Consider the following 230,686-nt stretch of genomic DNA (forward strand, 5'->3'; position numbering starts at 1 on the left):
TACCTGCCCAGAGACTAACTAACTAATTAGTCAGCCCACAAGTCTTGACTTGCCTGCGTCGCGGTCCCACTCTGACTAACCAATCAGTCAGCCGGATCGCGGCAGGCCCGGAAGCCGTACCTGCCCCTGTCCCGGCCCATCCCTCACCGCCCATCGCCGCAAGCGCGGCGCGGAGGAGGACCCCCGTGAACCCCTCGACGACCCGGGCAGCCGACGCCGTCTCCCCTGCCCGGCCCGAGCCGCCCCCCGAGCTCCCCGGGGAGGCCCTGCCGGCCCGCTACTACACGGATCCGGCCATCGCACAGGCGGAGACCGACCGTATCTTCGCCAAGTCCTGGCAGCTCGTCTGCCACGAGTCCGACCTTCCCGGCCCCGGCGCGCGGCTGGCCGCCACCGCAGCGGGCCGGGAGGTGCTGGTGGTCCGCACCGAGGAAGGTGGCCTCGCCGCCCACCTCAATGTGTGCCGGCATCGCGGCACCCGCCTGGTCACCGACCCGGAGCCGTCGGGCAAGGCGATCCGCTGCCCGTACCACGGCTGGACCTACAAACTGGACGGCAGCCTGGTCGGGGCCCCCGAGGCACGCCGGATCCCCTGCCTGGACAAGCCGAAGCTCGGTCTCCACCCGGTCAACGTGGAGTCCTTCCTGGGCTTCGTCTTCGTCAACCTGGACCTGGAGGCGACCCCGCTCGCGGAGAGCTGCAAAGGGCTGGCCGAGGCCGTCGGCCACTACGCCGGGGCCGATCTGGTGCCCGTCGGCAAGCACCGTATCCACGACCTGTCGGGCGGCGAGGAGCAGAACGCCAACTGGAAGGTGATCGTCGACAACTATCTGGAGGGCTACCACGTCCCGGTCGCCCACCCCTCGCTGATGCGACTGCTCGACTACGCCGCGTACACGGTGGACGTGCAGGAGAACTACGTCCTGTTCGAGTCGCCGCTGCGCGACAAGCCCTCCTCGAACTGGACCGAGCGGCTCTACCAGCGGCTTGCGATGCCGATGCCGGGGCTGGTCGAGGCCGACCGGCGGGTGTGGCGTTACGCCGTGATCTACCCGAACACGCTCATCGACTTCTACCCTGACCACGTGCTCGCGTGGACCGCCCTGCCCACCGCCCAGGACCGGGCGGCGATCCCAGGCGCCTTCTACACCAAGACCGGCGAGGGCCTGCGCACCCGGCTGGCCCGGCGGCTCAACATCCACATCGGCTGGGTCACCAACGACGAGGACGCCGAGCTGGTGGAGCGTGTCCAGGCCGGTATGCGGACGCCCGGTTTCGAGCCGGGTCCGCTGTCGCAGCGCGAGGCCGGCGTCGGCTGGTTCGCGCGCCGGGTCAGGGACGACCTGGACGGGGACACGCGGTGACGCCCCCGGCCGCACCTGTTTCGCCGCGCTCGCGTACCGACGTACGTCACCTGATGGCGTTATCGCCGGCCTTCTGAGCTGCGCACGCACCCTCCCCAGACCGGTCATCACTGCGGAATCAGGGCCTGAAGTGAGCCGACCAGCCGGTCCGCCCTGGACTTGTGCCGTTCCTCGACGGAGAGGACGTTCCATGTCCCCCGAGGTACCACCGCCGACCCGACGCGCCATGCTGCGGGCGGGCGCCTGCGGCTTGCTTGGCGCCGCGGTCAGCGGCTGCGGGTTCATGCCCGCCAAGAAACCCGACGCCGACCAGCTCGCCCCGGTCGAGGCGCGCGTCGACGGCGATCTCGTCTACTTCAACTGGGCCGACTTCGTCGACCCGTCCGTGTTCAAGGGCTTCGAGAAGGAGTACGGCGTCAGGGTCATCCAGTCGAACTTCGACTCGATGGAAGGCATGGTCGCCAAGCTCAACGCGGGCAACCGCTACGACATCATCTTTCCCACGGCCAAATGGGCCCAGCGACTGGCGCGCGGCGGCCGGCTGCGCCGTATCGACCACTCCCGGCTCGCCCACTCCCAGGCCATATTCGGGACGTACGACTACTTCGCCGACCCGTGGTACGACCCCGGTTCCGCGCACACCGTCCCCTTCACCGCGTACAAGACCGGTATCGGCTGGCGGCGCGACAAGATCGGTGAGCTCACCGATTCCTGGCGGGACCTGTGGAACGACCGGGCCAAGGGCAAGGTCTTCCTGCTGGACGACCGCGACGAGGTCCTCGGTATGGGTGCCCTCGCGCTCGGCCTCGACGTCAGCACCGGCAACACCGGCGACCTCGACCGGATCACGTCCCTGCTGGGCACCCTGCGGCCGCGGCTGCGTGGATTCTCCAGCGACAGCTACAACAACCTCCTCAACGGCAACGCGCTGATTCAGCAGGCCTGGAGCGGCGACATGGCCGCCATGCTCTACCAGGCCGACGACCCCTCCGTGTTCGGGTTCCAGGCCCCCAAGGAGGGCACGCCGATCAACTCCGACTGCTACGCCATCCCCTGGAACGCCCCTCACCCCGGCACGGCGATGCTGTTCATCGACTACATGCTGCGGCCGGAGAACGTGAAGAAGAACATCGAGTACATCGGCTACCCGATGCCGGTCGCGGGCAGCGAGAAGACCTACGCCAGCCTGGTCGAGCCCTTCCCCGAGTGCCTGGTCACCCAGGACGACTTGAAGGCCGACGTGTCCTTCCGCAACGGCGACCGCGCGGCGGAGGACGCCCGCGACACCGCCTGGACCCATGTGAAGGCGGGCTGAGACATGGCACTGCTGCGCCCCTCGTCCCGCGCCCGTCGCCGGGACACCTCCGGGAACCGGATGTGGCTCTGGTTCATGCTGCCGGGCACCCTGTGGATGACCGGCTTCCTGATCGCCTCGCTGGCCCTCGTCGCCGTCCTCGCGGTCGGCACCACCGACGAGCTCGGCAACCCGCGCTTCGGCTTCGACCTGGCCGGGGTGCGCGCCCTCACCGACCCCGCCTACACCGAGGTCCTGGCCCGCTCCCTCGGCTATGCCCTGCTGACCTGCGTGATCTGTCTGTTGATCGCCTATCCGGTGGCGTACACGATCGCCCTTCACGGCGGCCGGTACAAGCACGCGCTGATCGCCGCCATCGTGGTGCCGTTCTTCGCCAACTACCTGGTGCGGATGTACGGCTGGTCGGTGGTCCTGTCCGACGACGGGCCGGTGCTGCGCGCCCTGCGCGCGGTCGGTCTGGCCGACTCGGGCACGAAGATCCTCAACAGCGGCTTCGGCGTGGTCGCGGGACTGGTCTACGGCTTCGTCGTCTTCATGATCATCCCGCTGTACGCGGCCCTGGAACGCCTCGACGTCTCCCTCATCGAGGCCGGCCGCGACCTGTACGGCGGCCCGGTCCGCACCTTCTTCTTCGTCACCCTGCCCGCCACCCGGCAGGGCGCGGCGGCCGGGCTCGTCCTGGTCTTCCTGCCCGCGATGGGCGACTTCGTCAGCGCACAGCTCATGGGAGGCCCGGACCAGATCATGATCGGCAACCTCATCCAGGACAAGTTCTTCCAGGGCCAGAACTGGCCGCTCGGCTCGGCCCTCACCATGCTGCTGATGCTGGTCCTGCTGATCGGGATGCTCGGCTATCTGCGGCGCACCCGCAAGGACGAGGCGGAGGCCCTGCGATGACCCTGGTCCGCACCCCCTCCGCCACCGCCCCGGCCCGTCCCTCCGCCCGCACGCGCATCCGCCGACGCGCCCACCGCAAGCCTCGCGTGCTCATCGCGATCACCGGGCTGTTCTTCGCCCTGCTCTACCTGCCCATCGCCGTCGTCGCCCTCTTCTCCTTCAACTCCCAGAAGTCGCTGACCGTGTTCGACGGGTTCAGCCTGCGCTGGTACCGCGCCTTCGTCCACGACGACGTCCTGATCGCCTCCCTGGGCACCAGCCTGCGCATCTCCCTGGTGGCGATGGTCGGTTCGGTGCTCCTCGGGGCGGCGCTGGCGCTCGGTCTGGTCCGCTGCCGCACCCGGCTCGGCTCACTGGCCGGACTGATCATGCTGGTGCCGCTGATCACGCCGGAGATCGTCACGGGCGTGGCCTCGATGCTGCTGTTCAAGGGCCTGGGCGTGCCCCTGTCCACCGGCACGGTGATGCTCGCCGAGATCACCTTCTCCATCTCGTACGTCACCGTCATCCTGCGCTCCCGGGTCGCCGCGCTGAACCCGGAGGTGGAGGAGGCCGCGATGGATCTCGGCGCCACGCGGTGGCAGGCGGTCCGGCTGGTGACCCTGCCGGCGCTGCTGCCCGCGGTGCTCGCCTCCGCCGTACTGATCTTCGCGCTGGTCTTCGACGACTTCGTGCTCGCCTACTTCACCACCGGCGTCGACCCGCAGCCCCTGTCGGTGCGGATCTACTCGGCGATCCGCTTCGGCGTGCAGCCCACCATCAACGCGCTCGGCACGCTGATGCTCGCCGGATCCATCGCGCTGATCGCCCTGGCCCTGTTCATCCCGCGCCTCTTCGGCCGCCGCGGCGGCCTCGACATCCTCTCCGGAGAGTGATCCCCATGGACGCGACCCCCGCCGTCCGGCTCGACGGTGTCTCCAAGCAGTTCACGGACTCCTACGCCGTCCACCGCCTGGACCTCGACATCGAGGCCGGCCACTTCTTCTCCCTGCTGGGCCCGTCGGGCTGCGGCAAGACCACGACCCTGCGCATGATCGGCGGGTTCAGCGATCCCACCGAGGGTGCGGTGGTGCTGGCCGGTGAGGACGTGACCGCCCTGCCGCCGAACAGGCGCAACGTCAACACCGTCTTCCAGAGCTACGCCCTGTTCGACCATCTGAGCGTCGCCGACAACGTGGGCTTCGGCCTCAAGCGCCGGGGCGTCGCCAAGGCCGAGATACGCCGGCGTGTCGGCGAGATGCTGGAGCTGGTCCAGCTCGCGGGTCTCGCCGACCGGGGGCCCCGTACCCTCTCGGGTGGCCAGCGCCAGCGCGTCGCCCTGGCCCGTGCGCTGGTCAACCGCCCGGCCGTGCTGCTGCTCGACGAACCGCTGGCCGCCCTCGATCTGAAACTGCGCCGCCAGATGCAGGTGGAGCTGAAGCAGATCCAGCGCGAGGTCGGCATCACCTTCGTCTTCGTCACCCATGACCAGGACGAGGCGCTGACGATGTCCGACCGGATCGCGGTGATGAACGAGGGCCACATCGAGCAGTGCGGCACGCCGGAGGACATCTACGAGCACCCCGGCACCCGCTTCGTCGCCTCCTTCATGGGCACCTCCAACCTGATGACCGGCACGTACCGGGATGGCGAGGTGACGCTGGAGAAAGGGCCCGCCCTGGCCGTCGGCGCGCGTTCCGGTATCGCGGACGGCACCGCCGTCAGCGTGTCCGTGCGCCCCGAGAAGATCTGGCTGTCGGACTTCGAGCCGGGCATGTCGATGCAGAGCGGGGTGATCCGCGAGACCGTCTACAGCGGCCCGACCACGACGTATCTGATCGAACTCGCCCCGGGCGTCACGCTGTCGGTGCTGGAGCAGAACACGGCCCGCGCCCGCATGGAGGACCGCTGGAGCGGCGGCGAGACGGTGGAGTTCGGGTGGCGGCCCGAGCACTGCCTGGTCCTGGCCTGACCCACCCCTGACGAAAGCGAAACCCATGCATCACGACGTGATCGTGCTCGGCGCCGGTCTCGCCGGGCTCGCCGCCGCCCGGGACCTGGCCGCCGCCGGCACCGACGTGCTGGTCCTGGAGGCCCGGGACCGCGTCGGCGGCCGGGTCGAGCAGACCCGCACACCCGACGGCCGAACCGTCCAGCTGGGCGGTGAGGTCGTCGGCCGCGGGCACACCGCCTATCTCCAACTCGCCAAGGAACTCGACCTCGACCTGATCCCCAGCTATGTCGACGAACCCGGCCGCATCACCCGCGCCACCCCGGAGGGGCGCTCGGCCGGCAATCCACCGCACTGGTTCGGCCCCGGTGACCCGGCCCTGCACGAGCGCCTGAGTGCCGAGTTCACCGCCCTCACCGCCACCGTCGACCCCGACGACCCCTGGTCCCATCCGGACGCCACCGCCCTGGACCGCCTCTCGGTGGCCGACTGGCTGCGCTCGCGTCAGGCCACCCCGGCCGTCGTACGCCTGTGGGACATCGGCCAACTCGCCCTGGCGGGCGGCTCGTACGAGCGGATCTCCCTGCTGGCCGCGCTGCGCAAGAGCGCTGCGGTCCCCGGTTCGGGCACGGGCGACTACGACTACGACGACTGGGAGGGGCTGCGGCTCGCGGAGGGCTCGGCGACGCTCGCCGAGGTCCTGGGCCGCGAGCTGGGTCCGCGGATCCGGCTCGGCTCGCCCGTCGCAGCGCTGGACGTCCGCCCCGGCCGGTGCGCCGTGCGTCTGGTCTCCGGCGAGGCCCTCACCGCCGGCGCCGTGGTGAGCGCCCTGCCGGTCGGCCCGCTGCGGGATGTCGCCGTCAGCGGTGTGAGCGAGGCACGGCTCGCCTCGCTGCACCGGCAACGCCACGCCACGGCCGCGAAGTTCGCCGCCGTCTACGACCGTCCGTTCTGGCGGGACGCCGATCTGAACGGCCTGTCCGAGGCGGAGGGAGTGCTGGGCAGCACCTGGCCGCAGAACGAGGGCGTCCTGTCGGCGCTGATCCCGCCCGAGCGGTACGGCGTCCTGCTCGGCACCCCGCCCCGGCTGCGCACCCCCGAGCTGCTCGCCGAGATGGCCGGCATGTTCGGCGACGAGGCACTGCGGCCGAGCGCCTGCCATCTGCGGCTGTGGGGCAGCGACCCGTGGACGCAGGGGTACGTCACCCAGTGGCCGCCGGGTGAGGTCATGGCCGTCGGCCCGCTGCACGGCACGCATGAACCGCCGTTCTACGTCTGCGGCTCCGACCAGTGGGTCGCCGGATACATGGAGGGCGCCGTCCGCACCGGCCGCGCCGCCGCCGAGGAGGCGCTGCACCGTGGCTGACACCGACGGGCCGAACCGGGCCCTGACCGGCAACGACCGGCTCAACCACATCGGCGGCAAGGAGGTTCCGGCCGCGTCCGGTGCCACCCTGGCGTTGATCGACCCCGCCACCGGACTCCCCCACGGCACGGCTCCGCTCTGCGGCCCCGAAGACGTGGACGCGGCCTGCCGGGCGGCCGAAGAGGCCTTCCCTGCCTGGTCGTCGACGACTCCGGCCGAACGGCAGTCGGCGCTGTTGCGCATCGCCGACGCCCTGGAGCGGCAGGCCGAGGCGGTGGCCCGCGCCGAAGTCACCGACACGGGCAAGCCCCGCGCCCTGTTCCTCGCGGACGAACTGCCGGCGATCGTGGACGTGTTGCGGTACTTCGCCGGTGCCGCCCGGAACCTGCCGGGCGCGGCGGCCGCCGAGTACACGCCGGGCCGTACCTCCGTACTGCGGCGCGAGCCGGTCGGTGTGTGTGCCCAGATCACGCCGTGGAACTACCCGCTGATGATGGCCGTATGGAAGGTCGCCCCGGCGCTCGCGGCCGGCAACACCGTGGTCCTGAAGCCGTCCGACACGACGCCGTCGTCGGCGGTGCTGCTGGCCCGGCTGGCCGCCGAGCACCTGCCGCCCGGTGTGCTGAACGTGGTGTGCGGCGACCGTGAGACGGGGCGTGCCCTCGTCGCCCATCCGCTCGTGCGGCTGGTGGCCGTCACCGGGAGTGTCCGCGCCGGAAAGGAGATCGCCGCGGCGGCGGCCGCCGACCTCAAGCGGCTGCACCTCGAACTCGGCGGCAACGCTCCGGTGTTGGTCCACGCGGACGCCGATCTCGACGACGCGGTCGAGCAGTTGTCGTCGCTGTCCTTCTACAACGCGGGGCAGGACTGCACGGCGGCGACCAGGATCCTGGTGGACCGGCGGATCCACGACCGCTTCCTCGCCCTCTTCGCGGACCGGGCGGCCGGGCAGCGCCCCGGAGCGCCGGACGACGCGCACGCCGCGTTCGGCCCGCTGGCGAATTCCGCCCAACTCGCCTCCGTGACCGGCCTGTTGGAGCGGCTACCGGGGCACGCCGAGGTCGTCACGGGTGGCGCGGCGCTGGACCGGCCCGGCTACTTCCACCAGGCCACACTGGTCGCCGGGGTGCGGCAGGAGGACGAGATCGTGCAGGGAGAGGTGTTCGGCCCGGTCGTCACCGTCCAGCCGTTCACCGACGAGTCCGAGGCCATCCGGCTGGCCAACGACGTACCCCAGGGCCTCGCCGCGAGCGTCTGGACCCGGGACCACGACCGCGCCATGCGGGCCGGCCGGGCGCTGCGGACCGGCATCGTCTGGGTCAACACCCATGGCACGACGGTGTCGGAGATGCCGCACGGCGGCGTACGCCACTCCGGGTACGGCAGTGACCTCTCCCTCACCGGTCTGCTCGACTACACGCAGGTCAAGCACCTCATGCTGTGACGGGTGCGATCCGTTTCGCGGCTCAGAGCTTGGCGCCGAAGGCCTGCGTCCACCAGGGGCCGCCCGCGCCGTCGTGGATGCCGACGCCGATGTCCTTGAACGAGCAGTTGAGGATGTTGGCGCGGTGGCCGGGGCTGTTCATCCAGGATTCCATCACGGCCGCCGGGGTCTGCTGGCCCATCGCTATGTTCTCGCCGTACGTGGACCAGCGGTAGCCGGCCGCGGTGATGCGCTGGCCGGGGTCGGCGCCGTCCGGGTTGGTGTGGTCGAAGAAGTCGCGGGCGTCCATGTCCGCGGAGTGGCCCTGCGCGGCCTTGTTCAGCAGGGAGTCCTCGGCGAGCGGACCACAGCCGGCGTTCGCCCGCTCCTTGTTCACCAGCGCGACGACCTGCCCGACCTTGTCGGTGGGGGCCGACTGTGGCTGGGGCGTGCTGGACGCGGTCCGCGTCGGCTGTGGGGTCGGCCGGGGCGTCGGCGTGGCCTTCTTGGTCGGTTTGGGGGTTGTGGAGGGGGTTGCCTTCTTCGACGGCGAGGCGGACGGCGACGGGGACTTGGAGGGCGACGGGGAGGTCTCCAGGGGGCGCTCCGACAGGTCGGCCACGGGGGCTCCGGCGGTGCGCGCGGCGGTCGGCTCCTCGGTTCCGGTTCCGGTGCCGGGGTCGGAGTCGAAGTACCAGAATCCGCCACCCGCGACGCAGGCCGCCACGACGGCGCCTCCGACGGCCCGGCGCTTGATACGGCGACGTCGGCGGGCCTCGCCACGGGACACGGTCCGGCCACCCGAGGCGCGGTGCCCCGCTCCCCCGCCCGATCCGGCGTGCCCCGATGACGCGTTCACGGCCGAGGCCGAGCCGACCGGGGCCATCCCGCCGGAAGCGGCAAGCACCCTCTCCAGCAGCGCGGGCGTGGCGACCACCAACGCGAGGCCGGCCAGCAGCCCTTCGGCCGGCATCAACCCGCTCCACAGACCGGAACAATGCATGCAATCCCGGGCATGCCTGGCTATTCGCTTGCGCCACAGGGCCGAGGGCCGGCCGTCCCAGGACCCGAGCACAGCGTGCAGCTCCGCGCAGCGCGGCCGCGCGTCGAGCGCCCGTACCACCACCCGGGCCGCCTCCAGCTGCGCCTTCATCCGCTGCACCCGTACCGCCGCGTGCTGCGGGGACAGCTCCAGGGCCGCGGCGACCTCGGCCCGGGTCAGCTCGCCGGCGCACTCCAGCCACCACAGCGACAGCAGCCCCCGGTCGTCGGGCTCCAGCCAGCGGGTGGCGCGTGCCGTCTCCTGGCGCTGGCCGGACAGCTGGAGCTGCACCATCGTCAGGTCCACGAAGTCGGCACCCGGATCCGCGAGGTCCTCGGCCTCCTCGACGCCGCCCGGGGCGGACTGCCGGTCGTGCCAGTGCGCCCGGACCTGGTTCATCGCGATGGCCACCAGCCAGGAGCGGAAGCTCTCGGGGGTGCGCAGTCCGCCGAGCGAGTCGAGGGCGCGGAGCATCGTCTCCTGGACCACGTCGTCGACGTCGACGGAGCCGTTCAGAGCCCTCCCCACAACGTTGTAGACCAACGGGAGGTACGCACTGACCAGGGCGTCCTGAGCCTCCGGGTCACCGCTGCGGGCGGCGCTCACCAGTGCCGCGAGTTCCCTCGTGCGCTCTGTACTCATCAAAAACTTCCCTGTCCTCGACGCCGGGCGATGCTGTCCGATACCTGGGAGATCGCTCGGTGGGCCGCGGATAACAGTTCCTCGGAATTTTCTTCGGACGCTTGTTCCCCGAGAGCCTCACGAGGCGCGCCCTGCCGCGCAATGGGCAACGTCACATCAGGACGGCAGAGTTCAGCGGAACGTACGGGTATAGGCCGAATGCCCGCACTCGTACTCCCCCTCGGTCAGTCCCGGTTGTCCTGGTACGCGGCGAGGAGGAAGAGCCAGATCTCGCTGACGGTGGGGAAGGGGGCGATGGCGTGCCGCAGGCGTTTGAGCGGAATCTCGCCGACGACCGCGACGGTGGCGGAGTGCAGGAGGTCGCTGACGCCCGGGCCGACGAAGGTGACGCCGAGCAGGATGTCCCGGTCGAGGTCGACGACCAGGCGGGCGTGGCCCGGGTAGTCGTCGGCGTGGAGGTTGGCGCCCTGGGCGGCGCTGAAGTCGAGGTCGACGGTCTGGATGCGGTGACCGGCACGCTCGGCCTGCTCGGCGGTCAGGCCCACTGCGGCCGCCTCGGGGTCGGTGAAGAACACCTGGGGCACGGCGTACTGGTCGGCGGTGGTGGCGTGGTCGCCCCACGGACCGTCGTCCAGGGGCCGGCCGGCGGCGCGGGCCGCGATGGCGTCGCCCGCGGTACGGCCCTGGTACTTGCCCTGGTGGGTGAGCAGCGCGCGGTGGTTGACGTCGCCGAGGCCGTAGAGCCACCCTCCCTCGACGCCCTGGACGAGGCAGGTGGTGTCGACGTCCAGCCAGGAGCCCGGGGTGAGCCCGACCGTGTCCAGACCGATGTCGCCGGTGCGCGGGGCGCGGCCCGTGGCGAGCATGACCTCGTCGACCTCCAACTCGCCTCCGTCGTCGAGGGTGACGGTGACCGGGCCCTTCGGGTCGGGGCGGCGCAGCGCGGTCACCTGCACGCCGATGCGTACGTCGGCGCCCGCGTCGCTGAGCCCCTGGGCGACCAGTTCGCCGGCGAAGGGCTCCATGCGCGGAATGAGTCGGCGGCGCGCGAGCAGGGTGACCCGGGAGCCCAGGCCCTGCCACAGGGTGGCCATCTCCACGCCGACCCCGCCACCGCCGACCACGGCGAGCCGGCCGGGCACGGTGCTGGAGTCGGTGCCGTGCCGGTTCGTCCAGGGCCGGGCCTCCTCGATGCCCGGGAGGTCGGGCAGCACGGGGTCGCTGCCGGTGGCGACGGCGACCGCGTGCCGGGCGGCGAGGGTCTGGCGCGCACCGTCGTCGCGGGTGACCGTGACCCGGCGGGGGCCGTCGATCCGGCCGTGGCCGCGGAAGAGGTCGGCGCCGATGGACTTGACCCACAGGGCCTGGCCGCTGTCGTCCCAGTCGCTGACGTAGCGGTCGCGGCGGGCGAAGACACGGTCGGTGTCGATCCGGCCGGTGACGGCCTGCCGGGCGCCGTCCACGCGGCGGGCGTCGGCGACCGCGATCACCGGCCGCAGCAGTGCCTTGCTGGGGACGCAGGCCCAGTAGGAGCATTCACCGCCGACGAGTTCGCGTTCCACGACGGCCACCGACAGACCGGCGGCGCGGGCGCGGTCGGCGACGTTCTGGCCGACCGGGCCGGCGCCCAGCACGATCACGTCGTACGTAACGGTTCCCGGGGTCTCCTGCGCCTGGCTCATGGCTTCCTCGCCTCACGAGACGGATCCGTGCGTACCCGACTCATGTAACCGCGCGGTGCCCGTGGTCCGCCGCAGTACGTCCATACGGCTCACGGCCACACACCCGCCCTGGTGACCGGCGATCAGCGTGCCTTCGCGCCGTCCCGGCGGGTCCGTACGGCGACCGCGGCGAGCAGCGCGAGGACGACGACCGTGAACCATGTCGTCGCGTCGGTCAGGCTCATCGCACGGCTGGCTACGCCGAGGCCAACGGGCAGCAGGGCCAGGCCCAGGTAGGAGACGAGGAACAGTCCGGCGAGGGCTTCGCCGCGCTGGGCCGGTGCGGCGGCGCCGGCCACCTGTCCGACGGCGGACTTGAACAGGACCCCGGCGCCGACTCCGGCGACGATCCCCGCCAGCAGGAACACGGGCAGGCTGGCCAGGCGCACGCCGATGGCGAGGATGGCCATACCGACTGCCTGGGCGAGCAGTCCGAGGTACCAGCGCGTGCGGGCGCCCAGCCGGCCGGTGACCGTCTGGGCCACCGCGGCGGCGCCGAACACGGCGAACACGACCAGTCCGGCCAGCGCGCGGGAGGGGTGGTGCAGGGTGCCGCCGACGAAGCCGGGGACCACGGAGGTGAACAGCCCGAACACGGCCATGGACGTGAATCCGGCGGCGCCGGCCGTGAGATATCCGCGCTCCCCACGGGTGGCGCCGACCCGTTGCGGACGGTAGGCCGGCCGCACCTCGGGCGCCCGGACGGTCTCGGGGGTCAGTGCGACGGCGGCCACGCCGATCAGCAGCAGGACGACGAAGACGGCGTACGGCAGCAGGAGCGGTGCGGTCAGGTACTGGGCGAGCAGCCCGGCGGCTATGGGGCCGATGCCGAGGCCGCCGATGTTGGCGACGGTCGACACGATCTCGAAGCGTCGCGTGGAGGCGCCGGGGCGGTGGGCGGTGTGCAGTTCGTGCAGATACGCGGTGGCGGTGGCCGTCAGCATCCCGACACCGAGACCGGTGACGAGCCGGGCGAGGATCAGTACCGGCAGCGACGGCTCGGACAGGAACAGCGCGGCGGCGATCAGTTCCAGGACCAGCGCCGCCGTCATGACCTTCTTGCGGCCCAGCCAGTCCGAGACATGCCCGGCGAGCAGCAGGCTGGTCAGCACGCCGACGGCGTAGACGGCGAAGACGACGGTGACCGTGAACGTGGAGAACCCGTCGTGCGCCTGGTACAGCGGGTACAGCGGCGTGGGGACGGTGGAGAACGCCATGGCCGTCACGAACACCGCGGCGACCGTCCAGAACCCGGCGCCGTACCGGTGGGTGGCCTGCGTGCGCGTATGCGGGTCGACGGCTGTGATCAGCGACATCGGAGTGCTCCCATCCGCAGAGGTGGACATGTCGGTTCCAACGCATGCGCGGGGTCACTGTTTCCCATCCGGTGGAGATGATCGAAGATGATGGTTATCTATGTGAGAGATAGCCGACGGCGGAGCCGGAGTGAGGGCCATGGATCTGCGTCAGATGGAGGTCGTCGTCGCGGTCGCCGAGGAGGGCGGGTTCAGTGCCGCGGCCAGGCGGCTGCACGTCGTGCAGTCCGCGGTCTCCGGCACGGTCCGTGCCCTGGAGCGGGAGTTGGGCGCCGCGCTGTTCCAGCGCACCACGCACCGGGTGTCCCTGACCCCCGCGGGGCAGGCCTTCCTGCCCGCCGCCCGCGCCACCCTGCGCGCCGCCCAAGAGGCCAGGACCGCGGTCGATCTCGCCCGGGGCGAGCTGCGCGGGGAGATCACGATCGGCGTGATGCAGGGCCTGTACGCCGGCCTGCCGACGGCTCTCGCCGCGTTCCACGCGGAGCACCCGGGCGTGGTGCTCCGACTGCGGCAGGCGCCGGCCGAGGACATCCCGCGGGCCGTGCGCGACGGAACCCTCGACCTGGCGGTGGCCGCCCTGGACCCCCCGTCGCCGCGCGGTCTGGCGACCCGGCTGCTGTCACGGGAGGAGATGGTCCTGGTGACCGCCCCGACGACGGATCTGCTGCCGCCCGAGGGTCCGGTCACCCTGGCCGAGGCCGCGCAGCTGCCGCTGGTGGACTTCTCCCCCGGCTGGGCGGTCCGGCACGCGGTCGACAAGGCGTTTCGCGCAGCCTCCCTCGATCGCACCGTCGCCTTCGAGGTGAACGACCTCCTGGCCGCGGCCGACCTGGTCCGGCACGGCCTCGGCGTGTGCATCATGCCGCCGTCGCTCGCCGCCCGCTTCCCCGAACTCCCCGTACGTCCCTTCGCGGCGCGCGCACCGACGTGGATGATGGGGGTCGTCCACCCGCGCGGGGACACACACCCCGCGGTGACCGCCCTGCTGCGCCACATCGGACGAGGATGAGCGGCGTCACGAACTCCGCGGGGAACTAGGTCATTTGGTCGAAGCCACAGCAAACGGCGCGACCTAGCTTGTTGCTGGTCAGAGTACTTTCGGCCATCAAGGAGCAGTGACTTGAGTACTGTCAGGAACATCGTTCTCGTGCATGGCGGATTCGTCGACGGATCCGGCTGGCAGCCGGTGCACCGCCTCCTCACCCGCGACGGCTTCAACGTCAGCATCGTGCAGAACCCGACCCTCTCGCTGCAGGACGACGTGACGGTCACCCACCGGGTCCTCGACGCGCAGGACGGTCCGGCCGTGCTGATCGGCCACTCCTACGGCGGGGCCGTCATCACCGAGGCCGGCGGGCACGACAAGGTGGCCGCGCTCGTCTACGTCGCGGCCTTCGCCCCGGACAAGGACGAGTCCGTCGCCACCCTCATCGCCGACCCGGTTCCCGGCGCGCCCGTGCCGCCGATCCTGCCGCCCCAGGACGGCTTCCTGCTCCTGGACCGGGAGAAGTTCGCCGCCTCGTTCGCGGGTGATCTCCCGGCCGAGGACGCCCAGTTCATGGCCGACTCGCAGGTCCCCTGGGGTGTGGACGCGCTGGGCGGGACCGTCACCGAGGCCGCTTGGCGTGCCAAGCCCAGCTGGTACCTCGTCGCCACCGACGACCGCATGATCCCTCCGGCCGCGCAGCGCGCGATGGCCGAGCGGGCCGGCGCCACGGTGAGCGAGTCCGCCGGAAGCCACGCCTTCTACGTCTCCCGGCCCGAGGCCGTGGCCGAGCTGATCAAGCAGGCCGCCGCCGCCCACCAGGCGTGACCGCGACGAAGGCAGAGAGGCACAGAACATGAACAAGAAGGTCATGAGAAACGGAATCGTCGCCGCGACCGCCGCGAGCGCACTCGCCGCGGCCCTCCTGGCGACGACGGCCGAGGCGACGCCGGCGTCCACCCCGACGGACGGCGCCAAGCCGACCGTCGTGCTCGTGCACGGTGGCTTCGCCGACGCGTCCGCGAGCTGGAACGACGTGATCAGACGGTTGCAGAAGGACGGCTATCCGGTCGTCGCGCCCGCCAACCCGCTGCGTGGACTGCCCACCGACGCGCCCTACCTGGCCAGTGTGCTGAAGTCCGTCGAGGGTCCGATCATCCTCGCCGGGCACTCCTACGGCGGAGCGGTCATCACCAACGCCGCGGCCGGCAACCCCAACGTCAAGGCCCTCGTCTACATAGCCGCGTTCGTGCCCGACAAGGGCGAGCAGGTCGGCGAGCTCCTCGAGAAGTTCCCCGGCAGCAAGATCCCGGACGCCGTCGACCCGGTGCCGTTCCCGAACCCCGACGGCAGCACGGGGACTGACCTGTACCTCAAGGCCGACAAGTTCCGCGGTGCGTTCGCCGGGGACCTACCGGTGTCGGTCACCAACGTGATGCAGGCGGCGCAGCGGCCGTTCAGCGCCTCGTCCCTGACCGACGTCACCAAGGACGCGGCCTGGCACGACATCCCCTCCTGGGGTCTGGTTGCGGCGTCGGACAACGCCATCCCGCCGGCGCTCCAGCGCTTCGAGTACAAGCGCGCCAACGCCCGCGGCACTGCGGAGGTTTCGGGTGCCTCCCACTCCGTCATGATCAGCCACCCCGGTGCGGTCACCAAGATCATCGAGAGAGCGGACCGCGGCACCCGCTGATCGCCCCCCCGTTCGCGACAGCCCGCCTCTCGTGAGGCGGGCTGTTCGCTTCTGTGCCCGTTCCCTTCCCGTTGCCGGGAACTGAGCGTCACGGATTCGGGCCGGTCAGCGCGTCGCGCAGGCCGGCCCTCGAGGTGACGTTCAACTTCCGGAAGACGCCCCGCAGATGGGCGGCCACGGTGCGGGGCGAGAGGTAGAGCTGCGCGGCGATCTGCTTGTTGGTCAGTCCCGTGGCGGCCAGTTGCGCGGCCTGCCGTTCCTGCGGGGTCAGCAGTGATCGGCGGTCGTGGCCGGGTGCGGTGTGGTGCACGGGGATCCCGCTGGCCCGCAGTTCGTTCGCCGCCCGGGCACTCCAGGGCGCGGCCCCGAGGCGTTCGAAGGTACTGAGCGCGGCCTCCAGGTGCGGGCGGGCCGCGGAGCCCCCCTTGGCCCGGCGCAGCCTCTCGCCGTAGGCCAGGCAGATGCGGGCCCAGTCGAACGGCCAGCGCTCGGCGTCGGGTGTGGCGATGGCGGCCTCGAACCGGTCGTGGTCGATGAAGTCCGCCGCGGCCATCGCCTCGGCCGCGTCGGTGAGCATGGCCAGGCGCGGTGAGACGAACGGGATGTCGGTCTTGCGGACCGCGGCGATGTGCGCGGCGGCCTCGTCGTGGTGGTCGGTGTGTGCCGCGGCCTCGGTGAAGTCCAGCAGGAGCCAGAGGTGATGGGGCGTGTGCGGCTGTACCTCGCCCGGTGTGACGATGGCCCTCAGGAGCCGGTGGGCGGCGTCGAAGTCCGCGGCGCCGAGCGCCGACAGGGCCCGGATGTGGGAGGAGTAGACGCGAAGTGCGCCCAGTCCCCGGGGATTTCCCCAGGAGACGAGGCGGTCGGCGATCTCGCGCGCGGTGCTGCGCTCGCCGCGTGCGGAGGCCACCAGCCCGCGCAGGAAGCGGCCCGAGCACGCCGACAGCCGGTAGTTGTAGGTCGCGCACCACCCGAGGCCCTCGTCGGTGATCTCCATGAGGTCGTCCCACTGCCCGCCGGCATAGGCGTCGTTGGCCAGGAGGAACTGCGCCTGGATCGCCAGCGCGATGGCCCCTCCGTCGCGGCCGTCGTCGACGACGCGCCGCAGCGCGCTGCGGCAGCCCGCCAAGCGGTCGACGTAGGCGGCCGAGAGGGCGGTCCCGAAGATCCGTACGGGGTCGGACTCCTGGTGCAGTTCGGAGATGAGTTCGTCGAGCCGGTCGAGCACGGACAGCGCCGAGTACGCCGGATCGCCGAAGGCACCCAGGACCACCGGGAGCAGCCGGCCCGAGGAGCGTGGCCGGCGGAGCCGCACGACGTTGTCGAAGGAGCTCCACAGCTCCGGCCGGCCGCTGAAGAAGCACACCAGGAGCAGGGTGTTCAGCGCTTCGCGGAGGATGTTGTCGTCCACCTCGTCGGCGAGGGCGTGGTTGTCGATGGCGCTGACGAGGAGCCGGTGCGCGGTGTCCACGTCGCCCTCGCCGTTGAGGAGTTGGCTCGCCGCGGCGGTGGCGGCCGCGAGGGAGTCGGTGCCGGCCGGGTCGGCGCGTCCGGCGTTGTCCAGCAGCGCGCGTACGTTGCGCAGATCGCCGGTGATGTTGGCGCCCAGGCAGGCGGCCTCGGCCAGCCTGCGGCCCTTGGCCGCACCGGTGCTGCTCAGTTCCGAGGCGCGCAGCAGGGTGGTGATGGCGCCGACGGCGTCGCCGCGGTGCAGGGTGCGGTAGGCCACCTCGTGCAGGAGGGCGGCGACTTCGTCGTCGGGGCCGATGGTGGCGCTCGCGAGGTGCCGGGCCCGGCGTTCGGATCCGTGGGGCAGGTGCGAGGCGAGCGCCAGATGGCCCCAGCGGCGTTCGGCGGCGGTCGACAGTTCCATGACGGCGGACCGGGTCAGCGGGTGCCGGAAGACCAGACGACCCGTGAGGCTGTCGACCCGCACGAGGCCGGCCCGCTCGGCGGGCGACAGCTCGGCCAGGACGTCGAGGCCGCCCATGGCCCGCTGCGGGAGGTGCAGTTCGCCCGAGCCGTCCAGGACCGCGAGCAGGAGCAGGCTCCGGGTGGTGTCCGGGAGGGCGCCGACCCGGGCGGTGAAGACCCGCTTGAGGCGTTCGGTCAGCGGCAGCACCGACGGCAGGCTTCCGCACTCCGTGTGCTGGGCGTCGTTGAGCGCGACGGGCAGCTCCAGCAGCGCCAGGGGGTTTCCCCCGGCCTCGGCCACCAGGCGCCGGCGGACCCTGGCCGCCATGGCGGGGAACCGCTCGGCCACGAGCTCCTCGGCCGCGGCGTCGTCCAGCGGCTGCACCTCGTGGAGGCGGATGCCGGTGCTGCTCAGGAACGACTCGTCGCCGGTCCGGGACGCCGCCAGCAGGGCGAGGGAGACGGTGCTGACGTAGCGGGCGATGGTGCCCAGCACGGCTGCGCTGGGCCGGTCCAGCCAGGCCACGTCGTCGATGATCAGGGCGAGCGGCCCGCTCTCGCCGGCGGCATGGGTGAGCAGGACGTGCACGGCGTTGGCGATGGCGAGTAATTCGGTGGGCTGTCCTTCGGTCAGCCCGCGCACGGCCTGGAGTATGTCGGCCTGCCGTGCGGGCAGCGCGGGGATCCCGTCGGCCAGCGGCTGGAGTATCTGGTTCAGCGCCGCGAAGCTGACGCTCTCCTCGAACTGCGAGCCGGTGACCCGCAGCACCCTCATTCCCCTGTCGGCCGCGCGCGACGCTGCGGCGTCCAGCAGCGCGCTCTTGCCCACGCCGGGCTCTCCGGTCAGCAGCAGCGCCGCGCCCCGCGCGACTGCCGTGCCGAAGATCCGGTCGACGATCGCGAGCTCCGCTGATCGTCCGATGAGAGTTGCCATGGAGCCTCCCATGGTGGTGGGGCAGGAACACGGACATGACGGGTGGAGAGAAGGAAAGTTCGAAATCTGAGGAGTGTCCTGTGTCACGTTTCCGGGTCCGAGCGCTGCCCGTGCGTCACACCGGCCGCCCGGTCACCGCAGGTCCCGGGGCATTAGGTCATCTGGCCGAAGCGGCACGAACAGGGTCTTCTTAGGGTGAGGGCAACCGGGAATTCCGGACCCACGGCAGACAGCAGAGAACGGAGGCCGGGCATGGCAACCGACATCGCCTTGCGCAACGTGGTGCTCGTCCACGGTGGCTTCGTGGACGGATCGGGCTGGCAGGGTGTCCATGAGCGGCTCGTGGACGCGGGCTACCACGTCAGCGTCGTGCAGAACCCCACCCAGTCCCTCGCCGGGGACGTCGCCGCGACGCTCCAGGTGGTCGCCGAGCAGGACGGGCCGGTCGTCCTGGTGGGCCACTCCTATGGCGGAGTCGTGATCACCGAAGCGGGCCGCGACCCCAAGGTCTCCGCCCTCGTCTACATCGCGGCCTTCGCGCCGGACAAGGACGAGTCCGTGAACTCCCTGATCGCGGACCCGCCGCCGGGTGCTCCGGTGCCGCCGATCCTGCCGCCGAAGGACGGCTACCTCTTCCTCGACCGCGAACACTTCCACGCCTCCTTCGCCGCCGACCTGCCCGCGGCACAGGCGCGGTTCATGGCCGACTCCCAGGTCCCGTGGGGCGTCGAGGCCCTCCAGGGCGCCGTCACCGAACCCGCGTGGCGGACCAGGCCGAGCTGGTACCTGGTCGCCGCCGACGACCGCATGATCCCGCCGCCGGCCCAGCGGTCGATGGCCCAGCGTGCGGGTGCCACGGTCGTGGAGACATCGGGCAGCCACTCCGTCTACGTGTCGCAGCCCGACGCGGTCGTCGACCTGATCAAGCGGGCCACGGCCGCCTGACCCGCGACCTCATCGCACGGCCCTTGACCGACCCCGGCCCGCCGCAGGCTCCCCCGCTGCCGGTGGGCCGGGGTCTTCGCGATGCGCACGATCCATACGTCCGTTCCCCTACCGGGATGAGCCATGTACTCCTGGAGCCAGTCCCTCACCTTCTCCTCGGCGGGCGCCTGGGACGAGGCGTTCACCGGCCTGCACGGCGCGGGCCGGATCAGTGTGCCGGACCGTGACGCCCCGTGGACCGGGCGCCTGGAGTGGCAGCGGTCCCATGCCTACGGCCTCGCCCTGTGCTCGGGCGGCCGGGAGGTGGTCGAGCGGGACGCCCGGCACATCCGGTCCGATCCCCGGGGAGCGTACGAACTCCTCGTGCCGCTCGCCGGTACCGCGCGGGTGGAGCAGGGGCCGTCGGCCACCGGGATCCGGCCCGGGCAGATGGTGCTGTGCGACGTGGACCGCCCGATGACGTTCGCGCACGACGCCGGCTTCCTGTCCGTCGCGTTCATGATGTCCGGCGAGGACGTCGCCGTGCGCAGCCGGGTCGCCGCCGCCGGGCCGCAGTTGCTGGACGGAACACGTGGACTGGGCCGAGTCGTACGGCAGTTGACGGCCACGCTGCACGAGGAGCGTGAGCAACTGACCGAGCCGGCCTTCGACATCGCCTGTGACCGGCTGCTGGACCTGGTGTGTCTGGCCGCGGAGGGCGGCGGCGACACGGTGCCCTCGGGGCAGCGGGCCACGGTCGAGGCCGCTGTCCGCCGACATGTACGCCGGCACGCCTGCGACGCGGACCTGGACGTCGCCTCCGTCGCGCGGGCGCTCGGCTGGTCCGTGCGCCATGTGCAGCAGGTGCTGCAGGCCGCCGGGACCACGGCACGTGACCTCATCCGCCGCGAACGGCTGAACGTCGCCCGGGCCCGCCTGGCCGGCGCGGGCTGGGCGGCGTATTCCATCGCGGAGATCGCCCACTCCTGCGGTTTCGGCAGTCACGCGTCGTTCGCGACCGCGTTCCGGGCGGAGTTCGGCATGACACCTCGCGAGGCCCGGCCGCACGCTAGCCGTCGGAGGGCGTGAAGTACCGGCGCGGGTTGTCGACGAGCATGGTGGTGAGCTGTTCCTCCGTCACGCCCGCGGCGCGCAGCGCCGGGAGGACCTCGTCGTGCAGATGCGTGTGGTGCCAGTTCGGCGCGATCTGCTCGCGTACGCCGGGCGGGAACCAGTCGATGTGGCAGGACGCGTCGTGGGACAGGACCATCCGTTCCGCGTACCCCTCGCGCGCGAGCGCGGCCACGGTCGCCACGCGCTGGTCGGTGGGCAGCAGGACATCGAGGCCGAACCGGTCCATGCCGGCGTACGAGCCGTTGTCGACGATCCGGTGCAGGTAGTCGAGGTCGACGGTGTCGCCGCTGTGGCCGATGACGACCGCGCCGAGGTCCACGCCCTCGCTGCGCAGGACGTCCTGCGCGACGAGTCCGGTGCGGGCACTCGCGCTGGTGTGCACGGTGATCGGGGCGCCCGTCCGCAGATGTGCCTGGGCGACGGCGCGCATCACTCGCTCCACGCCCGGGGTGAGTTCGTCCTCGATGGCGCACTTGAGGAACGCGGCCCTGATGCCGGTGTCGGCAATACCTTCGGTGAGTTCACGGACGAACAACTCGGTCATGCCCTCGGGGCCGCCGAGCAGGGTGCCCGGGCCGTGGTAGCGGAAGTAGTCGGGGACGTCGGCCAGTGTGTAGATGCCGGTGGCCGCGACGATGTTGAGGTCGACCTGCTCGTTCACCGCGGCGACGCGGGCGACGTCACGGCCGAGCCCGATGACCGTGGGGTCGACGATGGTGGTGACGCCGGTCGCGGCGAGGGCTTTCAGCCGCGTCACGGCGTCCCCGACGCGCTCCCGCTCGTCCCAGGTCCCGGGCAGGCTCTGCCGGAACTCCTCGCTGAGGACGAAGACGTGCTCGTGCATCAGGACGGTGCCGAGGTCGCTTGCCGCCACGGGGCCACGGACGGTCTGTACCTGCGGGGTCGAGGTCATGCGGATCCTTCGGTGCTCGCCCGTACCGGCCCTCGAAAGGGGCGGCCGGGTGTGGTGTGAGGCGTACTCGCGCCGTGCGTCGAACCGGCGTGGTTCGACGCGAGGACGACTCTGCCAAGACCCGGCCGCGGCGTCTTTCGCGTCGGCGCACGGTTCTTTCGCGTGGACACGCAGCCCCGTCGGCGACCCCGCGCCGGACCTGCTACTCGGGCCAGCCGGAGTTCTTGATGGCCTCCACGAAGTCACCCGGTACGAACCCGGGCACGAAGTGGGCCAGCACGTCCGCCTTGACGTTGCCGAAGGTCGTCTCGGGGCGGTCCTGGATGCCCTCGGTGAACGCGGCGAGGATGCGGTTCTTGAAGTCCGGGCGCGGGTGGGCCGCGACGACGGCGGCACGCTGCCCGTCGGAGACGGCCTGGTAGCCGATGCCGAGGACGTCCAGTTCCACACCGCGGGTGACCAGCGCGACCTCGGGTGCCATGTGCAGGGGGATTTCCGGTGTGGTGTGCAGGGCGACGGCCGTCCAGACCCGGTCGGCCGGCTCGCCGGTGACGCCGTGGGCGTGCAGGAATCGGCGGGCCTCGTCGGCGCCGTCGATCTCGAACCGCTGGTCGGTGCGCCGGTAGCGCTCGGTCAGGCCGAGGTCGTGGAACATCGCGCCCACGTAGAGCAGTTCGGGGTCGAACTGCAGCCCCGCCTCCAGGCCACGCAGCGACCCGAACAGGAAGACCCGCCGGGAGTGGTCGAACAGCAGCGGCGCGGCGACGTCCCGTACTAGCTCGGTGGCCTCCCGTGCCAGTGCGCTGTCCGGGATCCGTACGCCCGCGATCGTTTCACCCATGATGACGGCCTTCCTCTTCTCGCCCGACCGGTCCGCCCGGTCGGTGACCTCCTTCAATGTCGTCCGGTGGCCTATCCTGGCGCCATGTCCTTCGTGCCGTACGACCCACAGATCCGGACATGACCCATCGCGTGGCCCTCCTGGTGTTCGACGGGGTGACCCTGCTCGACGCCGGCGGCCCCCTTGAGGTGCTGCACCAGGCGGGGCGGCTCGGCCACCCCTACGCACCGGTGCTGGCCTCCCCCTACGGCGGCGACGTCACGACGTCGTCGGGCGTGGCGCTGGCCCGGACCGTGACCGCGGCCGACGTGGGGCCGGTCGACACGCTCGTGGTCGCCGGGGCCGACGCACTCGCCGAGCGCTCCCCCGGCGCGGACCTGCTGGCGGCGGCCGCGCTGCTCGCCGGGCGTGCGGAGCGGGTCGCGTCCGTGTGCAGCGGCGCTTTCGTGCTCGCCGAGCTGGGTCTGCTCGACGGCCGCAGGGCGACCACGCACTGGCGGCACGCCAAGACGCTCGCCCGCCGTCATCCCCGGGTTCGGGTCGAGCCGGACGCGCTCCACGTCCGGGACGGCCGGTATCTCACCTCCGCCGGCATCAGCGCGGGCATCGATCTGACGCTCGCGCTGGTCGAGGACGACCACGGAGCGGACGTGGCCCGGGAGGCCGCCCGCGAACTGGTCGTCTTCATGCAACGCCCGGGCGGACAATCGCAGTTCTCCACCGCTCTGGCGACCCCGCCGGCCCGCAGCGACCTGCTGGGCTCGCTCACCGCGTCCGTGCTCGCGGATCCGGGCGCCGACCACAGCCTGCCCGCGATGGCCGCGTCCGCCGCCGTCAGTACCCGGCACTTGACGCGGCTGTTCCAGAGCGAGCTGAACACCACGCCCGCCCGCTGGGTCGAGCGCGTCCGTCTCGACCGAGCGCAGCAACTCCTGCTCGACGGGCACAGCGTGACCTCGGCGGCCCGGCACAGCGGGCTCGGCAGCGACGAGACCCTGCGCCGGGCCTTCGCCCGCCACCTGGGCACCACCCCGACCGAGTACCGCAGACGCTTCGCCACCACGCGCCCGCGGGAGTCGGCGCCGTGAGCCCACTACGGGGCAGGCTTGACGGTCTTCATCGTGAAGTGCGAGGTGACGTTCTTGATCCGGGGGATCGTCATGACCCGTCCGCTGAGGAACGCCTCGTACGCGGGCAGGTCGGCGACGGCGACCCGCACGAAGTAGTCGGGGCTGCCGAACATCCGCCGCAGCTCCAGCACTTCCTCGGCCTGTGCCAGGGTCCGCTCGAAGTGCTCGACCGTCTCCGCGTCCTGCGATTCGAGGCCGAGGTCGATCAGGACCTCGAAGGAGCGGCCCACCGACGCCGGGTCGATCACGGCGCGGTAGCCGCGGATGACACCGTCGGCCTCCAGCCGCTGGACCCGGCGCAGACACGGCCCGGTGGTCAGCCCGACCCGCTGGGCCAGCTCCACGTTGGTCAGCCGTCCGTCCCGCTCCAGCTCGGCAATGATTGCTTCGTCGATCGCGTCCACACGAATATTATTGCTCAGCTGGCGCCGATCCGGGCAATACTCGCAACCACATGTCATGGCTTCTGCGGGACGATGGAGCCGTGGAACGAACGGAACACATATCCCGGGGCATACGCGACTCCTTCTCGGCCGGCCTCGGCATCTTCCCCCTCGGTATCGCCCTCGGTCTGCTGATCGTCCAGGCCGGACTGCCCTGGTGGCTCGCCCCCGCCCTCTCCCTCGCCGCGTTCGCCGGCTCCCTGGAACTGCTGCTGGTGGGCATGGTGGCCACCGTCACCCCGCTCGCCGCGGTCGCGCTGACCGTGCTCGTGGTCAACTTCCGGCACGTCTTCTACGCGTTCTCCTTCCCGCTGCACCTGGTCAGGCATCCGGTGGCGAAGGCGTACGCCGTCTACGCGATGATCGACGAGGTCTACGCGGTCAACGCCGCCCTGCCCGAGCACGAGCGCTCGGCGCCCCGGCTGCTGGCCATGCAGATCGCGTGCGAGGCGTACTGGGTGGGCGGCGGCATGGTCGGCGTCGCGCTCGGCGCGGTCCTGCCCGCACCCGTCAAGGGCCTGGAGTTCGCGCTGTGCGCCCTCTTCACGGTGCTCACCCTGGACGCGTTCCGCTCCCGCAAGGAACTGCCGTCCCTGCTGCTCGCGGGCGGGAGCGTCGCCGTAGCCCTGGTGCTCACCCCGGGCATGGCCCTGTTCACCGCGCTGCTGCTGTTCGTCGGTCTGCTCATGGTCCGTCACCTCCGCACCGCCCGCGATACCGCCCAGGAGACCGCGCATGCCTAGCACCTCGTATCTCGTGGCGGTCCTGGCCATCGTCTTCGGCATCACGCTGGCCCTGCGTGCCGTGCCCTTCGCCGTGCTCGGGCGGCTGCGCGAATCGGTCGTCGTGAGGCGGCTGGCGACATGGATGCCCGTCGGCATCCTCGCCGTCCTCGCCGTGACCGCGCTGCGCGGCACGATCACGACCGACCGGCACGGGGCGGGGTACGCGGTGCTCGCCGTCGCGGTGACCATCGGCGCCCATCTGGCCTTCGGCCGCCGCACGATCCTGAGCGTCGGTGCCGGAACGGCCGTATATGTCGTCCTGCTCAACGCCCTCTGACCGCTCGACACCCTCTGCACACCCTTCAACAACACCCTTGGGAGAAGCGTCCGTTGACCGCCGAAAGCTACTTCGAAGCCATCGACGACCGCCGCTACAAGCCGACACCGCACGCGAGCGGAGCCTGGCACCGGGACGAGCAGCACTTCAGTCCGCTGGGCGGGCTCGTCGTCCACGCCCTCGACCGCCATCGCGCGGGCGCGCCGGACGACGGGCTCGTCCTGGCCCGGGTCAGTTACGACATCCTCGGCCGCCTCGCCCTCGACGAGTGCGAGATCGAGGTGGAGACCGTCCGTCCCGGGCGGACCATCCAGCTCCTGGAAGCGGTCGTACGGATCGCGGACCGTCCGGTGGTGCGGGCCCGCGCCTGGTACCTGGCCCGGCTCGACACCTCGGCGGTCGCGGGCGGCCCCGACGACCGTCTCACCCCGCCGGAGTCCCTCGCCCCGTGGGCGATGTCCGACGTCTGGCCCGGCGGCTACATCGCCTCCCTCGACGTCCGCCCGGTGGCACCGCCCCGGCCGGGCCGTACGACCGCCTGGATCTCCACTCCGCTCGAGCTGGTGGCCGGCGTTCCGGTCAGCCCTCTCGCGTCGTACCTCGCCCTCGTCGACACCGCCAACGGCATAGCGGTCCGGCAGCCGCCCACCGCATGCATGTTCCCCAACGTCGACCTGACCGTCCACCTGCACCGCCAACCGCGCGGCACCTGGACCGGACTGGACACCTCGGTCACCTTCGGCCCGTCCGGCCAGGGCCTGACCAGCACGGTCCTGCACGACGTCGACGGCCCGGTCGGCCAGGCACAGCAGATCCTCACCGTCCGCCCCATACCTGGGGTGTGACGGGCCGGACCGGGTCGACCCGGCACCGGGCAGGTCAATGTTGTGCACTTTCTTGACGGCAGTCACTACAGAGCCTACTTTCGCGGTGTCCTTCCCCCGGTCAAGGGAGACCGCGATGCCCCCGTCCCCCGCCGCATCCCCGTCACCGTCACCGTCCCCGTCCCTGAGCCGCGAGCGAACCCGGCAGTTGCGCAGAGTCGCCCTGTCCGGGTTGCTCGGTACGGCCGTGGAGTTCTACGACTTCCTCGTCTACGGCACCGTCGCCGCGCTCGTCTTCGGCGAGCTGTTCTTCCCGGGTGCCGACCCCGCCGTAGGCACCATCGCCGCGTTCGGCACCTTCGCCGCCGGTTATGTCGCCCGCCCGCTCGGCGGCATCGTCTTCGGGCACTTCGGCGACCGGCTCGGCCGCAAGTCGATGCTGCTGCTCACCATGGGCCTGATGGGCGGCGCCAGCTTCCTCATCGGCCTGCTGCCGACGTACGACACGGTCGGCGTCTGGGCGCCGGTCCTGCTGATCGCCCTGCGTGTCCTCCAGGGCATCGCCATCGGCGGTGAGTGGGGCGGCGCCACCCTGATGGTCGTCGAGCACGCCGGAGAGCGGCGCCGTGGACTGTGGTCCAGCTTCACGCAGATGGGCGCCCCGCTCGGCTCCCTGCTGTCCTCGCTCGTCGTCACCTTCGTGGTCGCCATGCCCAGGGACCAGTTCACGGCCTGGGGCTGGCGCGTGCCGTTCCTGCTGAGCGTGGTGCTGCTCGGCGTCGGACTCTTCGTGCGGCTGAAGGTGGTCGAGAGCCCGCTGTTCGCCGAGGTGAAGAAAGACCGGTCCGAGGCCCGGCTGCCGATCGTCGACGTCCTGCGGCGGCCCCGTCCCCTGCTGCTGGCCTGCTGCGTGGGCATCGGCGCCTTCACCGCCCAGTCCCTGCTGACCAGTTACCTGATCGCGTACGCCACCGGCATCGGCTACGCCCGCCCGCAGGTGCTCACCGCGCTCACGGTCTCCGCCGCCGTCGCCCTCGTCGTACTGCCCTGCGCCTCCGCGCTCTCCGACCGCGTGGGCCGGCGCCCGGTCGTCCTCACCGGAGCCGTCCTCTCGGCGGCCACCGCCTTCCCGGTCCTCGCGCTGATCGACTCCAAGTCGCCGGGCGCGCTGATCCTCGCCGTCGTCATCGGCCACGGCATCGCCCAGTCCGCGATGTACGGCCCGCTGGGCGCCCTGCTCACCGAGATGTTCGGCACCCGGGTGCGCTACACCGGCGCCTCCCTCGGCTACCAGGGCGCGACCCTCATCGGCGCCGGCTTCTCCCCCATGATCGCCGGAAGCCTGGTCGCCGGAAGCGGCAACGGCACCCCGGTCGCGCTGCTGCTGTGCGGCGGCTCCCTCATCACCGCGCTGACCGTGTGGTTCGTACGCGAGACGAGCCGTACGTCCCTGTCCGGCGCCCCCACCGAACTCCCCACCACCCCACGCCCGGAGGAGATCACCGCATGACGACCGGCACCCGCACCGCGTTGGCGGCAGCCCTCCTGCTCGCGGCGACCGCTCTCCCCACCTCGGCGGCAGCCGCCACCGGTGAGCGCACCCACCTGGACGGCCAACTCCCCTCGGGCGCCAGGTACATGATGGACGTGCCCGCCCAGTGGAACGGCACCGTCCTGCTCTTCAGCCACGGCTACACCCCCGGCCCGGCCAACCCCGCCCAGGACGCACCGGACGACGCCACGAAGGCCCTGCTCCTCCAGCGGGGTTACGCCCTCATCGGCTCCTCCTACGCCACCACCGGCTGGGCGGTGACGGACGCGGTGCCCGACCAGCTCGCCACCCTCACCGCCTTCACCGAACGCTTCGGCACGGCCTCCCGCACCATCGCTTGGGGGCAGTCGTACGGCGGACTCGTCACCACCGCCATCGCCGAGCGCCACCCGGAGCGGATCGACGGCTCACTGTCCCTGTGCGGTCTGGTCCATGGCGGCGTGGCCAACTGGAACAGCACCCTCGACCCGGTCTTCGCCCTCAAGACCCTCCTCGCGCCCGGCACCGACATTCCGCTGGTGAACCTTCCGGACCAGCGGACCGCCGCCGCCGCGGCGAACACCCTGACAGCCGCCGTCGAGACCGCCCAGGCGACACCCGCCGGACGGGCCCGGATCGCCCTGGCCGCGGCCCTGCACAACATCCCGGGCTGGAACCAGCCCACACAGCCCCGGCCCGCCGCGACCGACTGGGACGCCCAGCAGGCCAATCAGTACGAGGCCGTCAAGGGCCTGGTGAAGCTGCCCGCCTTCAGCTGGCGACAGGAGGCCGAGACCCGGGCCGGCGGCAACATGTCCTGGAACACCGGGGTCGACTACGCGAAGCTGCTCGGGCAGTCCTCGGTCGCCAAGGAGGTGACCGAGCTCTACAAGGAGGCCGGCCTCTCCCTGAAGGCCGACCTCGCCACCCTCAACCGCGCCCCGCGCGTCAGCGCCGACCCGGACGCCGTCGCGTGGATGGCGAGCACCAGCTCCTTCACGGGCGAGCTGACCAAGCCGCAGCTCGCCGTCCACACCACGGGCGACGCCCTCATCCCCGTCCAGGCGGAGAGCGCACTGAAGCGGGCCGTCACCGCCGCGGGTTCGGCGTCGCAGCTGCGGCAGGCGTACACCGACAACGCCGGCCACTGCACCTTCAGCCCCGCCGAACAGGTCGCCGCCCTGGACACCCTGGAGGACCGCCTGGACACGGGCACGTGGGTCGGGACCGACCCGGCCGCCCTCAACGCCCGTGCCACGAAAGCCGATCCGACGACACCCGCCCGCTATGTGCCCTACCGCCCCACCGCGTACCCCCGCCCGTACGACCTCGCGCACCCCGCCGACGGCCGATGAAGCCGTACGGCCGCCTGCTGCGCCCCCAGCGGGCGGCCGTACCCTTGCCAGCGTGGAGGACGACGACATCCTGGACGGTCAGGACACCTCGCAGGGCCCGCAGCCGCGCCCGCAGTCGCTCATGCTCGCCTTCTTCGGCAACCACGTCCTGGAGGAGGGCGACGTGGGGGTCTACTCGGGCAGCATCATCGACGTGCTGGGCCGTGTCGGGGTCGGCGAACAGGCCGTGCGCTCCACCCTGACCCGGATGGTCAACCGGGGCCTGCTGCGGCGCCGGCGCGAGGGCCGCAAGATGTTCTTCGGGCTGACCCCGCAGGCGACGCGCGTCCTGGAGGACGGCCGTACCCGTATCTGGCAGCAGGGCGCGGTCAACGACGACTGGGACGGCTCCTGGACCCTGCTCGGCTTCTCCCTGCCCGACTCCTGGAAGCGCCAGCGCCACGACCTGCGCTCCCGGCTCACCTGGTCCGGGTTCGGCGCGCTGTACAGCGGGCTGTGGATCGCGCCCGGGCATGTCGATGTCGGCGATGTGGTCGCGGAGCTCGGTCTTGCCGCCCATGTGAAGGTCTTCCACGCCCAGGCGGACGGGGCCACCGACATCGAGCTGATGGTCCGTGACACCTGGGACCTGGAGAGCATCGCCGCCCGCTACGTCGTCTTCGACAAGCGCTGGACCGCGCATCTCGACGCCGGGTCCGGTGACGACCCGATCGGCACCCGGCTGCGGCTGGTCAGCGAATGGCTCTGGACGATCCGCACCGACCCCAGGCTGCCGGCCCGGCACCTCCCTCCGGAATGGCCGGCCCGCCCCGCACAGGAGACCTTCCGGCGCGTCGCCGACCACACCGCCGGGCCCGCGCGGGAGATGGCGCGCGAGCTGCTGGAGACCACCCGGCTGCCATGAGCGATCGGCGACGCATGGGGCGTCCTCAGCCTCGGTCGTCGTGCCCGGCCTGCCCCTTCCACCGGTAGGTGGCAAAGGATCCCGCCGGCACCGTCACCACGAACCGCCGGCCGCCGGCCACGACCCGGACCCTGCTGTCGGTGGCTGCGCTGTTGCCGAGGACGGCGACATAGCCGCTTCTGCCGGAGCGGTAGACCACGTTGCTGACCCCGTTCTCCGCGGCGCTCGACTCCAGGCGCACGTCACCGGGCGCGAGGTACTTCGCGAACTGTCCGAGCCCGTACAGCTCGTCACGGACGGTGAAGTCCTTGGTGACCGTGTTCACCTTCACCAGCCGGTTCGGCCACTTGGTGGTGGCGCCGACCTGCTCCCAGTCGATGTTGTTGTCCCGGGACGGCGTCCAGTGCAGGGTCCCGCCGTCCTGGTCCGTGGTCTGGGCCCACAGGATGTAGGAACTGGCGTCGAGCCGGAAGTCGTCGAGGACGGTCGAGGGCGCCAGGTCGCTCGTCTCCGTGACGTGCACCGGCTTCCCGGTCTCCTCGCGGGCGTCACGCATGACGCCCGGGTCTCCCCAGTAGGGGTGGAAGGCGACGCCGTCCGCCGCCTTGCGGACCTGCACGCCGGTCACCGAGCCGTCCGGGGCGTCCTCGAAGATGCGGTGGTAGTTCTTGGTCGCCGTGCTGTTGGGGTCGCGCCAGTCCCAGAAGTTGAAGTCGTGCACGTACAGCTGGATGTTGAGCCGGGCGGCGCGCAGTTCACGCTTGATGGCCAGGGCCAGCTTCTGCTGCTGGGCGACGCTGATGTCCATGGCCGGGTAGACGACGTCCATGCCCGGCTCGTTCAGCAGGGTCAGCGCGTCGACGCGGATGCCGTGCCTGGCGTACGCCTGGACGAACTTGACGTAGTAGCGGGCGAACACGTCGACGCAGTCGTCGCGCAGCTTGCCGACCTGGTAGTGCTCGGTGGTGCTGCCGGGCTTGAGCGCGACTTCGCCGGTGAACCGGTTGTTGGTCTTCATCCAGGCCGGGGCGCTCCATGCCGACGCGAAGAACGTGGCCTTGGGGTTGTAGCGCTGGATGAGCTTGATCGTGTCGATGATGTGCAGGTCGACGTCCCGCTGGACGGAGAAGTGCTTCAGCCCGAAGTCCTCGGTGACACCGGCGGGCAGGTCGTCCAGCGACCAGAATGGCAGATGTTCGATGAGATCGGGGCTGCCGATCGTCAGCCGGAAGCGGTCAAGACCCGCGCCGCGTTCGGGGTCGACGAGCAGCCGGATGGCCTTCTCCCGCTCGGCGGGGGTGAGCTTCCACAGGTTGGACACGCTCGTCTCGTCGATGGAGAAGCCGACGCCCGCGTACTTCTGCCGGGTGGCGGCGGGGTCGGCGACCACGGTGGCGTCGACGGGGCCGCCGGAGTCGTTGCCGATCCGGACGGTCGGCAGGGGCCGCCAGGCCTGAGTGCCGCCGGTCGAGTAGGTGCCGGTCACGGCCTGGCCGTGCGCGGCCTGACCGGTGCCGACCAGTGCGGAAAGTGTCGTGACCGCGACGGCCGCGAAGGTGGTGAGGGGACGTCTCACAGCTGCTCCTGACGTGGGGGACCAACAGCGCGGGATGGAGCGGGAGTTGAGATCCAAGCAACGTCCGCGCACTTAAGTCAAGACGTGAAGAAAGCCCTCATGGTGTGTGCGGGGCGTCCGTGCCGTCCGAGGACGGTTCACCCAGCGGCGACGGCTTCGAGCAGGTGGGCCCGCGTGGGTCCCGGTGGCATGCGGTGCTCGAGCTCGGGCATCAGCCGGTCCACCGCCTCGACCAGGGCGGGAGCGCTCAGTTCGGCTACGGCGCCGGGCAGGAGGTGGGCCGCGGCCCGCTCCGCCCGCAGCGCGTCCGGCTCGCGTTGCGTCAGCAGCGCCAGCGCCCTCGCCCGGTCCCAGTCAGGGTGCCGGTAGCGGCGGCCGGCCGCGTGCGCGTCCATCTCGGCCAGGCGGTGCCGGGTGTAGGACGTGCTTCGCCGGTATACGCCGCCGAGTCCGTCCCGGGTCGCCCGGCCGAACGCGGTGACCGGCTCGACGCGGTCGGCGGTGCCCGTGCGCCTCAGGACGTCACGCAGCATCAGACTGTGCCGCATGCTCATCGCCAGTCCGCGTCCGATGGTGGGCACGGTGAGCGCCCACGTGTCGCCGACGGCAACCACCCCGGTGACTCGGGGGTGTTCGTCGTCGTACAGGGTCCGCTTGCGGTCCGTCAGACCGGCCATGATCTGTACGCCGTCGGTGATGGGGCGGCCGTCGAGCCAGGCGTCCGCGCCCGGGAAGAGGCGGACGGCGGCACACCAAGCGCCCTCGTGGCGCAGCAGCCGGCGCAGTTCGTGGTCGTCGCTGCGGCTGATGAGGCCGAGCGAGTACGTGCCGTGGTCGGCCGGGATGCGCAGGAGGCCGAGGGATCCGTGTTCGGCGATCAGGGGGAACGTACTGGCAGGCAGGGCGCCGTCGGCCGACCGGAAGTAGCGGCTGTAGTACGTGAAGCCGCGCCGCCCCGCTTCCTCGACCGGGCCCGGTAGGCCGATGCCCCGCAGCCAGGCGGGGAGCGGTGAGCGGCGCCCGGTGCAGTCGACGACCAGGTCGGCGGCCAGCGGGCCGGTGCTGGTCTCCACCCCCGTCACGTGCGGTACGCGCCCCTTGGCTCCCGGCCCGTCATCGGAGCCGGCGCGCAACCCTCGGCACACGACACCCCGTTCGATGCGCACACCGGCCGCCTCAGCCGCGCGCGTGGCGACGTGCTCCAGCAGACATCTCCGTGCGGCCAGCGTGTCGAAGCGCGCGTCGGCGGGCAGCAGGCCGCCCCGCATGCCGGGTTCGGGCGCCAGGACGTTCATCCGGACTGCCCCGGCCGCCGTCATCCGCTCTACCAGCCCCGGCAGCTGCGCTTCGGCCAGTTGGAGCCAACTGGCGAGCGGGAGATGGGTGAGGCGCAGTTGGGGGATGCCCGGGCGTTGCCACCGCGACCATGCCTCTTCCGGATCCGGCGGCGCCGGTTCCGGGTCACGTTCCAGCACGGTCACCTGATGGCCGTCCGCGACCAGCAGCAGAGCTGTCTGCAGGCCACCGAGGGCAGCGCCCAGTACGACGATCCTCGCCATGAGGGACATCATTCCCCGTGCGACGGGCAGACGCCCGGCCGGACAGCTCCGGCCGGGCATCTCACCGGTGAGACCCGGCGTTGGCGTGGAGGCTCAGTCGCGCGTCGTCTCCTGGAAGCGGCCCACCCAGTACGCGGTGCGGTCCAGGTATGCCGTCTGTGCCGCCTCTCCCGTCTGCCCGTACGCGCCGTCGTAGGTCCGGTAGCCGTGGCCGGCGGGTGGCGTGGAGTCGGCGGGTTCGATGGAGCTGCCTTCGTGCCACTCGTTGAACGAGGTCACCGACACCCAGGTCGGTGAGCCGCCGATCGCCGGGTCCAGGGCGTTGGACCACTGCCGGTCGTAGGCCGCGCCGTTCGCCCGTTCCACGGTGGGCGTGGAGTTGCCCGGCACGGCCCGGTCGTCGATGTAGCCGGGGGCGACGGACGGGGCCCAGATCAGGCCGTTGGCTCGGGCGTGGTCGCCGGCCTGCTTCCAGCCCGGTGCCGTGGCGCCCGCGATGCCGTCGTAGGTGTACATGCCGGAGAAGTGCGCGATCTTGGTGGTGTCGGTGGTCTGGGCGAGGACGATGCCGGTGTCGGTGTCGGTGACCTGGTCGAGCGCCGACCAGTCGGTGATGTCCAGGCTCTGGAAGACGTAGAACGCGCTTCTGTCGCCGTGCTCCGCCGAGCGGTAGAAGGCCGGGTGGCTGCCGTAGGTGCTGTTGATGTACTCGATGTCGGCGGCCGTCGAGGCGCCGGTGCGGCCCGCGTACGGCTCCAGGTGCCACGCCACCTCGATGCCCCGCTCCTGCGCCGCGTCGAGCACGCCCCGCACGAGCCCGTCCTCGTAGCTGCCCCGGCCCCACCAGCTGTAGACGATCACACCGGCACCGGACCGGGCGACCCACTCCATCTGCGGGGCGACGGCCCCGTCGAAGTCACCCGAGTCGTACGGGCCCAGCGCGGGGTAGAGGTCGGCGCCGATGTCGTCGGGCGGGGTGCGGCCGCCCTGCTGCCAGTGCCGCCAGCCGCCGTTGACCGCCGGACTGCCGTACCAGGGGTAGTAGAAGAGGTGTACGTCGTCGGCCAGGGCGCCGGCCGTGGGTTCGGCGGCGAGGCTGAAGGTGTCGATGTCGAACAGGGCTCCCCCGCCGCCGGTGAACCTCAGGAAGAGCGGCCCGGAGGCGGAGCCGGTCAGGGTCGTGGTGACGGTCGTGAAGGTTTCCCAGCCGCCGGTCACCGGTACCGCCACGGAGCCGAGCAGGGTGCCGGTGGCCGAGCCCGAGCGGATCTCGATGGTGCCGCCCGCTCCCGCCGAGGACACCTTCGCCGTGAAGGTCCGCGCCCCTGCGGTGGGGACGGAGGCGTAGCCCGCCCAGTCCCCGTTCTCGATGTAGCCCAGCGTCTGGCCCCCGCTCGCCTGGGTGTGCGCGGCGGCCTGCACTCCGGAGCCGGAGGTGTACGACTCGGCCTCGACCTGTCCGCTGCCGTCCGGGGCGGAGCAGTCGGCGGCAACTTGCCCGGCGGCGTAGCGCACGCCGCCCAGCAGCAGGGAACGGAAGGCCGGGTCGGCGTAGGACTCGATGGTGTGGCCGAGTCCGGTGTAGAAGGAGCGGCCCTGCCCCTGGCCGTGGCACCAGGTGATGGGGTGGTCGGCGCCCATCGAGCCGCCGTTGTAGGTGCTTTCGTCCAGGGTCTGCAGGACGTGCACGTCGGGGCGGGGGTTGGCGCGGTAGTTGTACCACTCGTCGGTGCGGGTCCAGGTCGCGCCGAGGTGGGCGGTGGCCGGGTGGGTGCGGTCCTCGGTGCGGATCGTGGCCTGCCGGATCGCGGGATGGCTCTGGAACCATGCGCCGACGAGCTGTCCGTAGTACGGCCAGTCGTACTCGGTGTCGGCGGCCGCGTGCACGCCGACATAGCCGCCGCCGGAGTCGACGTACGACTGCAGGGCGCTCTGCTGATCGGTGTTGAGGACGTCGCCCGTGGTGTTGAGGAACACCACGGCCTCGTAGCCGGCGAGGCCCGCGGCCGTGAAGGCGCCGGCGTCCTCGGTGGCGGTGACGGTGAAGTCGTTCTGCCCGCCGAGGGTGCGCAGGGTGTCGATGCCGGCCGGGATCGCGTCGTGCCGGAACCCGGCGGTCTTGGAGAAGACGAGGACCTCGAAGGAGGCCGCGTGCGCCGTCCCGGCCGGGGTGAGCAGGGCGCCCAGCACGGCCAGGGCCAGTGCCGTCGTGCCGCGGCGCAGTCGCCGCATCAGGGTGGTCATGGTCATCGCCCCTTTCGTGTCGAGGAGGCGAGCGTGAAGGTGTCGACGTCGAAGAGGCTGCCGGTGCCTCCGGTGAAGGTGAGGAAGAGCGGGCCCGTTCCGGCGCCGTTGAGCGTGCTGCTGACGGTGGTGAAGGTGTCCCAGTCGCCGGTCACCGGCACGGTCACCGAGCCGAGCAGCGGCCCGGTCTGCGAGCCGGAGCGGAACTGGAGGGTACCGCCGGCGCCGGCGGAGGAGACCCGGGCGGAGGCGGAGGTCGCGCCGGCGGTGGAGACGGAGGCGTAGCCCGCCCAGTCGCCGTTGTCGATGTAGCCCAGCGTCAGTCCGCCACTGGCCGAGCCGTGCGCCGCGGACTGGACGCCGGAGGCGGAGCTGTACGACTCCGCCTCCCACGGTGTGGTCGTGGTGGTGCCGGAGCCGAGGGTGAAGGCGTCGACGTCGAAGAGGTTGCCCTGCCCGGTCGGGCCGCGGAACACCAGGAACAGCTCGGTGGTGCCGGCGGGCGCGCCGGAGAGGTTGGCGGACACGTCGGTGTACGACTCCCAGCCGCCGGTCACCGGCACGGTCGCGGTGCCGAGCAGTGTGCCGGTGGCGGATCCGGCGCGCACCTGGAGGGTGCCGCCCACTCCGCCGGAGGCCACCCGGGCGGTGAACTTCGTTGCGCCCGCGAGGACATACGGCTTGTACGAGATCCAGTCGCCGTCGTCGGTGAACCCGACCGTCCTGCCGCCTTCGGCGCTGGCGTGGTTCGCGATTTCGATGCCGGACTGGGCGCCGAAGTGCTCGCCCTGCCGGTGGCGCGGTTGCAGGGTGCGCACGGAGTGCGTGGTCAGGCCGCCTGCGTCGGTGTATTCGGCGTCGAAGACGCCGTAGAGGTTGGCGGCGCTGTCGTGTTCGCCGTCGGCGGGCACGGTGAGGTTGCCCTCGCAGCCGTTGGTGGAGGTGATGGCGTGGGTGTGGCTGCCATGGCCGAGGAGATAGGTGACCTTCACCTTGGTGCAGTCGACGGTGCCGTCCTCGGGATCGCTGACCTGCACCTTGAACGGCACGGTGTCACCGAAGGCGAACGGCTGTCCGTCCAGGGGCTGTTGCAGGGTCACCGTCGGTACGGTGTTGCCCGCGGTGACGACCAGGCTCGCGGTGCCGGTCAGGCCCTCGGGGTCGCGGACCGTGAGGGTGGGGCGATAGGTGCCGGCCGTGGTGTACGTGTGACTGGGGTCGGCCTGCGTGGATGTGGTGCCGTCGCCGAAGTTCCAGGTGTAGGTCAGCGTCCCGCCCTCGGGGTCGGAGCTGCCCTGGGAGGAGAACCGCACCGTGAGCGGCAGGGCTCCGGATGTGCGGTCGGCGGACGCCTGGGCGACGGGGTTGCGGTTGCTGCCCGCGATGTACTCGATGCGGTACAGGGCCTGGTTGTTGCCGCCGGTGCCGTAGTCCAGGACGTACAGCGCGCCGTCGGGGCCGAAGTCGGTGTCCATCACCTGGGTGCCGTCCCAGGGGACGTCCTCGATCGTGCCGTAGGAGCCGTCGCTCCTGACCTCGACGGCCTTGATCCACTGGCGTCCGTACTCGGCGGCGAAGAAGCGGCCGTCGAGGGACTGCGGGAACTTCACCGTGGACGGGGAGTTGGGGTCGTACCGGTAGACCTCGCCGCCCATCGGCGACTCCGAGCCGCCGCCGAACTCGGGCGGTGAGCCGTCCAGGCCGTACTTGATCCAGCTCGGCTTGGCCGGGGGCAGCTTGGCCTGGCCGGTGTTGCGGAAGGAGTTGTTGGCGGCGCCGCCGGCGCAGTCGTACTTCGCTCCGGAGGGGCCGCCGGGGAAGGTGTACTCGTTGTACGTCTCGCCCGTGGTGTTGGTGCCCGTGCAGTACGGCCAGCCGTAGTTGCCGGGCGCGGTGACGCGGTCGAACTCGACCTGGCCGCCCGGTCCGCGGTTCGGGTCGGTGCCGCCGGCGTCGGGGCCGTAGTCGCCGAGGTAGACGGTGCCGGTGGGGCGGTCCACGGACATGCGGAACGGGTTGCGGAAGCCCATGGCGTAGATCTCGGGCCGGGTGCCGGCCGTGCCCGGTGCGAAGAGGTTGCCCGCGGGGACGGTGTAGCCGCCGTCGGCGGTCGGCTTGATCCGCAGCACCTTGCCGCGCAGGTCGTTGGTGTTGCCGGAGCTGCGCTGGGCGTCGAACTGCGGGTTGCGGTCGGCGCGTTCGTCGATCGGCGCGTAGCCGGAGGAGTCGAAGGGGTTGGTGTCGTCTCCGGTGGTCAGGTACAGGTTCCCGGCCGCGTCGAAGTCCATGTCGCCGCCCACATGGCAGCACTGGCCGCGGTCGTTGGGCACCTCCAGGACGACCTTCTCGCTCGCCGGGTCCAGGGTGCCGTCGCTGCGCAGCGTGAACCGCGACAGGTTGAGGTGCCCTTTCCAGGGCTCGAAGTCGGCGGCGGTGCCGGTGACGGGGGCGTCGCCGGCCGGGGTGCTCAGCTTCGGGGAGTAGTAGACGTAGACGTATCGGTTGGCGGTGAAGGAGGGGTCCACGGCGATGCCCTGGAGGCCCTCCTCGTCGTGTGTGTAGACGTCGAGCTTGCCGGCCTGTTTGGTGTTGCCGGCGGCGTCGGTGAGGCGGATCGTGCCGTCGCGCGCGGTGTGCAGGACCGAGCGGTCGGGCAGTACGGCCAGGGACATCGGTTCGCCCAACTCGGCCGCGCCGGTGGCGAGTTGGACCTGCTGGTAGTCGATGGGCGGGAGGTCCGCCGGGGCCGCGGAGGCCGGGCCTGCCGTGGGTGCCGTGGTGACGGCCGCGGCCATGAGGAGCGCGAGCGCGGTGAGCGTTCTCAGCCCCGCGCGAGGGCGCCGAAGCATGGGGGGTTGTCCTTCCTGACGATGCGGGTGTCAGGCAAGGCGCGCGCCGGCCGCGCTTGCCGGGGTGTGTCCGTGCGGGTTCGATGCGCTGTGCGGATAAATTACGCCTTGAACAAAGGGAATTGCAGGCTTCCGCAGACGTCTTGCATGCTGCGCGGGGCCGTCAAATTTGTCAAGGGCCTGTCAAAATCAGCGCCACCGAGCCAGGGTGACGAGAAAACGAGTGGACGCCGCCCCGCACACGGGTGCTAGCTTGACCGAGCTCAGCCCATCGACTTTGTTCCACCTTGCCCTGGAAGGGGTGTTTATGACCCGGCCCGCGCCGAGCGCGCCTCGACGCATCGCGTAGCCGCCCCTGACCGCTGTCAGGGCTTCCCGAGGCCGCTCGGCCTGCTCTTGCTGTCATCGCAGACTTCTCAGCAAGGAGCATCCGGGTGTCCAGCGACAACCTCGATCACCAGCGCAACCCCACCGACCACGTCCTCAGCACCGGCACCTTCTCCTGCATGTGGTGCGGGCTGACCGTGTCGGCCCTGGCCGCCGACGGCAGCCGCCGCAACCACTGCCCGTCCTGCCTGCATTCACGGCACGTCGCCGACCAGATCGACGGCGGTCGGTCCGAGTGCGACGCGCGGATGAACCCCATCGCCATCGCGGTGCTGCGCACCGGTGACTGGATGCTGATCCACCGCTGCATCGGCTGCGGCGAGCTCACCTCGAACCCGGTGTGCGCGGACGACAACCAGCTCATCCTGATGCGCATGGCCGTACGGCCACTGGCCCAACCTCCCTTCCCCCTCGAAGCGTTCGGCACCCTCTGAACGCCGCGGACGGAAAGGAGAACGAGCCGTGCCACGCCGCACACAGACAGGTGGCCGCAATCGGCGCCGCCGACCCCAGCGGACCAAGGACGTGCTGCACGCGAGCGGCGGTCACCGGGGCAATGACTTCCGGTGCGTGGGCTGCCGACTGGACGTGCCCCATGTCGCGCCCGGCACCGCGCACCGCAACCATTGTCCGAACTGCCTGGTCAGCCTGCATGTCGACCGGAGAGTTCCCGGCGACCGGGCCGCGGACTGCCATGGCCGCATGGAGGCACTGAGCCTGACCGTACGGCCGGACGGTGAATGGCTGCTCATCCACCAGTGCCAATCCTGCGCCGGGCTCAGCGCCAACCGCATCGCCGGCGACGACAACGCACTCGCCCTGATACGTCTGGCCCTCAGACCCCTGCGGGACGGCAGGGCCGCCGGCAGCGCACTGCTCACGGTTCTGTGACGCCGCGTCGGTGAACGGCGCTGCACCGGGGCGGGCGTGTCGCTGATCCCCCCTCAGCGACACGCCCGGACCGGCGTCCTCAGGCGGCCCCGCCCCGGCGCTTCGTCAGCCACCACGCACCGCCGCCGAGCACCAGCACCGCGGCAGCGATGCCCACGGGCACAGCGATCGACATGCCGTCGTCGTCCTTCGCCTCGGCCGCCGCCGGCTCGGCGGACGAACCCTGGGCGGCGGGCTTGTCCGAGGCGGGGGCCGACGACGGGGCAGCCGTCGTCGGTTCCTGCGTGGGGGTCGGGCTCACCGACTCGGCGCCGGGCGCGGCCGCCTTCAGGGCCAGGTGGGGTGCGGGGTGGCCGTGTCCGTGGCCGTCCCCCTCGGCCTCCTCCTCCAGCTCGATCCAGCGGTCGACCTTGCCGTCGCTGTAGGTCTGGAGGGTCTTGAAGGGCACCTCCTTGGCGTCCGGCAACTGCCGCACGGTCACGACGTACTCGACGTCCTCACCCACGGCCAGCTTCGGCCCGGACACCGTGTAGCCCCGGTCGGTGGGGGCGAACTTCCAGCTCTTGGGCCCTTTTTCGTAGGTGATGTCCTGCGGGACGATCCCCTCGGGAAGGATCACCTCCAGCTTGCTGATCCCGGCCGAGGCCGACTCCGACTCGGCGGAGAAGGTCAGCTCGACGTTCTGGTCGAGGGCCCGCGCGCCCTCGGCCTCCACCTCCGCATGAGCCGCCGCCGGCCCCGCGGTGGCGACGGCCAGCGCGAGGGCGACCGAGGTGAGTACGCCGGTTCGGCGCAGACTGCGGATCAGAGTGGAGCGGGACACGTACGACTCCCTTGTAGCGACGACGTGGTGACAGCGGTCGAGCGCGGACAGAGCCGCCTCTTCACACAAGTCGGCCGCGGACCCCGATGAGTTCCCGGCCATCCCCAGGAAATCTTGGCCGAGCGGCAGTACCCGGCGGGCGGCCCGGTCATCATGGTGCAGTTGGAGAACGAGCTGGACTTCTTCGACTGCGCGGACCGCGCGGGCTATGTGAGCGCCCTGCGTGAGGCGACCCTCGGGCACGGCATCACGGTCCCGCTGATCGCCTGCTCGGGCCAGGGCGACCTCACGGGCGCAACCGGCGACGTGGACGGTGTCGTACCGGCCTGCAACTTCTACCCGGACGACGACTCCCCCGACATCGAGGCCGAGGTGCGCCGCTACGCCGCCCTGGTCGCCGAGCGCGGGGTGCCGCTGCTGATCACCGAGACGAACCGGCGCCACCGTACGCTGCGGCGGCTGTTGGCGAGCGGCGCCAAGCTGATCGCGCCGTATCTCCAGTCCTCCGGCTGGAACTTCGGGTACACGCCGTCCAGCGGCAACTGGGGCCGGCCGGGCAACTTCATGAGCCACGGCTACGACTTCGGCGGATACGTCACGTCGACCGGCGCGCAGCGGCCGGAGTTCGCCGAGGCGCAGGTGCTGGCGGCGGTCGTCGAGACCTGGGGGGACCAACTCGCCCTGGCGACAACGACGTTCACGGACCTGGACGCCGACTTCCCGACCAGCTCCGAGCCGTCGGCGCTGAACCTTCCCGAGGGCGGCCGGCTGGTGGCCGTACCGCATCTCGGAACGGAGCCGGGCACGGCGGTCGTCGAGGGCGTGCCCGTCGCGGTCGCGCCGGGATCGTGCCCCCTGATGGCGGTGGACGTACCCCTGCGGCCCTGGGGCGTCGACGCCATCCTGTCGCTCGCGTCCGCGGATCTCGTCGCGGCGGCGGACGGGGTGCTGGTGTTCTCGTCCGACGTGCCGGTCACTGTCGTACTGAACGGAGCGCGGACCGAGATCCCGGTGTCCGAGCGCAGGACCGTGGCGGGAGTGACGCTCGTCGTGCTGCCGTCGGCGCGGGCCGCACGGCTCCGGTCGGTCGACGCCGACGGCACGGTGCATGTGACCGACGCACCGAACCGGCCCGCCAAGTCCGCGCCGACCGCCGTACGCGAGGTGCGGCGGCGATGCGCCGCCGCCCCGGAGGCGCCGGCCGGCCGGCACGCGCTGCCGCCGACGCTGGAGTCGCTCGGGGTGTACCGGGGACGGGGCACCTACCGGACCGCCACGGATCTGACCGACGTCGACGAGCTGCTGCTCACCGGCGCGGCGGACATCGTCGACCTGTCCGTCGCGGGCCGGACGCACCCGCCGATCGCCGGCTTCGGTGCGGCCCGGCGTATCGACGTCAGGGACGTGACGGGCAGCGTCGCGGTCGAGGCCGTGGTGGAGATCTGGGGCCACGCCAACTTCGACGACGCCCGTCTGCCCGCCCTGCGCATCGGCGCGCTGCGCGGCCTCGGCACCCTGTGGAAGGTACGGGGGACGACGGATGTGTCGGCCCTGTGGACCGTGCACGGGCACTGGGCCGCGGACCCCGCACCCATCCGGGTGCTCGGCGGCTGGAGCAGCACACGCGTCGCGGAGCCGGTCACCTACACCCGTACGCTCCACTCCCCCACCCCGTCGGCGCTGCATCTGCGCGGTGTCGTCGAGCCGCTGCGAGTGCGCGTGGACGACGGCGAAGCGGAGACCGTCCACGCCGAGAACCCCTGGGTGCTGCTGCCCGCCGGCGCCCATCAGGTCTCGGTCACCCTGCCGCACCATCCCAGCGGCCCCGGCCTGCGCGCCGAGCTGCTCGCGTCGGAGGCCGTGCGGGACTGGTCGTGCGCGGCGCAGAACGACGAGCTGCTGACCCGGTTCGCGGCCCGTCCGGGGCGCACGGAGGAGGTGCGGCTGCCGTTGGCGCTGAAACCGGGTGAGGAGGCGTGGCTCGACGTCGACCTGCCGCCGTCCCCGGAGGGTTACCTGATCCGGCTGGAGGCCACGCAGGTCCGGGTGACCGGGTGGGCCGGCGGGGAGTGCGTGGGACGCGTCTGGGCCGGCGACCGGCCCGCCTTCTCGGGCGGGGATCCCGACGCGCTCTGGGTACCGCCGGGCTGGCCGGGACTGACCTTGTTCGCGCAGGGCATCGAGGGGCGGGAGGCTCCGGAGATCCGTGCGCTGTGGCTCGGGGCACCGACCGACTGAGGCGGAGGGACGGCCGGCCGGGCACCGCGCTCGCGAGGAGCCCCCGGCGAATGGCCTTTGATATTCCTCGGCTGGACGGATGAAAGCGGCCTGCTCCATATGAGGTGCCGCGAGCGGCTGTTGAGGTCTGTGTGGATCCGCTCCTCGATCATCTTCGCGTCGGCGCCCGGCCGGCGATGAGATGAGGAGTGGCCCGATGTCGAATCGGATTGTTTCCCGGAGCCGGTGGAACCGGCGGCGCGCCAGGTGGGCCGCGGTCTGCGCGGGCCTCGCCCTGTCGCTGACCGCCGGACCCCAGGGTGCGGCGGCAGCATCCGAGGACCCGACGCCGCCGCGGCCGCTCAGCCGGTTCCTCGACGTCGCGACCGCGGTGGCCGGAGGGCTCCTCCACCCGCAAGCGCCTCCGTCCGGGGCCAATGACTGGAGTTGCCGTCCCACGCGCAGGCACCCCCGCCCGGTCGTGCTGCTGCACGGGTCCGCGGCGAACGCGTTCAACAACTGGGGCATGATGTCGCCCTGGCTGAAGCAGCAGGGATACTGCGTCTTCGCCCCCAACTACGGTGGGCCGCCCGGCAGTCCGTTCCAGGCCACCGGTCCCATCCCGGACTCGGCCCGGCAGGTCGCCCGCTACGTCGATCGCGTCCTGAAGGCCACCGGCGCCCGCCAGGTCGACCTCGTCGGACACTCCCAGGGCGGCGGTCCCACGCCCCGCTGGTATCTGCGGTTCGAGGGCGGCACGAACCCCAAGCACCCCGATCGGAACAAGGTGCGCAGCCTCGTCGCCCTCGCTCCGTCCAACCACGGCGGGAACATCTCCGGCATCGGCACGCTGACGACCCGGCTCGGTCTCAACCCCGCCGTGTCCGCCCTCGTCGGGCAGGCCTGGTCGGACCAGATGGTCGGCTCCGAGATGAACAGGACGCTCGACCGGGACGGCGACACCCAGCCAGGCGTCCGCTACACCGTCATCGCCACACGGTACGACGCGTTCGCCACCCCGTACCAGAACACCTTCCTGACCGCGGGACCGGGCGCCACCGTGCGGAACATCCTGATCCAGCAGATCTGCAAGCAGGACGTTTCCGACCACCTGTCGCTGGCGTACGACACCAACGCGGCGCAACTCGTCAGCAACGCCCTCGACCCCGCTCACGCACACCCCGTCCGCTGCGGACTCGCGCTGCCCGTGCTCGGGGGCTGACGCGAGAGGCCTCCCCGGTTCGGCCCGGGGCTCAGGCAACAGAAGTGGAGTGCGGGTTGGCTGCCGTGCCCTCGGTGCTGAGCAGTACGACCACCGAGGTCGCGTCGAGTCCCAGTGCCGTACGGCGCCTCGCGCATCCCGTGCCGGTGAGGACCGCCCGTGTGCCGGCGAGCGTGGCGGCTCCGCAGGTTCGCCGAGGGCGAGGCTGTGCAGGACGCAGGCCGCGCTCTCCGGTTCCACCGACAGCAGCGCGGGAGCCCGCCCGCGGGGGCGGCTGCGGTAGTGGGTTACGACGGCCTGGGCCAGCGACCCCACGCCCACCGGCAAGGCGACGAGGTCGGGGCCCCCGGCGATCCCGTGAGCCGCCAGTTGCTCGTCGATCTCGGCGCAGAGGGTGGCGTAGCCCTCGACGATCCAGCCGGGGATCCGCTCGTAGCCGGGCCAGGCGGTGTCCTGGACCAGGACGGTGTGCGGCGCGTCGGCCGCCTCGGCGGCGCGGCGTACGGCCTCGTCGTAAGCACCGGGTACCTCGGTGACCTGCGCCTGTTCGGCGGCAATGGCGGACACCGCCGCCGGGTGCACGCCCTGCGGGACGAAGATGTGGGCGCGCTGCCCGAGCAGGCGTGCGACGCGGGCCAGGGCCCGGCCGTGGTTCCCGTCGGTGGCGGCCACCAGGGTGACGGGGCCGGGCTCTTCAGCGCCCTCGGCGTGTTCGGCATGCTCGGCGAGGACGCGGTGGATCGCCCAGGACGCGCCCAGCACCTTGAACGCGGGCAGCCCCAGACGGCACGACTCGTCCTTGACGAAGACCCGGCCTACCCTCAACTCCGTTGCCAGTTGGGGTAGTTCGATCAGTGGCGTGGGTGAGTGGCCGGGCAGTGCGGCGTGGAAGGCCCGGACCTCGGTCGGTGCCGGTGCGCACCGCCATGTGCGGGCGGCGGTGCGCACGATCCATGGCGGTGCGGGAAGGGGGGAAGAGTTGTCGGACACAGGATCAGGGTCCGACGGCCGTGTGCGGTCGGTCCAGCGAATGTTCTCGACCGATGGCCATCGGAATGGCCGGTCGGTGGGTCATCGGATCAGTTCGGCGGGCTGGGTGGCCTTTCCGAGCAGCCATTCCAGGGGGCCGCGGCGGAAGCGGCGTGACCAGAGGGCGGCGAACACGGTCATGGCCACGATGAAGCCGAGCAGCACATGGAGGGCGGGTCCGGGCAGTTCCTCGATGCCGAGGAAACGGATGGCGGCTATGTGGAGGACGTAGGCGGTCAGGGACATCGAGCCGACCGCGATCACCGGGCGGGCGAGGCGGTGGAAGCGGGGGAAGGCGTCCACGGCGGCGAGGCAGCCGACCAGGACCGCGATGGCGACCCCGGTGTTGGCCACGATCGACAGGGTCGTCTCGCTGTGCGGCGAGGCGACCAGGAGCCCGGCCGGGGTGCTGCCGTCGGGGTAACCCCAGGTGTCGGACCACCAGGCGGACGAGACCGTGCCGCCACCGCCCCAACTGACCTCGCTCAGCCGCGACATGGCGCCGGGGACCAGATGAAGGGCCAGCCAGGAGCCGGCGTAACCGAGTACGGCGAGACAGACACCGGTGAGCGCGAGGCGTACGCGGACGGCGGTGGCGGCGAGGTCCAGCCGGGCCACGGCCATGCCGGCGATGACGAAGGGGATCCAGGTCAGGGCCGGGTAGCTGCCCGTGAACAGCAGCGAGACGATGCCGTCGGCGTCCGCGGGCCAGGCCCAGATGCCGTCGGCGCCGTCCGCGGGCAGCGCGTGCTGGACGACGTACAGGATCTGTGGCAGCACCAGGGCACCGGCGGCGGCGATGATCGCCAGCGTGCGGGCGCCGAGCCGGTGCAGCGGCAGGACCAGCAGGAAGTACAGGCCGTAGAAGGCGAGGATCACCTCGACCGAGGTGCCGGTCATGGTCAGCGCGGTGCCGAGCGCCAGCAGGACGAGTGCCCGGATCACCACCTTGGCGACCGCCTGGCGGCCCGCGCGGCCCGTCTTCGGGATACGGCGGCCGGTCATCAGCATGATCGAGAAGCCGGCGAGGAAGGCGAAGAGCGCGGAGGCGCGGCCGTGCGCCAGCTCCATGACGTGCCCGGTGAATCCGCCCTGGGACGGGTCGGGGCCGACGTGGGCCGCGTACATGCCGAAGACCGCGAGCCCGCGCGCCAGGTCCACGCCGATGAGGCGGCCGGTCGAGGACGGTGGGCTCTGCGCGGGCCTGGCGGGTGTGGTCCGGGCCGTCCCGGGGCGGGGCACGGTCGGCGCCGCGAGCGCGGACTCGTCTGCGTTCTGGGTCATGCCTCCACGCTGGCGACCAGCCCCGGGCCCGCAGTATCCGGCGACCGTCCGGTCCTCCCCCGCCACCCGGCGGGTCGATCCCCTGCCGGACGGAGACCCGGCCGATGGCGTCGCGCCCCCGCCGGACACGGACTCGGCCCGGCCGGGTGCGTCGCGCGCTACTTGATCAGGGCGCCCGCGACCACGACGACCACGCCCAGCAGAGCGTCCGCACAGCCGATCGCCACCGCCGCGCGCCAGGTCCGGCCGCGGGCGCGGGCGGTGGACAGGCCCCAGGCGAAGAGGAGGGCGATGTTGAAGCCGAAGGCCACGTACTCGATGCCGGCGGAGCGCCACCAGCCCCAGCCCGCGCCGAGCAGGATCACCAGCGTGGGCAGGGTGGCCACCACGAGCGGCCATTCGCCGGCCAGTGCCCGCAGTGCGCCGCGCACACCGCGACGGGCGGCGTCGCCGCGCCGGGCGATGAGGTGCGCGTATGCGTGCGCCAAGGCCGAGGCGACGGCCGTGATCAGCAGCCACCGGGCGTCATGGAGCCGCTCCTGACGTGCCGTCTCCCCGTACTGCGTGAGCGCGGCGACCATCGAGCTGGCCAGTACGGCGCCGTACACACCTCCGAACAACACGTTCGGCTGTACCGCGACTCGTCGCAGGGCGGGGGACATGGACATGAGAGCCTTCCTCGGGAGTGGGGGTGCGGGCGGCGACAAAGGCCGGTCTCCCAGGAGACCCGGTACGCGCTCGTGGGGACCATCCCTCGCTCTTCCGGAACGACCCCGTCGGCCGGTCACCGCGCTCCCCCGTACGGCGGGAACCCACCCCCCGGGTGGCGGGAGTGTCCCGTCGGCCCGCCTCACCAGGCGTTTCCCGCTCTACCGTCGAAGCGGTGACAATCAACACCGACGTGCGGCCTGAGACGTACGCACAACGACGACGAGGCGGAGCGCACGTGATCCGGGTCATGGTGGTGGACGACGAGGCGCTGGTGCGCTCCGGCTTCGAGCTGATCCTGAGCGCGGCCGACGACATCGAGGTCGTCGCGACCACGGCCGGCGCCGAGGCGGTCGACACCGTACGGCGGGAGGGTCCCGACGTCGTGCTGCTGGACATCCGGATGCCGGACGTGGACGGGCTGACCGTGCTGGGGCAGCTGCGCGCCCTCGCGGAGCCGCCGGTGGTAGCCATGCTGACGACCTTCGACGCCGACGAGTACATCCTCACCGCGCTGCGCTCAGGCGCGGCCGGCTTCCTGCTCAAGGACACCGAGCCCGACCAGCTCGCCCAGCTCGTGCGCACCCTGGCCGCGGGCGGGGTCGTGATGTCGCCTAAGGCGTCCCGCGCCGTCTGGCAGAGCCACCCGGGGGCCGCGGCCGTCGACGACGAGGAGACCGCGCGCGTCGGCAGGCTCACCGACCGCGAGCGCGAGGTGCTCGTGCTGATCGCGGAGGGACTGTCCAACGCCGACATCGGCGCCCGCATCCACCTCAGCGCGGGCACCGTCAAGGACCACGTCAGCGCGATCCTCACCAAGCTGCGGGTCGGGGGCAGGGTGCAGGCGGCGCTGCTCGCGCAGCGGGCCGGACTGCTCGACGACGAGGGGCAGCGCCGCCCGGGGTCAGGGCGATGACCGCGGCCAGGGCGTGGTGGGCGCGGATCCCCGATCCGGTGATCGACCTGGTGGTCGTCGCGGTCGCCGTCGTGGACGTCCTGGTCAGCCTGGACGACGCGAGCCGTCTCGCCGTGGCGATGGCCGCGCTGGCCTGTGTCGCGCTCGTGGTGCGGCGGCGCTTCCCGTTGCCGGTGTTCCTGCTGACCCTCCCGGCCAGCCTCATGCTGGACATCGTGTTCGCCCCGTTCGCGGCCCTGTTCACCCTGGCCGAACGGTCCCGCGACCGGCGTCTGCTCGGCGTCTGCGCCGTGCTGTTCGCGGTCGCCTCCGCCGCGCCCTGGCCGCTGAACGACCTCACCGCGCACGACCGCACCTGGACCCTGGTCTACTTCTTCTACACGCTGGCCACGGCCGCGGCCCCCGTCCTGCTGGGCCAGCTCGTGCAGGCCCGCCGGGACCTGGCCCGGCGGCTCGTCGAGATCGAGGATGCGCGTGAGCACGAGCGGCTGCTGCACTCGCAGGCCGTCCTCGCCCGCGAACGGGCCCAGCTCGCGCGCGAGATGCACGACGTCGTCTCCCACCAGGTCAGCCTGATCGCCGTACAGGCCGGTGCCCTCCAAGTCGCCGCGAAGGACCCGGACTTCAAGGAGGGCGCCCGCACCATCCGCTCCCTCAGCGTCGACACCCTCGACGAACTGCGGCACATGGTCACGCTGCTGCGGGCCTCCGGCGGCCGGGCCACCGAGCTCACCCCTCAGCCGACCCTCGCCGACCTGCACAAGCTGGTCACGACCAGCGGCATCGAAGCGGAGCTGACGGGTGACCTGCCTCCCGACGTCAGTTCCACCGCGCAGCGCGCCGTCTACCGAACCGTCCAGGAGGCCCTCACCAACGTCCGCAAGCACGCCCCCGGCGCCACCGCGGTCGTCAGGCTGTGGCACGCCGGCGACGGCGACGCCTTCGGCGTGACCATCACCAACACACCGCCGGCCCGCCCCTCGCTGCCGCTGCCCGGTTCCCAGCAGGGCCTGGTCGGCCTGAGGGAGCGCGCCGAGCTCCTGGGCGGCACGTTCGAGTCCGGTCCCACGGCCGACGGCGGCTACGAGGTGAGCCTCCGCATCCCGGCGCGGACGGGCTGACGGCAGCCCTGCGGACCTCTCAGGGACGTCGGCTACTGTGCAGGGCGAAGTGTGACGAAGGGGGCAGAGCAGGCGGAGGACAGGGCTGTGGCGGACGAGGGACGGCTGGTCGCCGGGCGATACCGGCTTGTCGAGCGCGTCGGCAGCGGCGGTATGGGCACGGTGTGGCTGGCCGAGGACGAGGTGCTCGCCCGCCGGGTCGCGCTCAAGCGGCTCCACCCGCAGCCGCACCTGTCCGACGCGGAGGTCGCCACGCTCTACGAGCGCACGCGCCGCGAGGCACGCAGCGCCGCCCGGGTGGTCCACCCGAACGTGGTCGTGGTGCATGACGTCGTCGAGGACGACGGGCGGCCCTGCATCGTCATGGAGTACGTGCCCGCGCCGACCCTCGGCGACGTCCTCAAGCACGGCCGCACCCTGCCGCCCGGGGAGACGGCCCGTATCGGCCTGGGCATGATCGCGGCTGTGCGGGCCGCGCACGCCGCCGGAGTCCTGCACCGCGACATCAAGCCGGGCAACGTCCTGCTCGGCGCCGGCGGCCGGGTGGTCCTCACCGACTTCGGTATCGCGCAGACCGCCGGTGCGTCGACGCTCACGCAGACCGGGGAGATGGTCGGCTCCATCGACTTCATGGCCCCGGAGCGCATCCGCGGACGCAAACCCGGCCCGTCCTCCGATCTGTGGTCGCTCGGCGCGACGCTCTACCAGGCGCTCGAAGGGCGCCCGCCCTACCGCCGGGACACGGCCATGGAGACCGCGTACGCCATCGCCGTCGACCCGCTGGAGCCGATGCGCCGGGCCGGTCCGCTGGAGCCGCTGGTCGAGATCCTGCTGGCGAAGGACCCCGAGGACCGGCCCACGGCGGAGCAGACGGAGCGGGCCCTGCACGCCGCCCGGTCCGGCGGCTCGACGACCACGCGGCCGGTCGCCGTGGCGGATGACCGTCCCGAGGGCAGGCCGGTCGCGGCGCCGCCCCAACCCGCGCCCGGGAAGGGCGGCCGCCGGGGCCGGAAGCGCGGGCGCCGCGCTCTGGTGGCCGTCGCGGTCACCTTGGCGGCGTTCACCGCGGCCGGCACGCTCTACGTCACGGCGCACCAAGGCGACGGTGACGCCGCGATCTCGACGCCGACCCGGTCCGCCTCGCCCTCCCCCGTCCCCGACGGCTACCACCTGGTCCGCGACCAGCGGCTCGGCGTCTCGTTCCCCGTGCCGGACGGCTGGAAGCTGAGGAAGCGCGCGACCGACGAGGTCACCTACACCGACCCGACCGGCCTGGTCGGCCTGACCATCGGCATGGTGGACCCGGCCGGCTCGCACCCCGTCGAGCACTTCAAGGACATCGAGGCCAACACCAAGGCCAACTACCCCACGTACCGCAGGCTGCGCCTGCAGAAGACCACGTTCAGGGACAAGCCGGCCGCGGTGTGGGAGTTCACCTTCCAGGGCCGCGCCCGCGGCTTCCGGGCCATCGACCTCGGCTACGGCACCGCGGGCGGCCGGGAGTACGACATCTATCTGTCGGCACCGGACGCCCGGTGGGACACGTACCGTCCGGTCTTCGACAACGTGCGCGACGGGTTCACGGACTGACGTGCCGAGCGCACTGAACCTCACCTCACATGACGCTCAGACGTACTCCGTCGCCGCGTCGAGCAGCCAGTCCGCCAGATAGCCGGCGAACGACGCACGCACCAGCACCCAGAATCCGGCCCTGGGTTCGTCCCGGGCGACCAGGACGACCTGAGTGCGGCCCAGTGTCGTCTGAGCGCAGTGCCCGGAGCCGAAGGACCGCGGATGCAGGTCCAGGGAACAGCCGTGGGCCAGCAGATCGTGGGCGCGGGGGCCGGTCACCAGCAGCGTGGTGCGTTGTGCGGAGACGTCGGTGACCGAGACCGGCTCGTCCCCCGCCGCCTCCCGGATCCGGCTCTCCAGGTCCCGTTCGCCGCCCGGCGGCCCCACCAGGAGCCATTCGTCCGGGCCGAGCCACAGCGCGGTCAAGTCCCCGGTGCGGACGACGGTGTTCGGCTGGAGGGGCAGCTGGAGGTCCAGCGCCAGGCCGACGGCTTCCGCCGCGGGTCCCTTGGCGTCGAGGCGCACATTGAGCTGGGTGAGGAAGGGGAGTTCGGCCAGCCGGATCGCGCCCCGGGAGCTACGGGTCGCGGCGGCAAGGCGATCCGCGACCGGCGACAAGGGGCTGCGGAGCGGGACGGTCGGGGCGTTGTCAGCCATCGCGGCGGGCTCCCTCGGGGTCGTAGAGGACGGGGCTTGCGACGGTCACGGGGACCAGTTGGTCGCCCACGGGGGCGTACAGCCGCTCGCCCATGCGGTCCCGGCCGCCCTTGATCAGGGCGAGCGCGAACGTCCGGCCGAGCGCCGCGCTGCGATAGCTGGAGGTGACGTGGCCGAGCATCGGGACGGGCGGGATCGGCAGCACGCCCTCGGCGATCAGATGCGTGCCCTCCGGGAGGAAGGTGCCCGGGTCGTCGGGGAGGAGGCCGACCAGGTGCTTGCGGTCGGGGCGGGTGGTGTCGGCGCGGGCGTGGGAGCGCTTGCCGATGAAGTCGGGCTTCTTCTTCGACACCACCCAGCTCATGCCGAGGTCCTGGGGGGTGACGGTGCCGTCGGTGTCCTGGCCGATGATCGGGTAGCCCTTCTCGGCCCGCAGGACGTGCATGGTCTCGGTGCCGTACGGCGTGATGCCGTACGGGGCACCCGCCTCGTGCACCGCCTCCCACAGGGCGAGAGCCTGCCACGGTGACACGTTGATCTCGTAGGCGAGTTCACCGGAGAAGCTGATCCGGCAGACCCGGGCCGCGATGCCGGCGACGGTCGCCTCGCGCCAGGCCATGAACGGGAAGTCGTCGTTGGCCACGGTCAGTTGGGGTGCGAGCGTGCCGAGTACCTCGCGGGACTTCGGGCCGACCAGGGCGATCGTGGCCCACTGCTCGGTCACCGACGTGCAGTGGACCTTCAGCTCGGGCCACTCCGTCTGGTGCCACTCCTCCATCCAGTCCAGTACTGCGGCCGCGTTGCCCGTCGTCGTGGTGACGAGGAAGCGGTCCTGGGCGACGCGGATGACCGTGCCGTCGTCGAAGACCATGCCGTCCGGGCGGCACATGACGCCGTAGCGGATCATGCCGACCTTCAGGGTGCTCATCATGTTGGTGTAGAGCCGGTCGAGGAAGGCGGCCGCGTCCGGGCCCTGTACGTCGATCTTGCCGAGGGTGGAGGCGTCCATGAAGCCCACGCTCTCGCGGGTCGCCCGGCACTCACGCAGTACGGCGGCCTCCATGTCCTCGCCGTCCTGCGGGTAGTACCAGGGGCGCTTCCACTGGCCGACGTTCTCGAACAGGGCGCCGTGCGCGACATGCCACGCGTGGAGGGCGGTCGTACGGACCGGGTCGCTGAGGGCTCCGCGGTCGCGGCCTGCGAGGGCGGCGAAGGAGACCGGCGTGTAGGGCGGGCGGAACGTGGTCGTGCCGAGTTCCGAGATGTCCACGCCGAGCAGCTCGGCGACGATGCCACTGGCCAGGACGCCGGAGGTCTTGCCCTGGTCGTTGGCCGTGCCGGCGGTGGTGTAGCGCTTGGTGTGCTCGACGGAGCGCAGGCCTGCGCCGGTCGCGCGGGTCAGGTCGTCGACGGTGACGTCGCGTTGGAGGTCGACGAAGCGCGGGGCGTCCGCGTCACCCGGGACGACGTACACGTGCATGGGCGGCGTAGGCCGCGGTGGTGCGGCCGGCGCCGGGAGGCGGGGTGTCTCGGGCGGGTAACCCTCGGCCTCGACGGCACGGGCGCCTGCCGCCGCGCCCTGCGCCAGGGCCGTGGCCAGGTCGAATACGCCGCTCGCGGCGCCCGCGACCTCGACCGCCTGGCGGCCGCTGTCGGGGACGAAGGAGCCCAGCGCCTCGTCGTGGCGCAGCTTTCCGCCGGATTGACTGAACAGGTGCGCCACCGGGTTCCAGCCGCCGGAGACCAGCAGCAGGTCGGCGGCGAACTCCCGCCGCCCCACGGACTCTCCGTAGGGGGCGACGGTCACGGCGGTGACGCGTGCCTCGCCCTGGGTGCCGATGACTGCGTGCCCGGCCAGCACCTCGATGCCGGCCGCCCGCGCGCGCTCGGCCCACTCCCCCGGTTCGGGACGGGTGTCGACGACGGCCGTGACGGCCAGTCCGGCCGCGGTGAGGTCCAGGGCCGCGGCGTAGGCGCTGTCGTTGGTGGTGAAGACGACCGCGTGGCGGCCGGGCAGGACGCCGTGGCGGTTGACGTACGCACGGGCCGAGGCGGCCAGCATCACCCCGGGGCGGTCGTTGTCCGCGAAGGCGAGTGAGCGTTCGTGGGCGCCGGTGGCGAGGACGACCCGTCGGGCGCGGATGCGCCAGACGCGTTCGCGGGCGACGTCGGCGGGGGCGGCGGCGCCGAGGTGGTTGGTGCGGCGTTCGACGGCGAGGAGGTGGTTGTCGTCGTAGTGGCCGAAGACGGTGGTGCGGGGCAGTACGCGTACCTCGGGGGCGGTGGCGAGTCGTCCGGCGACGTCCGCCACCCAGTCGAGGTGTTCGCCGGTTCCGAGGAGGCTGCCGCCGGGCTCCGGTCGGTCGTCGGCCAGGATGACCCGGGCGCCGCTTGTCGCTGCCGCGGCTGCGGCGGCGAGGCCTGCGGGGCCCGCGCCTACGACGAGCAGGTCGCAGTGGGCGTGTACGGCGTCGTAGCGGGCCGGGTCGGGGATCGTGGCCAGGCGGCCCTGGCCGGGGAGGCTGCTTGCGGCCAGGCCGTCGTACAGCTCGACCGTCGTCGCGGGGAGCATCGGCTCGGGGAAGGGTGCCTCGATCTGGACGACCGCGTTGGGTTCTTCGGGGCCGGCGGAGAAGATGCCTCGGGGGCGGCCGAGTTTGATGCTGGTGCCTGCCTGGATAACGCCGTTGGCGAGGAGGGCGGAGGCGAGGGTGTCGCCTCGGTAGCCCTGGTATTCGGTGCCGTCGAAGGTGAAGGTGAGGGGGGTGTCGCGGTCGATCCTGCCGCGGGTGGGGTGCCGGCGTGTCTCGCCCCCGCCGCCCCTACCCTTCCCATCCTGAAGAGGCTCTGCCCCTTCCACCCCGCTGGGGGCTGCGCCCCCAGACCCCCCTTCGGCCTGAACGGCCTCGTCCTCAAACGCCGGACGGGCTGACAGCGGGCGTTCCTCGCCTGATCGGTACACCGTCAGGATCTCGTTCGTGGACGTGTCCCGTACCGCGTTGAACCAGCGGCGGCAGCCCGCCGCGTGGGTCCAGCGTTCCGCGAAGGGGCCCTTGGGGTTGTCGCGGAAGAAGAGGTATCGGGCCCACTCCTTGTCGGTGAGGGACGCCGGGTCCTGCGGGTACGGCACGTGGGCCTGGCCGCCGTAGTGGAACTCGGCCTCGTCGCGGGGCCCGCACCACGGGCAGGGGATGAGCAGCATGGATCGGCTCCCAAAGCGTCCAGTGGTCCTAGTGGGCCACCGCGGCCGCGCCGTGCTCGTCGACGAGCGCGCCGGTGGTGAAACGGTCGAGCGAGAAGGGGGCGTTCAGGCCGTGCGGGGTGTCGTTGGCGATGGTGTGGGCGTAGACCCAGCCGACGCCCGGGGTGGCCTTGAAGCCGCCCGTTCCCCAGCCGCAGTTGAGGTAGAGGTTGTCGACCGGGCTGAGGCCGATGATCGGTGAGGCGTCCGGGCTGACGTCGACGATGCCGCCCCAGGTGCGCAGGACGTGGGCACGAGCGAAGACGGGGAACAGTTCGAGCGCCGCCGACATCTGCTCCTCGATGATGTGGAAGGCGCCGCGCTGGGTGTAGGAGTTGTACGCGTCGATGCCCGCGCCCATGACCAGTTCGCCCTTGTGCGCCTGGCTGACGTACACGTGGACGGCGTTGGACATGACGACCGTGGGGTGGACCGGCTCCAGGAGCTCCGAGACCAGGGCCTGCAAGGGGTGGCTCTGGAGGGGGAGTTCGATGCCGGCCATGGCGGCGAGGACCGAGGTGTGGCCGGCCGAGCACAGGGCCACCTTGCCCGCCGCGATGGGGCCCAGGTTCGTCCGGACGCCGACCACCCGGCCGCCGGCCAGGTCCAGGCCCGTGACCTCGCAGTTCTGGATGATGTCGATGCCGGCGGCGTCGGCTGAGCGGGCGAGGCCCCAGGCCACGTGGTCGTGCTTGGCGATGCCGGCGCGGGGCTGGTAGGTAGCGCCCAGGACCGGGTAGCGCACGTCCGGGGAGGTGTTGACGATCGGGCAGACTTCCTTCACGCCGTCCGCGTCGAGCCACTCGGCGTCCACGCCGTTGAGGCGGTTCGCCTCCACGCGGCGCACGCTGTCACGGACGTCCTGGAGGCTGTGGGCCAGGTTCAGCACGCCTCGCTGGGAGAACAGGATCGGGTAGTCGAGTTCGTCCGACAGTCCCTCCCACAGCTTCAGCGCATGCTCGTAGATGCCGGCGCTCTCGTCCCAGAGGTAGTTGGAGCGGATGATCGTGGTGTTGCGGGCCATGTTGCCGCCCGCGAGCCAGCCCTTCTCCAGCACGGCGACATTGGTGATGCCGTGGTTCCTCGCCAGATAGTGGGCGGTGGCCAGGCCGTGTCCGCCGCCGCCGACGATCACCACGTCGTACGACCGCTTCGGCTCGGGGGTGCGCCACAGCCAGTCGGGGTGTTCGGGGAGGTCGGCGCCGGGGGTGCGGGGGCTCATCGGACGGCTCCGCCCTTGGGCAGGGACAGGTTCATACGGTGCTCGCGTTCCTCTCGGCGGCCTCGACGACGTTGGCCAGCAACATGGCGCGGGTCATGGGGCCCACGCCGCCCGGCATCGGCGCATGCCATCCGGCGACCGCGGCGGCCTCCGGGTGTATGTCGCCGGCCAGCCCGTTGTCGGTGCGGGTGATGCCGACATCGAGGACCGCCGCGCCGGGGCGCAGCATGTCCTTGGTGATCAGTCCGGGCGAGCCGGCGGCCGCGACGACGATGTCCGCCTCGCGTGTGTGCCAGGCCAGGCCCTTCGTGCCGGTGTGGCACAGGGTGACGGTGGCGTTCTCGGAGCGGCGGGTCAGGAGGAGACCGATCGGGCGTCCGACCGTGATGCCCCGGCCGATCACGCATACCCGTGCTCCGGCGAGCGGTACGTCGTGGCGGCGGAGCAGTTCGACGATGCCGCGCGGGGTGCACGGCAGCGGGGCCTCGACGCCCAGGACGAGCCGGCCGAGGTTGACGGGGTGCAGGCCGTCGGCGTCCTTCGCCGGGTCCATGCGTTCCAGGACGGCGCCCGCGTCCAGGTGGCGCGGGAGCGGGAGCTGGACGATGTAACCGGTGCAGTCCGGGTCGGCGTTGAGCTCGTCGATGGTCTCCTCGACCTGCTGCTGCGAGGCGTCGGCGGGCAGGTCCCTGCGGAGGGAGGCGATGCCGACCTGGGCGCAGTCGCGGTGCTTGCCGGTGACGTAGGCGTGGCTGCCGGGGTCGTCACCGACCAGGACGGTGCCGAGGCCCGGCGGCGGGCCGCCCGTGGCGGTCAACTTGGCGACGCGCTCGGCGAGTTCGCGGCGGATGGCAGCGGCGGTCGCCTTGCCGTCGAGTAGCTGTGCGTTCACCTTCGGTGTTCCTTCCCTGGGAGGCGACGCTGGGTGTCAGCCACGGAGGCGGGACATGGTGGGGTCGAACAGGGGCTCCTCGGTGACGACCGCTTCGACGCGCCGGTCGAAGTAGCCGATGTGCACGGCCCGGCCGGGGGTGGTGAGCTCGGCCGGGAGCCATGCGTAGGCGATGCCCTTGCCGATGGTGTAGCCGTAGGCGGCGCTGGTGACGTAGCCGACCGCGCGGTCGCCGTCGTACACCGGCTCCTTGCCCATGACGACCGACCAGGGGTCGTCGATGGTGAGGCAGGTCAGTTTGCGCCGCACGTCGGACCTACGGCGCTCCAGCGCCGCCTTGCCGATGAAGTCGTCCTTGTCGGCCTTGACGGCGAAGCCGACGCCGGCCTCGTAGGGGTCGTGCTCGTAGGTCATGTCGGTTCCGAAGGAGCGGTAACCCTTCTCCAGGCGCAGGCTGTTGAAGGCTCCGCGGCCTGCGATGACGCCGCCGAGCGGCTGGGCCGCCTGCCACAGGGTGTCCCACAGTTTCAGGCCCTGGTCGGCGGTGGTGTAGAGCTCCCAGCCGAGTTCGCCGACGTACGACAGCCGCATCGCCGTCACCGGGACGCTGCCGATGTGGGCGCGCTTGGCACGGAAGTACTTCAGGCCGTCGCCCGAGAAGTCCTCGTCGGTGAGGGGCTGCAGGACCTTGCGGGCCAGCGGGCCCCACAGGCCTATGCAGCAGGTGCCCGGGGTGATGTCACGGACCTGGACCGTGCCGTCGGCCGGGAGGTGGCGGGTGAACCAGTCGAGGTCGAGGTTGCCGTTGGCGCCGACCTGGAAGAGATCACGGCCGAGGCGCGCGACGGTGACGTCGCTGCGGATGCCGCCGTCGTGGTCGAGGAGCAGGGTGTACGTGACCGAGCCGACGGACTTGGCGACCTTGCCGGTGCACAGGCGCTCCAGGAACTGCGCCGACCCGGGGCCGCTGACCTCCAGGCGCTTGAGGGCCGTCATGTCGTACATGGCGACCGTCTCTCGGGTGGCCTGCGCCTCGGCGCCGACGATGGGCGTCCAGTACTGCGCGGCCCAGTCGTTGGGGGTGGGGATGCTCCGGCCTTCGACGAGGGGGGCGTTGGCCTCGTACCACTGCGGGCGTTCCCAGCCGTTCGCCTCCAGGAAGAACGCGCCGTGCTCCTGCTGGCGACGGTGGAAGGGGCTGGTGCGGATCGGGCGCGGGTCACCGGAGGGCTGGAGGGGGTGAAGGATGTCGTAGACCTCCACGAAGTTCTGGCAGTCGCGGGCCAGGACGTACTCCGGGGACAGCTGGTGCGGCTCGAAGCGGTTGACGTCGCACTCGTGCAGGTCGAAGGACGAGCAGTGGCCGTCGACCAGCCATTCGGCCATGGCCCGGCCCACGCCCGCGGAGTGGGTGACCCAGACGGCCTCGGCGACCCAGAAGCCCTTGACGTCCGGCGACTCGCCGAGCAGCGGGAAGTTGTCGGTGGTGAAGGAGAACAGGCCGTTGATGCCCTCTTCGACCTTCGCCTCGCGCGTCGCGGGGAGGAGGGACTGGGTCTCGGTCCAGGCCGGCTCGAAGTCCTCCTCGGTGAACTTCAGGACGGACGGCATGTCGTCGGCCTCGTCGACGGAGAGGATGTCGTCGGCCGTGATCGGCATCGGGCGGTGGCCGTAGTAGCCGATGCCGATGCCGTCGAAGCGGTCGCGGTAGTAGAGGTCGGCGTCCTGGTGGCGCAGGATCGGGCGGACCGCCTCCTGCGTCTGACCGGCGAGCGCCGGGACGGGGCCGGTCCAGGCGAGCTGGTGGGCGAGCGGGGTGAGCGGGAGGTTCATGCCGGCCATGCGGGCGATCTTCGGGCCCCAGATGCCGGCGCAGCACACGACGATGTCGGCGGGGATCTCGCCCTGGTCGGTCAGGACGCCGGTCACCTCGCCGTCGGCCTTCAGCACGTCGAGGACCTCGTGCCGGGCGAGGAAGCGCACGCCTCGCTCGGTGGCCCGGCGGATCTGGGCCTCGACGGCGAGGACCGCCTTGGCGAGGCCGTCGGTGGGGACCAGGAGGCCGCCGAGGACCCGGTCGCGGTTGACCAGCGGGTGCTGCTCGACGCACTCGTCGGGGGTCAGCAGACGGGACTCGATGCCCCAGGCGGTGATCCAGCCGTGGCGGCGGTGCAGTTCCGTGAGGCGCTCGGGGCTGGTGGCCACTTCGAGGCCGCCGACCTGGAGGAAGCAGGGCTTGCCGTCGACTTCGAGGGAGCAGAACTTCTCGACGGTGTAGCGGGCCAGTTCGGTCATGGTCTTCGAGGAGTTCGTCTGGAAGACCAGGCCCGGGGCGTGCGAGCTGGAGCCCCCGGTGGCGGGGAGCGGGCCCTGGTCGACCACGGTCACCTCGGTCCAGCCTCGCGCGGAGATCTCGTCCGCGAGGGCCGCACCGACAACTCCCGCTCCGATGATGACCACTCGGGGTCCCGCCATCGCCGCACCTCCGGTTCAGTTGCTTTGTACGCAACGTGATTCAGGTTGCGCAACTCAATGTGCCTGGCGTGCAGGTGGGTGTCAAGGGGTCCGCGACCTCGGGAAACGCGCCCGGAAACGACAATGCCCGGTGGGCGGTGCGCGTCCCGTGCGCACCGCCCACCGGGCATCCGTGTAGGGCCTACTTGATCCAGGCGTCCACCTTGTCGCGGTTGGCCTCGACCCACTTCTTGGCCGCCGCCTCGGGGGCCATCTTGTCCACGGCGATGTACTTCGCCACGACGTTCTGGTCGTCGTTGGTCCAGGTGAAGTTCTTCACCAGGTCATAGGCGGGGCTGCCCGACTTGGCGAACTTCGCGCTGACGATCTTGTCCAGCTCGTACACGGGGTAGTCGCAGTTCACCTTCTCCGTGTCGGCGTCGCAACCCTCCTTGTACTCGGGCAGCTTGACCTTGACGAGCGGTACCTCGGACATGAACCACTGCGGCTCGTAGAAGTAGCCGATCACCCATTCCTTGTTCTTCTCCGCCTTGCGGAAGGCCTGGATGAGCGCGGTCTCACTGCCCGCGTACACCACCTTGTAGTCCAGCTTCAGGTTCTTCACCAGCGCCTCGTCGTTGGTGACGAACGACGGGTCGCCGTCGAGGAGCTGGCCCTTGCCGCCGGACTCGGAGGTCTTGAACTCGGCCGCGTACTTGTCGAGGTTGTTCCAGTCGGTGATGTCGGGGTGCTCCTTGGCCAGCCACGGCGGCACGTACCAGCCGATGAGCCCCTTGTTGCCGGTCGCGCCGGCCTCGACGGCCGTCTTCTGGTCGGTGATGTACTTCTTCTTCAGGTCGTCGTGGCCCCAGTTCTCGATGACCGCGTCGACCTCGCCGGTCCCGAATCCCTGCCAGGCGATCTCTTCCTTCAGGTCCTTCTGGGTGACCTTGCAGCCGAGGTCGTGTTCCGCGACGTAGGCGACGACCGCCGCGTTGGCCTCGTAGCCCACCCACGGGTTGACCGCGAGGTTGAAGGTGCCGCACTTGCCGGAGTCGCCCGAGCCGCCGGAGCCCGCGGAGTCGTCGCCGACCTTCGCGCCGCCGCATGCGGTGAGGGTGAGGCCGAGGACCGCTATTCCGGCCGCCCCGGCCCGCCAGTGTCTTGCCATGGTGTGGTGCTCCTTATGTGCTGGTGCGGCGAGCCGCTGCCTGAGTGATCCGGTCGAACATGACGCCGAGAAGGACGATGGCGAGCCCCGCGGCGAGCCCCTTCCCGTACAGCTGGCCCTGCGAGAAGCCGGCCACGACGTCGTAGCCGAGGGCACCCGCCCCCACCAGGCCGCCCACCACGACCATCGCGAGGACGTAGATCAGGCCCTGGTTGGTCGCGAGCGTCAGGGCGCTGCGCGCCATCGGCAGCTGGACCTTGGTGATGATCTGCCAGGTGTTGCACCCGGCCGAGGTGGCCGCCTCCACGGTGGTGGCGGGCACGTTCCGGACCCCGTCCGCGATGATCTTCATGGCGACGGGGGCCGCGTAGACGACGGCGGCGACGATCGCTGTGAAGCGGGTCGCGCCGAACAGTGCGAGGAACGGCACGAGATAGACGAACGGCGGCATGACCTGGGCCGCGTCCAGGGTGGGCCTGAGCAGCCGGTCGACGAGGGCGCTGCGTCCCATCCACACGCCGAAGCCGATGCCGAGCAGCATCACGAGCACCGTGGCGACGACGGTCGACGCAAGGGTCGTCATGCTGTCGGACCAGACGCCGGTGGCGACCAGCAGGCCCACGCACACCGCCGTGGTGATGCCGGCGCGCCAGCCGCCGAGGACGACGGCGAGCGCGATCAGGGCCGCGCCGACGAGCCACCACGGGGAGTCCGTGAGCAGTGTCTGGAAGGGGTTGAGCAGACCGTTGGTGATGGCGTCGCGGATGGCGTTGGTGAGACCGGACAGGTTGTCCTGTGCCCAGGTGGTCACGCTGTCGGCGCCGCTGGAGATGGCGCTGCCGATGCCTCCCTCGCCGGGGAACTCCGCCGCCCACAGATAGGTGTGGGAGAGGTAGATCAGGACCACCGTGAGCGCCGCGCCCGCCCCGAGGAGCGGGCGGCGCCAGGTCTGGAAGCGGTTCTTCGAGCGCCGGGCCGCCTCCTCGCGGACGCTCGCCGCGGTGGTGACGCGGTCCAGGACGATGGCCATGACGACGATCGCGAGGCCCGCGTTGAAGGCGGTGCCGACGTCGAGCGACTGCAGGGCCTGCACGACGGTCTTGCCGAGGCCGGGCGCGTCGATCAGGGCGGCGATGGTCACCATGGCCAGGGCGGCCATGATGGTCTGGTTGACGCCCATGACCACGGTCCGCTTGGACATCGGCAGCAGCACCTTCATCAGGGTCTGCCGTCGGGTGGCGCCCAGCGAGTCGGCCGCTTCGACCGTGGTCGTCGGCACGGAGCGGATGGCGTGCGCGGTGATACGGATCGCGGGCGGCGCCGCGTAGATGAGCGTGGCGATGGTGGCGGAGGCCGGGCCGATCAGGAAGAACAGGGTCAGCGGGGCCAGGTAGACGAAGGTCGGCATCGTCTGCATGAAGTCCAGGAAGGGCGTCATGATCCGGTTGAACCGGTCGGACAGCCCCGCCCAGACGCCCAGCGGGATCGCGAAGAGCAGCGCCACGAACACGGCGGAGACGGTGAGCGCGAGGGTGTCCATGCTCTCCTGCCACAGGCCCTGCAGGCCCAGGAAGGTGAAGCCCGCCACCGCCAGCAGCGCGACCCGCCAGTTGCCCACGGCCCAGGAGACATAGCCGGCGATGCCGACGACACCGAGCCAGCCGATCTGCGGGACGGGGCGGTCGGCGCCCGGCTGGGAGATCAGCTCCTGGACGAAGGTGACCAGGGAGTCGATGACGAGCCGGATCTCGTTGAAGAAGTACAGGAAGAGCGGGTTGGAGTTGCGGTCCGCGCCGATCGAGTCGTTGACGTCGTTGAACCACCGGTGCAGATCGGTGAGGTCGGCCGCGGCCAGGGACAGGGTCTGCTTTCCGCGCAGGACGGCGAACAGCACGAGCCAGACGACGAGTATCGCGGCCACGACCATGGACCGGGAGATCTTGAACGCGCCCTTGGCGGGGGCGGGTTGCTCGACGCCCGCGGTCTTCTCGGGTTTCTCGACGGCGACGGTCATCACGCGTCGCCTTCCGTCCCGGCGACCACGGCGAGGATCTCCTCGTCGCCGACGATGCCGAGCAGCTTGCCGTTCTCGACGACCTTGACCGGCTTGTCGGCGGCCAGCACGGCCCGGGTGGCTTCCCGTACCACGACGTCCGGGCCCAGCTCGGGGCCGTCCAGGGCGTCGCCGTCCGCCGGCGGGCGCATGATCCAGCGTAGGGTCAGCACATCGGCGCGCTGGACGTCCTTGACGAACTCGCGGACGTAGTCGTCGGCCGGGGCGCCGACGAGTTCGTCGCCGGTGCCGCACTGGACCGTCTTGCCGTCGCGCATGATGAGGATGCGGTCGCCCAGCTTGAGGGCCTCGGAGAGGTCGTGGGTGATGAACACCATCGTCTTGCCGACCTCGTGGTGCAGTCGGATGACCTCGTTCTGCATGTCACGGCGGATCAGCGGGTCGAGCGCCGAGAACGGCTCGTCGAAGAAGAGCACGTCGGGGTCGCCGGCCAACGCCCGGGCCAGGCCGACGCGTTGCTGCATGCCGCCGGAGAGCTGGTCCGGGTAGGAGTTCTCGTAGCCCGCGAGGCCGACCAGTTCGACGACCTCCTGGGCCCGCTTGACGCGCTCGGCCCTGCCCATGCCCCGGATCTCCAGACCGAACGCCACGTTCTCGACGACGCGGCGGTGGGGCAGCAGACCGAAGTGCTGGAAGACCATGGAGAACTTGCGGCGCCGCAGGTCGCGCAGGCGCCCCGCGTCGGCCTTGCGGATGTCCTCGCCCTCGAAGACGACCTCGCCGGCGGTGGGTTCGATCAGCCGGGTCAGACAGCGCACCAGGGTGGACTTGCCGGAGCCCGACAGGCCCATGACGACGAAGACCTCGCCGGGCGAGACGTCGAAGTGCACGTCGCGTACGGCGGCGGTACAGCCGGTGCGGTCCATGAGCTCGCGACGGGTGAGGCCGCACAACTCCTCGGATTCCGGCACCTGGTCGGCCTTCGGCCCGAACACCTTCCACAGCCTGCGCACGGATATGACCGGGGTGGAGCCCGAGTCCTGGGGCGTGCCGCGCCGCTGCGGCACCTCGGTCTGTGTGGTCACGTTCGACCTTCTTTCGGCGTTCAGCCGCGGAACCAGTGCTGCGGCCGGGGTTGGATGTTCTGCCAGATGTGTTTGGGCTCTCGGTACTCGTTCAGGCCGGTCGGTCCCAGTTCCCGGCCCACACCCGAGTGCCCGAAGCCACCCCATTCCGCCTGCGGCACATAGGGGTGGTAGTCGTTGATCCACACCGTGCCGTGGCGCATCCGCCGGGCGACCCGCTGGGCCTTGCCGGCGTCCTGGGTCCACACGGCTCCGGCGAGTCCGTACTCGGTGTCGTTGGCGATACGTACGGCGTCGTCCTCGTCGGTGAAGCGCTCCACGGTGAGCACGGGCCCGAAGGACTCCTCGTGCACCACCCGCATGTCCTGCCGGCACTCGTCGAGGACGGTGGGCAGGTAGTAGTGGCCGCCTCCCAGCGCCGGGTCGTCGGGGCGCGCGCCGCCGCAGCGCAGTACGGCGCCCTGGGCGAGGCCGGAGGCGACGTACGCCTCGACCTTCTCCAGGTGCTGCGCGGAGATCAGCGCACCGGTCTCGGCGTCCGGGTCGAAGGGGCCGCCGAGCCGGATCTGGCGAGCCCGCCGCACCACCTCGTCGACGAAGGCGTCGTGGAGCGAGTCCTCGACGATGAGCCGGGCGCCGGCCGAGCAGACCTGTCCCGAGTGCAGGAAGACGGCCGTGAGGGCGAAGTCCACGGCGGTCTCGAAGTCGGCGTCGGCGAAGACCACGTTGGGGTTCTTGCCGCCGAGCTCCAGGGCGACCTTCTTCACGGTCGCGGCGGCGGTGGCCATGATGCGCCTGCCGGTGTCCAGGCCGCCGGTGAAGGAGACCATGTCGACGCGGGGGTCCTCGGACAGGGGCGCGCCCGCTTCGGGCCCCGCGCCCAGGACGAGATTGGCGACGCCGGCCGGGAGTCCGGCCTCCTCCAGCGCCCGCATCAGCAGGACGGAGGTGGAGGGGGTGAGCTCGCTGGGCTTGAGCACGATCGTGTTGCCGGCCAGGAGCGCCGGGGCGACCTTCCAACTGGCCTGCAGCAGCGGGTAGTTCCAGGGGGTGATCAGTCCGCACACGCCGACCGGCTCGTACACGACACGGCTTACGGCGTCGCCACGGCCGGTGTCGATCACGCGGCCCGCGTCGGTGCCGCCGAGTCCGCCGTAGTGCCGGAGGCAGGAGACGACGTCGGCGATGTCGTACTCGCTCTCCACCAGCCGCTTGCCGGTGTCCAGGGACTCGGCGCGGGCGAAGTCCTTGGCGTCGCGTTCGAGAATGTCGGCCGTGCGCAGCAGCAGCGCGCCACGCTCCCGTTCCGGGGTGTTCGGCCAGTGCCCCGCGTCGAAGGCGCGGCGGGCGGCGGCGATCGCGGCCTCGGTGTCGGGGCGGGTCGCTTCGGAGACGGTCGCCGCGAGCGTGCCGTCAGCGGGACATCGGATCTCCCGGTGACCGCCTGCCACCGGATCCCGCCATTCGCCATCCACGTACAGGTCTGCCACGCGCCGAGCCTTTCAACAGAAATTCGTTGCGCATCATGCACCCGATTGCTTGTGGTGGAACACCCTGGCGAATGTCCAGACCGACGTCAAGGGGTTGACGGATGACGATTCGGCCAGGCGAACCCTACCCGCCCCACCCTTGACCGAACGCGGTGTCGAGCCGACCATGTTGCGTATCGCTCACCATGTTGTGCAATACGCACTGACGGAGGCCGCCCATGTCCCCTCGACCGCAACCTGGCCGTGAGTACGTCCTGACCCTCTCCTGCCCCGACAGCGCCGGACTGGTCCACGCCGTGAGCGGCTTCCTCGTCAGGAACTCCGGCAACATCCTGGAGAGCCAGCAGTTCGACGACCGGCTTCAGGGCCGCTTCTTCATGCGGGTTCACTTCGACGTTTCCGACCCGAACGTCGAGCTGGAAAATCTGCGTTACCGGTTCGGCCCCGTCGCCCAGGCCTACGGCATCACCTGGACCCTGAGCGACGCCTCGACCCCGACCCGGACCCTGATCATGGTGTCCAGGTTCGGCCACTGCCTGAACGACCTGCTCTTTCGCCGGCGCACCGGCGCCCTCAACATCGAGATCCCGGCGATCGTCTCCAATCACCGGGACTTCGAGGGGCTCGCCGAGACGTACGGCATCGCCTTCCACCATGTCCCGGTCACCAGGGACACCAAGCCCGAGGCCGAGGCACGGCTGCTGGAGCTGGTGCAGGAACTGGACGTCGACCTGGTGGTGCTGGCCCGCTACATGCAGATCCTCTCCGACGACCTGTGCAAGCAGCTGGACGGCCGCGCCATCAACATCCACCACTCCTTCCTGCCGAGCTTCAAGGGCGCGCGTCCGTACGACCAGGCCTACACGCGCGGCGTGAAGCTGGTCGGCGCGACCGCGCACTATGTGACGCCGGACCTGGACGAGGGGCAGATCATCGAGCAGGACGTGGTCCGGGTGGACCACTCCCTCGACCCCGGTGAGCTGGTCACGGTCGGCCGGGACGTGGAGGCCCAGGTGCTCGCGCACGCGGTGAAGTGGCACAGCGAGAGCCGCGTGATGGTGGACGGCAACCGCACGGTGGTCTTCCGCTGAGCGACGCTGCAGGAGGGCGGGGCCGGGTTTCCGGTCCCGCCCCCGTCGTATACGGCCGCGTCAGCGCTCCCGCTGGAGGAAGGCGATCAGCGCGGCCGTGAGCTCCGCGGGGGCGTCCTCCTGGACGAGGTGCCCCGCGCCGGCGATGGGTTCGAACCGGGCACCCGGGACGAGAGCGGCCGGCTCGTGCCCCTTCGCCACCGGGATCCAGGTGTCGTCCTCACCCCAGCAGACGAGCGTGGGGACGCCGATCCCGGTGTAGCGGTCCTGGATCTCGTCGGTGTGGCGCTGGTCCGCCTGGGCGATCCAGCCACGGCTCGAGAAACCGGTCGAGGACCCGCTGAGCAGACCTGGGGAAGTCGACTGCAGTTCGGCAGCGCGCCCTGAAGGGGCGCGGGGAACTGCGCGACCAGCCACAACGAATCCGCAGGCGACTGACGGCACACAGCGGCCTCGCAGCGGAGCGCTCAGCGGGCGTCGTGCAGCAGATGGGCCCGCAGGGCGACGGCGCCGCCGAAGTCATGGGCGACCACGAGCGGCTCCGCGAGGCCCCAGTGGCCCAGCAGCTCGCCGAAGACGCGGCCCTGCGCGGCCAGGGACACGTCCTGCCCGGCGGCCTTCTCCGAGGTCCCGTAGCCGGGCATGTCCCAGACGTACACCTCGTGCTCGCGGGCGAGCGCACGGGCGACGGCACGCCAGACGTACGAGGAGAAGGGGGTGCCGTGCAGCAGGACGACGGGTGGCCCGCCGGGCCGGCCGAGCCGGTCCCAGCGGACGTCACCGGATGCGCTGGTGAAGGTTCGGGTCAGGTGCCAGTCGGTGTCGGCTGCCATGCCTCTCCTGGTTCAGTCGCCGAGGCGGTCCAGCAGGGCGCGGCGCCAGCGTTCCGTCTCGGCGATCTGGTTGAAGGTGAACAGGTGCAGGCCCGCGACTCGCGCCGAAGGGATGGTCAGTGCCGCCTCGGCGCGCGTCAGGAGCCTCTCGGGTGCATACCCGCCGGGCGTCGCGAACCGCAGGAACCAGGAGGGGTGCTTCGTCAGGAAGCGCGTCGACTCCCCCACCCCGATCTTCGTCGCCATCGCCAGCAGCTTCGCCCGCTGCACCGGCCCGGCCACCCCCACATACAGGGGCAGGGCGATGTCCCGGCGCCGTATCCGGCCGATCCACTCCCCCAGCACCCTCGGGTCGAAGCAGAGGTTGCTCACGATGTACGTGGCGTGCTCGCGCTTGTCCCACATGGCCTGGACGGTGACGTCGTCGTGGATGAGGGGATGACTCTCCGGGTAGCCGGTGACGCCGACGCGGGCGAAGGGACCGCCCAGCTCGCTCAGCCTGCGCAGCACCGGCAGCGCCCCGTCGTAGCCCCCGGCGGGCGGGTCGGCGTCGCCGGCCGGGACGAAGACGTCGTCCACGCCCGCCTCGCGGAGCCGGCCCGCGACCTCCTTCAGGTGCAGGTCGTCGCGCAGCAGCCGCGCCGGCACATGCGGGACGACCCGGTAGCCGTGCATGGCGAGCCGGACGGCGAGGTCGAGGGTCGGTTCCAGGCCCTTGACCGGCGACGCCGTCACGGTGACGACGACGTCGCGCGGCACATGGGCGAGGACCTTGTCCTCGGTCGCCTTCGCGGGCAGCACCTCGTAGCGGACGCTGTTCAGCAGCGCCGCGAGTCCTGCGGCGGCCAATTACCGCTCCGCCTGCTTCTGGGCGTCGGGGTGGCGGTAGTACACGGCCTTCGACGGCGCGAGCGGATCCTTGCCGAGGATGAGGTCGGCGGCCTTCTCGGCGATCATCATCACCGGTGCGTAGATGTTGCCGTTGGTGACGTAGGGCATGACGGAGGCGTCCACGACGCGCAGGCCCTCAAGGCCGTGCACCCGCAGGCTGGCGGGGTCGACGACGGCCATCTCGTCGGTGCCCATCTTGCAGGTGCAGGACGGGTGCAGGGCGGTCTCGCCCTCCTTGGCGACCCAGTCGAGGATCTCCTCGTCGCTGTCCACCTTCGGGCCGGGCGAGACCTCACCGCCGTTGTAGGGGGCGAGCGCGGGCTGGTTGAGGAGGTTGCGGGCCACCCGGACCGCCTCGACCCATTCGCGGCGGTCCTGCTCGGTGGAGAGGTAGTTGAAGCGCAGCGCCGGGTGTTCGCGCGGGTCCTTGCTCTTGATCTTCACCGAGCCGATGGCATCGGAGTACATGGGCCCGACGTGCACCTGGTAGCCGTGGCCGCCGGCGGGCGAGGAGCCGTCGTAGCGGACCGCGACGGGCAGGAAGTGGAACATCAGGTTGGGGTAGTCGACGTCGTCGTTGCTGCGGGCGAAGCCACCGGCCTCGAAGTGGTTGGTGGCGGCGGGGCCGGTACGGAAGAGCCACTGGAGCCCGATGAAGGGGGCGCGCCACTTCGCCATGTACGGCTGCATGGAGACGGGCTGCTTGCAGGCGTACTGGACGTAGACCTCCAGGTGGTCCTGCATGTTCTCGCCGACGCCCGGCAGGTCGTGGACGACGTCGACGCCGAGGGCGCTCAGTTCGGCCGCGTTGCCCACGCCGGAGAGCTGGAGGAGTTGCGGGGAGTTGATGGCGCCGCCGCACAGGATGACCTCCTTCGCGCGGACCTGCTGGGGCGCGCCCCGGCCGCGCCGGTACTCCACGCCCACGGCCCGCTTGCCCTCGAACAGGACGCGGGTGACGAGGGCGCGGGTCTTCACGGTGAGGTTGGGCCGCTTCATCGCGGGCTTGAGGTACGCCTTCGAGGCCGACAGCCGGCGTCCGCGGTGGACGTTGCGGTCGAACTTGGCGAAGCCCTCCTGCCGGTAGCCGTTGACGTCGTCGGTGGGGGCGTAGCCCGCTTCCTCGGTGGCCTTGAGGAAGGCGCCGAAGAGGGGGTTGGTGGCCGGACCGCGTTCGAGCACGAGGGGGCCGTCGTGGCCGCGGAACTCGTCGTCGGGGTCGGCGGCGAGGCAGTTCTCCATCCGCCGGAAGTACGGCAGACAGTGCGCGTAGTCCCAGGTCTCCATGCCCGGGTCGGCCGCCCAGCGCTCGTAGTCCATGGGGTTGCCGCGCTGGAAGATCATGCCGTTGATGCTGCTGGAGCCGCCGAGTACCTTGCCGCGGGCGTGGTAGACGCGCCGGCCGCCCATGTGGGGCTCGGGCTCGGACTCGTACTTCCAGTCGTAGAAGCGGCTGCCGATGGGGTAGGTCAGCGCCGCGGGCATGTGGATGAAGACGTCCCACGGGTAGTCCGACCGGCCCGCCTCCAGGACCAGCACCCGGTTCGCGGGGTCCGCCGAGAGTCTGTTCGCCAGTGCGCTGCCGGCCGAACCGCCACCGACGATGACGAAGTCGTACTGCAGGGAAGCCATGGTGCCTCGTCTCGCTCGCGTCTTCGATACGCGACGCATGGTAGACCCGGTCCCGCTATACGCACCAGGTTGCGAACAACGCAACTTCTAGGGTCTCTGTTGCGACGCGATTACTTGCGGCCATGTTGTTTACTACGCGTATAGTTTCACTGTGAGCAACTACAGTCATGACACAGAAACGTCGAATTCACAGGCTGGCGGGGTCCAGTCGGTGGACCGGGCGATCAGTGTGATGGAGATCCTCGCCCAGCGTGGCGAAGCGGGCGTGAGCGAGGTCGCGGCCGAGATCGACGTCCACAAGTCCACCGCCTTCCGGCTGCTCGGCGCCCTGGAAGCGCGTGGTCTCGTGGAGCAGGCCGGCGAGCGGGGCAAGTACCGGCTCGGGTTCGGCATCGTCCGCCTGGCCGGCGCGGTCACCGGCCGTATCGACATCACCCAGCAGGGCCGCCCGGTCTGCGAGCGCCTCGCCGAGGAGCTCGGCGAGACGGTGAACATCGCTGTCATGCAGGAGCAGTTCGCGATCAACCTGTACCAGGTGCGCGGTCCGGGAGCCATCACCGCGCACAACTGGGTCGGCCAGCTGACCCCCCTGCACGCCACGTCGAGCGGCAAGATCCTGCTGGCGTACCTGCCCGCCAAGGAGCGCGCGGCGCTGCTGACCGAGGCCGGAATGAAGAAGGTCACGGCGCGCACCATCACCGCGAAGACGAAGCTCGAGAAGAACCTCGCCGAGACGCGCGAACGCAACTACTCCATCACCCTGGAGGAACTGGAGATCGGCCTGCACGCGATGGCCGCGCCGGTCCGCAACCGGGACGGCGACGTCATCGCCGCCCTCAGCGCCTCCGGTCCCGCCTACCGGCTCACCGAGGAGCGCATGCACGAGCTCTCTCCGGTGCTGGTCAACGGCGCCCAGGAGATCAGCCACCGGATGGGATACCTGGGCTGATCCGCCGGACTACGGCAGGGGGGCGCCCAGGCGCTCGTTCACCCAGTCGTGGAAGGCACCGATGTGGTGCTCGCTGGGCACCAGCACGCCGCCCTTGGCGTACATGCGGGAACCCATACCGGGCTGGGTCCGTTCGCACGCCTCGAAGTCCTGGCGGTTGACCCGGTCGAAGAGTTCCACCGACCGGCTGACGTCCTTGCCGCTCGCGACGACGTGCGGAAGGTACAGCCAGTCGCACTCCACGATCGTGCGGTCCACGGACACCGGGAACATCCGGTGGAAGATCACATGGTCGGGGACGAGGTTGATGAACACCTGGGGCCTGACGGTGATCGCGTAGTAGCGGCGGTCCTGGTCCTCACCGACCCCGGGAATGCGGTCCAGGCCCTCGGAGCCGTCGACGGTGAAGCCCTTGACCTCCTCGCCGAACTCGGCGCCGTGTCCCACGTAGTACTGGGCGGCGTAACCGTCCGCGAACTCCGGGAGCACCTCGGTGAGTTCGGGGTGGATCGTGGCGCAGTGGTAGCACTCCATGAAGTTCTCGATGATGAGCTTCCAGTTCGCCCTGACGTCGTACACGATCCGTTTGCCGACGGAGAGGCTGTCGATGTCGTAGTGGTCGATGGACTCGACATCGCCGAGGCGGGCGACGATCTCGCCCATGACCTCCTCCTCGAAGGAGGGCGGGTTCTCCGCGAGGCACACCCAGACATAGCCGAGCCACTCCCGCACGGCCACGCTCACCAGGCCGTACTCGGTGCGTCCGACGTCGGGCATCTTGGTGAGGTTGGGGGCGGCGACGAGCTTGCCGTTCAGGTCGTACGTCCAGGCGTGGTACGGGCATTGGAAGGCCCGCTTGACCTCGCCGGACTCCTCGGTGCAGAGCCTGGCTCCGCGGTGCCGGCACACATTGAAGTACGCGCGGACGGCGTTGTCCCTCGCCCGGGTGACGAGGATGCTCTCGCGGCCCACGTCGACGGTGCGGAAGGCGCCGGGCTTCGCCAGGTCCGAGGCGCGCGCGACGCAGAACCACATGGTCTCGAATATGCGCTCCTGCTCCTGGGCGAAGATCCCCGGGTCCGTGTAGGAGGGGCCGGGGAGAGTGGCGATCAGGCTGTCCGGCAGGCCGGTCGAGGTCACGGTGCACTCCTCGGGAGAACGTCGTGGAGGGGGCATTCACAAGCCGGGAAGAGCGACTCCGGACGGCGTTGTGTATGGAGCAACAGGCGTTGTGTATGGAGCAACACTGCGTGTCATGTGAAACGCAGCATGGGATGCCGCCGGGGCGGTGTCAAGACGCGGTGGCGGCGAGCTGCTTGCGCAGGCGCGTGAACAGCCGCGGCTGGTTCATCCCGAGCACGGCGACCGGGGTACCGGCCCGCCGGTAGACGGCCAGGACATTGCGCTCGTCCGGGGTGCCGTCCTCGATGGTGACGCTGTCGGCGCCGGCCGCGTGACCGGCGAACTGGATCTTCACGCCGTACTGGTCGGACCAGAAGTACGGCGGCCGGGGCACGCCCGGCTCCACCGCGCCGCCCGCCAGCAGTGTGGCGACCGCGGCGTCGGGACGCTCGCGTGCGCCGGTCCAGTGCTCGATGCGGCGGTGCAGCCCCGCGCGCGGGTCGTACCAGTTGGCGCAGTCGCCGACCGCGACCACGCCGGCCAGGCCGGTGCGTCCGTCCGCGCCGCACTTGACGCCGTTGTCGAGGGCGACGCCGGACCCTTCGAGCCACTCGACGCACGGGCGCGCGCCCACCCCGACGACGACGATGTCGGCGGGGATCGTGCGGCCGTCCTCGAGCAGGACGGCGTCGACCCGACCCGAGACTCCGCCCGGGCGGACCCCCCTCTCGCCGCGCTCGTCGCCGCTCAGCCCCTTGACGCCCACGCCGCACAGCAGCCGTACGCCGTGGTCCGCGTGCAGAGCGGAGACGACGGCGCCCATGGTCTCGCCGAGGGGGCCGGCCAGCGGTGTCGGTGCCGCCTCGACGACGGTCACCTCCAGCCCGAGGGCACGGGCGGTGGAGGCGACCTCGGCTCCGATGAAGCCGCCGCCGATCACCACCAGCCGTCCGCCGCGGGCCAGTTCGTCCCGCAGCGCGCGGGCGTCGTCCAGGGTGCGCAGGGTGTGCACTCCGGCCAGCCCTTCGGAGCCGGGGAGGGTGCGGGCCGCGGCGCCGGTCGCGATGACGACGCCGTCGGTGCGCACCTCCCGTCCGTCGGCGAGCCGGACCGCACGGTGCGCCGGGTCGAGCCCGACCGCACGGGTGCCGAGCAGCCACTCGGCCGCCAGGTCCTCGTCGTCCGTCTCCAGGGCGAGTTCCGCCTCGCCGAGGGTGCCGGCCAGGAACTCCTTGGACAGCGGGGGCCGGTCGTAGGGGCGGTGGAGCTCGTCCCCGATGACGACCAGCCGCCCGTCGTAGCCCTGCTTGCGCAGCGAGCGGGCCGCCGAGAGGCCGGCGAGCGAGGCGCCGACCACGGCGACGGTCCTCACGCGGGACCTGCGGCGAGCCGCGCCGCGATGCACGGCGGCAGGTTCGGCGCGTCCGTGGACAGCAGGACGTAGATCATGCCGTCCTCGACCACGACCTCGTGGGTCCGGACCGGAAGCTTCGCCGGCGGGGCGTCGACCGCACCGGTCCTCAGGTCGAACTTCGAAGCATGCAGCGGGCATTCCACCTCGCAGCCCTCCAGCCAGCCGTCGGCGAGCGAGGCGTCCTGGTGGGTGCAGGTGTCGTCGATGGCGAAGAACTCACCATCGTCGGTGTGGAACACCGAGACCGGCGGATCGATGTCGAGCCGGTGGGCCTCACCTCGCGGGAGATCCGCGAGACGGCACGCGGGAATCATCATGACACCTCGGGTGCGTATAGCGAAACGGATTGCGGTAAGCGCAACGCCAGTTTGAGGGCCGCTCAGAAGCGTTGTCAAGGCGTCAAAACGCCTCGTTCGCACCGGCCGGCCGACCGGCCCGCGGGCAGCCCGAAGCGCCCGGCCCACCTGCGGGAACAGGCGGAACGGGCGCCCGACGAAGCCCTGGTCGGGAGGGTCAGAAGCCGCGGTCGATCCACTCCGGCAGGTGCGGGGCCTCGGCCCCGACGGTGGTCGTCTCCCCGTGTCCGGTGTGCACTACGGTCTCCTCCGGCAGGGTCAGCAGCCGGCTGCTGATCGACTCGACGATGGTCGGGAAGTGGCTGTACGACCTGCCCGTCGCGCCCGGCCCGCCGTGGAACAGCGTGTCGCCGCTGAAGAGCGCCCCCAGGCGCGGGGCGTACAGGCAGACCGCCCCCGGGGCGTGGCCGGGGGTGTGCAGCACGGTCAGGTCGACGCCGGCCACCGTGAGGAGTTGGCCGTCCGTGAGCTCGGCGTCCGGTGCCTTGTCGGGGTGGGTCTGCTTCCACAGCGGCAGGTCGTCCGGGTGGAGCAGGATCGGGGCGCCCGTGCGCGCGGCGAGTTCGGGCGCGGCGTCGATGTGGTCGTTGTGGGCGTGGGTGCACACGATGGCCCGCAGGGCGCGGTCGCCGACGGCCTCGGCGATGGCGTCGGCGTCGTGGGCGGCGTCGATGACGATGACCTCGTGGTCGTCGCCGACGATCCACACGTTGTTGTCGACGTCCCAGGTGCCGCCGTCGAGTGTGAACGTCCCCGAGGTGACGAGGTGTTCGATCCGGGCGCCGGCCATCAGAGGAGCACCACCGAGCGCAGCACGTCGCCGTGGTGCATCCGCTCGAAGGCCTTCTCGACCTCGTCCAGGGCGATGGTCTCGGTGACGAATGCGTCGAGGTCCAGGCGGCCCTGGAGGTAGAGGTCGATGAGCATCGGGAAGTCCCGGGAGGGCAGGCAGTCGCCGTACCAGGAGGACTTCAGCGCGCCGCCCCGTCCGAAGACGTCCAGCAGCGGCAGCTCCAGCTTCATCTCCGGGGTGGGCACCCCGACGAGGACGACGGTGCCGGCGAGGTCGCGGGCGTAGAAGGCCTGCTTGTACGTCTCCGGGCGGCCGACCGCCTCGATCACGACGTCGGCGCCGAAACCGCCGGTCAGCTCGCGGATCGCCTCGACCGCGTCGGTGTCCTTGGAGTTGACGGTGTGGGTCGCGCCCAGCTTCCTGGCGGTGTCCAGCTTGCGGTCGTCGATGTCGACCGCGATGACCTTCGCCGCGCCCGCGAGGCTCGATCCGGCGATCGCCGCGGCCCCGACACCGCCGCAGCCGATGACGGCGACCGAGTCGCCCCGGCCGACCTTGCCGGTGTTGATGGCCGCGCCGATGCCCGCCATCACGCCGCACCCCAGCAGCCCGGCCGCGGCCGCCGACGCGGTCCGGTCGACCTTCGTGCACTGTCCGGCCGCGACCAGCGTCTTCTCCGCGAACGCGCCGATGCCGAGCGCCGGCGACAGCTCGGTACCGTCGGTCAGCGTCATCTTCTGCTTGGCGTTGTGGGTGCTGAAGCAGTACCACGGACGCCCGCGCAGACAGGCCCGACACTGTCCGCACACCGCACGCCAGTTGAGGATGACGAAGTCCCCGGGGGCGACGTCGGTGACGCCCTCCCCCACCGACTCCACGACGCCCGCGGCCTCGTGCCCGAGCAGGAACGGGAAGTCGTCGTTGATGCCGCCCTCGCGATAGTGCAGGTCGGTGTGGCAGACCCCGCAGGCCTCGACCTTCACCAGCACCTCACCCGGGCCGGGGTCCGGCACGACGATCGTCTCCAGGCTGACGGGGGCGCCCTTGCCCCGCGCGACGACAGCACGGACCTGGTGCGTCATGGCCACTCCTCGGCTGATCGAGACTCGGAATCATGTTGCTCATTACGGCACTCATCTCATGTGCCGCAACACAGCATCGTGGAGCACCGGGCGGCGGTCAAGGAGGGAGACGGGGGTTCCATCAGCTGGGCGATTCCGGAGTGGACGGCCGTCTCGTTGCTGCTCGGCGTGCGCATCGGGCAATGCGACACGCCTGTCAAGGCCGCTGCTGCGCGAAGGCATGCCGGTTCGCGCCCTCTTTCCCGTCCCGCACAAGGGACTTGAACCGGCGATCCTCCACCCGGACGACGATTCACAACTCCCCGCGAACGAACCCCTCACCCTGGTGGGCCAGGCGGTGTGGATTGCGGTGGGACGGCGCGGGAGGACGAGGAGCCGGGACGCCGCTCCTGATCACGCGGAAGGGAAGAGTTGCTCGCGCACCCACGCAGGATCGGGGTTCGTGTGCGGCTGCCCCGCCACGATGACGGTCGGCACGGTTTCGTTGCCGTCGTTGGCCGCCCTCACCGCCTCGGCGCCCGCCGGGTCACGCCATATGTCGACCCAGTACGCCTGACGGGCACTACGGCCCAGCCGGATGCGGAGTCGCAGGCAGTACGTGCAGCCCGGGCGCCAGAAGACGATCGGTCGGCCGTCGGCCACGCTGCGGCGTTGTGCCTCCTGCGCATCGATCGAGCTCGGGAAGATCAGCGGTGAATTGGCGCCTGCGAGCAGCAGGAACACCAGCAGGAGTGCGGCGGCCGTTCCGGGGCTCCCGCGGAGGATCAGCCCGGTCGCCGCGGCTGAGCCGCCGAGCACGAGCAGCAGAGGCAGGATCCAGGCGCGCTTCATGGTGACGCAGGCTATCGGTGAGGCGCCCAAGGCCGGCTGTCGCCGCACCTCGACTTGATAGGCAAGCGTCCACTTGCCTATGCTGGGGTCGTGGCCGACGACCTTTTCAAAGCCTTGGCCGACCCCACCCGCCGCACCATCCTCGACGAGCTGACGGAGAAATCCGGACAGACACTGTTCGAGATCTGCTCGCGACTGGCCATGAAGCATCAGCTGGCCATCTCCCGCCAGGGAGTCTCCCAGCACCTCGCGGTGCTGGAGGCCGCAGGGCTCGTCGAGACCAGGCGGGAGGGCCGCTACAAGTTCCACGACCTGAACACGGCGCCACTGCGGCAGATCACCGAGCGATGGCACGTGCCCGACACACCCGAACCGGAGAAGAGCACCCCATGAAGATCCATCTGACCAGCGTCTTCGTCGACGACCAGGCCAAGGCCCTGCACTTCTACACCGAGATTCTCGGCTTCGTGAAGAAGCACGACGTCCCGGTGGGAGAGAAGGACCGCTGGCTCACCGTCGTCTCCCCCGAAGAGCCCGGCGGCACCGAACTCCTCCTGGAGCCCGTCGGTCACCCGGTCGCCAAGACCTACCGCGACACGCTCGTCCAGGACGGCATCCCGCTCGCCCAGTTCGCCGTCCAGGACGTCCATGCGGAGTACGAGCGCCTGCGCGCCCACGGCGTCCGCTTCACCCAGGAGCCCCTGGAGATGGGGCCCGTCACCACGGCCGTCTTCGACGACACCTGCGGCAATCTGATCCAGATCGCGACGCAGCCGGCGTAGGAGCAGGACGCCACTCGGCCGACGAGCATGATCGATCTGCTGTTGACCTTGTCGCGACGTCACGGTTTCTGCTGGTCGTGCGCGCAGCCGGCGCTACGGCCGATGCGGCACCCACCTTGCGAGGGAGCACCGTGAACACTTCCGAACAGCACCGACTCGACCAGCCCGCCCTCGATCTCGTGCGCGACGCCTTCGCCGCCCTCAACCGGCACGACATCGACAGGTGCACCGAGCTCATGACGGAGGACTTCGCGATCAACATCGCGGGAATGCCGTTCCAGATGCGGGGCCGAGACGCGTGGCGGCAGAACACGGACTACCTGCGAACGGCGTTCCCCGACTTCCAGGCCCGTATCGACGACATCTTCGCGTCGGGTGACCGGGTCGCGGTCCGGCTCACCATGCGAGGCACGCACGAGGGCGAGTTCCGGGGCATCCCGGCCACCGGCCGACAGGTCGAGTACTCCAGCATCGAGCTCTACCGCGTCGCCGACGGCCGGCTGGCCGAAGAGTGGATCGCCTCGGACATGGAGACGCTGATGGGCCAACTCGGCGAATCCGAGGCAACGGCCACGGCCCCGGAATCGTGAGACCCGGGGCGGAGGCGGGTGCCGGTCAGGTGCCGGGCTTCGGGTACAGCTGGTTCAGTACGGCGAAGTCGTCCGACGACGGGTGCTGCGGGAACTCCGGTACGGACAGGCAGCTGTTGGTGGATCCGTTGTGGTCGAGGCCGAGGGCGTGGCCCATCTCGTGGCAGGCGACGCTGCGCCGCGCCGCGTAGGTGTTCGGGGTGACCTGGTCGTTGAGCTTCACCGTGACGCTGCCGTCGACGAAGTAGCCACCCGAGCTGGACGCCTCGGTCACGCCGTACCAGTCGGTCCCGTAGCTGCCGCTGTACACGTGCACGCAGTGCCGGCCACCGCCGGGGCATCCTGCGGTGTGCCAGCGGTAGTAGGCGTCGATGCCGGGGGCCTGGTACCAGTCGACCCGGGCGTCGGTGACGGGCCACGAGTCGCCGGTGTGGTCGAGGAAGTACACCTGCGGGTCGTTGAACGGTCCGTAGGCCCACTTGTGGCCGCACCAGGCGGACGCGGTGCCGACGACGGGTGCGCAGCCGGCGATGCCGACGTCGAGGGAGCTGTTCGCGTCCTGCACGCCGCGGACGCCCTGGCGACGCAGGCTGCTGCGCAGCTCGTCGGCCGTGACGCCCGGAGCGGGTTCGTAGATCGCGGTGTATGTCGTGCCGTCCGAGCGCGGCTGGATCACGTAGACGGCGTCGTCCGCCCCGGTGCGATCGGACGTCCGCGCCGCCGTGGCACTCGTGTCCGCCTGCACGGCCGGGGCCGAGAGTGCGACGACCAGCGCGGTCACAGCCAGTCCGATCGCGGTTCTCGTTCTGCGCAGCATGTGTTTCCCCCTGTCGCCCGCGGCCGCCTCCCGCCGCTTCGTCGCGGCGGGATCCATGAGCGGCCGTGGACAGATGCCGCAAGACTGGCATGTCCTCGACAAACAGGGAACGACGGGAATACGCCATACCGCATGCCTCCGCATGCCTTTGCAGGGGACCGGCAGCGCACCCTGTGAGGCGGGCGTTGGCGTCCGTGCGGGCGCCGGGGCCCGATGGGGTGTATCCAGAACGTATGGTTCCGAGAGGGCTCAAAGATCACCGTTGGTCACAGGAGCCACGTCACCCGCTGCTGGCGGTCTCGATCCTGATGATTGTGATCGTCACGGTGGTCGACATCCTGGCTCCGGCCAGCGTCCACCTCGGGCCGTTCCTGGTAGCCGCGCCCGCCGTCACCGCGTCGTTCGCCGGCCCCTGGACGACCGCCGGCGTCGGCGTGCTCGCCGTTACGGCCCAGTCCGTGGTGGCGGTGGTGCGCACCAGCCTCGTGGACCTGAACCACTCCTTTCAGCTGATCACGCTGATCCTGATGTCGGCGTTCGCGACCACGTTCGCCGCCCGGCGGGAACACCATGAAAGGGAACTGATGCAGCTGCGGTCGGTGGCGACTGCTGCGCAAGAAGTGGTGCTCAAGCCGCTTCCCCAGCGGGTCGGCTCGCTGCGCATCGCGTCGGTGTACCTGGCCGCCGAATCCGAGGCGCAGATCGGCGGCGATCTGTATGCCGCCGCTCGTACGGAGCACGGAATCCGGATCGTCATCGGCGACGTCAGGGGCAAGGGCCTGGAAGCGGTCGGGGATGCCGCCCTGCTGCTCGGCGCTTTCCGGGGTGCGGCCCACAGACAGGCAGATCTGCCGGCGCTCATGGCCTTTCTAGAGGGAACCGTCTCCTCGAACCTGGACGACCCGGCGGCCCTCGACGCCACGGCCGAGGATCGCGGCGAGGCGTTCATCACCGCCGCCGCGCTGGACATCCCGGACGACGAGCCGGTCCTGCACCTGATCAACTGCGGGCACCCCCCGCCGCTGCTCCTGCATCGCGACCAGGTCAGGCCCCTCGAAGTCCGCCACCCGGCGCCGCCCCTCGGTCTCACCGAGTTCGTGGAAACCGAGCTCACCGAGGAAGCGTTCGCCTTCGAACACGGCGACATCGTCCTTCTCTACACGGACGGTGTCATCGAGGCCCGTAACGGCGAGGGCACGTTCTATCCGCTCGCCGAACGGGTGGCGGGCAGGGCCGGCCATGGTCCCGATGCTCTCCTCGCCCACCTGTGCAAGGACCTGCTGCGGCACGTCGGCGGACATCTGGGTGACGATGCCGCCATGGTGGCGATCGAGCGCGTGTCGCGGCCCTCCTGAGGACAGGGATTCGCGGATACGGCCCCGACTGTCCTGACTGCCACGCCGTTCCCCCAAAAGGACGGGACAGAAGATCCTGATGCCGCTCGCCTCGTTGAGCCGGGCATGAAGATCATCACTGCCGCCGCACTCGCCGGAGCAGCCCTCCTGGCCGCCGCGCTCCCCGCCTCAGCGGACGACGGGCCCATTGACTTCGGCATCTTTCAGGGTGTCAACGACACCAAAGGCTCAAACTCCACGGACACAAGCTCAACCTGGAGGCAGGCCGACAGCGGGACGAGCGGAGGCGTGCCGAAGTCGGCCCTGGGAATGCTGGTGGACAACCTGACGTGGCCCGACCAGCAGTGACCCACGTGCTTCAGTCGCAAGTCCGGCTCCGAGGTGGCCGGGTCATGGCACCGTGACCCGGCCTCCTGGCTATCCCGCTATCGGCAATCCGGCTATCCGGCTATCCGGCTATCCGGCTATCCGGCGGTGGACGCCCTGCCTGGCCGGCTCGTCAGAGATGCGGTCAGTTCGAGACGATCGCCGCTTCAGCTGCGGCCTTGATCCGAGCGCCGAAGTTGTCGGCGTCCTTGCGGGCGGCACCGAGCGCCAGGCCGACGAGGAGCTTGCCGATGCCGTGGCCTTCCAGAACGTTGTAGATACGGACTCGAGTCCTGCCCTCGCCGAGCCGCTCCAGGTCGTAGCCGCCTTCACTGGCCGTAACGGTGTTCTTCGACACCTCGGCCCACCGAAGCTTCACCGGGGCTTCGAGGTCGGTGACGCGGAACTCCCTGGACGTCTTCATCCCGGCATCCTTAACAGTGCTGCGGAAGATCGTTCCCACGGCGGTCGGGGTCTCGGGAACGCGCTCGATCTTGAGTACGCGGGGGCTGAACTGCGGATCGTTGCGCCCGTCGGCGAGGTACTCGAACACCGCCTCGACAGGTCGATCCACCTCGACTGTCGCTTCAAACTGTCCTGACATGAGGACTCCTCAATCGCTTGAGCCGCAGCGTGCCCGCGACTCCTGAGCGAGACGTCCGCCGGACCGCTGGGGCCGCATGACAGCAGGCTCGCCGGGCCATGGGCGGAGCGCTTCGTACGCACGCGAAGAGCCGCGCCGCCCGTCCTTTCGTGGCGGCAACGCGACTCTATGGGGCGACTGGGCATCTCGCGAGGCGAACGGCACCATCCCGGACGGAGTTGGGGGGTATCCGGAAGGACGGCAGACCGATAACGGCCCACCTCCCCGCACCGTCCTCGGGCCGCCTGCCTTCGGACTGCGACCCGAGGACGGTGCGGATAGCCTGGATTGAGCTGGCTTGATCTGGATGCATGCGCACCTGGGATCCCGAACTAGTACGCGACAACGTCCAAAAGCGTGCGGGAGCGAAGCGATGGACCTCTTGCCGGTCGAGATCAAGGTCAACATCGAGGGTGACGTTGCGGCGGCACTGTCGGCCCTGGACGCGTCGGGCGGTGCGAAGACGACGCGTCGCATCTGGTTCGCCGAGGACCGGGAGGGCGTCGCCGAGGGGCAGGTACCGCTCCTGGTCGGCGGCGTGATCGTACGGTTCAGGGTGGGGAGCGGTCCGGGCGACCTGACGGTCAAGTTGCGTCCGTGCAACCGGGAGCAGTTGGTCGGCCGGTTCGCCGCTCCCTTCGAGGCGGAGCCGTTCACGTACAAGATCGAGGCGGACTGGTCGGGGACAAACCGTGTGCTGGCCGCGTCCCTGGTGCACGATCACCAGTCGCAGACGCTGTCGGGCGCGGTGGAGCCGGGGGGCGATCCCGCCTCGGCGATCGACGAGGTGCAGGGCCAGTTCCTGCACGCCTGCGCTCCCGCTGTCCGACTCGACGGGCTGGTCGCACTGGGGCCGATCCTGTCGACGAAGTTCGACGACGTCCAACTCGACGATCTGGACGTGGACTTGGAGGCGTGGTCGGTCGCCGGTCTTGAATTCCTGGAGGCGTCGATCCGGGTGAAGCCCAAGGATGGGGACGCTCCCGAGGACCTCACGGCGCGGGCCGAGCGCAAGCAGCAAAAACTGAAGGACGCGATGCTGGCGAGCGGAGTGAACCTCTCCGAACATTCCGAGAACAAGACTCGACGCGTCCTCACCGCTTTGGCGCAGGCACATCAGAGCTGAGCATGTGTCACCCGCGGTGGTCACCCGCTTGGGCGCGCTGAGCGAGCGAGGTGCCGCGCGACGCGGAGAGGCTGGCTGGCAGCGAAGCCTTTGTCCCGAGGCTTCCCTCCCCGCTGCAGTGAAGGTGATTCATGAACGCCGACCCGTCGGACTCCTCCCGCCGCACAAGGAAGGCCCCCGCCCGGAGCAAAGCCGCGGCCAAGAAGACGACCCCTGCCAGAAAGCAGGCAGCCCGCAAATCCACGGCCTCCCGCAAGGGTGAGGGCAGCGGCGAGCTTCGGTCAGGGCCCATCGCGGGAACCGCGCTGGTGGGCGGTACGACGTTTCGTTCCAAGGCCCTGCGCTACGCCGAGGTGGAGGGCCTGGCGATGTTCGAAGGCGACATCGTGCTCGGAACGGTGGAGGAACTGGGAGCACAGTCCGACAGCGGGCCGGTGCTCGCGTCCATCGGAATCGTGCCGTCCGAGCAGGGGCAGCAGCGACGCTGGCCGAACGCGACGGTGCCGTTCGAGATCGATCCCGCCCTGGCCAAGCGGGAACGTGTCACGGACGCCATCGCGCACTGGCATTCACGCACCCGCATCCGGTTCGTCGAACGGACCGCCGCCAACGCCGCCCAGTTCCCGGACTTCGTGCGCTTCGTGCCGGGCAAGGGATGTTCCTCGCACGTGGGTCGACGCGGCGGCCAACAGAGCATCACGCTGGGCCCCAACTGCTCCACCGGCAACGCCATCCACGAGATCGGCCACACGGTGGGGCTGTGGCACGAACAGAGCCGCGAGGACCGGGATCAGCACGTCACGATCGTGTTCGCGAACATCGAACCGGACATGCAGCACAACTTCCTTCAGCAGATCGCGGACGGCGACGACCTGGGACCGTACGACTTCGGCTCGATCATGCACTACCCGGCGACGGCCTTCGCGATCGACCCGAACCAGCCGACCATCATTCCCCGCGAGTCACTCCCGCCCGGGGTGACGATGGGCCAGCGCACGGGCCTGTCGCAGGGTGACGTCGACGGAGTCCACATGATGTACCCGGCCGCGCAGTCCACGTTCAAGGAAGTGGCCAAGGATCCCGTCGTCGACACCACCTTCAAGGAGGCGGCGAAGGACCCCGTGGGCGACGGGCCGCACAAGATTCCCGGGCTGGACATCATGAGCCCGCCGGCGTTGACCAGTCCGTTCGTGCTGGCCACACCCCACCAGTCACCGATGATGACGGGCCAGCCGGATGGAATGGCCGAGCAGGTACGCCAGTTGGGCCAGATGATGGCGTCTCTGCAGCAGGGCCTGTCCGCGGTGCAGGCGAGCTACAACCTCCTTCTGGCTCAGGCAGGCGCCCAGTCCCTGGTCGGCGCCGGGCAGCCTCGATGATCCTGGTCGTCTCGCACGACGAGGACCACGCCCGCGCGGTAGTGCGCCGATTGGAGGCGGACGGGCGTGAGGTGGTCCGTCTCGACCTCGCCGACTTCCCCGCCCGCGCCGAGATCACTCTCGACTACGCCCGGGCCGGGGAACCGGTCTACACGGTCCGAACGCCGACGGCCCACGCCCGGCTCGACGGGTGCCGTGCCGCTTGGTGGCGGCGCGTGCGCCCCTTCACCGTCGACGAAGGCCTGGGCACGCTCCGGGACCAGAGCTTCGCGATCAGCGAGACCGGCCAGGCTTTGCACGGCCTGTTCCACTCACTCAACTGCACCTGGGTCAATCCGCCGGCGCTGGACGGGATCGCCCACCACAAGCCCTACCAGTGGGAGGTGGCACGCCGCCTGGGGCTCACCCTGCCTCGCACCCTGGTCACCAACGATGCGGGGCGGGCCCGGCGTTTCATCCAGGAGACAGGCGTCGGCCGTACCGTCTACAAGGCCTTCATCGCCTCCGCCGGCGCATGGCGGGAGACCCGGCTCGTCCGCACGGAGGACCTGGCGGCCCTGGACGCCGTGCGCTACGCGCCTGTCATCTTTCAGGAGTACGTGCCGGGGACCGATCTGCGGGTGACCATCGTGGGCGACCGTGTCTTCGCCGCCGAGATCGATGCCTCGCAGACCAACTATCCGGTGGATATGCGCATGGTGGTTCACGAAGCTCAGGTACGACCGGTGACTCTCCCTTCGGCGATCACCGATTGCCTGCTCCGTTTCATGCGCGCCCTGGGGCTGGTGTACGGGGCCATCGATCTGCGTCGGCGTTCCAACGGGGAGTACCTGTTCCTGGAAGTGAACCCGGCGGGTCAGTGGTTGTTCGTGGAGGAACGGACCGGGCTGCCGATCACGGCGGAGGTCGCCGCGCTCCTGGCTCATCTCGACGGACGTGAGCCCACACCGGCCGCGGTGGCAGGGGCGGCAGGGGCGGCAGGGGCTCTGCTGGGTGAGGTGCGGTGACGGGCACCGTAAGCGGTCTGGTGGCCCTGCCACCCGACACACCGACCGGAACGGCAGCGTCCGTCCTGGTGGAGGTCCGCGACGTTTCCCTGGCCGACGCGCCGTCCATCGTGGTCGGGGCACAGGTCCAGACGGACGTCCCGCTGACGCCGGGAGGCCGTGTGCCCTTCAGTGTGGACGTGCCCGAACTCGACCCCGCCGTCACCTACGGGCTCCGTATCCACATCGACCGCTCAGGAAGCGGAACCGTGGAATCCGGCGACCTCCTCAGCACTCGGGCCATCCCCGTCCGAACAGACTCCGCGGAAGGGCTGCAGGCGCCGGTCAGCGTCGTGTGAGCCCACCTCTCCACGAAGGTGAAGAGGCGCTCCTATGGACACAGAGGGAGGAGACATTCATGCACGGCCAGGTAAGAGCCATCACCACGAAGCAACCCATCCCCATGATCAAAGTCAGCGTCTACCGTGACCTGGTTCTCGTCGAACACACCTTTACCGATACTGAGGGGCGCTACGACCTGGCGATTCGGGCCGGAGACATGGTGACCGTACGGTTCGACACCCATGAAACGCTGAACAACGCCCACGCCTGGCACCCGTCCGTGGTGGCCAATGCGATGGCCGGCGACACCGTGCCCTTCGACCGCTGTCTCCTCCCCACCGGCCATGCAGCCGCTGAGGATTCGGCCGTGGACGCCCTGAGCGGATATCTCTTCGCCGCGGCGCTGTGGACAGATGCAGAGCAGAACGCTGCCTACGCTCATGCGGCAGCCTCTCGTTTGTCCAGCCTCAAACTGACGAGCAGGGCACTTCAGGAGATCCAGCAACGGCTCGTCGACCACTTCCAGGCGCCTTCCTAAGTAGCGTCGCGTCCGAGGACGCCCGGAGCGGCCCGCTTGCTTCGGGGCCGTTGTCAGTGGTGGCAGGCAGGATGAACTGCATGACGACAGCAGTTGCAGAGATCATGGATGCCGCCGCCTACGCACGTGCGGTCGAGGACGCGGTGAAGGCTGCGGCCGCCTACTATGCGGGCGGCACGTCGCCTCTGGACGACGAGACCTACGACCGGCTGGTGCGCGGCATCGCGGACTGGGAGCACGATCACCCCGATGAAGTGCTGCCCGATTCGCCGACGGGGAAGGTGGCCGGCGGCGCTGTTGAGGGGGATGTCCCGCACACGGTGGCGATGCTGAGCCTGGACAATGTGTTCTCGCCCGAGGAGTTCACCGCCTGGACCGCTTCTCTGGCCCGGCGCATCGGCCATGACGTGGCCCGGTTCAGTGTCGAGCCGAAACTCGACGGGCTCGCGATAGCCGCCCGCTACACCGCCGGCCGGCTGAGACAACTGATCACCCGCGGAGACGGGACGGCCGGGGAGGACGTCTCGCACGCGATCGGCACCATCGAGGGCCTGCCCGAGCTGCTGGCCGAGCCGGTCACCGTCGAGGTGCGCGGCGAAGTCCTTATGACGACCGCTCAGTTCGAGCACGCCAATGAGGTGCGCACCGCGCACGGCGGGCAGCCGTTCGCCAATCCGCGCAACGCCGCGGCGGGCACCCTGCGTGCCAAGGACCGCGAGTACACCGTGCCGATGACGTTCTTCGGCTACGGCCTGCTCCCCCTCCCCGACACCGAGGAGGCACTGGCGATTCGGCTGGGCGAGCTCGCCCACAGCGACCTGATGGCGCAGACCGCCGCGTTCGGGGTGAGCACCACCGCCACCACCACCGCGCCCGGCATCACCGCCGACAGCGCCGAGCAGGTGCTGGCCCGGGTGCAGGAGATCGCGGCGCTGCGTGCCGAGTTGCCGTTCGGCATCGACGGGATCGTCATCAAGGCCGACCTGGCCCAGGATCAGCAGTCGGCCGGCTCCGGGACCCGCGCCCCGCGCTGGGCGATCGCCTACAAGCTGCCCGCCGTCGAGAAGATCACCCGGCTGCTCGAGGTCGAGTGGAACGTGGGCCGCACCGGCATCATCGCCCCGCGCGCGGTCCTGGAACCGGTCGAGATAGACGGCTCCACCATCACCTACGCCACCCTGCACAACCCGGCCGACATCACCCGCCGCGACCTGCGTCTGGGCGACCACGTCATGGTGCACCGCGCCGGCGACGTCATCCCCCGCATCGAAGCCCCGGTCGCGCACCTACGCACCGGTGACGAACAGTCCATCGCCTTCCCTGAGGCATGTCCGCGGTGCGGCTCCGGCATCGACACCAGCGAGCAGCGCTGGCGCTGCGAAAACGGGCGCAACTGCCACCTGGTGGCCTCCCTCTCCTACGCCGTCGGACGCGACCAGCTCGACATCGAGGGCCTCGGTCACACCCGCGTCGTCCAGCTCGTCGACGCCGGCCTGGTCTGCGACCTCGCCGACCTGTTCACCCTCACCCGCGAGCAGCTCCTCGGACTGGAACGGATGGGCGAGACCAGCACCGACAACCTCCTCGCCGCACTCGCCACCGCCAGGACCCGGCCCCTGTCACGTGTGCTGTGCGCGCTCGGCGTGCGGGGCACCGGCCGGTCCATGTCCCGCCGCATCGCCCGCCACTTCGCCACCATGGACGCCATCCGCGCCGCCGACGCCGAATCGATGCAGCAGGTCGACGGCATCGGATCCGAGAAGGCCCCGTCCATCGTCGCGGAACTCGCCGACCTTGCCCCGCTCATCGACAAACTCGCCGCGGCCGGAGTGAACATGACCGAGCCCGGCGCCACCCCGCCCACGCCCGCAGAGGTCGGCGCCGGCCACCCTGCTGAAGGTGCGGAGCCTGCCGCGGGGCCGCTGGCGGGAATGACCGTGGTCGTGACGGGCGCGATGACCGGAGCGTTGGAGAAGCTCAGCCGCAACCAGATGAACGAGCTCATCGAACGGGCGGGCGGCCGCTCCTCCTCCAGCGTCTCCAAGAAGACCACTCTGGTCGTCGCCGGAGAGGGCGCCGGATCCAAGCGGGCCAAGGCCGAAGATCTCGGTGTCCGCCTGACCGCACCGGCCGAATTCGCCGTGCTCATCGCCGACTTCCTCGAGTGACCAGCCTCTTTCGTGGCGAGAATCGACGTTGTCGGGACGGAGCGCCGCACGCAACGATGCCGGTATGGGGATCACGGGGGAGCCGCGGCCTCAACAGACCAGAGACGCGGCTGAGTTCGTCGCGGCGCTGCGCCGGCTCAAGGCTCGCTCGGGGCTGACCTACCGGCAGCTGGAGGAACGCGTAGCCGAGCAGCGTGAGGTGCGGAGTCGGTCAGGGGTCCATGGGTGCATCGTCCGGCTCTGCCAGGGTGACGCGCCGGTAGGCGGCTCGCGCGTGGGCCAGCCGGGCGCCTACCGTCCCGACTAGTGCCGCTATGTACAGACAGGTGAGCCAGAACGCGTCGCGGGATCCGGCCCAGGTGAGCGTGCCCACGGGCGGAACGGCGAAGGCGTTGAGGATCAGCCAGCACAGGAGGGCCGTGCCGGGGGCGGCTGTGAAGCGTGCGAACAGGCCCAGCAGAGCGGCCAGCAGGACAGCGCCGGCAGGGCAAGTTCGGGCCGGTCGATTCCCACGAGGGTATTGAGGAGCGCCACGAGCAGCAGCGCTCCGCCGAATGCCGCTGCCCGCACGAGAGGGGTGGCCGCTGGGCGGGGCACGGGCCTCGCTCCCGTGGTGATTAACGCCCACTCGATCATCGCTGACGGCTCCTTCCGGTTGTCCCGCTCGCCGGCGGCAAGGCACCACCCCGCTCCGCGGGGAGGAAAGTTCACCGGGATAGCAGACCGGGCGTGGGCGGCGAGTACCGGAGCCGGTCGTTCAGGCCGGCTGCCACAGCTCGACGCGATGGCCCTCGGGATCGGTGACCCAGCCGAATCGGCCGACACCCTCCATGTCCTGTGTTTCCTCGTCCACGTCCGCTCCCTTGGCGCGCAGCTGCGCGAGCATCGCGTCCAGGTCGCGGACCCGGAAGTTGAGCATCGTTTGCTGGGCGCGGGACCCGAAGTAGTCCGTCTCGGACTCGAACGTCGCGAACACCGTCAGCCCGGCTGCCTGCTGCCACAAGCCGTGCTCGTCGGCGTCCAAGCCCAGGCAATCGCGATACCACGCGCTCAGGGCCGCCGGGTCGGCAGCGCGCAGGAAGTATCCACCGATTCCAAGCACACGTTCCATGCCGCCATCCTGCCAGGGCGGCGATCGGGCGGCCCGGCACCACACCATCCGGGCCGCTTCACTCCCGATCGACTTCGAGGAGTGGCCGGCCGACCTCGCGGGCCGGACCAGCACCACTCCCCCGCGCTTACGAACCGCAGCACCGGCTCAAGCCGAAGCGCCCTGCCGTCAGCTCGTGAAGCGCCAAGTCCCGTGCGCCACCTGGTAGATGGCGAACCCGGGCTCGGTACGCAGATGCCGGGCACCGTCAGGTGCCGTCACCTCGTCCCGGGCGGCCGTGGGGACATGGACCTCCGCGACCGCACCCACCGGCACCCGCACTTCCATCGTGAAGCCGGCATCCGTCTGTGCCCAGGAGACGCCCGCGGTTCCCCGGACGGTGCGGATCGCCGTCCGGGCCCAGTCCACGCCGGTCCGGGCGTCGGGCCGCACGGAGAACGTCGCGTAGCCGGCGTCGCCCGGGCGCAGTCCTGCCACGTTCTCGTAGAGCCACTGGGCCACGGTGCCCTGGAAGTAGTGGTCGCGAGAGCGGGAGTCGAGCGGCCACATCTCCCACATGGTGTCCGCGCCGTTGTCGTGCCAGTAGCCCCAACCGGGGTAGGTGCGCTGGGTCGCGACCGCGTGGGCCAGGTCCGGCCGTCCCTGCGCGCACAGCACCCGCAACAGCACACTGGTGCCCAGCGCACCCGTGTTGAGGTGGTGTCCGCGGCGTTCGACGTCCCGTACCAGGCTGTCGAAGACCGACGTGCGGGCGCTGTCCGGCACCAGACCGAAGGCGAGCGGAATCGCGTTGGAGGTCTGCCGGTAGTCGGGGTCCTTGGCCGTCCGGTAGTAGCCGTCCGCGCCCAGGAACTCCGCGTTGAGGGCTGCTTTGAGCTTCTCGGCGGCCTCCCGGTAGCGCGTCGCCACGTCGTCGGCGTGCAGCACCTCGCCCATCTCGGCGGTCGCCAGCAGCGCCCGATGGAGGTAGGCGGTCGCGGTCAGCCGCGTGTCCTCCGGGGGGTTGCCGCCGTAGCCGGGGGCGAGGTAGTCGCCGAGTGCCGTGACGGCGAGGCCGTCGCGCAGCCGGGACAACTCCCAGTCCAGGTAGCGGGTCAGCGTCGTCCAGTGCTCGCGTGCCGCCCGCTCATCGCCGTACACCCGGTAGAACTCCCGGATGAGGAAGGGGTACACGGTCGTCCACTCGGGCGAGGGCCCGAGCTCGCCGTATCCCCAGCCGCCGCTCGGCACGATCACGGGCAGCTGACCGTCCTGCGTCTGGCTGTCGGCGAGGTCGCCCAGCCACTTGGAGAGCATGCGGTGCATGGCGAACGCGTAGGTCATCACGGGTGTGCCGAGCTGGGCGTCGCCGGTCCAGCCGTTCTTCTCGTACATCGGGGTGTCGGTCGGAATGCCGTGCATGTTGTTCAGGACGGTCCGCCGCATGGCCTGGTCGAGCCACTCGTAGAAGGGCTCCGAGCAGGCGAAGGAGCTGACCTGGTCCAGCGGGGTGTGCACGAGCCGGCCGAGGATCTGGCGGGCGTCGGGCGTCTCGGGAAGGCCGCTGATCTGGACGTACCGGAAGCCCTTGTAGGAGAAGGAGGGCTCCCAGCTCTCCTCCGCACGGCCGGCGCAGATGTACTCGTCGCGCTGGAAGCGGCCGGGCACGTGCGACGTCTCGGCCGACACGCTTCCGTCGGGCTTCAGTTTCTCGCCGTAGGTGAGCTGGAGGCGGGTGCCCGCGGGGAGGTTCCCGACCGTGATCCGGGCCCAGCCGGACATGGTCCGGCCCATGTCCACCAGGTGCACCTCGGGGGCGAGTCGGGTGATCCTCTCGGGGTGGAAGGAGTCGATGATCTCGATTCCGTCGTGCGGCTGCGCCCGCAGGCGTCCCTTCGGCGCGCCCTGCACCTCGGCCGGACGCCAGGCGGAGTCGTCGAAGCCGGGCGTGGTCCACGGGCCCGGTTCGCGCCGGGCGTCGTATGTCTCCCCGGCGTAGAGGGAGTTGGAGAGCGTGGGTCCCTCGGTGATCCGCCACTGGTCGTCGGTCACGAGTGCGGTGCGGGAGCCGTCGGGGTGCTCGACCTCCAGGCGGGCGATGAGGCGCGGCTCCGAGTGCCATGGCGGCCGGTGCCAGTTCCAGACGTTCGGGGTGGTCATGCCGAAGAAGCCACGGCCCAGGCTCACCCCGATCGCGTTGCCGCCACGGCGCAGGAGTTCCGTGACGTCGTGGACGGTGTACAGCACGGTCTCGTCGTAGTCGGTGAATCCGGGGTCGAGCACCTGGCGTCCCACACGCCGGCCGTTGATCTGCGCCTCGTAGTAGGCCAGGCCGCTGATGTAGAGCCTGGCCCGGCTGATCCGGCCCGGTATGTCGAACTCCCTGCGCAGGAGCGGGGCCGGCTGCTCCGGCATGGCGACACTCACTCCGGTGCCCCAGGGGCCTTGGCCGTAGGGGGCGAGCACCACCGCCGGGGGCCACGCCGAGTCGTCGAACTCCGGTTCCTGCCAGCCCTGTTGCTCCGTCTCCGTCGCGCGCCATCCGGCGCCGCTGAGGAGTTCGTACGTCCGCCCCGTCGACGTCTCCACCCGAAGGCGGACCAGCAGCCCCGCGGGGTTGACCGAGGCGCCGGCGCGGTTGGTGGCCGCGGCGGCGAGGACGACGCCCGTGCCGGCGGCCGCGGCCTCCCGCACTTCCCGCGTCACGTCGGCGGTCCGGCCGCTTCTCCAGCCGTCCTGCTGCTGCGGGGCCTGCACTGACGGGTGGCCGTTGAGGTACAGGGCGAAGTCGTCGTCCGCGGTGGCCACGACGGTCGCCTTCACCACCTCGGCGTCCTGCGGCACGTCGAAGTGGGACCGGAACCATCTGGTGCCCACGGGGGCGTTCTCCAGGCTCGCTCCGGTTGCCCAGATCCACGACGCGCCGGTGAAGTCGAGGGGCGTGGGGGTGTCCACACCGATCCAACTGGCGCCCCACTCCTCCGGCGACAACGTTGTCTCCCACCAACGGGGTGCACTCCAGGCCGACGCCTCACCCCGCCCGTCCCACACCCTGACCCGCCAGGCGTACCGAGTGCGCGGCTCCAGGGCCGGTCCGCCATAGGCCACGCCGACGCTGTTCGCGGACATCACCTTGCCCGAGTCCCACACCGGCGATCCGCCCCACCCTGTCCCACCGGTGGTGACCTGTATGCGGTAGGCGCTCTGCCGTGCACCCTGCCCCGGGGACGCCAACTCCCAGGCGAGCCGGGGGTGAGCCACATCGGTTCCGAGGACGTTCTCGGCGTACTCCACGGTCGTGCGCGTGACGCGAAGGCCGTCGGTTCCGCCTCCCCCGGAGCCCTGCGACCCGCCGGTCGGCACCCCCGATGCGGGAGTCGCGGCGGAGGCGACGGAAATTCCGGCGCCCACCGTTCCCGCGGTGGCGCGAAGAAAGGTCCTGCGGTCCCAATGTCCGGGCATATCCACTCCCTTGCTCACTGTGCATTCCAGGAATGAAACGATTCAACGAGCTCTCATTCGCATCCTATGAGCGAGCCATGTCCGGCTACAAGACTCGGGAGGCGCCCTGTCGGTGATCCGGCGCGAATTCCCGACACCAGGTTCCAGCCGGGCACCGACCGGGGAGAGGGGCAGAGCAGACCTCTTGCGCCCACCCTCGACACGACCCTCCTCAAGGGCTGGTACGAGCAGCACGCCAGGTGATCCGAGGCGCGCGGCCGCGAAGACTCAGCCCTCCAGGCCGACGGCTCCCCGGTCCTGCGCGGCGGAGCACCTCAGCGCGAGGGCCGCGATGTCGTCGTCGAGCCTTCCGCCGCTGTGCTGGAGCAGATCCAGGTGCAGCTGGTCGAGCAGTTCGCGGGGCGGCTCCGGGTCCTGCCGCCGCATCCAGTCCGCCAGCGGGAAGAACTGGCCGCCGTGGTCCCGGGCCTCCGATACGCCGTCCGTGTAGAGCAGCACCTGGTCACCGGGGGCGAGGGCGACGTCGTCGACCCAGTAGCGGTCACCGATGAGCGCCGCGAGGTTCAGGGGCGGGGAGGGGACGGTGGGCTCCAGGACCCGGATCTTCCCGCGGTGCGCGATCAGCGGCGGGGGGTGCCCGCAGTTGAGCAGTCGTATGCGGCCGCCGCCGTGCGGGATCTCGGCGAGGAGAGCGGTGGCAAAGTGCTCGGGCTGGTCCTGGGCGGGAAACGCGGCGCTGTGGCGCGTGACGGCGGTCTCCAGGCGGTGGACGATGCCCTGCAGGTCGGGCTCGTCGTACGCGGCCTCCCTGAAGCAACTGATCACCGCCGAGGCGGCCCCCACCGCGGACAGGCCCTTGCCCCGTACGTCGCCTATGAGCAGCCGGACCCCGTGCGGCGTACCGATCGCCTCGAAGAAGTCGCCGCCGATCCGGGCCTGCTCCTGGGCGGCCAGATACAGCGACTCGATCTCGACGTCCTCGATGCGGCGGGGCAGCGGGCGCAGCAGCACCTTCTGGGCCGCGTCGGCGACGAGCCGGACCTGGAAGAGGATCTCCTCTCGCTGCAGTCGGACATGACTGCCGTAGGCGGCCGCCAAGGTGACCGCGATGATCGCGGCCGCCGTGTACTGCGTCCCCAGATCGGTGTAGAAGAAGCTGAGGACGATCATCAGCGCCAGGCAGAACGCCCCGAGCAGCATCGTGGGGAGTACGGACCACATCGCGCCGGCAAGGGCGGGGGCGGCCGGCAGCAGGCGGCTGACCGCGATCTCCCTGGGTGTGGAGAACGCGAGGCCGGCGATGAGGACGGTCAGGACCACGGGTGACAGCCGGGCAGCTTCCCATCGACCGCTGTAGGCGGGGCGACGGCGCCACAGCCGTGCAGACATGATCACAAAATGCATCATATCGACCTAAACGGGCACTGCATCATGTCGGCCGGAGCGGGCATCCGGCGCGGGAAAACGATGCGCCGCCCGCGAGAATCCGCGGCGGATGACCATGCCCGCAGGGGCTGGGGCCATGCGGCGTACGGCCCCCCGGACGCCCGAGGTCGGCCGGGCAAGGATCGGGCGGGCCCCTGGCCACTTGGGATCACCGATGTTAAAAAGGTCGCATGGCGAATCGTTTCGCCCGTTTTCCACGTCTATCGGTCAGGCGCCTGATCAGCAGAAGCACGCGGAGCGTAGCCGGGCAGGTGCTGGTTTTCCAGGTGGCTCTCGTAGTGCTGCTCGTGGCCTGCGGCGTCTTCGCTCTCATCCTGCAGTCGGAGCGGGACAACAGCGCCGAGGCCAGGCGCCGCTCGACGGCCGTGGCGCAGACCTTCGCGCACGCGCCGGGCGTCCTGGCGGCATTGCAGACCCCTGATCCGAGCAAGATCCTCCAGCCGCTCACCGAGGCGGCACGCCGAGCCGCCGGTGTCGACTTCATCGTGGTCATGGACACCAAGGGCATCCGGTACACGCACCCCCTGCCGGACCGCATCGGAAAGCGCTTCGTGGGCGAGATCGGGCCGTCGCTGGCGGGGAAGGTCTATGTGGAGAACGTCAACGGCCCGCTCGGTCGCGAGGTGCAGGCCACGGTCCCGATCGAGGACGCCGACAGCAAGGTGGTGGCCCTCGTCTCGGCCGGGATGAAGGTCAAGAACGTCGAGAGCCAGCTGGCCCGGCAGCTCCCGATCATCCTGGGCGCCGGGGCCGGAGCACTCGTGTTGTCCACCGGTGTGACGGCACTGGTGGGCAGGCGGCTGCAACGGCAGACGCACAGCCTGGGCCCGGACGAGATGACCCTGATGTACGAGCACCACGACACGGTGCTCCACTCCGTGCGGGAAGGTGTGCTGATCGTGGCCGCCGACGGGCGGCTGATGCTGGCGAACGACGAGGCCAGACGACTGCTGGAGCTGCCCCCGGACGTCGAGGGACGGCTGGTCACGGAGCTGCCGGGCCTCGATCCCGAGACGAGGGCGCTGCTCGCCTCCGGGCGCGAGGCCACCGACGAGGTGTACCTCGCGGGAGAGCGGCTGCTCGCGGTCAACCAGCGGCCCACGGACCGCGCGGGAGGCCCCAAGGGCATGGTGGTGACGCTGCGCGACTCCACCGAGCTGCAGGCGGTGACCGGCAGGGCGGAGGTGGCACGGGAGCGGCTCAGGCTGTTGTACGACGCGGGACTGCGCATCGGTACCACCCTGGACGTGCTGCGCACCGCCGACGAGCTGGCGCGGGTGGCCATTCCGCGCTTCGCGGACTTCGTCACCGTGGACCTGGCCGACGCCGTCCTGCAGGGCGAGGAGCCTGCCCCCACGGCGACGGACATGCGACGCGCGGCCGTGTCCGGCATCCAGGACGACCATCCGCTCACCGAACTGGGCCGGCTGTTCGCCTATCAGCCGGCCACGCCCCAGGCGCGCGGCTACGGCAGCGGCCGCTCCCAGTTGGTGAGCGATCTGCCGACCGCCACGGGCTGGCGCGTACAGGACCCGGGGCGCGCCAAGGCGATCATCGACTACGGAATCCATTCCCTGATCACCGCCCCCATCCAGGCCCGCGGCGTCGTGCTGGGCATGGCCAATTTCTGGCGTGCGCAGCAGCATGATCGCTTCAACGAGGAGGACCTGTCGCTGGCGGAGGAGCTGGTGGCCCGTGCCGCGATCAGCATCGACAATGCCCGCCGCTATACCCGCGAGCACGCCCTGGCGGTCACCCTCCAGCGCAGCCTGCTGCCACAGGCCATGCCCGAGCAGAACGCCCTCGACATCGCCTACCGCTATCTCCCGGCCCAGTCGGGCGTGGGCGGAGACTGGTTCGACGTGATTCCCCTGCCGGGGAGCCGGGTGGCACTGGTCGTCGGCGATGTGGTCGGCCACGGCCTCCACGCCGCCGCCACGATGGGACGGCTGCGGACCGCGGTGCACAACTTCTCGGCCCTCGATCTGCCCCCCGACGAGCTGCTCAGCCATCTGGACGACCTGGTCGGGGGCATCGATCAGAACGAGGCGGCGGAGAGCGCGGCGGGCGTCGTGGGCGCCACCTGCCTGTACGGGATCTACGACCCCGTGACGCGCAGCTACGTCATGGCGCGTGCGGGGCATCTGGCGCCCGCGCTGGTCCAGCCCGACGGAACCGTCACCTTCCCGGACGTGCCGGCCGGTCCGCCCCTGGGGCTCGGCGGCATGCCGTTCCAGACGGCGGAGCTGCGCCTCGACGAGGGAACCCAGCTCGTCCTGTACACGGACGGCCTCATCGAGGACCGCAAGCGCGACCTGGACGTGGGCATGGAGCTGCTGCGCGACGCGCTGTCGGGACACCCCGGCCGGTCGCCCGAGGAGACCTGCAAGGACGTGCTGGAGAGCGTGCTACCCGAGCGTCCCAAGGACGACGTCGCCCTGCTCGTCGCCCGCACGCGGGAACTGCCGCGCGACCGGATCGCCGACTGGGACGTACCACCGGAGCCGGCCGCCGTCGCGGGGATGCGCGACGCCGTGTCCGAGAAGCTCGAAGAGTGGGACCTGTCGGAGTTCGGCTTCACCATGGAGCTCATCCTGAGCGAGCTGATCACCAACGCCATCCGCTACGGCGCCGGGCCGATCCATGTGCGGCTGATCCGCGACCGGACGCTGATCTGCGAGGTGGCCGACTGCAGCAGCACCTCGCCGCATCTGCGGTACGCCGCGACGACGGACGAGGGAGGCCGGGGCCTGTTCCTGGTGTCCCAGATGGCCGAGCGCTGGGGCACCCGGTACACCCCGCAGGGCAAGGTGATCTGGGCCGAACAGGCCCTGCCCGACACCGACCGGCAGCCCGACCCGACACCGGCCGACGCGGACACGTCGCCGGACGCGGAGGCAGCCGAGCCGTCAACGCCGACTTGAGCGCGGCGGCGATCAGCCGGGTCTCGTCGACGACATGTCGCCCGGTGAAGCCACGCCCACGCACTCCGCTCACGACCGGCCGACGGGACCCCGCGCCAAACCCCGGCCCGGCATCACCGGATCAGCGATTCCCCACGACCCCGGCAACACCCCCCGCGACCCCGGCAGCCAGCGCGGGCCGCAGGGCCATTTGCGCCTTCTCGATGAATTGGGCGACCTTCGACGCCCCGTCGGCATAGCGGACCGCACTGGCCAGCTGCGGCGCGTCGGCCGCCGCACCCGCGGTTCCCGCCACGTCCGCCACCGCCGCGGCCGCTCCCGCCGCTTCCGTCGCCTCCGCGGCACCCACGGCGAGGGGTACCGCAGCGGGCCAGGTCAGCACCACGAGCGTGACGATCAGGGCCGCGCCCAGCCCGATGGCGAGCCACTTCTGCAGTTCCCTGCGGTCGGCGGCGTTGTCGTCCCAGTACTGCTGCATCGCGGGCAGCAGCACGAGCTGGTGCTGGTTCTCCAGTTCGCGCAGCCTCCGGGCGACTCTCCTCAGCACTTCGACGGGGACACCCTGGGGCAGCGGCGTCGAGTGGATCTCGTACAGCACCAGGCCGTCCTTGCCGATGCCGTCCGGACGGAACGTGGGCTTGTAGCAGATCCACTCGAACTTGACGCCCCCGGGAGCGCCGGTGGCGGGCTGGGTCGGGACGAGCGGGTAGTACAGCTCGTTCCAGTACGGTCGCCAGGTCGAGCGGCGTACGTCGATCTGTGTGGGGGCACCGATGCCGACCAGCCCACTGCGCTGGACGGCGAGCATTTCCTTCAGTGCCTCGCCGACGACGTACCGGTTCAGGGTGTCGATCTTGTGCTGGACGTCCTCGACCTCGGCGTCGGCGGCCTCACCGACCGTGGTCACCTCGACCAGTTCGAGGATCATGGTCGACCCCTCGATCCGGACACCGAGCATGTCCGAGCGCAGCCGCCCACCGGCCCGCTGCGACGTGATGTTCTTCTTCAGCGCCTTGCGACTGAGCACATTGCGGTACTCCGCCTGCATCCACTTGACGAGGATCGCCATCGCGCCACGGAACCGCTTCGTGTCCAGGTAGCTGATCTCGCTGATCACCTCGGAGTCCGGGTAACGCTGCTTGAAGTACCTGGTGAAGCACTCCACCATGTACCACTCCGCCGTACGCGCCTCCAGATCCATGCGCACCCGATCGATGCCGCCCTTGCCGTCGGCCCCGACCTTCCGGGTCGGCAACGAGCAGTAGCTGCCGAGCAGTTGGATGTCCGCCATGGCTGTCCCGCTATCCGTTGTCGCCGAAGTCGGAACCGACCTCGATGTCGAGGCCGCTGCAGGGGGTGTACTCGAACCAGGTCCCGACGAGATTTCCCTCCGCGTCGGTGGAGATGTCCCGCCCTTCGTCGGTGCCGCCCGCCGACGTGTCCGCTCCCTGGCTGGAGACCACGAACGGCGCGGTCCGCCCGGGGTTCTGGTAGAGGTACGGCTTGCCCCAGGGGTCGGTGACGGTGAGGTTCGGACGGGAGTCGAGCAGCACCCGCAGCCCCTGCCTGGTGGTCGGGTAGTACTCCGGTTCGATCGGCGCTCCGCGCCACGTCGGGTCGTCCTGCTGCTTCGCCTTCTCGGCGTACTTCTCCAGGGCGTCGACGATGAGGCCGATCTCGCGCCACGCGCGCTGCTGGTTCACCGTCAGCAGCGGCCGGGCCCGGGCGGCGATGTCGGGATTCGCCGGCGGGATCCCGGGATAGTTGGTCCGCGCGTAGGCCTCGATCTCCTGGGCGATGCTCATGTACGGCGGGTCCTCGGGATCCGGCGATCCGTCGCCGTCCAGGCGGCCGGTGGACATCAGCCGGGAGAAGGCTCGCTCGAATCCCGGACGGATGGGCAGGACCACACGTGCCGCGCCGGCCCGCAGGAACTCGCGGCGCAGCGGGTCGGGGTGCCACAACAGCCGCTTGACCTCGGCGAGCTTCTCCGACCCCCAGAAGTACGGGTAGAGGAAGTAGAGAACGTTCTCCCACTCGACGGCCTGGTGCAGGAACTTGACGAACTCGCCGAACTTCCTGATCTTCAGCCACACATCAGCGCCGATGGGAAGGGCGGACGGATCGATGTCGTCGGTCCAGGTCGGCGTGCCGTTGGTGCCCAGTGCCGCGAGCACCGCGTCGATCTCGTCGGGTGCCGTGTCGAAGTCGCTGCCGAAGAGCCACTGCAGGGACCGCTTCATCAGCTCCTCGCGCTCGGCACGGCGCAGTGTGAGGGTGTCGTCCCGGTTCAGTTCCGCCAGGAGTTGCTCGCGGCGGTCCCGCAGCCGCTGCTGGAGTGTGTAGTACTGCTGCTCGGCGGCCTCCCGCAGCTTCTGCCAGGTGTCGAGCTGCCAGGCGCCGTATGCGTGTGTCGACAGCCGCAGGGTGGCGGCGAGCCTGAAACCGGCCCAGCTGACGTTGCGGTGGGTGTACTGGATCGAGATGTGGCCGGCCTTGCCGTTCAGGTGCGCCAGCGCGGACTGGTAGCGCCCCTTGAGCTCCTCTCCGACGGGGGTCGCCGTCACCTGCGGGGCCTCGTCGCCGAGCACGTCGAAGCGGGCCAGTTCGGCGGGCCGCCATCCGTAGTAGTTGACCTCGAAGAGGGTCGGGACGAGTTCGTAGCCTTCCGGCAGGTCGATCTGCCAGGACTGGTACCGGGTTTTCACGGCGTCCCCCTCTTCGATGATGGAGGGGAACTCGTAGGTGTAGTCGGGCGGATTGAGGTTTTCCGCCGGCGGCGCCGTGACCGGTGCCCCGTAGCGTGCCGCGAGCGACATCCAGTTGTGGCGGGCGATCTGGTCGATGCCGAAGGGGAACTCGTAGGGGGTGGCGAGGGTCTTGTCGATCTCGGCGAGTTCCATCAGCTGACGACGCAGCGCGCCACCCGGGTCGGGCACGACCAGGTCGTACGTCATGCGCAGGCCGTAACGCATGAGGTCCACGCGCCACTTGCGCATGATCCGGTAGTAGTCGATGCGCATCACCCGGGTGGTGTTGTTGGTGATCACGCGGGCCGCCTCGTCCTCCTCGCCGCGGCGTGTCTCGGTCCGGAAGGAGACCTTGTGCTCCTTGCGCGAGCGGGAGGACGCCTTGGAGGTGATCTCCGTGGCGTGCTTGGTGCTTGCCTGACGCGACTCGTGGTCGGAGGTGGACACGCCGTAGTTCAGGGTGCTCGTGACCGACACCGTGCCGTAGCTCCCGCTGGCCGTGACCCCGAAGTTGAGGTTGGTGTCGCGCTTCGACTCGTTGGCGGTGGACATGGCCACGTCCGTCTTCTCGGCCACGCCCTTCTCGGCGTACGTCTCCAGCTCGTCCGTGACGATCCTGGACAGTTCCTCGCTCTGCGTCGACCACTCCTTGTGGCTCACTCGGGCGGTCTCGCCCGGAGCCATGGGGATGGTCGAGACGAGTTCGCCACGTTCGAGGCCCACCGGCTGCATTTCGATCCGCTCGAGATGCAGCCAGCCGACCGGTTGGATGCCGGCCTCCTCGATGAACCGGTCGACCAGAAGGCCGACGTCAGATGCGTCGGGCTGTTCGGTAGCGAACGGAGCCGGGGCCGTGCTTGGGGGCCCGGCATCGGTGGCCCGGCTGTCCGCCGCCGGATCGGCCGCCGTACTTTTCGGCTCGCGCAGGTCCGCGACGACTCGGCCGAGGGCTGCCAGCGTCCGGGGATCGATACCCCCGTACAGCCGGGCGGTGCTCGCGACGGCTGCCGGGCCCCGGTCGACCAGCGATGGCGCGATGGTCTCCAACGCCTCGGAGAGTTCGGCGTGTTCGCCCGGCAGCCGCTGCGCCATGGCCTCGATCTCCGGCCGGGTCAGGCGCAGGGATCTCATGAAGTTCAGCTTCGCGAACACGGACATCGCCGATCCCGGCCCGGTGCGCACACCGGGCTCGGCAGGCACGGCGGACGGGACGGGTTGGGTGTAGGTCGCTTTGAGGATCGCCCGGGTCGAGTTGGTGAGTCCGGTCATGCCTGTTGTCCCCCTCAACATGTGCGCGGCGCGGCCGCGATGGTCAGCGCATGGCAGAGCGCCCGGCCTGGAGTGTCAGCGCGAGCGTGCGCCCGGCAGGTCGGTCGGGGCGAACTCGCGCTTCGGTGGGTCATCGGCTCCACCGCCCGTCGTGGTCAGCGACAGCCGGGAGGCGGAAGAGTGCTCGTGGCGGCAGGCGTCGGGAACGTCCCCACGTTCCCCGCTTCGACAGCACCAAGCGCCGCTTGACAGCGCCAGGCAGGGACAGTGGAGCGCACACAACTACTCAGCTCAATCAAAATCGAGCAGCCTTCACCCGATGGGATGACGTGGGCGACCAGGTCCGCGCGCCGCCTTGCGGCGACTGTTCGCCGACCGGTCGAGACTCTTCCCGATGAGGCGAACCATTCGAACCGGCGTGCGCGTGTAGCACAATGCTGCTCCTGGTAGGCCTGGGAAGCGGCGGGGGTCATGACGACCGGTCTGGCGCGTGCGACATCATGTGTCCGCGCCGGATCGGTGATCGCCGGCCGCGACGCGGGACACCGCCCGCGGGGTGGTGGGCGCGCTGTCAGGCGCTGTATACGGGGAAACGAGGCTGCTGCACGGGGGCGACATCGGCAATCGCCCCGGCCGCCGCACGAGGAGAGGGAGAGCCGTCCGGATGCACGACAAGGAGGCCGTACAGGTGCCACCGGACCAGGAGCGGAGGATCGCGGGCCGCTACCTGCTGCTGTCGCGCCTCGGCGAGGGCGGTATGGGGACGGTGTGGCGGGCGCGCGACGAGACGCTGCACCGCGAGGTCGCCGTCAAGGAGGTGCGTGCCCCCGCCGGACTGTCCGCCGCGCACATCGAGCGGATGTACACCCGGCTGGAGCGCGAGGCCTGGGCCGCCGCCCGCATCCCGAACCGCAACGTGGTGACCGTCTACGACGTGGCCGCCGACGACGGCCGCCCCTGGATCGTCATGGAACTCGTGCGGGGCCGCTCGCTCGGAGACCTGCTGCGCGCCGACGGACCGCTGACCCCGAAGCGGGCAGCGCAGATCGGCGCCGAGGTCCTGTCGGCCCTGCGCGCCGCCCACGGCGAGGGGGTGCTGCACCGCGATGTGAAGCCCGCCAACGTGCTCCTCGGCGACGACGGCAGCGTCGTGCTCACCGACTTCGGCATCGCCATGGTCGAGGGCGACTCCTCGCTGACCATGACCGGCGAGGTCGTGGGCTCCCCCGAGTACCTCCCGCCCGAGCGGGCCCTCGGCCGCACTCCGGGTCCCGAGTCCGACCTGTGGTCGCTCGGCGTTCTGCTCTACGCGGCCGTGGAGGGCCTCTCTCCGTTCCGTCAGGACACCCCGCTCAGCACCCTGCGCGCGATAGTCGACGAGGAACCCCCGACGCCGCGCCGGTGCGGCCCGCTCACCCCGGTCATCGAGGGGCTTCTGCGCAAGGAGCCCGCCGAGCGCATGCCCGCCGAGCAGGCCGAGCGGGAGCTGCGGGTGATCGCGGCGGGCGGTACGGCCGCGACGCCCCCGGCAACTGCCGAGGAAGCGCCCACGAGCACGGCCCTGGAAGGCCCCACCGCCGGCGCCTCGGAGGTCCCTACGGCCGGCGGAACTCTCGCGGTCGGTGACACTCCCACGGTCGGTGACGCGCCGACTGCCGGGGACTCCCCCACGGTTGGTGAGACACCGACTGCCGGGGTTCAGTCCACTCAGCCCGCTCAATCCACGCCCACCGCGACTGCGAGGCACCAACCCACGGCCGCCGCACCGCCCGTCGCTGCAGCACCGCCTACCGCCACCGCTCCACCCGGCGCCTTCGGCCCGCCCATCCCCTTCGAGCCGCAGCCCGCCGAAGTCCCGCGCCGCCGACGCACCGCGGCCTTGATCGCCGGCGCGGTGGCGTGTGCCGTGCTCATCGCAGGGCTGAGCTATGCGCTGGTCAATCGCGGCGATGACGAGGGAGGGAACGACAAGGCCGACTCCACCTCACAGCAGATCCGTGCGACGGTGACGGGCGAGAACACGACCTACGTCGGTCAGTGTTCGCCGCCGGCCGACCAGGCCCCCACCTTCACGGCAACGTTCGCCGTGGACGAGGCACCGGCCAGGATCACCTACCGGTGGGTTTCCAAGGACGGTTCGGTGGTCGATCGCGAGTGGCGCTCCCTCTCCTTCCCGAGCGGCGGGAACCGTACGGGCCGGGACGTCGTGCGGCTGACGGCGTACTCCAAGGCCGGAACCTTCACCAGCGAGATCGGCGTGGAGGTCAAGGGCCCCCAGGGGACGACCTCGAACACGGTGCCCTTCTCGGTGACGTGCGAGTAGAGGATGGCCGGATACCGGCCGCTGCCGCTCAGTGACCCAAGATCGGTTGAACCACGGCGGGGCATACTTACGTGTATGTCCGGGGGGAGTTCACCCGCACACGGGACCGGCCGCGCAATGCGGCCGGTCTTCGTTTCCGTCATCGTTTCCGTCATCAGTTCCGTCGTCGTTTTCGAGTGCCTTTCCCAAGGAGTACGCAGGTGCCGTCGATCATCGTGGGACGTACAGGCCCCTTCACCGGTCAGAGTGTGGTTCTGGAAGGTGCACCGCTGACCCTGGGGCGTAAGGGCGACAACGACATCGTGCTCGTGAGCGCCAACGCCTCCCGCCTGCACGCCGAGATCGTCACGGAGGACGCCGGGTTCGTCCTGTACGACCGGGACAGCCGCAACGGCACATACGTCAACGACGAACGCATCACGCGGCACGTGCTGCGCCCCAACGACTGCATACGGATCGGCGACGAGACCTTCCTCTACGAAGCGCAGGAAGCGATGGAGACGGTCATGGACCTCTCCCTGCTCAACTCTCCGCGCCTCGACCCGACCGTCGACCCCGGCACCCTGCGCGTGACGGTCACCGGCGGCGGTCCGGTCGGCCTCGCCTTCGCCCTGGCGCTGGAGGAGCAACTGCGCGGTCGTACACAGATCACCGTGTACGACGCCCGGTGGCGCAAGGAAGGCTCCACGATCGTCTGGAAGGACCAGAGCCACGGCAACGTACGGCGCCAGCAGGTCGTGACCGTGCAGAGCCGGCAGTACCTGGCGCTGTCCGAGGAGGTCCGCTCGGCGCTGTTCGACAACACAAGTGACTTCTCGGAGATGTGGCCCGTCGGACCGGACTCCGTGGACGGCCGTCCGCCGCGCAACATCCGCATCGCCTACGTCGAGGACCAGTTGCTGGAACTGGCCAACAAGCGTGAGGCCATCAGGCTGGTCCCCAAGCGCTTCGACGTGGAGGAGCAGGAGAACCGGCTCGCCCAGGAGCACGTCCTCGTCATCGCCGAGGGCGGGCGCTCCCGCACCCGCGAACACTTCGCCGACCGCTTCGGCGCGGCCGACGCCTCGATCTACTCCCTCGACGGCGAGCACCTGCGGGACATCGTGCTGGGGCTGCGGGTGAAGTCGACGCTGCCGGACCCGATGAGCGTCCTGCTCACCGTGTCGCAGAACCGTTTCCTGCTCAACTCGCTGCGCGGCGAGGGCTTTTTGAACATGCGGCTCACCCGCGAGGAGGCCGAGGACGTGATCGGCATCGATCCGGTCCGCAAGGTCTTCGAGGAGTGCATCGCCGCCCGCCCCTGTGTCATGGCCCGGGGCGAGCACAACGAGTTCACGTGCCCCACGCACGGAACCCTGTTCCTGCCGGCCCTGCTTCAGGGTTCGCCGCTGTGGAAGCGGATCCTGGAGGGGCTGAAGATGTTCGGGGTGCCCGAGGAGGACCTGTCGGCGGTCACCTCGTTCCGGCTGGACATGGTGCAGCGCCCGCGCTTCACGGCCCAGCTCAGCCGGCCCACCGCGAAGACCCCGGGAACGTTCGGCTTCCTGCTGGGCGACGCGGCGAACGCGATTCACTTCTGGCCCGGCCGCGGCCTCAACAGCGGTCTGGCGTCGGCCACTTCACTCGCCCGCTCGCTCAGCCGCGTCTGGCAGGGCCGGCCGCTGCGCGACGCCGACTTCATCCGGCACGAGGCGGCGATGTCGATGCTTCAGTACCGGCACAAGTCCCGGGCCTGGAACGCGATGGTGGCCACGGACGACGAGGGGGTCACCCGCGCCATCAAGGACATCGTCGCCCGCAGCATGGAGCCGGACGACGGCTCCGCGGCGCGCCGCTCCGACCTCGACCTGCTGCTCGACCGCATGATCGCCATCCGCGAGCGCCTGTCGTCCCGCCTCCCGGGCATGCCCACCGACAAGGTCCTGCGCGCCCACCTGGCCACACTCGCCCCTCAGACGCTGCGCACGCTTCAGGAGAGCGGGGCGTGGGACACCCTGATCGTCAGCGGTGAGGAGGCCGACATCGACATCTTCTACCAGTCGGAGGTCCCGGTCTTCGTTCCCCGCCCTGCCGACCCCCGCACCGACCTCTCGCCGCACGTGCCGCAGGAGGCCAACTTCCTGAACCCTCACAACGCGGGCCCGGCAGTCGCCCCGTCGTGAGTCGGTGACCGCAGCGGCCACCTCGGAATCCAGCGGCCGGGGTGGCTGGGCCGTGCGCCTCGGGGCACGCGGCTCTGCCTCATGTACCAGTGCATCGCGGCTCCTGCCAAAACTGGTCTATACCAAGCACCGCAGTCCCAGTATCCTCATCCGTAGCCAGCCAGTAGCACACCGTTCTCTCTCCCCACCCCCACCAGGTTGCGTACTGATGCGAGTAGCACCCCACGACAAACCCCAGCAGCCGCGCGACCTGCCGATTCACCGCCTCTAGGAGGATCTCGGTGAGAGTCCGCACCAGAAGCTCGGCGATCATCGGCACCATCTGTCTAGTCGCTTCCCTCGCCCTCACCACGGCGTCGGCCGACGAGCCCGCCGCCCCACGGCAGGCGGCGCAGGTCACTCTCAAGAACGTGGCCACGGCCCAGAATCCGACGGCCGGCGCCGCCGGTCCCGGAGGCAAGCTCTGGATCGCCGAACGCCCGGGCACCGTAAGGACCCTGGACAGCAAGGGGCTCGGCAAGCCCGTCCTCGACATATCCGCCGAGACCACGACCGACGGCGAACGCGGGCTGCTGGGCATCGCGTTCGACAAGAAGTTCGCGCACTTCTACATCTCGTTCACGAACCTCGAAGGCACCAGCACCGTGGACGAGTTCGCCGTACGGCACGGCAGGATCCAGCCGCACACCCGGCGTACGGTCATCACCCAGACACAGCCCTATTCGAACCACAACGGCGGCGACATCAAGATCGGCCCCGACGGCTACCTCTACATCGCGCTCGGCGACGGGGGCTCGGGCGGCGACCCGCACGGCAACGGACAGAACCTCGACACGCTGCTCGGCAAGCTCCTGCGGATCGACCCGCGGGGCGGCAAGCCGTACGCGATCCCGCCGGACAACCCGTTCGTGGACGTCCCGAACGCGAGGGACGAGATCTGGGCGTACGGGCTGCGCAACCCGTGGCGGTTCTCCTTCGACGCGGGCACGGGCGACCTGCTCATCGGTGACGTCGGCCAGAACGACTGGGAGGAGATCGACTGGGCCGCGGCCGGCAGCAAAGGCGGAGAGAACTACGGCTGGTCCCAGATGGAGGGCACCCATCCCTTCCGTGGCGGCACGGAACCCGCGAACCACGTGCCGCCGATCCACGAGTACGACCGCACGAACTTCGGCTGCTCGGTGACCGGCGGCTTCGTCTACCGAGGCAAGGCGATTGCGGCCCTCAAGGGTCAGTACGTGTACAGCGACTTCTGCGACGGCACCATCCGCTCACTGCAGTTGGAGAACGGCAAGGTGACCGGCACGAACGATCTCGGAGTCAACGGCGGCGAGGTCGTCTCCTTCGCGCAGGGCGGCAAAGGCGAACTGTACGTGCTCGCCATCGGCGGCAGCGTCTTCCGTATCGACCCGGCGTAACGACCACCACCCGGCGGCGGATCTTCCGCGAGCGGCAGGAGGAAGCCCGCCGCCGGTTGCGCCCCCTGCTCCGCGACACCCAGGAGCGGGGGCGACAACCGACTGGAGCGACCGGCTAGAGGATGAAGACGCTCTGGGCCGTTTCCGTGTGGTACGTCTCGCCCGGGTAGACCAGCCACTCGACCTGGCCGGTGCAGTCCGGTCCGGAGTGGACCTCGGCGATGGCGTCGGTGTGGTTGCCCACCGAGGTCGGGTACCAATCGACGGCGTAGCAGCCGCTCGGATCCTCGTATGAAGCGCCGTTGATGACCAGGACGCCTTCCGCCGCGTACGCCGATCCCGGCACCGCAACTGCCAAAGTCGCGGCGGCCGCCAGCGCCCCCAGGGCCACGGCCATGCGTCGTCGAATCATGTTGAGATCCCCTCCATAGAGCGACCCGCGCGTGGTGCGGGCCCGCCGATGTCACTTAAGGTATTCGATCGAGTGCTGTACGTATTCGGCGTGCGGAGGCAACCTCTCCCTCACGGGAGTGCGCCGCCCGGCTTCCGTTGCGACCAGAGCCGGGTTTACGCCGAAGGCCGAGTCCCGGGGGCGTGTTGACGTGCCGGGCCCGTTGTCCGGTCGCGTCGGCGAGGACCGTGGCCAGTTCTCCGTAGCCGCACGCGCGCGGCCCGGTGATGTCGTACACGGTGGCCGGACAACCGCTGTGGATCTCGCCCACACCGCCCGGCCGCGCCTACGACCAGCCGATTGGAGGTGAACCGATGGTTTCGTGCGGCTGAACCCTCGCGGTGAGGCCAAGTTGGGGCGATAACAGCGGAACCCTGTGGGGCGGCCGGACAGATCTTGATGGCCGAAGCAATGTCAGTCGCCCCGAGGAGCACCCCCCGATGCCGAGCATCACGTCCGCCGAGATACGTACCGCCCCGGCGAGCGGCCTACCATCCGCACCGCCCCGACGCCACGCCCTGCGGCTCGACATCCAGGGGCTACGCGCAGTGGCCGTCGGGCTGGTGGTGCTCTCCCACGCCGGGGTGTCCCAGGTCAGCGGCGGTTACATCGGTGTCGACGTCTTCTTCGTGATCTCCGGCTTCCTCATCACGTCGCTGCTGGTGCGCGAACTCGCCACCACCGGCCGGTTGTCGGTCCGTTCCTTCTACGCCCGCCGGGCACTGCGGCTGCTTCCCGCGTCGTCCCTGGTCATCGCCGTCACGCTGGGCGGCGCGTGGCTGTTCCTGTCGAAGGCGCGGCTCGCCGAGTACGCGGGCGACGCGCTCGCGGGCGCGGTGTACGCGGTCAACTTCCGGCTGGCGGCGGCCGGTACGGACTATCTGGCCCAGAACAGCCCGCCTTCGCCGTTCCAGCACTTCTGGTCGCTCGCCGTGGAGGAGCAGTTCTACCTGGTGTGGCCGCTGCTCCTGCTGCTCACCTGGCGGGTCGCCCGCGGTCGGCGCCGGCTGGTCGCGGTGCCGCTCGGGGCACTGTGCCTGGGGTCGTTCGCGGCCGGCGTTTTCGTGACGAACTCCTCGGCGCCCTGGGCGTACTTCGGCTCGCTCACCCGAGCCTGGGAACTGGGCGCCGGTGCGCTCCTGGCGCTGGCCACCGGCCGGCTGGTGCGGCTGCCCGCCGCCCTCGCGGCCACGCTGACCTGGCTCGGTCTGGCCTGCGTCACGCTGGCGGCGGTCTGGTACGACGACGAGACGCCCTTCCCCGGCTACCCCGCCCTCCTGCCGGTCGCCGGTACCGCACTCGTCCTGGCCGGCGGCTGCGCGCCCAGCCCGCACGGCGCGGGGTGGCTGCTGGGGCGGCGACCGCTGGTGTGGCTCGGCGGACTCTCGTACGGCTGGTACCTGTGGCACTGGCCGCTGCTGGTCATAGCCCCTGCGGCACTGGGCCGCGCCGACGGCACCGCCGGACTGCCGCTCGCGCTCGGGCTGTCCGCGGCGGCGCTCGGACTGGCGTGGCTGACCCTGCGACTCGTCGAGAACCCGGTCCGCTTCCATCGGGCCTTCCGCAGGAGCCCCCGCCGTGCCCTGGCCCTCGGGGCCGCGCTGTCCGCGGCCGTCTCGGCGCTGTCTCTGACGGCGTCGGCAGTGCCGCCGACGATCGAGGTGGGCGCCCCGGCGCCCGCGCTGGCGCAGGCTCTCTCCGACGCGCCGGACCCGCAGGAACGTCTCACCGCGCTCCTGGCGTCGTCCCCCACCGCCCTGCCGAGCAACCTCGCCCCGCCCCTGCCGAAGGTGAAGTCCTCACTCTCGGCGGTCTACCGGGACGGCTGCCACGTCGACTACGCCGCCACCCGCACCCGGCCCTGCGTCTACGGCGACCGGACGTCGTCCCGTACGGTCGTCCTCTTCGGCGACTCCCACGCGGCCCAGTGGTTCCCGGCCCTGCAACGGCTCTCGAGCGCACGCGGCTGGAAGCTGGTCTCGCTGACGAAGGCCTCCTGCAAGGTCGCCGACGTGACCATCGTCAGCAATCACAAGCCGTACACCGCCTGCGACACCTGGCGCTCCAATGCCCAGGCAAGGATCAAGACCCTGCGCCCCGACCTGGTCGTCGTCTCCTCCTCGGACGCCGGCGACCCTGCCCGCCCTGCCGCCGACTCCCTCCACCAGTGGACCACCGGCTTCGAGAACACCTTCCGCGCCCTGGCCACCTCCGGCGCCCGGGTCACCGCCCTGCTCGACACTCCATGGCCCAAGGGGGACCCGATCGACTGCGCGGCCATGAACTCCCTGCAACTACGCACCTGCGCACACCACTTGCCGGACGCGATCCGCGACGCGTCCCGCGGCGAAGCCATCCGCAGCGCCGCATCCACGACGGCCACCACGGTCATCGACCCCACCCCTTGGCTCTGCGCCCCCCGCACCGGCCTGTGCCCCGTAGTCGTCGCCGACACAGCCGTCTACCGCGACGACAGCCACCTGTCAGAGGCGTACGCCGAAGCGCTTGCCCCGGTACTGGCGCCATCGCTGGATCGCCTCCTGGGTACGCCCTGAACACACCGTGCGCGTCGCCCCTTTGTCGCTCAGGGCACCACCCCCCTTGGCACGACGCGGCCCGGCGGTGCCGCTGCGCAAGCGCTGGCGGCACCGCCGGGCCCAGTGTCCTGTGTGGGTCTACTCGGTCACCTTCAGCAGCTTGTTGGGCGTTCCGCTGCTCGGGTTGGTGATCTTGTCGCCGGTTGCCGCGCCGGTGAGCGCGGTGGCGACCTGATCGGGAGTGGCGTCCGGGTGGCCGGCCAGGTAGACGGCGGCGGCTCCAGTGACGTGGGGGGCGGCCATGGAGGTGCCGGAGATCGTCTTGGTCCCCTCGTCGCTGTCGTTCCAGTCGGAGGTGATGTCCGAGCCCGGCGCGTACAGGTCCACGATCGAGCCGAAGTTGGAGAAGTCCGACTGGGCGTCGTCCTTGGTGCTGGACGCGACCGTGATGGCCTCGGGGACCCGGGCCGGTGAACCCTGCCCCGCGTCCGCCGACTCGTTTCCGGCGGCGACCGCGAAGGTGACGCCCGAGGCGATGGCCTTCTTGACCGCCTCGTCGAGAGCGGGGTCCGCGCCGCCACCGAGGCTCATGTTGGCCACCGAGGGCCCCTGGTGGTTCTGGGTCACCCAGTCGATACCGGCGACGACCTGCTCGGTGGTGCCCGAGCCGTTGTCGTCGAGCACGCGGACCGCGACGATCTTGGCCTTCTTGGCCACCCCGTGGGAGGCGCCGGCGATGGTTCCGGCCACGTGGGTGCCGTGGCCGTTGCCGTCGTCGGCCGTGTCGTCGTTGTCGACGGCGTCGAACCCGGAGGTGGCGCGGCCCTCGAAGTCCTTGTGGCTGATGCGTACGCCGGTGTCGATGACGTACGCGGTCACTCCCTCCCCGGCCTTGTCCGGGTAGGTGTACTTGCCGTCGCCGGCCGTGTCCGTCTGGTCGACGCGGTCCAGGCCCCAGGACGGCGGGTTGTCCTGGGTGGCATTGATGTGGAACTTCTTGTTCTGGACCACCTTGGACACCGCGGGGTCGGCCGCGAGGCGCTTGGCCTCCGTCTCGGTCAGGCTGCCGGCGGAGAAGCCGTTGACCGCCGAGCCGTAGGTACGGCTGAGCTTGCCACCGTACTCGGCGGCCAGATCGCGCTTCTCGGGCGTGGACGCCTTCTGGTCCAGCAGGACGATGTAGCTTCCGGCCACGGCTCCTTCGGCGTTCAGACCGTAGACGGTGCCCTCCGCGGGCTGCCCTGCCTGAGCGATGGGGGATATGTAAAGGCCGGTGCCGACGACGGTTGCGACGGCCGCGATCGCGGTGACGATCTTGGCCTTGCCTGAGCGTTTGTGATGCGCCGTCAAGAGGGGTCTCCTCGTGAAGTGGGGGGATTTGCGTTCGAACTGCAGCGCTGCGTGCTCAGGAGAGTGCCGACTTGTCGCGAGCAGATCAATATCTGGATGTGACCCCGACGTCCGACGAATGGTCGACCTCCACGGGATTCACGCACATTCGAAGCAACCCGAGCGCAAATGTGCAGCACTGAAGGCTGGTTGAATCACCAAGGAACGGTCCAGGATTATCTGTGCTGATTTCTTCACCGGTTACTCACGTGCGGTGGGGTTGAGCGTCACCTTGCAACGCCGATCCACGACAATTCCGGAGCCCGTCAGGCCACCGCGCCTGGGCGGGGCACGGCCAAGACGTAGCTGACGTCTGCCTCTTCCGGCGCCACAGCGTGCGTCGGCCTCCACGCTCTACAGCTGCGGGAGCACCTCACCGGCGATGAGTTCCACATGGTCGAGGTCATGGAAGTCGATCAGTCGCAGATGGATACGGCTTGCGCCGATCGCGGAGAACTCACCGAGCCTCTCCACGAGTTGGGCCGGGGATCCGACCACCGGATCCTCCGGCGGCAGCGCGCTCTTGACGTGCAGCGGGGCGGCCCGCCGTTGCGCCTCCCCGTCGGTGCGGCCGATGGCGACCACGACCCCGGCCGAGAGCACCAGCGGTGGCCGACCGGCGTCGGCTCGTCCGGTCCGGTCGCACGCCTCGGCAACCCGCCGGTACGCCCGGGCAGTCTCCGCCACCGACTTGAAGGGCATGTTGAATTCGTCGGCATACCGAGCGGCCAGCTCCGGGGTGCGCTTGGGGCCGCGGCCCCCGACGATGATCGGCGGCGCCGGCACCTGCACGGGCTTCGGCAGGGCAGGAGCGTCGAGCAGCTGGTAGTGGTCGCCGCGATAGCTGAAGCTCTCGCCGACCGGTGTCCGCCACAGGCCGGTGATCACCGCCAGCTGTTCCTCCAGTCGATCGAAGCGCTCCGGTGCGGGTGGGAACGGGATGCCGTACGAGGTGTGTTCCCGTGCGAACCATCCTGCGCCGAGGCCCAGCTCGACGCGCCCCCCGCTCATCCGGTCGACCTGCGCCACCATCACGGCAAGCGGGCCCGGCAGCCGGAAGGTGGCCGAGGTGACCAAGGTGCCCAGCCGGATCCGGGAGGTCTCCCGGGCGAGCGCGCCCAGCGTGAGCCACGCGTCGGTAGGGCCTGGCAGCCCGGGATCGGCGCCCATCGCCTGGAAGTGATCGGCCCGGAAGAAGCCCTCGAACCCGCCGGCTTCGACGAGTCGGGCGAAGCGCAGCTGATCCTCGTAGTCGGCGCCGCGGTGCGGCTCGGTGAAGACACAGATCCGCAGGCTCATCGCCCCTCCGTTTCGGCCGACGTGGATGTGTCCCGTTCCATCAGCAGCTCGTGCAGATCGGCGGTGCACCGCGCCACTTCGCCCAGGTGCTCGGTTCGGCCCAGCGTCCTCGGCCGAGGAATGGCGACGTCGACGATCTTGAGGATCCGGCCCGGGCGCGGGCTGAGCACCACCACCCGGTCGGCGAGCAGCACGGCCTCGTCTGTCGAGTGCGTGACGAAGACGACTGTTGACGAGTTTTCGATGTGGATGCGCTGCAGCTCCACCGCGAGGTCCGCGCGGGTCAGCGCGTCGAGTGCGGAGAACGGTTCGTCCATGAGCAGTACCCGGGGCTCGCCCATCAACGACCGGCACAGTGCGACACGTTGCTGCATACCGCCGGAGAGCTCGTGCGGCCGGTGCTTCTCGAAACCGCTCAGCCCGGCCGTCTCCAGCAACCGCTTCGCGCGGTCGCGGTACTCGGCCTTGTTCCAGCCGAAGATCTCCACGGGCAGCAGGACGTTGTCGAGGACGGACCGCCAAGGCAGTAGTGCCGGTCGCTGGAACAGCATGGCGACATCCCGCCGGGCTCCGCTGACTCGCTCGCCGCCGATGGTGATCTCGCCCTCGGTGACCGGCAGTAGCCCGGCGATCAGTCGGAGCAGTGTGGACTTGCCGCACCCGGACCGGCCCACCACCGCCACGAACTCACCCTCGGCGATGTGAAGGCCGATGTCCTGGAGCGCCACTGTCGAACCGGACCGGCTGGTGAAGCTCCGGGACACACCGGTGAGTCTGATCATCCGGCGGTCTCCCCATCCACTGGCGATCGCAATGCCGGCCGGTTCGCAACGCCCAGTCAGGCTACCCGCAGCAGGCCGCTGGACGGTACCTGTCGTCCTGTCGCCGCATGCCCCCAACGCCCCACACCTGGCCCACAACTACCCATCCCTCGTACGCTGTTGCCCGCACCAAGTGTCATGCCCGCGGCGGTTCTGTCACGCCGGACTGTCTCGTCTGTCTCGACGCCCCTCCGCCGGCGCGGTCGGCGGTCGGAAAGGACAACACTGTGCGCACGATCAGGTTCGCCCGTACGGTCGCCGCCGTAGCCCTGACCGCCGCGCTGGCGCTGGTGGCGGGATGTGGCGGCTCGGATTCCGACACAGGTGCCGGTGAAGACGGCAAGGCACTGAAGAAGGTGACCTACCTGACCTCGTTCGGCAACTTCGGCCGGGACGCGTACGCCTGGGTCGCGAAGGACAAGGGGTTCTTCGAAGACGCCGGCTTCGACGTGGAGATCAAGCCGGGCCAGGGCACCGGCGGCGTGATTCCGGCCGTCGTGAGTGGCCAGGCGCAGTTCGGCCCGATCGACCTGACGGGAGGTCTGCTACACATGGGCAGCGGTCAGGCGAAGGACTTCGTCGCGGTGGCCGCCATCCAGCAGCGCACCATGGCCGCGATCGCCACCACCGAGGGCAACGGCATCGCCACTCCGAAGGACCTCAAGGGCAAACGGCTCGCCGACACGCCCGGCTCTGTCGTACGCAACCTCTTCCCGACCTACGCCCGACTGGCCGGCGTGGACGCCGACAAGGTGACCTGGGTCAATGGCGAGGCACAGACCCTGATGGGCACGCTCGCCGGCGGTTCGGTGGACGGCATCGGCCAGTTCGTGGTCGGTAAGCCGACCATCGAGGCGGTGACCAAGAAGAAGGCCGTCCTGCTGCCGTACAGCGACGTGATGCCCGACCTCTATGGAAACGTGCTGATCACGTCGAAGATGATCGCCGAGCAGGATCCCGAGATGGTGAAGCGGTTCACCAATGCGCTGCTCAAGGGCTTGGAGTACAGCCTCGCCCACTCGAAGGAGGCCGCCGAGATCCTTGAGCGGAATGTGGACGCCACGAACCCGACCGCCGCGGCCGCCGAGTTGGAGTTGATGGCCGAGTACGTCACGCCGGGCGGTTCCGGCACGGCACTCGGGACGCTGGACTCCGCGCGGGTCGCGAGGAGCATCGCAATCCTGGAGCGAGCGGGCGCGCTGCGGCAGGGAATGACCCCTGCGCAGATCATCGACTTCGATCTGGTGCCGAAAGCCTGATCGCGCCGCGCTGGAGAAGGGCCGCGCTGGGAGAAGGATGGGATGACCGAACTCTCGAAGCCGCAGCAGGCCTCGGCGGCGGGCCCGGAGCCGGTTCCGGTGCCCGTGCCGCGAGTCGGTTCACGGCGCAGGACGGGCATCGGCGTCGTGCTGCTGCCCTTGGCCGGGCTTCTGGTCGCGCTCGGCGTGTGGTGGCTTCTCACCTCGGTGCTGGAGGTGATCCACCCGGCTGTGCTGCCTCCGCCAGGTGCCGTGCTCTCGGCGTTCGCCGCCGCCCCGGTCCGGTTCCTGAAACATGCCGGCGACACCACCGTGGAGACGGTCGTCGGGTTCGTTCTCTCCAGTGGCTGCGGTGTTCTGATCGGACTGTCACTGGCGGGCTCGCGGGTACTGGAGCGAATGTTCACGCCGCTGCTGGTCGCCGTCAACGCGGTTCCGAAGATCGCGCTCGGGCCACTGTTGGTGGGAGCCCTCGGTTGGGGGCAGAAGCCGGTCCTGACCATGGTCTTCCTGCTCTGCTTCTTCCCGATCGTGCTGTCCACCGCAACCGGCCTCACGTCGACCCCGGCCGACCTGGCCGAGTTGGCGCGCTCACTGGACGCCTCTCGCTGGCAGGCGTTCCGGAAGGTACGGTTGCCCGCCGCACTGCCGCAGATCTTCGTCGGGCTGAAGGTGGCCATGCCTCTCGCCGCGATCGGCGCGGTCATCGGCGAGTTCCAGGCCGGTGAGAGCGGGCTGGGCTATCTGATCGTGCAGGCGGGTGGGGTCGGCGACACCGCCACCGCCTGGGCCGCGATCATCCTGATCGGTTTGATGAGCATCCTGCTCTACTTCGCTTTGGTGTTGCTGGAACGGTTGGCGCTGCCCTGGGTCAGGGACACCACCTCGCGCGGCTGAACCGGCCCCGTCCCTGCCCATGCTCGCCACACTCAATCAGTCCTGCACTATTCGTGCGATGTCAGCCATTTCACGCTGCCGACCCACTTGGTATGTCCCTGGAACAATCGCAAGGCCGCCGTGCTCCGGATGCAGCAACACCGCAGTCGAACCCTCCGGAACGGTGAGGGTTCCCAGCGTCAGGCCTGTGTCGGACGGTGCGGCCTGGTCCCACATGATCGGACCATCCCCGTGCAGGGAGTGCGTGTTGCCACCGTTCTCACCGCGCACGACCGCGACTCCGGCTTCCGGAACGACGGTGGTGGCGCCCGCAGTGGTGACGCGGAGGACGGACACATCGCCCTGGCAGGCGGCGCGGGTGACGACGGGGAGTGCGGCGTCGTGGTCAAGGTGGTCGAGGACTTCGACGTCGAAGCGTGTGGTGGCATCTCGCAGGATCATGGCGGTGTTCCGTTTCTCGTGTCGGGTTGTCGCAACTTCCGGGGCGCAGTGGCGAGTTGTCGTTGGGCGCTACCGCCGGACCTCCAGGTCACGGTAGGCAGCCACGGGCCAGCCGAACGTCCAGGCGGCCGCATGGATCGGATCGTCGATGCCGGCGGGCACGGTCAGGCCGAACTTGCGGCGCGTTCCGTCGCGTTCGACGCTGCCGTTGGTGCACAGCAGCACCCGCACCGGTTCGTCGTAGAGGGCTTCAGGGGCGTCGTACAGGGCGAGAGTGTGTCCGGGGTTGCCGGGATCGGGGACGGATTCGCCGATCTGGGTGAGGCCGGCGTCTGCGATGAACTGGTCCCAGCCGACGCGTTCGATGGCGCAGCGGCGGATCTCGGCGTTGGGTTCGGTGAGGATCCGCTGGGTGTCCCAGCCGGATTCGACCAGGTCGGCGGGAACGCGGGTTCCGTGCCAGGCGTGGATGGAGAAGCCGTCGGGGTAGGCGAGTGCTGGTCCGGTTTCGTGGTGGAGGCGGCCATCGCGGTCACGGTGGAGGATGGTGGGGCGTTCCGTGAGGACGGCGGTGTGCGGCATAGCCCACCACCAGCCTGCGTTGCGGGCCACGTCCATGAGGCCGGTGACTGGTTCGATTCCGGTCGCGCCCATGCTTGCGAACGCGTCGTGGTAGGCGAACGTGGCGGCGTAACGCTGTCCGGTGATTGCCCTGTCGACCTGGGGCCGGACGCTGGTGACCAGGGGCCAGAAGTAGGACCAGACGTGCTCCTCGACGTGGGACCTGATCTGGTCCTCGACCTGCAATCTGACGTGGGAGCCGACATGGAAGTTGACCTGGCGCTCGACCTGGGGCCGGACGTGGGACCTGACCTGGGCCCGGATCTGGGACTTGGCCTGGGCTCGGATCTGGGACCTGGCTTGGTCCAGGACCTGTTTCTCGATTCGGGAACCGACCTGGTCCAAGACCTGTTTCTCGGCCTCGTACCAGTCCGAGGGCGGGCTGACCTGGGGCATGGCCTGGAACCTGACCTGGGACCTGACGTGGGCCTTGAGCTGCTCCTCGACTTGGGACTCGACCTGGTCGCGGATCTCGTCCCGGACCAGATCGAGGCGGGCCCAGGCCAGCGCCCGGGCATGCGCCCATACATGCGCCCAGTCCTGGTCCTGCGCCTTGAGCTGCTCCTCGGCCTGGGCCTCGGCCTGCGCCTCGATCTGAGTCTCGATCTGGGCCAGCATCCACGATCCGACGCACCCGGCCAGCGGGCTGTCGAGCCACACGAAGATCTTTGGGGGCTCCAGCCCGGCCGTCTCGTACGCCAGCCGCACGGCGGCTTCGGCCGCTGGACGGTCGGCCGGTCGGGTGGACAGGCCGTGTTGGATCCAATCGTCGCGGATCGCCTGAAGGATGGATTCTTGTTCGGGGGTGAGTTCGGTGATGCGGGGTGCGTGAGCTGGGCGGTCGAGGTGGTCCCCGAAGCGCCTGCTGATTCTCATGCGTGCGAAGCCGGTGATGGCCACGATGACGGACAGCAGGCCACCGCCCCACGCCACCCACGCAACGAGGTGATTCAGCGGCTCCGGCATCTCAGCTCTCCCCGGCCGCGGGGCAGCCATGTGCGGCTGGGGCCGGGGGCACGGGCGCGGCGAGCGCCTCCCAGCGCCGACGGTCCGGGAATCCCGACCCGCGGCTGCCGCGGATGAGGCTCGGCCCCCGGTAGGTGGTGTGGCTGGTCCGCTTCCCAGTTCGTCTGGGTCGACGTGCCCAGACGTCGTCGTAGGTGCGTTCCTGGTGGCTCATGAATCTCCCCCCCCCGAAGGGTCGCGCCCTTTGCTGTGCCTCCGTCGCGGCCCCCAGCCTGTCGCCTGCGTCCGCACCGACGATGCCCGTCGGCCGATGCGCCGCACAGTCAGCTTTGGTCGTTCCCGGCAAAGACGAATGGCGAAGGCGTGGGGTGTGCCCCTGGTGCGCACGGGTCGCAGGGACGTGGGGACATGGGGACGTGGGTGCACCATGTGAGCCTCTCGAACATGCGGAGCGACGAGGCGACGCGGTGCGACTTTCGTCGCACGCGGGCGGGACGAACGGATGCCGTGCACGCGGGAGGTGGCACCTACCGTTGCCCCGTGAAAGCGACGACGAGGGCCCGCGCCGTGTTCAAACGCCTGGTCGTGCCGGGCATGTGGTCTCGGCGGCGGATCGTCGGCGAGGTGGTCCTGGCGCTCGTCATGGCCCTGCTGGCGGCGGCTGCCGTGAGTCTGTCGGACGGCGGTGCGGAGCGGATGACCGCCGTGGCAGTGGCCGGTGCCGCCCCCGTGTTGTCTCTGCTACGGCGGGTGTTTCCAGCGAGCGTGCTGGTTCTCGCCGGTGCGGTCGCCGCTCTGTTCGGCCAATTCTTCATCCTGCTGGCAGTTGCGGGCTGGTCGGCGGGCGCGAGGATCGAGTCGCGGCGGCGGGCGCTGTCGGCGTTCGCGGCTTCGTTCGTCCTCTATGCGGCGCTGTCCGTGAAGCAGGAGATGCCCGGGCTGTCCGCGCTGACGGCGCTGCTGTTCGCCTCGCTCAATTTCCTGGCGACGGTGGTCGTGCCCGGCCTCGCCAGTCGCTACCGCGCCCAGCGCCGCACGCTCCTGTACGCGCTGCACGAGCACAACGCCCAGCTGCTGCGCGAGCGGGAGATGATCGCGTCCCATGCGCGCATACGTGAGCGCCAGCGCATAGCCCAGGACATGCACGACAGCCTCGGCCACCAGCTGGCGCTGATCGCCGTGCACACGGGCGCGCTGGAAGTGGACCAGGAGCTGACGGACCGGCAGCGGGAGGCGGTCGGGGTGCTGCGCGAGGCGTCCGTGGCCGCGATGCACGAGCTGCGCGAGGCCGTCGGCATCCTGCGCGACGGTACGCAGGCGCAGGAGCGCGAGAGCGACGCGGAGCCCGCGTCCCGCGGTGTGGCGGGGATCGATGGCCTGGTGGAGGCGTCCCGGGGCGCGGGGACCGACGTGGAGCTGCGGCGCTCGGGCGAGGTGCGGCCGCTTGCCCCCGCTGCGGACCACGCGGCGTACAGGATCGCCCAGGAGGCGTTGACCAATGCCATGAAGCACGCGCCGGGCGCCTCGATCTCCGTGGAGCTGCGGTACGAGCCGGACTCGCTGGTGGTCGAAGTGGCCAATGGTCCGGTGCCGGTGACGCTGCCCGGTGGCGGGCGGCGTCCTATGGTGAGCGGCGGGCAGGGGCTGACCGGGCTGGATGAACGGGCCCGGCTGGTCGGTGGCTTGGTGCACGCCGGGCCGGCCGGCGGCGGTTTCCGGGTCGCGGGTGTACTGCCGTACGGGCCTCAGGGGCTGGACACGGCGGACAGCGGGGGGATGGGACGGTCGGGCGCAGGGCGGACCGTGGAGTCCTTCGTCGATGCGGGGAACTATTTTCGGGAGCAGAGCGGAGGGGCACTGCCCGGCGACGGTGGAGTGGTCATCGACTGGTCCGGTCCGCCGCAGAGGCAGAGGGAGTTCGACAACGCTATGGGCAGCAAGACGAAGGGCATTGCGATCGGGTGCGGCCTCGCAGTGTTGATACTCGGGGCGTTGGTTGCCGTGGGGGTCTACCTGCTGATGGACGAGGCCGACGAAGCCATGATCGAACCGTCGGTCTACAACTCGATGAAGGTCGGCGACGCCGAGACGGCCGTGCGGGACAAACTGCCGGACGGCAAGTCGTTCCTGACCGAGGGCCTGGACGACAAGGGGCCCGCAAAGCCGAAGGACGCCACGTGCCTCACCCTGATGTCGACAGAGACGGCGGACGACCCGGACAAGGAACCCGTCTTCCGCTTCTGCTTCAAGGACGCAAAGCTGATCGAGAAGCAGTCGTACTTGGTCAAGAGCTAGTCGGGCACCTTGAGCATCGGTAAGCATTCGACCGCCGCGCCTTTGGACCAGGTTGACGGCCCGTGCCGGGGGCGTGAGTCGCAACCCCGGCACGGGCCCGTTTCTGGTGCGTGAACCGCCAAGCCGCGAAGGCGCTTGGTGAGGTCCGTGGACTACAGGTCAGGAGCGATGCTCATGACGGCAGGGTCCACTGCTGGTTGGCCTTGGCGTGGCAGGTCCACAGGTGGATGTGGGTTTCGTCGCCCCAGGTATCGCCTTCGGCGTCCAGGCACTTGCCCGAGTGCGGATTACGGACGGTGCCGTCGCTCTGCGGCTCCCACTGCTGAGCGACGGTGTCGTTGCAGTGGTGGAGCTGGATCTTCGTGTCGTCGTCGGTGCCGGCCCCCTGGACATCGAGGCACTTGCCCAGCGCCCGGATCGTGCCGTCCCCGGGAAGCGTCCACCGCTGCGCGGCCGTGGTGTTGCAGCCGTACAACTGGACCTGGGTCTCGTCGTCGTCCCTGCCTCCCGCCACGTCCATGCACTTGCCGTTCACGCCCTTCACCTCACCGGTGTGCGCGCCGCCGGACCCGTCTGTCGTGAACTCGAAGTCGTCGACGTCGAAGAGGGCTCCGCTGCCGCCCTTGAAGACCAGGTAGATCTTGGTGGTCTGGTCGGGCACGTTCTTCAGCGCCGTCTCCACATCCGCGAAGGTCTCCCAGCCACCGGTCGGCTTCACCTCGATCGAGCCGTGCAGCGGACCGGTCGGGGAGCCGGTGTGCAGCTCCAGCGTGCCGCCGGCGCCGCCCGATGAGACCCGGGCCTTGAGCTTGGCCGCTCCCGTGAGCCGATACGGGTCGAAGGAGATCCAGTCGCCGTCGCGGATGTCACCGACGGTCCTGCCGCCGTGGGCCGTGGCCTTGTCATACAGCTTCAGGTTGCCGCTCTGCGTGGTGAAGTGCTCGGCCTGGCGGTGGTGCGGCTGGAGGATGACCTGGCTCCTGCCGGTCAGGGGCATCTGGCCGCCCGCGCCGTTGTCGGTGTACTCGGCGCCCACGATGCCGAAGATGTTGGCGTCATGGTCGTGTTCGCCGTCCTTGGGCGGAGTCAGGGTGCCCTCGCAGCCCTGGACCCTGCTCAGCTCGTGGGCGTGGCTGTCGTGTCCGAGGCTGAAGCGGACGGTGACCTTGGAGCAGTCGATGTCCGGCTCCTCGGGGTCGGTCACCTTGACCTTGAAGGGGACCGGATCGCCGAACTCGTACAAGGTGCCGTTGGCGGGCGTGATGATCTCCACCGTCGGCTTGGTGTTGCCCACGACGACGCGCACGTTCGCGCTGCCCACGTGTCCCTCGGGGTCCGTGGCGGTGAAGGTGGCCTGGTAGGTGCCGGTCCTCTCGTACGTGTGGCTGGGGTTGAGCCCCTCGCCCTTGGTGCCGTCCCCGAAGTCCCAGGCGTAGGTGAGGTTCTGGCTGTCACCGTCGCGCGCCTTACCCGTGAAGGAGACCTTCAGCGGGGCAGCCCCGTCGGTATGGTCGGCGCTCACCTCGGCGATCGGGGTGAGGCCGTCCTTCGCGTACTCGATGCGGTAGAGCGCGGAGTTGGCGTCACCGCCGAAGCTTCCGGTGCCGTAGTCCAGGACGTACAGCGCGCCGTCCGGGCCGAAGGCCATGTCCATGACCTGGGTACCGGTCCACGGGAAGTCATTGATCTTCTGGACGGTGCCGTCATCGCCCTGCTCGATCCGCTTGATCCAGCGGCGCCCGTACTCGCCCGCGAAGAAGTTCCCGTCGTACTCCTCGGGGAACCTCACCGAGGAGGTGGAGTTCTCGTCGTAGCGGTAGACGGGACCCGCCATGGGCGACTCGGAGCCGCCGGAGCCGAACTCGGGAACGGAACCGCCGTCGTACGGGATCCAGGCCGGCTGCGCGGGCGGCAGGTCGGCGAGGCCGGTGTTGAACCGGGTGTCGTTCTTGGGGGCGTTGCAGTCGAACTTCGCGCCCGACGTGCCGGTGGCGAAGTCGTAGTCGGCGTAGGCGTCGTTCTTGCCGGTGCAGTACGGCCAGCCGAAGTTGCCCGGCTGCGTGATCCGGTTGAACTCGACCTGCCCGGCAGGACCGCGATTCGGGTTGGCCGCACCGGCATCGGGGCCGTAGTCGCCTACGTAGACCACGCCGGTCTTCTTGTCGACGCTCATCCGGAAGGGGTTGCGGAAGCCCATGGCGTAGATCTCGGGCCGGGTCTTCTCGGTGCCCTCGGGGAAGAGGTTGCCGTCGGGGACGGTGTATGAGCCGTCGGCGGCGACCTTGATGCGCAGGATCTTGCCGCGCAGGTCGTTGGTGTTGCCGGACGATCGGCGGGCGTCGAAGGCCGGGTTGCGGTTCTGACTGTCGTCGATGGGGGTGTAGCCGTCGGAGGCGAAGGGGTTGGTGTCGTCGCCGGTCGACAAGTAGAGGTTGCCCTCCTTGTCGAAGTCGATGTCACCGCCAACGTGGCAGCAGAGGCCGCGGCTGGCCGACACGTCGAGGACCTTCTTCTCGCTGGCCAGGTCGAGGGTGCCGTCGTCGTTCAGGACGAAACGGGAGAGGCGGTTGACGCCGTCGAACTTCGCGAAGTCGTCGGCGCTTCCGGAGCTCGGGGCGTCGCCGGCGGGGGTGTCGAGCTTGGGCGCGTAGTAGAGGTAGACCGCCCGGTTGTTCGTGAAGTCCGGGTCCACGCCGACACCTTGGAGTCCCTCCTCGTCGTGCGAATAGACGGGGATCTTTCCGGCGATGCTGGTGGAGCCCGCCTGATCGGTGAGGAACAGAGTGCCGTCGCGCGAGGTGTGCAGGACGCTGCGGTTCGGCAGCACGGCCAGTGAGATGGGCTCGCCGACCTGATCCGGCCCCTTGGCCAGGGGGATTTGAGCGAAGGCCGGATCGGCGGCGGCTTCGGCCGCATTGCTCTCGTGGCCTTCGTGGCCCGCGTGGGCAGCGGCCGCGGTGGGCGTGCCCACCGCGAGGAGCAGCCCGACGAGCAGGGCTGTGCCTTTGCGGCGGGGAGTGAGTGGCAGGCGTTCTCGATGCACGGTCGTCCTCCGTGTCAGGGGTGGAAGTCGGCGCCCACGGGGTGCGCGGCACGGCACGGGCGAGTGAGTTCGTCGGGAACGTAGCCCTCTTTTTCCTGTCTCAAAAGAGCTTGCGCAGAAGCAGAGCAAACTTTTTCCAGTGCCAGGACAAACTGCTTTGGGCATGCTCGAATGCCCCGCCGGCCCTGGCCGTACCAGGCTGTTCCAGCGGAGCTGGGTGGCGGGGAGTCGCGTGCCGGCTCACCACCAAAGCGGCCCTTCACTTGGTGCGCACGAACCCCCTGAGACGTCGTTGCTTTTAATGAACGGGCAGGCGTGCGACCGTCCCGCCGCGTTACCTACTCGTTATCCGGGCACTTCACGACGGGCCGATCTCTGCAGCTCGGCGACGTCTTGGCAGTGGCCACCACGTGGCGACGCATCGCCGAACCTTTGTCCTCTCAAAGGAAGAAGTCTGCGTGATTGCATCTCAACTTCTTCCCCTGAAGCGCCAATCGCTGCTACGTTCCACCGCGGAAGACACCGAAGGCCGGACAGCGGCGGGAGGGGCGACGTGAGGCGCATGACGGCACGGCCGGCCAACTCACATCAGGCGCGCATACTCAGGTTGTTGCGTGATGAAGGCCCCAACTCCCGTGCGCAGTTGGGTGAGTTGGTGAATCTGTCCCGGTCCAAACTCGCCGTCGAAGTGGACCGGCTCACGGAGATCGGGCTCGTGGTGAACGACGGACTCGCTGCTTCGCGGGGCGGCCGCCGGTCGCACAACGTCCGGCTCGCTCCCGAACTCCGTTTCCTGGGTATCGACATCGGCGCGACCTCAGTCGATGTCGCCGTCACCAACGCCGAGTTGGAGGTCCTCGGCCACCTCAGTCAGCCGATCGACGTACGGGAAGGCCCTGTTGCTGTCTTCGAACAGGTCCTGGACATGGCCGGAAAGCTGAAGGCGGCCGGTCTCGCCGAGGGCTTCGACGGCGCCGGGGTGGGAATTCCCGGACCGGTGCGTTTCCCTGAAGGCGTCCCGGTGGCCCCGCCGATCATGCCCGGCTGGGACAGCTTCCCCATCCGGGAGGCACTCAGCCAGGACCTCGGCTGCCCCGTCATGGTCGACAACGACGTGAACCTGATGGCTCTGGGAGAACAGCATGTGGGAGTCGCCAGGAGCGTCGGTGACTTCCTCTGCGTGAAGATCGGCACGGGCATCGGGTGCGGCATCGTCGTCGGCGGTGAGGTGCACCGCGGCGTCACCGGGAGCGCCGGCGACATCGGCCACATCCAGGTCGATCCCCATGGCCATCCATGCACCTGTGGCAACAGAGGCTGCCTGGAAGCCCACTTCAGCGGGGCCGCGCTCGCCCGGAACGCGCTCGCCGCGGTTGAGTCCGGGCACGCAGGTGAACTGGCCGACCGGCTGGCCGCTTCGGGCACGCTCACCGCAGCCGACGTCGCCGCAGCGGCTGCGGCCGGTGACGTCCTCGCCATTGATCTCATCCGGGAGGGCGGTGGCCTGGTCGGACAAGTCATCGCCGGCCTGGTGTCGTTCTTCAACCCCGGTCTGGTCGTCGTCGGCGGCGGGGTGACCGGCCTCGGACACAGCCTTCTCGCTGCCATCCGCACGCAGGTCTACCGCAGGTCGCTGCCTCTCGCGACCCGCAACCTCCCCATCGTCCTCAGCGAACTCGGCTCTCAGGCCGGGGTCATCGGCGCAGCCCGTCTGATCACCGACCGCGTCTTCTCCCCGGCCTGATCCCAACGAACCCGCCCCACCGTCCAAGCCCCCGCCGACGGTGGGGCGCCTGAACCATCGCCTCTCCACGCCCACTTCACGGTGACCGGTGTGCTCGCGAGGCGCCGGACGACTCCCTCTCCCCCTCGACGCCCCACACACCATGAACGGCGAACAGCGCCGTCAGCGCATGCTGCCGCATCCGCATGCCCGGGCGGCCTCCGCATGGGACGTATCACTCACCACGCCCACCTCATCCGCGCAGGACGCGCAGGACACGCAGGACACGCAGCGCCATGAACCGTATGCCTCCACTGAACCGAGGAACCCTCGCATGCCGCCAACACCCCGTCCCACCACACCAGCCGACACCCCGGCTCCGCTGCTCAGGATGACCGGGATCACCAAGTCCTTCCCGGGCGTCCGTGCTCTCGACGGCGTCGACCTCACGGTCAACGAGGGCGAGGTGCACTGTCTCCTCGGACAGAACGGTGCGGGCAAGTCCACCCTCATAAAGGTCCTGGCCGGTGCCCATCAACCCGACGACGGCGAGATCGTCTGGCGAGGGGCACCCGCCCGGCTCAAGTCCCCGATCGCCGCCATGCGTCTCGGCATCGCGACCATCTACCAGGAGCTCGACCTCGTCGAGCACCTCTCCGTGGCCGAGAACATCAGCCTCGGTCACGAACCGACGCGTGCCGGATTCGTCGTCCGTACCCGTGCCGCCCGCCACGGCGCCGCTTCCCTGCTGGACAGGCTCGGCCACTCGGAGATCAACCCGGCGGCCCTGGTCGGTGAACTGTCCGCCGCACAGCAGCAGATCGTCTCGATGGCCCGCGCCCTGTCCCATGACGCACGTCTGATCGTGATGGACGAGCCGTCGGCGGCCCTGGACCCGGACGAGGTCCGCAACCTCTTCCGCATCGTCGACACCCTCACGGCCGACGGCGTCGCCGTGGTCTACATCTCGCACCGTCTGGAGGAGATCCGCCAGATCGGCGACCGCGTGACCGTCCTGAAGGACGGCCGTTCCGTGGCCGACGGTCTGCCGGCCCGGTCCACCCCCACCCGCGACATCGTCGCACTCATGACGGGCCGCACCGTGGAACACGTCTTCCCCACAGGCGCTGCCCTGCCCGTCACTTCCGAGGTGCCGCCCGTACTTGCGGTCGAAGCACTGTGCCGCCAGGGGGAGTTCGAGGCGGTCGACTTCCAGCTCCGCCCGGGGGAGATCGTCGGCTTGGCCGGCCTGGTGGGATCCGGCCGCTCCGAGATCCTGGAGACCGTGTACGGCGCCCGCAGGCCGACTGCCGGCCGGGTGTTCGTGGACGGCGAGGAGATCCGGCCCGGTAACGTCCGCGCCGCCGTTCGCGCCGGCCTCGGTCTGGCTCCCGAGGAGCGCAAGGCGCAGGCGCTGCTGATGCTGGAGTCCGTCACCCGCAACGTCTCCGTGTCCACCCTCGGCAGATTCTCTCGCCTCGGCTGGCTACACCGAGCCGCGGAGCGTACCGCCGCGCAACAGGTCACCCGTGACCTCGCGCTTCGCCCGGACAACCCGGACACCCAGGTCAAGAACCTCTCCGGCGGCAACCAGCAAAAGGCCGTCCTGGCGCGTTGGCTGCTCCGGGGTTGCCGCGTCCTGCTCCTGGACGAACCCACCCGCGGCGTCGACATCGGAGCCCGCGCCGAGTTGTACGCCGTGATCCGGCGCCTGGCCGACGAGGGCCTGGCCGTCCTCATGGTCTCCAGCGAGATCCCTGAGGTCCTCGGCCTCGCCGACCGCGTTCTCGTGCTCCGCGAGGGCCGCGTCGTGCACACCGCCCCCGCCCGCGAACTGGACGAACACCGCGTACTCGACCTCGTACTCGAAGGGAACCCCGCATCATGACGCAGTCCGCGGCCGCACCCGCGGCCGAGAAGCCCGCTCCCCTGGCGCCGCCGCCGCGTCGGCCCGCGCTCGGCCTCCGGCTCGATGTGCGTACTCTGTCGCTGCTCGGCGTGCTCGCGATCCTCGTGCTCGTCGGCGGAGCCACCAAGCCGGACGAGTTCCTCGCCGTGAGCAACCTCCAACTGGTGCTCACCCAGGCGTCGGTGATCGGCGTGGTCACGGTCGGCATGACCTTTGTGATCATCAGCGGTGGGATCGACTTGTCGGTGGGCGCGATCGTGGCGCTGGCCTCGGTGTGGGCGACCACGGTCGCCACGCAGGACTTCGGATTCACCGGGGTTCTGTTCACAGCGGTCGTGGTGGGTCTGGGCTGCGGTCTGGTCAACGGCGTGCTGATCGCCTACGGCAGGATGGTCCCGTTCATCGCCACCCTCGCCATGTTCGCCTCGGCCCGTGGTCTCGCCCTGCAGATCACCGACGGGCGCACCCAGATCGTGACCATCGGCGGCATCCTCGATCTGGGCAACAAGGACGCGTACGTCCTTGGCGTGCCGCCCCTCGTGATCGTCTTCGCGGTGGTCGTCGTCATCGGCTGGCTGCTGCTGAACCGTACGACGTTCGGACGGCGCACCGTCGCCATCGGCGGCAACCCCGAAGCCGCCCGGCTCGCCGGCATCGACGTGCGCCGCCAGCGGCTCTACCTCTACCTGCTGTCCGGGCTGTGCTGCGGCATCGCCGCCTTCCTGCTGATCATCCTGTCCGGCTCCGGCCAGAACACCAACGGCAACCTCTACGAACTCGACGCCATCGCCGCAGCCATCATCGGCGGCACCCTGCTCAGCGGCGGCCGCGGCACCATCACCGGCTCCGTCCTCGGCGTCCTGATCTTCACCACCATCACCAACATCTTCGCGCTCAACAACCTCCAGAGCGCGACCCAGCAGATCGCCAAGGGCGCGATCATCGTCGCCGCCGTCCTCGTTCAGCGCCGCACTGCCCACGAGTAGAGCGCCACGCCAAGGAGACACAGACATGGCACAGCACGTGAACACCACCCGCCGAGGACTGCTCTTCGGTACCGCGGCCGTGTCGGCCGGCGCGCTGCTCACCGCATGCACCTCCAACGATGCCGGCAACTCCAACGGCGGCTCGGCCGAACAGGCCCCCGTCGCCGACGACAAGGCCGGCAAGCACGTCACCATCGGCTTCGCGGGCCCCCAGGCCGACCACGGCTGGCTCAACGCCATCAACGTCAACGCCCGCGACCGCGCCAAGAAGTACAAGGACGTCGCGCTGGAGATCACCGAGGGCTCGAACGACACCGCCACTCAGATCGGCCAGGTCGAGACCCTCATCAACAAGAAGGTCGACGTCCTGGTGATCCTGCCCGCCGACGGCAAGGCACTCACCCAGGTCGGACTCAAGGCGATGCGCGCCGGCATACCGGTCGTCAACCTGGACCGGATCTTCAACTCCCCTCAGGCATACCGCTGTTGGATCGGAGGCGACAACTACGGCATGGGCCTCAACGCCGGCCACTACATCGGCGAGAAGCTCAAGGGCAAGCAGAACGCCCGTGTCATCGAACTCGCCGGGCTCGACAGCCTGGAGCTGACCAAGCAGCGCACCAAGGGCTTCGACGACGCCCTGAAGAACTACCCGAACATCAAGAAGGTCGCCCGCCAGGCCGCCGAGTTCACCGTCGAGTCCGGACAGTCCAAGATGGCGGCGCTGCTCCAGGCCAACAAGCAATTCGACGCGCTGTGGAACCACGACGACGACCAGGGCGTCGGTGCGCTGCGCGCCGTCGAGCAGGTCGGGCGGGACGACTTCTTCATGGTCGGCGGCGCGGGAGCGCTCTCCGCCTTCCAGGCGATCAAGGCCGACAGCGGCGTCCTGAAGGCGACCGTCCTCTACCCGCCGACCATGGCCGCCTCGGCCGTCGACCTGGCGCGGGCGCTCGGGCAGGGCAAGGGGATCGGCGGCATGGCCGAGTTCGAGATTCCCTCTTCCGTCACCCTCTACTCGGCAGTCGTCGACAAGGAGAACGTCGACCGTTACCTGCCGACCGGCTTCAACTAGTGCCGTGACAGGCACCGGACGCCGCTCCCTCACGGGCAAACGTTGCCTGCCACCGCACTGGATCGCTCCGAGGACTCACACCCATCGTCGCCGCGGGTCGGGGCCGGTGCGCCGCACCGCGCCCGCCCCGACCGCGTCAAGGAGAGCTCGTGCATAGGGAATCCATCGTCGCCCGCAAGCCGCGGCTCGGGATCGGCATGGTCGGCTACGCCTTCATGGGTGCCGTCCACTCGCAGGGCTGGCGCACGGCCGGCCGCGTCTTCGACCTGCCGTTCGAGCCACATCTGACCGCGGTGTGCGGCCGAAACCGGCAGGCGGCGCGCGCTGCCGCGGACAAGCTGGGCTGGGCGTCCGCCGAGACCGACTGGCGGGATCTGATCAGACGCGACGACATCGATCTCGTCGACATCTGCACCCCGGGCGAAAGCCATGCGGAGATCGCCATCGCCGCGCTCGACGCCGGCAAGCACGTGCTGTGTGAGAAACCGCTGGCCAATACGGTCGCGGAAGCCGAGGCCATGGTCGCCGCGGCGGCACGCAACCCGGGCCGGATCGCCATGGTCGGATTCAACTACCGGCGCACCCCCGCTCTCTCCCTGGCCCAGGCCATGATCGGGGCCGGCAGGCTCGGCACGCTCCGGCACATCCGCCTCACTTATCTCCAGGACTGGCTGGTAGACCCCGACTTCCCCCTCACCTGGCGGCTGAGGCGCGAGACAGCCGGCTCCGGCGCCCTGGGTGATCTGGGATCCCACATCATCGACCTCGCCCAGTTCCTGGCGGGCGAGCCGCTGGCCGGCGTCACCGCGCTCACGACGACCTTCGTCCCCGAACGCCCCGTCCCGGCGGGCGCGTCAGCGGGACTCACCACCTCCACAGGAGTCGACCGCGGCCAAGTCACCGTCGACGACGCCGCCCTGTTCACCGGCCGCTTCCCGTGCGGCGCACTGGCCTCCTTCGAGGCCAGCCGCTTCGCCCACGGCCGCAAGAACGCACTACGGCTCGAGGTCAACGGCGAGCACGGCTCACTCTTCTTCGACCTGGAGCGCCTCAACGAGCTCCACTTCTACGACGGCACGGAACCCGGCGCCGAAGCCGGCTTCCGCCGCATCCTGGTGACCGAACCCGACCACCCCTACCTGGCTGCCTGGTGGCCCCCTGGCCACGGACTCGGCTATGAGCACACGTTCGCCCACCAGGCCCGTGACCTTGTTCAGGCCGTCGCCGACGGCACCCGGCCCTCCCCCTCCTTCGCCGACGGGCTCCAAGTGCAGCGGGTGCTCGCCGCCGTCGAGGAGAGCGCGTCCAAGGAGAGCGTCTACACCCCTGTCTCCCCTGCCACAGACGGAGAAGGACGTGCATCATGAGCCACCGTTTCACCCTCTTCACCGGCCAATGGGCGGACCTCCCCCTGGAGCAGGTCTGCAGGATCGCCCAGGATGCCGGGTTCGACGGCCTGGAAATCGCCTGCTGGGGTGACCACTTCGACGTGGACAAGGCCCTCTCCGACCCGGCCTATCCGGACTCCCGTCGCAGGCTCCTGGAGAAGTACGGCCTGAAATGCTGGGCCGTCTCCAGCCATCTGGTCGGCCAGGCCGTCTGCGACGCGGGCATCAACGAGCGCCACCAGGCGATTCTCCCGCCCCGGATCTGGGGCGACGGTGACGCCGAGGGAGTCCGGCAGCGCGCGGCCGCCAGGATGAAGGACACGGCACGCGCGGCCGCCGCCTTCGGCGCCGACACGGTGATCGGCTTCACCGGCTCGGCCATCTGGCACATGGTCGCCATGTTCCCGCCCGCCACCGAAGCCACGATCGAGCGCGGCCACCAGGACTTCGCCGACCGCTGGAATCCCATACTTGACGTCTTCGAGGCAGAAGGCGTCCGCTTCGCCCACGAGGTGCACCCCAGCGAGATCGCCTACGACTACTGGACCACCGACCACGCCCTGCACGCCGTCGACCACCGTCCCGGTTTCGGCCTCAACTTCGCCCCGTCACACCTCGTCTGGCAGGACTTCGACCCGGCAGGCTTCCTCTACGACTTCCGTGACCGCATCTACCACGTCGACAGCAAGGACGCCCGCAAACGCCTCGACGGCCGCACCGGACGCCTGCCCTGGGGCGACCCACGACGTGGCTGGGGCTGCGTCTCCGCGAGCCACGGCGACGTGCGCTGGGAGGACGTCTTCAGCATGCTCCGCTTCATCCGATACGACGGTCCTGTTTCTGTCGATTGGGAAGACGCCGCCCATCTCAAGGCGTACGACATCAGTCCACGATCCGCCTCCTTCGACGCGGCCTTCGGGCTAGGCCACTGAGCGGGCCCTCGCCGGAATCGCGCTATCTACAGCTATTTACATATACTTACAGCTATTTGCTTCCCAACACTCCCAACAGGCACCACACTGTCTCCCGCACCACGACCGACGCGCTTCCGGGGGACGAACCATGCCGGCATCCGACGCAGAACTGACCCGCGCCATCCGGGCGTCAGGACGGCACAGCGACAGTGCGGCCGATGCCTTCGAGGAGCTCTACCGCCGGCACCACACGGCCGTCCTCGCCTACGCGCGGACCTGCTGCCGCGATGGACACACCGCCGAGGACCTGGCGTCCGAAGCTTTCGCTCGCACCCTGCAGGCGGTACAGGCCGGCCGCGGTCCCGAGTACGCGTGGCGCCCGTACCTCCTGTCGGTGGTCCGCCGTACCGCCGCCGACTGGGCGGTCACCGCCCGCCGCACCGACCTTTCACCGGACTTCGAACCCTGGCTGGAGTCCGGCCCCGCCGAGGAGAGTGGCGAGGAGCGTGTCCTGCGCCAGGAGGACGATGCCTTGCTCGTGCGCGGCTTTCGCTCCCTGCCGGAACGCTGGCAGGCGGTGTTGTGGCACACGGTCGTCGAGGGCGAGTCGGCCGAGCGGGTCGGCGCGCTCCTCGGTATCAGCCCCAGTGGCGTCGGCTCGCTGGCCGCCCGTGCCCGCGAGGGCCTGCGCGAGGCCTACCTCACGGCACACATCGAGTCCGTGGAGTCCGCGGGCAGGCCAGAGTGCCGGCACTACAGCCGTCTTCTCGCGACCGCCGTACGCCGCCCCGGCCGACGACCCAACAAGGACCTGACCCGACACCTCGACGGATGCGCCGGCTGCCGCCGCGCCATGATGGAACTGACCGACCTCAACGAGCGCCTGCGGCTCGTCCTGCCCGGCGCGCTGCTGTTGTGGGCGGCCCCCGCCTACCTCGCCTCCCGGCTGGCAGAGGTCGGCACAGCAGCCGGCGGGGCCGGGCATGCCTCGGTCCACCTTCCGAAGTTCACGCTGAACCCGCTGGGAGCCGGCCTCGCGGCAGGGGCCGTGATAGCGGCGGCTGCAGGAGGCTTCCTGGTCCTGTCCCACGCGGGAAACGACTCGCGCACCGCAGCGCCCGCCTCCGCACCCGGTCTCTCGCCCACACCCTCGAAGACCGCTTCCCCGCCCCGCAGCAGTCGCCCGGTCCAAACTCGGACGCCGCCCCCTTCCGGTGACAGCAGTCTTCCGCTGAGCGGCACGTCCACGGTCAACGGCGCGGATCGGACCGGGGAGATGGTCTCCGGCGTCGCGGCCGACCTCTGCCTCGACAACCACTGGGCATCCACCGCTGACGGATCTCCGATCACCATCTACCCCTGCAACGGCACCATCGCCCAGAAGGTGACCGTGACCAGCGACCACCGCCTCAAGATCCAGGGCAAGTGTGTCGACGTCTCGGGCGGCGGCATGGCCAATGGCACGCCGGTCCAGCTGTTCTCCTGCAGCAGCAACAACGCCGCACAGGTCTGGTTGCCGCAGCCCGACGGCTCCCTCCTCAATCCCCAGTCGAACAAGTGCCTGGACGACCCTGGCGCCACCGTGCAGGCAGGAACACAGCTGGAGATCCACGACTGCAATCAGACCGCCGCACAGCGCTGGCGGATCCCCTGACGACCAGTGCTCCGCGAGCGGGAGTTGAGACGGCGGGTTTCTCTTACTTCGTAGTCCTCAGCACAAGAGCAGGGTTGCTACTGCCGCGACCACACCGACCAAAGTGGGAACCCCACCACCGCCTCGCTGCCTACAGGGCAAACGACGCCGCGCAAGGCACCGAGACCAGCCAGCTGACGTGGCATCACGCAACCTTCGTCCAGCGAGGAAGGGCTTGCCGCATCCGGACAGACCAACTGGCCGACCTTCCTCGGTCTGGACTTCGGCAAGCTCAAGGCCAGGCACGGGATCATGCTTGTGCTCGTCGACCAGCCCGTCTCGATCGGTGCAGTGCTATCGGCCGTCGCCCGCGCCGCGAACAGGCTTCAAGGCCAACTCATCCAGATCCGTCCCTCGCTGGAGCGGGTGCTTGGCCCGCGTATCGAGTAATCGGCCGCGCTCCGGCTGCAACGCTGCGTAGTCAGCACCAAGTCAGCACGGGAGGGGTGAGGCGCCTCTCGGACAGCGGTCGCGTCCACCCTCTGCGGGCCTCTGAACCACCTCTTCACGACGAGGCACGGAGCCCGCACGCATGACCAGACCCAGAACTATGTTGGCCCACCACATGTGCGCCTGGCCTGCGCCTTTCTACCGTGTGCCGATTCCTACCCGTCCCCACCGCACACGAGGAAGTGGCGCACATGGCCTCCGGAACCACCGCTCCCCCACCACCTGGCAACCTCAAGCGCATCGTCGCAGCCAGCCTCATCGGCACCACCATCGAGTGCTACGACAACTCATTCGGTCAGGGCTAGTGCTGGGTTCCTCTTTTGCTGGGTATATGTCCTGGTGGCGGGGCTGTTCGGTTGCTCGGGAGCGGGTGCTGGACGGTGGTGTTACGGGCACGGCCGAGCCGTGACGAGAACGAGCAACGGCTCGTGCTTCGACTGTCGCGAGCCCGCAAAGCGCCGCGCGATCTGGTGGTGCGGGCGCGCATGGTCGAGCTGAGCTGGTCCGGACAGCGGGTGCCGGCCATCGCGGAAGAGTTGAGGTGCAACCCCAAGACGGTCCGCCGCTGGTTGCACCGCTTCAACCGCTCTGGCCTGGACGGACTGGAGGATATGGGCGGTCAGGGCCGCAAACGGCGGATCACCGAGGCGGAACGCTCGATGATCATCGGCTTGGTCAGACAGCCGGCGCCGGGCCGGCTGACCGTGCAGGCAGGCGGCGAACTGGCCGCAGAGGACGAGTCCGGGCCGCCGGAGTGGACCCTTGACGCACTGGCCGCGGAGGCCCAGCGGCGGGGCATCGAGATCGGCCGCAGCCAGGTCCGTCGGATCCTGCTGGCCGAGAGGGTGCGCTGGCGCCGCACCCGGTCCTGGACCCGCTCGAGGGACGCAGACTTCGAGGGAAAAGGACAAGGATCATCGAGCTCTACACCCGCCCGCCCGGCGGCGCGACGGTCGTCTGCGCCGACGAGCTCGGACCGGTGATCCCCCGCACGTTCCCGCCGGCGCCGGGCTGGTCGCCGGACGGCCACCGCATCAAGTCCGAAGTCGACTACAGCCGCGGACCGGAGAAGACCTGGGTCTACGGTGCGCTGCGAGTGCGGGACGGACAGGAAATCACCATGACCGCTTCCTCTCGCAACAGTGCCTTCTACCAGCAGTTTCTTCAGAAGGTCGAGGCAGCCAATCCCGCTGGGGACATCTACGTCGTTACCGACAACCTGTCCTCACACAACAGCCTGTCCACCCGGACTTGGCTGGTGGACCACCCCAGAATCCGGCACGTCTTCATCCCCGTCGGCGCCTGCTGGCTCAACCTTCAGGAAGGCTGGTGGCGCATCTTCCGCAAGGCCGCCCTCGCCGGGCAGTCCTTCGCAGGACCACCCGAGATCGAGCAAGCCACCCGTCTCGCAACAGCCCAGCTCAACACCCGAGCCCAGCCCTGGGTCTGGGGCAGGCCCGCACCGCCAACCCGCCGACTACGGCGCCGATATGCGTACGCCGTTTGAGGAACCCAGCACTAGTACTGCAACGGTGCTTGTCGTGACTGCTGGCCAGGTTGGTCGTTGGTGTGGTTATGGGTGGGGACCTTGCTGATGTCAGGTTGTGGGCCGGTGAACTGACCGCTCTGCACGAGCGGTTCGTGCACCGGTTCAGCAGGTCGGAGCCGAGGGAGTCGGCGCTGGCCTATATGCGCGGGCTGATCGCTCCGTTGGGGCGGAAGAACGGCTGGACGCTAGCCGAGCAGGCCGGCCATTCAGGCCCGGACCGCATCCACCGGATGCTGAACCGGATCGAGTGGGACGCCGCCGAGGTCCTTGATGACGTGCGTGACTACGTCGTCGAGCACCTCGGTGACCATGAGGCCGTCCTGATCGTGGACGACACGGGCTTCCTGAAGAAAGGCACGCGGTCGGCCGGGGTGCAGCGGCAGTACTCCGGAACCGCCGGGCGGACGGAGAACTGCCAGATTGGCGTGTTCCTCGCCTATGCGACCCCACGTGGACGGACACTGATCGACCGACGGCTGTATCTGCCCACGTCCTGGATGGAGGACCGCGAGCGGTGCCGCCGGGCCGGCATCGGTGACGACGTCGCCTTCGAGACGAAGGTGGCCATGGCGAAGGCGATGGTCCGTCGCGCGATCGCGGACCGGATCCCGTTTCGGTGGGTGACTGCGGATGCCGCCTACGGCTTTTCCAAGGGCTGGCGCTTCGAGCTGGAGCAGGCCGATGTCTTCCACGTCATGGCCACCACCCGGCACGACACCGTCGTGACCCGCTGGGCGATCGACCACCCCGTCCACGACCTGTTCAACGGCCTGCCGCGGCAGAAGTGGAAGCGCCGTTCCTGCGGCACCGGGGCTCACGGCCTGCGGATCTACGACTGGGCTCGCGTCGAGGTGCGGCCCTGGCACCGGCCCGATCGCCGCCACTGGGTCATCGCCCGCCGCAGCGTCAGTCGGCCTGGGGAGGTCTCCTACTACATCGCCTACTGCCCCACCGAGACCACCCTCGACGACCTGATCCGCATCGCGGGCAGCAGGTGGGCCATCGAGGAATGCTTCCAGAGCGCGAAGCAGGAATGCGGCCTGGACGACTACCAGGTCCGCCGCTATCCCGGCTGGCACCGCCACATGACCCTGGCCATGGCCGCCCACGCCTGCTTGACCATCCTGCGAGCCCGCGAGCTGGACACCGACAAAGCAGAAACGGATCCTCCCAGCTCATCCATCTCAGCCTTGCCGAGATCAGACGACTGATCACCCGCCTCACCGACCGCCGGCCCGTCACTGTCGACCACATCCTGCACTGGTCACACTGGCGTCGACGACGCCAACACCAAGCCCGCATCAGCCACTACAAGCGACGCGGACACAGTCCATGAACCTGCCCAGCAATCAGCACAAACACCGTTGCAGTACTAGGACCTGAGGTGTGAGGTGAGCAGCCGGTCCCTCTCAAGAGGGCGGCGGCCGTTTCCGTGGATTGGCTGTGAATGACGGCAACCTCCCGCCCAGCGGCGGCCACTAAGGGGCGACACCGGCTCGATCTTCCAGAACGGATGAGCAATGAACAAGCAGCAGGCCCCACAGCACCGCCGACGCCGGCTTCGGCTCGCAGTGGGTACACCGCTGGCGTTGATCGCCGCGGGCGTCATCGCCTACGGCACGGTCTTCGGGGCGTTCGGCGACGACGCCAAGCCCGAGGCGTCCGCGGCGACAGCCCCGGTTCCCGACAGCGCGATGGCGGCCGTGGCCGCGATGCAGCCGGGATGGAACCTGGGCAACACCCTGGACGCCATCCCCGACGAGACGTCGTGGGGCCAGCCCCGCACCACCAAGGCCCTCCTGGACAAGATCCGCGCCCAGGGCTTCAACAGCATCCGCATCCCGGTGACTTGGAGCGACCACCAGGGAGCCGCGCCGAACTATACCATCGATCCGGCGTACTTGAGCAGGGTCAGGCAGGTCGTCGACTGGGCGATCGATGAGGGCTTCTACGTCGTCCTCGACATCCATCACGACTCATGGCAGTGGACCGGCAAGATGTCCACCGACCACGACCAGGTGCTGGCCCGCTTCAACACGACCTGGAAGCAGCTCGCCACGGCGTTCCGGAACGAGTCCGCCAAGCTGGTCTTCGAGAGCATCAACGAGCCCAAGTTCGACAACGCCGACAACGCTCGCCAGGCCGAGCTGCTCAACGAGCTGAACAGGTCCTTCCACAAGGTCGTGCGCGCGTCGGGAGGCAACAACACCAAGCGCCTGCTCATGCTGCCCACCGAGGTCTGCACCCCCGACCAGCGGCTGATGGACAACCTGGCCACCACGATCAAGTCGCTGCACGACCCCCGGCTGATCGCCACCGTGCACTACTACGGCTACTTCCCGTTCAGCGTGAACGTCGCCGGCTCCACCCGCTTCGACGCGCAGGCCCAGGGAGACCTGGACAAGACGTTCAAGCGGATGCGCGACACCTTCGTCGCCCGGGGCATCCCCGTCGTCCTCGGCGAATACGGCCTGCTCGGCTACGACCACGGTCCCGGCGCCGTGGAACGCGGCGAGATGCTGAAGTACTTCGAGGCGCTCGGCCACGCCGCCCGGAGCAACAAGGTCACCACCGTGCTGTGGGACAACGGCTCCTTCTACGACCGCGGCAAACTCCAGTGGAAGGACGCGGGGCTCTTCCGCCAGATCAAGTCGAGCTGGACCACGCGGTCGGCAACCGCCTCCTCGGACAACGTCTTCGTACCGAAGTCCGGTCCCGTCAAGGACCGTACGCTCACACTGAACCTGAACGGAGCCGCCTTCAAGGCTCTCAAGCAGGGCGCCACCAAGCTGGTCAGCGGCAGGGACTACACCCTCTCCGGCAACCGGTTGACCCTGAAGGCGGCCGCGCTCACCCGGCTCGTCGGCGACCGTTCCTACGGGGTCCACGCGACGCTCCAGGCCGAGTTCTCCCATGGCGTGCCCTGGCGGATCCAGGTGATCTCTCACGCCGCCCCGGCGCAGTCGAGCACGACCGGGACGGCCGGTTCGTTCCGCATTCCCACGCAGTTCCGGGGTGACCTGCTGGCGACGATGAAGGCCGAGTACGCCGACGGCGGAAACGCCGGTCCGACCACTTGGACTCCGCTCCAGCAGTTCAACACCGCCTTCGCGCCGGACTATGCCAAGAAGGAGATCCGCCTTACTCCCGCCTTCCTCGACGCGGTGAAGGACACCGCGCGTGTGAAGCTCACTTTCCACTTCTGGAGCGGTGCGACGGTGACGTATCACGTGACCAAGTCGGGTGGCACGGTGACCGGTACGACGTCCTGAGTCGAGGGCGGTGCCCGCCCGGGGAGGTTCCCGGGCGGGTGGCCTCGGACAGGACCCCTCTACTCTGTGCGCAGCCAGCAAAGCCCGGTCACGAGGAACGCCATGTCCGAGAGCCCCGCCCCGGCGCAGTCGCCCGGAACCAGCCGCAGCACCTCGGCGACCATCCCGCCCAACATTCTGCGCTGTCTCACGCCGGTCACCGACGGGTACGGAGTCGACCTCCGGCCCGAACTGAGACGGGTCGGGCTGGACGAGCCGATGATGCGCTCGGCAGCGCTGCGGGTCTCCTACCGCCAGGGCAGTGCCGTCATCCGGCGTGCGCTGGAGCTCACCGGTGACGCTCACCTGGGCCTGCGGGTCGGTGCCGCGCAGCACTTGACCTCCTGGGGCCTGCTGGGGTTCGCCCAGATGGCAGCGGAGACTCTGCGGGAGGCCATTGAGACGGGCGTGCGCTTCCAGAACCTGTCCGGGGCGATGGTGGTCTGGTCGGCAGGGCAGGAGGAAGCCGGCTACGTACTGCGGGCCGTACTACCCGATCCCGCCCTCGACCCGGCGGTCGCGGTCTTCCTGGCGGAGGAGGCGTTCGCCAGCGTCGTCGCCCTCACTCGGCTGAGTTCCGGGGAGGAGTTCGCGCCGCAGAGCGTCGAGTTCGCCTTTCCCGCCCCACGCGACAGCGGTCCCTTCACCGAGCTGTTCCGGTGCCCGGTACGGTTCGACGCCGCGGGGAACCGCTTGGTGTTCCCCACGGCATGGGCCGCGCGGCCGATGCCGGGCCGCGACCGGGTCACCTACACCGCCGTCGTGGAGCTGCTGGCGGAGCAGGTGGCGTCGAGGCGGGATCAGCAGGATCTGCTGGAGGTACTGGAGATCTCGATCGCACAGAGCCTGCCCGACGTTCCGTCCTTCGTCGAGCAGGTCCGACGGCACGCTTCCAGTGAGCGCACGTTGCGCCGTCGCCTGGCCGAGTGCGGCACGACGTACGAGGCGGTCGTCGACGGGGTGCGCCGCGAGCGGGTCGAGCAGCTGTTGCGCCGCTCCGGGCTGACCCTGCGGGACATCGCCCGGCAGGCGGGTTTCTCCGACGTGCGAGCGCTGCGGCGTGCGGTGCACCGCTGGCACGGGGTGAGCCCGGCCCGGCTGCGCGAGAACGCCGCGGAGCAGTGACGGGAGTCCCCCCCCCCCCGCATCACCAGGTCACCGGGTCACCGCGTGCGGATCCAGATGGTCTTCTCCCTGGTCCACTGCGCGAAGGCGTCGGTGGACTTCTCCGCGCCACCGAACCCCGACTGCTTCCACCCGCCGAAGGGGGTGGTGATGTCGCCTTCGCTGTACGCGTTGACGGAGACCACCCCGGCTTCGATGCCCCGCGCGAGCCGGAGCGCGGCGTCGAGGTCGCGCGTCCAGACCGAGGCGGCGAGCCCGTATTCCGTGGCGTTCGCCAACCTCATCGCCTCGTCCTCCGAGGTGAAGTCCTGGACGGTGACGACAGGACCGAACAGTTCCTTGGTGAGCACGTGGCTGCCCGCCGGGGCCCGGCTGATCACGGTGGGCGGGTAGTAGGCGCCGCGCGGCGGCAGACCGTGCGGCAGCCCGCCGGTGTGGATGTGGGCTCCGGCGGACCGGGCCGCGTCCACCGCCGCCGCGACCCGGTCGAAGGCAGCACGGCTGATGAGCGGCCCCACCTGGGTGCGTGCGTCGGCGGGATCGCCGATGGTGAGGCTCCTCGCGGCCCGGGTGAACCGGACCAACACCTCCTCGGCGATGCTGTGGTGGACCAGGACGCGGGAGCCGGCGGTGCAGTTCTGCCCCATGGTCAGGAACGCGGCCTCGATCATGTGGTCGATCAGTTCGTCGCCGTATGCGAGCGCGTCCGGCATCAGAACCTGGGGGCTCTTGCCGCCCATCTCCAAGGAGACCCGCTTGAAGTTGGTCTCCGCCGCGCCGGCCAGGATGCGGCGTCCGGTGGCGGTGGATCCGGTGAACGACAGTGCGCGCACGAGGGGATTGCGGGCGAGCGCCGTACCGGTGACGGTGCCGTGGCCGGGCAGCACGGTGAGCACGCCGTCCGGCAGGCCTGCCTCGGCCGCCAGAGCGGCCAGGTGCAGGGTGGAGCGCGGGGTGGCCTCGGCGGGCTTGAGCAGCAGGGAGTTGCCCGCGGCGAGCGCGGGCCCGACCTTCCAGGCGGCCATCGCCAGCGGGTAGTTCCAGGGCAGGATCGCGGCGGCCACCCCGACCGGTTCCCGGCTCACCAGTCCCAGGCTCTCGTGACCGGTGGGGGCCACGCGGCCGAAGACCTTGTCGGCCGCCTCCGCGAACCAGCGCATCGACTCGATCGCCCCGGGCACGTCGCCGGTACGGCATTCCGTGATCGGCTTGCCCGCGTCCTCGCAGTCCAGCCGGGCGAGGACCTCGGCGTCGCGCTCCATGAGGCCGGCGAGGCGCAGCAGTACGGCAGCCCGCTCCCGTGGGGACCGGCCGGCCCAGACGCCGCTCTCGAAGACCGTGTGCGCCCGTTCGGCGGCCAGCGCCACGTCCTGCTCGCTCGCCGCCGCTACGGTCGTGATCAGCTCACCCGTCGCGGGATTGACGACGTCGAGCGTCTCCCCGATGTCCGCGATGTTCGTTCCGCTCATGCTTCCTCCACCAGTTCCCACCGGCCGCCGACCTGGCGGGCCAGTCCCCTGCGGCGCAGGTCCTCCAGATAGCGGGCCATGCCTCGCTCACCGCGCTTGCGGAACAGCGGGAAGAGCCGGGGCAGCAGATTCGGCGCCAGCATCGCGAACCGCACCAGCCGGGACTCGCCGGGCCTGACGTAGGCCTCCAGGCGGGGTTTGTCCAGCAGGCTCACAGCCGCTCTGACGACATCGGACGGCTGCTGCGGAGCGTCCTGGAACTGCATGGAGTTCCCGCCCTCGACGGCCTCCTGACGGAGCATCCGCGTGTCGGTCGCCGACGGCAGCACCGAACCGGCCTCGATACCCTTGCCCCGCAGATCCAGCCCGATCGCGAGCATCGCGCCCCGCAGCCCGAACTTCGAGGCGGTGTAGAGGGGGGTCTCGCCCAGCGGGAAGATCCCGCCGAGGGACACGGTCGTGATCACCCGGGGGTCGCCGGAGGCCCGCAGCAGCGGGATGGCGAGCCGTGTCGTGACCAGCGGAGAGATCAGGTTGAGCTCGATCTCCCGCTCGATGCTCTCGACGCTGCGCACGTCGAACCGTTCGGAGCTGGTCATGCCCACGTTGTTCACCAGGACGTCGATACGGCCGTGGGTGGCCGCGACGCCGTCGAGCATCCGCTCCACCCCGGTGCGGTCCAGCAGGTCGCAGCCGAGCCCGGCGTGCCCGCTCGCCGGCAGCTCGGCAGCGGTCCGCTCGGCCCGCACCTCGTCGACGTCGACCACGACGAGACGGGCACCGCCCGCGGCGAAGCGGTGGCACAGGGCGCTGCCGATGCCTCCGGCACCGCCGGTCACCAGGATGACCTTGTCACGGAAGTCGTACGTCATGACGCCACCGCTTCCTGTCGCGCGGACGTCGCCCGAGGCGGCAGGCCCGCGGTACGCCAGCCCATCCCTTCGGCGACCTTGCCGAGGTACTTCACGAAGGCGTCGCTGTGGACGTAGCCGGTGTGGCGTGGCGAGTCGACGAACTTCAGTCCGCCGGACAGGTCCGGCCGGTCGCCGCGGATCATGCGGGTGAACCGCTCGGCGGTCGGTAGCCCGGCCTTCCCGTCCCGGATGAAGGAGGCGATCAACTGGGCCTGGCTGTCGAAGAGCTGGTAGGCACCGGAGTTGGTCTCCACGAAGCCGACGCCGAACAGGCCCTCGTGCTCGCGGGAGAACGAGGACAGGTAGAGGTCGGGGTGTTGCTCGTCGCCGAAGTACTTCTGCGCGACGGGGACTTTGTGGACGTATCCCGTGGCCAGCAGGATCAGATCGAATTCGTCGCTGGTGCCGTCGGTGAAGTGCACCGTCCTGCCCTCGGTGCGGGCGATGCCGGGCCTGGCCGTGATGTCGCCGTGCTGGAGGTGGTGGATCAGCAGCGAGTTGAGGGCAGGGTGGGTCTCGAACAGCTTGTGGTCGGGCTTTTGCAGACCGAGCCTGCGCGGGTCGCCGTTGAGGAGCCGCAGAAGGCCGCCGAACAGCTTCTGCTCCAGCCACATCGGCAGGTGGGGTCCGCCCGCGGCGATGGTGTCCACCGGCCGGCCGAACAGGTGCTTGGGTATGAACCAGTAACCGCGACGCATGCTGATCGCGGCGTGGTCGGCGGACCGCGCCGCATCGCAGGCGATGTCCAGCCCGGAGTTGCCCGCACCCACCACCAGCACCCGCTTGCCCCGCAGTTCACCGCTGCTGCGGTAGGTGACCGTGTGGCGGACCTCGCCGGTGAAGTCGCCGGGCAGATTGGGGACGTTGGGGTGCCATTGCGCCCCCGTACACACGACGACCTGCCGGTGTGTGCCGGACCGGCCATCGGCCCGGGTGACCGTCCAGGTGCCGTCCGGGCTCTTGTCCACGCTGCGGACCGCGGTGCCGAACTCGACCCGGTCCCGCAGTCCGTATGCCTCGGCGAACGATGTCAGGTAGGACAGGATCTGCCGGTGCGGCGGGTAGTCGGCGAAGTGGTCCGGCATCGGGAAGCCGCCGAAGCCGGAGAGGCTCTTGCTGGAGATGAAGTGGGCCGACTCGTACATCGGGCTGCCCGGGTTGTCGATGTCCCACAGCCCGCCCGGTCCCGTGTGGCGCTCGATGTGCGTGTACGGCAGGTCGCGCTCGGCCAGCGCCCGCGCGACCGCCAGTCCCGCGGGTCCCGCACCGATCACACAGGTGTCGTACTGGTTCTCACTCACCAGTCCGCCTCCTTTCTGGGATGTCTCAGATGTTGTTTGCCGGGAACCTATGCACCGGGCGACCAGCGGGAACTGACCCCTGCGGCCACAGAGGGGACCGCAGCGGCCAGCTGGGGGCCGCTGATGCCCGGCCACGCCCTCGGCGGTGTCGGACGACCCGACTGAAGTGCTCACCCGGTCTCGGTGGAGGAGGGCGCGAGCCCCTTCTCGGGCGATGCCGCCGTGCCGGCCACCGTCATCCGGAGCAGGGGCAGCGAGGCGACGATGGTGCCGAGCGCCAGGACGATGCCGAGTACGTCGGCCCCGGCGGCGTCGAGGACGGCTCCGACGGCCAAGGGTCCGATGCCGGTGCCCAGGGCGCCCGCCCCGCTGAGGGAGGCGACCAGGCGTCCGGTCGGGTCGATGAGCGCCGCGGCGGCGAGCATCTGCACCAGGACGGCCAGTTGGCAGGCCTGCCAGAGGACGGCCACGACGGTGAAGAGCACGGGGTCGTGCGTGAGGACCAGAACCGCCATCGCGAGGGCCTGTGCCGTGACAAAGACGGCCATCGACCGCATCCGCCCGAAGCGCCGCGCCGCCACCGGGCCCACCGCCGCGCCCGCGAGCGCCACGACACTGGAGACGGCGAGGACGGCCGACACAGCCGAGTGGGACATCCCGGTGTGCTGACGGCCCAGGACCGAGGCGTACGACCACGCGCCCTGAGTGACGGTCCACAGGAGCGCAGTCCCGAGGAGCAGAACCACGGACGGCTTGGTCGCGGTCGCCTCTCCCCCGCCGGCGGACCCGGGGTCCGCTGTGGCGGGACCGTCCGGGAGCCGGCGTACCAGCGGCCAGGCGGCGAGGCAGCACAACGCCATGAGCAGGAACCCGGTGCCCTCCCCGAGGTCGTGGTTGGCCGCGGGGACACCCATGATCAGCAGTGCCGTGACACCGACCGTGCCGGAGATGGTGACCGCGGACGCCTTGTCGGCGTCGTCGGTGGCGGCGAGCGCCGCCGTGGCCGCCGCGTAGACCGCGCCGAGCCCCGCGCCGAGGACCAGGTTGGCCAGGACCAGGGTCACCGGGTCGATGGCCGCTGCCGCTCCGAGGAAGCCGGCTCCCGAGACGGCCAGACCGAGGCGGGTCATCCGCACCCGGCCCGGCCGCGCGGCCCGCTTGGCCAGCAGCAGCGTCACCACCGCCGTCGCCATCAGTTGGCTCGCGGCCACGATCCCGGCGCCGGAGTCCGAGAGTCCGAAGCGGGTCGCGAAGTCGTCGACGAAGACGGGCATCACGTTCGCCCCACCGTTGCCGAGGGTGACTCCGGCAATGAGCGCCACAGCCACACCGAAGGTCAGGGCGGAGGCACTTCGCGCGTTCACCGGGCGCTCCTGTGCAAGGAGTTGGGGACTACCGCCGTTCCTCGACGCGGCGCCGAGTGTGCAACAAGCATGAGAGCCTCACGAGTCAGGTTCGGTTCGATGGACGTCTGCGGTGGTCAGCCGGCCCAGACGTCTTCCACGTAGTGGCCGGACTCGGTCAGAGCCGCCAGCCAAGCGGTGGCCTCGGCACCGCCCGCGCCCGTGCGGTCGCGGTAGATCTCCTGGAACGCCTCCCGCACCGCCGGGGCCATGCGACGGCCGTCTCCACAGATGTAGACGCGTCCGCCGGCCTCCAGCACGGCCCAGACCTCGTCGCTCTCCTTCGCAATGCGGTCCTGGACGAAGCGGGCACCGTCCTCGGGCGCGCAGGAGAAGGTGGGCCGCATGCTGACCGCTCCGGCTGCCTCGGCCGTCTCGAATTCCGTACGGTGGAGGTAGTCGACGTCGGGGTGGTCGCAGCCGAAGTAGCACAGCAGCGTTCCGGTCGACCGGGTGTGGTGGCGGTCGAGCACCGCGCCGCGGAAGGGCGCCAGACCGGTGCCCGCGCTGACCAGGATCACCGGCACCGACTCGTCCTGCGGCAGACGGAAATCTTCGCTGCAGGGCAGCACCCTGGCCTGGACGGTGTCGCCGGCCCTCACGGTCTGGAGGTAGTGCGAGGCGATGCCGTGGAACGTGCCCTCGCCGGTGCGGTGGGGCGCGGCGAGCAGCGACACCATCAGGTCGACCTCGCCGGGTGCCGCTTCGGCGGACGAGGAGATCGAGTAGTGGCGCGGGCGCAGGACGGGCAGCAGTTCCAGGAAGCGTTCGAAGGGCAGTTCGCAGGCGCGGTAGCGCTCCAGCAGGTCCAGGACGCTGTGTCCGGCGGCGGTCACCTGCTCGCGGAAGGCCTCCGGGGCCGCCGCCGCGAGTTCGGTCAGGGGCCGCTTCTCGGGCGGGCAGGCGGTGTGTTCGGCGAGCACGGCGACCTGTTCCTGGGTGGCGGCATCCTGCAGTTCCACGAAGTCGGTCAGCAGGCGGCGCAGGGTCAGCGGCCGGTCGATGGGCAGGGCGCCCCGGCTGCGGCGACGGGCGCGCAGGCGCACGGTGCCGTCCAGGTCGAGACGGAAGCGGTCGGCCACCCGCCGCACGAGGGCGTCCGGGTTGCTCGGGAGCACGGCCAGGTGGTCGCCGGTGCGGTAGGTGACACCCTCGGGCAGCCGCAGCCTGAGGAATCGCTTGGAGCGGCCCAACCCGTTGTCCATGTCGACCAGTTCGTACGCGTCGATTACCTCCATGGGCTGGACGCCGTGTCGTGCGGCGAGTCCGCCGATGACCGAGTCGGTCGCGTCCTGAAGCTCGTACAGTCCCGTCTCCTGGTCGGCGGCCGGCTCGGTCTCCTGCGCTGCGGCGGCTCCGTACCGCTCCAGCAGGGCGGTCCACAGGTCGCCGGTCCACCGGTCCACCGAGCCGGCGAAGTCGCCGGCGGCGTCCGCGGCGCCGCGCTCCAGCAGTGAGGTGGCGCCCGCGGCGGTGAGCCGCTCGTCGATGAGGGTGGGGATGCGCTGGTAGGTGGCGGCCCAGTTGCGGTCGCCGACGCCGAGTACCGCGTACTGGAGGCCGTCGAGCGAGCCGGGCTCCAGGCCGTCCAGCCAGGTGACGAACTCCGCTGCGTCGTCGGTGGGCCTGCCGTTGTAGGAGGCGGCCACGATCACCACCGGTCCGTCACCTGCGGAGAGCTTGCCCACCGCGTCGTTGAGGGGAGCGACGGACGGGGCGAAGCCGCGCTCGTCGCCGTCCGCCGCCAGGTCGCGGGCGATACCCGCGCAGGTGCCCAGGTTGGAGCCGTGCAGGAGGGTCAGCGCGGTTCCGGTGGCGCGCCGGACCAAGGGCCGGTCCTGGCCGGCGCGAGCGCTGCTTGCGGCGACGGCCGCGGCGGTGGGCAGGCGGCGCTCCCCGCCGGTGCGCCGGGCCAGGTTCAGCGTGAACTCGTCGGGCTTGAGGGTGAGCGACTGCTTGATCTTCAACTGGTAGTTGGCGTGGTCGATCAGGCGGTAGCGGTGGATCGCCAGCGCGAGGACCAGCGTTGCCTCGTGCAGCGCGAACTGGCGGCCGATGCAGGCGCGTTCGCCGCTGCCGAACGGCTTGAACAGATGGACCGGCCGCTCCTCCTCCCGCTCGGGCAGGAACCGGTCGGGGTCGAACAGCTCGACGTTCTCGCCCCAGGCGGGGTCCCGATGCAACCGCGGGATGAGCACCTGGATCGACTCGCCCTTGCGCACGGCGTACTTCCCGCCGATGACGGTGTCCTCCAGCGGCTCCACGGCGTAGGCGGGGGCCGTCGGCCACAACCGCAGGCCCTCGTTGAGCACCTGGCGGATGTACGTCAGCTTGCCGATGTCCCCGTAGTCCGGCTCGGGAGCGTCCGAGTCGCCCCACAGCGCGTCGACCTCGGCCTGGGCGCGGGCGAGGACCTCGGGGTGCTTGGTCAGGTAGTAGAGGGCGAAGGACAGGGCGCCACTGGTGGTCTCGTGCCCGGCGATGAGGAACGTGATCGCCTGGTAGCGGATGTTGACGTCGTCCAGAGGCTCCCCCGTCACCGCGTCGGAGGTGTGCAGCATGCGCCCGAGCAGGTCGTCGGTGCTCGGGTCCCCGGAGGCACGACGCTCTCGGATCACGTCGTCCACCAGGTCCTTCATCAGGGTCACGTCGGCGCGGAACTGCTCGGCCTGCTTCCACTTGAACAGGTCCGCGCCCGGGATGGACTCCCCCGTGGCCTGGGCGAAGCCGAGCGCCCGCGACAGCGCGGTGACGAAGGGGTGCGGCTCCTCGCGGCCGAAGGAATCGAAGTCGTAGCCGAATCCGCACAGGCCGATCGTGTCGAACGTCAGCCGCGTCATGTCGCCGGCCACGTCCACGGACTCCGTCCCGGCTGCCCGGTCCCACTTCCCGATGAGCTCCCGGGCCACCTTGAGCATCGTCGCGTGGTAGCCGCGCATGGCGCCGAGGGAGAACGCCGGCATCAGGATGTCGTGCGCCTTGCGCCAGTTGGGCTCGTCATTGAAGGCGGTGAAGAGCCCGTCGCCGCCGATCTCGCGGAGGATCACGAGGTCCGAGTGCACGTTCTTGCGGAACCGGCTTTCGTCCGCCAGCTCGGTGACCAGGTCGAGGCCGGAGGCGAAGTTGATCTCGGTGCCGAAGATGCGGAGCTTGAACAACGGCCCCAGTTCCTTGGCCTCCTTCATCACGTAGAGCAGGCCGTCTGCGCCACTGGGGATGTCGAAGGCGTGGCCGACCAGGGGCAGAGCCGGACGCTGAGGGATCGGCTCGGTTCCGCGCAGGGTCTCGTGGGTCATGAGCTTGCCTTTCGTTCGGCGCAGGCGGTCGCTGGCCAGAACCATACAGACGACATTGTCACTCGACAATGTCGATCGATCGTGTCGGACGACACGGTCGATTGACGGAACCTTCGGAGGCCTTGAAACGTCCCGGCCCATTCAGGGCCGTGAATCGGACCTTGTCGGGCGACCTGTTCGACGGACTGAGTCGCATAAGATGCCGTCATGGCTCACGTATCCGCGGCGGAGCGCCGCCCCCAACTGATCAAGGCCGCCATCGACCTCATGACCAGGGAGGGCGTCGCCGCAGGCAGCACCCGCGCCATTGCAGCCGAGCTCGGCGTGGCCCAGGCGACCGTGCACTACACCTTCGGCACGAAGGAAGATCTGTACCGGGCCGTCATGGAGCAGCTCACCCAGGACCTGGTCACCCAGGTGGAGCAGGCGGCGCCCACGGACGCGGGCTTCGAGGACACGATCGGCACGCTCGCCGAGGCCCTGTGGCGCACCGTGCTCGAACAGCCGGCGTCGTACCAGCTCCTCACGGAACTGTCCATGTTCGCCCTGCGCACACCCCATCTCCAGGAGGCTCTGCAAGGCCACCACCGCGGCATCTCGGCCGTGACGGCGAAGCTGATCAGCGAGGCGGCCGAACGCACCGGCCACCAGCTCGCCCAGCCCGCCGAGACGATCGCGAGGTTCTTCCTCGCGGGCTTCGACGGGCTGACGATGCAGCACCTCTCACTGCCGGACGAGGAAGCCGAAAGGGTCTGCCTGCGGGCTCTGATCTCGGCCGTCCTGGCCATGGCCTGAGGGCGCCCGCGGGCGGCGGGATGCGCAAACAGCACGTCACCCCGCCGGGCAGGCCGCCCGGCGGGGTGACGTGGATACTCGATGACGGTTCGGGCTGTCAGCAGGGCGAGTTGGTCTGGGTGAGCAGGCCCATCCGCCAGGGCAGCGAGTTGTAGTCACCGCCGGCGTTGGGATCCAGTCCTTGGTAGACGTACTGCATACGGCAGGGATCGATCGTGAGGGACTGGTCGTTGCCGGCGCGGACCATCTCGCCGTGGCTGATGTCCTGGGTCCAGGCGCCGCCCGGGAAGGTGACGTTGCTGCGACCGGCGAAGGGTTCGTCCCACGTGTGGGCGAGGGGGGTCCAGCCGCCGGTGAGGCTGGTCGAGGTGAAGGAACGGAAGTAGCGCCGGCCTGTGGAGTTGCCGATGGCCTCCTGAATGAGCAAGTACTGGTTGCTGTTGGCGACCTTGTACACGTTGGTCGCCTCGAACAGGTTGTTCTTGGTGTCCGACATCACTATCTGCGTGTTCCCGAAGCCGTTCGGGAAGTTCGCCAGGCTGGTCTCGGCGCGGTAGATGTGGCCGTTGTCGTCGCTGAAGAACAGGTGGCAGTTTGCCGTGTCGCAGATGACCCAGAAGTCGATCCAGGTGCCGTTGCCCTTGTTCTCCGTGACGATCGGCGGCTCCTGGGCGATGAAGGTGCGCGGCGCGGACCACGACTTCGGATCGGCGGGGTTGGTGCTGGTGGAGTAGGTGGGCGCGGGGGTCTGGTAGACCATGTACCACAGGTTCTGCGGCGCGAAGTAGAACACCTGGGGCGCGGCTCGATAGCCCGGTCCCATCGGCGACTCGTCCAGATACGAGTGTGGTGTCGACGCGGCCTGCGACCAGTCACTGAAGCTGAACTGCTCAAGCCCGTAACCGAAGTTCGGGCCCACGGCCGAGGCGTAGACCACCCACTGGCCGTTGTGGCGGATCACCGAGAAGTCCTTGATGGCCACGGCGTTGTGCTGCGCGTTCGGCTTCGGGCCGGCCAGAACGCCGCTTGAGGACCACCGGAACGTCGACGGCAGTGCGCCGCCCGCGCTCCCGACGCGGACCAGTTGCCACTGCTGGTTGGCCCCGCCCCAGTCGGTGAACTGAACGACCTTGCCGCCGTCCGCGGTGGAGGCGTTCTCCACCTCGACCGCCTTACCGCTGTTGCGGTTGATCAGCCGGACATAACCATCCGACGAATCCTCCAGCCGGAACTGCTGATTGGTGCCGTTGGCGTCGCCCCACTGCACGATGTCCGCATGGTCGGCCGTGGAGTAATTGAGGACGTCCAGCACCTTGCCGGAGTGCTGCGCCTTCAACCGGTAATAACCACCGCCAGAATCGACGAACTGGAACCGCTGATTGGCATGGTCGGTGCGGGTCCACTGCGTGAGGCCCGCCCCGTCGGCGGTGCTGACACCCGCCACATCCAGCACCTTGCCACTGCCCCGATTGACCAGCACGTATGACGCGTTCGTATCCACCGTGGCCGCCTGAGCCGTCCCGGCGGGACCCAAGGCCGTCAGGAGCGTTGCCATCAGGGCGGTCACCGCGGCGAGCACGGCCGTTCGCCTCCCGCGACGCCACCACGGGACCTTGCATGCCGTACGCATGCCCGTCATCTGTGTCTCCTTCACTGAGTGCGGCTGCCTCGCCGCTGTGGGGGGGCGCCCCGGGCGGGGCCGGGGCGCGCTGCTGCGGGAATCGTTGGTCGGCATTGCCGCCCGTCTCACACCGCGGGCCGCTGGAACTGCTGGTTGGCGCCGGTACCGCAGGGCCACTGGATGAGGCGGGCACCGTTGGCCGTCGAGGCGTCCGCGACGTCCAGGCACTTGCCGCTGTGCCGGGCCACCAGGCGGTAGTAGCCGCCTCCCTGGTCATCGAAGCGCCACTGCTGGTTGGTGCCCGTCGTGCAGTGGTACTGGTTCACGAACGCGCCGTCGGCGGTGGAGCCCCATTCGACGTCCAGGCACTTGCCGCTGTGCTGGGCGAGCACCCGGACGTAGCCGTCGCCCGCGTCCTGCAGCCGCCACTGCTGGTTGAGGCCGCCGTTGCAGGTGTTCTGCAGCGCGATCGCGCTGTCGGCGGCCGAGTTGTCGGTGATGTCGAGGCACTTGCCGCTGTGCCGGGCCACCAGGTTGCAGTGAGGGCCGCCGCCGACACCGGTGACCGTGCCGGCCGCGGTGTCGATGGCGACCTGCGGGTACCACGGCATGTTCATGGTGGTCCTGGTCGGGAAGGTCAGCGGCAGCCAGACGTACTGCGAGTCGTTGACGGTGCCGCCCATGGAGTTGCCCCAGCGGTCGCCCAGGTAGAGGTAGGAGGTGCCCGAGGTTCCCTGCACGGGCAGCACGAACGCCGTCTGGGAGCCGTAGGCGGTGGCGTCGCCGATGTCGGTCATGGCGGTCCAGGGGCCGGCCAGGCTGGTGGCGGTGGCGTACTTCTGCTGGTTGGGGTTCCAGCCGCTGGTGCCGGACGTGAGCATGAAGTAGACGCCGTCGCGCTTGAACAGCGCGGGTGACTCGCGGTAGTTGCCCGGCCAGTGGTTGGCGATCAAGCTGTCGTAGCCGGTGTAGTCGGCGGTGAGCTTGTAGATGTGCAGATCGGCGTTGCCGGCCGCGGAAGTGACCTGGTACGCCGTTCCGTCGTCGTCCTTGAACTGGGTCATGTCCCGGGACGTCGTACCGGACGGCGGCCGGAAGCTGCCCCGCCAGGCGTAGTCGCCGTCGACCGTGTCGGAGACGGCGACCGCGGAACGGGACTCGTTGTAGTCCCTGCCGTTCTCCTTGTGCATCCACATCACGAACTTGCCGGTCGTGCTGTTGTAAATGACCTTCGGCCGCTCGATGTTGGCGACCGCCGGCTCGGGGTCGCCGGCCTGGGTCAGCACGTTGCGTCTGAACTCCCAGGTCTTCAGGTCGGTGGAGCGGTAGGCGGAGACGGCCTTGAAGGTGTTGTCGGCGTTGCGGTTCTCGCCGAACCAGTAGTAGTACGCGCCCACCTTGATCACCCCGCCGCCATGGGCGTGCACCACGGCTCCGGCGGTGTCGGTGAACTGCGTCCCGCTGGTCACGGTCACCGGGGCCGCCAGGGCCGGCGCGCCGGAGACAAGCAGCGCGAACACACCCAGGACAAGGGCGAGAAGAGGAGGGAACGCACGTCTGAGCATCGGTACTCCGCTCCGAGCGACAGGCTTGTTGTTGTTGAAATCTGTTCGGATCCGTCGCAGGACAGTAGGTACCGGGCATGCCCTCGTCAATAGCTACCGCACGGTAGATACATCCCATGTCATGAGGTCGACGCTCCGGCGAGTGATGACGTAAAAGCCCTGTTGCGTCTGGCAGTTGCGTCTGATCTCTGGACATCAACCCGTGCCGTACCCGCTAATACATCCAATGTTCCAGTTGCGTCGCCGCATGGGGTCCAACACCGGGACGCCCCTCGACCCGCTCGCTTTGAACCTGAACCAGCACCCTGTCCGTGCTGTTCTGTGAACAGTCAGGAGGGAACCGTGCCCGAACCGATCAGTCGCCGCAGAGTGCTGACCGGCATGGCCGCCGCGACGGTTGCCGCAGCCGTCTCGCCGACGCTGGCGACCCCCGCCCACGCCGCCTCCTCCCCACAGCCGCTGCCGCTCCTCCCGCTGCGAGTCCCCCAGCCGGACCTGGGCATCGAGCAGCAGTCGGACGAGAAGATCAAGTGGCTGCAGGACGCCAAGCTCGGCATGTTCATCCACTGGGGGGTCTACTCAGGCCCTGCCAGGGGCGAGTGGTACATGGAGAACTCCGCCGTCACGCCGGAGAACTACCGGAAGTACGTCACTGACGCCACCGGCGAGCAGTTCACCGCCACCGCGTACAACCCTGCCGACTGGGCGCAACTGGCCAAGGACATGGGCGCCAAGTACACGGTGCTCACGGCCCGCCACCACGACGGGTTCGCGCTGTGGCCGTCCACGCACCCGAACGCCTGGCACAGCGGGCAGGCGCCCCTGCAGCGCGACTTCATCAGCCAGTACGTCACCGCCGTGCGCGAGGCCGGGTTACGGGTGGGTCTGTACTACTCGCCGTTGAGCTGGCGCTACCCCGGCTACTACGACGTCCGCGGCACCAACTGCCTCCCGAACAAGTGGGGTTACGTCACCGATCCCGCGCACAAGGAGAACGCGCGGATCATGAAGAACGAGGTGTACCAGCAGGTCAAGGAACTGGTCACCCAGTACGGCAAGATCGACGACCTGTGGTGGGACGGCGGCTGGCTCGGCCAGCAGGGTACCGACGCGGACGCCGCCTTCTTCTGGGAGCCCGGCAAGTTCCGCGACCCCGCCAACGAGTGGCCGGTGGACTCCGCCTACAGCGAGACCGACTCCGCGACGGGCAAGCCGTTGGGGCTGACCGGCCTGGCGCGCAAGCACCAGCCCGACATCGTCACCACTCTGCGCTCCGGCTGGATCGGCGATTTCACCAGCGAGGAAGGCGGTTCCGTGCCGAGCGGCGCGATGCGCACCGGCAGGCTGGCGGAGAAGTGCTTCACCATCGGCGGCGCCTGGGGTTACACGTCGGGCGCGCCCGTGATGAGCTTCGGCAACATCATGAACATCCTGGTCAACTCCTGGGTGCGCAACATGACCGTCCTCCTCAACGTCGGCCCCGACCGCACCGGCATGGTCCCCGCCGACCAGGCGGCAGCGGTGCGCAGGGTCGGCTCCTTCCTGTCCACCTGCGGCCAGGCCGTCTACGGCACACGCGGCGGCCCGTGGGAACCGGTGGACGGCCAGTACGGCTACACGTGCAAGGGGGACACCTTCTACGTCCACCTGCTGCCCGGCTACAGCGGCACCTCCTTCACCACCCCGTCCACCTCGGACGCCAAGGTCACCCGCGTCTTCGAGGTCGCCACGGGTACCGAGCTGCCGTACACCGTCGACTCGGACGGCAAGGTGACGATCACCGGCATCAACCGCACCCGTATCCCCGAGGACAGCGTCGTCGGGGTCACGCTGGACCGCTCCGTGCAGCCGGCCGACATCGCCCTCGGCAAGACGGCCACCGCCGGCAGCGAGGAGACCTCCAAGGGCAACACCGCGGCCAAGGCCGTCGACGGCTCCACCGCCACCCGCTGGTGCGCCAGTAACGGCGCCACGGGGCAGTGGCTGAAGGTGGACCTGGGGTCGGTGAGGTCGCTGACCGGAACCCGTATCGCCTGGGAGTCCCCGGCCACGAACTACCGCTACCGGATGGAGTGTTCCACCGACAACGCCGACTGGACCACCCTGGCGGACCTCACCGCCACCACCGGCACCGGTCAGGTGCAGGTCTCGGTCTTCCGCGCTCAGGCACGGTATGTGCGGGTGACGGTCACCGGGCTGCCGTCGGGTGTCTGGGCGTCGATCCGCAGCCTGGAGGTCTACGACCGGCCCTTCAGCGCGGACGTCGGCAGCGTCCGGCTGGTGAACCGCAAGAGCGGCAAGGTGCTGGACGTCAGCGGCGCCTCGACCGCCGACGGGGGCGCCGCCATCCAGTGGCCGTGGGGCGGGGGTACCAACCAGCAGTGGACGCTGCTGCCCAACGCCGACGGCTCCTACCGGCTGTCCAACGTCCGCAGCGGCAAGGTCCTTCAGGGCCCGGGCGGCTCCGCCCAGGGCGACGGACTGAACCAGTGGACCGCCGACGGCGGCGACAACCAGTCGTGGAAGCTGGTGCCCTCCCGGACCAGCGGCTACCACCAGCTCGTCAACGTCCGCAACGGGTGGTGCGCCGACGTCAAGGACGCCGCCACCGCGGACGGCGCTTCGGTCATCCAGTGGCCCGCCACCGGCGGCTCCAACCAGGACTGGCAGATCCTCGCGCTGTGACGACGCCGGGCGGGGGTCGTGGCCGCGTGACGGCTCGGTCCCCGCGGCGTACCCCTCCTCCGGCAAGATCGTCTTGCCGGCAGCGGTGTGGCGGCTGCCCCAGCACTCTGCTGACGCGAACGGCGAACAGCCGCGCTGATTCACCCCATCACTCGCAGAAGAGGACGCTGCATGAGAAAGCCTTGGGTCTTACCTCTGATCACGCTTGTCGCTGCCGTGTTCGGCGCGACGGCCGCAGGCGTGGCCCCTGCCTCCGCCGCTCCCAACACGCCTTTGCGGGTCATGCCGTTGGGCGACTCGATCACCTGGGGCGTGGGAAGCAGTACGGGCAACGGCTACCGGGGCCCGTTGTGGGACAAGCTCGCGGCGGACGGTCATCCGCTGGACTTCGTCGGCACGTTGCGGGGCGGTTCGATGTCAGACCCCGACAACGAAGGCCACTCCGGATACAAGATCCACCAGATCGCCGCACTCACCGACGCCTCACTGACCCGCTACCGCCCCAACGTCGTGACGCTGCACATCGGTACCAACGACCTCAACGAGAGCTACCAGGTCTCCACCGCCGCCCGGCTGAGATCGCTGGTCGACCAGGTCACAGCCGCCGCCCCCGACGCAACCGTCCTCGTGGCCTCCCTGGTCGTGTCCACCAGCGGCTCGGAGGAGCAGTACCGTGCCGCCTACAACCAGGCCATCCCGCAGATCGTGAACGACGCACAGGCCGCGGGCAAGCATGTCGCATGCGTGGACATGAGCAGCCTGACCACGGCCGACCTGGCCGACACCCTGCATCCCAACGACTCGGACTACCAGAAGATGGCCACCGCCTTCCACCGCGGCATCCAGGCCGCGGACAGCGCGGGGTGGCTGCGCAACCCCGCCCCCGCCCCTCTTGAGTAGCAGAGAGGAACTACCTTGCCTTACAGCATCCGCGCGGGCGGTCTGGAACGGCACACCGCCGAAGAGATCCTCCGCATCGAACCCTGGGGACTCCACGGCGTCCGGGTCCGGGCCTCGGCCGGGGCCATCGATCCCGACGCCCCCGGCGCGTTGGAGAGTTCCTCCCCCTCCCCGCACGCCGAACTGTCCGTACGGGACGGCCGGTCCGCTCACCTGGTCAACGGCCGCCTCGCCGTCGAGGCCTCGGCGCACGGCCGGCTGACGTTCCTGCACGCCGACTCGGGCCGTGAACTGCTCGCCGACAAGACCCCGTACCACCACCACGACGGTCCCCGCGTCCACGCGGCGGGCGGCCGTACGGAACAGCACTTCGAGGGGTACGCCGGTGAGCGGCTGCACGGCCTCGGACAGCATCTGCACGGGCTCCTGGACCAGAAGGGCTGTGTGATCGACCTCGTCCAGGGCAACACCGTGGCCGCCATCCCCTTCCTGCACTCCTCGCGCGGCTACGGACTGCTGTGGAACAACCCCGCCACCGGCCGTGTGGAACTGGGCACCGACACCACCCGGTGGACCGCCGACGGCGGCGGGCGCGTCGACTACTGGGTCACCGCGGGCGACACCCCGGCCCAGATCATCGACGCGTACACCCAGGTCACCGGACGCCCGCCCCTCTTGCCCGAGTGGGCGTCCGGCTTCTGGCAGTCGAAGCTGCGCTACCGCACCCAGGACGAACTCCTCGCGGTGGCACGGGAGTACAAGGAGCGCGGACTGCCGCTGTCCGTGATCGTCTGCGACTTCTTCCACTGGCCGCACATGGGCGACTGGCGTTTCGAGGAGAGCGAGTGGCCCGACCCCGCCGCCATGGTCAAGGAACTGGCCGAACTCGGGGTGCGACTCGCGGTCTCGGTGTGGCCGACCGTCGAACCCGGCAGTGACACTTTCGACGAGTTGCGCGCCTCCGGACACCTCGTGCGGGACACGGACGGCGGCCTCCTCACCTTCCCCTGGCCGTCGCGCAGTACCGAGGAGCCGATGCGCCCGATGGCGTACTACGACGCCACCCACCCCGGAGCACGCGCCGCACTGTGGCGGCGACTGCACGACAACTACTATGCGCTGGGCGTGAGTTGCTTCTGGCTGGACGCCTGCGAGCCCGACCTGAGCCGGGAGGCCGCCGAGCGCGCCGTCTACGCCGCCGGGCCGGCCTCCGAGGCCGCGCACCTCTACCCCGTGCTGCACACCCGTGCCGTCGCCGAGGGTCTGGCCAAGGCGGGCGACGACCGGCCGCTGTCCCTGGTCCGGTCCGCGTGGGCCGGCAGCCAGAAGTACGGCTCCGCGCTGTGGTCCGGCGACATACCCACCACCTTCGACTCCCTGTCGCGCCAGATCAGGGCGGGGCTGAACGTCGCGATGAGCGGCATCCCCTGGTGGAACACCGACATCGGCGGCTTCGGCGGCGGCAACCCTGACGACCCCGCCTATCGCGAGGTGCTGATCCGGTGGTTCCAGTACGGCACCTTCAGCCCCGTCATGCGCCTGCACGGCGACCGTGAGCCCAACCACCCCACGTTCTCCGCGGACATGAGCGGCGGGCCGAACGAGGTCTGGTCCTACGGCGAGGAGGCGTACGGCATCCTCCGGGAGCACCTGCAGTTGCGCGAGCGGCTGCGCCCGTACCTGAGGGAGCTGTCGGAGGATGCCCACCGCACCGGCGCCCCGCCGATGCGCCCGCTGTTCTTCGACTTCCCCGCCGACGAGCGCGCCTGGGACGTGGACGACCAGTTCCTGCTCGGTCCCGATGTGCTGGTGGCGCCCGTGTACGAGGCGGGCGCGCGGACCCGCCGGGTGTATCTGCCGTCCGGTGCGCGCTGGCTCGACCCGGTCACCGGAAGCGTGGTGGAGGGCGGTACGACACTCGACGCCGGCGCCCCGCTGGAGCGCATACCCGTCTTCGTACGCGAGGGGGCAGCCGTCGCGGCGCAGTTCGTCTGACCAGACGTACGCCCGTCACTTCCCTGCTGTCGTCCCGAAGGGGAGGGGTTCGCCCGAGCGCAGGTGCTCCCTCAGCCACTCCTCGGTGTTGTTCACGTGCAGCAGTGCCGCGGCCTGGCTGAGGGTGGCGTCACGGGTGGACAGGGCGTTGAAGATCGCCTCGTGCTCGGCCAGGGTGCGGCCCGCGGCCTTGTCGTCGACCAGACCGCGCCAGATGCGGGCGCGCAGGGTCCGGCCGGAGATCCCTTCCAGGAGGGTGAGGAGGGTCTCGTTGCCCGTGGCCGAGACGACGGCGCGGTGGAAGGCGGCGTCGTGGGAGTTGAGCCGTTCGACGTCGTCGCGGGCCTCACGCATGGCGTCCAGGTGCCGCTTCACCTCGGCCAGCTGCTCATCAGAGATCCGCGTGGCGGCAAGTGCCGTGGCCATCGGTTCGAGGAGCCGCCGTACCTCCATGAGGTCCCGCAGGGCGACCGAGTCGCCCTGCAGCAGCTCCACCGCACCGCCGAGTCCCTCCAGCAGCAGGCTCGGCTGGAGGCTGGTCACATACGTGCCGTCGCCGCGCCTGACCTCCAGGACTCGCGCCACGGCCAGTGCCTTGACCGCTTCGCGGGCGAGGTTGCGGGACAGACCCAGCTGCGCGGCCAGGTCCGCCTCCGGTGGGAGCTTCGAGCCCGGAGGCAGGGCACCGGTCCGGATCAGCTCACGGATCTGCTCGATGGCCTTGTCCGTCAGCAACACCGCACGTCCCTCCCCCACAGTGCCCCACGAGCACGTCCGACCTGATCCGGAGTCCGCATGCCGAGGGTGACGTTGATGATACTGGGATGCGTGTGCGGGAAGGCGATCGCGGCGGCGGGCAGGGTGCTCCCGTGTGCCTCGCAGAGCGCCGCCTGGGCGCCGCCCTGCGAGGTCGCCCACGCGACGCCATCCCCGGCGTGCTGGCCGAGGCCCTGATCTACAGCCGGCCCGGGGTGTTGGAAGTCCTCCCCGCACTGCCCGACCAGCTGCCGAAGGGCACGATCACCGGGGTCAGCGCCCGCGGCCGGATCCATATCCATAGCTTCGACTGGGACCTGAACGCGCGGACCGCCACGTTGTCCGTCACCGCCGCCTCAACCAGGACGTCACCCTGATCAGCCGCCACGGCATGGACTCCGTGAGCACCACGGCCACCGTCACACCCTCCTCCCTCGGCGCCCACGCCAGAAAGGTCTCCCTGACCGCCGGCCGGCGCACGGACATCACCGTCGCCCTGCTCAACGGCTTCGTCCGGCTGGTCAATCGGCGCAGCGGCAAGGTGCTCGCCGTCACCAGAAATCGTCGGCAACCTTTTCGCTTCCTGCGGCCACTGAGCAGTGCACCATCGGCTCGATCTTCCGAACGGACAGGTATGCAGACAGCAAGGCAGGCCGCGCGGCAGCGCAGGCACAGACGCCGGCTCATACTGGGCACCACGTTGGCACTGACCGCCGCGAGCGCGCTCGCCTACCTGGTCATGGGGGTGCTCCCGGACCGCAGGACGGATGCAGATCCTGCGTCGGCCACACCCGTTGCCACCACCCAGGTCAGGGCCGCCACCCCGGCCGAGACGGGCACCCCGACCGCTTCGGGGACGCCGAGTGCGACCGGCACCCCGAGTCCGACGGCCACCGCGACCACCGCGTCGGCGCGACCGTCGGCCACCGGCACCCCACGGTCCCCGCGAACGGCGCCCACCACGGCTTCGTCGGCAGGACGGATTCGGCCCGGCACCACCTACACAGGAGTCGCCACCGCCTACGAGGCCAAGGACGGAGACGGCGCCTGCCTGTTCGGCCCGAGTCCCGACCTCATGATCGCGGCCATGAACACCACCGACTACGAGACGTCCAACGCGTGCGGTGCATACGTGCTCGTCCGCGCGGCCAATGGCAAGTCGATCACGGTGCGGATCACCAACGAATGCCCCCTGCCCTGCGCACCCGGGCAACTCGACCTCAGCCAAGAGGCCTTCGCCAAGCTCGCCGACCTCAAGGTCGGCCGGATCCCGATCACCTGGCAGCTGCTGAGCCCCAGCACCTCCGAGACGATGTCCGTCAGGTACAAGACCGGGTCCAACCCCTATTGGTGCGGCATCCAGGCGATCGGGCACCGCAACCCGGTCGCGCGTCTGGAGGTGCGGACCGGCGGCGGCTGGCGGCAGTTGCCCCGCACGGAATACAACTACTTCATCTCCGCCGACGGCAGCGGCTGCGGCAGCTCGATCAGAGTCACGGACATCTACGGAGAACGCCTGACCATCACCGGGATCGCCCTGCGGCCGAACGTCGTACAACCGACCGGGGTTCAGTTCGCCCGGCACTGACCCGCCCTGCGCCCGCACACCCCTCCCACGGGACCGCCGGGAGACGGGCTCACTCCTCGTAGCGCCACTCGGTTGTCGCCCGCCCCGCGGTGATGCTGTGCACGGTGCCCTCGGGGCCACCGATCCGCAGTCGCCATGGGTGCGGGCTGTCGGTCGTCACGCGGAGGTGGTCTCCCTCGCGGTGTACGTCGAAACGGGCGGTCTCCCCGGGACCGTCCGTGCGCGGGATCACGACCGTGCGCCGGGCGCCGTCCGCAAAGGCGTGCACCCTCAGTTCGACGCCGTCGACCCACGCCGAGACCGGACGCCGGTCGTCGGCGGCGAAGGGAATGACGGAGTCGGGGCGGGCGAGCAGCGGCAGGGTATGGAAGCCGTGCTGCTCGCGTACCCAGCGGGGGCCGGTGAGCTGGGCGCCGGTCAGGATGTTGGTCCACGTGCCCTCGGGCACGTAGTACTCGACCGTGCCGTCGTCGGTGAACACGGGCGCGACGAGGAGGTCGTCCCCGAGCATGTACTGCCGGTCGAGCAAGGCCGCGGTGGGGTCGTCGGGGAACTCCAGGAGCATGGCCCGCATCACCGGGACGCCGCTGGTGTGGGCCTGCTGGGCGGCGCGCTGGAGGTAGGGGGCGAGGCGGTGTTTGAGGAGGGTGAACTCGCGGGTGACCTCGACGGCTTCCTCGCCGTAGTCCCACGGCACCCGGTACGACTTGCTGCCGTGCAGGCGGCTGTGCGAGGAGAGCAGCCCGAACTGCACCCAGCGCTTGAACACGGCCGATGTCGGGGTGCCCTCGAAACCGCCGATGTCGTGGCTCCAGAAACCGAAGCCGGACAGGCCGAGGGAGAGTCCGCCGCGCAGGGACTCGGCCATGGCGCCGAAGTGGGAGTCGCAGTCGCCGCCCCAGTGCACCGGGTACTGCTGGCCGCCCGCGGTGGCCGAGCGGGCGAACAGCATCGCCTCGCCCTCGCCGCGCTCCTCGCGCAGCAGGTCGAAGACGGCCTGGTTGTAGAGGTGGGAGTAGTAGTTGTGCATCCGCTCCGGGTCGGAGCCGTCGTGCCAGACGACGTCGGTGGGAATGCGTTCGCCGAAGTCTGTCTTGAAGCAGTCCACTCCCTGGGCGAGCAGGGTGCGCAGCTTGCCGGTGTACCAGTCACGGGCGGCCGGGTTGGTGAAGTCGACCAGGGCCATGCCCGGTTGCCACAGGTCCCACTGCCACACACTGCCGTCCCGGCGGCGTACGAGATGACCCTCGCGCATGCCCTCCTCGAACAGCTCGGACTTCTGGGCGATGTACGGGTTGATCCAGGCTGAGATCCGCAGTCCCCGGTCCTTCAGCCGGGCGAGCATGCCCGCCGGGTCGGGGAAGGTCTCGGCGTCCCACGCGAAGTCGCACCACTGGTAGGCGCGCATCCAGAAGCAGTCGAAGTGGAAGACGCTCAGCGGGATGCCACGCTCGGCCATTCCGTCGATGAAGCCCTGGACGGTGTCCTCGTCGTACTCGGTCGTGAACGACGTGGTCAGCCACAGGCCCAGTGCCCAGGCAGGCGGCAGGGCCGGGCGGCCGGTGAGCGCGGTGTAGCGCTCCAGGATCTGCTTCGGGGTCGGCCCGTACACGACGAAGTACTCCAGCGACTGGTCCTCGACACTGAACTGGACCTGCCCGACGGCCTCCGAGCCGACCTCGTAGCCGACCTTGCCGGGGTGGTTCACGAAGACGCCGTATCCCCGGTTGGTCAGATGGAAGGGGATGTTCTTGTATGCCTGTTCACTGCTGGTGCCGCCGTCGGCCTGCCAGATGTCCACCACTTGCCCGTTCTTGATGAACGGGGTGAACCGCTCCCCCAGTCCGTAGACCAACTCGCCGACTCCCAGGGCCAGTTGGTTGACCATGTGGTGTCGGTCATCAGCGTCGGTGACGAAGCCGGTGCCGCGCTCGCCGGCGGAGGTCAGCACCCGTCCGCCGGCGATGAACTCCAGCCGCCACGGCTGCTCCGTGTCCACCCGCAGCGTCAGTTCGCCGGAGGACAGCTCCAGCACCGCTCCGTCCCGGCGCATCTTGCCGACGTCCGCACCGGCGCCGCGCAACGCGAACTCCGGTCCCCGGCGCGCCGATCCGGCGTGGTGGGTGGTCCGCACGCCGATGACCCCCTCGGCCGGGGACCAGCACTCCACCGTCAGCAGCGGGCTGTTGAGGGTCTGCCCGCGTCGGCTGACGTGTTCCACGGGCGCGTACAGGGTCATCCGGTGGTCGTCGACACGAGCGTCGGCGATCTCGGTGGCGTAGCGGGCTGTGCAGCCCGGACGCATCAGCCAGTAGCCGTCCGTGAACTTCATCGGGCAGGTTCCTCCGTCGTTGTCGAAGCGCATCGACGCTGTCATTGCCGCTGACAGGCTGTCAATGGACCAGGTGGAGAAACATTTCTCGCGTCTGGGCTCTTGTTTCGCACGAAACAAGTCCGTTAACTTCCCCTTCAAGGTGAAGCGCTTCGATACTTCGATACTCCCGTGGGAGAGGGCGTCTCCATGACGCACGAGTTGAACCGCAAGGGCTTCGGGAGGGCGAAGTGTCGCCGCCGGGGCACCCCGGCCGACGGCGTGATCCCCATGGACGCCCGGTGAGCAACCGACGGACGAACGGGCCCTTGGCCCATGGACGCTGACGACACGTCAGGACACCCGACGACGCTCCAAACCCGAGGAACCGTCATGACAGCACGCAGCATCACCGACCGCCTGGGCGGCCTCGCCTTCGGCGGCGACTACAACCCCGAGCAGTGGGACGAGCCGGCCTGGAAGGAGGACGACGAACTCATGCGCCGGGCGAGGGTCAACCTGGCCACCCTCGGAGTCTTCTCCTGGGCACTGCTCGAACCGGATCAAGGACGCTACGACTTCTCCTGGCTCGACGCCCACATCGAACGCCTGCACGCAGGCGGCGTGGCCGTCGACCTCGCCACCCCGACTGCCTCCCCGCCGCCCTGGTTCACCCTCGCCCACCCCGAGGCGCTGGCGGTCAGGGCCGACGGCACCCGTCTCGTGCACGGCAGCCGCGACACCTACTGCCTCGCCTCGCCCGCGTATCGCAGCGCGGCCCGCCGGATCGCCTCCGCGCTGGCCGAACGGTACGGCGACCACCCCGCCCTCGCGCTGTGGCACGTGCACAACGAGTACGGCACGCTCTGCTGGTGCGACCATGCGGCGGCCGCGTTCCGCGTGTGGCTGCGCACCCGGCACGGCTCGCTGGACGCCCTCAACGAGGCGTGGGGAACGGCCTTCTGGAGCCAGCGCTACACCTCCTGGGAACAGGTGCTGCCGCCCCGCGCGACGCAGTACCACAAGAACCCCGGCCAGACAGTGGACTTCCACCGCTTCTGGGCCGACGAGATCATCGCCGCCTACTGCGAGCAGCGCGACGCGATCCGCGAGCACAGCGACCGCCCGGTGACGACGAACCTGATGCTGCCCTACGACCTGCGGCTCGACCTGTGGGCGTTCGCCCGCGAACTCGACGTCGTCAGCTCCGACCAGTACCCGGACGCGAACGGCCTCGACGGCGCCGCACATGTGGCCTACTACGCCGACCGCTCGCGCTCCCTGGCCGGCGGCCGTCCGTGGCTGCTGATGGAACAGGGCACCAGCACGGTCTACGACGGCGATCAGGTGATCGGCAAGGAGCCGGGTGACGTACTGCGCCACAGCCTCGGCCACATCGCGCGTGGTTCGGAGGGCGCCTTGTTCTTCCAGTGGCGGCAGTCCCGGGCCGGCGCAGAGACCTGGCACTCGGCGATGCTCCCGCACGCGGGCCCTGACAGCCGTATCTTCCGCGAGGTCACGCAGACCGGGGAGGCGGTCGCCGCGCTCGGGGAGCTGGCGGGATCGACGGTGACCGCGCAGGTGGCCGTGCTCGACGACCCGGACGCCATGTGGGCACTGGAGGCGGACGGCCTGCCCTCCTCCCGCCTCGACTATCACGCGCCGCTCGCCGAGGCGCACCGCGCGCTGTGGGACGCGGGCGTCACGGTCGACTTCGCCCACCCCGAGCACGAGTTGAGTCGCTACCGGCTGGTCATCGCCCCCTCCCTGTTCCTGCTGTCCGACAGGGGTGCGGAGAACCTGCGCCGTTACATCGAGGGCGGGGGGACGCTCCTCGTCCAGCACGCCACCGGCTACGTCGACGACCGCATGCACGCCCGGCTCGGCGGCTACCCGGCCGCACCGCTGCGCGAGGCGCTCGGCATCCGTGTCGAGGAGCACCGGCCGCTGCGGACGGACCAGCGGATCTCTCTGTCGGACGGCTCACACGGCAGCGTCTGGAGCGAGTCCCTGCGGACCGAAGGCGCCGAAGCGCTCGCCGCCTACACCCACGGCATGCTCGCGGACAGTCCGGCACTCACCCGGCACCGCTTCGGCAGCGGACAGGGCTGGTATCTCTCCACGCGCCTGGACGACGTCGACTACGGCGCCCTGGTCGGACGGCTCCTGAAGGAAGCCGGCGTCGAGCCGGAGCTGCCGGACCTGCCGGCCGGTGTCGAAGCCGTCACCCGGCGCGCGGCCGACGGCCGTCGCTGGCACGTCCTGATCAACCACACCGAGGACGCCGTGCCCCTGCCGGACCCCGCCCATGACCTGCTCACCGGCGGGGCGGCCCACCTCGTGCCGCCCGGCGGTTGCGCGGTGCTGCGCGGCCAGTGACCTGGAGAGGCCACCATGGAGAAGGAACAGCGGAGCTTCCGCTGGGGTCACGAGGCCCTGCACCTCGAGTTCGCCCTCGACGACGACGGCAGCGCCCGTCTGACACACCTCGGACTGCCCGGCGAGGCGGGCAACGGCCCCCGTGGGTCCCTGCCTCTGGTGGAGGTGACGGCCACGGGGCATGGGCGCGACTGGTCGGGCAGCCGCCTGGTCCAGACGGCGATCGGCGGGCGGCTGCGCCACGGGACCCACCGCGCGGCCCGCGACGGTGACTGGCACACCCTGACCGTCCAACTCCGCGACCCGGACACCGGTCTGGTCGCGGAGGTGACCTACCGGTCGCCGGACGGCATACCCGTGCTCCGCAGCGAGGTGACCCTGCGCAACGAAGGGCAGGCCACGCTCCACCTGGAGTCGGTCAGCTCGTTCGCAATGGGGTGCCTCACCACGCCGGACCCGGCGGACATGGACGCCGCCGACCTGCTGTGGGCGGAGAACGACTGGCTCGCCGAATGCCGCTGGCAGCGACAGCCGATGCGCCTGACCACACCGCCCCTCAGCGGACGCGTGAGCTACGGGCACGGCAAAGCCGGCTTCGTTCTGAACGGACAGGGCACCTGGTCCAGTTGCGGGCGCCTGCCCATGGGCGGCCTGACGGACCGGCGCACCGGCCGCACCTGGGTGTGGCAGATCGAGCACAACGGCGGGGGCTGGCGCTGGGAGTGCGCCGAACGCGACAAGGCGGCCTACCTGGCACTGTTCGGGCCGACCGACTCCCACCACGGCTGGCGGCAGCCGCTGGAACCCGGCGCCGTCTTCCGCACCGTACCCGTGGCCCTGTCCTTCAGTGCCGACGGCGGCCCCGACGCCGCGTTCGCCGCACTGACCCGCTACCGACGCGTCCAGCGTCGCCCGCATCCCGACCACCGGGGTCTGCCCGTCATCTTCAACGACTACATGAACTGCCTGATGGGAGACCCCACCACCGCAAAGCTGCTGCCGCTGATCGACGCGGCGGCCGAGGCCGGCGCCGAGTACTTCGTCATCGACGCGGGCTGGTACGACGACGGCGGTGAGGGCTGGTGGACCACCGTCGGCGCCTGGGAGCCGGCCGCCTCACGCTTCCCCGGGGAGAAGGGCATCCACGAGGTGCTGGACCGCATCCGGGAGCGCGGCATGGTGCCCGGCCTGTGGCTGGAGCCGGAGGTGATCGGCGTACACAGCCCCATGGCCAAGTCCCTGCCCGACGAGGCGTTCTTCCGCCGCGACGGCGTCCGCGTCACGGAGTCCGGCCGGCACCACCTGGACCTGCGCCACCCGGCCGCCCGCGCCCATCTGGACCAGGTCGTGGACCGCCTGGCCGGCGAGTGGGGCGTCGGCTACCTCAAGCTCGACCACAACATCGACCCCGGCTCCGGAACCAGCGCCCACCCCGGCGAGAGTCCGGGCGCCGGCCTGCTCGGCCACAACCGCGCCCACCTGGACTGGCTCGACGGCATCCTGGACCGCCATCCGCACCTGGCGGTGGAGAACTGCGCCTCGGGGGGCATGCGCTGGGACCACGCCCTGCTGTCGCGGCTGCAACTGCAGTCCACCAGCGACCAGCAGAACCTGCACCGCTACGCGCCCATCGCAGCCTCCGCGCCGACCGCCGTCACCCCCGAGCAGGGTGCCGTGTGGGCCTATCCGCAGCCGGAGGACTCCCTCGACGAGGTCGCCTTCACCATGGCGAGCGCCCTCCTCGGCCGCGTCCATCTCTCCGGCCGCCTGCTGGAGTTGAGGCCCGAGGCCCGCGCCCTGGTCCACGAGGCGGTGTCGGTGTACAAGGCCATCCGCGCCGACCTGCCGCAAGCCGTGCCCTCCTGGCCACTCGGCCTCCCCGGCTGGGACGACCCCTGGATCGCGCTCGCCCTGCACACCCCCGCCACCACCTACCTCACCGTCTGGCGCCGCCCGGGCGGCGAGGCCGCCACCACCCTCCGGCTGCCGGAGCGGGCGGGCGGCGCGGCCCGTGCCGAGGTGCTGTACTCCGCCGCAGGTCAGGCAGTTGCCGTCTGGAACCCGGACACCGCCGACCTCACCGTGACCCTGCCCACCGCGCCGTCCGCGGCGCTGCTCCGCATCACCCGCACGGAACCGGACGCTCCCTGAGCGCCGACCCTGCCGCCCACCCGACGAAAGGACGACCGAGGGTGCCCGCTCAGAACCCGCCCGCCCGCGCCACCAACCCCGTACTCCCCGGGTTCCACCCCGACCCGAGCATCTGCCGCGTCGGAGACGACTGCTACCTCGCCTGCTCCAGCTTCGAGTACTTCCCCGGCGTACCCCTCTTCCACAGCCGTGACCTGGTGCACTGGCGGCAGATCGGCAACGTCCTGGACCGGCCGGAGCAGTTGCGTCTGCCGGCCTCCATGGCGTCCTCCGGCGGGATCTACGCCCCCACCCTGCGCCACCACGACGGACGCTTCTGGCTGATCGTCACCAACTGCAGCGAGGGCGGCGGCAACCTGATCGTCACGGCCACCGACCCCGCCGGACCGTGGTCGGATCCCATCTGGGCGCCGGGCGTGCCCGGCATCGATCCCGACCTGGCCTGGGACGAGGACGGCACATGCTGGTGCACCGTCGCCGGGGTGTCGCAGGTCCGTATCGACCCGTCCACCGGACAGACGCTCGGCACACCGCACAAACTCTGGTCCGGCGGCCCCGGCGCGAAGGCTCCGGAGGCGCCGCACCTGTACCGGATCGGCGACTACTGGTACCTGCTCATCGCCGAGGGCGGCACCGAGCGCGGCCACGGCGTGTCTATCGCCCGCGGCCGTACGCCGACCGGCCCGTTCGAGCCGCACCCGGCCAACCCGATCCTCACCCACCGCGGCACCGACCACCCTGTCCAGAACACCGGGCACGCGGACCTGGTCCAAGGCCCCGACGGCTCATGGTGGATGGTCTTCCTCGGCGTACGCCCGCGCGGCGGCACCCCCGGCTGGCACGTGCTCGGCCGGGAGACCTTCCTCGCGCCCGTGACCTGGGAGGACGACTGGCCGGTCGTCGGCGAGGTCGCCTTGGACCTCTCCGCGCTCCCCTGGCCGCTCACCCCCGGACCCGTCGAGGAAGGGCGCGACGACTTCGAGCTCAGCGAACTCGGGCCGGCCTGGATCTCCGTGCGGGACCGCCCCGCCGAGCTCTGCACCACCAAGGAACGCCCCGGATGGCTGACGCTCCGCGCGCGGGGCGACTCCCTGGACGAGCCCGACGTGGTGTTCACGGGCCGACGTCAGCGGCACTTCTCCTGCCGGGCGCGCACTCTGGTCGACGCGGGGCAGGGGCGTGGCGGCCTCGCCGTACGGCTCGACGAGCAGCACCACTACGCGATCGAGGCCTCCGGCACGGAGGTGCGGGTGATCGCGCGTGTCGGCTCCCTGCGCACGGTCGTGGCCGCCCAGTCCGTGCCCGCCCGGCCTGTGGTCCTTGCCGTCACCGTCACCGACCCGCCATCACCGCTCGGTCCCTGTACCGGACCCGACGTCGTCTCTCTGGGCATCGAAGCCCCGGACGGAACACTCACCGAGCTCGCGACCCTCGACGGCCGCTACCTGTCGACGGAGGTGGCCGGCGGCTTCACCGGCCGGGTCATCGGCATGTACGCCACGGCAGGCGCCGTCCACTTCGACTGGTTCGACATGGAACCAGCCCGAACCGTCGGCCGAAAAGCACGACCGACCGAAAGGCATGACACGTGAAGGACATACGGCAATCCGCGCGCCCCCGCAGACGCGGCCCCGGAAGCCTGGCCGGCCTGCTGATGGCGCTGCTCGTCATCCTGGGACTGTCCGGCAGCACCGCGATCGCCGCGCCGGGCGGCACGGGACAGCAGACGGGCTCCACGGCCAGAGTTCCGGCCCCCGCCATGGACGCCGTCGCCGCGATGCAGCCCAGCTGGAACCTGGGCAACACCCTGGACGCGATTCCGGACGAGACGTCCTGGGGCAACCCCAAGGCCACCAGAGAGCTGTTCCAAACCGTCCGGGTGCAGGGCTTCCGCAGCGTCCGCATCCCGGTGACCTGGAGCGCACACCAGTCGACCACCGCGCCCTACACCGTCGACGACGCGTACATGAGCCGGGTCAAGCAGGTGGTGGACTGGGCGCTCGCCGAGAACCTCTACGTCGTGCTCAACGTCCACCACGACTCATGGCAGTGGATCGAGAGGATCTCCACGGACCACGACAACGTGCGCGCCCGCTACGACGCCCTGTGGACCCAGATCTCCGCGGCGTTCCGGAACGTGCCGCGCAACCTGCTCTTCGAAAGCGTCAACGAACCGGGCTTCGCCGACGCCACGGCTGCGCAGAAGACTGAGTTCATGAACGAACTGAACACCTCGTTCCACAAGATCGTCCGCGCTTCGGGCGGCGGGAACAAGAGCCGTCTGCTCGTCCTGACGACCCAAGGCGGCACCCCCTCCCAGGACCTCATGGACGACCTGTACACCACGATCAGCGGGCTGCGCGACAGGAACCTGGTCGCCACCGTGCACTACTACAGCTATTACCCGTTCAGCGTGAACATCGCCGGCGGCACCCGGTACGGCGACGACGCCCGCAACGACGCGGACGACGCCTTCGCCCGCATGCACCACACCTTCGTCGCCAAGGGCATCCCCGTCTACCTCGGCGAGTACGGCCTGCTCGCCTACCCCGACGACAACCACCCCTCCCGCATCGAGCGGGGCGAGGCACTGAAGTACTACGAGCACGTCGGACACGCGGCACGCGTCGCCGGTGTCACCACCGCCCTGTGGGACCCCGGCTTCGCCTACCTGAACCGAGAGTCCCTGAAGTGGCGCGACCCCGCCCTCTTCGCCTGGATCAAGTCGAGCTGGACCACCCGCTCGGGAACCGCCTCCTTCGACAAGGTCTTCGTGGCGAAGTCGAGCCGGATCACGGCCCAGTCGCTCACGCTGAACCGGAACGGCACCAAGTTCCGGGGTCTGTGGCACGGCGACACCAAGCTGGCCGAGGGCCGGGACTACACCGTCTTCGAGAGTCGGCTCACCCTCACGGCACCGGCCCTGACCCGGCTGACCGGCGATCGCGACTACGGGGTCAACACGACGCTCCAGGCCCGGTTCTCCAAGGGTCTGCCCTGGCAGATCGACGTGGTCACCTACGACACACCGGTGCTGTCGAACGCCACAGGCACCGCCGAGAAGTTCACCCTTCCCACGAAGTACCAGGGAGACGAGCTGGCGACCATGGAGGCCACGTACGCCGACGGCACCAACGCCGGCCCGACCAGCTGGACTCCGTACCAGGAGTTCAACAAGGCCTTCAGGCCGGACTACCCGAACGGCACGATCATCCTGACCACCGAATTCCTCAAGTCACTGCGTGACGGCGATACGGCGACGCTGACCTTCCACTTCCACAGCGGCGCCAAGGTGAAGTACAAGGTCACGAAGTCCGCAGACTCAGTCACCGGTACGCCTGTCAAGGAATCCTGACCGACAGGCCCCTGTTCCCGCTCTGCTTCGGAGAGTTGTGCCACTGAGAGGACGGATCGGGGAGGCCGGCCGACCGTGTCGTCGATGGTCATGCCGGCCGTGTCATGGAGCCCGAACTGCGACCTGAGCTGCGTCGACCTCGAAGCCGCCTTCGCGGACTACAACGCGCTGCGGGCCGAGGTCGACCGCGCCTGCAGAAGGACGCGGACCGACCTCGGCCCTGATGTCTGGTCAGCCGCCGCTGACGGTCAGGTTGTTGGTGTTGAAGTTGAGTCCGCCGGACGAAGAGGTGATCTCGTAACCGAACTGCACGTCGCCGATGACCTCGTTGCCGGGCATCCAGCCCTTGGCGTAGGCGATCCAGTTGAGGATCGGCTTGATGTCCACGTTGCCGGAGTTGGAGTCGGACGTCCGCAGGAACGAGAACACCTGGTTCGACCCGTTGGTGCCCTTGTACACGTTCCAGTTGTGGCCGCCGAGGGTGACGTTGCCCTCATAGGCGCCGATCGGCCCGACGGCTCCGTTGTAGTTGACCCAGAGCATGATCTCGTACTGGTGGTCGTTGTCCCAGATGTCGTACGACGTGTTGTACGCGCCGGTGGACGGGACACTGACGTTGTAGTCGCTGGCCAGCCAGCCGAGGGAGTCGATCGTCTTGTTGATGGTCTTCGTTGAGTTGGGGTAGGACTTGATGCCGCCGGTGTTGGGGTGGTCGGCCCAGACGCCCCATCCGGTCCCGGAGTTGGCCCAGATGCACTGGCCGCCCGCACCGGAGCCCCAGATGTTGTTGTAGAGCGTGTAGCCGTTCAGATTGGTGCCGGCCCACTGGTCGCAGGAGTTCCAGACGGCGGCCGAGGCGGGGGCGGAGGCGAGGCCGACGGTGGCACCGAGAGCCATCGCGGGCGCCAGCACCGCCATGGTGATCTTTCCTATTCTGCTGTTGACCATGGTGTCCCTTCCACGGGTGGGGGGAAATGTGGGGGTTGTTAGAGATCCAGCCGGTGGGGGGCGACTGCCGGGCTGTTGGCTCCAGCGGGCCCAGGTGTAGTCGCCGCCGAAGAGGAGGCGGCCACGGGTGGCGTCGTTCAGGCCGGGCATCAGACCGGCTCCGGTACTGCACGCCGCGTGCGTTGGTGGCGAGGGGGACCCGGCCGAACTCGCGCGAGTTCCGTGGCTCGACCAGCAGCCGTTCACCGCATCCACGCCCGTCCTCGTTGGCGCCGGACTGCACCGTGAGATCTGTGCGCTTCCTGCTGGCTCCCAGGTCCTCGGAGCGGGGTCTCAGCCCTTGATGGCCCCGGTGAGCATGCCCTTCTTGAAGTGCCGCTGGACGAAGGGGGAGGCAACCGCGACGGGGATCAGCGCGAGGACCATGACGGCCATCTGCAGTCCCAGGGAGGAGAGTTGGCCGGTGCGGACCGCCTGCTGAAGGCCGGTCGGTGCCTCGGTGTTCTTCTGGACCAGTTGGATGAGCACGTTCTGCAGCGGCATCATCTCCTGGTCGGTGAGATAGATGGAGGCGTTGAACCAGGCACTCCAGTAGCCGACCGCGTAGAACAGCGAGATGACGGCCAGCACGGCGCGCGACAGCGGCATGATGATGGTCAGCAGAATCCGCAGGTCGCTGGCCCCGTCTATGCGGGCGGACTCGGTGAGTTCGGGGGAGATACCCATGAAGAAGGCCCGCAGGACGAGGATGTTGAAGACGCTGACCGCGCTCGGCAGGATCAGCGACAGATAGGTGTCCGTGAGGCCCAGCGACTGCACGAGCAGGTACGTCGGAATGAGCCCGGCCCCGAAGAACATCGTCGCCATCATGGTCATCAGGAAGAACCGGTGGCCCAGACTTCCCGGCCGCGACAGGCCGTAGGCCGCCAGCACCGACACCGTCATCGAGAAGAGCGTGCCGAAGAGCGTGACACCGACCGAGACCATGATCGCCCGGCTGACCTGACCGCCGCCGAGCAGTTCGGTGTAGTTGACGAAGGTGATGCCCTGGGGGATCACGACGAGGCCGCCGACCCGGTCGATCACGGGTTTGGGAGAGAGGCTGGTGACGATCACGATCCACAGCGGACCGAGCACACCCAGGCAGCAGAGCAGGAGGAAGCCGCTCTTGGCGGTGAGCCCTGCCTTGCTCGGCGGCTCCTCCCACACAGGGCGGGCGGGAGCCTTGAGGCTGCGGATGAGCTGCGTGTTGAGGCTCACTTCTTGTACACCCCCTGCTCGCCCAGCAGGTGCGCGAACTTGTTCGCGCCCAGGACGAGACAGACTCCGATGAGTCCCTTGGCCAGACCGACCGCGGCCGCGTAACTGAAGTCGCCGTTCTGGATACCCATGTTCCACACGTATGTGTCGAGGACCTCGCTGGCCCCCGCGCCGACCGCGTCCCGCTGGAGCAGGTACTGCTCGAATCCGACGCTCAGCGCGTCGCCCACCCGCAGGACCAGCAGCAGCGCGATCACCGGACGCAGCGCGGGCAGCGTCACGTGCCACATGCGTCGCCAGCGCCCCGCGCCGTCCATGGCGGCGGCCTCGTACAGGTCGGTGCTGACAGCGGACAGGGCCGCCAGGAAGACGATGATCCCCCAGCCGGCGTCCTTCCACACGGCCTGCGCGGTGACCAGGTACTTGAAGAGGTCTGCGTCGGTCATCAGGTCGAAGCCGCTCCATCCATGTTCCTCCAGGGTCTGAGCGATGATGCCCGCGCCGCCGAGGATCTGCTGGAAGACGGTGACGACGAGGACCCAGGAGAAGAAGTGCGGCAGATACATGATCGCCTGCGCAACGGCCCGCACCCGGGGCCGGATCACACTGTTGATGACCAGCGCGAGGGCGATGGGGACCGGGAAGAACAGCACCAGTTGGAGCATGAACAGGACGAGGGTGTTCTTCGTGGCGCTCCAGAACAGCGGGTCGTCGAGCATCCGCGAGAACTGCTCCACACCCACCCACGGGCTGTGGAAGATCGCCGTGATGCCGTTGCTGGAGACGTACGGGTCGTACTCCTGGAAGGCGACGACGTTGCCGAGCAGCGGGACGTAGTTGAAGAGCAGGAGCAGGAGGATGACGGGCAGGGTCATCAGGATGAGTGCGCGGTCGCGGCGCAGCCGGATCCGCCAGGGAGCCTTGCCGGCCTTGCTCTTCCTGCGCGGCGCCCGCACCTTCGCCCCCGCGGCGACCGCGACCGTCGGCTCCTCGACGGCCGCGGGGGGACGAGTCCCGTCCGGCCTGCTCCCGGCCGTGAGAGCCATCAGTTGCCGCTGCCGTTCTTGTCGAGGAGTTCCTTGTACCAGTCGCGCAGCTTGTCGCCGCCGGAGGACCTCCAGGTAGAGATGGCGTCCTGGACGTCGGACAGCTTCTTGTTGCCCCGCACGTAGTCGATCTGCAGTTGCTCGTGCTGGCTGGCGAGGTTGGCGTAGCGGGTCGGCTCGACGATTTTCATGCCGTAGGTGGACGTCTTCTTCATGAAGGCCCCCATCCGCTGCTGCCACTCGACCTGCTTGCGAGCGACGTCGGGGAAGTCGGGGTGGGCGAAGTAGGGAGCCGGGGCCGCCAGCATCGTCCAGGCGTTGATCACCTCGGAGTTGCCCTGGTCGGTCTTGACCGGGACGCCGTCCTTGACCGTGAAGTGGGTGCCCTCGACGCCGTAGTCGACGAGCATCCGCTCCTTGGTGCCGTAGGGCGCTGCCGCGAAGTCGGCCGCGGCCAGCGCGTTCTCCACGGTCTCCTTCGAGGCTCCCTTGCGGATCATCGACCAGATGGTGGCGGGCGAGGACGCGTACAGCGTCGGGTTGCCGCCGTCGGCGCCGAAGATGTCCATGGCGTCCATCTGGAAGTCCGGGTTGGCCTGGGCCTGTTCGGCGGTCTTCTGGTACCAGGCGGAGGCGTCGCTGTTGAAGACCAGGATCTGTCCGGCCGTGAAGCGCTGGCCCGCGTCGCCGGAGCGCGCCCTGTCGTCCGGGTGGACCACGCCGGCGTCGAAGAGCTTGCGGGTCCACTCCAGGGCTTCGAGGTATTCGGGCCGCTCGATGCCGTACCTCAGCTTGCCGTCGTCATCGATGTTCCACCCGGGACAGGCGCCGAAGATGCTCCCCGAGACCCAGGACATGTCACCGCAGGCGTACACCTTGGCCTTGGCGCTGGTGGCGTCCTTGGCCCAACTGAGGAACTCCTCGGCCGACTTGGGTACGGAGTACCCCTTCTTGTCGATGATGTCCTTGCGGTAGTAGGGCACGATGAAGCTCGCGGGAGCGGAAGGCATCGGAATGCCGCGCAGCGCGCCACCGAAGATGCCCATGCGCCAAGCGTCGGACGGTATCGCGGCCAGGTTCGGGTACTTCTTGACCTTGTCGCCCGCCAGGTAGGGGCCGAGGTCCATGAACTTCGCGGTGACCGCGTTCGCGATCTTGCCGACCAGTTCCCAGTTGGGCACGACCACCATGTCGGGTATGGAGCTGGAGGCCAGGACGGCGCCGAGCTTCTGGCCGTAGGTGTTGCCGTCCTGGTTCTGCCAGGTGACCTTGGTGCCCGCCGCAGCGTCGACCGCCTTGTAGTACGCGCACCCGGGCTTCGGCGGGGTGCCCCAGAGAGGGGACATGATCTTGACGGGAGCGCCGGTGCCCAGCTGGTCCGGGACCGAGGTGGCGAGGGCCGCGAGGGAGACCTTGCCGGTGTAGCCGGCCGACGAACCGTTCTTCGACGGAAGATCCGGCTTGGCGACCGTGCTGGCGACGTATGTCGGCAGCAGCTTGTCGGCGGCCTTGCCCGAGGTGGCGCCCTCGCGGGACTCGTTGTCCGACCCGCCGCAGGCAGTGAGCAGCGGCATCCCACCTGCCACCGCCACGCTGGCGACCGCCGTGGAGGCGAGGAAGCTTCTCCGGCTTGGTCCTGAGGAGATGTTGGCGGCGTTCGGCGTCATTGCGTCAACCCTTCATGGCGCACCTGGACACCCGGCGGGGGCCGTCGGCTGCGGTGTCGTGACTGGAACTGGCTGAGCGGATAGCAGACATCCCACTACTGCGGCGTGCATCACAGTCGAAGCGCTTCGATGTTGCTGTGAGGTTAAGTGAACGCCCATGGGCGCACAAGGGTCGTTCCCAAGATTCCTCTGGGGCGCTGTAGAGGGCTATCCGTATGCACTGCTTGATGCAACGAGGTCGAGCTCTTGACACTCTCCCTGGTTTCTGGCACGTAGTGAAACGTCATCGAAGCGCTTCGATAGTATTCACCCCTGCATCTCAGGGATCCCATGTGTCCGCCGCATACGCCGCACAGTTCTGTCGCGGCTCACCCTCGGCGAGAAGAGCGCCCCGAGCAGCGCCGACCCCGGTCGCTCCGGCACCCCGGCGGTCCCGAACGCACCGGCCGGGGCGCCGTGGAGCAGGGGCGGATCTAGGCTTGAAGCGGCCGCTGGAATCCAGCCCTGGCGCTCAGGGCTGTCCGGACGGAGGCGTGGCGGTGGAGATGGCCGACAAGCAGGACGCGCCCGCTGCCGTTGCCGTGGTGGACCCGGACGGCATGGTGAGCGGCTGGAGCGAGGGGGGCCGACTACTGCTGGGCTGGACGACGGAGGACACCGTCGGCCGCCCCGTGACCGACCTGCTGGTCGATCCCCCGCCACCCGGCTTCCCCGTGGGCTACGGCGCCGGCCCCGAACACACGGGGTTCATCCCCCTCCGCCACCGGGACGGTTCCACGGTGGACGCCGTGGTGGCGGCTCATCCGCTGTTCGGCCCCGACGGGCGGGCACTGGGTCATGCGATGACCATCCAGCGCTGGGGAAGCCGCCCGGTGATCGCCGACCGGGCCTTCGAGCAGTCCCCCTTCGCTCTGGGCGTCTACGACCCAGAGCTGCGGTTCCTGTGGATCAACGCCTCCTCGGGCCGGGTGATCGCGCACTCCGAGGAGCAAGTGCTCGGTAGGAAGTACCGCGAGGTGCTTCCCGAATTCGACCGCTCGCTGTTTCCCGAAAGGGACGACAAGCCCTACACCGACCAGCTCTCCGAAGTGGCGAGGACGGGCAAACCCGCGCGCCTCATCACCGTCTTCCGCCCGCTCGGCAGTAACTACGCCAACGCCTGGGCCACCAGTATCTGGCCCGTCCGGGATGCCGAGGGCAGGGTCCGCGCGGTCGCCAACTGGGGATTCGACATGAGTGCCGAGTACTGGGCTCGGCAACGCCTGCTCATCCTCAACGAGGCCAGCGGCGGCATCGGCCGGACACTCGATGTGATCGGCACCGCCCAGGAACTGGCCACGACCCCGGTGCCGGGATTCACCGACCTCGTCACCGTGGACCTCTTCGACGAGGTGCTGCGCGGAGAGGAACCGCCCTCCGTGGCCGCGTTCACCTCCGGCGAGACCATGGTGCTCAGCCGTGCCGCCCAGCACAGCGCGACAGAGGACACCGACCTGGCTCCCGGGCCCACGACGCCGGTCAGCCACACTCCCGGTTCCGTCGCCGCCCGCTGCATGGCCACCGGCAGGTCCACGGTTGAGCTCGCCGCTGAACCCGGCCAGGGCGGCGAGTGGGCCTTCGGGCCCGGGCTCGCCGCCGACCCGGCCCACTGGCCACCGGGCAACCCGTTGATCGACGAGTCCATCGCCGCGGATGGGCTGACCGGCCGGATCACCGTGCCGCTCCGGGCGCGCGGCGCGCTGCTCGGGGTCGTCGCCTTCTCCCGTCTCGACCGGCCCGAGGCCTTCACCGCCGACGACCTGATCCTCGCCGAGGAGCTGACCGCCAAGGCAGCCGTCGCCATCGACAACGCCCGCCGGTACTCGCGCGAGCGCACGACCGCGCTGACCCTGCAACGCAGCCTGCTGCCGCAGGGGTTGCCGGACCATGAGGCGGTCGAAGTGGCATCCCGCTACCTGCCCGGCGGGGCCGGTGCGGAAGTGGGCGGTGACTGGTTCGACGTTATTCCGCTGTCCGGCGCCCGGGTCGCCCTGGTCGTCGGCGATGTCGTCGGTCACGGCCTGCACGCCTCGGCCAGCATGGGCCGGCTACGGACGGCGGTCCGCACCCTCGCCGACGTGGACCTGCCGCCGGACGAGCTGCTGACCCACCTGGACGACCTGGTCCTCCACCTCGCCGGCGACCTCCAGCCCGGCGGCCACTTCCAGCCGGCCGGCGAGTCCGGGGCCACCTGCCTCTACACCGTCTACGACCCAGTCTCCCGCCGGTTCACGCTGGCGAGCGCCGGCCATCCGCTGCCGCTGATCGTCTCCCCGGACGGCACCAGGACCTCGGTAGCCGCCCAGCCGGGACCTCCGCTCGGCATCGGCGGGCTGCCTTTCGAGTCCACCGAGCTCGAACTGCCCGAGGGCAGCCTGCTCGCCCTCTTCACCGACGGACTGCTGGAAAGCCGTGAGCGCGACGTCGATGAGGGGATCGCCGAACTGCAGCGGGTCCTGAACCACCCGGCCGTCTCACTGGAGGCCCTGTGCGACACGGTGATCGACGCGATGCTCCCCGATCGCCGCACCGACGACGCCGCCCTGCTCCTCGCTCGCACGCACGCGCTGGCTCGCCATCACGTCGCCGACTGGGACGTAGAGCCCGACCCCGCGCAGGTGCCGCAGGCCAGGAAGTTCGCCGTCGACCAGGTGGACGCCTGGGGCCTGGAGGAGGCGGCCTTCGTCACCGAGCTGGTCGTCAGCGAACTGGTCACCAACGCCATCAGATACGGCGAGCCGCCGATCAAGCTGCGGCTGATTCGCGATACCTCCCTGATCTGCGAGGTCTCCGACGCCAGTAACACCGCTCCGCACCTGCGCCGGGCCCGCGCCTTCGACGAGGGCGGCCGGGGCCTGTTGCTCGTCGCCCAGCTCACCCAAGGGTGGGGCACCCGGCACACCACCAACGGCAAGACGATCTGGTGCGCGCAGGCCCTCCCCCAGTCTGAGTCGAGAGGTTGCCGTAGCCCACCGTGAGGGAATCGCCTATGAACTCGATCTGGCGGTTGCGGGCTGCCGGTTTGCTCAGTACCGCACCTCCGGGCGCGGCGACGAAGCCTCCGAATGTGCTGGTGTCCCCAGGGGTGTCGTTGCGCTTGACGAGCCGGACGGTGTGCGTGCTGTTGGACAGGCCGTTGATCCAGTGCGTGGTAGTGCCGGGCGTGACGAGCGTGGCAACGGTCGATCCGTCGATCTGGACGTCGTAGTCGGCGGCCGAGTCGTCGATCACGATGCCCACGCCGGTGCCGCTGACACGGCCCTCGAAGTACACGCCGGGCCAGCTGTACTCCACCGTGTTTCCGTTCTCCTTGACCCGCCCCGCGGTGTGCACCTGCGCCGGCACTCCCGTCGCGCGGACCAGTTGCCACCGCTGGTTGGCGCCACCCCAGTCGGTGAACTGCACGACCGTGCCGCCGTCCGCGGTGGAGGCGTTCTCCACCTCGACCGCCTTACCGCTGTTGCGGTTGATCAGCCGGACATAACCATCCGACGAATCCTCCAGCCGGAACTGCTGATTGGTGCCGTTGGCGTCGCCCCACTGCACGATGTCCGCATGGTCGGCCGTGGAGTAATTGAGGACGTCCAGCACCTTGCCGGAGTGCTGCGCCTTCAACCGGTAATAACCACCGCCCGAGTCCACGAACTGGAACCGCTGATTGGCATGGTCGGTGCGGGTCCACTGCGTGAGGCCCGCCCCGTCGGCGGTGCTGACACCCGCCACATCCAGCACCTTGCCACTGCCCCGATTGACCAGCACGTATGACGCGTTCGTATCCACCGTGGCCGCCTGAGCCGTCCCGGCGGGACCCAAGGCCGTCAGGAGCGTTGCCATGAGGCCGGTCACCGCGGCGAGCACGGCCGTTCGCCTCCCGCGACGCCACCACGGAAATGTGGATGTCATCGAGAGTCGTCCTCCACCTTCTCGAAGAAGAACTCGTGTTTGAGGAAGGAGACGTCGTACTCGTGACCGGCCTGAGGAGGCAGCAGCTGGGAGGCCTGGAACAGGCGCCACCCGTCGTGCAGCGCGGCAAGCCCTGTGGGATAGGGCGGCTCGTCGCTGTCACCGGTCGTCGGGCGGGTCCGGCCGGTCCCGTCGTATCGGGACCAGCCCACGACGTCGGAGTCCAGTGCCGACGTAGCGAGGTAAAGAACCAGAACCTGCTGCCTCATGCGTGACTCCCCAGGGTCGGCCGGTTGCTGACGCGCGTGACCCAGTACTCGACGTCGAACGAGTCGTCACCAGTCAGGGCCCGCCACAGCAGGACCCGGTTGTAGATCTCCAGTCGGGCCGTGGCCTGCTCGTACCAGGGGAGGTACGTGTTGAGTTCCGCGGTCACCGCGGGGTCGTGCAGGTCGGAGACGTCCCACAGGCGTACTTGCGGCACGGTCGGGTTGAGGCGGATTTTGTACATGTAGCGACGGCCCGCGGTGTCGTTGCGTCGGCCACCGTGCCAGATGCCGTGGTGCACGAGAACGACAGTGCCTGCAGGGCAGGTCAGACGGGTCTGCCCCCTGAGGTTCTGGACGCGGCCGACATCCGTCTCGTTGATCCTGCGCAGATGGCTTCCGGGCACACTGAGGGTGCCGCCCATCTCGGCGGTCACCTCGTGCGGGTAGTACATGAGCTGGATGTCGAACGCATCCGGCCGCACGTCGATGATGGCGTCGCCATGGAGCGGTTGCGCCTGTCCCTCGTGCGGCTCGCGCACATGAACCGCATGGTGGTCGACGGTCGGCTCGGGGCCGACCATGCTCTCGACAGCGCCTGCGACGACCGGCAGGGTGAGCAGCTCGTGGACGAAGGTGTCCTGCGCGAACGCCCCGCCCAGCGGAGTGCCGTAGGCCACACCCGGCAGGCCCTCGGTCAAGGTCGTGATGGCCCGTTCATTGATCTCCTGCGGCACCACCCCGTCCAGGCGCAGGAATCCCTGCGCGGCGAAGCGCGCCACCTGAACCGATGTCAGGAGTTGCTTACTGGTTGACATGCGACGAACGTACGTGCCGAGTCTCGATCGGTCGTGGGCTGAATTCATCCAGTGCTGGTAATTTTCCATCCTCGTGAAACACGCAGCCGTACGGCTCGACGAGGCGCCCACCGTGGTCAATGCCGGCATCGGGGTGCACGGCGTCTCCAGCGCCCACGACGTCTTCCGGCTGCCCGACCTGTGGCAGCTGCACCTCTACAACTACGAGGGTGCACTGTCCCTCGGGCAGTCGGTCCACCCCATACGCCCCGGCCACGTCAGCCTGGTGCCGCCGAACACGGAGGTGCACTTTCACTACCGGGGCAGGTCGGAGCATTTCTACGTCCACCTGCGGCTGCACGACGGCGGCACCGCGCGGTGGGTACCCGTGATGCAGGACGCCGCGGCCGAGAGCACACGCCTGGCCGATCTGCTCCGCGGCGCCGTGATGGCGACGCCGAATTCTCCCCCGCGAGCCACGGCCGAGGTCTGGACCGCTCTGTGGCGCATCGCCGAGTTGCCGAGGGGCGTTGGAGCCGGGCGCCGCCACCCCTTTGTGGCCGCCGCACAGGCCTACGTCGAGGAACACCTGGCCGGCCCGCTGTCCGTACCGGACGTCGCACGCGCCGTCGGAATCTCCCACACACACCTGACGCGTGTGTTCCGTGGCGAAACCGGCCTCACCGTCGTGTCGTACATCCGGCACCGACGCCTTCAACGCGCCCGCCATCTCCTGTTGTCCTCCACCCTGTCCATCACCGCCATCGCCGCGGCCGTGGGCATCGCCGATCTCCAGGCCTTCAACAAGGCCTGCCGCCGTGAATTCGGTGCAAGCCCGCGCGACGTACGTGCGGCCGGCCCTGCGGGGCTGGACGGCCGAGGACCGTGAGCGGTGCCGACGGAGATGCGTTTCGCGGGCCCCTGAACCACCGCTTCGCAAGGAGACATGGCGCCCGCACGCATAGCCAGCACCAGAACTATGTTGGCTCACCACATGTGCGTCTGACCTGCGCCTTTCTACCGTGTGCCGATACCTACCCGTCCCCACCGCACACGAGGAAGTGGCGCACATGGCCTCCGGAACCACCGCTCCCCCACCACCCGGCAACCTCAAGCGCATCGTCGCAGCCAGTCTCATCGGCACCACCATCGAGTGGTACGACTTCTTCCTCTACGGATCCGCCGCCGCCCTCGTCTTCAACAAGCTGTTCTTTCCGGACTCCGACCCCCTCGTCGGCACCCTGCTGTCGTTCCTGACCTACGCCGTCGGATTCGCCGCGCGACCTCTGGGCGCGCTGGTCTTCGGGCACTACGGGGACCGGCTCGGGCGCAAGAAGCTGTTGGTGCTGAGCCTGCTTCTGATGGGTGGGGCGACCTTCGCGATCGGGCTGTTGCCGACGCACGCGACCATCGGGTCCACGGCGCCGGTGCTGCTGACCGTGTTGCGGCTCGTTCAGGGATTCGCGCTCGGTGGTGAGTGGGGCGGAGCCGTGCTGCTGGTTTCGGAGCACGGGGACGCGCGACGGCGTGGGTTCTGGGCCTCGTGGCCGCAGACCGGTGCGCCCGCGGGTCAGTTGCTCGCGACCGGTGTGCTGTCCCTGCTGACGGCCGTGCTGTCGGACAGTGCCTTCGGCAGTTGGGGCTGGCGGATCCCGTTCCTGCTCTCCGGTGTGCTGGTGATCGTCGGTTTGTGGATTCGTCTGTCTGTCGATGAATCGCCTGTCTTCAAGGAGGCGCTGGCGCAGGCGGAGGCACGCAAGGTCGCGCACACGGACACGGCGGACGCCGAGAAGCTGCCGCTGGTCTCCGTACTACGGCACCACTGGCGTGACGTGCTGGTGGCCATGGGCGCGCGTATGGCGGAGAACATCAGTTACTACGTCATCACGGCGTTCATCCTCGTCTACGCCACCACATCCGCCGGCCTCTCCAAGCAGACGGCGCTCAACGCGGTTCTCATCGCCTCGGCCGTGCACTTCGCGGTCATCCCGGGCTGGGGCGCGCTGTCGGACCGGATCGGCCGCCGTCCCGTCTATCTGCTGGGCGCGGCCGGAATCGGGCTGTGGATGTTCCCGTTCTTCTCGCTCATCGACACGGGAGGCTTCGGCAACCTGCTCCTCGCCGTGACCGTGGGCCTGGTGTTGCACGGCGCCATGTATGCGCCCCAGGCCGCCTTCTTCTCCGAGATGTTCGCGACCCGGATGCGCTACTCCGGTGCTTCGATCGGCGCCCAGTTCGCCTCGGTCGCGGCAGGTGCGCCGGCACCGCTGATCGCCACCGCGTTGCTGGACGCTTACGGCAGCTCCACCCCGATCGCCCTGTACGTCATCTCCGCGGCCGTCCTGACGCTGGTTGCGGTCGGCCTGGCGAAGGAGACCCGTCACCGGGATCTGGCCGACGTCGAAGCCTCGGCGGGCGCGGAGCCCGCGGCGGCTCGTGCGGCGGACGCGCACACCGTCTGAGGACCGGCCCGAAGGGCCATCCCCTGCCGGCGGCCCCCGCACGCCCACGCGTGCGGGGGTCAGCGCTGCGTCTGTGCCGACAACTTGTGCAGGCGCAGGGCCAGTTGGATCTCCAGGACACGCGCGGGGCTCTGCCAGTCGGCGCCGAGGAGGTGGCCGACGCGCTCCAGGCGCTGCGCGACCGTGTTCACATGGACGTGCAGCTCGTCCTTGGTCCGGGCCGGGCTCATCCCGCAGGCGAAGTACGCGTCGAGGGTGTGCAGCAGGTCGGTGCCGCGCCGTTCGTCGTATGCGACGACCTGGCCGATCGTACGGTCGACGAAGCCCGCGATGTCCCGGTCCCCCGCCAGCAGCAGCCCGAGGAACCCGAAGTCCTCGGCGGCTGCGCCGTCCCCGGAGCGGCCGAGCAGCCGCAGCGCGTCCAGGCAGCGTCTGCTCTCCTCATAGGCGGCGGCTACGGCGTCGGGGTGTGCGGCCAACTCCTCGACCGGAGCGGAGGCGCCGACGGTGACCGCCTCTTGGACGGCTGTTCCGAGGTGCCGGGCGGCGCGGCGGGCCACGGCCGTGGCCGTCTCCCCTGTCTCGAGGGGCAGGAGCAGCACGGTGCCGCCGTCACGGGCCACTGCCAGACCCTGCCGGGTCGCGGCGAGGTGGGACGCGGCGGACCACAGGCGTCTGCGGGCGGCCGCCTCCTGATCGGCGTCGGCCGCTACGGCGTCCAGGCGGGCGGCGAGGACGACATGGGTGGCGTCGAGGTCGGCGTACAGCCGCGCCGCACGCTCGCGCAGCAGCCGCGGGTCGCGGTCGCGGGCGTCGAGCAGGTCGTCCAACAGCTCGCCCCGGACGCGCTGTTCGGCGTCGGCCGCGGAGCGTCGGGCGAGGAGGAGCAGGGAGGTGACCGTGGCGGCCCGCTCCAGAGTGCGTTGGTCCACGGGGTCGAGGCCGGGGTGGCCGCGCAGCACCAGTGCACCGAGGAGTTCGCCGCCCGCGACCACGGCGGCGATCCAGTCGTCGCCGTGCCGTACCGCGTGGCCTTCGGCGCGGGAGGCCTCCAGGGCCTTGGCCGGTGCGTCGATGGCCGCCGCGAACTCGACTGCACCGTCGAGGACTTGGGAGACGGCGGCGGCCACGTCGTGCACCCCGCCGCCGTGCAGGACGAGTTGGGCGAGCCGGTCGTGCACGTCGGAGGCCCGTTCGATGACTCCGCTGCGGTCGCGGATGATCTCGTTGGCCCGTTCCAGATCGGCGAGCGCCGAGCGGGTCTCGCTGAGCAGGTTCGCGGTGTCGAGGGCGGCAGCGGCGAGGGCGGCGAAGGAGCCGAGCAGCGCGATCTGCTCCCGCTCGAAGACCCGGGCGCGCCGGTCCGCCGCGAAGAGGACCCCGATGACATGGTGGCCCAGCATCAGCGGCACGCCGAGGATGGCGACCAGCCCTTCGTCACGCACTCCGGCGTCGATGGTGAGGGTGTGCTGGAAGCGGCCGTCCTTGAAGTAGTCGTCGGTGACGTAGGGGCGGGCGGTCTGCGCGACGAGTCCGCCGAGGCCCTCCCCCATGCCGAGCCGCAGCTGCTGGAAGCGGGCCGCGACCGAGCCCTCGGTCACCCGCATATAGGTGTCGCCCCTGGCCGGGTCGTTCAGGCTGAGATAGGCGACGTCCGTGCCGAGCAGGGACCGGGCGCGCTGCACGATCGCCTGGAGTACGGCGTCCAGGTCCCGCAGGCCGGCCAGGTCGTGGGCCGTCTCGAACAGGGCGGAGAGCTCGGCTTCGCGCCTGCGCCGTCCCTCCAGCTCGGAGCGGACCCGCAGGGCGAGCAGCTTGGCCTGCTCGAGGGCGACGATCCATTCGGTGGATCTGCCCTCGGCGCGGGCGAGCAGCACCGGCTGCTCGTAGGCATCGGCGGACGCGCCCCTGGCCAGCAGCTCGAGGAACGGCGTCTCGGCGCTGCTCAGGGGCGCTCCGGCAGCGCCTGGTGAGCGCTCGGCTGGGTGCACGTGATCGCGGGACATGCCGACAGGATTGCTCATCGCACCGCCACCCCGTCAGCCCTGTGGATAACTCGATTCTCCGCCGGCCCCGGCCGGTCAGTGCGCGGTCCAGCCACCGTCGAGTACCAGGGAGGTACCGGTGACGAAGGAGGCCTGCGGGCTGCACAGGTACGCCACGGCCTCGGCGACCTCCTCCGGTTCGATCAGCCGCTTGACCGCGCTGTCCTGCAACAGCACCTCGGACAGCACGCGCTCCGTGGGAATGCCGTGCGCCCGGGCCTGGTCGGCGAGCTGCTTCTCGACCAGTGGGGTGCGCACATAGGCGGGGTTCACACAGTTGGAGGTGACGCCATGGGGTGCGCCCTCCAGGGCGGCGGTCTTGGAGAGTCCTTCCAGACCATGTTTGGCGGCCACATAGGCCGACTTGAAGGCCGAGGCACGCAGCCCATGTACGGAGGACACATTGACGATCCGGCCCCAGCCCTGCCCGTACATATGGGGCAGGGCACCACGGATGAGCCGGAACGGCGCCTCCAGCATCACGGTGAGCACCGTGTGGAAGACGTCGGGCGGGAACTCCTCGATGGGCCGTACCAGTTGCAGCCCGGCGTTGTTGACGAGGACGTCAGTCCCGGAGGCGGCGAGTTCGGCGGCGTCCAGGTCGGTGAGGTCGAGGACGTGCGGTTCGACAGCGCCCGCGAGCCCTCGGGCGCCTTCGGCGAGTTCCTCCAGGCCCGTGGCGTCCCGGTCGACCGCTCTCACCTTGGCCCCTGCGGCCGCGAGCCGTAGCGCACAGGCGCGTCCGATGCCGCCGGCGGCTCCGGTGACAAGCGCGGTGCGGCCGCCGAGGTCGAGCGAGGAAGGCAAGGACGAGCCTTGAGCCGGGAGGATGCTGGGCGGGGTCATGGCTCGACCCTAGGCAGCACCCACGCCAGACCACATATGGTCACAACCCATACTTCAGTCTGAGGTCATAGGCTCGAACCACGTGGGTTCATCAGCCAGCGCCTGCTTGATCCGAAACAGCTGGCCGTCGTCCATCTGGGGCAGCGCGTCCACGTCGTACCAGCCCACCTGAACCGATTCGTCGTCGTTCACCCGCGCCTCGCCGCCGACGGCCCGGCAGCGGAGGGTGATGTCCATGAACTGGCACTGGTCACCGTTGGGATAGGTGACTTCTCTGGTGGACCTGACGAGTACGACCCGTTCGGGGACGCACCGGACACCCGTCTCCTCGTAGACCTCCCGCACGGCGCAGGCCGCGGGCTGCTCGCCCGGGTCGGGAATGCCGGTGATCACGGTCCACTTGTGGTTGTCCGCACGCTGCCCCAGCAGGACCCGCCCCTCGTCGTCGAAGACGACGGCGCTGATCCCGGGAAGCCACAGCAGTTGCTGACCGGCGGAGGCCCGGATCGTACGAATGAAGTCAGGAGTAGCCATGTCCCCGACCCTAACGGGCCGGTGGCAGCGCCCCCGGCGGGTTCCGGGGGCGTGTGACCGGCGTACAGCTACACGTCACCGGCGCGCCGCGCGCGGATCCCGGCGCCGATCGCCCAGCCGAGACCGCCCGCGGCGACCAGCACGAGTGCGATCTCCGGCAGGATGCCGAGGCGCGTGGCCGGCGTCTCGGAGGAGCGCAGCGGGACCTTCTGGACGAGCGAGTCCGCCTCGAACATGCCGGTCCTCTGGGTGATCTCGCCGTCCGGCATGATGATCGCGCTGACGCCGCTGGTCACCGGAACCGTGACGGTCCGGCTGTGCTCGACGGCGCGGACCCGGGACATGGCGAGCTGCTGGTAGGTCATCTCGCTGCGGTCGAAGGTGGCGTTGTTGCTCGGCACGGAGATCATCTGCGCGCCGTCGACGACCTCGGAGCGCACGGCCCAGTCGAAGGCCGCCTCGTAGCAGGTGACGAGACCGACCTTGGTGCCGTCCATGGTGAACACGCCCGGCTCGCTGCCGCGGCTGAAGTCCTTGCGGACCATCGAGGTCCAGTTCTCGTTGATCGCCCCGACGAGCGAGCGCAGCGGCAGGTACTCGCCGAACGGCTGGATCTGCCGCTTGTCGTAGGTGTCGACAGGGCCCTTGTCGGGGTCCCACAGGATCTGCTCGTTCAGCAGCCTGCCGTCCCGCTCGACGACGCCGCCCACCGAGATGGGAGCACCGATCGCCTTGGCGGCCTTGTCGATGACGGCGCGGGCGTCGGCGTTGGCGAAGGGGTCGATGTCGGAAGAGTTCTCGGGCCACAGCACGAAGTCGGGCCGGGCGACCTTCCCCGCCTTGACCTCGGCGGCCAGGCGCTCGGTCTCCCGCGCGTGGTAGTCCAGTACGGCCCGTCGCTGGGAGTTGAAGTCCAGCCCCGCACGCGGCACGTTGCCCTGGATGACGGCGACGGTCGCGGTGCCGTCCTCGGCCTTGTCGCTGACCAGCGGCCGTGCGGCCACGGCGCCCACCACGGGTACCGCCACGCTCAGCAGGGCCACGGCTGCGGCGGACCGCTGGACGGCCCGCGTGCGCCGTCGTTCCACGGCCAGGCGTACGAGCTCGTACAGACCGAAGCCGCACAGGACGACCGCGAAGCCGAGCACCGGAGTGCCACCCAAGGCGGCCAGCGGGAGGAAGACACCGTCGGCCTGGCCAAACGCGATCTTGCCCCAGGGGAAGCCGTTGAACGGCGCACGCGCGCGTGCCGCCTCTCCGGCGATCCACAGCGCCGCGGCCCACACCGGCCAGCCCGGCAGCTTCGACACCGCGGCCACTCCCGCGCCCACCAGCGCGACGAAGACCGCCTCGATCACGACGAGTGCGAGCCAGGGGCCGGGGCCCACCTCCACGCCGGTCCACACCAGCAGCGGCAGCAGGAAGCCGAGGCCGAAGAGATAGCCGAGGCCGAGTCCCGCCTTCCAGCTGCGGCCACGCAGCACCCAGCCGAAGATCGCGAAGGCCGGCAGGGACAGCCACCACAGGGTGCGCGGTGGGAAGCTGACGTAGAGCAGCACTCCGGAGAGCGCCGCGGCGAGGGCCGGAACCAGACGCACGAGCCGTGCCGCGCGCGAGGTGGGCGCGATCTGCGGCTCAACCTGGTCCGACTCGTCCACGGAGGTTGCGGTGACGGTCACTCGGGGAGTGTACGGCGGTTGACCTTGGCAGGGACAGCGAGGTCGGTGGGCGAGGCATCGCAGTCCCAGGCACTCGGGTCGGGCGCGGCATCGCAGTCCCAAGCACTCGGGCGAGGCATCGTTCCTGCACGACACGTCCACAAACCGGCCATAAGCCGTTACGGTATGCCCCGAACCTCAGTCGTATCGCGGTCAGGTCCGGGCGGCCGAGGTTGCGTCACAGGTCGGGGGACCGGTTTCGGGGGGCGGGGTGGGTTTCGCGGGGATGACGTCCTCGGCACGTCCGGAAGAGGACGGAGCCAGACGAAACGTTTCTGACGCGGCGGGCGTCGTGGTGCTGGGGGCATGCGCCGCCTGGTCGCTGATCTCGGCCGCCGTGCACGACGGCCGCCCCGAAGGTGTGCTGCTCGCGATCCTCGCCGTGGCCGCCGGCTATGCCGCGGGACGGATCGGCGGCGCACTGCTGCCGGTCGCCGTACCCTGCGCCGCGGCCCTGGCCGGAGTGGGTCTGACGCTGACGGTTCCGCATCTGTCCCCGGGCCCTCAGCTCGTCGCCCCGCTGGGTCACGCCGGAGCCACTGCCGCCGTACTGACCCTCGCCACCGGCGCCGCCTGCTGCGCCGCCTGGTCCGCCTCGGCACCGCTCGTGCGTCTGGGCCTGCGCGTGCTCGCCGCCGGAATCACCGTGACCGCGGCGGTCCTGGGCTCGACCAGCGGCTTCGTCACCTGTTCCGCCGTCGTGCTGTGCTCGCTCGCGGCCGGCCATCTCCGCCATCGTGGGGTGGGCATAGCCGGACTGGCCCTGGCGGCGGCCTCCGCCACCGGCCTGACCTGGGCTGTCGCCGGGAACGCGGTGCCCGGCGGACTGCTCGCCTGGCTGGAGGGTCAGCTGACCCGGCACCGGATCCAGCTCTGGCACGACGCGCTGCACCTGGCGCGCGAGGACCTCGCCCTGGGCGTGGGCCCGGGTCGCTTCGGGGAGCTCAGTGAGACGGCGACCGGGACGCTGCTGTCCGACGGCAAGCCGCACTCGGCGCCCTTGCAGCAGGCGGCCGAGCAGGGAGTCGTCGGCCTGCTGCTGCTCGCGGCGGCCTTCTGCTGGATGCTGTTCGCGCTGTGGCGCACCGCTCGTCCGACCCCTGTCGCGCTCACCGCGGGCGCGGCCCTGACCGCACTGGCGGCCATCGCCGCGGTCGGCAACGCCCTCAGCTTCACCACGGTGTCCGTGGGTGCCGGCCTGCTGGCGGGGCTGGCCACGGCACGCCCGATCACCCTTGAGTCGACACACAGCGAGAACGACGTACGCGCGCGTGGCGACCGGACAGCCCCATAACCCGACACACGACAGTGTTGGCCACACACATGGGTCCAACAGCCACCCTCAGTGGCGAACAGCGTCAGAGCGCCGTGTCGGCCGCTCGAGTCCGCAGCCGCTCCGTGATGACCCGCACGGCCACCTCCGCGTCGTCCACGGTGACGGTGAACGTGTGGCCGTCCCACAGCCGCAGCACCAGGCCCTCACCACGGCGTACGACGACCGCGGTGCCCTTGTCGGGCCGCCACCTGTAGCCCCAGCCACCCCAGTGGCGCGGAGTGACGAGCGGGAGGAACTCGGCACCCACGACCTCGGACAAGGGGATACGGCGGCGCGGCACACCGATGTGGCCGCAGCGCACCTCAAGGCACTCCTGGTCGACCTTCAGGGCGACGTGCACGAACGCGAGAGTGCCGAAGAGGACCAGCAGCCCGGCCGCGATGCAGCCCACTACAGCCATGACCAGGGGGGCGCCGCCGCCCGTCAACGGCGAGTCGACCGCCAGCTCGATGCCGAGCGCCATGCAGGCGGCACCGGCGAGCGCCAGCAGCCACTGGACCCGGTTGGTCGCCCGCCCGGTCCACACATCGGGATGCGGCTTCCTGCCGTGGGGGTGGTCCCTCATGGCTATGAGGTTACTCAGGATTCGCTGCGCTGGTACCGCGTCGCGCAGGGTGACTGCGCCGACCGGGCCACGGCGGACCGAAGGCGTCCGTTTCATGACAGCCGGATGGTGACCGCCGACCACGACCGCGGGTTCATCACCGGCCGGTCCATGCCCACCGGTGGCGACCGTCGGTCACTGCGCGGGGCTGACCGCCTGGAACAGACGCCCTTCCGCATAGGCCAGAGCGGGCTCGGGGAGCTTGCCCTCGCGGCCGCTCAGCAGCACGGTCAGGGTGCCCGTCGCCGACGCCGCGGGGGCGGGCTGCTCGCCGATTCGGCGCAGCGCCTGTGCGGCGACGGCCCCGGCGGAGCCGTGCAGGACGAGCGGCGGGAATCCGGGGCGCTGGACGGCGGTGCGGATGCGGTCGGCGACGAGTTCGTAGTGCGTACAGCCCAGGACCACGGTCGTCACGTCCTCGGGGGTCAGGGCGGCGGCCGCTGCGACGGTGGCCTCGATCGACGGTTCGTCCGCGTGCTCGACCGCTTCCGCCAGCCCGAAGCACGGCACTTCGGTGACGGTCACGCCGCCGGCGAAGTCCCGGATCAGTCCGCGCTGGTAGGGGCTGCCGGTGGTGGCGGGGGTGGCCCAGATCGCGACGGGGCCGCCGCCGGCCGCGGCCGGCTTGATCGCCGGGACCGTGCCGATGACCGGTATCGCGGGTTCGAGGCGCGCCCGCAGGGTGGGCAGCGCGTGCACGGTCGCGGTGTTGCAGCCGACGATCAGGGCGTCGGGCCGGTGCGCTGCGGCGGCGTCGGCGACGGCCGCGGCGCGGCGCGTGAGGTCTTCGGGAGTCCTGGGGCCCCAGGGCATTCCGTCGGGGTCGAGTGAGAGCACGAGATCTGCGTCGGGTCGCAGCCGCCGTACCGCGGCCGTGGCCGCCAGCAAGCCGATTCCGGAGTCCATCAGCGCGATCTTCACCCGGCCACGATAGACGATGGGCCCTTGCGGGCGGCCTCGGTGGGGCAGACTGCGCGGGTGAGCGCCTTCGCGTGGACCGCCGCCGGATCACTCGCCGCCTGGCTGTGGCTGCTCCTGTGCCAGGGCTTCTTCTGGCGCACGGACGTCAGGCTCCCGCAGCGGAGCTCGCCGCAGGAGTGGCCCTCGGTCTGCGTCGTCGTACCGGCCCGCGACGAGGCGGCGGTGCTTGCGCTGAGCCTGCCGTCGCTGCTCGCCCAGGACTACCCCGGGCAGGCAGAGATCTTCCTGATCGACGACGGCAGTTCGGACGGCACCGGGGAGCTGGCTCGCGAGCTCGCACGGCGCCACGGCGGGCTGCCGCTGACAGTGGACTCCCCCGGCGAGCCGCCCGCCGGCTGGACGGGCAAGCTCTGGGCGGTGCGGCACGGCATCGGACTGGCACGCGCGCGTGCCCCCGAGTACCTGCTGCTGACGGACGCCGACATCGCGCATGCGCCCGACAGCCTGCGCGAGCTTGTCTCGGCCGCGGGCAGCGGCGGTTTCGACGTCGTCTCGCAGATGGCGCGGCTGCGGGTGGAGAGCCTTTGGGAACGTCTGGTCGTGCCGGCGTTCGTCTACTTCTTCGCGCAGCTGTATCCGTTCCGCCGGATCGGCAGGAAGGGGTCGCGGACGGCAGCCGCCGCAGGGGGCTGCATCCTGCTGCGGGCCGAGACCGCCGAGCGGGCGCGGATCCCGGACGCGATCCGAGACGCCGTCATCGACGACGTGGCGCTCGCGCGCGCCGTCAAGCGCGGCGGCGGGCACATCTGGCTGGGGCTGGCCGAGCGGGTGGACAGCGTGCGCCCGTATCCGCGCCTGCGCGACCTGTGGCGGATGGTCTCGCGCAGCGCGTACGCGCAGCTCCGGCACAACCCGGTGGTGCTGGCCGGGACGGTCGCGGGGCTCGCGCTGGTGTATCTGGTGCCGCCGATGGCCCTGGTGACGGGCCTGGCGGGTGAGGATACGGCGACGGCGGTCGGCGGCGGTCTCGCGTGGCTGGTGATGACGGGCACGTATGTCCCGATGCTCCGCTACTACCGCCTGCCGCTGTGGCTCGCTCCCCTGCTGCCGTTCACCGCGTTCCTCTATCTCCTGATGACGGTCGATTCCGCGGTGCAGCATTACCGGGGGCGGGGTGCGGCCTGGAAGGGCCGCACCTACTCGCGTCCGGACGCGCTGACCGACGAGGCCTGACCTACTTGCGGCCGGGCGTCCAGTTCATGCCCCAGCCGTAGGCGTAGTCGACCGTGCGCTGCGGGCTGACACCGCGCTCGGGCACGAGGTAGCGGGCCTCGCGCTGGACGACCAGGTCGTTGCCGGTGTTGGTGATCAGGGCGAGCGCGCACACCGTCGAGGGGACCGTGCACTCGTCGAGCGAGAAGTCGATCGGGGCGCCGTGCTGCGGTGTGAGGGTGACCGTCGCGTGCAGGTCGGCGAAGGAGCGAGCACCCTGGTAGATCGTCACGAAGATCAGGATGCGCCGGAAGGCCCGCTGCTGGTCGAGGTTGACGGTGAGGTTCTCGCCGCTGGACACGGCACCGGTGCGGTCGTCGCCGTCGAGGTGGATGTACGGCGGCTGGTGCAGGGCGCCGTAGGCGTTGCCGAGGGACTGGATGACTCCCTTGCTGCCGTCCATCAGCTCGTACAGGGCGCACAGGTCGAGGTCGAGGTCATTGTGCATGGCGACCGGGCGGCCCAGCTTGCTCGCCCAGCCCGAGAACTGCTTGCGCACCTCCCAGTTGAGGTTCACGCGCATGGCGCCCGAGGTGCCGCCCTGCTTGGTCAGCGAGACCGAGGGGGCCGCCTTGGTGAGCGTGACCTTGCTCAGGCTGACCGGCGGCGCCTGGGGCGCGGGCGGGGGGACCGGCGGCATGGCGGGCGGCTGCATGGTCGCCGGTGGGGCCATGGGAGGCGGCGGGGTCGTCGAGGGGGCGGCCTGTGGGGCCGCGGCGGGCGCCGCCTGCTGGGGTTCGTCGACCGTGATGCCGTAGTCGGTGGCCAGGCCCGCCAGGCCGGTGCCATAGCCCTGGCCGACGGCACGGAACTTCCAGGCGCCCTGGCGGCGGTAGAACTCACCGAGGACGAAAGCGGTTTCGACGCCGGCGCCCGTGCTGTCGAAGCGTGCGATGACCGTGCCCTGGGCCGCGTCCTTGACCTCGATGTAGAGGTCCGGCACCTGGCCGAACGATCCGCCGTCCGAGGAGGCGGCGAGGATCACGGTCTCGATGGCGGGCTCCACGCGCGCGAGGTCGACGAGCAGGCTGTCGGTCACCCGGCCGCCGGCGTCCCGCTTGCCCTCGTGCCGGACGGCGCCGGAGGAGTGCTCGGGCTGGTTGTAGAAGACGAAGTCGGCGTCGGAGCGGACCTTTCCGCCGACGAGCAACAGCGCCGAGGCGTCCGCGTCGGGCACGCCCGGTCCGGAGCCCCAGCCCAATTCGACCCGCAGTGCCGTCGTCGGCACCGGAGCATTCGATCCCTTCGGCATTGACATGTCCGCCCCCACTCAACGGCTCTCCGCGCCAGGGATGCCCCTGTCGCTCATTGGGTTCTTGTACAGGGTCAACCTATTCTCCGCGACATCGAACTCCCACGAGGGGCACGGAAACACCCGTGGTCAACCTGCGGTAACCCGCTCGGAACTCGGCATTTACACGATCAGAACGCTGATTGGCGTCCCTTTTTGCCAAGTTCGCTCGCATTGGGGATCCAGCGTCACTGCGGACACATAAAACAACCCTCTTATCGGTCTCCCCAACCAGCACATCGTGGGCTTACCTTATGTGCCATGACCTCCCCCCGCTCCACCTATGGCGGCGGCTACTACTCCGCCTCCTTCCCGGACACCCCGATCTACGACAGGCTCGTCGCCGAGCGGGGCACCCCGCAGATCGCCCCGATCCGGGTCCCCGCTGCGTACGACATGCCGGGCAGCCACCTGCCCGCCCTGCCGTCGGCACTGCCCGCCCTCCCGGCGGCACCTTCCCAGCCCTCCTACGGCTATCCGCAGGCCCAGCAGCCCGCTCCGCTGCAGCAGGCGCCCGCGGCCTACATCCCGCAGCAGGCGCCCCCGCGCGGCTACCCGGGTCCGCAGGCCCAGCAGCCTCGGCCGGTGGCCCCTGGCGGCATGGGCTACGAGGCCATGCGCCCCGCGGCTCCCCGTCCCGCCGCGGCGCCCTACCAGGACCCGTACAACAACCAGCAGTACCGCGGCTACTGACCCGTTCCCCCGGGGCTGTCGGCGCCACCTGGCACGATGGCCTCATGGGGTATGCACAGTTGCAGTCGATTCACGTTCATCCGGTCAAGGCGTTCCGGGGCGCAGCGCACCCGGAAGCCGTCGTGGAGCCCTGGGGGCCGGCCGGTGACCGACGCTGGATGCTGATCGACGCCGGGGGAAAGGTCGTGACACAGCGCCAGCAACCACGTCTGGCGCTGGCCGCCGCCGAGCTGCTGCCCGGCGGCGTTCGGCTGACCGCACCCGGCATGGACCCGCTGACCGTGCCCGTGCCGAGCACCGTCGGCACCGTGCCGGTGGAGATCTTCCGCGACAAGGTCGAGGCGGTCCTCGCCGACGACGACGCCGCGCACGCGTGGTGCAGCACCTATCTCGGCGCCGACGTGCGCCTGGTCCACATGCCCGACCCCGGCACGTGCCGGCCCGTCGATCCGGAGTACGCCCTGCCGGGCGAGACCGTCAGCTTCGCCGACGGCTACCCTCTGCTGCTCACCACGACCGCCTCCCTCGACGCCCTCAATTCCCTGATCGCACAGGGTGATCACGCGCACGAGGGCCCGCTGTCCATGAACCGCTTCCGGCCGAACGTCGTCGTGTCGGGCACCGAAGCCTGGGCCGAGGACGACTGGTCGCGCGTCGCCATCGGCGAGGTCACCTTCCGGGTGCCCAAGAAGTGCGGGCGGTGCGTGGTGACCACGACCGACCAGGCCACCGCCGAGCGCGGCAGGGAACCCCTGCTCACCCTGGCCCGACACCGCCGCCTGGACGGCAAGCTGGTGTTCGGCCAGAACCTGGTGCCCCTGCACCGCGGCACGATCCGGGTCGGCGATCCGGTCACGATTCTCGGCTGAGAGGCATCCCGCGGGCGTCGGTCGGACGGGAACCCCGGCCGGGGGCCCGTGCGTTGGGCCCTTCGTGAGAAGTTCATGAAAGGCCCCGGAAGACGTTCATGAAGGGCCCCGGAAGCGGGTGATTTCGCTCTCTCTTCGGCGGGGCCCGCGGGTGAACGGCTCCGCCACGGGCTATCACGGAGCGGGAAGGGGGTGGCCGGGCGATGCGGGCGATCAGCGGACTCTGGCGCTGGCGGCACAATCCGCTGCGCCGTGCGACCGATCTGGCCGAAGCCTGGATCGCTCTCGCGGCGCTGCTGCTGATCCTGGCCGTGACACCCCTGATCGGCGCTCTGGTCGGCGGCCTGGCCCAGGACGCCCTGCAGGAGTCCGTGAGCGAACAGCGCGCGTCCCGCCACATGGTGACGGCGACGGTGGTCCGCAAGGTGGAGGGCACCTCGCTGGAGGTGGACCCCGAGGCGGCCACCGGGCGGGAGATGCGCACCCGGGTCGTGGCCGACTGGACCGCACCGGACGGCACCGCGCACCAGGGCCGGGTGATGGCGAGCCTCGACAGCCCGCGGCCGGGCGACCGCTTCCCGATGTGGACGGATCAGCGGGGCCACACCGTGGCCCGCCCGCTGGACTCCGCGACGGCGGCGACGCACGCCGTGCTCGCCGGATTCGGCGCGGCCCTGCTGACGGCCGGCCTCGTCGAGGGCGGCAGACGGCTGGTCGTCTGGCGCATGGTCCGTCGCCGGTACGCCCGTTGGGACCAGGCATGGGACAGAGCGGGTCCGGACTGGGGCCGGACCGACGCCGGCAGTTGACGGCCTTCTGGCTCTGGTCAACCCACCGCCCGCGCGCACGCTACGGTGGTCCGGCCGAGGTCTTCGGCAGCAGAACCCGCGTACTACGAGGTGGGGGCACATCAACGCCATGGCACAGGGCACGGTCCAGGTGACGCACACCGGCACCTCGCGGTGGCGGCGCCGCACGGGTGAGTACGCATCGCTCGCCGCCGCCCTGGAGGCCGCGGCCGACGGCGACGTCCTCACCGTCGCGCCCGGCACCTACCGGGAGAACCTCGTCGTCCAGCGGGCGGTGACCCTGCGCGGCCCCGAGGGCTCCCCCGGCTCGGTGCGGATCGCACCCGTGGACGGTGTGCCGCTGACGGTGCGTGCCTCGGCCGTGGTCCAGGACCTGCATGTGGAGGGCCAGGACGCGGCGGCGCCCGCGCTGCTGGTCGAGGAGGGCGCCCCGGAGCTGGCGGATGTCCGGATCGTCACGCGGTCCGCGGCCGGCATCGAGGTGCGCGGCGGCGCGCGGCCGACCGTGCGGCGCTGCACCGTCGACAACCCCGCGGGCATCGGCATCGCCGTACTCGACGGCGGGGGCGGCGTGTTCGAGGAGTGCGAGGTCGTCTCGGCCGGGCAGGCCGGCATCGCCGTGCGCGGCGGCGGGCACCCCCGCCTGGAGCGCTGCAGGGTGCATCACGCCTCGGGTTCCGGGCTGACGGCGACCGGTGAGAACTCCGCGCTGGAAGCGGTCGGTTGCGAGGTCTACGAGGTCCGGGGCTCCGGCGTCCAGATCACCGGCCGGGCCACCGCCCACCTCACCGACTGCGATGTGCACCGCACCACGGCCGACGGTGTCACGCTCGACACGGACGCGGTGCTGACGCTGGCCGACTGCCGTATCCACGACATCCCGGAGAACGCGGTCGACCTGCGCTCCCGCTCGGTCCTCACCCTGACCCGCACGACGGTGCGTCAGTTCGGGCGCAACGGCCTGTCGGTGTGGGATCCGGGCACGCGCGTGGACGCCAATCAGTGCGAGATCTTCGACAGCACCGGCGACTACCCGGCGGTGTGGGTCAGCGACGGCGCCACCGCCGTACTGGACTCCTGCCGGGTGCACGACGTGCCGGACGCGCTGTTCGTCCTCGACCGCGGCTCCCGAGTGGACGTCGTCGACAGTGACCTGTCGCAGGTGCGCAACACGGCCGTGTCGGTGAGCGACGGCGCGACCGCGCAGCTCGACGACTGCCGGATCCGGGACGCGGCGACGGGCGCCTGGTTCCGGGACCACGGCAGCGGCGGCACCCTCAACAACTGCACCGTGGACGGCACACAGACCGGCGTGATCGTCACCAAGGGCGCCGACCCCACCATCGAGCGCTGCACGGTCGACTCCCCCGCGGAGGCCGGGTTCTATGTCTCGGCGGGCGGCCGTGGCACCTTCCTGAACTGCCGGGTGCGGGGCAGCGCCGGCTACGGCTTCCATGTGATCGACGGCTGCCGTACGACGCTGCGCAAGTGCCGTACGGAGCGGTGTGCGCGCGGCGGTTACGAGTTCGCGGACAGCGGCCCGGACGCGGCCTCCGGGGCGGGCCCGGACGTGGAGGACTGCACCAGCGACGAGAGCGCGGGCCTCAGGCAGCCGCCCTCGGCGCCGGAACCCGCCGTGCAGACGGCGCACCAGTCCCCCGGCCTCCTCGGCGCCATCCCCGGCCAGCGCACCACCGAGCAGGAGCCGCTGATCGCCGCCGCCGAGGCCGAGAAGGCGTCGCGGACCTCCAAGGCCGTCCTCGGTGAACTGGACGCGCTGGTGGGCCTGGACAGCGTCAAGCGCGAGGTGCGCGCGCTCACCGACATGATCGAGGTGGGCCGGCGCCGTCAGCAGGCCGGTCTCAAGGCGGCGTCCGTCAAGCGCCATCTGGTCTTCACCGGTTCCCCCGGCACCGGCAAGACCACGGTCGCCCGGCTGTACGGCGAGATCCTCGCGTCCCTGGGCGTCCTGGAGAAGGGCCACCTGGTCGAGGTGTCCCGTGTCGACCTGGTCGGCGAGCACATCGGCTCCACCGCGATCCGCACCCAGGAGGCCTTCGACAAGGCACGCGGCGGTGTGCTGTTCATCGACGAGGCGTACGCGCTGTCGCCGGAGGACTCGGGCCGGGACTTCGGCAAGGAGGCCATCGACACCCTGGTGAAGCTGATGGAGGACCATCGGGACGCGGTCGTGGTGATCGTCGCGGGGTACACGGCCGAGATGGAGCGCTTCCTGTCGGTCAACCCCGGTGTGGCGTCCCGTTTCTCACGCACCATCACCTTCAGCGACTACGGCCCCGAGGAGCTGCTGCGGATCGTGGAGCAGCAGGCCGAGGAGCACGAGTACCGGCTCGGTCCGGACGTGGCCGACGCGCTGCTGAAGTACTTCACGGCGCTCCCCAAGGGCCCGGCGTTCGGCAACGGCCGCACGGCGCGCCAGACCTTCGAGGCGATGGTGGAACGGCACGCGAGCCGGGTCGCCCAGCTGGCGGAGCCCAGCACGGACGACCTGACGCTGCTCTTCACGGAGGACCTGCCGGAGCTGCTCTGACCTCGGTCGGCCCCTGCTGAGTCGCCCGGATCAGTTCTCGGGCGGGGACTCGGGCCGCTGCGTCGGCACCCCGGCGTCCTGGCCCTCGGGCCTCAGCCGGGCCAGCAGCCGCTCCCGTTCCTCCGCGAAGACCGGGTCGGCCTGGTATTCGCCGTGGCCGAGGATGGGCGCCGGCAGGGGGTGTTCGGGTGTACGGCCGTACGCCAGCGGGTCCTTGAGGGCCTCGCAATCCACCGCGGGGTCGCCGGGCAGCCGCACCGGGCCGCCGATGGGGTCGGTGAGCCGGTACAGGTTGCGCCAGCAGTCGACCTCGCCGTGCAGTGAGGTGAGCGCGGCCGGGCCGAAGTGCGCCGGGAACCAGCGGCCGTACAGGCGCTCCAGCGGGGAGCCGTACGTCAGCAGCGCGACCCGCTTGCGGTCGGTCGGCGTCAGCTGCCAGGCCGCCGCTGCCGCGAGGACGCTGCCCTGGGAGTGTCCGGAGATGACGAGACGGCGGCCTTCCCCGGCGCGGGTCCAGGTCGCCATCCGCCAGGTGAGGTCGGGCACCGCGCGTTCGGCGTAACAGGGCGGCGCGAAGGGGTGCGCGGCGCGGGGCCAGAAGGTGCCGACGTCCCACAGGATGCCGATGGTGCGCCGCGCCGAGGCGTCCTTGTAGGCGCGCCTGCCCCAGGTGACGAACAGTATGAAGCCGACGCCGATCAGCCAGGAGCCCAGTGCCTGCGCGGTCTGGGCGGCGCCGTGCACGAAGGCGTACGTCCCGTCGGCGGCGTCGCTCGGTGTCTCGTCGGTGGTGAGAGCGCCGACCAGGGCTCCGGCCCCGAGGAGCAGGGTCGCCGTCGACGTGACGGCGACGACGAGGGGGGCGCGGTCGGTGAGCGTCGCCATCGCGCGCGTGGTCGCGATGCGGCGGGTACGGGCCGTGTCCCGGGGCTCTCCGACGTAGTCGACCTCCACCTTGCCGAGCTCGGTGCGGCGCAGCCGCCAGGCCCGCCATGCCAGCCAGCCGCACAGCAGCAGAAGAAGGACCAGCAGCGGCGGGATCACGGACGCCTGCCAGGTCAGCAGGACCGGCGGGCCGACGATGGACGCGCCGGTGCCGTCCAGCCAGTCGGCGACCCGCTGGGCGACGCCGCCGGACATCACTCCGCCGAGGGCGCAGGCCAGCATCACCACGGCCGGTCCGCCGAGGCCGCGCATCGCGGCGCGCGGGTCGGGCTGTGCGCGGTGCAGTAGGTGGGCGACGACGGCGAGGATGATGACGAGCAGGCCTTGGAAGAAGGCGATCGCGCCGAAGGTGGGATCGCCCGGGAGGCGGCCGGCCGACGTCCAGCCCGGCCGGTCCCATCCGGCGTACACCAGGGCGAGCGCCAGCAGGACGAGGGCGGCGAGCGGCAGCCGTCGTACGAGATGCTCGTCGAGTTCCTGGTCGAGGCGGTTCTCGCTGCGGCCCCGGCGGCAGACCACCCAGACCACCACGGCCGCGCAGGCGACGAGCGCCGCGTCCAGGGCCCAGCCGAGCGTGTCGAGCAGCGTGGGGCCGCCGGACCCGCGGTCGAAGCGGGCCGCCGCAGAGGCGACCGCCGCGGCGACCGTCAGCAGACCGGCGGCGGTGTGCGCGGCGCGCAGCCGGGCGACCAGGCGACGGCCGTACCAGAAGCCGGGGCGGCCCAGAGAGGTGCTGCCGGACTCCTCGTCGGGCTCGGGCGCGCGGGTCATCGGCTGCTGGGACTCGTACGCGCTCCAGGTGCGGCGGGAGAGGTACCACAGCAGGCCGGTCAGCGCGGCGGGCACCAGGGCGGCGAGGGCGAGCCTGCGGCCGGGGTGGCTCCACCAGCCGTCGTCCGAGACGGTCGGGGACAGGAAGCCCAGCCAGCTGTGCTGCTCTGCGCACGCGCGCGTGCCCGCGCACTGCCAGGCCGCGAGGTCGAGGGCGACCTCGCAGGCGGCCGCGACGAGCAGCACCGTCAGCGTCAGCCCCGCGAGCCGTACGAGCAGGCCGTACAGGCGCACCGTCCGGTCGCGGTCCCGGGTGGTGGGGCGCATCCAGTGGGCGAGGTTGACCACCATGAAGGGCAGCAGCAACAGCCACAGGGCGCGTGCGCTGTTGCCCGAGGTGAGGTTGCACCAGACGTAGGCCTCGGGGACGGGTTGTCCCTGGCGGTCGTCGGGTCGGTCCTCGGCGTCGACGTCGTCGGCGCGCCGGAAGACGGCGGCCGTGTCGTCGCCGGTGATCCGCACGGTGCGCGGATCGTCGAGCATCTCCTGCGGCGTGGTGCCGCCGACTCCGTGGACCAGGAGTTCCAGGGCGGCTCCGGCGCTCTCGGCGCTCGTGCCCTGGTCCGCGGGCTCCTTCGTCGTGGCGTCCGCCCTGTTGTCGGCGGCGCGTTCCGGCGCACGTTCCACTGTTCGCACTTCCCCCGTGACGAGCCGTCGGCTTCTGTCCGTGCGGGCACAAGGATCTCCGTCGGGACGGTCCCTCACACCTCTCGTCACGGAATCTCCCCGTTCCGTGTGAAGTACAGGGGAACAGCAGATGCCGAAGTGACATGCGCGCGTCGTGACGGCCAGTGGCGCGACCTGTACCCCTCCGTGCGAGGATGGGTCGTCCCGCGCACCGGAAGGGGCGAGAATGTCCTTGTCGGAGGGGGTGCGCAGGGATGTCTGACGGCAGCGGCGAAAGGACCGGAGCGTACGTGAGCGAGAATCAGAACCTCCTCGCGGAGCAGCGGCGCGCCCTGATCCTGGACGAGGTACGGCGCCGCGGCGGGGTCCGCGTCAACGAGCTGACCCGCAAGCTCGGCGTGTCGGACATGACGGTGCGCCGCGATCTCGACGCGCTCGCCCGGCAGGGTGTGCTGGAGAAGGTGCACGGCGGCGCGGTACCGGTGGTCGAGGCGAGCACGCACGAGCCGGGCTTCGAGGCCAAGTCGGGTCTGGAGCTGACAGCCAAGGAGGACATCGCGCGGGCGGCGGCCGAGTTGGTGGCGCCGGGCAGCGCGATCGCGCTGTCGGGCGGTACGACGACGTTCGCGCTGGCGCACCAGCTGGTCGACGTTCCCGACCTCACCGTGGTCACCAACTCGGTGCGGGTGGCCGACGTCTTCCACGCCGCGCAGCGCACGACGGGCCCCCGGCAGGGCGCGGCCACGGTCGTGCTGACCGGCGGGGTGCGCACGCCGTCCGACTCGCTGGTGGGCCCGGTGGCCGACCAGGCGATCGCGGCGCTCCACTTCGACGTGCTGTTCCTCGGTGTGCACGGGATATCGATCGAGGCCGGCCTGTCCACGCCGAACCTCGCGGAGGCCGAGACCAACCGGCGCCTGGTGCAGTCGGCGCGGCGGGTCGTGGTGATCGCCGACCACACCAAGTGGGGTGTGGTGGGCCTGAGTTCGTTCGCGGCGCTGGAGCAGGTCGACACCCTGGTGACGGACGCCGGGCTGGAGTCCGAGGCGCGCTCGGAGATCTCGGAGCATCTGCGGCGGCTGATGGTGGCCGGTGAGCCCGATGAGGGTGCAGACATCTGACGGGGTGCCAGCTAGGGTGGCGCTGCCCGGTGCAGCCTCGCCCACAGGGGGTTCTCGTCCATGGCTCATCTGCTGCGTGAGGTGGGGCTCGACTTCGTCGGGACCGCGCCCGTACGGCACGTCTTCGCACGGGAGATATCCGCTCCCCCCGAGACGGTGTTCCACGCGCTCGCCGAGGATGTGCCGGGCTGGCCCGAGTGGTTCGCGGCGGTGACGCTGGCCCGCCCGCTGGACGACGGAGCCCGGCGCGAGGTGCGTCTCAAGGGCGGCACACGCTTCGAGGAGACGATACTCGCGGCGAAGAGCCCCGACGTGTACGCCTATCGCGTCGACCTCACCAACGCGCCGGGGGCGCGGGCCATGGTCGAGGAGTGGCGGCTGGCCCCGGCGGGGACCGGCACGCGTGTGCAGTGGACGTTCGCCGTGGACGGCACGGCACCCTTCCGGTTCGCGTGCGGTCTCGCGAAGGCCGGTCTCGGGCGGACGTTCCGGGGCGCGGTGGGGGCGCTGGACCGGCGGCTGACGTGACGCTCCGCCTGGCGGGCCGCGACTGACGGTCGGTCGTCTGCGGGTCCGTCGTGGCTGGTGGCGCCCGCGCGGCGGAGCCGCAAATCCATACGGCCCCGCGCCCCTCAGGGCGTTGCCACTCAGGCTTCGGTCACTCGGGCCAGACGCCCGTCTGCAGTAGCTGCTCGATGGCCGTCGAGTACGGCGCGATGTCCAAGCCCTGCTCGGTCAGCCAGGCGTCGGAGTAGTACTTGTCGAGGTAGCGGTCGCCCGGGTCGCACAGCAGCGTCACCACGCTCCCGCGTCGTCCCTCGGCCACCATCTCGGCGACGATCTTCAGCGAGCTCCACAGCCCGGTGCCGGTGGAGCCGCCCGCCTTGCGCCCGATGGCCTGCTCCAGGGCGCGCACGGCGGCCACGCTCGCCGCGTCCGGCACCTTCATCATCCGGTCGACGGCGCCGGGTACGAAGCTGGGTTCCATGCGGGGACGGCCGATGCCCTCGATGCGGGAGCCGCAGTCGCAGGTGACGTCCGGATCGCCGGTGGTCCACCCCTCGAAGAAGCAGGAGTTCTCCGGGTCGGCGACACAGATGCGGGTGTCGTACTGCATGTAGTGGACGTACCGGGCGAGGGTCGCGGAGGTGCCGCCGGTGCCGGCGGTGGCGACGATCCACGCGGGCTCGGGGAACCGTTCCAGCTTCAGCTGGCGGAAGATGGACTCGGCGATGTTGTTGTTGCCGCGCCAGTCCGTGGCCCGTTCGGCGTAGGTGAACTGGTCCATGTAGTGGCCGCCGGTCTCCACCGCGAGGCGGGCAGACTCCTCGTACATCTTCCGCGAGTCGTCCACGAAGTGGCACTGTCCGCCGTGGAACTCGATGAGGCGGCACTTCTCGGCGCTTGTCGTGCGCGGCATGACCGCGATGAAGGGCACGCCGATCAGCTTCGCGAAGTACGCCTCGGAGACGGCCGTCGAGCCGCTGGACGCCTCGATCACCGGGCGGTCCGGCCGGATCCAGCCATTGCACAGGCCGTAGAGGAACAGCGAACGGGCGAGCCGGTGTTTGAGGCTTCCCGTCGGGTGGGTCGACTCGTCCTTGAGGTACAGGTCGATGCCCCACTGCTCCGGCAGCGGGAAGCGCAACAGGTGCGTGTCGGCCGAACGGTTGGCGTCGGCCTGCACCTTGCGCACGGCTTCTTTCAGCCAGACGCGGTAGCCCGCGTCGCTGTGGTCGACGTCGAGGGTCACGCCGGACGGGGTCTGTTGGACGGTGCTCACGGCGGTGCTCCTCGGGCTGTGCGGCAGGGGCGAATCGCGCTGCCGTCGCTTCGAGCATAAACATCTTCCGCACGCTTCTCACCTGCATAAACACACCTTTGAGAGCCTCAAAGACATCCCTGGACCGATGGCTCACCGGACCCTCGGGGGCGCATTCGTGCGAGTGCTCCGAGCACCCCGGCCAGGGGTGACACGCGTACTGGTGCTCGACGCGGTACGCGGGCAGACTGCACCGGACGGGACAGCGATCCCGGACGGGGGGCACACTGGATCACGACCAGAGCCGGCCACGGCCCACGCAGGACGGACCGGCACACCGACACGCGCTAAGGGGCGGGGCATGGCTGAGCCGGAGTTCAGGGCCACGGGCGTGCGGATCGGGAAGCGGCTGCGCTCCCTGACCCGGGCCGGACAGGTGCGGATAAGCGACGGCAGGCTGCAACTGCTCACCAGCTACGGCAGCGAGATCGACAGCGCGCCGGTGCAGGCGGTACGGGCGTCCAAGCCCTGGTTCGCCCCGGACGACCGGGCGCTCGCGGACCTCAACGGCAACCGTTACTCCCTGACGCTGGGCGAGCACGATCCCGCACCGGGGGAACCCGGTCCACCCGCGGCGCGCCGGTTCATCGAGGCCGTACGGAAGGCCGCGGGGCGTAAGGGCTGAGTCACCGCGAGTTGCGGTACGGCACCCCCTGCGTCACGCTGGTCTCACGTCACTCTGGGTTTACCGGCGACAACGCTGCGAACCAGCCCGCCGGCCACTACAGCAGGCGGCCGTTTCCTTCAAGCACCCTGCTGGATCCGTACTCCGTGTTCTTCCGGACCTCTTCAGTCGGGGAGTCGCAGCCGTGATCAGCTACCCAAGCAGGCACTGCACGGTGGAGCTCCAAGCCCTGCCGTCGCGGATCGGCCAGGTCCGCAGAATCGTCTCAGCGCAATTGCGCTACTGGCATCTGGATCCCTTGATCGACCGCGCCGCGCTCGGTGTGACCGAGCTGTTGACCAACGTCCACCAGCACGCCCGGCCCGACAAGACGTGCACCGTGGAGATCGAGCTGCTGCTCGACCGGCTCACGGTCTCGGTGCGCGACTCCGATCCCCGTCTGCCGGTCGTGGCGGACGCCGAGGGCACCGACGCGCTCGCCACTTGTGGGCGCGGGCTGGCGATGGTGGCCGCGGTCAGCGAGAGCTGGGGTGTGCGCCCGGACGAGTCGGGCAAGGTCGTGTGGTTCACGCTGCCCGCGCCCGTGGCGGGTGTGCGGGCCGGGGCGGCGCAGCCGCCGCAGCGCAAGACGACCGTGCCGGTGGAGCAGCCCGCGCGGCGGTTCGCCGAGGTCGGCCGGCGCGTCGACCTCAGCAGGCCCGAACACGCTCCCGCCCGGTCGGCCGTTGTCGGCTGACCGGGCGGTGAGGGGGCTTCGGTCGGTGGGCACGCGCCGATGACCGTCGGCGGGCCGCCGGCCCCGAGGCCTGCGGCCCACTCTGCGCGAGTCACTCCGTGGCGATGGCCCGCAGTACGTCCAGGCGTGCCGCGCGACGCGCCGGGCGCAGGCCCGCCAGGGCTCCCGCCATGAGGCCGACCAGGGCCACCACCGCGAGTTGCAGGGGTGGCATCGCGAAGGCGAAGGCGCTGTCGCTCGCGCCGTCGGAGGCCTCGACCAGGACCCAGCCGAGGAAGGCGCCGAGGGCGAGACCGCCGACCGTGCCGAAGGCCGCGACCAGGACCGACTCCCAGCGGACCATGGCACGCAGCTGGGACCGGGTCTGGCCCACGGCCCGCAGCAGGCCCAGTTCGCGGGTGCGCTCGTGGATCGCCAGCGTCAGGGTGTTGGCGATACCCAGCAGCGCGATGAGCACCGCGAGGGCGAGCAGCGCGTAGACGAGGGTGAGCATCATGTCGATGCCGCCGGCCGAGGACTGCGCGTACTCGTCGCGGGTCTGCACGTCGGGGTTGCCGTACTGGGCCGCGACCTTCTCGACCGCCGCCTTGCCGGTGTCCGTGCCGACGCCGTCCTTGAAGGAGACCGCGACCAGCGTGTCGGCGTCCTGGGTGCGGTGCGGTGCCCAGGCGTCGCGGGTGATGACGTAGTCCCCGGCGAGTTCGGACTGGCCGTAGAGCGCGCGGACCGTGAACGTCTGCGTACGGCCGTCGGTGAAGGTGAGGCGGGCCTTGTCACCGGTCGTGAGGTGCTGCTTGTCGGCTTCCTTCTCGGTGATGGCTATGCCGTCGGTGCCGAGACCGCGCAGGGAGCCGTGGACGGTGCCGAGGTCGAAGGTGCGCTCCAGGGCGACCGGGTCGGTGACCGTCAGCGCGCGTCCCTCGCCGTCGACTTCGGCGACTCCGCGGCCGAGGCCGACGGCCGTGTCCACCTCGGGCAGCCGCTGGACCGCGTCGGCGAGCCGCGGGCTCAGGCCACTGCCGCCCGCGCCGAACGACGGGGTGCTGACGGCCACGTCGCCCGCGAAGGAGCGGGACACGGTCTGGTCCATGGTCGCCTTCAGCGAGGCGCCGAACACCGTGAACAGGGACACCACGGCCACGCCGATCATCAGGGCGCTCGCGGTGGCGGCCGTACGCTTCGGGCTGCGCAGGGCGTTGCGCCGGGCGAGGCCGCCGGTGACGCCGCGCAGCCGGTCCAGCGGGCCGCCGAGGAACCGTACGGCCGTCGTGGAGGCGACCGGGCCGAGGACCACGAAGGCGACCAGGGCGAGGACAGCGCCGGTACCCGCCAGCCAGATCGACGGGGACACCAGGACGCCCATGAGCGTGATGCCGACCGCGAGGGCGATGAGCCCCAGGCCGGTGACGGCCCTCAGCCGGGAGGCGCCGGAGGTGTCGACGGCCGTCTCGCGCAGGGCGGCCAGTGGTGCGGTGCGCCCGGCGCGTACGGCGGGCAGCAGGGCGGAGCCGAGGCAGACCACGATGCCGACCGCGAGCGGCAGCGCCATGGAGAGGGCGCTGATCACCAAGTCGCCCTCGGGGAAGGGGAATCCGATCGCCGGGAACAGCGCCTGGAGCCCGGCGGCGATGCCGACGCCGCCCGCGAGTCCGGCCGCCGACGCGGTGACGGCCACGGCACTCGCCTCGACGAGGGTCGACGCGGTGACCTGGCGGCGTGAGGCGCCCAGGGCCCGCAACAGGGCGTTCTCGCGGGTGCGTTGGGCGACGACGATCGCGAAGGTGTTGTGGATGGAGAAGGTCGCGACCAGCAGGGCGACGCCGGAGAACACCAGCAGGAAGGTGGTGAAGACGGTCAGGAACTGGCTGGAGATCATGTCGGTGTTCTCCTGGGCCGACTCCTGGCCGGTGATGGCCTCGACTCCCTTGGGGAGCACGGGAGTGAGCGCGTCGACCAGCTCCTGCTGGCTGACCCCGGGTCCGGCCCGCACCTGGATGCTCGTCGCCTCGCCCGGCTTGGCCGTGAGGTACTTCTCGGCGTCGGCCCGGGTCATGCCGGTGAAGGTCACCTGGGCCATGCCGTCCTCGCCGCCGAAGGTCGCGAGGCCGACGACGGTCACCTTGACCGGGTCCGGTGTACGCAGGGTCGTGGTGTCGCCGATGCTGAGGTCGCCGCGCTCGGCGGTGCCGCGGTCGATGACGACCTCGCCTGAACTGCGGGGGGCGTGGCCTTCGGCGAGCTGGTAGGCGTTGAGCTCCGGGTCGGTGATCCAGTTGCCGGCGAGGGTGGGCGGGCCCTGGCCGCCGATGGGGTCGCCGTTCTTGCCGACGAGTTGGCCTGCGCCCTGGATGTTGGGCGCAGCGGCCGCGACGCCGGGGACCTTCTCGATGGTGCTCACGAGGTCGCTGTCGACCGGTTCGCGCACGCCCTCGCTCTCGCCGGGCGTGGTGATGGCATCGGCGCTGCGGACGACGGCGTCGGTGCCGCCGGTCGCGTTGCCGAACATGGTGTCGAAGCTGGCGCGCAGGGTGTCACCCATGACGAGGGTCCCGGCGAGGAAGGCCACGCCGAGGAACACCGCGAGGAACGTCCCGGCGAAGCGTCGCTTGTGGGCACGCAGGGAGGTCGCGCTCAGGCGGACGGACGCGTTCATGACGGCACCTCGAAGGCTTTCATGCGGTCCAGGACCTTGTCGGCGGTCGGGGACTCCATGCGGTCGACCAGGCGCCCGTCGGCGAGGAACACCACCTCGTCGGCGTGGGCGGCGGCCACCGGGTCGTGGGTGACCATGACGACCGTGCGGGCGGTCTGGCGCACCGTGCGGCCGAGCAGGCCGAGGACCTCCCCGCCGGAGCGGGAGTCGAGGTTGCCGGTCGGCTCGTCGGCGAAGACGACGTCCGGCCGGCCGGCGAAGGCCCGGGCGACGGCGACTCGTTGCTGCTGGCCGCCGGAGAGTTCGGAGGGGCGGTGGTGGAGCCGGTCGCGCAGTCCGACGACGTCGATCAGTGCGTCGACCCACTCCCGGTCGCCCTTGCCGCCCGCGAGGTCGAGCGGCAGCGTGATGTTCTCGGCGACGGTCAGCGTCGGCACCAGGTTGAACGACTGGAAGACGAAGCCCACGCGGTCCCGGCGCAGGAGGGTGAGGCGGCGGTCGTCGAGGCTGCTCAGCTCGGTGTCGCCGATGTGGGCAGTGCCCGAGGTGAGCGTGTCGAGGCCGGCCGCGCAGTGCATCAGCGTGGACTTGCCGGAGCCCGAGGGCCCCATGATCGCGGTGAAGCGGCCGACCGGGAAGTCGACGCTCACCCCGTCCAGGGCCCTCACGCTGGTGTCGCCGCTGCCGTACACCTTCACGGCGTCGACGACGCGGGCGGCCGTCGGTGTGATCGTCATGGCCGTCGTGGTCGTCATGCCGCACCGCCCTTGCCCTTGGGGCCGAACTGCTCGTCCAGGACGGACAGCCGGCGCCAGTACTCGTCCTCGTCGATCTCGCCGGAGGCGAAGCGGTGGCCGAGCACGGTGATGGGCGAGTTGTCGTCGGCGGCGGGTGCCCGCCAGGGGCCACGGCGTCCGCGCCACACCGTGCGGCGCAGCAGCGTGATGCCGCCGATCACGACGGCCGCCCAGATCAGCGGGAAGAGGAGGATCCACGGGCCGGGGCCGCCGTCTGCGAAATGTGCCAGGGTCTGCATCTCGAGTCATCTCCCGAGTCGGTTCGGTCGGGTCGTTCGGTGATGTCTCGAGACTCGCTCCGGCAGGGGGTCCGGGTCGTCGTACGGCCAGCGGCAGTGTGTGTACCTCACGGGGAGTACGGCGGGCCGGTTCGGCTGCTCCGGAGGCGCTCGTGCGGGCTCGGAACCCGGCTCGACTTCTGTAACTACTAGTATGTACAGTGAGGACATGAGCACCTCGGACCGGCTGATCGAGTCCACCCGCGAGCTGCTGTGGGAGCGCGGTTATGTGGGCACCAGCCCCAAGGCCATCCTGGAGCGCGCGGGGGCCGGGCAGGGCAGCATGTACCACCACTTCAAGGGCAAGCCCGATCTCGCACTGGCCGCGATCCGGCGGACCGCCGAGGAGATGCGGGCTACCGCCGCGGGAGTACTCGACAGGCCGGGCACACCGTACGAACGCATCGAGGCGTACCTGCGGCGGGAGCGCGATGTGCTGCGCGGCTGTCCGGTCGGGCGGCTGACGATGGACCCGGACGTGATCGCCAGCGACGAGCTGCGGGCGCCCGTCGACGAGACGCTGGACTGGCTGCGGGAGCGGCTCGCCGGGATCGTCGAGGAGGGCAAGGAGCAGGGCCTGTTCGCGGCCGGGCTCGACGCCGAGTCGATCGCGGCGACGATCGTCGCGACCGTCCAGGGCGGCTACGTCCTCGCCCGCGCGTCCGGTTCACCCGCCGCCTTCGACGCGGGCGTGCGCGGACTGCTCTCATTGCTCGCGCCACGGGACGACGCCCCCACCACTTGACGGCGTTCAGGCCCGAGAAGGGACGTGGCATGCACGCCATGCAGTACGAGTTCACCCTGCCCGCCGACTACGACATGGGCATCATCCGCTCCCGTGTCGCCCGCGTCGGGCATCTGCTGGACGACTGGGACGGGCTCGGCGTCAAGACGTATCTGCTGCGCGAGCACGGCGTACAGGGGTCGCCCGTCAACCAGTACGGACCCTTCTACCTCTGGAACACCATGGAGGGCATGAACGCCTTCCTGTGGGGAGGCGCCTTCCAGGGACCCGTGAACGACTTCGGGCGGCCGCGGGTGCGGCAGTGGACCGGGCTCGCATACGAGGAGGGCGGCGCCGCGGGCTCCCCCGCCACGTCGGCCGTGCGTCGGCGTCAACCGGTGCCGGACGGTGTGGAGTTGGCCGCGTTCATGGCCCAGTCCGTGGACGAGACGGTGCGGCTGGCGGCGCAGGACGGCGCCGTGCTGGCGGCCGCCGTCGTCGACACGCACGCGTGGGAGGTCGTCCACTTCTCGCTCTGGGAGCAGGACACACCCCAGGCCGAGGGCGTCGTGTACCAGGTGCTGCATCTGTCGGGGCCCGGCCGGGGCGCGCTGCCGCGGGGCCGACAGTGGTGAGTGCGGTCCGTACGGTCCTCGGGGACGTGCGGCCCGGGGAACTCGGCGTGTGCGACGCGCACGACCACCTCTTCCTGTGCAGCCCGCAACTGCCCGGCCAGGAGCTCAACGACGCTTCCGCCGCGCGGGCCGAGCTGGAGGCGTTCCGCGCGGCGGGCGGTTCGGCCGTCGTGCAGTGGACTCCGTACGGCATGGGGCGCAGGGCGGCCGACCTGCCCTCGCTGTCCCGGGCCGCCGGGGTGCATCTGGTCTGTGCGACGGGACTGCATCAAGCGGCGCACTACTCCCCGAGGTTGCTCGACGAACTTCGCGGGAAGCTCGCCGAGGTCTTCGTCTCCGAACTGACCGTGGGTATCGGGACTTCGGGAGTCCGCGCCGGGATCATCAAGGTCGCCGGCGGCTTCCACGGCCTCGACGCGCACGCCCGCTGGACGATGACCGCCGCGGCCGAGGCCCACCACGCGACGGACGCGCCCGTCGCCGCGCACCTGGAGATGGGGACCGGCGCGCTCGACGTACTGGACCTGCTGTGCGGCGAGTTGGGCGTCCCGCCGCACCGGGTGATCCTCGGCCATCTCAACCGCTCCCCCGATCTCGCGGTCCACCGCCAGGCCGCCGAGTCGGGCTGCTGGCTCGCCTTCGACGGGCCCTCGCGCGCTCATCACGCCACCGACTGGCGCATGCCGGACGCGGTAGGGGCGCTGGCCGAGGCCGGGTTCGGGCACCGGCTGCTGCTGGGTGGGGACACCGTCACCGCCGGGGCGCGGTCGGTCGACGGCGGTCCCGGAATGCCGTATCTGCTGCGCCGGGTGCGGCCACGGCTGGCGCTCGCGCTGGGCGAGGAGCTGGCGGAGCGCGTCCTCACCGACAACCCCGGCCGGGCCTTCGCCGCCGAGTGGCACTGATGCGCCCGCGGTGTCGAGCGCCCTCGGCCCCGACCAGCGTCACCGGCTGTACGAAGACCTCGGGGTGCCGTAGGCGCGGGTGGTCTGACGGCCGGGAAGCATTGCCCTAGGCCCGGCCGAGGTCCAGTCGGTCGACGCGCGCCACGTTCTCCCGGTCCTCGGCGTCCGCGCTGGCCTCCGCCGCGAACCAGGCGTCGAGGATCTCCTTGAGCAGCGGCTCGGACGTCAGCCGCAGGCCGAGGGCGAGCACATTGGCGTCGTTCCAGCGGCGGGCACCGTTGGCCGTGTAGGCGTCCGTGCACAGGGCGGCCCGTACGCCCGGCACCTTGTTCGCGGCGATCGAGGCGCCCGTGCCGGTCCAGCAGCACACGATCGCCTGGTCCGCCGTACCGGCGGCGACCTCGCGGGCGGCCGCCTCGGAGCAGGCGGCCCACTGCGGGTCGGCGCCGGGGCTGAGCGCGCCGTACGTCACCACCTCGTGGCCCCGCTCGCGCAGTTGGGTGACGAGCGCGCGCGCCACCGGTTTGTCCATGTCCGAGGAAACGGAGATCCGCATGTCACGAGCCTACTCGGCGAGCTCGTGCAGGAGCGGGTCCGGGTGGGCGTCTGTAGGGTCGGAGCAGGGGTGCGGGCCGGGAAGGAATGGCGTAATGGATCCCACCGACGTCGTCCACCGCTTCAACGCCGCGATCAACGACCGGGACCTCGACGGCCTGGCGTCGTTGATGTCGGACGACCACACGTTCGTCGACTCCGACGGCGGCACCGTGCGCGGGAAGCGGGCGTGTCTGGACGCCTGGCGGGGGTTCTTCGCGGCCTTCCCGGACTATCGCAACACGTTCACCGAGCTGACCGTGCGAGGCGACGTCGTGGTGGTGACCGGATACTCCGACTGCTCGCTGCCGGAGCTGGCCGGGCCCGCGCTGTGGACCGCCCGTGTCACGGGTCCGCTGGTCCGCGAGTGGCGGGTCACGGAAACCCGCTAGGTCAGCGCCCCCAGCGGATCGTCCAGGACCGGCTGCCAGGCCAACTCGGCCGCGCCGACCAGGCTGTTGTGGTCGAGGGTGCACGCGAGGATCGGGACGCCGCCGCTCTGGCCCCACAGGCTGCGGTCGGCGACGACGGCGCGCAGGCGTTCGGGGTCGGCGTCCAGGAGGGTGCGGTGCAGGCCGCCGAGGATGATGCGGTCCGGGTTGAGGATGTTGACCAGGCCCGCGAGGCCCAGCCCGAGGCGGTCGATGAGGGCCTCGGTCGCGGTGCGGACCGTCAGGTCGTCGTAGTGGTTGCGGATCAGGTCGTTGGCCTGCTGGAGCAAGGAGACCTCGGGTCCCGGCTCCCGCCCCGCCGCCGTGAGGAAGGCGAGCGGGTCGGCCTCGACGTCCAGACAGCCGCGGCTGCCGCAGTGGCAGGGTCTGCCCTCGGGGTTCACCGTGAGGTGGCCGACCTCCAGGGCCAGGCCCGAACTGCCGGTGTGCAGACGGCCGTCCAGCACGAGTGCCCCGCCGACGCCCCGGTGCCCGGTGGCCACGCACAGCAGGTCCCGGGCGCCGCGCCCCGCGCCGTGCCGGTGCTCGGCGAGCGCGGCGAGGTTGACGTCGTTGCCGGTGAACGCCGGTCCGGTGATCCCGGTCTCGCGCACGCACTCCGTGAAGATGCGGCGCACCGGAGCACCCACGGGCCACGCCAGGTGCAGGGGGTTCAGCGCGAGACCGTCCGGCTCGGCGACGGCGGACGGGACGGCGAGTCCGGCGCCGACGCAGCGCCGTCCGGTCGTGTGCAGCAGGTCGGCGCCCGCTTCGACGACCGAGCCGAGCACCTTGGCCGGGTCGGCGTCCACGGTCTCGCAGCCGGGCGCGGTGGCGACGATACGGCCGCCGAGGCCGACCAGCGCCGCCCGGAACCCGTCGGCGTGGACCTGCGCGGCGAGGACGACGGGCCCGTCCTCGGCGACCGACAGCCGGTGCGAGGGCCGCCCCTGCGAACCGGCCGCCGCGCCGGGCCGGGCGTCGACCCGGATCAGCCCGAGCGCCTCCAGCTCGGCCGCGACCGCGCCGGCCGTGGCCCGGGTCACCCCGAGCTCGGCGGTGAGGACGGCCCGCGTGGGCGCGCGTCCGGTGTGCACGAGCTCCAACGCGGGCCCGAGCGCACCGCGCCCCCGGTCCAAGCGCGTCCTCGAGGTGGTCCCTTCCCCCGCCGGCCGGGGGTCCGCCTTGCCGCTCATGAGGGCGAGTCTCCCATGATCCGCGAATTCGGCGGCCTACAGCCCGCTCACCCTGAGCGTGACGTTCAGCCGCCCGGTCAGTCCCAACTCCGGCGGCGCGGTGCCCGGGTGCACCTTCGGCACACCGTGGTAGGCGAGCCGGGAGGAGCCGCCGAACACGAACAGGTCACCGCTGCGCAGTTCCACGTCCGTGTAGGGCCGGGTCCGGGTGTCGGTGTTGCCGAAGCGGAAGACACAGGTGTCGCCGAGGCTCAGGGACACGACCGGCGCGGGCGACTTCTCGTCGCTGTCGCGGTGCATGCCCATGCGGGCGTCGGCGTCGTAGAAGTTGATCAGTGCGATGTCGTACGCCGCCTCCTGCTCCCCCAAGGTGTCGCGGACGGCGCGGCGGCCCAGCTCGCCGAGCCACTCGGGGAACGGTTTCACCGGGGTGCCGTCGCCGTCGACGACCGTGCGGGCGTAGGCGTACGGGTACCAGTGCCAGCCGAGGCAGACCTGCCGGGCGGTCATCGTGCCCCCGCCGGGGGTGCGGACCGTGCGCAGGCCCGCCGGTGGGCCGGCCCATGTGCGGCAGGCCTCCAGCAGCTCGCGCTGGGCTCGCCCGTCCAGCCAGTCGGGCACATGCACCGCGCCCGGCGCGACCTCCGTACGCTCCCGGGGGAACAGCTCGGCGTCCATGCCTCCCATCCTCCCCCACCGGTCGTGAGCTGCGGCTCGGCTAGCCTTGACGCACGATGAACGACCGTATGACGACGCCGTGGGGCGAACTCGCGCTGACCCGATTCCCCGAGGACCCGCGCGACAGGCTGCGCGCCTGGGACGCCTCCGACGAGTACCTGCTGCGGCACCTGGCGGAGCAGGAGATCTCGCTGTCCGGCGATGTCGTGGTGGTCGGCGACCGCTGGGGCGCCCTGGTCACGGCCCTCGCCGGGCACCGGCCGACACAGATCACGGACTCGTACCTGACGCAGGAGGCGACCCGCGCCAACCTCGCCCGGCACGGCGTCGAGCCCGGCACCGTCCGGCTGCTCACCACGCAGGACCCGCCGCCGGACCGGGTCGACGTCCTGCTGGTGCGGGTGCCCAAGAGCCTCGCGCTGCTGGAGGACCAGCTGACCCGGCTGGCGCCCGCGGTGCACGAGGGCACGGTGGTGGTCGGCACGGGCATGGTGAAGGAGATCCACACCTCGACGCTCCAGCTGTTCGAGCGGGTGCTCGGCCCGACCCGCACCTCGCTCGCGCAGAAGAAGGCCCGGCTGATCTTCTGCACGCCCGAGCCGGCGTCGGAGCCGCCCGTCAACCCGTGGCCGTACACCTACACGCTTCCCGACGGCATCGGCGCGGTCTCGCACAGCACGGTCGTCAATCACGCGGGCGTGTTCTGCGCCGACCGGCTCGACATCGGGACGCGGTTCTTCCTGGGGCATCTGCCGGACGGCAAGGGCGCCCGGCGGGTGGTGGACCTCGGGTGCGGCAACGGCATCGTCGGTACGGCGGTGGCGCTGGCGAACCCCGAGGCCGAGGTGCTGTTCGTGGACGAGTCGTTCCAGGCCGTGGCCTCCGCCGAGGCGACGTTCCGGGCGAACGGGGTGCCGGGGCACGCCGAGTTCCGGGTCGGGGACGGGATGGCGGGCGTGCCGGCCGGGAGTGTCGACCTGGTGCTCAACAACCCGCCGTTCCACTCGCACCAGGCGACGACCGACTCGACGGCCTGGCGGATGTTCACGGGCGCCAAGCGCGCGCTGCGGCCGGGCGGCGAGCTGTGGGTGATCGGCAACCGGCACCTCGGGTACCACGTGAAGCTGCGGCGGCTGTTCGGGAACAGTGAACTGGTCGCCGGGGACCCGAAGTTCGTGGTGCTGCGGGCCGTGAAGCGCTAGCCGTCATGGCCCGCGTCGGCCGCCGGGTCAGCGAGCTCCCAGCACCCCGATGATGTCGGCCACCGCCCGCACCATCGCCTCCCGGCCCACGCTCAGGTACTTGCGCGAGTCGACCGCCTCGGGGTGGGCGGCGAGGAAGTCGCGGATCGCGCTGGTCATGGCGATGTTGAGGGCCGTGCCGACGTTGACCTTGGCGATACCGCCCGCGACCGCCGCGGTCAGTTCGCCGTCGGGGACGCCGGAGGAGCCGTGCAGGACGAGAGGGACGTCCAGGGCGGCGGCGAGGCGCTTGAGGAGGTCGTGGTCGAGGGCGGCGGTGCGGGTCGTCATGGCGTGCGAGCTGCCGATCGCGACGGCGAGGGCGTCGACGCCGGAGTCGGTGACGAAGGCGTGGGCCTCGGTGGGGTCGGTGCGGGCACCCGGGGCGTGGGCGTCCAGGGGCGGCTCGCCGCTCTTGCCACCCAGGCGCCCCAACTCGGCCTCGATCCACAGGCCTTGGGCGTGCGCCCAGTCGACGGCCGCCTTGGTGGCGGCGAGGTTCTCCAGGTACGGCAGCCGGGCCGCGTCGTACATCACGGAGCTGAACCCGGCGTCCGGCGCCTGGCGCAGCAGGTCGTCGCTCTGGACGTGGTCGAGGTGCAGCGCGACGGGCACGGCGGCGCGTTCGGCGGCGGCGACGGCCGCGCGGGCGAGCGGCAGCAGGCGTCCGTAGCGGAACTTGACGGCGTTCTCGCTGACTTGGAGGACGACGGGCGAACTCACCGACTCCGCACCGGCGATGACGGCCTCGATGTGCTCCAGGGTGATGACGTTGAACGCGGCGACGGCTGAACGGGCTGCGGCGGCACGGGTGATGAGCTCGCCGGTGGTCGCGAGGGGCACGGCCTGTCCTTTCTCCTGTTGCTGTCTCGGTGCGCGGGGCGGACGCGTCAGGGCGCGAGGATCACCGACCGGGTGAGGTGGCGGGGCTGGTCCGGGTCGAGGCCGCGGGCCGCGGCGACGGCGACGGCGAGCCGCTGGGCGCGGACCAGTTCGGCGAGGGGGTCGAGGCGGCCCTCGATCCACAGTGCGCCGGTGGCGCGCACCTGTTCCGCCAGCCCCTCGGGCGCCTCGCCGAACATCCAGGTCGCGGTGCCGCCGGTGGTGATGCTGATCGGACCGTGCCGGTACTCCATGGCCGGGTAGGCCTCGGTCCAGGACAGCGACGCCTCGCGCATCTTCAGCCCGGCCTCGTTCGCCAGCCCCACGGTCCAGCCGCGGCCGAGGAAGGTGAACTGCCCGCACTCCACGAGCCCCTCGGGCAGAGCGCCGGCGAGCGCCGTGCGTGCGTCGGCCACCGCGGCGTCCGTGTGCAGGCCGAGGTGGGCGCGCAGCAGGGTGAGGGCGGTGGTCGCGAAGCGGGTCTGCACGACGGACCGTTCGTCCGCGTAGTCGAGGACGACGACGTCGTCGGCGGCCGCCATGACGGGCGTGTCCGGGTCGGCGGTGATCGCCGTGGTGGGCGTGCGCCCCTTCAGCCGCGCCAGCAGGTCGAGGACCTCGGTGGTGGTGCCGGATCGGGTGAGGGCGAGGACACGGTCGTACGTGCGCCCGTGCGGGAACTCCGACGCGGCGAAGGCGTCGGTCTCTCCCTGGTCCGAGCCCTCGCGCAGGGCGGCGAACGCCTGCGCCATGAAGTACGACGTCCCGCAGCCGACGACCGCGACCCGCTCCCCCGCCGCAGGCAGTGCCCGGCGGTGGCCGGCTGCCTCGGCCCCGGCGCGCGTCCAGCACTCCGGCTGGCTGTTGAGCTCGTCCTCGACATGCGTCATGCGCCATCCTCCGGGCTTCCATGAACCTTCATGCTTTTTTCTGCAAGATATAGCGAACTTTCGAGCAAAATCAAGCACTTGGGTGGAAGGGGAGTGCGCTAAGGTCACCGCCAGGTCGAGGAATGCCGAGGAATGGAGGGCGGATGTCGCGCGACGCCCGCTGGAAGGCGCTGCTGGAGCTGCTCGTCGAGCGGGGCCGGCTGGACGTCGAGCAGGCGGCCGCCGAGCTGGAGGTGTCGTCCGCCACGATCCGCCGTGACTTCGACCAGTTGGCGGAACAGCAGATGCTCGTGCGCACGCGGGGCGGCGCGGTCGTGCACGGAGTGTCGTACGAACTGCCGCTGCGTTACAAGACGGCCCGGCACGCCTCGGAGAAGCAGCGCGTCGCCAAGGCGGTGGCCGACCTCATCGCGCCCGGCGAGGCGGTCGGTCTGACCGGCGGCACGACGACCACCGAGGTGGCGCGCGCCCTGGCCGTGCGCAGCGACCTGACGTCGGGCTCGCCCGCGCTGACCGTCGTCACGAACGCGCTCAACATCGCCAATGAGCTCGCCGTGCGCCCTCAGTTCAAGATCGTGGTCACCGGCGGGGTCGCCCGCCCCCAGTCGTACGAGCTCATCGGGCCGCTCGCGGACGCGGTGCTGGCCCAGATCACGATCGACGTGGCGGTCCTCGGCGTGGTCGCCTTCGACGCCGCGCACGGCGCGGCCGCGCACGACGAGGCGGAGGCGGCGATCAACCGGCTGCTGTGCGAGCGCGCCGCTCGGGTGATCGTCGCGGCGGACTCCAGCAAGCTGGGCCGGCGCGCGTTCGCCCGGATCTGCGCGGCCGACGCCGTGGACACACTGGTCACGGACACGGCGGCCGAACCGGAGACGCTGCGGCGCTTCGAGGAGGCGGGCGTGCGGGTCATCGCGGTCTGAGCCCCCGAACCACAGGAACCGGGCACCACCCCGACCCTCCCACGGCCGATTCCACCTACCCTGGGACCGAGGCGCATGGCGGGCCAGGGAGGCTGCGATGAGCACTACTCCGATCGAGACGGGCACACCGGCCGCGTCACGCTATGTGCCGATCGCCGACCACGGCCTGATCGGCGACCTGCGCAGCGTGGCTCTGGTGGGCATCGACGGCACCATCGACTGGTACTGCTGCCCCTCCTTCGACGCGCCCAGCGTCTTCGCGGCGATCCTGGACGCCGAGCGGGGCGGCTGCTTCGAGCTGGCGGCCACGGTGCCGGCCCGGACCAAGCAGTTCTATTTCCCCGACACGAACGTCCTGATCACCAGGTTCTTCACCGAGGACGGTGTCGGCGAGATCCAGGACTTCATGCCGATGGACGGCAACCCGGCCGAGGTCGAGCGGCATCGGCTGATCCGGCGTGTGGTGTGCGTACGCGGCTCGATCCCGTTCCGCGCGCGGGTCGCGCCGCGCTTCGAATACGGCACCCGGCGGCACACCGTCCGCATGCAGGGCGAGGTCGCGGTCTTCGAGGCCGACCCGCTGTCGCTCGCACTGACGTCGACCGTACCGCTGGAGATCGACGGGCCGGACGTGTACGCCGACTTCAAGATCTCCGAGGGCGATTCGGCGGTGTTCGCGCTGGACCAGGTCGGCGGTGCGGTGAACCTGCGCCGCTGTGCGCGGTCCGAGGCCGAGAGGCAGCTGCACAGCACGGTCGACTACTGGCGCAAGTGGCTGTCCGCCTCCAAGTACCGGGGCCGCTGGCGGGAGATGGTGCACCGCTCCGCCCTGACCCTGAAGCTGCTCACCTACGCACCCACCGGCGCCATCGTCGCCGCGCCGACGACGAGCCTGCCCGAGCAGCTGGGCGGCGAACGCAACTGGGACTACCGGTACATGTGGGTGCGCGATGCGGCCTTCTGCGTGTACGCGATGCTGCGGCTGGGCTTCACGACCGAGGCCGAGGCCTTCATGAAGTTCCTGACCGACCACGTCAGCCGGGGCGACGGCTCGCCCACCGGTCCGTTGCAGATCATGTACGGCATCGACGGCCGCACCGATCTGCCCGAGCGCGAACTCGACCATCTGGAGGGCTACCTCGGCTCCGCCCCGGTGCGCGTCGGCAACGCCGCTTCCGACCAGCTCCAGCTCGACATCTACGGCGCGCTGATCGACTCGATCTACCTCTACGACAAGTGGGCCAAGCCCATCTCCAGCGACCAGTGGGACGACGTGTGCGCACTGGTGGAGTGGGTGTGCGAGCACTGGGACCAGCCCGACGAGGGCATCTGGGAGACCCGCGGCGGCGGCAAGAAGTTCCTGTACTCACGGCTGATGTGCTGGGTGGCGATCGAGCGGGCCATCCGCACGGCCAACCGGCGCGGTCTGCCGGCCGATCTGCCGCGCTGGCAGGCGACGCGGGACACGATCTACCGGCGGATCATGAAGCGCGGCTGGTCCGAGACGCGCCAGGCGTTCGTCCAGCACGAGGACAGCGACGTGCTCGACGCGTCGGTGCTGATGATGCCGCTGACCAAGTTCATCGCGCCGACCGACCCCAAGTGGCTGTCCACGCTGGACGCCCTCACCCAGGACCTGGTGTCGGACTCGCTGGTCTACCGCTACGACCCGGCGGCCAGCCCCGACGGACTGCGCGGCGACGAGGGCACGTTCTCGATCTGCTCGTTCTGGTACGTCGAGGCCATGGTCCGGGCCGGCCGGGTCGACGAGGCGCAGCTGGCCTTCGAGAAGATGCTGACGTACGCCAACCATCTGGGCCTGTACGCCGAGGAGATCGGCCACACGGGCGAGCAACAGGGCAACTTCCCGCAGGCGTTCACCCATCTCGCGCTGATCAGTGCCGCGTTCAACCTGGACCGTGCCCTGGGATGAGGCGCGTTCACCGGTGTCATCGACAAGACATCGAACTTAGGTGAGGCTAACCTAAGAAGGGTTCCCCAACTCACCGAAGGGCAACCCGAGATGACGACTGGCTCGATCTTCCCGTACGTCATGCCGACCCCCGCCATGCTGCCCGACGACACCACCGGGTGGACCCTCGATCCCGGCCGTGCGGCGCTCGTGGTCCTGAACTTACAAAGGCGCTTCGTGCGGGTCCTGGCGCAGGAGGGCGCCCCGGCCACCGAACTCCTCGCGAACACCGCCCGGTTGGTGGACTCCGCGCATGCCGCGGGCGTGCCCGTCGTCCACTCGGTGCCCGCCGGTGAGCGCGGACCCGCCCTGTACGTACGGCGGCCGGGCGGGCCGGCCGACCGGGACGGCGAGGCGTTCGCGGAGCAGGTCGAGCCGCGCACCGGGGACTGCGTGCTCACCGCCCGCAAGCACAGCGCGTTCGCCCGGACCCGGCTGGACAGCCGGCTGCGCGACCTGCGGCGCGACCAGGTCGTGATAGCGGGGCTGTTCGCCCGGGTCGGGGTGCTGATGACGGCCGCGGACGCCTGGGTGCAGGACCTGGAGCCCTTCGTCGTCGCGGACGCCATCGCCGACGCGTCGGCCGGGAGCCATGGGTTCGCGCTGGAGTGGGTGGCGGACACGTGCGGGGCGGTGACGTCCACGGACCGGGTGGTGGCGGTCTTCGACCCCGCCGTGCCCGCGGCGGCAGCGGTCTGAGGGGTTCAGACGGATGCCGTGCGACGGTCCAGCAGGGAGCGGTGGATCTCTCCCGCGCGGATCGCGGTGGTCGACAGCAGGGTCGAGGTGAGTCCGTGGGTGTGCTCGGTGCCGCCCTGGAGATAGATCCCCGCGGTGACGTCGGGCGCCGTCTGCACCCGGTGGTCGCGTGAGACACGGATGGCGTCACCGTCGTCCCGCAGACAGACCTTCGCCGCCTCGCCGAGCAGGGCGGTGAGGTCGCGGGGCCGGTATCCGGTGGCGTGCACCAGCACATCGGCCTCCAGGACCTGCTCCCGACCGGTCGGCAGGAACTCCACCGAGACGTCGAGTACGCCGTCGCCGCGCTGTCGTACGTCGCGGATGCGGGAGACGTTGAGGAAGCGCAGCCGCTCCCGGCCGGCGACCTTCTCCTGGTAGGCGGTGGCGTACAGGGATTCGATCAACTCCATGTCGACGACGGAGTAGTTGGTGGAGCGGTGGTAGTCGAACAGGGACTGTTTCACCTCGGAGGGCGCGCCGAAGTACACGTCCACCGCCTCCGGGTCGAAGATGCGGTTGGCGAACGGGCTGTCGTCGGCCGGGGTGTAGCCGTACTTGGCGAACACCGCGCAGACCTCGGCCTGCGGGAAGGAGCGGTGCAGATAGTCGACGGTCTCGGCGGCGCTCTGCCCCGCGCCGAGGACGACCGCGCGGCGCACCGGGGCACCGGAGGCGGCGAGTTCGGTGACGCTGGGAAGTAACTGGCTGTTGTGCCAGACGCGTTCGGAGAGTTCGACGCCGGGCGGCACGTGGGGTTCCAGACCGACCGCCACGCTGAGGTCGCGGGCCCGGTGGGTGAGGGTGCGCCCGGGGCGCTCGGGGTCACGGCAGACGACGTCGAAGTGCGTCACCGCGCCCGTGTCGTCGCGTACGGGGTCGATGGCGGTCACGTGGTGTTCGTAGGCCACGAGGTGGCGCACTCGCTCGGCGGCCCACTCGAAGTACTCGTGGAACTCGACGCGGAGCGGGAAGAGTGTCTTCTGGTTCAGGAAGTCGATCAGCCGTCCGCGTTCGCGCAGGAAGCACAGGAAGCTGAAGTCGCTGGCCGGATCGCGCAGCGTGACAAGGTCCTTGAGGAACGACACCTGCATGGTGGCGTCGTCGATGAGCATGCCCCGGTGCCAGCCGAAACGTGGCTGGCGTTCCAGGAACAGGGCGTTGATCCGACGGTCGGCCGGAAGGCCTGCGTTGTGTTCGTCAATCGCTATGGCCAGTGCGAGATTTGACGGCCCGAATCCGATTCCGAGGACGTCGTGGGTGGTGTCCGATCCCGTGAGCGGTGACTTCACCGTGGCATCGCCTCCCTCAGGCAGCCACATGTTAGATAAGGTTAGCCTTACCTTGCAATGGAGCCCGCCGAAGGGGAGAACCGCATGCGCGTCGCCATGTTCGGCTACCAGACCTGGGGCCACCGCACACTCCAGGCCCTGCTGGACTCCGACCACGAGGTCGTCCTGGTGGTCACCCACCCCAAGAGCGACCACGCCTACGAGAAGATCTGGGACGACTCCGTCGCCGAACTCGCCGAGAAGAACGACGTCCCCGTACTCCTGCGCAACCGCCCCGACGACCCCGAACTCCTCGCCGCCCTGCGCGATGCCCGGCCCGACATCCTGGTCGCCAACAACTGGCGCACCTGGCTGCCGCCGGAGCTCTTCGACCTGCCGCCGCACGGCACGCTCAACGTCCACGACTCGCTGCTGCCGTCCTACGCGGGCTTCTCCCCCATCATCTGGGCGCTCATCAACGGCGAGGAGCGCGTCGGCGTCACCGCGCACCGCATGAACGCCGAACTGGACGCCGGGGACATCCTGGTGCAGCGCTCGGTGGGCGTCGGTCCGGCCGACACCGCGACGGACCTGTTCCACCGCACCGTCGACCTCATCGCCCCCATCGTGCGCGAGTCCCTCGACCTCATCGCGTCCGGCAAGGACGCCACCCACTGGCAGCCGCAGGACCGCAGCCGCGCGAGCTTCTTCCACAAGCGCTCGGCGCAGGACAGCCGCATCGACTGGAACTGGCCGGCGGAGCGTCTGGAGCGCCTCGTACGGGCGCAGTCGGACCCGTATCCCAACGCCTACACCTTCCATCGCGGACAGCGGATCAGGGTCGTCTCGGCCGCCGTCTCCGAGGGCCGCTACGGCGGCACTCCCGGCCGCATCTTCATCCGCGAGGGCGACGGCATCGTCATCGTCGCGGGCGCCGACGCCCATACGGGCCGGCACCCGGGGCTGATCCTCAAGCGGCTGCGCACCGACGACGGAACGGAGTACGCGGCGACCGACTACTTCCGCACCATGGGGGGCTATCTCACCGCTCAACCGTGATCGGGCAAGGTCAACTACCGCCAAAAACAAAGAAGTTGTCCGATACGCGTTGCTAAGGCAAGGCTTACCTTGCTTTACTGGCGCGCATGTCGAGAAAGCTTCTCAGCACCCTTCTCACCGTCACCCTGGCCGCCGCGCTGGCAGCCTGCGGCTCCGTCAAGGACGACTCCAACACCTCCTCCGACGCCTCGGGCGACGCGAAGGCGGACACCTCGTCCGCCTTCCCGGTGTCGATCAAGCACAAGTTCGCCACCACGAAGATCGCCAAGGCGCCGGAACGGATCGTGGTGATCGGCAACGGCGGCACGGACGACATCGACGCGCTGTACGCGCTCGGCGTCACACCGGTCGCCATCTCGAAGGACGCCCTCAGCTCGGACGGTGTCTACCCCTGGCTCAAGGACAGGATCGACACCGAGAAGACCGAGCTGCTCGACACGCTCACCGCCGTCGACTACGAGAAGGTCGCCTCCCTCCAGCCCGACCTGATCCTCGCCACCTCCGACTTCACCCTGGACAAGGACTACAAGAAGCTCGCCGCGGTGGCGCCGACCGTCGGGTACGAGACGGCCTGGGGGCAGCAGACCTGGCAGGAGCACGTGCAGGTGGTTGCCCAGGCCGTCGGCAAGAAGGAACAGGGCGAGCAGGTCATCAAGGAGACCGAGGACAGCATCGCCGCCGTGAAGACGAAGCATCCGAAGCTTCAGGGCAAGACCTACAGCCTGTCCATCGGCAACACCCCGGCGAAGATCTTCACCATCGCCTCCGAGGAGGACTTCGCCGCCAAGCTGATGAGCCAGGTCGGGATGAGCCTGACGCCGTCGGTGAAGAACATCAAGACGGTCAACGGCAGCCCGACCGGTGAGCTGTCCTTCGAGCAACTGGACAAGCTCGACGCCGATCTCGCGATCATCGCGTTCACCACGCCGGACCTGAAGAAGGCCTTCGAGGCCAGTGACCTGGTGAAGAACATGTCCGCGGTGAAGGACGGCAAGTACGTCGTGACGGACGTCGCGACCATCAGCCAGCTGCGCAGCCCGTCGGCGCTGGGCATCCCGTGGGCGCTGAACAACCTGGAGCCCGGCTTCAAGAAGCTCGACTGACGGCCCGAGGGGGGCATCGGAGGAGGGGTGGGGTGCCGTGCGGCACCCCACCCCTCCTTCTCATGTGTCGCGCAGTGCGGAGTCGATCTCGTCCGCCGACATGCCCTCGATCTCCAGATGGATCGCGGCGACCTGTTCGAGCCGTCCGGGCGTCCGCTCCTCGGCCGAGAGCCGCTTGGCCATGCCGCCGGCCGTGAGGGTCGCGAACAGGGAGCGCACGGTCACCTCGGAGGTGTCCAGCGTCTCGCGCAGCCGGCCGACGATGACGGTGGCGAGGACCGAGTCGCCGCCGAGGGCGAAGAAGCCGTCGTCGAGGCCGACGCGTTCGACGCCGAGGACGTCCTGCCAGACGCCCGCCACGACGGTCTCCAGGGCGGTGCCGGGTGCCCGGTGCCGTTCCGCCTCCGCCACCCGCCACAGCTCCTGTACGGCACGGCGGTCGAGCTTGCCGTTGGAGGTGAGCGGCAGTTCCCCGGCCACGGCGATCCGGGCCGGGACCATGTGCGGCGGCAGCACGGAGCGCGCCCATTCCCGCAGCGCGTCCTCGGCCGTCGCGGCGTCGGCGGCGACCGCGGCGGCCAACTGCACGCCCTGCCCCCGGGTCAGCCCGGCGACGGCACGTCGTACGGCGGGGTGCGCGGCGAGCGCCGCCTCCACCTCGCCCAGCTCGATCCGGAAGCCGCGCACCTTGACCTGGTGGTCCCGGCGTCCGAGGAACTCCAGGGTGCCGTCGGGCCAGTACCGTGCGAGGTCCCCGGTGCGGTACCAGCGCAGCCCGTCCGCCTCGGTGAACTTCTCCGCCGTGCGCGAGGGATCGGCACGGTAGCCGAGCGCCACCCCGTCCCCGCCGATCCACAGCTCCCCCGGCACCCAGTCCGGACAGTCCCGCCCGTGGGCGTCAACGACCCGGCAGCGGACGCCCCGCAGCGGGGTCCCGTACGGCACCGACCTCCAGTGCGCCGGGACCTGAGCCTGCGTCACCTCGCAGACGGTGGAGTGGATCGCGGTCTCCGTCGTACCGCCCAGACCGGTGAACCGGCAGCCGGGCGCCCGCTCGGCGAGCCGCCCCGGCAGGTCGGTGCCGACCCAGTCCCCGCCGAGCAACACCGCCCGGAGTCCGGCGAGTTCGCCGGGCGCGGTGGCCAGCAGCAGCATGTCGAGCAGCGGCGGCACGCAGTTGAGGAGCGTGACCCGGTGGGTGCGCACCAGGTCTGCCCATTCGCTCGCCTCGCGCCGGTCGCCGTCCGCCACGAGCACGACCGCGCCGCCCGCGCTCAGCAGCCCGAAGACGTCGTAGACGGACAGGTCGAAGTCCAGGGCGGACAGGGCGAGACAGCGGTCCGAAGGGCCCACGCCGAAGCGGTCGTTGAGATCGTCGATGGTGTTCATGGCCGCCCGGTGCGGCACGTCGACGCCCTTGGGTTCACCGGTGGATCCCGAGGTGAACAGCACGTAGGCGGGCTGCTCCTCGTCCACCGCGACCGGCTCCGGCAGCGGGGCGGCGCCTACCGCCTCAGCGACCGGCAAGGTGTCCAGGCCCTCGACCGGACGTCCGTCGGTCAGCGTGACGCGGAACCCCGCGGTGGCGCGGATACGGTCGCGGCGGGCGGCCGGCTGCTCGACGCCGATCGGCACGTAGGCGGCGCCCGCGGCCAGCACGCCCAGGACGGCGGTGATCTGGTCGGCCCCCCTGGGCAGACTGACCGCGACCGTGTCGCCGGGGCGCACGCCCCGCTCCCCCAGTGCGGCGGCGGTCCGCAGCGCCCGGTCGGCCAACTCGCCGTAGGACAGGGCGCCTTCGGTGCCCCACAGCAGGGCCGGGGCGTCCGGCTGCGCGCCGGCCCGCTCGAAGAGGCCTTGGTGGAGCAGCCGGTGACTGCGTGGGCCCTCGGTGGCGTTGACCTTCGCGCGCAGTGCCGTCTGCTCGGCCGGCAACAGGGCGGGCACCGGCTGCTCCCAGACCGCGCGGTCGGTGCCGAGGCGGGTGACGAGGCCGTGGAAGGCTTCGAACATCGCGTCGACCATGCCGGCCGGGAAGGCGTCCTCCCGCACGTCCCAGTTGACCAGCAGACCGCCGTCGACCTCGGTGACCTGGGCGTCGAGCAGCACCTGCGGCCCCTGCGAGATGATCCACACCGGCTTCCCGAAGGACTGCCGTACGCTCGCGTCGAAGAGCTCGCCGAGGTTGAGGGCGCTGGTGAACACGACGGGCGCGAGAACCTGTTCGCCGTTGTACCGGGAGAGGTCGCGCAGCACCTCGACGCCGGAGTAGTCGGACTGCGCCGCGTCGGTGTGCATACGGTCCTGGAGGCGCCGTGCGTGCTCGGTGAACGAGCCCGACTCGGCCAGGTCGACGTCGAGCAGCACCGAGCTGGTGAAGTCGCCGACGAGCAGGTCGACGTCGGGATGGGAGCCCCTGCGGTCGAACATCGGCACGTTGAGCAGGAACCGCGGCTGTCCGCTCCAGGCGGCCAGGACCTCCGAGAAGGCGGTCGCCACCGCCATCGCGGGGGTCAGCCCGTGCTGGTGGGCGCGGGCGGTCAGACGCCGCTTCTCCTGAGGCGGCAGCCAGTGGTGCCGGCGGGTCACCCGTGTCGGGTCCGTGCGCTCCGCCTCGGGCACGAGCGGGAGTTCGGGGGCGCTCGGCAGTTCGGGGATGCGCCGCTGCCACCACTCCCGCGCCTGCTCCCGGCTCAGCCGCCGTACGTCCGCGCGCTCTTCGAGGTACTCGGGATAGCTGGTGCGGATCGGGGGCAGCGCGGTGCCGGGGTTCTCGTAGAGCCCCGCGAGGTCGGAGAGGAGCACCCGGTAGCTCAGGGCGTCGGCGGCGAGCATGTCGACGTCCACGTGCAGCCGGCTCGTGCCGTCCGGCAGGAGGGAGAGCTGCACGGAGAGGACCTCGCCGGCGGCGATGTCCAGGCGCGCGTGCGAGGCGGCGTGCCGGACCTCCTCCAGCCGGTCCGCCACGGTCCGGCCATCCGACGCGCGCAGGTCGTGGACGGTCGTCGCGGGGCCTGTGAGGTCGGGCAGGATCTGCTGGCGGCCGTCGTCGGTGAAGCGGGCGCGGAGCATTCCATGGCGGGCGGCGAGGGCGCGTACGGCCTCGTCGAGCCGGTCGGGGTCGACGCCTGCGCCGTCGAACTCGACGTAGAGGTGGGCGGCGACGGAGCCGAGCGTGGTCTCGTCGCCGCGGCCGATCCAGTACGCGTGCTGCATCACGGCCAGCGGGAAGGGCTCGCGGGGCTCGGGCCGGGCGGGTGCCGCGCCCGGGGTGCCCCCCGCGGGCCGGACCGCCGGGACGTGGGCCTCCAGCAGGGTCCGCCAGGCGCGCAGGGTCGGTTCCTTGGCCAGCTCGGCGAAGCTGATCCGGATGCCCTGCTTGCGCCAGCCGCCCGCGATCTTCATCAGGGTGATCGAGTCCAGGCCCCAGGCGATCAGGCTGTCGTCGTCGCTCGGCGGTGCATCCGAGCCGATGGTGTCGGTGACCGAACGGAGCAGCTCGTCCGCGGTCGGGGGGTGCTGCGTCACCGGTTCCTCCGAAGTCGTCCGTGGTGGCTCAGAAGTCGTCGAGGTCGTGTCCGAAGTCGTCGATGTCCTCCTGGGTCAGTTCGACCAGGGGGAGGTCCGACGGGGTGAGGCCGCCTGCCGGGGAGTGGGCGGCGTGCCGGGCGAGGCCGTGCAGGGCGCGCTCCCAGAGCCGGAGCAGGTCTCCCGCCTCGGACTCGGTCAGGAACGTGTCCGGCCAGGAGGCGGATACATGCAGCCGGACGTCGCCCGCCTCCTCGACGGCGACGGCGTTGATCTCCAGGCCGAAGCCGCTCCGCGGTGACGGCACCCGCAGCATGGGGGCCTCCGGAGCCAGCTCCCAGGGTTCGTCGGCCGAGCCGGACGCGGCGAATCGTCCCAGGTAGTTGAAGAGGATCTGCGGTTGCGGAAGTTTCTCCAGGGCGGGCGCGGTGTCGGGGTTGAGGTGGCGCAGGAGGCCGTAGCCGAGTCCGTGGTCCGGTACGGCGCGCAGCTGCTCCTTGACCCGTTTGAGGGCCGTGCCCGCGGCGGGCCCGCCGGACAGCGCCTCGTCGATGTCCAGCGGGCCGGGGTCGATGCCGACCGGGTGGAAGGTCGTGAACCAGCCCACGGTGGCCGACAGATCGACGCCCTCGGCGATGTGCTCCTCGCGTCCGTGGCCCTCCAGGCCGACGAGCAGTGGGCCGGCGGCCACGTCGCCCCGCCGCTCCCGCCAGGCCGCGACGGCGAGGGCGAGGGCGGTGAGCAGGACGTCGGGGGCGGCGGCGTGATAGGCGGCGGGGACGGCTGTCAGCAGGGGCACGGTGACGTCGTCCGGGAGGACGAGGGTGTGTTCGCGCACGCTCGCCGTACTGCCGAGGTCACGCTCCAGCAGGGGGCGCGCCCCCTCCAACTCCCGCTTCCACCTAGCCAGTTCGGCCACCCGGTCGGGCTTGCGGGCCTCCTCGCCGAGAAGCCTGCTCCAGGTCCGGAAGGAGGTGCCGCCGCGCGGGAGGGCCCCACCCGACTGCCACGCCTCGGCCAGGGCGGAGCTGAGGACCCGCCAGGACACACCGTCGACGACCAGGTGATGGGCCACGAGGAGCAGCCGGCCCGAGTCGGCGAACCAGACGGCCTGGAGCATGCGCCCGGCGGCCGGGTCGAGCCGGTCCACGGCGGCGGCCAGCTGATCGTCGAGCGCCGCGTCCCGCACCCGGCTCAGCAGATCGCCCGCGCGCAGCGCCCCTTCGGCGGGGATCACCAGCTTGTCCGTCATCCGGGCCCGGAGCATGTCGTGGCGGTCCAGCACGGCTTGGAGTACGTCGACGGCGGCGTCGTAGGTGAGATCCGGCGGGGTCACGAGCAGGACCGCCTGGGCGAGCCCGTCGTGGGAACCGTCGGGGCCCGCCGCCCAGTGCATGACCGGGGTCGGTGCCGCCTCGCCGATCGGGTCGTCGACGGGACCGGTGTCGGTGCGTTCGGCGGAGGCGGCCAGCCCGGCCGGGGTCGGTGTCTGGAAGACGTGCCGGGGGCTGAGCGCGATGCCGGCCTTGCGGGCCAGGGTCACCAGGCGGATGGAGACGATGCTGTCGCCGCCGAGCTCGAAGAAGTTGTCGTCGACGCCGACGTGGCTCCGTCCGAGAACGGAGGCGAACAACTCGCAGAGCCGGCGCTCGCGTTCATCCGCGGGCTCGCGGGTCGGTGCGCCGGAGGTCGTGGCCCCGGGCGCGGGCAGGGAGCCGCGGTCGACCTTGCCGGAGGGCAGCAGCGGGAAGGCGTCGAGGGCGGTGAGGGTGCGCGGCACCATGTGTTCGGGCAGCCGCTCCCGCAGCCAGGTGTGCAGGTCGCCGGGGCCGCCGGCGGCCAGGTAGTACCCGGCGAGCTGCTTGACGCCGGGGGCGTCCTCGCGGATCACCACGACCCCGCGCCGGACGCCCGGGTGCTGTTCGAGGATCGCCTCGATCTCCTCCAGCTCGACGCGCATGCCACGGATCTTCACCTGGTTGTCGGCCCGGCCGAGGAACTCCAGGGTGCCGTCCCGCTGCCATCGCACCAGATCACCGGTGCGGTAGAGCCGCTCGCCGGGCGGGCCGAACGGGTCGGCCACCCAGTGGTCGGCGGTGCGGCGGGGGTCGTTCACATAGCCGCGGCCGAGGTAGACGCCACCGGCGTACAGCTCGCCGGGCACCCCGACCGGCACCGGCTGGAGCCGGTCGTCCAGAACGTACAGCCGGGTGTTGCCGTTGGGCCGCCCGATGGAGACGGCGCTGCGGAGGGCGCCGGTGCGGTAGACGACGTGGCTGACGCCGATGGTGGCCTCGGCCGGGCCGTACCCGTGGTACATCACCGCGGGGCTCGCGGCGCGGAAGCGGGCGAACAGCTCCGGGGTGAGCACCTCGCCGCCGCACCACACGTGCCTCAGTGAGCGGGCGCGCCCGGCGAAGCCGTCGAGCTCCAGGAGCAGGTCGAGCATCGAGGAGACGAGGTAGGTGAAGGTGACCCGGTGGCGTTCGACGGTGTCGAGGAGGTAGTCGACGTCGCGTTCGCCGCCGGGCTCGGCGATGACGACACGTCCGCCGTTCACCAGCGGCAGGAAGATCTCGTTGATGGAGATGTCGAAGCCGAGCGGCGCCTTGAACAGGGCCGCGTCGTCGGTTCCGAAGCCGAGCAGAGCGCGCTGCCACAGCAGCCGGTGCGCGATGGCGCGGTGGCGGATCATGGCGCCCTTGGGGACGCCGGTGGAGCCGGAGGTGTGGATGACGTAGGCGAGGCCCTCCGGATCGACGGGCACGGCCGGGTTTTCCTCCTGCTCCGGGCCGTCCAGGCGCACCGGCACGAAGGGTGGGGCGTCGTCCCCGAGGCCCCTGCCGTGCCCCGGCTTCCCCAGCACCGCCGTCAGCGCCGCGCTCCGGGACACCTCGGCGATCCGGCGGGCCGGCCAGGACGGCTCCAGCGGCACGAAGGCCCCGCCCGCCTTCAGCACGGCGAGCAGTCCCACGACCATCTCCACCGAGCGTTCCAGATGGATACCGACGAGGCGCTCGGGCCCGACCCCGAGTGAACGCAGTTCCTGGGCAAGGGCGTTGGCGCGCGCGTTCAGCTCGCCGTACGTCAGTTGTGTGCCGCCCTCGATGCCGTACTCCACGGCGGTGAGCCGGGGAGTCTTCGCGACCTGTTCCTCGACCAGGGCGGTCAGGGTGGTGGCGGGCATCGGGTGGGCGGTGTCGTTCCACTCCCCCAGCATCAGGGCGCGCTCACGCGGGGTGAGCAGGTCGGTGAGGGCGACCGGTACGTCCGGGCGCCGGGCCAGTTCGCCCACCAGCCGCACGAACCGCTCCACCATGTCCTGGGCGGTGTCGTGGTCGTACAGGTCGCGGCTGTACACGAGCGAGCCGGTGACACCGCCCCCGTCCGGCCGCTCGAAGACGTGGAAGGCGAGGTCGGTCTTCGCCGTGTAGTGGTCGACGCGCAGTTCGTCGAGCGTCAGCCCGGCGAAGTCCCGTGTTTCCGCCGGGGCTTGCTGATGGGCGAGCATCACCTGGAACAGCGGATGGCGTCCCATCGAGCGGGCCGGGGCGAGCGCGTCCACCAGCCGCTCGAAGGGCAGCTCCTGGTGGGCGTAGGCGTCCACGTCGGTCTCGCGCACCCGGGCGAGCAGCGTGCGGAACGTCGGGTCGCCGGACACGTCGGTGCGCAGCACGAGGGTGTTGACGAAGAGGCCCACGAGGTCGTCGAGGGCCGGGTCGCCCCGTCCGGCGACCGGTGTGCCGAGGAGGATGTCGTCCCCGGCGCCCATGCGACCGAGCAGGACGGCGAGGGCGGCCTGGAGCGCCATGAAGACGGTGCCGCCTGCGTCCGCCGCGAGGTGCCTCAGCGTCCCGTGCACCTCGGCGCCGATCGCGAAGTCCACGGCACCGGCCCGGTATCCGGCGACGGCCGGGCGCGGCCGGTCGACGGGCAGCTGGAGTTCCTCCGGGACCCCTTCCAACTTCCTTGTCCAGTAGTCGAGTTCGGCGTCGGTCACGTGCTGCCCGTCCGCGAGCAACTGCCGTTGCCAGAGTGTGTAGTCGGCGTACTGCACCGCGAGCGGCGGCCATGCGGGGCGGATGCCGTGCCGCCTTGCCGCGTAGGCCGTCTCCAGGTCCCGCAGCAGCGGCTCCGCGGACCAGCCGTCGGTCGCGATGTGATGGACGAGGAGGAACAGGACGTGCTCGTCCGGGCCGAGGGCGTACAGCGTGGCCCGTACGGGGATCTCGGTGTCCAGCGCGAAGGAGTGGGCGGCGGCCTCGCGCAGCAGCCCGTCGAGTGCGTCGGCGCGGGTCGGCACGACGGCGAAGGGCACGGCCGGGTCGGGGAGGATCCGCTGGTGGGGCGTGCCGTCGTCGTCCGGGAAGACCGTGCGCAGCGCCTCGTGCCGGGCCACGACATCACCGAGCGCGGCCCGCAGCGCGTCGGCGTCGAGCCGTCCCGTGAGACGTAGGGCGGTGTGGATGTTGTACGTCGGACTCGGCCCCTCCAGCCGGTACAGGAACCAGAGCCTGGCCTGCGCGGCGGACAGCGGCACCGGGTCGGGGCGGCGGCCCGGCAGCAGCGCGGGGCGGCGCTCGGCGGCGGCGGTGCCGAGGAGCGGGGCGAGTCCGGCCACGGTCGGGGTGTCGAAGACCGCTCGCAGCGGGACGAGAGCCCCCAGTTCGGCCCGGATCCGGGCGACCAGGCGCGTGGCGAGGACGGAGTGGCCGCCGAGGGCGAAGAACTCGTCGTGGATGCCGACGGAGGGCAGCCCGAGCAGGCCGGCGAACAGGGCGCACAGGGTGGCCTCCGCCTCGGTGCGGGGCGCGGTGGCGGTGGTGAGGTCGGAGAAGTCGGGGGCGGGCAGGGCCGCGCGGTCGAGTTTGCCGTTGGGGGTCAGCGGCAGGTCGTCGAGGACCACGACCACTGCGGGGAGCAGGTGCTCGGGGAGCGTCGCCTTGAGGTCGTGCCTGACCCGCAACGGCTCCAGCGAGGCCCCGGGCTGCGGGACGGCGTAGGCGACCAGCCTCGGCTCGCCCGGTTGATCCTGACGTACCGTCACCGCCGCCTGGGACACTCCGGGGAGCGCGGCCAAGGCGGCCTCGGTCTCGCCCGGCTCGACACGGAAGCCGCGGATCTTCACCTGGTCGTCGGACCGGCCGAGAAACTCCAGTGCCCCCTGCGCGCTCCAGCGCACCAGGTCCCCGGTGCGGTAGAGGCGGGCGCCGGGCGGGCCGTAGGGGTCGGCGACGAAGCGGTCGGCGGTCAGGCCGGGGCGGCGGAGGTAGCCCCGGGCCAGCTGGGTGCCGCCCAGGTAGAGCTCTCCGGGGACGCCCGGCGGCACGGGGCGCAGCGACGCGTCCAGGACGAGGGTGCGGGTGTTCCACACCGGGCGTCCGATCGGCACGGAACCGGCGGCGGACCTCGTCCCCTCGGCGCAGGGCCAGGCGGTGACGTCCACGGCAGCCTCGGTGGGCCCGTACAGGTTGTGCAGTTCGGTGCCGGGGAGCGACTCGGCGCAGCGCTCGGCGAGTTCGGTGGGCAGGGCCTCGCCGCTGCACACGAGCCGGCGCAGGACGCCGCGTGCCCGCTCGGCGGCCGGGTCGTCGAGGAAGACCCGCAGCATCGACGGGACGAAGTGCGCGGTCGTGACCCGCCGGTCATGGATCAGCTCGGCGAGGCAGGCGGGGTCGCGGTGGCCGCCGGGCCGGGCGAGGACCAGCGCGGCCCCGGTGATCAGCGGCCAGAAGAACTCCCAGACGGACACGTCGAAGCCGGCCGGCGTCTTCTGCAGCACACGGTCCTCGGGACCGAGTGCGTACGTCTCCTGCATCCA

General features: G+C 70.5%; 171 protein-coding genes and 7 pseudogenes (1 of these 178 cut by a window edge). 92 read left to right on the top strand and 86 right to left on the bottom strand.

The window, feature by feature from the left end; genetic code table 11:
• Positions 1-185: 185 nt before the first annotated feature.
• From OG254_RS04755 to OG254_RS04785, 7 genes are all read left to right on the top strand, one after another.
• Complete coding sequence (locus OG254_RS04755) at positions 186-1,364, top strand: aromatic ring-hydroxylating dioxygenase subunit alpha (RefSeq protein ID WP_405577535.1); 1,179 nt, start codon at positions 186-188, stop codon at positions 1,362-1,364.
• Positions 1,365-1,554: 190 nt separating this feature from the next.
• Positions 1,555-2,679 (top strand): spermidine/putrescine ABC transporter substrate-binding protein, encoded by a 1,125-nt coding sequence (locus tag OG254_RS04760; RefSeq protein WP_405577537.1) that lies wholly within the window; start codon positions 1,555-1,557, stop codon positions 2,677-2,679.
• A gap of 3 nt (positions 2,680-2,682) precedes the next feature.
• Positions 2,683-3,576 (top strand): ABC transporter permease, encoded by an 894-nt coding sequence (locus tag OG254_RS04765; RefSeq protein WP_405577539.1) that lies wholly within the window; start codon positions 2,683-2,685, stop codon positions 3,574-3,576.
• Positions 3,573-4,451, top strand: a complete 879-nt coding sequence (locus OG254_RS04770; RefSeq protein ID WP_405577541.1) for an ABC transporter permease — start codon at positions 3,573-3,575, stop codon at positions 4,449-4,451. The genes OG254_RS04765 and OG254_RS04770 overlap by 4 nt, the downstream gene beginning before the upstream one ends.
• A gap of 5 nt (positions 4,452-4,456) precedes the next feature.
• Positions 4,457-5,527, top strand: a complete 1,071-nt coding sequence (locus tag OG254_RS04775) for an ABC transporter ATP-binding protein (RefSeq protein WP_405577543.1) — start codon at positions 4,457-4,459, stop codon at positions 5,525-5,527.
• Positions 5,528-5,552: 25 nt separating this feature from the next.
• Complete coding sequence (locus OG254_RS04780; protein ID WP_405577548.1) at positions 5,553-6,872, top strand: flavin monoamine oxidase family protein; 1,320 nt, start codon at positions 5,553-5,555, stop codon at positions 6,870-6,872.
• Positions 6,865-8,316, top strand: a complete 1,452-nt coding sequence (locus tag OG254_RS04785) for an aminobutyraldehyde dehydrogenase (RefSeq protein WP_405577550.1) — start codon at positions 6,865-6,867, stop codon at positions 8,314-8,316. Before OG254_RS04780 ends, OG254_RS04785 begins: the two co-directional genes overlap by 8 nt.
• A 22-nt stretch (positions 8,317-8,338) precedes the next feature.
• On the opposite strand, the gene OG254_RS04790 is transcribed toward OG254_RS04785, so the two are convergent.
• The 3 genes from OG254_RS04790 to OG254_RS04800 form a co-directional block, all read right to left on the bottom strand.
• Entirely contained in the window at positions 8,339-9,979 is a 1,641-nt protein-coding gene (locus tag OG254_RS04790; RefSeq protein ID WP_405577552.1) for a sigma-70 family RNA polymerase sigma factor, read from the bottom strand.
• 224 nt (positions 9,980-10,203) lie between these two features.
• On the bottom strand, positions 10,204-11,661 hold the full coding sequence (locus OG254_RS04795; protein ID WP_405577554.1) for a dihydrolipoyl dehydrogenase family protein: 1,458 nt from the start codon (positions 11,659-11,661) through the stop codon (positions 10,204-10,206).
• 122 nt (positions 11,662-11,783) lie between these two features.
• On the bottom strand, positions 11,784-13,016 hold the full coding sequence (locus tag OG254_RS04800) for an MFS transporter (protein ID WP_405577556.1): 1,233 nt from the start codon (positions 13,014-13,016) through the stop codon (positions 11,784-11,786).
• 139 nt (positions 13,017-13,155) lie between these two features.
• Between OG254_RS04800 and OG254_RS04805 the strand changes: the two genes are divergently transcribed.
• From OG254_RS04805 to OG254_RS04815, 3 genes are all read left to right on the top strand, one after another.
• Positions 13,156-14,025, top strand: coding sequence for a LysR family transcriptional regulator (locus tag OG254_RS04805; protein ID WP_405577558.1), 870 nt, complete (start codon positions 13,156-13,158; stop codon positions 14,023-14,025).
• 111 nt (positions 14,026-14,136) lie between these two features.
• Positions 14,137-14,829, top strand: a complete 693-nt coding sequence (locus OG254_RS04810) for an alpha/beta fold hydrolase (protein WP_405577560.1) — start codon at positions 14,137-14,139, stop codon at positions 14,827-14,829.
• A 43-nt stretch (positions 14,830-14,872) separates the two neighbouring features.
• Positions 14,873-15,694: an alpha/beta fold hydrolase gene (locus tag OG254_RS04815; RefSeq protein WP_405577562.1), complete on the top strand. Its 822-nt coding sequence runs from the start codon at positions 14,873-14,875 to the stop codon at positions 15,692-15,694.
• An 88-nt stretch (positions 15,695-15,782) separates the two neighbouring features.
• On the opposite strand, the gene OG254_RS04820 is transcribed toward OG254_RS04815, so the two are convergent.
• A complete protein-coding gene (locus tag OG254_RS04820; protein WP_405577564.1) occupies positions 15,783-18,542 on the bottom strand; it encodes an AAA family ATPase in 2,760 nt (919 codons plus the stop codon).
• A gap of 252 nt (positions 18,543-18,794) precedes the next feature.
• Between OG254_RS04820 and OG254_RS04825 the strand changes: the two genes are divergently transcribed.
• Together OG254_RS04825 and OG254_RS04830 are read left to right on the top strand one after the other, a co-directional pair.
• A complete protein-coding gene (locus OG254_RS04825) occupies positions 18,795-19,487 on the top strand; it encodes an alpha/beta hydrolase (protein ID WP_405577566.1) in 693 nt (230 codons plus the stop codon).
• Between the two features lie 123 nt (positions 19,488-19,610).
• Entirely contained in the window at positions 19,611-20,555 is a 945-nt protein-coding gene (locus OG254_RS04830) for an AraC family transcriptional regulator (RefSeq protein WP_405577568.1), read from the top strand.
• Here OG254_RS04830 and OG254_RS04835 read toward each other — a convergent pair.
• Together OG254_RS04835 and OG254_RS04840 are read right to left on the bottom strand one after the other, a co-directional pair.
• Entirely contained in the window at positions 20,536-21,513 is a 978-nt protein-coding gene (locus OG254_RS04835) for a phosphotriesterase (protein ID WP_405577570.1), read from the bottom strand. The two genes, OG254_RS04830 and OG254_RS04835, sit on opposite strands and share 20 nt — an antisense overlap.
• Positions 21,514-21,715: 202 nt before the next feature.
• On the bottom strand, positions 21,716-22,354 hold the full coding sequence (locus OG254_RS04840; RefSeq protein ID WP_405577572.1) for an HD domain-containing protein: 639 nt from the start codon (positions 22,352-22,354) through the stop codon (positions 21,716-21,718).
• 119 nt (positions 22,355-22,473) lie between these two features.
• Here OG254_RS04840 and OG254_RS04845 point away from each other — a divergent pair, with 119 nt between their 5' ends.
• On the top strand, positions 22,474-23,442 hold the full coding sequence (locus OG254_RS04845; protein WP_405577574.1) for a GlxA family transcriptional regulator: 969 nt from the start codon (positions 22,474-22,476) through the stop codon (positions 23,440-23,442).
• A gap of 5 nt (positions 23,443-23,447) precedes the next feature.
• On the opposite strand, the gene OG254_RS04850 is transcribed toward OG254_RS04845, so the two are convergent.
• Positions 23,448-23,888, bottom strand: a complete 441-nt coding sequence (locus OG254_RS04850; RefSeq protein WP_405577576.1) for an Lrp/AsnC family transcriptional regulator — start codon at positions 23,886-23,888, stop codon at positions 23,448-23,450.
• Between the two features lie 80 nt (positions 23,889-23,968).
• Here OG254_RS04850 and OG254_RS04855 point away from each other — a divergent pair, with 80 nt between their 5' ends.
• The 6 genes from OG254_RS04855 to OG254_RS04880 all read left to right on the top strand — a co-directional run bounded on the left by OG254_RS04855 (position 23,969) and on the right by OG254_RS04880 (position 29,603).
• Positions 23,969-24,670 carry an AzlC family ABC transporter permease gene (locus tag OG254_RS04855; RefSeq protein ID WP_405577578.1) on the top strand — a complete coding sequence of 234 codons (702 nt, stop codon included), beginning with the start codon at positions 23,969-23,971 and terminating at the stop codon, positions 24,668-24,670.
• Entirely contained in the window at positions 24,663-24,989 is a 327-nt protein-coding gene (locus tag OG254_RS04860; protein WP_405577580.1) for a branched-chain amino acid transporter permease, read from the top strand. The genes OG254_RS04855 and OG254_RS04860 overlap by 8 nt, the downstream gene beginning before the upstream one ends.
• A 53-nt stretch (positions 24,990-25,042) precedes the next feature.
• The gene (locus OG254_RS04865) at positions 25,043-25,834 is read left to right on the top strand and encodes a thioesterase family protein (RefSeq protein WP_405577582.1); all 792 of its coding nucleotides are present in this window, start codon (positions 25,043-25,045) and stop codon (positions 25,832-25,834) included.
• A gap of 115 nt (positions 25,835-25,949) precedes the next feature.
• The gene (locus OG254_RS04870) at positions 25,950-27,323 is read left to right on the top strand and encodes an MFS transporter (RefSeq protein WP_405577584.1); all 1,374 of its coding nucleotides are present in this window, start codon (positions 25,950-25,952) and stop codon (positions 27,321-27,323) included.
• Complete coding sequence (locus OG254_RS04875; protein WP_405577586.1) at positions 27,320-28,699, top strand: alpha/beta hydrolase family protein; 1,380 nt, start codon at positions 27,320-27,322, stop codon at positions 28,697-28,699. The genes OG254_RS04870 and OG254_RS04875 overlap by 4 nt, the downstream gene beginning before the upstream one ends.
• Before the next feature lie 52 nt (positions 28,700-28,751).
• Positions 28,752-29,603, top strand: coding sequence for a PaaX family transcriptional regulator C-terminal domain-containing protein (locus OG254_RS04880; protein WP_405577588.1), 852 nt, complete (start codon positions 28,752-28,754; stop codon positions 29,601-29,603).
• A 25-nt stretch (positions 29,604-29,628) separates the two neighbouring features.
• Here the strand turns inward: OG254_RS04880 and OG254_RS04885 are convergent, their stop codons facing one another.
• From OG254_RS04885 to OG254_RS04900, 4 genes are all read right to left on the bottom strand, one after another.
• Complete coding sequence (locus OG254_RS04885; RefSeq protein ID WP_405577590.1) at positions 29,629-31,179, bottom strand: glycoside hydrolase family 30 protein; 1,551 nt, start codon at positions 31,177-31,179, stop codon at positions 29,629-29,631.
• A gap of 137 nt (positions 31,180-31,316) precedes the next feature.
• A complete protein-coding gene (locus OG254_RS04890) occupies positions 31,317-32,738 on the bottom strand; it encodes a hypothetical protein (RefSeq protein WP_405577592.1) in 1,422 nt (473 codons plus the stop codon).
• 93 nt (positions 32,739-32,831) lie between these two features.
• Positions 32,832-34,988 carry a ThuA domain-containing protein gene (locus OG254_RS04895; protein ID WP_405577594.1) on the bottom strand — a complete coding sequence of 719 codons (2,157 nt, stop codon included), beginning with the start codon at positions 34,986-34,988 and terminating at the stop codon, positions 32,832-32,834.
• Positions 34,985-37,831 carry a carbohydrate-binding protein gene (locus OG254_RS04900; protein WP_405577596.1) on the bottom strand — a complete coding sequence of 949 codons (2,847 nt, stop codon included), beginning with the start codon at positions 37,829-37,831 and terminating at the stop codon, positions 34,985-34,987. Before OG254_RS04900 ends, OG254_RS04895 begins: the two co-directional genes overlap by 4 nt.
• Positions 37,832-38,337: 506 nt before the next feature.
• On the opposite strand from OG254_RS04900, the gene OG254_RS04905 reads away from it, so the two are divergent.
• Both OG254_RS04905 and OG254_RS04910 read left to right on the top strand, forming a co-directional pair.
• A complete protein-coding gene (locus OG254_RS04905; protein ID WP_405594843.1) occupies positions 38,338-38,652 on the top strand; it encodes an RNHCP domain-containing protein in 315 nt (104 codons plus the stop codon).
• Positions 38,653-38,680: 28 nt separating this feature from the next.
• Positions 38,681-39,109: an RNHCP domain-containing protein gene (locus OG254_RS04910; protein ID WP_405577598.1), complete on the top strand. Its 429-nt coding sequence runs from the start codon at positions 38,681-38,683 to the stop codon at positions 39,107-39,109.
• A 79-nt stretch (positions 39,110-39,188) separates the two neighbouring features.
• Here the strand turns inward: OG254_RS04910 and OG254_RS04915 are convergent, their stop codons facing one another.
• Complete coding sequence (locus OG254_RS04915) at positions 39,189-39,932, bottom strand: DUF1775 domain-containing protein (RefSeq protein WP_405577600.1); 744 nt, start codon at positions 39,930-39,932, stop codon at positions 39,189-39,191.
• 114 nt (positions 39,933-40,046) lie between these two features.
• Here OG254_RS04915 and OG254_RS04920 point away from each other — a divergent pair, with 114 nt between their 5' ends.
• Both OG254_RS04920 and OG254_RS04925 read left to right on the top strand, forming a co-directional pair.
• Complete coding sequence (locus OG254_RS04920) at positions 40,047-42,170, top strand: beta-galactosidase (RefSeq protein ID WP_405577602.1); 2,124 nt, start codon at positions 40,047-40,049, stop codon at positions 42,168-42,170.
• Between the two features lie 196 nt (positions 42,171-42,366).
• On the top strand, positions 42,367-43,371 hold the full coding sequence (locus OG254_RS04925; RefSeq protein WP_405577604.1) for an esterase/lipase family protein: 1,005 nt from the start codon (positions 42,367-42,369) through the stop codon (positions 43,369-43,371).
• A 219-nt stretch (positions 43,372-43,590) separates the two neighbouring features.
• Here OG254_RS04925 and OG254_RS04930 read toward each other — a convergent pair.
• The 3 genes and pseudogenes from OG254_RS04930 to OG254_RS04940 form a co-directional block, all read right to left on the bottom strand.
• A pseudogene (locus OG254_RS04930) lies at positions 43,591-44,361 on the bottom strand (pyridoxal-phosphate dependent enzyme); the annotation flags it as partial.
• 81 nt (positions 44,362-44,442) lie between these two features.
• A complete protein-coding gene (locus OG254_RS04935) occupies positions 44,443-45,684 on the bottom strand; it encodes a DUF418 domain-containing protein (protein ID WP_405577606.1) in 1,242 nt (413 codons plus the stop codon).
• 158 nt (positions 45,685-45,842) lie between these two features.
• Entirely contained in the window at positions 45,843-46,352 is a 510-nt protein-coding gene (locus tag OG254_RS04940; protein WP_405577608.1) for a hypothetical protein, read from the bottom strand.
• Positions 46,353-46,642: 290 nt separating this feature from the next.
• Between OG254_RS04940 and OG254_RS04945 the strand changes: the two genes are divergently transcribed.
• The 3 genes from OG254_RS04945 to OG254_RS04955 all read left to right on the top strand — a co-directional run bounded on the left by OG254_RS04945 (position 46,643) and on the right by OG254_RS04955 (position 50,019).
• Entirely contained in the window at positions 46,643-47,308 is a 666-nt protein-coding gene (locus OG254_RS04945) for a response regulator transcription factor (protein WP_351186008.1), read from the top strand.
• Entirely contained in the window at positions 47,305-48,429 is a 1,125-nt protein-coding gene (locus OG254_RS04950) for a sensor histidine kinase (protein WP_405577610.1), read from the top strand. The genes OG254_RS04945 and OG254_RS04950 overlap by 4 nt, the downstream gene beginning before the upstream one ends.
• An 87-nt stretch (positions 48,430-48,516) precedes the next feature.
• Positions 48,517-50,019 (top strand): serine/threonine-protein kinase, encoded by a 1,503-nt coding sequence (locus OG254_RS04955; protein WP_405594845.1) that lies wholly within the window; start codon positions 48,517-48,519, stop codon positions 50,017-50,019.
• Between the two features lie 36 nt (positions 50,020-50,055).
• On the opposite strand, the gene OG254_RS04960 is transcribed toward OG254_RS04955, so the two are convergent.
• The 9 genes from OG254_RS04960 to OG254_RS05000 all read right to left on the bottom strand — a co-directional run bounded on the left by OG254_RS04960 (position 50,056) and on the right by OG254_RS05000 (position 64,227).
• Positions 50,056-50,658, bottom strand: coding sequence for a sarcosine oxidase subunit gamma (locus OG254_RS04960; protein WP_405577612.1), 603 nt, complete (start codon positions 50,656-50,658; stop codon positions 50,056-50,058).
• On the bottom strand, positions 50,651-53,860 hold the full coding sequence (locus OG254_RS04965) for a sarcosine oxidase subunit alpha family protein (protein WP_405577614.1): 3,210 nt from the start codon (positions 53,858-53,860) through the stop codon (positions 50,651-50,653). Before OG254_RS04965 ends, OG254_RS04960 begins: the two co-directional genes overlap by 8 nt.
• Positions 53,861-53,888: 28 nt before the next feature.
• Positions 53,889-55,121 (bottom strand): sarcosine oxidase subunit beta family protein, encoded by a 1,233-nt coding sequence (locus OG254_RS04970; RefSeq protein ID WP_405577616.1) that lies wholly within the window; start codon positions 55,119-55,121, stop codon positions 53,889-53,891.
• A gap of 31 nt (positions 55,122-55,152) precedes the next feature.
• Positions 55,153-56,013: a bifunctional methylenetetrahydrofolate dehydrogenase/methenyltetrahydrofolate cyclohydrolase gene (locus OG254_RS04975; protein ID WP_405577618.1), complete on the bottom strand. Its 861-nt coding sequence runs from the start codon at positions 56,011-56,013 to the stop codon at positions 55,153-55,155.
• A gap of 36 nt (positions 56,014-56,049) precedes the next feature.
• Positions 56,050-58,488: an FAD-dependent oxidoreductase gene (locus tag OG254_RS04980; protein WP_405577620.1), complete on the bottom strand. Its 2,439-nt coding sequence runs from the start codon at positions 58,486-58,488 to the stop codon at positions 56,050-56,052.
• 181 nt (positions 58,489-58,669) lie between these two features.
• Positions 58,670-59,638 carry an ABC transporter substrate-binding protein gene (locus OG254_RS04985; protein ID WP_405577622.1) on the bottom strand — a complete coding sequence of 323 codons (969 nt, stop codon included), beginning with the start codon at positions 59,636-59,638 and terminating at the stop codon, positions 58,670-58,672.
• 13 nt (positions 59,639-59,651) lie between these two features.
• Positions 59,652-61,652, bottom strand: coding sequence for an ABC transporter permease (locus OG254_RS04990; protein ID WP_405577624.1), 2,001 nt, complete (start codon positions 61,650-61,652; stop codon positions 59,652-59,654).
• Positions 61,652-62,737, bottom strand: a complete 1,086-nt coding sequence (locus tag OG254_RS04995; protein WP_405577626.1) for a glycine betaine/L-proline ABC transporter ATP-binding protein — start codon at positions 62,735-62,737, stop codon at positions 61,652-61,654. Before OG254_RS04995 ends, OG254_RS04990 begins: the two co-directional genes overlap by 1 nt.
• 20 nt (positions 62,738-62,757) lie before the next feature.
• A complete protein-coding gene (locus OG254_RS05000; RefSeq protein ID WP_405577628.1) occupies positions 62,758-64,227 on the bottom strand; it encodes an aldehyde dehydrogenase family protein in 1,470 nt (489 codons plus the stop codon).
• A 218-nt stretch (positions 64,228-64,445) separates the two neighbouring features.
• Between OG254_RS05000 and purU the strand changes: the two genes are divergently transcribed.
• Positions 64,446-65,318: a formyltetrahydrofolate deformylase gene (gene purU, locus OG254_RS05005; protein WP_405577630.1), complete on the top strand. Its 873-nt coding sequence runs from the start codon at positions 64,446-64,448 to the stop codon at positions 65,316-65,318.
• Between the two features lie 60 nt (positions 65,319-65,378).
• On the opposite strand, the pseudogene OG254_RS05010 reads toward purU, so the two are convergent.
• The 4 genes and pseudogenes from OG254_RS05010 to betA form a co-directional block, all read right to left on the bottom strand.
• Positions 65,379-65,655 (bottom strand): annotated as a pseudogene (locus OG254_RS05010) (alpha/beta fold hydrolase); the annotation flags it as partial.
• Between the two features lie 133 nt (positions 65,656-65,788).
• Positions 65,789-66,151, bottom strand: a pseudogene (locus OG254_RS05015) (alpha/beta fold hydrolase); the annotation flags it as partial.
• A gap of 12 nt (positions 66,152-66,163) precedes the next feature.
• On the bottom strand, positions 66,164-67,000 hold the full coding sequence (locus tag OG254_RS05020) for a 5,10-methylenetetrahydrofolate reductase (RefSeq protein WP_405577632.1): 837 nt from the start codon (positions 66,998-67,000) through the stop codon (positions 66,164-66,166).
• On the bottom strand, positions 67,001-68,674 hold the full coding sequence (betA, locus tag OG254_RS05025; RefSeq protein ID WP_405577634.1) for a choline dehydrogenase: 1,674 nt from the start codon (positions 68,672-68,674) through the stop codon (positions 67,001-67,003).
• Between the two features lie 151 nt (positions 68,675-68,825).
• Here betA and OG254_RS05030 point away from each other — a divergent pair, with 151 nt between their 5' ends.
• Positions 68,826-69,623 (top strand): IclR family transcriptional regulator, encoded by a 798-nt coding sequence (locus OG254_RS05030; RefSeq protein ID WP_405577636.1) that lies wholly within the window; start codon positions 68,826-68,828, stop codon positions 69,621-69,623.
• A gap of 9 nt (positions 69,624-69,632) precedes the next feature.
• On the opposite strand, the gene OG254_RS05035 is transcribed toward OG254_RS05030, so the two are convergent.
• The 6 genes from OG254_RS05035 to OG254_RS05060 form a co-directional block, all read right to left on the bottom strand.
• On the bottom strand, positions 69,633-70,763 hold the full coding sequence (locus OG254_RS05035) for an aromatic ring-hydroxylating dioxygenase subunit alpha (RefSeq protein WP_405577638.1): 1,131 nt from the start codon (positions 70,761-70,763) through the stop codon (positions 69,633-69,635).
• A 151-nt stretch (positions 70,764-70,914) separates the two neighbouring features.
• Positions 70,915-72,117 (bottom strand): NAD(P)/FAD-dependent oxidoreductase, encoded by a 1,203-nt coding sequence (locus OG254_RS05040; RefSeq protein ID WP_405577640.1) that lies wholly within the window; start codon positions 72,115-72,117, stop codon positions 70,915-70,917.
• The gene (locus tag OG254_RS05045) at positions 72,114-72,476 is read right to left on the bottom strand and encodes a bifunctional 3-phenylpropionate/cinnamic acid dioxygenase ferredoxin subunit (RefSeq protein WP_405577642.1); all 363 of its coding nucleotides are present in this window, start codon (positions 72,474-72,476) and stop codon (positions 72,114-72,116) included. Before OG254_RS05045 ends, OG254_RS05040 begins: the two co-directional genes overlap by 4 nt.
• 196 nt (positions 72,477-72,672) lie before the next feature.
• Positions 72,673-73,305, bottom strand: a complete 633-nt coding sequence (locus tag OG254_RS05050) for an MBL fold metallo-hydrolase (protein ID WP_405577644.1) — start codon at positions 73,303-73,305, stop codon at positions 72,673-72,675.
• Positions 73,305-74,390 (bottom strand): S-(hydroxymethyl)mycothiol dehydrogenase, encoded by a 1,086-nt coding sequence (locus tag OG254_RS05055; RefSeq protein WP_405577646.1) that lies wholly within the window; start codon positions 74,388-74,390, stop codon positions 73,305-73,307. Before OG254_RS05055 ends, OG254_RS05050 begins: the two co-directional genes overlap by 1 nt.
• 393 nt (positions 74,391-74,783) lie before the next feature.
• Positions 74,784-75,221 carry a glutaredoxin domain-containing protein gene (locus tag OG254_RS05060; RefSeq protein ID WP_405577648.1) on the bottom strand — a complete coding sequence of 146 codons (438 nt, stop codon included), beginning with the start codon at positions 75,219-75,221 and terminating at the stop codon, positions 74,784-74,786.
• Positions 75,222-75,311: 90 nt separating this feature from the next.
• Here OG254_RS05060 and OG254_RS05065 point away from each other — a divergent pair, with 90 nt between their 5' ends.
• The 3 genes from OG254_RS05065 to OG254_RS05075 all read left to right on the top strand — a co-directional run bounded on the left by OG254_RS05065 (position 75,312) and on the right by OG254_RS05075 (position 76,593).
• Positions 75,312-75,614 carry a helix-turn-helix transcriptional regulator gene (locus tag OG254_RS05065; RefSeq protein ID WP_147998355.1) on the top strand — a complete coding sequence of 101 codons (303 nt, stop codon included), beginning with the start codon at positions 75,312-75,314 and terminating at the stop codon, positions 75,612-75,614.
• On the top strand, positions 75,611-76,003 hold the full coding sequence (locus tag OG254_RS05070; protein WP_405577651.1) for a VOC family protein: 393 nt from the start codon (positions 75,611-75,613) through the stop codon (positions 76,001-76,003). The genes OG254_RS05065 and OG254_RS05070 overlap by 4 nt, the downstream gene beginning before the upstream one ends.
• A gap of 131 nt (positions 76,004-76,134) precedes the next feature.
• Positions 76,135-76,593, top strand: coding sequence for an ester cyclase (locus tag OG254_RS05075; protein ID WP_405577653.1), 459 nt, complete (start codon positions 76,135-76,137; stop codon positions 76,591-76,593).
• A gap of 25 nt (positions 76,594-76,618) precedes the next feature.
• Here the strand turns inward: OG254_RS05075 and OG254_RS05080 are convergent, their stop codons facing one another.
• Entirely contained in the window at positions 76,619-77,410 is a 792-nt protein-coding gene (locus OG254_RS05080; protein WP_405577655.1) for a matrixin family metalloprotease, read from the bottom strand.
• A 233-nt stretch (positions 77,411-77,643) separates the two neighbouring features.
• On the opposite strand from OG254_RS05080, the gene OG254_RS05085 reads away from it, so the two are divergent.
• Positions 77,644-78,765, top strand: coding sequence for a PP2C family protein-serine/threonine phosphatase (locus tag OG254_RS05085; RefSeq protein ID WP_405594847.1), 1,122 nt, complete (start codon positions 77,644-77,646; stop codon positions 78,763-78,765).
• A gap of 105 nt (positions 78,766-78,870) precedes the next feature.
• Positions 78,871-79,113, top strand: coding sequence for a hypothetical protein (locus OG254_RS05090; RefSeq protein ID WP_351185302.1), 243 nt, complete (start codon positions 78,871-78,873; stop codon positions 79,111-79,113).
• Between the two features lie 163 nt (positions 79,114-79,276).
• Here OG254_RS05090 and OG254_RS05095 read toward each other — a convergent pair whose 3' ends face one another.
• A complete protein-coding gene (locus OG254_RS05095; RefSeq protein ID WP_405577657.1) occupies positions 79,277-79,735 on the bottom strand; it encodes an SRPBCC family protein in 459 nt (152 codons plus the stop codon).
• A 412-nt stretch (positions 79,736-80,147) separates the two neighbouring features.
• Here OG254_RS05095 and OG254_RS05100 point away from each other — a divergent pair, with 412 nt between their 5' ends.
• The 6 genes from OG254_RS05100 (at position 80,148) to ligA (ending at position 86,313) form a co-directional block, all read left to right on the top strand.
• Positions 80,148-80,900 (top strand): hypothetical protein, encoded by a 753-nt coding sequence (locus tag OG254_RS05100; RefSeq protein WP_405577659.1) that lies wholly within the window; start codon positions 80,148-80,150, stop codon positions 80,898-80,900.
• A gap of 131 nt (positions 80,901-81,031) precedes the next feature.
• Positions 81,032-82,279 (top strand): Dot/Icm T4SS effector Zinc-dependent metalloprotease LegP, encoded by a 1,248-nt coding sequence (gene legP, locus OG254_RS05105; RefSeq protein ID WP_405577661.1) that lies wholly within the window; start codon positions 81,032-81,034, stop codon positions 82,277-82,279.
• A complete protein-coding gene (locus OG254_RS05110) occupies positions 82,276-83,286 on the top strand; it encodes an MvdC/MvdD family ATP grasp protein (RefSeq protein ID WP_405577663.1) in 1,011 nt (336 codons plus the stop codon). Before legP ends, OG254_RS05110 begins: the two co-directional genes overlap by 4 nt.
• Positions 83,283-83,624: a YbaY family lipoprotein gene (locus OG254_RS05115; RefSeq protein ID WP_405577665.1), complete on the top strand. Its 342-nt coding sequence runs from the start codon at positions 83,283-83,285 to the stop codon at positions 83,622-83,624. The genes OG254_RS05110 and OG254_RS05115 overlap by 4 nt, the downstream gene beginning before the upstream one ends.
• Before the next feature lie 59 nt (positions 83,625-83,683).
• A complete protein-coding gene (locus tag OG254_RS05120; protein ID WP_405577667.1) occupies positions 83,684-84,145 on the top strand; it encodes a carboxypeptidase regulatory-like domain-containing protein in 462 nt (153 codons plus the stop codon).
• An 80-nt stretch (positions 84,146-84,225) separates the two neighbouring features.
• Positions 84,226-86,313, top strand: a complete 2,088-nt coding sequence (gene ligA / locus OG254_RS05125; RefSeq protein WP_405577669.1) for an NAD-dependent DNA ligase LigA — start codon at positions 84,226-84,228, stop codon at positions 86,311-86,313.
• Positions 86,314-86,524: 211 nt separating this feature from the next.
• Here the strand turns inward: ligA and OG254_RS05130 are convergent.
• The 4 genes and pseudogenes from OG254_RS05130 to OG254_RS05145 form a co-directional block, all read right to left on the bottom strand.
• Positions 86,525-86,949, bottom strand: a pseudogene (locus OG254_RS05130) (hypothetical protein).
• Positions 86,950-87,070: 121 nt separating this feature from the next.
• Positions 87,071-87,424 (bottom strand): VOC family protein, encoded by a 354-nt coding sequence (locus tag OG254_RS05135; protein ID WP_147998739.1) that lies wholly within the window; start codon positions 87,422-87,424, stop codon positions 87,071-87,073.
• 168 nt (positions 87,425-87,592) lie between these two features.
• Complete coding sequence (locus OG254_RS05140) at positions 87,593-90,865, bottom strand: family 78 glycoside hydrolase catalytic domain (protein WP_405577671.1); 3,273 nt, start codon at positions 90,863-90,865, stop codon at positions 87,593-87,595.
• A gap of 267 nt (positions 90,866-91,132) precedes the next feature.
• Entirely contained in the window at positions 91,133-92,254 is a 1,122-nt protein-coding gene (locus tag OG254_RS05145; protein ID WP_405577673.1) for a PP2C family protein-serine/threonine phosphatase, read from the bottom strand.
• A 227-nt stretch (positions 92,255-92,481) separates the two neighbouring features.
• Here OG254_RS05145 and OG254_RS05150 point away from each other — a divergent pair, with 227 nt between their 5' ends.
• Positions 92,482-95,235 carry a SpoIIE family protein phosphatase gene (locus OG254_RS05150; protein WP_405577675.1) on the top strand — a complete coding sequence of 918 codons (2,754 nt, stop codon included), beginning with the start codon at positions 92,482-92,484 and terminating at the stop codon, positions 95,233-95,235.
• A 121-nt stretch (positions 95,236-95,356) separates the two neighbouring features.
• Here OG254_RS05150 and OG254_RS05155 read toward each other — a convergent pair whose 3' ends face one another.
• Together OG254_RS05155 and OG254_RS05160 are read right to left on the bottom strand one after the other, a co-directional pair.
• Complete coding sequence (locus OG254_RS05155; RefSeq protein WP_405577677.1) at positions 95,357-96,526, bottom strand: hypothetical protein; 1,170 nt, start codon at positions 96,524-96,526, stop codon at positions 95,357-95,359.
• A 10-nt stretch (positions 96,527-96,536) separates the two neighbouring features.
• Complete coding sequence (locus tag OG254_RS05160; protein WP_405577679.1) at positions 96,537-99,254, bottom strand: type II secretion system protein GspG; 2,718 nt, start codon at positions 99,252-99,254, stop codon at positions 96,537-96,539.
• Positions 99,255-99,918: 664 nt separating this feature from the next.
• On the opposite strand from OG254_RS05160, the gene OG254_RS05165 reads away from it, so the two are divergent.
• The 3 genes from OG254_RS05165 (at position 99,919) to OG254_RS05175 (ending at position 105,157) form a co-directional block, all read left to right on the top strand.
• Positions 99,919-101,577 (top strand): protein kinase domain-containing protein, encoded by a 1,659-nt coding sequence (locus OG254_RS05165; protein WP_405577681.1) that lies wholly within the window; start codon positions 99,919-99,921, stop codon positions 101,575-101,577.
• A gap of 200 nt (positions 101,578-101,777) precedes the next feature.
• Complete coding sequence (locus OG254_RS05170) at positions 101,778-103,739, top strand: FHA domain-containing protein (RefSeq protein WP_405577683.1); 1,962 nt, start codon at positions 101,778-101,780, stop codon at positions 103,737-103,739.
• A gap of 281 nt (positions 103,740-104,020) precedes the next feature.
• Entirely contained in the window at positions 104,021-105,157 is a 1,137-nt protein-coding gene (locus tag OG254_RS05175; RefSeq protein ID WP_405577685.1) for a PQQ-dependent sugar dehydrogenase, read from the top strand.
• 115 nt (positions 105,158-105,272) lie between these two features.
• Here OG254_RS05175 and OG254_RS05180 read toward each other — a convergent pair whose 3' ends face one another.
• Complete coding sequence (locus OG254_RS05180; RefSeq protein WP_405577687.1) at positions 105,273-105,569, bottom strand: hypothetical protein; 297 nt, start codon at positions 105,567-105,569, stop codon at positions 105,273-105,275.
• Positions 105,570-106,048: 479 nt separating this feature from the next.
• Between OG254_RS05180 and OG254_RS05185 the strand changes: the two genes are divergently transcribed.
• Positions 106,049-108,163, top strand: a complete 2,115-nt coding sequence (locus OG254_RS05185; RefSeq protein ID WP_405577689.1) for an acyltransferase family protein — start codon at positions 106,049-106,051, stop codon at positions 108,161-108,163.
• Positions 108,164-108,283: 120 nt separating this feature from the next.
• Here OG254_RS05185 and OG254_RS05190 read toward each other — a convergent pair whose 3' ends face one another.
• From OG254_RS05190 to OG254_RS05200, 3 genes are all read right to left on the bottom strand, one after another.
• Positions 108,284-109,495 (bottom strand): S8 family peptidase, encoded by a 1,212-nt coding sequence (locus tag OG254_RS05190; protein ID WP_405577691.1) that lies wholly within the window; start codon positions 109,493-109,495, stop codon positions 108,284-108,286.
• A gap of 393 nt (positions 109,496-109,888) precedes the next feature.
• Complete coding sequence (locus OG254_RS05195; RefSeq protein WP_405577693.1) at positions 109,889-110,833, bottom strand: LLM class F420-dependent oxidoreductase; 945 nt, start codon at positions 110,831-110,833, stop codon at positions 109,889-109,891.
• A complete protein-coding gene (locus OG254_RS05200; protein ID WP_405577695.1) occupies positions 110,830-111,615 on the bottom strand; it encodes an ABC transporter ATP-binding protein in 786 nt (261 codons plus the stop codon). Before OG254_RS05200 ends, OG254_RS05195 begins: the two co-directional genes overlap by 4 nt.
• 266 nt (positions 111,616-111,881) lie before the next feature.
• Between OG254_RS05200 and OG254_RS05205 the strand changes: the two genes are divergently transcribed.
• Together OG254_RS05205 and OG254_RS05210 are read left to right on the top strand one after the other, a co-directional pair.
• A complete protein-coding gene (locus OG254_RS05205; RefSeq protein ID WP_405577697.1) occupies positions 111,882-112,913 on the top strand; it encodes an ABC transporter substrate-binding protein in 1,032 nt (343 codons plus the stop codon).
• A gap of 42 nt (positions 112,914-112,955) precedes the next feature.
• The gene (locus OG254_RS05210) at positions 112,956-113,810 is read left to right on the top strand and encodes an ABC transporter permease (RefSeq protein ID WP_405577699.1); all 855 of its coding nucleotides are present in this window, start codon (positions 112,956-112,958) and stop codon (positions 113,808-113,810) included.
• Between the two features lie 36 nt (positions 113,811-113,846).
• On the opposite strand, the gene OG254_RS05215 is transcribed toward OG254_RS05210, so the two are convergent.
• A complete protein-coding gene (locus OG254_RS05215) occupies positions 113,847-114,251 on the bottom strand; it encodes a hypothetical protein (RefSeq protein ID WP_405577701.1) in 405 nt (134 codons plus the stop codon).
• Positions 114,252-114,320: 69 nt separating this feature from the next.
• Positions 114,321-115,838 carry a DUF6745 domain-containing protein gene (locus tag OG254_RS05220; RefSeq protein ID WP_405577703.1) on the bottom strand — a complete coding sequence of 506 codons (1,518 nt, stop codon included), beginning with the start codon at positions 115,836-115,838 and terminating at the stop codon, positions 114,321-114,323.
• A gap of 594 nt (positions 115,839-116,432) precedes the next feature.
• Here OG254_RS05220 and OG254_RS05225 point away from each other — a divergent pair.
• Positions 116,433-118,133 (top strand): sensor histidine kinase, encoded by a 1,701-nt coding sequence (locus OG254_RS05225; protein WP_405594849.1) that lies wholly within the window; start codon positions 116,433-116,435, stop codon positions 118,131-118,133.
• Positions 118,134-118,305: 172 nt separating this feature from the next.
• Here the strand turns inward: OG254_RS05225 and OG254_RS05230 are convergent, their stop codons facing one another.
• Complete coding sequence (locus OG254_RS05230; protein ID WP_405577705.1) at positions 118,306-121,176, bottom strand: PQQ-dependent sugar dehydrogenase; 2,871 nt, start codon at positions 121,174-121,176, stop codon at positions 118,306-118,308.
• A gap of 562 nt (positions 121,177-121,738) precedes the next feature.
• Here OG254_RS05230 and OG254_RS05235 point away from each other — a divergent pair.
• The 12 genes from OG254_RS05235 to OG254_RS05290 all read left to right on the top strand — a co-directional run bounded on the left by OG254_RS05235 (position 121,739) and on the right by OG254_RS05290 (position 137,299).
• A complete protein-coding gene (locus tag OG254_RS05235; RefSeq protein ID WP_405577707.1) occupies positions 121,739-122,920 on the top strand; it encodes an ROK family transcriptional regulator in 1,182 nt (393 codons plus the stop codon).
• A gap of 370 nt (positions 122,921-123,290) precedes the next feature.
• A complete protein-coding gene (locus OG254_RS05240) occupies positions 123,291-124,787 on the top strand; it encodes a sugar ABC transporter ATP-binding protein (RefSeq protein WP_405594851.1) in 1,497 nt (498 codons plus the stop codon).
• Positions 124,784-125,794, top strand: a complete 1,011-nt coding sequence (locus OG254_RS05245) for an ABC transporter permease (RefSeq protein ID WP_405577709.1) — start codon at positions 124,784-124,786, stop codon at positions 125,792-125,794. Before OG254_RS05240 ends, OG254_RS05245 begins: the two co-directional genes overlap by 4 nt.
• Before the next feature lie 25 nt (positions 125,795-125,819).
• Positions 125,820-126,869, top strand: coding sequence for a substrate-binding domain-containing protein (locus OG254_RS05250; RefSeq protein WP_405577711.1), 1,050 nt, complete (start codon positions 125,820-125,822; stop codon positions 126,867-126,869).
• A gap of 197 nt (positions 126,870-127,066) precedes the next feature.
• Complete coding sequence (locus OG254_RS05255) at positions 127,067-128,236, top strand: Gfo/Idh/MocA family protein (protein WP_405594853.1); 1,170 nt, start codon at positions 127,067-127,069, stop codon at positions 128,234-128,236.
• Positions 128,233-129,189, top strand: coding sequence for a sugar phosphate isomerase/epimerase family protein (locus tag OG254_RS05260; RefSeq protein ID WP_405577713.1), 957 nt, complete (start codon positions 128,233-128,235; stop codon positions 129,187-129,189). The genes OG254_RS05255 and OG254_RS05260 overlap by 4 nt, the downstream gene beginning before the upstream one ends.
• A gap of 130 nt (positions 129,190-129,319) precedes the next feature.
• On the top strand, positions 129,320-130,825 hold the full coding sequence (locus tag OG254_RS05265; protein WP_405577715.1) for a sigma-70 family RNA polymerase sigma factor: 1,506 nt from the start codon (positions 129,320-129,322) through the stop codon (positions 130,823-130,825).
• 917 nt (positions 130,826-131,742) lie between these two features.
• A complete protein-coding gene (locus OG254_RS05270) occupies positions 131,743-132,297 on the top strand; it encodes a helix-turn-helix domain-containing protein (protein ID WP_405576380.1) in 555 nt (184 codons plus the stop codon).
• On the top strand, positions 132,231-132,821 hold the full coding sequence (locus tag OG254_RS05275) for an IS630 family transposase (protein WP_405594773.1): 591 nt from the start codon (positions 132,231-132,233) through the stop codon (positions 132,819-132,821). The genes OG254_RS05270 and OG254_RS05275 overlap by 67 nt, the downstream gene beginning before the upstream one ends.
• A 68-nt stretch (positions 132,822-132,889) precedes the next feature.
• Positions 132,890-134,074 carry an IS701 family transposase gene (locus OG254_RS05280; RefSeq protein WP_405577717.1) on the top strand — a complete coding sequence of 395 codons (1,185 nt, stop codon included), beginning with the start codon at positions 132,890-132,892 and terminating at the stop codon, positions 134,072-134,074.
• A 309-nt stretch (positions 134,075-134,383) separates the two neighbouring features.
• On the top strand, positions 134,384-136,135 hold the full coding sequence (locus OG254_RS05285) for a cellulase family glycosylhydrolase (RefSeq protein WP_405577719.1): 1,752 nt from the start codon (positions 134,384-134,386) through the stop codon (positions 136,133-136,135).
• A gap of 102 nt (positions 136,136-136,237) precedes the next feature.
• On the top strand, positions 136,238-137,299 hold the full coding sequence (locus tag OG254_RS05290; RefSeq protein WP_405577721.1) for an AraC family transcriptional regulator: 1,062 nt from the start codon (positions 136,238-136,240) through the stop codon (positions 137,297-137,299).
• Between the two features lie 38 nt (positions 137,300-137,337).
• Here OG254_RS05290 and OG254_RS05295 read toward each other — a convergent pair whose 3' ends face one another.
• The 5 genes from OG254_RS05295 to OG254_RS05315 form a co-directional block, all read right to left on the bottom strand.
• Positions 137,338-138,768, bottom strand: a complete 1,431-nt coding sequence (locus OG254_RS05295) for an aldehyde dehydrogenase family protein (protein WP_405577723.1) — start codon at positions 138,766-138,768, stop codon at positions 137,338-137,340.
• The gene (locus tag OG254_RS05300; protein WP_405577725.1) at positions 138,765-139,640 is read right to left on the bottom strand and encodes an SDR family NAD(P)-dependent oxidoreductase; all 876 of its coding nucleotides are present in this window, start codon (positions 139,638-139,640) and stop codon (positions 138,765-138,767) included. The genes OG254_RS05295 and OG254_RS05300 overlap by 4 nt, the downstream gene beginning before the upstream one ends.
• Entirely contained in the window at positions 139,637-140,983 is a 1,347-nt protein-coding gene (locus OG254_RS05305; protein ID WP_405577726.1) for a flavin-containing monooxygenase, read from the bottom strand. The genes OG254_RS05300 and OG254_RS05305 overlap by 4 nt, the downstream gene beginning before the upstream one ends.
• 170 nt (positions 140,984-141,153) lie before the next feature.
• Positions 141,154-142,347 (bottom strand): MFS transporter, encoded by a 1,194-nt coding sequence (locus OG254_RS05310; RefSeq protein ID WP_405577727.1) that lies wholly within the window; start codon positions 142,345-142,347, stop codon positions 141,154-141,156.
• A gap of 116 nt (positions 142,348-142,463) precedes the next feature.
• Entirely contained in the window at positions 142,464-145,682 is a 3,219-nt protein-coding gene (locus tag OG254_RS05315) for a bifunctional cytochrome P450/NADPH--P450 reductase (RefSeq protein WP_405577729.1), read from the bottom strand.
• A gap of 207 nt (positions 145,683-145,889) precedes the next feature.
• Between OG254_RS05315 and OG254_RS05320 the strand changes: the two genes are divergently transcribed.
• Positions 145,890-146,477, top strand: a complete 588-nt coding sequence (locus OG254_RS05320; protein ID WP_405577730.1) for a TetR/AcrR family transcriptional regulator — start codon at positions 145,890-145,892, stop codon at positions 146,475-146,477.
• A gap of 97 nt (positions 146,478-146,574) precedes the next feature.
• Here the strand turns inward: OG254_RS05320 and OG254_RS05325 are convergent, their stop codons facing one another.
• Together OG254_RS05325 and OG254_RS05330 are read right to left on the bottom strand one after the other, a co-directional pair.
• Entirely contained in the window at positions 146,575-148,116 is a 1,542-nt protein-coding gene (locus OG254_RS05325; protein ID WP_405577732.1) for a non-reducing end alpha-L-arabinofuranosidase family hydrolase, read from the bottom strand.
• 107 nt (positions 148,117-148,223) lie between these two features.
• Entirely contained in the window at positions 148,224-149,663 is a 1,440-nt protein-coding gene (locus OG254_RS05330) for an RICIN domain-containing protein (protein ID WP_405577734.1), read from the bottom strand.
• Positions 149,664-150,005: 342 nt separating this feature from the next.
• Between OG254_RS05330 and OG254_RS05335 the strand changes: the two genes are divergently transcribed.
• From OG254_RS05335 to OG254_RS05345, 3 genes and pseudogenes are all read left to right on the top strand, one after another.
• On the top strand, positions 150,006-152,348 hold the full coding sequence (locus tag OG254_RS05335) for an alpha-L-fucosidase (protein WP_405577736.1): 2,343 nt from the start codon (positions 150,006-150,008) through the stop codon (positions 152,346-152,348).
• A gap of 171 nt (positions 152,349-152,519) precedes the next feature.
• A pseudogene (locus OG254_RS05340) lies at positions 152,520-153,239 on the top strand (SGNH/GDSL hydrolase family protein); the annotation flags it as partial.
• A 24-nt stretch (positions 153,240-153,263) separates the two neighbouring features.
• Positions 153,264-155,243: a TIM-barrel domain-containing protein gene (locus OG254_RS05345; protein ID WP_405577738.1), complete on the top strand. Its 1,980-nt coding sequence runs from the start codon at positions 153,264-153,266 to the stop codon at positions 155,241-155,243.
• Between the two features lie 15 nt (positions 155,244-155,258).
• Here the strand turns inward: OG254_RS05345 and OG254_RS05350 are convergent, their stop codons facing one another.
• Both OG254_RS05350 and OG254_RS05355 read right to left on the bottom strand, forming a co-directional pair.
• The gene (locus OG254_RS05350) at positions 155,259-155,981 is read right to left on the bottom strand and encodes a FadR/GntR family transcriptional regulator (RefSeq protein ID WP_351185102.1); all 723 of its coding nucleotides are present in this window, start codon (positions 155,979-155,981) and stop codon (positions 155,259-155,261) included.
• Positions 155,982-156,013: 32 nt separating this feature from the next.
• Positions 156,014-156,133, bottom strand: a pseudogene (locus OG254_RS05355) (aldo/keto reductase); the annotation flags it as partial.
• Between the two features lie 81 nt (positions 156,134-156,214).
• On the opposite strand from OG254_RS05355, the gene OG254_RS05360 reads away from it, so the two are divergent.
• Together OG254_RS05360 and OG254_RS05365 are read left to right on the top strand one after the other, a co-directional pair.
• Positions 156,215-156,376, top strand: coding sequence for a glycoside hydrolase family 95-like protein (locus OG254_RS05360; RefSeq protein ID WP_405577741.1), 162 nt, complete (start codon positions 156,215-156,217; stop codon positions 156,374-156,376).
• A 14-nt stretch (positions 156,377-156,390) separates the two neighbouring features.
• Positions 156,391-157,587, top strand: a complete 1,197-nt coding sequence (locus OG254_RS05365; RefSeq protein ID WP_405577743.1) for an expansin EXLX1 family cellulose-binding protein — start codon at positions 156,391-156,393, stop codon at positions 157,585-157,587.
• Between the two features lie 49 nt (positions 157,588-157,636).
• Here the strand turns inward: OG254_RS05365 and yicI are convergent, their stop codons facing one another.
• Positions 157,637-159,919 carry an alpha-xylosidase gene (gene yicI / locus OG254_RS05370; protein ID WP_405577745.1) on the bottom strand — a complete coding sequence of 761 codons (2,283 nt, stop codon included), beginning with the start codon at positions 159,917-159,919 and terminating at the stop codon, positions 157,637-157,639.
• Positions 159,920-160,291: 372 nt separating this feature from the next.
• Here yicI and OG254_RS05375 point away from each other — a divergent pair, with 372 nt between their 5' ends.
• Genes OG254_RS05375 through OG254_RS05390 form a run of 4 tightly spaced genes read left to right on the top strand, consistent with a single transcriptional unit; the run spans position 160,292 to position 167,783 of the window.
• A complete protein-coding gene (locus OG254_RS05375; protein WP_405577747.1) occupies positions 160,292-162,277 on the top strand; it encodes a beta-galactosidase in 1,986 nt (661 codons plus the stop codon).
• A 15-nt stretch (positions 162,278-162,292) separates the two neighbouring features.
• Positions 162,293-164,428 (top strand): alpha-galactosidase, encoded by a 2,136-nt coding sequence (locus OG254_RS05380; protein ID WP_405577749.1) that lies wholly within the window; start codon positions 162,293-162,295, stop codon positions 164,426-164,428.
• 41 nt (positions 164,429-164,469) lie between these two features.
• Positions 164,470-166,020: a glycoside hydrolase family 43 protein gene (locus tag OG254_RS05385; protein WP_405577751.1), complete on the top strand. Its 1,551-nt coding sequence runs from the start codon at positions 164,470-164,472 to the stop codon at positions 166,018-166,020.
• Positions 166,017-167,783, top strand: coding sequence for a cellulase family glycosylhydrolase (locus tag OG254_RS05390; protein WP_405577753.1), 1,767 nt, complete (start codon positions 166,017-166,019; stop codon positions 167,781-167,783). Before OG254_RS05385 ends, OG254_RS05390 begins: the two co-directional genes overlap by 4 nt.
• A gap of 231 nt (positions 167,784-168,014) precedes the next feature.
• On the opposite strand, the gene OG254_RS05395 is transcribed toward OG254_RS05390, so the two are convergent.
• The 4 genes from OG254_RS05395 to OG254_RS05410 form a co-directional block, all read right to left on the bottom strand.
• Positions 168,015-168,731 carry a glycoside hydrolase family 12 protein gene (locus OG254_RS05395; protein ID WP_405577755.1) on the bottom strand — a complete coding sequence of 239 codons (717 nt, stop codon included), beginning with the start codon at positions 168,729-168,731 and terminating at the stop codon, positions 168,015-168,017.
• A 333-nt stretch (positions 168,732-169,064) separates the two neighbouring features.
• Positions 169,065-169,991 (bottom strand): carbohydrate ABC transporter permease, encoded by a 927-nt coding sequence (locus tag OG254_RS05400; RefSeq protein WP_405577757.1) that lies wholly within the window; start codon positions 169,989-169,991, stop codon positions 169,065-169,067.
• Entirely contained in the window at positions 169,988-171,037 is a 1,050-nt protein-coding gene (locus OG254_RS05405) for an ABC transporter permease (RefSeq protein WP_405577759.1), read from the bottom strand. The genes OG254_RS05400 and OG254_RS05405 overlap by 4 nt, the downstream gene beginning before the upstream one ends.
• Entirely contained in the window at positions 171,037-172,704 is a 1,668-nt protein-coding gene (locus OG254_RS05410; RefSeq protein ID WP_405577761.1) for an extracellular solute-binding protein, read from the bottom strand. Before OG254_RS05410 ends, OG254_RS05405 begins: the two co-directional genes overlap by 1 nt.
• Positions 172,705-173,249: 545 nt before the next feature.
• Between OG254_RS05410 and OG254_RS05415 the strand changes: the two genes are divergently transcribed.
• On the top strand, positions 173,250-175,721 hold the full coding sequence (locus tag OG254_RS05415) for a SpoIIE family protein phosphatase (RefSeq protein WP_405594855.1): 2,472 nt from the start codon (positions 173,250-173,252) through the stop codon (positions 175,719-175,721).
• Here the strand turns inward: OG254_RS05415 and OG254_RS05420 are convergent.
• From OG254_RS05420 to OG254_RS05430, 3 genes and pseudogenes are all read right to left on the bottom strand, one after another.
• A pseudogene (locus tag OG254_RS05420) lies at positions 175,693-176,577 on the bottom strand (RICIN domain-containing protein); the annotation flags it as partial. The gene OG254_RS05415 and the pseudogene OG254_RS05420 sit on opposite strands and share 29 nt — an antisense overlap.
• Before the next feature lie 65 nt (positions 176,578-176,642).
• The gene (locus OG254_RS05425; RefSeq protein ID WP_405577763.1) at positions 176,643-176,915 is read right to left on the bottom strand and encodes a hypothetical protein; all 273 of its coding nucleotides are present in this window, start codon (positions 176,913-176,915) and stop codon (positions 176,643-176,645) included.
• Entirely contained in the window at positions 176,912-177,730 is an 819-nt protein-coding gene (locus tag OG254_RS05430) for a phytanoyl-CoA dioxygenase family protein (protein ID WP_405577765.1), read from the bottom strand. Before OG254_RS05430 ends, OG254_RS05425 begins: the two co-directional genes overlap by 4 nt.
• A gap of 73 nt (positions 177,731-177,803) precedes the next feature.
• Between OG254_RS05430 and OG254_RS05435 the strand changes: the two genes are divergently transcribed.
• Complete coding sequence (locus tag OG254_RS05435) at positions 177,804-178,598, top strand: helix-turn-helix domain-containing protein (protein WP_405577767.1); 795 nt, start codon at positions 177,804-177,806, stop codon at positions 178,596-178,598.
• Between the two features lie 181 nt (positions 178,599-178,779).
• Entirely contained in the window at positions 178,780-180,171 is a 1,392-nt protein-coding gene (locus OG254_RS05440; RefSeq protein ID WP_405577769.1) for an MFS transporter, read from the top strand.
• Positions 180,172-180,230: 59 nt separating this feature from the next.
• On the opposite strand, the gene OG254_RS05445 is transcribed toward OG254_RS05440, so the two are convergent.
• The 4 genes from OG254_RS05445 to lnt all read right to left on the bottom strand — a co-directional run bounded on the left by OG254_RS05445 (position 180,231) and on the right by lnt (position 185,275).
• On the bottom strand, positions 180,231-182,177 hold the full coding sequence (locus tag OG254_RS05445) for a helix-turn-helix domain-containing protein (protein WP_405577771.1): 1,947 nt from the start codon (positions 182,175-182,177) through the stop codon (positions 180,231-180,233).
• Positions 182,178-182,252: 75 nt separating this feature from the next.
• Positions 182,253-183,062 carry a 3-hydroxybutyrate dehydrogenase gene (locus OG254_RS05450; protein ID WP_405577773.1) on the bottom strand — a complete coding sequence of 270 codons (810 nt, stop codon included), beginning with the start codon at positions 183,060-183,062 and terminating at the stop codon, positions 182,253-182,255.
• Positions 183,063-183,116: 54 nt separating this feature from the next.
• Entirely contained in the window at positions 183,117-183,596 is a 480-nt protein-coding gene (locus OG254_RS05455; protein WP_405577775.1) for an NUDIX hydrolase, read from the bottom strand.
• A gap of 68 nt (positions 183,597-183,664) precedes the next feature.
• Positions 183,665-185,275 (bottom strand): apolipoprotein N-acyltransferase, encoded by a 1,611-nt coding sequence (gene lnt, locus OG254_RS05460; protein WP_405577777.1) that lies wholly within the window; start codon positions 185,273-185,275, stop codon positions 183,665-183,667.
• 265 nt (positions 185,276-185,540) lie between these two features.
• On the opposite strand from lnt, the gene OG254_RS05465 reads away from it, so the two are divergent.
• Positions 185,541-186,608, top strand: a complete 1,068-nt coding sequence (locus OG254_RS05465; RefSeq protein WP_405577779.1) for an O-antigen ligase family protein — start codon at positions 185,541-185,543, stop codon at positions 186,606-186,608.
• 64 nt (positions 186,609-186,672) lie between these two features.
• Here the strand turns inward: OG254_RS05465 and OG254_RS05470 are convergent, their stop codons facing one another.
• Together OG254_RS05470 and OG254_RS05475 are read right to left on the bottom strand one after the other, a co-directional pair.
• Positions 186,673-187,215 (bottom strand): hypothetical protein, encoded by a 543-nt coding sequence (locus tag OG254_RS05470; RefSeq protein ID WP_405577781.1) that lies wholly within the window; start codon positions 187,213-187,215, stop codon positions 186,673-186,675.
• A gap of 174 nt (positions 187,216-187,389) precedes the next feature.
• Positions 187,390-188,175, bottom strand: a complete 786-nt coding sequence (locus OG254_RS05475) for a glutamate racemase (RefSeq protein WP_405577783.1) — start codon at positions 188,173-188,175, stop codon at positions 187,390-187,392.
• 57 nt (positions 188,176-188,232) lie between these two features.
• On the opposite strand from OG254_RS05475, the gene OG254_RS05480 reads away from it, so the two are divergent.
• Positions 188,233-189,408 carry a glycosyltransferase gene (locus tag OG254_RS05480; RefSeq protein ID WP_405577785.1) on the top strand — a complete coding sequence of 392 codons (1,176 nt, stop codon included), beginning with the start codon at positions 188,233-188,235 and terminating at the stop codon, positions 189,406-189,408.
• Position 189,409: 1 nt separating this feature from the next.
• Here the strand turns inward: OG254_RS05480 and OG254_RS05485 are convergent, their stop codons facing one another.
• On the bottom strand, positions 189,410-190,699 hold the full coding sequence (locus OG254_RS05485; protein WP_405577787.1) for a TerD family protein: 1,290 nt from the start codon (positions 190,697-190,699) through the stop codon (positions 189,410-189,412).
• Positions 190,700-190,999: 300 nt separating this feature from the next.
• On the opposite strand from OG254_RS05485, the gene OG254_RS05490 reads away from it, so the two are divergent.
• From OG254_RS05490 to OG254_RS05505, 4 genes are all read left to right on the top strand, one after another.
• Positions 191,000-191,431, top strand: coding sequence for a DUF6643 family protein (locus OG254_RS05490; RefSeq protein ID WP_147997652.1), 432 nt, complete (start codon positions 191,000-191,002; stop codon positions 191,429-191,431).
• Between the two features lie 44 nt (positions 191,432-191,475).
• Entirely contained in the window at positions 191,476-192,300 is an 825-nt protein-coding gene (locus OG254_RS05495) for an MOSC domain-containing protein (protein WP_405577789.1), read from the top strand.
• Between the two features lie 203 nt (positions 192,301-192,503).
• On the top strand, positions 192,504-193,109 hold the full coding sequence (locus tag OG254_RS05500) for a hypothetical protein (protein WP_405577791.1): 606 nt from the start codon (positions 192,504-192,506) through the stop codon (positions 193,107-193,109).
• A gap of 109 nt (positions 193,110-193,218) precedes the next feature.
• Positions 193,219-195,660, top strand: a complete 2,442-nt coding sequence (locus OG254_RS05505) for a right-handed parallel beta-helix repeat-containing protein (protein ID WP_351184973.1) — start codon at positions 193,219-193,221, stop codon at positions 195,658-195,660.
• Between the two features lie 30 nt (positions 195,661-195,690).
• Here the strand turns inward: OG254_RS05505 and OG254_RS05510 are convergent, their stop codons facing one another.
• Complete coding sequence (locus OG254_RS05510; RefSeq protein ID WP_405577794.1) at positions 195,691-198,063, bottom strand: hypothetical protein; 2,373 nt, start codon at positions 198,061-198,063, stop codon at positions 195,691-195,693.
• Positions 198,064-198,353: 290 nt separating this feature from the next.
• Here OG254_RS05510 and OG254_RS05515 point away from each other — a divergent pair, with 290 nt between their 5' ends.
• The gene (locus tag OG254_RS05515; RefSeq protein ID WP_405577796.1) at positions 198,354-199,184 is read left to right on the top strand and encodes a DeoR/GlpR family DNA-binding transcription regulator; all 831 of its coding nucleotides are present in this window, start codon (positions 198,354-198,356) and stop codon (positions 199,182-199,184) included.
• A gap of 60 nt (positions 199,185-199,244) precedes the next feature.
• Entirely contained in the window at positions 199,245-199,712 is a 468-nt protein-coding gene (locus OG254_RS05520) for an SRPBCC family protein (protein WP_405577798.1), read from the top strand.
• Positions 199,713-199,842: 130 nt separating this feature from the next.
• Here OG254_RS05520 and OG254_RS05525 read toward each other — a convergent pair whose 3' ends face one another.
• The gene (locus OG254_RS05525; protein WP_405577800.1) at positions 199,843-200,967 is read right to left on the bottom strand and encodes a PLP-dependent cysteine synthase family protein; all 1,125 of its coding nucleotides are present in this window, start codon (positions 200,965-200,967) and stop codon (positions 199,843-199,845) included.
• 340 nt (positions 200,968-201,307) lie between these two features.
• Here OG254_RS05525 and OG254_RS05530 point away from each other — a divergent pair, with 340 nt between their 5' ends.
• Together OG254_RS05530 and OG254_RS05535 are read left to right on the top strand one after the other, a co-directional pair.
• Positions 201,308-201,631 (top strand): hypothetical protein, encoded by a 324-nt coding sequence (locus OG254_RS05530; RefSeq protein WP_351184959.1) that lies wholly within the window; start codon positions 201,308-201,310, stop codon positions 201,629-201,631.
• 184 nt (positions 201,632-201,815) lie between these two features.
• Positions 201,816-202,367: an ATP-binding protein gene (locus OG254_RS05535; protein WP_405577802.1), complete on the top strand. Its 552-nt coding sequence runs from the start codon at positions 201,816-201,818 to the stop codon at positions 202,365-202,367.
• A gap of 91 nt (positions 202,368-202,458) precedes the next feature.
• Here the strand turns inward: OG254_RS05535 and OG254_RS05540 are convergent, their stop codons facing one another.
• The 3 genes from OG254_RS05540 to OG254_RS05550 are packed head-to-tail and all read right to left on the bottom strand — an operon-like array spanning position 202,459 to position 206,056.
• Positions 202,459-205,020: an ABC transporter permease gene (locus OG254_RS05540; RefSeq protein WP_405577804.1), complete on the bottom strand. Its 2,562-nt coding sequence runs from the start codon at positions 205,018-205,020 to the stop codon at positions 202,459-202,461.
• Positions 205,017-205,775: an ABC transporter ATP-binding protein gene (locus OG254_RS05545; protein ID WP_351184950.1), complete on the bottom strand. Its 759-nt coding sequence runs from the start codon at positions 205,773-205,775 to the stop codon at positions 205,017-205,019. The genes OG254_RS05540 and OG254_RS05545 overlap by 4 nt, the downstream gene beginning before the upstream one ends.
• Positions 205,772-206,056 (bottom strand): SHOCT domain-containing protein, encoded by a 285-nt coding sequence (locus OG254_RS05550; RefSeq protein ID WP_147997640.1) that lies wholly within the window; start codon positions 206,054-206,056, stop codon positions 205,772-205,774. Before OG254_RS05550 ends, OG254_RS05545 begins: the two co-directional genes overlap by 4 nt.
• Before the next feature lie 193 nt (positions 206,057-206,249).
• On the opposite strand from OG254_RS05550, the gene OG254_RS05555 reads away from it, so the two are divergent.
• The 3 genes from OG254_RS05555 to OG254_RS05565 are packed head-to-tail and all read left to right on the top strand — an operon-like array spanning position 206,250 to position 208,359.
• A complete protein-coding gene (locus OG254_RS05555; RefSeq protein ID WP_405577807.1) occupies positions 206,250-206,840 on the top strand; it encodes a TetR/AcrR family transcriptional regulator in 591 nt (196 codons plus the stop codon).
• A gap of 29 nt (positions 206,841-206,869) precedes the next feature.
• Positions 206,870-207,454: a DUF4865 family protein gene (locus tag OG254_RS05560; RefSeq protein WP_405577809.1), complete on the top strand. Its 585-nt coding sequence runs from the start codon at positions 206,870-206,872 to the stop codon at positions 207,452-207,454.
• Positions 207,451-208,359, top strand: a complete 909-nt coding sequence (locus OG254_RS05565; protein ID WP_405577811.1) for a phosphotriesterase — start codon at positions 207,451-207,453, stop codon at positions 208,357-208,359. Before OG254_RS05560 ends, OG254_RS05565 begins: the two co-directional genes overlap by 4 nt.
• A gap of 106 nt (positions 208,360-208,465) precedes the next feature.
• Here the strand turns inward: OG254_RS05565 and OG254_RS05570 are convergent, their stop codons facing one another.
• Positions 208,466-208,915, bottom strand: coding sequence for an RpiB/LacA/LacB family sugar-phosphate isomerase (locus tag OG254_RS05570; protein ID WP_351184937.1), 450 nt, complete (start codon positions 208,913-208,915; stop codon positions 208,466-208,468).
• Between the two features lie 94 nt (positions 208,916-209,009).
• Here OG254_RS05570 and OG254_RS05575 point away from each other — a divergent pair, with 94 nt between their 5' ends.
• Positions 209,010-209,345 (top strand): YybH family protein, encoded by a 336-nt coding sequence (locus tag OG254_RS05575; RefSeq protein WP_405577813.1) that lies wholly within the window; start codon positions 209,010-209,012, stop codon positions 209,343-209,345.
• Here OG254_RS05575 and OG254_RS05580 read toward each other — a convergent pair.
• Both OG254_RS05580 and OG254_RS05585 read right to left on the bottom strand, forming a co-directional pair.
• Positions 209,342-210,580 (bottom strand): ROK family protein, encoded by a 1,239-nt coding sequence (locus tag OG254_RS05580; RefSeq protein ID WP_405577815.1) that lies wholly within the window; start codon positions 210,578-210,580, stop codon positions 209,342-209,344. The genes OG254_RS05575 and OG254_RS05580 overlap by 4 nt on opposite strands.
• A gap of 36 nt (positions 210,581-210,616) precedes the next feature.
• Positions 210,617-211,258: an alpha-ketoglutarate-dependent dioxygenase AlkB family protein gene (locus tag OG254_RS05585; protein ID WP_405577817.1), complete on the bottom strand. Its 642-nt coding sequence runs from the start codon at positions 211,256-211,258 to the stop codon at positions 210,617-210,619.
• A gap of 68 nt (positions 211,259-211,326) precedes the next feature.
• Between OG254_RS05585 and OG254_RS05590 the strand changes: the two genes are divergently transcribed.
• A complete protein-coding gene (locus OG254_RS05590; RefSeq protein ID WP_405594857.1) occupies positions 211,327-212,460 on the top strand; it encodes a methyltransferase in 1,134 nt (377 codons plus the stop codon).
• Positions 212,461-212,487: 27 nt separating this feature from the next.
• On the opposite strand, the gene OG254_RS05595 is transcribed toward OG254_RS05590, so the two are convergent.
• Entirely contained in the window at positions 212,488-213,342 is an 855-nt protein-coding gene (locus OG254_RS05595) for a ketose-bisphosphate aldolase (RefSeq protein WP_405577819.1), read from the bottom strand.
• Positions 213,343-213,389: 47 nt separating this feature from the next.
• Positions 213,390-214,271, bottom strand: coding sequence for an SIS domain-containing protein (locus OG254_RS05600; RefSeq protein ID WP_405577821.1), 882 nt, complete (start codon positions 214,269-214,271; stop codon positions 213,390-213,392).
• Positions 214,272-214,414: 143 nt separating this feature from the next.
• Between OG254_RS05600 and OG254_RS05605 the strand changes: the two genes are divergently transcribed.
• The 3 genes from OG254_RS05605 to OG254_RS05615 all read left to right on the top strand — a co-directional run bounded on the left by OG254_RS05605 (position 214,415) and on the right by OG254_RS05615 (position 217,865).
• Entirely contained in the window at positions 214,415-215,194 is a 780-nt protein-coding gene (locus tag OG254_RS05605; protein ID WP_147997630.1) for a DeoR/GlpR family DNA-binding transcription regulator, read from the top strand.
• A 97-nt stretch (positions 215,195-215,291) separates the two neighbouring features.
• The gene (locus OG254_RS05610; RefSeq protein WP_405577823.1) at positions 215,292-217,127 is read left to right on the top strand and encodes a glycoside hydrolase family 15 protein; all 1,836 of its coding nucleotides are present in this window, start codon (positions 215,292-215,294) and stop codon (positions 217,125-217,127) included.
• Positions 217,128-217,217: 90 nt separating this feature from the next.
• Complete coding sequence (locus OG254_RS05615) at positions 217,218-217,865, top strand: isochorismatase family protein (RefSeq protein WP_405577825.1); 648 nt, start codon at positions 217,218-217,220, stop codon at positions 217,863-217,865.
• Between the two features lie 5 nt (positions 217,866-217,870).
• Here the strand turns inward: OG254_RS05615 and OG254_RS05620 are convergent, their stop codons facing one another.
• On the bottom strand, positions 217,871-219,196 hold the full coding sequence (locus tag OG254_RS05620; RefSeq protein ID WP_405577827.1) for a lysine N(6)-hydroxylase/L-ornithine N(5)-oxygenase family protein: 1,326 nt from the start codon (positions 219,194-219,196) through the stop codon (positions 217,871-217,873).
• A gap of 84 nt (positions 219,197-219,280) precedes the next feature.
• Here OG254_RS05620 and OG254_RS05625 point away from each other — a divergent pair, with 84 nt between their 5' ends.
• Both OG254_RS05625 and OG254_RS05630 read left to right on the top strand, forming a co-directional pair.
• A complete protein-coding gene (locus OG254_RS05625) occupies positions 219,281-220,234 on the top strand; it encodes a methionyl-tRNA formyltransferase (protein WP_405577829.1) in 954 nt (317 codons plus the stop codon).
• A gap of 86 nt (positions 220,235-220,320) precedes the next feature.
• Positions 220,321-221,337 (top strand): iron-siderophore ABC transporter substrate-binding protein, encoded by a 1,017-nt coding sequence (locus OG254_RS05630; RefSeq protein WP_405577831.1) that lies wholly within the window; start codon positions 220,321-220,323, stop codon positions 221,335-221,337.
• A gap of 60 nt (positions 221,338-221,397) precedes the next feature.
• Here the strand turns inward: OG254_RS05630 and OG254_RS05635 are convergent, their stop codons facing one another.
• Both OG254_RS05635 and OG254_RS05640 read right to left on the bottom strand, forming a co-directional pair.
• Positions 221,398-224,865: an amino acid adenylation domain-containing protein gene (locus OG254_RS05635; RefSeq protein WP_405577833.1), complete on the bottom strand. Its 3,468-nt coding sequence runs from the start codon at positions 224,863-224,865 to the stop codon at positions 221,398-221,400.
• Between the two features lie 28 nt (positions 224,866-224,893).
• A protein-coding gene (locus OG254_RS05640) for an amino acid adenylation domain-containing protein (RefSeq protein ID WP_405577835.1) crosses the window boundary here: on the bottom strand, positions 224,894-230,686 show its 3' portion. Its footprint extends 2,043 nt past the window's final position; 5,793 of the gene's 7,836 nt are visible here — the last part of the coding sequence; its start codon lies beyond the right edge, outside the window; its stop codon occupies positions 224,894-224,896.

Source organism: Streptomyces sp. NBC_01092, from assembly GCF_045039535.1.
Taxonomy (GTDB): Bacteria; Actinomycetota; Actinomycetes; order Streptomycetales; family Streptomycetaceae; genus Streptomyces.

Coding starts and splice junctions, on each gene's coding strand:
- OG254_RS04760 (WP_405577537.1), top strand. CDS start 1,555: ATGTCCCCCGAGGTACCACCGCCGACCCGACGCGCCATGCTGCGGGCG.
- OG254_RS04765 (WP_405577539.1), top strand. CDS start 2,683: ATGGCACTGCTGCGCCCCTCGTCCCGCGCCCGTCGCCGGGACACCTCC.
- OG254_RS04770 (WP_405577541.1), top strand. CDS start 3,573: ATGACCCTGGTCCGCACCCCCTCCGCCACCGCCCCGGCCCGTCCCTCC.
- OG254_RS04775 (WP_405577543.1), top strand. CDS start 4,457: ATGGACGCGACCCCCGCCGTCCGGCTCGACGGTGTCTCCAAGCAGTTC.
- OG254_RS04780 (WP_405577548.1), top strand. CDS start 5,553: ATGCATCACGACGTGATCGTGCTCGGCGCCGGTCTCGCCGGGCTCGCC.
- OG254_RS04790 (WP_405577552.1), bottom strand. CDS start 9,979: ATGAGTACAGAGCGCACGAGGGAACTCGCGGCACTGGTGAGCGCCGCC.
- OG254_RS04795 (WP_405577554.1), bottom strand. CDS start 11,661: ATGAGCCAGGCGCAGGAGACCCCGGGAACCGTTACGTACGACGTGATC.
- OG254_RS04800 (WP_405577556.1), bottom strand. CDS start 13,016: ATGTCGCTGATCACAGCCGTCGACCCGCATACGCGCACGCAGGCCACC.
- OG254_RS04805 (WP_405577558.1), top strand. CDS start 13,156: ATGGATCTGCGTCAGATGGAGGTCGTCGTCGCGGTCGCCGAGGAGGGC.
- OG254_RS04815 (WP_405577562.1), top strand. CDS start 14,873: ATGAGAAACGGAATCGTCGCCGCGACCGCCGCGAGCGCACTCGCCGCG.
- OG254_RS04820 (WP_405577564.1), bottom strand. CDS start 18,542: ATGGCAACTCTCATCGGACGATCAGCGGAGCTCGCGATCGTCGACCGG.
- OG254_RS04825 (WP_405577566.1), top strand. CDS start 18,795: ATGGCAACCGACATCGCCTTGCGCAACGTGGTGCTCGTCCACGGTGGC.
- OG254_RS04830 (WP_405577568.1), top strand. CDS start 19,611: ATGTACTCCTGGAGCCAGTCCCTCACCTTCTCCTCGGCGGGCGCCTGG.
- OG254_RS04835 (WP_405577570.1), bottom strand. CDS start 21,513: ATGACCTCGACCCCGCAGGTACAGACCGTCCGTGGCCCCGTGGCGGCA.
- OG254_RS04840 (WP_405577572.1), bottom strand. CDS start 22,354: ATGGGTGAAACGATCGCGGGCGTACGGATCCCGGACAGCGCACTGGCA.
- OG254_RS04845 (WP_405577574.1), top strand. CDS start 22,474: ATGACCCATCGCGTGGCCCTCCTGGTGTTCGACGGGGTGACCCTGCTC.
- OG254_RS04860 (WP_405577580.1), top strand. CDS start 24,663: ATGCCTAGCACCTCGTATCTCGTGGCGGTCCTGGCCATCGTCTTCGGC.
- OG254_RS04870 (WP_405577584.1), top strand. CDS start 25,950: ATGCCCCCGTCCCCCGCCGCATCCCCGTCACCGTCACCGTCCCCGTCC.
- OG254_RS04875 (WP_405577586.1), top strand. CDS start 27,320: ATGACGACCGGCACCCGCACCGCGTTGGCGGCAGCCCTCCTGCTCGCG.
- OG254_RS04890 (WP_405577592.1), bottom strand. CDS start 32,738: ATGGCGAGGATCGTCGTACTGGGCGCTGCCCTCGGTGGCCTGCAGACA.
- OG254_RS04895 (WP_405577594.1), bottom strand. CDS start 34,988: ATGACCATGACCACCCTGATGCGGCGACTGCGCCGCGGCACGACGGCA.
- OG254_RS04900 (WP_405577596.1), bottom strand. CDS start 37,831: ATGCTTCGGCGCCCTCGCGCGGGGCTGAGAACGCTCACCGCGCTCGCG.
- OG254_RS04905 (WP_405594843.1), top strand. CDS start 38,338: ATGTGGTGCGGGCTGACCGTGTCGGCCCTGGCCGCCGACGGCAGCCGC.
- OG254_RS04925 (WP_405577604.1), top strand. CDS start 42,367: ATGTCGAATCGGATTGTTTCCCGGAGCCGGTGGAACCGGCGGCGCGCC.
- OG254_RS04935 (WP_405577606.1), bottom strand. CDS start 45,684: ATGACCCAGAACGCAGACGAGTCCGCGCTCGCGGCGCCGACCGTGCCC.
- OG254_RS04940 (WP_405577608.1), bottom strand. CDS start 46,352: ATGTCCATGTCCCCCGCCCTGCGACGAGTCGCGGTACAGCCGAACGTG.
- OG254_RS04945 (WP_351186008.1), top strand. CDS start 46,643: ATGGTGGTGGACGACGAGGCGCTGGTGCGCTCCGGCTTCGAGCTGATC.
- OG254_RS04950 (WP_405577610.1), top strand. CDS start 47,305: ATGACCGCGGCCAGGGCGTGGTGGGCGCGGATCCCCGATCCGGTGATC.
- OG254_RS04960 (WP_405577612.1), bottom strand. CDS start 50,658: ATGGCTGACAACGCCCCGACCGTCCCGCTCCGCAGCCCCTTGTCGCCG.
- OG254_RS04965 (WP_405577614.1), bottom strand. CDS start 53,860: ATGCTGCTCATCCCCTGCCCGTGGTGCGGGCCCCGCGACGAGGCCGAG.
- OG254_RS04970 (WP_405577616.1), bottom strand. CDS start 55,121: ATGAGCCCCCGCACCCCCGGCGCCGACCTCCCCGAACACCCCGACTGG.
- OG254_RS04980 (WP_405577620.1), bottom strand. CDS start 58,488: ATGGCGGGACCCCGAGTGGTCATCATCGGAGCGGGAGTTGTCGGTGCG.
- OG254_RS04985 (WP_405577622.1), bottom strand. CDS start 59,638: ATGGCAAGACACTGGCGGGCCGGGGCGGCCGGAATAGCGGTCCTCGGC.
- OG254_RS04990 (WP_405577624.1), bottom strand. CDS start 61,652: ATGACCGTCGCCGTCGAGAAACCCGAGAAGACCGCGGGCGTCGAGCAA.
- purU (WP_405577630.1), top strand. CDS start 64,446: ATGTCCCCTCGACCGCAACCTGGCCGTGAGTACGTCCTGACCCTCTCC.
- betA (WP_405577634.1), bottom strand. CDS start 68,674: ATGGCTTCCCTGCAGTACGACTTCGTCATCGTCGGTGGCGGTTCGGCC.
- OG254_RS05045 (WP_405577642.1), bottom strand. CDS start 72,476: ATGATGATTCCCGCGTGCCGTCTCGCGGATCTCCCGCGAGGTGAGGCC.
- OG254_RS05050 (WP_405577644.1), bottom strand. CDS start 73,305: ATGGCCGGCGCCCGGATCGAACACCTCGTCACCTCGGGGACGTTCACA.
- OG254_RS05055 (WP_405577646.1), bottom strand. CDS start 74,390: ATGACGCACCAGGTCCGTGCTGTCGTCGCGCGGGGCAAGGGCGCCCCC.
- OG254_RS05060 (WP_405577648.1), bottom strand. CDS start 75,221: ATGAAGCGCGCCTGGATCCTGCCTCTGCTGCTCGTGCTCGGCGGCTCA.
- OG254_RS05070 (WP_405577651.1), top strand. CDS start 75,611: ATGAAGATCCATCTGACCAGCGTCTTCGTCGACGACCAGGCCAAGGCC.
- OG254_RS05080 (WP_405577655.1), bottom strand. CDS start 77,410: ATGCTGCGCAGAACGAGAACCGCGATCGGACTGGCTGTGACCGCGCTG.
- OG254_RS05085 (WP_405594847.1), top strand. CDS start 77,644: ATGGTTCCGAGAGGGCTCAAAGATCACCGTTGGTCACAGGAGCCACGT.
- OG254_RS05090 (WP_351185302.1), top strand. CDS start 78,871: ATGAAGATCATCACTGCCGCCGCACTCGCCGGAGCAGCCCTCCTGGCC.
- OG254_RS05095 (WP_405577657.1), bottom strand. CDS start 79,735: ATGTCAGGACAGTTTGAAGCGACAGTCGAGGTGGATCGACCTGTCGAG.
- OG254_RS05100 (WP_405577659.1), top strand. CDS start 80,148: ATGGACCTCTTGCCGGTCGAGATCAAGGTCAACATCGAGGGTGACGTT.
- legP (WP_405577661.1), top strand. CDS start 81,032: ATGAACGCCGACCCGTCGGACTCCTCCCGCCGCACAAGGAAGGCCCCC.
- OG254_RS05110 (WP_405577663.1), top strand. CDS start 82,276: ATGATCCTGGTCGTCTCGCACGACGAGGACCACGCCCGCGCGGTAGTG.
- OG254_RS05120 (WP_405577667.1), top strand. CDS start 83,684: ATGCACGGCCAGGTAAGAGCCATCACCACGAAGCAACCCATCCCCATG.
- ligA (WP_405577669.1), top strand. CDS start 84,226: ATGACGACAGCAGTTGCAGAGATCATGGATGCCGCCGCCTACGCACGT.
- OG254_RS05135 (WP_147998739.1), bottom strand. CDS start 87,424: ATGGAACGTGTGCTTGGAATCGGTGGATACTTCCTGCGCGCTGCCGAC.
- OG254_RS05140 (WP_405577671.1), bottom strand. CDS start 90,865: ATGCCCGGACATTGGGACCGCAGGACCTTTCTTCGCGCCACCGCGGGA.
- OG254_RS05145 (WP_405577673.1), bottom strand. CDS start 92,254: ATGTCTGCACGGCTGTGGCGCCGTCGCCCCGCCTACAGCGGTCGATGG.
- OG254_RS05150 (WP_405577675.1), top strand. CDS start 92,482: ATGGCGAATCGTTTCGCCCGTTTTCCACGTCTATCGGTCAGGCGCCTG.
- OG254_RS05155 (WP_405577677.1), bottom strand. CDS start 96,526: ATGGCGGACATCCAACTGCTCGGCAGCTACTGCTCGTTGCCGACCCGG.
- OG254_RS05160 (WP_405577679.1), bottom strand. CDS start 99,254: ATGACCGGACTCACCAACTCGACCCGGGCGATCCTCAAAGCGACCTAC.
- OG254_RS05165 (WP_405577681.1), top strand. CDS start 99,919: ATGCACGACAAGGAGGCCGTACAGGTGCCACCGGACCAGGAGCGGAGG.
- OG254_RS05180 (WP_405577687.1), bottom strand. CDS start 105,569: ATGATTCGACGACGCATGGCCGTGGCCCTGGGGGCGCTGGCGGCCGCC.
- OG254_RS05185 (WP_405577689.1), top strand. CDS start 106,049: ATGCCGAGCATCACGTCCGCCGAGATACGTACCGCCCCGGCGAGCGGC.
- OG254_RS05195 (WP_405577693.1), bottom strand. CDS start 110,833: ATGAGCCTGCGGATCTGTGTCTTCACCGAGCCGCACCGCGGCGCCGAC.
- OG254_RS05200 (WP_405577695.1), bottom strand. CDS start 111,615: ATGATCAGACTCACCGGTGTGTCCCGGAGCTTCACCAGCCGGTCCGGT.
- OG254_RS05210 (WP_405577699.1), top strand. CDS start 112,956: ATGACCGAACTCTCGAAGCCGCAGCAGGCCTCGGCGGCGGGCCCGGAG.
- OG254_RS05215 (WP_405577701.1), bottom strand. CDS start 114,251: ATGATCCTGCGAGATGCCACCACACGCTTCGACGTCGAAGTCCTCGAC.
- OG254_RS05220 (WP_405577703.1), bottom strand. CDS start 115,838: ATGCCGGAGCCGCTGAATCACCTCGTTGCGTGGGTGGCGTGGGGCGGT.
- OG254_RS05225 (WP_405594849.1), top strand. CDS start 116,433: ATGTGGTCTCGGCGGCGGATCGTCGGCGAGGTGGTCCTGGCGCTCGTC.
- OG254_RS05235 (WP_405577707.1), top strand. CDS start 121,739: ATGACGGCACGGCCGGCCAACTCACATCAGGCGCGCATACTCAGGTTG.
- OG254_RS05240 (WP_405594851.1), top strand. CDS start 123,291: ATGACCGGGATCACCAAGTCCTTCCCGGGCGTCCGTGCTCTCGACGGC.
- OG254_RS05245 (WP_405577709.1), top strand. CDS start 124,784: ATGACGCAGTCCGCGGCCGCACCCGCGGCCGAGAAGCCCGCTCCCCTG.
- OG254_RS05250 (WP_405577711.1), top strand. CDS start 125,820: ATGGCACAGCACGTGAACACCACCCGCCGAGGACTGCTCTTCGGTACC.
- OG254_RS05255 (WP_405594853.1), top strand. CDS start 127,067: ATGGTCGGCTACGCCTTCATGGGTGCCGTCCACTCGCAGGGCTGGCGC.
- OG254_RS05260 (WP_405577713.1), top strand. CDS start 128,233: ATGAGCCACCGTTTCACCCTCTTCACCGGCCAATGGGCGGACCTCCCC.
- OG254_RS05265 (WP_405577715.1), top strand. CDS start 129,320: ATGCCGGCATCCGACGCAGAACTGACCCGCGCCATCCGGGCGTCAGGA.
- OG254_RS05280 (WP_405577717.1), top strand. CDS start 132,890: ATGGGTGGGGACCTTGCTGATGTCAGGTTGTGGGCCGGTGAACTGACC.
- OG254_RS05285 (WP_405577719.1), top strand. CDS start 134,384: ATGAACAAGCAGCAGGCCCCACAGCACCGCCGACGCCGGCTTCGGCTC.
- OG254_RS05290 (WP_405577721.1), top strand. CDS start 136,238: ATGTCCGAGAGCCCCGCCCCGGCGCAGTCGCCCGGAACCAGCCGCAGC.
- OG254_RS05295 (WP_405577723.1), bottom strand. CDS start 138,768: ATGAGCGGAACGAACATCGCGGACATCGGGGAGACGCTCGACGTCGTC.
- OG254_RS05300 (WP_405577725.1), bottom strand. CDS start 139,640: ATGACGTACGACTTCCGTGACAAGGTCATCCTGGTGACCGGCGGTGCC.
- OG254_RS05315 (WP_405577729.1), bottom strand. CDS start 145,682: ATGACCCACGAGACCCTGCGCGGAACCGAGCCGATCCCTCAGCGTCCG.
- OG254_RS05320 (WP_405577730.1), top strand. CDS start 145,890: ATGGCTCACGTATCCGCGGCGGAGCGCCGCCCCCAACTGATCAAGGCC.
- OG254_RS05325 (WP_405577732.1), bottom strand. CDS start 148,116: ATGACGGGCATGCGTACGGCATGCAAGGTCCCGTGGTGGCGTCGCGGG.
- OG254_RS05330 (WP_405577734.1), bottom strand. CDS start 149,663: ATGCTCAGACGTGCGTTCCCTCCTCTTCTCGCCCTTGTCCTGGGTGTG.
- OG254_RS05365 (WP_405577743.1), top strand. CDS start 156,391: ATGGACTCCGTGAGCACCACGGCCACCGTCACACCCTCCTCCCTCGGC.
- yicI (WP_405577745.1), bottom strand. CDS start 159,919: ATGAAGTTCACGGACGGCTACTGGCTGATGCGTCCGGGCTGCACAGCC.
- OG254_RS05375 (WP_405577747.1), top strand. CDS start 160,292: ATGACAGCACGCAGCATCACCGACCGCCTGGGCGGCCTCGCCTTCGGC.
- OG254_RS05380 (WP_405577749.1), top strand. CDS start 162,293: ATGGAGAAGGAACAGCGGAGCTTCCGCTGGGGTCACGAGGCCCTGCAC.
- OG254_RS05395 (WP_405577755.1), bottom strand. CDS start 168,731: ATGGTCAACAGCAGAATAGGAAAGATCACCATGGCGGTGCTGGCGCCC.
- OG254_RS05405 (WP_405577759.1), bottom strand. CDS start 171,037: ATGGCTCTCACGGCCGGGAGCAGGCCGGACGGGACTCGTCCCCCCGCG.
- OG254_RS05410 (WP_405577761.1), bottom strand. CDS start 172,704: ATGACGCCGAACGCCGCCAACATCTCCTCAGGACCAAGCCGGAGAAGC.
- OG254_RS05415 (WP_405594855.1), top strand. CDS start 173,250: ATGGCCGACAAGCAGGACGCGCCCGCTGCCGTTGCCGTGGTGGACCCG.
- OG254_RS05425 (WP_405577763.1), bottom strand. CDS start 176,915: ATGAGGCAGCAGGTTCTGGTTCTTTACCTCGCTACGTCGGCACTGGAC.
- OG254_RS05430 (WP_405577765.1), bottom strand. CDS start 177,730: ATGTCAACCAGTAAGCAACTCCTGACATCGGTTCAGGTGGCGCGCTTC.
- OG254_RS05440 (WP_405577769.1), top strand. CDS start 178,780: ATGGCCTCCGGAACCACCGCTCCCCCACCACCCGGCAACCTCAAGCGC.
- OG254_RS05445 (WP_405577771.1), bottom strand. CDS start 182,177: ATGTCCCGCGATCACGTGCACCCAGCCGAGCGCTCACCAGGCGCTGCC.
- OG254_RS05450 (WP_405577773.1), bottom strand. CDS start 183,062: ATGACCCCGCCCAGCATCCTCCCGGCTCAAGGCTCGTCCTTGCCTTCC.
- OG254_RS05455 (WP_405577775.1), bottom strand. CDS start 183,596: ATGGCTACTCCTGACTTCATTCGTACGATCCGGGCCTCCGCCGGTCAG.
- OG254_RS05465 (WP_405577779.1), top strand. CDS start 185,541: ATGACGTCCTCGGCACGTCCGGAAGAGGACGGAGCCAGACGAAACGTT.
- OG254_RS05470 (WP_405577781.1), bottom strand. CDS start 187,215: ATGAGGGACCACCCCCACGGCAGGAAGCCGCATCCCGATGTGTGGACC.
- OG254_RS05485 (WP_405577787.1), bottom strand. CDS start 190,699: ATGCCGAAGGGATCGAATGCTCCGGTGCCGACGACGGCACTGCGGGTC.
- OG254_RS05490 (WP_147997652.1), top strand. CDS start 191,000: ATGACCTCCCCCCGCTCCACCTATGGCGGCGGCTACTACTCCGCCTCC.
- OG254_RS05495 (WP_405577789.1), top strand. CDS start 191,476: ATGGGGTATGCACAGTTGCAGTCGATTCACGTTCATCCGGTCAAGGCG.
- OG254_RS05500 (WP_405577791.1), top strand. CDS start 192,504: ATGCGGGCGATCAGCGGACTCTGGCGCTGGCGGCACAATCCGCTGCGC.
- OG254_RS05505 (WP_351184973.1), top strand. CDS start 193,219: ATGGCACAGGGCACGGTCCAGGTGACGCACACCGGCACCTCGCGGTGG.
- OG254_RS05520 (WP_405577798.1), top strand. CDS start 199,245: ATGGCTCATCTGCTGCGTGAGGTGGGGCTCGACTTCGTCGGGACCGCG.
- OG254_RS05530 (WP_351184959.1), top strand. CDS start 201,308: ATGGCTGAGCCGGAGTTCAGGGCCACGGGCGTGCGGATCGGGAAGCGG.
- OG254_RS05540 (WP_405577804.1), bottom strand. CDS start 205,020: ATGAACGCGTCCGTCCGCCTGAGCGCGACCTCCCTGCGTGCCCACAAG.
- OG254_RS05545 (WP_351184950.1), bottom strand. CDS start 205,775: ATGACGACCACGACGGCCATGACGATCACACCGACGGCCGCCCGCGTC.
- OG254_RS05550 (WP_147997640.1), bottom strand. CDS start 206,056: ATGCAGACCCTGGCACATTTCGCAGACGGCGGCCCCGGCCCGTGGATC.
- OG254_RS05555 (WP_405577807.1), top strand. CDS start 206,250: ATGTACAGTGAGGACATGAGCACCTCGGACCGGCTGATCGAGTCCACC.
- OG254_RS05560 (WP_405577809.1), top strand. CDS start 206,870: ATGCACGCCATGCAGTACGAGTTCACCCTGCCCGCCGACTACGACATG.
- OG254_RS05570 (WP_351184937.1), bottom strand. CDS start 208,915: ATGCGGATCTCCGTTTCCTCGGACATGGACAAACCGGTGGCGCGCGCG.
- OG254_RS05575 (WP_405577813.1), top strand. CDS start 209,010: ATGGATCCCACCGACGTCGTCCACCGCTTCAACGCCGCGATCAACGAC.
- OG254_RS05580 (WP_405577815.1), bottom strand. CDS start 210,580: ATGAGCGGCAAGGCGGACCCCCGGCCGGCGGGGGAAGGGACCACCTCG.
- OG254_RS05585 (WP_405577817.1), bottom strand. CDS start 211,258: ATGGACGCCGAGCTGTTCCCCCGGGAGCGTACGGAGGTCGCGCCGGGC.
- OG254_RS05590 (WP_405594857.1), top strand. CDS start 211,327: ATGACGACGCCGTGGGGCGAACTCGCGCTGACCCGATTCCCCGAGGAC.
- OG254_RS05600 (WP_405577821.1), bottom strand. CDS start 214,271: ATGACGCATGTCGAGGACGAGCTCAACAGCCAGCCGGAGTGCTGGACG.
- OG254_RS05605 (WP_147997630.1), top strand. CDS start 214,415: ATGTCGCGCGACGCCCGCTGGAAGGCGCTGCTGGAGCTGCTCGTCGAG.
- OG254_RS05610 (WP_405577823.1), top strand. CDS start 215,292: ATGAGCACTACTCCGATCGAGACGGGCACACCGGCCGCGTCACGCTAT.
- OG254_RS05615 (WP_405577825.1), top strand. CDS start 217,218: ATGACGACTGGCTCGATCTTCCCGTACGTCATGCCGACCCCCGCCATG.
- OG254_RS05625 (WP_405577829.1), top strand. CDS start 219,281: ATGCGCGTCGCCATGTTCGGCTACCAGACCTGGGGCCACCGCACACTC.
- OG254_RS05630 (WP_405577831.1), top strand. CDS start 220,321: ATGTCGAGAAAGCTTCTCAGCACCCTTCTCACCGTCACCCTGGCCGCC.